The sequence below is a fragment of the Pseudoalteromonas tetraodonis genome, assembly GCF_002310835.1.
Classification (GTDB): Bacteria; Pseudomonadota; Gammaproteobacteria; order Enterobacterales; family Alteromonadaceae; genus Pseudoalteromonas; species Pseudoalteromonas tetraodonis.
The window spans coordinates 2,100,071-2,330,756 of record NZ_CP011041.1; the positions used below are offsets into that span (position 1 = coordinate 2,100,071).

The 230,686-nt window shown below is 40.3% G+C and carries 202 protein-coding genes, 44 tRNA genes, 1 other RNA gene and 2 pseudogenes (2 of these 249 cut by a window edge); 136 read left to right on the top strand and 113 right to left on the bottom strand.

Features of this window, described 5'->3' with window-relative positions; translation table 11 throughout:
* A protein-coding gene (locus tag PTET_RS09635; RefSeq protein ID WP_013465258.1) for an MlaC/ttg2D family ABC transporter substrate-binding protein crosses the window boundary here: on the bottom strand, positions 1-469 show its 5' portion. The gene continues 125 nt to the left of window position 1, outside the view; only the first 469 of its 594 coding nucleotides appear in the window; it begins with the start codon at positions 467-469; its stop codon lies off the left edge, out of view.
* Between the two features lie 246 nt (positions 470-715).
* Between PTET_RS09635 and PTET_RS09640 the strand changes: the two genes are divergently transcribed.
* Together PTET_RS09640 and PTET_RS09645 are read left to right on the top strand one after the other, a co-directional pair.
* Positions 716-1,252: an acyloxyacyl hydrolase gene (locus PTET_RS09640; RefSeq protein WP_036954276.1), complete on the top strand. Its 537-nt coding sequence runs from the start codon at positions 716-718 to the stop codon at positions 1,250-1,252.
* 85 nt (positions 1,253-1,337) lie between these two features.
* Positions 1,338-1,487: a DUF2897 family protein gene (locus PTET_RS09645; RefSeq protein ID WP_076916055.1), complete on the top strand. Its 150-nt coding sequence runs from the start codon at positions 1,338-1,340 to the stop codon at positions 1,485-1,487.
* A gap of 34 nt (positions 1,488-1,521) precedes the next feature.
* Here PTET_RS09645 and PTET_RS09650 read toward each other — a convergent pair whose 3' ends face one another.
* Positions 1,522-2,910, bottom strand: coding sequence for a YjiH family protein (locus tag PTET_RS09650; protein ID WP_024601116.1), 1,389 nt, complete (start codon positions 2,908-2,910; stop codon positions 1,522-1,524).
* Positions 2,911-2,975: 65 nt separating this feature from the next.
* Positions 2,976-4,034, bottom strand: coding sequence for an outer membrane protein assembly factor BamC (gene bamC / locus PTET_RS09655; RefSeq protein WP_033104412.1), 1,059 nt, complete (start codon positions 4,032-4,034; stop codon positions 2,976-2,978).
* A gap of 355 nt (positions 4,035-4,389) precedes the next feature.
* Here bamC and PTET_RS09665 point away from each other — a divergent pair, with 355 nt between their 5' ends.
* The 3 genes from PTET_RS09665 to PTET_RS09675 all read left to right on the top strand — a co-directional run bounded on the left by PTET_RS09665 (position 4,390) and on the right by PTET_RS09675 (position 6,034).
* Positions 4,390-4,923 carry a glycine cleavage system protein R gene (locus tag PTET_RS09665; RefSeq protein WP_013465263.1) on the top strand — a complete coding sequence of 178 codons (534 nt, stop codon included), beginning with the start codon at positions 4,390-4,392 and terminating at the stop codon, positions 4,921-4,923.
* A gap of 10 nt (positions 4,924-4,933) precedes the next feature.
* The gene (gene bcp, locus PTET_RS09670; RefSeq protein WP_024601114.1) at positions 4,934-5,413 is read left to right on the top strand and encodes a thioredoxin-dependent thiol peroxidase; all 480 of its coding nucleotides are present in this window, start codon (positions 4,934-4,936) and stop codon (positions 5,411-5,413) included.
* A gap of 174 nt (positions 5,414-5,587) precedes the next feature.
* Complete coding sequence (locus PTET_RS09675; protein ID WP_024601113.1) at positions 5,588-6,034, top strand: hypothetical protein; 447 nt, start codon at positions 5,588-5,590, stop codon at positions 6,032-6,034.
* Between the two features lie 133 nt (positions 6,035-6,167).
* On the opposite strand, the gene PTET_RS09680 is transcribed toward PTET_RS09675, so the two are convergent.
* Entirely contained in the window at positions 6,168-7,646 is a 1,479-nt protein-coding gene (locus tag PTET_RS09680) for a substrate-binding periplasmic protein (protein WP_096038558.1), read from the bottom strand.
* Between the two features lie 43 nt (positions 7,647-7,689).
* On the opposite strand from PTET_RS09680, the gene PTET_RS09685 reads away from it, so the two are divergent.
* From PTET_RS09685 to PTET_RS09700, 4 genes are all read left to right on the top strand, one after another.
* Positions 7,690-8,307, top strand: a complete 618-nt coding sequence (locus PTET_RS09685; protein ID WP_096038559.1) for a translocation/assembly module TamB domain-containing protein — start codon at positions 7,690-7,692, stop codon at positions 8,305-8,307.
* A 168-nt stretch (positions 8,308-8,475) separates the two neighbouring features.
* Complete coding sequence (locus tag PTET_RS09690) at positions 8,476-8,940, top strand: hypothetical protein (protein WP_096038560.1); 465 nt, start codon at positions 8,476-8,478, stop codon at positions 8,938-8,940.
* A gap of 116 nt (positions 8,941-9,056) precedes the next feature.
* Positions 9,057-9,359, top strand: a complete 303-nt coding sequence (locus PTET_RS09695) for a hypothetical protein (protein WP_096038561.1) — start codon at positions 9,057-9,059, stop codon at positions 9,357-9,359.
* Positions 9,360-9,374: 15 nt separating this feature from the next.
* Positions 9,375-9,647 carry a hypothetical protein gene (locus PTET_RS09700; RefSeq protein ID WP_096038562.1) on the top strand — a complete coding sequence of 91 codons (273 nt, stop codon included), beginning with the start codon at positions 9,375-9,377 and terminating at the stop codon, positions 9,645-9,647.
* Positions 9,648-9,754: 107 nt separating this feature from the next.
* Here the strand turns inward: PTET_RS09700 and queE are convergent, their stop codons facing one another.
* A complete protein-coding gene (queE, locus tag PTET_RS09705) occupies positions 9,755-10,420 on the bottom strand; it encodes a 7-carboxy-7-deazaguanine synthase QueE (RefSeq protein WP_033104418.1) in 666 nt (221 codons plus the stop codon).
* Positions 10,421-10,564: 144 nt separating this feature from the next.
* On the opposite strand from queE, the gene queC reads away from it, so the two are divergent.
* Entirely contained in the window at positions 10,565-11,221 is a 657-nt protein-coding gene (gene queC, locus PTET_RS09710; protein ID WP_013465272.1) for a 7-cyano-7-deazaguanine synthase QueC, read from the top strand.
* A gap of 60 nt (positions 11,222-11,281) precedes the next feature.
* Here the strand turns inward: queC and PTET_RS09715 are convergent, their stop codons facing one another.
* Positions 11,282-11,731, bottom strand: a complete 450-nt coding sequence (locus PTET_RS09715; RefSeq protein WP_028835017.1) for a methyltransferase family protein — start codon at positions 11,729-11,731, stop codon at positions 11,282-11,284.
* A gap of 165 nt (positions 11,732-11,896) precedes the next feature.
* On the opposite strand from PTET_RS09715, the gene PTET_RS09720 reads away from it, so the two are divergent.
* Positions 11,897-12,139: a hypothetical protein gene (locus PTET_RS09720; protein ID WP_013465274.1), complete on the top strand. Its 243-nt coding sequence runs from the start codon at positions 11,897-11,899 to the stop codon at positions 12,137-12,139.
* An 11-nt stretch (positions 12,140-12,150) separates the two neighbouring features.
* On the opposite strand, the gene PTET_RS09725 is transcribed toward PTET_RS09720, so the two are convergent.
* From PTET_RS09725 to PTET_RS09745, 5 genes are all read right to left on the bottom strand, one after another.
* Positions 12,151-13,164, bottom strand: a complete 1,014-nt coding sequence (locus PTET_RS09725; protein ID WP_096038563.1) for a hypothetical protein — start codon at positions 13,162-13,164, stop codon at positions 12,151-12,153.
* Positions 13,165-13,258: 94 nt separating this feature from the next.
* Positions 13,259-13,924 carry a tRNA (adenine(22)-N(1))-methyltransferase TrmK gene (locus PTET_RS09730; RefSeq protein ID WP_036954099.1) on the bottom strand — a complete coding sequence of 222 codons (666 nt, stop codon included), beginning with the start codon at positions 13,922-13,924 and terminating at the stop codon, positions 13,259-13,261.
* A gap of 8 nt (positions 13,925-13,932) precedes the next feature.
* On the bottom strand, positions 13,933-14,862 hold the full coding sequence (locus PTET_RS09735) for a class I SAM-dependent methyltransferase (protein WP_013465277.1): 930 nt from the start codon (positions 14,860-14,862) through the stop codon (positions 13,933-13,935).
* Positions 14,863-16,857 (bottom strand): excinuclease ABC subunit UvrB, encoded by a 1,995-nt coding sequence (gene uvrB, locus PTET_RS09740; RefSeq protein WP_013465278.1) that lies wholly within the window; start codon positions 16,855-16,857, stop codon positions 14,863-14,865. It lies immediately after the preceding gene.
* Positions 16,854-18,233 (bottom strand): MATE family efflux transporter, encoded by a 1,380-nt coding sequence (locus tag PTET_RS09745; RefSeq protein WP_096038564.1) that lies wholly within the window; start codon positions 18,231-18,233, stop codon positions 16,854-16,856. The genes uvrB and PTET_RS09745 overlap by 4 nt, the downstream gene beginning before the upstream one ends.
* Before the next feature lie 1,038 nt (positions 18,234-19,271).
* Between PTET_RS09745 and PTET_RS09755 the strand changes: the two genes are divergently transcribed.
* The 16 genes and pseudogenes from PTET_RS09755 to PTET_RS09830 form a co-directional block, all read left to right on the top strand.
* A tRNA-Asn gene (locus tag PTET_RS09755) sits at positions 19,272-19,348 on the top strand.
* Between the two features lie 21 nt (positions 19,349-19,369).
* Positions 19,370-19,446 (top strand) — tRNA-Asn (locus PTET_RS09760).
* A gap of 21 nt (positions 19,447-19,467) precedes the next feature.
* Positions 19,468-19,544, top strand: a tRNA-Asn gene (locus PTET_RS09765).
* A gap of 21 nt (positions 19,545-19,565) precedes the next feature.
* Positions 19,566-19,642: transfer RNA gene (locus PTET_RS09770), tRNA-Asn, on the top strand.
* A gap of 23 nt (positions 19,643-19,665) precedes the next feature.
* A tRNA-Asn gene (locus tag PTET_RS09775) sits at positions 19,666-19,742 on the top strand.
* A 173-nt stretch (positions 19,743-19,915) separates the two neighbouring features.
* Positions 19,916-21,859 carry a bifunctional diguanylate cyclase/phosphodiesterase gene (locus PTET_RS09780; protein ID WP_013465281.1) on the top strand — a complete coding sequence of 648 codons (1,944 nt, stop codon included), beginning with the start codon at positions 19,916-19,918 and terminating at the stop codon, positions 21,857-21,859.
* Between the two features lie 244 nt (positions 21,860-22,103).
* Positions 22,104-22,685 (top strand): electron transport complex subunit RsxA, encoded by a 582-nt coding sequence (gene rsxA, locus PTET_RS09785; protein ID WP_008115244.1) that lies wholly within the window; start codon positions 22,104-22,106, stop codon positions 22,683-22,685.
* Position 22,686: 1 nt separating this feature from the next.
* Positions 22,687-23,241, top strand: coding sequence for an electron transport complex subunit RsxB (rsxB, locus tag PTET_RS09790; protein WP_096038565.1), 555 nt, complete (start codon positions 22,687-22,689; stop codon positions 23,239-23,241).
* 8 nt (positions 23,242-23,249) lie between these two features.
* The gene (rsxC, locus tag PTET_RS09795) at positions 23,250-25,640 is read left to right on the top strand and encodes an electron transport complex subunit RsxC (RefSeq protein ID WP_096038566.1); all 2,391 of its coding nucleotides are present in this window, start codon (positions 23,250-23,252) and stop codon (positions 25,638-25,640) included.
* Positions 25,637-26,695 carry an electron transport complex subunit RsxD gene (rsxD, locus tag PTET_RS09800; protein ID WP_096038567.1) on the top strand — a complete coding sequence of 353 codons (1,059 nt, stop codon included), beginning with the start codon at positions 25,637-25,639 and terminating at the stop codon, positions 26,693-26,695. The genes rsxC and rsxD overlap by 4 nt, the downstream gene beginning before the upstream one ends.
* Positions 26,692-27,330 (top strand): electron transport complex subunit RsxG, encoded by a 639-nt coding sequence (rsxG, locus tag PTET_RS09805; RefSeq protein WP_013465285.1) that lies wholly within the window; start codon positions 26,692-26,694, stop codon positions 27,328-27,330. Before rsxD ends, rsxG begins: the two co-directional genes overlap by 4 nt.
* The gene (locus tag PTET_RS09810) at positions 27,327-28,025 is read left to right on the top strand and encodes an electron transport complex subunit E (protein ID WP_028835009.1); all 699 of its coding nucleotides are present in this window, start codon (positions 27,327-27,329) and stop codon (positions 28,023-28,025) included. The genes rsxG and PTET_RS09810 overlap by 4 nt, the downstream gene beginning before the upstream one ends.
* 45 nt (positions 28,026-28,070) lie before the next feature.
* Positions 28,071-28,703: an endonuclease III gene (gene nth / locus PTET_RS09815; protein ID WP_096038568.1), complete on the top strand. Its 633-nt coding sequence runs from the start codon at positions 28,071-28,073 to the stop codon at positions 28,701-28,703.
* A gap of 236 nt (positions 28,704-28,939) precedes the next feature.
* On the top strand, positions 28,940-29,647 hold the full coding sequence (locus PTET_RS09820; RefSeq protein WP_016900424.1) for a helix-turn-helix domain-containing protein: 708 nt from the start codon (positions 28,940-28,942) through the stop codon (positions 29,645-29,647).
* 134 nt (positions 29,648-29,781) lie between these two features.
* The gene (locus PTET_RS09825; RefSeq protein WP_096038569.1) at positions 29,782-30,651 is read left to right on the top strand and encodes a DMT family transporter; all 870 of its coding nucleotides are present in this window, start codon (positions 29,782-29,784) and stop codon (positions 30,649-30,651) included.
* Positions 30,652-30,774: 123 nt separating this feature from the next.
* Positions 30,775-31,023 (top strand): annotated as a pseudogene (locus PTET_RS09830) (endonuclease III); the annotation flags it as partial.
* Between the two features lie 204 nt (positions 31,024-31,227).
* On the opposite strand, the gene PTET_RS09835 reads toward PTET_RS09830, so the two are convergent.
* A complete protein-coding gene (locus tag PTET_RS09835) occupies positions 31,228-31,782 on the bottom strand; it encodes a TetR/AcrR family transcriptional regulator (protein ID WP_028834979.1) in 555 nt (184 codons plus the stop codon).
* Positions 31,783-31,871: 89 nt separating this feature from the next.
* On the opposite strand from PTET_RS09835, the gene PTET_RS09840 reads away from it, so the two are divergent.
* The 5 genes and pseudogenes from PTET_RS09840 (at position 31,872) to gloA (ending at position 37,020) form a co-directional block, all read left to right on the top strand.
* On the top strand, positions 31,872-32,945 hold the full coding sequence (locus PTET_RS09840; RefSeq protein WP_013465292.1) for a DUF418 domain-containing protein: 1,074 nt from the start codon (positions 31,872-31,874) through the stop codon (positions 32,943-32,945).
* A gap of 161 nt (positions 32,946-33,106) precedes the next feature.
* Positions 33,107-33,190: pseudogene (locus PTET_RS19210) on the top strand (endonuclease III); the annotation flags it as partial.
* A gap of 312 nt (positions 33,191-33,502) precedes the next feature.
* Positions 33,503-35,413 carry an aminotransferase class V-fold PLP-dependent enzyme gene (locus PTET_RS09845; protein WP_013465293.1) on the top strand — a complete coding sequence of 637 codons (1,911 nt, stop codon included), beginning with the start codon at positions 33,503-33,505 and terminating at the stop codon, positions 35,411-35,413.
* Positions 35,414-35,532: 119 nt separating this feature from the next.
* The gene (locus PTET_RS09850; RefSeq protein ID WP_096038570.1) at positions 35,533-36,564 is read left to right on the top strand and encodes a serine hydrolase domain-containing protein; all 1,032 of its coding nucleotides are present in this window, start codon (positions 35,533-35,535) and stop codon (positions 36,562-36,564) included.
* Positions 36,565-36,618: 54 nt separating this feature from the next.
* Complete coding sequence (gene gloA, locus PTET_RS09855) at positions 36,619-37,020, top strand: lactoylglutathione lyase (RefSeq protein ID WP_024602990.1); 402 nt, start codon at positions 36,619-36,621, stop codon at positions 37,018-37,020.
* A gap of 90 nt (positions 37,021-37,110) precedes the next feature.
* On the opposite strand, the gene PTET_RS09860 is transcribed toward gloA, so the two are convergent.
* The 10 genes from PTET_RS09860 to PTET_RS09905 all read right to left on the bottom strand — a co-directional run bounded on the left by PTET_RS09860 (position 37,111) and on the right by PTET_RS09905 (position 39,201).
* On the bottom strand, positions 37,111-37,377 hold the full coding sequence (locus PTET_RS09860) for a DksA/TraR family C4-type zinc finger protein (protein ID WP_024602991.1): 267 nt from the start codon (positions 37,375-37,377) through the stop codon (positions 37,111-37,113).
* 316 nt (positions 37,378-37,693) lie between these two features.
* A tRNA-Glu gene (locus tag PTET_RS09865) sits at positions 37,694-37,769 on the bottom strand.
* A gap of 93 nt (positions 37,770-37,862) precedes the next feature.
* Positions 37,863-37,938 (bottom strand) — tRNA-Glu (locus PTET_RS09870).
* Between the two features lie 93 nt (positions 37,939-38,031).
* A tRNA-Glu gene (locus tag PTET_RS09875) sits at positions 38,032-38,107 on the bottom strand.
* A gap of 93 nt (positions 38,108-38,200) precedes the next feature.
* A tRNA-Glu gene (locus PTET_RS09880) sits at positions 38,201-38,276 on the bottom strand.
* A 93-nt stretch (positions 38,277-38,369) separates the two neighbouring features.
* Positions 38,370-38,445: transfer RNA gene (locus PTET_RS09885), tRNA-Glu, on the bottom strand.
* Positions 38,446-38,625: 180 nt separating this feature from the next.
* Positions 38,626-38,701 (bottom strand) — tRNA-Glu (locus PTET_RS09890).
* Positions 38,702-38,794: 93 nt separating this feature from the next.
* Positions 38,795-38,870: transfer RNA gene (locus PTET_RS09895), tRNA-Glu, on the bottom strand.
* A 143-nt stretch (positions 38,871-39,013) separates the two neighbouring features.
* A tRNA-Glu gene (locus PTET_RS09900) sits at positions 39,014-39,089 on the bottom strand.
* Positions 39,090-39,125: 36 nt separating this feature from the next.
* A tRNA-Ala gene (locus tag PTET_RS09905) sits at positions 39,126-39,201 on the bottom strand.
* Between the two features lie 663 nt (positions 39,202-39,864).
* On the opposite strand from PTET_RS09905, the gene PTET_RS09910 reads away from it, so the two are divergent.
* The 21 genes from PTET_RS09910 (at position 39,865) to PTET_RS10005 (ending at position 45,169) form a co-directional block, all read left to right on the top strand.
* Positions 39,865-39,940: transfer RNA gene (locus tag PTET_RS09910), tRNA-Val, on the top strand.
* 148 nt (positions 39,941-40,088) lie between these two features.
* Positions 40,089-40,164: transfer RNA gene (locus PTET_RS09915), tRNA-Val, on the top strand.
* Positions 40,165-40,334: 170 nt separating this feature from the next.
* Positions 40,335-40,410 (top strand) — tRNA-Val (locus PTET_RS09920).
* A gap of 395 nt (positions 40,411-40,805) precedes the next feature.
* Positions 40,806-40,881: transfer RNA gene (locus tag PTET_RS09925), tRNA-Val, on the top strand.
* Between the two features lie 299 nt (positions 40,882-41,180).
* Positions 41,181-41,256, top strand: a tRNA-Val gene (locus tag PTET_RS09940).
* 49 nt (positions 41,257-41,305) lie between these two features.
* Positions 41,306-41,381 (top strand) — tRNA-Val (locus PTET_RS18960).
* A gap of 49 nt (positions 41,382-41,430) precedes the next feature.
* Positions 41,431-41,506 (top strand) — tRNA-Val (locus PTET_RS09945).
* 49 nt (positions 41,507-41,555) lie between these two features.
* Positions 41,556-41,631, top strand: a tRNA-Val gene (locus PTET_RS18965).
* A 49-nt stretch (positions 41,632-41,680) separates the two neighbouring features.
* Positions 41,681-41,756 (top strand) — tRNA-Val (locus PTET_RS09950).
* Between the two features lie 49 nt (positions 41,757-41,805).
* A tRNA-Val gene (locus PTET_RS18970) sits at positions 41,806-41,881 on the top strand.
* Positions 41,882-41,930: 49 nt separating this feature from the next.
* A tRNA-Val gene (locus PTET_RS09955) sits at positions 41,931-42,006 on the top strand.
* A gap of 49 nt (positions 42,007-42,055) precedes the next feature.
* Positions 42,056-42,131, top strand: a tRNA-Val gene (locus PTET_RS09960).
* 49 nt (positions 42,132-42,180) lie between these two features.
* Positions 42,181-42,256, top strand: a tRNA-Val gene (locus tag PTET_RS18975).
* 49 nt (positions 42,257-42,305) lie between these two features.
* A tRNA-Val gene (locus PTET_RS09965) sits at positions 42,306-42,381 on the top strand.
* Positions 42,382-42,430: 49 nt separating this feature from the next.
* Positions 42,431-42,506 (top strand) — tRNA-Val (locus PTET_RS09970).
* A gap of 49 nt (positions 42,507-42,555) precedes the next feature.
* Positions 42,556-42,631: transfer RNA gene (locus PTET_RS09975), tRNA-Val, on the top strand.
* Between the two features lie 49 nt (positions 42,632-42,680).
* Positions 42,681-42,756 (top strand) — tRNA-Val (locus PTET_RS09980).
* A 49-nt stretch (positions 42,757-42,805) separates the two neighbouring features.
* Positions 42,806-42,881, top strand: a tRNA-Val gene (locus PTET_RS09985).
* Between the two features lie 49 nt (positions 42,882-42,930).
* Positions 42,931-43,006 (top strand) — tRNA-Val (locus PTET_RS09990).
* A gap of 50 nt (positions 43,007-43,056) precedes the next feature.
* A tRNA-Val gene (locus PTET_RS09995) sits at positions 43,057-43,132 on the top strand.
* A 405-nt stretch (positions 43,133-43,537) separates the two neighbouring features.
* Positions 43,538-45,169, top strand: a complete 1,632-nt coding sequence (locus PTET_RS10005; protein WP_036954016.1) for a response regulator — start codon at positions 43,538-43,540, stop codon at positions 45,167-45,169.
* Positions 45,170-45,526: 357 nt separating this feature from the next.
* On the opposite strand, the gene msrB is transcribed toward PTET_RS10005, so the two are convergent.
* The 8 genes from msrB to PTET_RS10050 all read right to left on the bottom strand — a co-directional run bounded on the left by msrB (position 45,527) and on the right by PTET_RS10050 (position 54,466).
* Positions 45,527-45,967, bottom strand: a complete 441-nt coding sequence (msrB, locus tag PTET_RS10015; protein ID WP_033103821.1) for a peptide-methionine (R)-S-oxide reductase MsrB — start codon at positions 45,965-45,967, stop codon at positions 45,527-45,529.
* Between the two features lie 95 nt (positions 45,968-46,062).
* On the bottom strand, positions 46,063-46,503 hold the full coding sequence (locus PTET_RS10020) for a hypothetical protein (protein ID WP_096038571.1): 441 nt from the start codon (positions 46,501-46,503) through the stop codon (positions 46,063-46,065).
* Positions 46,504-46,509: 6 nt separating this feature from the next.
* The gene (locus PTET_RS10025) at positions 46,510-47,010 is read right to left on the bottom strand and encodes a DUF2919 domain-containing protein (RefSeq protein ID WP_096038572.1); all 501 of its coding nucleotides are present in this window, start codon (positions 47,008-47,010) and stop codon (positions 46,510-46,512) included.
* Positions 47,007-47,351: a DUF3392 family protein gene (locus PTET_RS10030; protein ID WP_013465302.1), complete on the bottom strand. Its 345-nt coding sequence runs from the start codon at positions 47,349-47,351 to the stop codon at positions 47,007-47,009. The genes PTET_RS10025 and PTET_RS10030 overlap by 4 nt, the downstream gene beginning before the upstream one ends.
* On the bottom strand, positions 47,344-49,365 hold the full coding sequence (ligA, locus tag PTET_RS10035) for an NAD-dependent DNA ligase LigA (protein WP_096038919.1): 2,022 nt from the start codon (positions 49,363-49,365) through the stop codon (positions 47,344-47,346). Before ligA ends, PTET_RS10030 begins: the two co-directional genes overlap by 8 nt.
* 79 nt (positions 49,366-49,444) lie before the next feature.
* The gene (gene zipA / locus PTET_RS10040) at positions 49,445-50,191 is read right to left on the bottom strand and encodes a cell division protein ZipA (protein WP_090494259.1); all 747 of its coding nucleotides are present in this window, start codon (positions 50,189-50,191) and stop codon (positions 49,445-49,447) included.
* A 73-nt stretch (positions 50,192-50,264) separates the two neighbouring features.
* Positions 50,265-53,666, bottom strand: a complete 3,402-nt coding sequence (locus tag PTET_RS10045; protein ID WP_096038573.1) for a chromosome segregation SMC family protein — start codon at positions 53,664-53,666, stop codon at positions 50,265-50,267.
* Between the two features lie 68 nt (positions 53,667-53,734).
* Positions 53,735-54,466: a TrmH family RNA methyltransferase gene (locus PTET_RS10050; protein WP_096038574.1), complete on the bottom strand. Its 732-nt coding sequence runs from the start codon at positions 54,464-54,466 to the stop codon at positions 53,735-53,737.
* 172 nt (positions 54,467-54,638) lie between these two features.
* Between PTET_RS10050 and PTET_RS10055 the strand changes: the two genes are divergently transcribed.
* Genes PTET_RS10055 through PTET_RS10065 form a run of 3 tightly spaced genes read left to right on the top strand, consistent with a single transcriptional unit; the run spans position 54,639 to position 57,057 of the window.
* Positions 54,639-55,727 carry a YjgN family protein gene (locus PTET_RS10055; RefSeq protein ID WP_096038575.1) on the top strand — a complete coding sequence of 363 codons (1,089 nt, stop codon included), beginning with the start codon at positions 54,639-54,641 and terminating at the stop codon, positions 55,725-55,727.
* The gene (locus PTET_RS10060) at positions 55,727-56,767 is read left to right on the top strand and encodes a M48 family metallopeptidase (protein WP_064662927.1); all 1,041 of its coding nucleotides are present in this window, start codon (positions 55,727-55,729) and stop codon (positions 56,765-56,767) included. The genes PTET_RS10055 and PTET_RS10060 overlap by 1 nt, the downstream gene beginning before the upstream one ends.
* The gene (locus PTET_RS10065; RefSeq protein ID WP_013465309.1) at positions 56,764-57,057 is read left to right on the top strand and encodes a hypothetical protein; all 294 of its coding nucleotides are present in this window, start codon (positions 56,764-56,766) and stop codon (positions 57,055-57,057) included. Before PTET_RS10060 ends, PTET_RS10065 begins: the two co-directional genes overlap by 4 nt.
* A 63-nt stretch (positions 57,058-57,120) precedes the next feature.
* Here the strand turns inward: PTET_RS10065 and speB are convergent, their stop codons facing one another.
* The 3 genes from speB to PTET_RS10080 all read right to left on the bottom strand — a co-directional run bounded on the left by speB (position 57,121) and on the right by PTET_RS10080 (position 60,563).
* Positions 57,121-58,044 carry an agmatinase gene (speB, locus tag PTET_RS10070; RefSeq protein ID WP_013465310.1) on the bottom strand — a complete coding sequence of 308 codons (924 nt, stop codon included), beginning with the start codon at positions 58,042-58,044 and terminating at the stop codon, positions 57,121-57,123.
* A 3-nt stretch (positions 58,045-58,047) separates the two neighbouring features.
* The gene (gene speA / locus PTET_RS10075) at positions 58,048-59,961 is read right to left on the bottom strand and encodes a biosynthetic arginine decarboxylase (protein ID WP_096038576.1); all 1,914 of its coding nucleotides are present in this window, start codon (positions 59,959-59,961) and stop codon (positions 58,048-58,050) included.
* Positions 59,962-60,104: 143 nt separating this feature from the next.
* Positions 60,105-60,563 carry a GNAT family N-acetyltransferase gene (locus PTET_RS10080; protein WP_013465312.1) on the bottom strand — a complete coding sequence of 153 codons (459 nt, stop codon included), beginning with the start codon at positions 60,561-60,563 and terminating at the stop codon, positions 60,105-60,107.
* 202 nt (positions 60,564-60,765) lie between these two features.
* Here PTET_RS10080 and PTET_RS10085 point away from each other — a divergent pair, with 202 nt between their 5' ends.
* A complete protein-coding gene (locus PTET_RS10085) occupies positions 60,766-62,370 on the top strand; it encodes a methyl-accepting chemotaxis protein (RefSeq protein ID WP_033103811.1) in 1,605 nt (534 codons plus the stop codon).
* A gap of 179 nt (positions 62,371-62,549) precedes the next feature.
* Here PTET_RS10085 and PTET_RS10090 read toward each other — a convergent pair whose 3' ends face one another.
* Together PTET_RS10090 and PTET_RS10095 are read right to left on the bottom strand one after the other, a co-directional pair.
* Positions 62,550-64,109, bottom strand: a complete 1,560-nt coding sequence (locus PTET_RS10090) for a BCCT family transporter (protein WP_058154938.1) — start codon at positions 64,107-64,109, stop codon at positions 62,550-62,552.
* Positions 64,110-64,512: 403 nt separating this feature from the next.
* Positions 64,513-66,759: a putative bifunctional diguanylate cyclase/phosphodiesterase gene (locus tag PTET_RS10095; RefSeq protein ID WP_096038577.1), complete on the bottom strand. Its 2,247-nt coding sequence runs from the start codon at positions 66,757-66,759 to the stop codon at positions 64,513-64,515.
* Between the two features lie 323 nt (positions 66,760-67,082).
* Between PTET_RS10095 and cysZ the strand changes: the two genes are divergently transcribed.
* On the top strand, positions 67,083-67,793 hold the full coding sequence (cysZ, locus tag PTET_RS10100; protein WP_407681290.1) for a sulfate transporter CysZ: 711 nt from the start codon (positions 67,083-67,085) through the stop codon (positions 67,791-67,793).
* 46 nt (positions 67,794-67,839) lie between these two features.
* Here cysZ and rlmM read toward each other — a convergent pair whose 3' ends face one another.
* The 12 genes from rlmM to hemA all read right to left on the bottom strand — a co-directional run bounded on the left by rlmM (position 67,840) and on the right by hemA (position 79,267).
* Positions 67,840-68,925, bottom strand: a complete 1,086-nt coding sequence (rlmM, locus tag PTET_RS10105; protein ID WP_028834960.1) for a 23S rRNA (cytidine(2498)-2'-O)-methyltransferase RlmM — start codon at positions 68,923-68,925, stop codon at positions 67,840-67,842.
* Positions 68,926-68,942: 17 nt separating this feature from the next.
* The gene (locus tag PTET_RS10110) at positions 68,943-69,311 is read right to left on the bottom strand and encodes a DUF423 domain-containing protein (RefSeq protein ID WP_167378570.1); all 369 of its coding nucleotides are present in this window, start codon (positions 69,309-69,311) and stop codon (positions 68,943-68,945) included.
* Positions 69,304-69,960 carry an alpha/beta family hydrolase gene (locus PTET_RS10115; RefSeq protein WP_013465320.1) on the bottom strand — a complete coding sequence of 219 codons (657 nt, stop codon included), beginning with the start codon at positions 69,958-69,960 and terminating at the stop codon, positions 69,304-69,306. The genes PTET_RS10110 and PTET_RS10115 overlap by 8 nt, the downstream gene beginning before the upstream one ends.
* Positions 69,960-70,856, bottom strand: a complete 897-nt coding sequence (locus PTET_RS10120) for a transcriptional regulator GcvA (RefSeq protein ID WP_013465321.1) — start codon at positions 70,854-70,856, stop codon at positions 69,960-69,962. Before PTET_RS10120 ends, PTET_RS10115 begins: the two co-directional genes overlap by 1 nt.
* Before the next feature lie 119 nt (positions 70,857-70,975).
* Entirely contained in the window at positions 70,976-71,830 is an 855-nt protein-coding gene (gene kdsA, locus PTET_RS19105; protein WP_013465322.1) for a 3-deoxy-8-phosphooctulonate synthase, read from the bottom strand.
* A gap of 9 nt (positions 71,831-71,839) precedes the next feature.
* Positions 71,840-73,093: a DUF819 family protein gene (locus tag PTET_RS19110; RefSeq protein ID WP_013465323.1), complete on the bottom strand. Its 1,254-nt coding sequence runs from the start codon at positions 73,091-73,093 to the stop codon at positions 71,840-71,842.
* Positions 73,094-73,114: 21 nt separating this feature from the next.
* Entirely contained in the window at positions 73,115-73,942 is an 828-nt protein-coding gene (locus PTET_RS10130) for a tetratricopeptide repeat protein (RefSeq protein WP_013465324.1), read from the bottom strand.
* Between the two features lie 131 nt (positions 73,943-74,073).
* Positions 74,074-74,448 carry a SirB2 family protein gene (locus PTET_RS10135; protein ID WP_013465325.1) on the bottom strand — a complete coding sequence of 125 codons (375 nt, stop codon included), beginning with the start codon at positions 74,446-74,448 and terminating at the stop codon, positions 74,074-74,076.
* A gap of 18 nt (positions 74,449-74,466) precedes the next feature.
* The gene (locus PTET_RS10140) at positions 74,467-76,020 is read right to left on the bottom strand and encodes a DUF3369 domain-containing protein (RefSeq protein ID WP_013465326.1); all 1,554 of its coding nucleotides are present in this window, start codon (positions 76,018-76,020) and stop codon (positions 74,467-74,469) included.
* A gap of 55 nt (positions 76,021-76,075) precedes the next feature.
* On the bottom strand, positions 76,076-76,915 hold the full coding sequence (gene prmC / locus PTET_RS10145) for a peptide chain release factor N(5)-glutamine methyltransferase (RefSeq protein WP_013465327.1): 840 nt from the start codon (positions 76,913-76,915) through the stop codon (positions 76,076-76,078).
* A gap of 2 nt (positions 76,916-76,917) precedes the next feature.
* Entirely contained in the window at positions 76,918-78,003 is a 1,086-nt protein-coding gene (gene prfA / locus PTET_RS10150) for a peptide chain release factor 1 (RefSeq protein WP_008115176.1), read from the bottom strand.
* A 7-nt stretch (positions 78,004-78,010) separates the two neighbouring features.
* Complete coding sequence (hemA, locus tag PTET_RS10155) at positions 78,011-79,267, bottom strand: glutamyl-tRNA reductase (RefSeq protein WP_024602657.1); 1,257 nt, start codon at positions 79,265-79,267, stop codon at positions 78,011-78,013.
* An 83-nt stretch (positions 79,268-79,350) separates the two neighbouring features.
* Here hemA and lolB point away from each other — a divergent pair, with 83 nt between their 5' ends.
* From lolB to PTET_RS10235, 16 genes are all read left to right on the top strand, one after another.
* Positions 79,351-79,938, top strand: coding sequence for a lipoprotein insertase outer membrane protein LolB (gene lolB / locus PTET_RS10160; protein WP_013465329.1), 588 nt, complete (start codon positions 79,351-79,353; stop codon positions 79,936-79,938).
* A gap of 2 nt (positions 79,939-79,940) precedes the next feature.
* Positions 79,941-80,798: a 4-(cytidine 5'-diphospho)-2-C-methyl-D-erythritol kinase gene (gene ispE / locus PTET_RS10165; protein ID WP_013465330.1), complete on the top strand. Its 858-nt coding sequence runs from the start codon at positions 79,941-79,943 to the stop codon at positions 80,796-80,798.
* An 86-nt stretch (positions 80,799-80,884) separates the two neighbouring features.
* On the top strand, positions 80,885-81,832 hold the full coding sequence (locus tag PTET_RS10170) for a ribose-phosphate pyrophosphokinase (RefSeq protein ID WP_008115168.1): 948 nt from the start codon (positions 80,885-80,887) through the stop codon (positions 81,830-81,832).
* Positions 81,833-81,981: 149 nt separating this feature from the next.
* Positions 81,982-82,596 carry a 50S ribosomal protein L25/general stress protein Ctc gene (locus PTET_RS10175; RefSeq protein ID WP_013465331.1) on the top strand — a complete coding sequence of 205 codons (615 nt, stop codon included), beginning with the start codon at positions 81,982-81,984 and terminating at the stop codon, positions 82,594-82,596.
* 18 nt (positions 82,597-82,614) lie between these two features.
* Positions 82,615-83,199, top strand: a complete 585-nt coding sequence (pth, locus tag PTET_RS10180) for an aminoacyl-tRNA hydrolase (RefSeq protein ID WP_008467968.1) — start codon at positions 82,615-82,617, stop codon at positions 83,197-83,199.
* Between the two features lie 53 nt (positions 83,200-83,252).
* On the top strand, positions 83,253-84,344 hold the full coding sequence (ychF, locus tag PTET_RS10185; RefSeq protein ID WP_008467970.1) for a redox-regulated ATPase YchF: 1,092 nt from the start codon (positions 83,253-83,255) through the stop codon (positions 84,342-84,344).
* Between the two features lie 322 nt (positions 84,345-84,666).
* Positions 84,667-84,743, top strand: a tRNA-Met gene (locus tag PTET_RS10190).
* A 65-nt stretch (positions 84,744-84,808) separates the two neighbouring features.
* A tRNA-Leu gene (locus PTET_RS10195) sits at positions 84,809-84,893 on the top strand.
* Between the two features lie 38 nt (positions 84,894-84,931).
* Positions 84,932-85,006, top strand: a tRNA-Gln gene (locus PTET_RS10200).
* A gap of 5 nt (positions 85,007-85,011) precedes the next feature.
* A tRNA-Met gene (locus PTET_RS10205) sits at positions 85,012-85,088 on the top strand.
* Positions 85,089-85,183: 95 nt separating this feature from the next.
* Positions 85,184-85,268, top strand: a tRNA-Leu gene (locus PTET_RS10210).
* A 41-nt stretch (positions 85,269-85,309) separates the two neighbouring features.
* Positions 85,310-85,384, top strand: a tRNA-Gln gene (locus PTET_RS10215).
* Between the two features lie 66 nt (positions 85,385-85,450).
* A tRNA-Leu gene (locus tag PTET_RS10220) sits at positions 85,451-85,535 on the top strand.
* A 40-nt stretch (positions 85,536-85,575) separates the two neighbouring features.
* A tRNA-Gln gene (locus PTET_RS10225) sits at positions 85,576-85,650 on the top strand.
* A 38-nt stretch (positions 85,651-85,688) separates the two neighbouring features.
* Positions 85,689-85,773, top strand: a tRNA-Leu gene (locus PTET_RS10230).
* A 39-nt stretch (positions 85,774-85,812) separates the two neighbouring features.
* Positions 85,813-85,887 (top strand) — tRNA-Gln (locus tag PTET_RS10235).
* Between the two features lie 124 nt (positions 85,888-86,011).
* Here the strand turns inward: PTET_RS10235 and PTET_RS10240 are convergent.
* The gene (locus PTET_RS10240; RefSeq protein WP_036953941.1) at positions 86,012-87,193 is read right to left on the bottom strand and encodes an FAD-dependent monooxygenase; all 1,182 of its coding nucleotides are present in this window, start codon (positions 87,191-87,193) and stop codon (positions 86,012-86,014) included.
* 256 nt (positions 87,194-87,449) lie between these two features.
* On the opposite strand from PTET_RS10240, the gene miaB reads away from it, so the two are divergent.
* The 5 genes from miaB to lnt are packed head-to-tail and all read left to right on the top strand — an operon-like array spanning position 87,450 to position 92,909.
* On the top strand, positions 87,450-88,895 hold the full coding sequence (miaB, locus tag PTET_RS10245; RefSeq protein ID WP_096038579.1) for a tRNA (N6-isopentenyl adenosine(37)-C2)-methylthiotransferase MiaB: 1,446 nt from the start codon (positions 87,450-87,452) through the stop codon (positions 88,893-88,895).
* Positions 88,896-88,949: 54 nt separating this feature from the next.
* Positions 88,950-90,008, top strand: coding sequence for a PhoH family protein (locus PTET_RS10250; RefSeq protein ID WP_096038580.1), 1,059 nt, complete (start codon positions 88,950-88,952; stop codon positions 90,006-90,008).
* Between the two features lie 4 nt (positions 90,009-90,012).
* On the top strand, positions 90,013-90,471 hold the full coding sequence (gene ybeY / locus PTET_RS10255) for an rRNA maturation RNase YbeY (RefSeq protein WP_008115159.1): 459 nt from the start codon (positions 90,013-90,015) through the stop codon (positions 90,469-90,471).
* Positions 90,472-90,493: 22 nt separating this feature from the next.
* Positions 90,494-91,378 carry a CNNM family magnesium/cobalt transport protein CorC gene (gene corC / locus PTET_RS10260; protein ID WP_013465334.1) on the top strand — a complete coding sequence of 295 codons (885 nt, stop codon included), beginning with the start codon at positions 90,494-90,496 and terminating at the stop codon, positions 91,376-91,378.
* Positions 91,359-92,909 carry an apolipoprotein N-acyltransferase gene (gene lnt / locus PTET_RS10265; RefSeq protein WP_174818643.1) on the top strand — a complete coding sequence of 517 codons (1,551 nt, stop codon included), beginning with the start codon at positions 91,359-91,361 and terminating at the stop codon, positions 92,907-92,909. Before corC ends, lnt begins: the two co-directional genes overlap by 20 nt.
* Before the next feature lie 67 nt (positions 92,910-92,976).
* Here lnt and PTET_RS10270 read toward each other — a convergent pair whose 3' ends face one another.
* Genes PTET_RS10270 through PTET_RS10280 form a run of 3 tightly spaced genes read right to left on the bottom strand, consistent with a single transcriptional unit; the run spans position 92,977 to position 95,408 of the window.
* Positions 92,977-93,468, bottom strand: a complete 492-nt coding sequence (locus tag PTET_RS10270) for a hypothetical protein (protein ID WP_096038582.1) — start codon at positions 93,466-93,468, stop codon at positions 92,977-92,979.
* 52 nt (positions 93,469-93,520) lie between these two features.
* Positions 93,521-94,372: an alpha/beta hydrolase gene (locus PTET_RS10275; protein WP_096038583.1), complete on the bottom strand. Its 852-nt coding sequence runs from the start codon at positions 94,370-94,372 to the stop codon at positions 93,521-93,523.
* A 25-nt stretch (positions 94,373-94,397) separates the two neighbouring features.
* On the bottom strand, positions 94,398-95,408 hold the full coding sequence (locus PTET_RS10280; protein ID WP_024601597.1) for an RDD family protein: 1,011 nt from the start codon (positions 95,406-95,408) through the stop codon (positions 94,398-94,400).
* Positions 95,409-95,594: 186 nt separating this feature from the next.
* Between PTET_RS10280 and PTET_RS10285 the strand changes: the two genes are divergently transcribed.
* Positions 95,595-96,119, top strand: coding sequence for a CIA30 family protein (locus PTET_RS10285; RefSeq protein ID WP_036953930.1), 525 nt, complete (start codon positions 95,595-95,597; stop codon positions 96,117-96,119).
* A 56-nt stretch (positions 96,120-96,175) separates the two neighbouring features.
* Here the strand turns inward: PTET_RS10285 and PTET_RS10290 are convergent, their stop codons facing one another.
* From PTET_RS10290 to PTET_RS10305, 4 genes are all read right to left on the bottom strand, one after another.
* Positions 96,176-96,688: a hypothetical protein gene (locus PTET_RS10290; protein ID WP_096038584.1), complete on the bottom strand. Its 513-nt coding sequence runs from the start codon at positions 96,686-96,688 to the stop codon at positions 96,176-96,178.
* 140 nt (positions 96,689-96,828) lie between these two features.
* A complete protein-coding gene (locus PTET_RS10295) occupies positions 96,829-97,305 on the bottom strand; it encodes an FKBP-type peptidyl-prolyl cis-trans isomerase (RefSeq protein WP_096038585.1) in 477 nt (158 codons plus the stop codon).
* Positions 97,302-99,728 (bottom strand): Lon protease family protein, encoded by a 2,427-nt coding sequence (locus PTET_RS10300; RefSeq protein ID WP_008467997.1) that lies wholly within the window; start codon positions 99,726-99,728, stop codon positions 97,302-97,304. The genes PTET_RS10295 and PTET_RS10300 overlap by 4 nt, the downstream gene beginning before the upstream one ends.
* A 79-nt stretch (positions 99,729-99,807) precedes the next feature.
* Entirely contained in the window at positions 99,808-100,266 is a 459-nt protein-coding gene (locus tag PTET_RS10305) for a zinc ribbon-containing protein (RefSeq protein ID WP_090494284.1), read from the bottom strand.
* 574 nt (positions 100,267-100,840) lie between these two features.
* On the opposite strand from PTET_RS10305, the gene leuS reads away from it, so the two are divergent.
* The 14 genes from leuS to PTET_RS10375 all read left to right on the top strand — a co-directional run bounded on the left by leuS (position 100,841) and on the right by PTET_RS10375 (position 113,960).
* Positions 100,841-103,429 (top strand): leucine--tRNA ligase, encoded by a 2,589-nt coding sequence (leuS, locus tag PTET_RS10310; RefSeq protein WP_096038586.1) that lies wholly within the window; start codon positions 100,841-100,843, stop codon positions 103,427-103,429.
* Position 103,430: 1 nt separating this feature from the next.
* Positions 103,431-103,922, top strand: coding sequence for an LPS-assembly lipoprotein LptE (locus PTET_RS10315; protein WP_096038587.1), 492 nt, complete (start codon positions 103,431-103,433; stop codon positions 103,920-103,922).
* Complete coding sequence (holA, locus tag PTET_RS10320) at positions 103,922-104,962, top strand: DNA polymerase III subunit delta (RefSeq protein WP_028834087.1); 1,041 nt, start codon at positions 103,922-103,924, stop codon at positions 104,960-104,962. The genes PTET_RS10315 and holA overlap by 1 nt, the downstream gene beginning before the upstream one ends.
* A gap of 10 nt (positions 104,963-104,972) precedes the next feature.
* Positions 104,973-105,602 carry a nicotinate-nucleotide adenylyltransferase gene (gene nadD / locus PTET_RS10325; protein ID WP_013465347.1) on the top strand — a complete coding sequence of 210 codons (630 nt, stop codon included), beginning with the start codon at positions 104,973-104,975 and terminating at the stop codon, positions 105,600-105,602.
* Between the two features lie 62 nt (positions 105,603-105,664).
* The gene (gene rsfS / locus PTET_RS10330) at positions 105,665-105,982 is read left to right on the top strand and encodes a ribosome silencing factor (protein WP_013465348.1); all 318 of its coding nucleotides are present in this window, start codon (positions 105,665-105,667) and stop codon (positions 105,980-105,982) included.
* Positions 105,983-106,019: 37 nt separating this feature from the next.
* Positions 106,020-106,490, top strand: coding sequence for a 23S rRNA (pseudouridine(1915)-N(3))-methyltransferase RlmH (gene rlmH, locus PTET_RS10335; RefSeq protein ID WP_002958522.1), 471 nt, complete (start codon positions 106,020-106,022; stop codon positions 106,488-106,490).
* 9 nt (positions 106,491-106,499) lie between these two features.
* Positions 106,500-108,380 carry a penicillin-binding protein 2 gene (gene mrdA / locus PTET_RS10340; protein WP_028834085.1) on the top strand — a complete coding sequence of 627 codons (1,881 nt, stop codon included), beginning with the start codon at positions 106,500-106,502 and terminating at the stop codon, positions 108,378-108,380.
* Positions 108,377-109,483 (top strand): rod shape-determining protein RodA, encoded by a 1,107-nt coding sequence (rodA, locus tag PTET_RS10345; RefSeq protein ID WP_013465351.1) that lies wholly within the window; start codon positions 108,377-108,379, stop codon positions 109,481-109,483. Before mrdA ends, rodA begins: the two co-directional genes overlap by 4 nt.
* Positions 109,483-110,244: a septal ring lytic transglycosylase RlpA family protein gene (locus PTET_RS10350; protein WP_028834084.1), complete on the top strand. Its 762-nt coding sequence runs from the start codon at positions 109,483-109,485 to the stop codon at positions 110,242-110,244. The genes rodA and PTET_RS10350 overlap by 1 nt, the downstream gene beginning before the upstream one ends.
* A 53-nt stretch (positions 110,245-110,297) precedes the next feature.
* The gene (locus tag PTET_RS10355) at positions 110,298-111,458 is read left to right on the top strand and encodes a serine hydrolase (protein WP_024601588.1); all 1,161 of its coding nucleotides are present in this window, start codon (positions 110,298-110,300) and stop codon (positions 111,456-111,458) included.
* A 210-nt stretch (positions 111,459-111,668) separates the two neighbouring features.
* Positions 111,669-111,947, top strand: a complete 279-nt coding sequence (ybeD, locus tag PTET_RS10360) for a DUF493 family protein YbeD (protein WP_016898950.1) — start codon at positions 111,669-111,671, stop codon at positions 111,945-111,947.
* A gap of 19 nt (positions 111,948-111,966) precedes the next feature.
* Positions 111,967-112,620: a lipoyl(octanoyl) transferase LipB gene (gene lipB / locus PTET_RS10365; protein WP_013465356.1), complete on the top strand. Its 654-nt coding sequence runs from the start codon at positions 111,967-111,969 to the stop codon at positions 112,618-112,620.
* Positions 112,617-113,582, top strand: a complete 966-nt coding sequence (gene lipA / locus PTET_RS10370) for a lipoyl synthase (protein ID WP_013465357.1) — start codon at positions 112,617-112,619, stop codon at positions 113,580-113,582. The genes lipB and lipA overlap by 4 nt, the downstream gene beginning before the upstream one ends.
* A 138-nt stretch (positions 113,583-113,720) precedes the next feature.
* On the top strand, positions 113,721-113,960 hold the full coding sequence (locus PTET_RS10375) for an RNA recognition motif domain-containing protein (RefSeq protein ID WP_008109433.1): 240 nt from the start codon (positions 113,721-113,723) through the stop codon (positions 113,958-113,960).
* A 105-nt stretch (positions 113,961-114,065) separates the two neighbouring features.
* Here PTET_RS10375 and PTET_RS10380 read toward each other — a convergent pair whose 3' ends face one another.
* The 5 genes from PTET_RS10380 to PTET_RS10400 form a co-directional block, all read right to left on the bottom strand.
* Positions 114,066-115,139 (bottom strand): phosphotransferase enzyme family protein, encoded by a 1,074-nt coding sequence (locus PTET_RS10380; RefSeq protein WP_096038588.1) that lies wholly within the window; start codon positions 115,137-115,139, stop codon positions 114,066-114,068.
* A 209-nt stretch (positions 115,140-115,348) separates the two neighbouring features.
* Positions 115,349-116,224, bottom strand: a complete 876-nt coding sequence (locus PTET_RS10385; protein ID WP_096038589.1) for a glycosyltransferase family protein — start codon at positions 116,222-116,224, stop codon at positions 115,349-115,351.
* Between the two features lie 15 nt (positions 116,225-116,239).
* Positions 116,240-116,689: a flavodoxin gene (locus PTET_RS10390; RefSeq protein ID WP_096038590.1), complete on the bottom strand. Its 450-nt coding sequence runs from the start codon at positions 116,687-116,689 to the stop codon at positions 116,240-116,242.
* Entirely contained in the window at positions 116,690-117,454 is a 765-nt protein-coding gene (truC, locus tag PTET_RS10395; RefSeq protein WP_013465362.1) for a tRNA pseudouridine(65) synthase TruC, read from the bottom strand.
* Complete coding sequence (locus PTET_RS10400) at positions 117,447-117,767, bottom strand: YqcC family protein (RefSeq protein WP_013465363.1); 321 nt, start codon at positions 117,765-117,767, stop codon at positions 117,447-117,449. Before PTET_RS10400 ends, truC begins: the two co-directional genes overlap by 8 nt.
* 103 nt (positions 117,768-117,870) lie before the next feature.
* Here PTET_RS10400 and PTET_RS10405 point away from each other — a divergent pair, with 103 nt between their 5' ends.
* Both PTET_RS10405 and PTET_RS10410 read left to right on the top strand, forming a co-directional pair.
* Positions 117,871-118,899, top strand: coding sequence for a DUF3549 family protein (locus PTET_RS10405; protein ID WP_090494296.1), 1,029 nt, complete (start codon positions 117,871-117,873; stop codon positions 118,897-118,899).
* A complete protein-coding gene (locus tag PTET_RS10410) occupies positions 118,900-119,199 on the top strand; it encodes a DUF3301 domain-containing protein (RefSeq protein WP_013465365.1) in 300 nt (99 codons plus the stop codon).
* Between the two features lie 645 nt (positions 119,200-119,844).
* On the opposite strand, the gene PTET_RS10415 is transcribed toward PTET_RS10410, so the two are convergent.
* The 7 genes from PTET_RS10415 to PTET_RS10445 all read right to left on the bottom strand — a co-directional run bounded on the left by PTET_RS10415 (position 119,845) and on the right by PTET_RS10445 (position 130,503).
* Entirely contained in the window at positions 119,845-120,468 is a 624-nt protein-coding gene (locus PTET_RS10415; protein ID WP_096038591.1) for a DUF6988 family protein, read from the bottom strand.
* Between the two features lie 53 nt (positions 120,469-120,521).
* Entirely contained in the window at positions 120,522-121,382 is an 861-nt protein-coding gene (locus PTET_RS10420) for an HNH endonuclease family protein (RefSeq protein WP_096038592.1), read from the bottom strand.
* Entirely contained in the window at positions 121,372-123,561 is a 2,190-nt protein-coding gene (locus tag PTET_RS10425) for an AAA family ATPase (RefSeq protein WP_096038593.1), read from the bottom strand. The genes PTET_RS10420 and PTET_RS10425 overlap by 11 nt, the downstream gene beginning before the upstream one ends.
* Positions 123,562-123,595: 34 nt before the next feature.
* Positions 123,596-125,080, bottom strand: coding sequence for a type I restriction-modification system subunit M (locus PTET_RS10430; RefSeq protein ID WP_096038594.1), 1,485 nt, complete (start codon positions 125,078-125,080; stop codon positions 123,596-123,598).
* Positions 125,081-125,156: 76 nt separating this feature from the next.
* Positions 125,157-126,707 (bottom strand): restriction endonuclease subunit S, encoded by a 1,551-nt coding sequence (locus PTET_RS10435; RefSeq protein WP_096038595.1) that lies wholly within the window; start codon positions 126,705-126,707, stop codon positions 125,157-125,159.
* Entirely contained in the window at positions 126,707-129,547 is a 2,841-nt protein-coding gene (locus PTET_RS10440; protein ID WP_244186358.1) for a type I restriction endonuclease subunit R, read from the bottom strand. Before PTET_RS10440 ends, PTET_RS10435 begins: the two co-directional genes overlap by 1 nt.
* An 11-nt stretch (positions 129,548-129,558) precedes the next feature.
* Entirely contained in the window at positions 129,559-130,503 is a 945-nt protein-coding gene (locus tag PTET_RS10445; protein ID WP_096038596.1) for a DUF5655 domain-containing protein, read from the bottom strand.
* A 248-nt stretch (positions 130,504-130,751) separates the two neighbouring features.
* Between PTET_RS10445 and PTET_RS10450 the strand changes: the two genes are divergently transcribed.
* The 3 genes from PTET_RS10450 (at position 130,752) to PTET_RS10460 (ending at position 132,703) form a co-directional block, all read left to right on the top strand.
* Entirely contained in the window at positions 130,752-130,907 is a 156-nt protein-coding gene (locus PTET_RS10450) for a hypothetical protein (RefSeq protein ID WP_077066488.1), read from the top strand.
* Positions 130,908-130,959: 52 nt separating this feature from the next.
* A complete protein-coding gene (locus PTET_RS10455) occupies positions 130,960-132,306 on the top strand; it encodes a hypothetical protein (RefSeq protein ID WP_096038597.1) in 1,347 nt (448 codons plus the stop codon).
* A gap of 145 nt (positions 132,307-132,451) precedes the next feature.
* The gene (locus tag PTET_RS10460) at positions 132,452-132,703 is read left to right on the top strand and encodes a hypothetical protein (RefSeq protein ID WP_048690588.1); all 252 of its coding nucleotides are present in this window, start codon (positions 132,452-132,454) and stop codon (positions 132,701-132,703) included.
* A 38-nt stretch (positions 132,704-132,741) separates the two neighbouring features.
* On the opposite strand, the gene PTET_RS10465 is transcribed toward PTET_RS10460, so the two are convergent.
* Entirely contained in the window at positions 132,742-133,278 is a 537-nt protein-coding gene (locus tag PTET_RS10465; RefSeq protein WP_096038598.1) for a hypothetical protein, read from the bottom strand.
* 436 nt (positions 133,279-133,714) lie between these two features.
* Here PTET_RS10465 and PTET_RS10470 point away from each other — a divergent pair, with 436 nt between their 5' ends.
* Genes PTET_RS10470 through PTET_RS10485 form a run of 4 tightly spaced genes read left to right on the top strand, consistent with a single transcriptional unit; the run spans position 133,715 to position 138,182 of the window.
* Entirely contained in the window at positions 133,715-134,314 is a 600-nt protein-coding gene (locus PTET_RS10470; RefSeq protein ID WP_096038599.1) for a hypothetical protein, read from the top strand.
* On the top strand, positions 134,314-136,314 hold the full coding sequence (locus PTET_RS10475) for a DDE-type integrase/transposase/recombinase (RefSeq protein WP_096038600.1): 2,001 nt from the start codon (positions 134,314-134,316) through the stop codon (positions 136,312-136,314). Before PTET_RS10470 ends, PTET_RS10475 begins: the two co-directional genes overlap by 1 nt.
* Before the next feature lie 3 nt (positions 136,315-136,317).
* Positions 136,318-137,196 (top strand): ATP-binding protein, encoded by an 879-nt coding sequence (locus PTET_RS10480; protein ID WP_096038601.1) that lies wholly within the window; start codon positions 136,318-136,320, stop codon positions 137,194-137,196.
* Complete coding sequence (locus tag PTET_RS10485) at positions 137,196-138,182, top strand: TniQ family protein (protein ID WP_096038602.1); 987 nt, start codon at positions 137,196-137,198, stop codon at positions 138,180-138,182. The genes PTET_RS10480 and PTET_RS10485 overlap by 1 nt, the downstream gene beginning before the upstream one ends.
* A gap of 687 nt (positions 138,183-138,869) precedes the next feature.
* Here PTET_RS10485 and PTET_RS10490 read toward each other — a convergent pair.
* Positions 138,870-139,526 carry a GNAT family N-acetyltransferase gene (locus PTET_RS10490; RefSeq protein WP_028834078.1) on the bottom strand — a complete coding sequence of 219 codons (657 nt, stop codon included), beginning with the start codon at positions 139,524-139,526 and terminating at the stop codon, positions 138,870-138,872.
* A gap of 295 nt (positions 139,527-139,821) precedes the next feature.
* Here PTET_RS10490 and PTET_RS10495 point away from each other — a divergent pair, with 295 nt between their 5' ends.
* The 3 genes from PTET_RS10495 to PTET_RS10505 all read left to right on the top strand — a co-directional run bounded on the left by PTET_RS10495 (position 139,822) and on the right by PTET_RS10505 (position 141,209).
* A complete protein-coding gene (locus tag PTET_RS10495) occupies positions 139,822-140,058 on the top strand; it encodes a DUF2789 domain-containing protein (RefSeq protein ID WP_013465367.1) in 237 nt (78 codons plus the stop codon).
* A 97-nt stretch (positions 140,059-140,155) separates the two neighbouring features.
* The gene (locus PTET_RS10500) at positions 140,156-140,422 is read left to right on the top strand and encodes a hypothetical protein (RefSeq protein WP_024601586.1); all 267 of its coding nucleotides are present in this window, start codon (positions 140,156-140,158) and stop codon (positions 140,420-140,422) included.
* A 13-nt stretch (positions 140,423-140,435) separates the two neighbouring features.
* On the top strand, positions 140,436-141,209 hold the full coding sequence (locus PTET_RS10505) for a Zn-ribbon-containing protein (RefSeq protein WP_024601585.1): 774 nt from the start codon (positions 140,436-140,438) through the stop codon (positions 141,207-141,209).
* A gap of 56 nt (positions 141,210-141,265) precedes the next feature.
* Here PTET_RS10505 and syd read toward each other — a convergent pair whose 3' ends face one another.
* Positions 141,266-141,805 (bottom strand): SecY-interacting protein, encoded by a 540-nt coding sequence (gene syd, locus PTET_RS10510; RefSeq protein WP_036953897.1) that lies wholly within the window; start codon positions 141,803-141,805, stop codon positions 141,266-141,268.
* 59 nt (positions 141,806-141,864) lie between these two features.
* On the opposite strand from syd, the gene queF reads away from it, so the two are divergent.
* On the top strand, positions 141,865-142,710 hold the full coding sequence (queF, locus tag PTET_RS10515; RefSeq protein ID WP_028834075.1) for an NADPH-dependent 7-cyano-7-deazaguanine reductase QueF: 846 nt from the start codon (positions 141,865-141,867) through the stop codon (positions 142,708-142,710).
* 43 nt (positions 142,711-142,753) lie between these two features.
* Here the strand turns inward: queF and PTET_RS10520 are convergent, their stop codons facing one another.
* From PTET_RS10520 to PTET_RS10530, 3 genes are all read right to left on the bottom strand, one after another.
* Positions 142,754-143,638, bottom strand: coding sequence for a peptidylprolyl isomerase (locus PTET_RS10520; protein WP_096038603.1), 885 nt, complete (start codon positions 143,636-143,638; stop codon positions 142,754-142,756).
* Positions 143,639-143,928: 290 nt separating this feature from the next.
* The gene (gene tamB, locus PTET_RS10525) at positions 143,929-147,615 is read right to left on the bottom strand and encodes an autotransporter assembly complex protein TamB (RefSeq protein ID WP_096038604.1); all 3,687 of its coding nucleotides are present in this window, start codon (positions 147,613-147,615) and stop codon (positions 143,929-143,931) included.
* On the bottom strand, positions 147,615-149,342 hold the full coding sequence (locus PTET_RS10530; RefSeq protein ID WP_096038605.1) for an autotransporter assembly complex protein TamA: 1,728 nt from the start codon (positions 149,340-149,342) through the stop codon (positions 147,615-147,617). The genes tamB and PTET_RS10530 overlap by 1 nt, the downstream gene beginning before the upstream one ends.
* Before the next feature lie 192 nt (positions 149,343-149,534).
* Between PTET_RS10530 and PTET_RS10535 the strand changes: the two genes are divergently transcribed.
* A complete protein-coding gene (locus PTET_RS10535; protein WP_008109396.1) occupies positions 149,535-149,867 on the top strand; it encodes a ribonuclease E inhibitor RraB in 333 nt (110 codons plus the stop codon).
* Between the two features lie 36 nt (positions 149,868-149,903).
* Here PTET_RS10535 and PTET_RS10540 read toward each other — a convergent pair whose 3' ends face one another.
* The 3 genes from PTET_RS10540 to PTET_RS10550 all read right to left on the bottom strand — a co-directional run bounded on the left by PTET_RS10540 (position 149,904) and on the right by PTET_RS10550 (position 157,561).
* Positions 149,904-151,655 carry a DEAD/DEAH box helicase gene (locus PTET_RS10540; RefSeq protein ID WP_096038606.1) on the bottom strand — a complete coding sequence of 584 codons (1,752 nt, stop codon included), beginning with the start codon at positions 151,653-151,655 and terminating at the stop codon, positions 149,904-149,906.
* Between the two features lie 252 nt (positions 151,656-151,907).
* Positions 151,908-154,799: a TonB-dependent receptor domain-containing protein gene (locus tag PTET_RS10545; RefSeq protein ID WP_058154990.1), complete on the bottom strand. Its 2,892-nt coding sequence runs from the start codon at positions 154,797-154,799 to the stop codon at positions 151,908-151,910.
* Positions 154,800-155,215: 416 nt separating this feature from the next.
* Positions 155,216-157,561, bottom strand: coding sequence for a DNA polymerase II (locus PTET_RS10550; RefSeq protein ID WP_096038922.1), 2,346 nt, complete (start codon positions 157,559-157,561; stop codon positions 155,216-155,218).
* A 60-nt stretch (positions 157,562-157,621) separates the two neighbouring features.
* On the opposite strand from PTET_RS10550, the gene dinG reads away from it, so the two are divergent.
* From dinG to PTET_RS10580, 6 genes are read left to right on the top strand one after another with little or no spacing between them, the layout of a single operon-like run.
* Positions 157,622-159,697: an ATP-dependent DNA helicase DinG gene (gene dinG, locus PTET_RS10555; protein WP_028834065.1), complete on the top strand. Its 2,076-nt coding sequence runs from the start codon at positions 157,622-157,624 to the stop codon at positions 159,695-159,697.
* Positions 159,697-160,473, top strand: coding sequence for a TSUP family transporter (locus PTET_RS10560; protein WP_016898974.1), 777 nt, complete (start codon positions 159,697-159,699; stop codon positions 160,471-160,473). The genes dinG and PTET_RS10560 overlap by 1 nt, the downstream gene beginning before the upstream one ends.
* Before the next feature lies 1 nt (position 160,474).
* Positions 160,475-161,083, top strand: a complete 609-nt coding sequence (locus PTET_RS10565; RefSeq protein ID WP_096038607.1) for a primosomal replication protein — start codon at positions 160,475-160,477, stop codon at positions 161,081-161,083.
* On the top strand, positions 161,083-161,970 hold the full coding sequence (locus PTET_RS10570) for a histone deacetylase family protein (RefSeq protein WP_096038608.1): 888 nt from the start codon (positions 161,083-161,085) through the stop codon (positions 161,968-161,970). The genes PTET_RS10565 and PTET_RS10570 overlap by 1 nt, the downstream gene beginning before the upstream one ends.
* A 50-nt stretch (positions 161,971-162,020) precedes the next feature.
* Positions 162,021-162,293, top strand: a complete 273-nt coding sequence (locus tag PTET_RS10575; RefSeq protein ID WP_024601574.1) for a late competence development ComFB family protein — start codon at positions 162,021-162,023, stop codon at positions 162,291-162,293.
* Complete coding sequence (locus PTET_RS10580) at positions 162,286-162,438, top strand: YbaM family protein (RefSeq protein WP_081762898.1); 153 nt, start codon at positions 162,286-162,288, stop codon at positions 162,436-162,438. The genes PTET_RS10575 and PTET_RS10580 overlap by 8 nt, the downstream gene beginning before the upstream one ends.
* A 2-nt stretch (positions 162,439-162,440) precedes the next feature.
* Here PTET_RS10580 and PTET_RS10585 read toward each other — a convergent pair whose 3' ends face one another.
* Both PTET_RS10585 and PTET_RS10590 read right to left on the bottom strand, forming a co-directional pair.
* Positions 162,441-162,968 carry an SEL1-like repeat protein gene (locus PTET_RS10585; RefSeq protein WP_096038609.1) on the bottom strand — a complete coding sequence of 176 codons (528 nt, stop codon included), beginning with the start codon at positions 162,966-162,968 and terminating at the stop codon, positions 162,441-162,443.
* A gap of 240 nt (positions 162,969-163,208) precedes the next feature.
* Entirely contained in the window at positions 163,209-165,365 is a 2,157-nt protein-coding gene (locus PTET_RS10590; protein WP_096038610.1) for an exonuclease domain-containing protein, read from the bottom strand.
* Between the two features lie 486 nt (positions 165,366-165,851).
* On the opposite strand from PTET_RS10590, the gene PTET_RS10595 reads away from it, so the two are divergent.
* The 4 genes from PTET_RS10595 to PTET_RS10610 all read left to right on the top strand — a co-directional run bounded on the left by PTET_RS10595 (position 165,852) and on the right by PTET_RS10610 (position 169,559).
* Positions 165,852-167,276 (top strand): sugar porter family MFS transporter, encoded by a 1,425-nt coding sequence (locus tag PTET_RS10595; protein WP_096038611.1) that lies wholly within the window; start codon positions 165,852-165,854, stop codon positions 167,274-167,276.
* A gap of 201 nt (positions 167,277-167,477) precedes the next feature.
* On the top strand, positions 167,478-168,737 hold the full coding sequence (locus PTET_RS10600) for an OmpP1/FadL family transporter (RefSeq protein WP_096038612.1): 1,260 nt from the start codon (positions 167,478-167,480) through the stop codon (positions 168,735-168,737).
* A 3-nt stretch (positions 168,738-168,740) separates the two neighbouring features.
* Positions 168,741-169,154: a YeeE/YedE family protein gene (locus PTET_RS10605; RefSeq protein ID WP_076922230.1), complete on the top strand. Its 414-nt coding sequence runs from the start codon at positions 168,741-168,743 to the stop codon at positions 169,152-169,154.
* A 3-nt stretch (positions 169,155-169,157) separates the two neighbouring features.
* Complete coding sequence (locus tag PTET_RS10610; protein ID WP_076922229.1) at positions 169,158-169,559, top strand: DUF6691 family protein; 402 nt, start codon at positions 169,158-169,160, stop codon at positions 169,557-169,559.
* A gap of 74 nt (positions 169,560-169,633) precedes the next feature.
* Here PTET_RS10610 and PTET_RS10615 read toward each other — a convergent pair whose 3' ends face one another.
* The 3 genes from PTET_RS10615 to PTET_RS10625 form a co-directional block, all read right to left on the bottom strand.
* Entirely contained in the window at positions 169,634-172,390 is a 2,757-nt protein-coding gene (locus PTET_RS10615; RefSeq protein ID WP_096038613.1) for a hybrid sensor histidine kinase/response regulator, read from the bottom strand.
* A gap of 202 nt (positions 172,391-172,592) precedes the next feature.
* Positions 172,593-172,689: signal recognition particle sRNA small type (gene ffs / locus PTET_RS10620), an RNA gene on the bottom strand.
* A 139-nt stretch (positions 172,690-172,828) separates the two neighbouring features.
* Positions 172,829-173,707, bottom strand: coding sequence for a DUF3014 domain-containing protein (locus PTET_RS10625; RefSeq protein WP_016899296.1), 879 nt, complete (start codon positions 173,705-173,707; stop codon positions 172,829-172,831).
* 346 nt (positions 173,708-174,053) lie between these two features.
* On the opposite strand from PTET_RS10625, the gene PTET_RS10630 reads away from it, so the two are divergent.
* Complete coding sequence (locus PTET_RS10630) at positions 174,054-175,199, top strand: patatin-like phospholipase family protein (protein ID WP_016899295.1); 1,146 nt, start codon at positions 174,054-174,056, stop codon at positions 175,197-175,199.
* Positions 175,200-175,217: 18 nt separating this feature from the next.
* Here the strand turns inward: PTET_RS10630 and PTET_RS10635 are convergent, their stop codons facing one another.
* The gene (locus PTET_RS10635) at positions 175,218-177,191 is read right to left on the bottom strand and encodes a monovalent cation:proton antiporter-2 (CPA2) family protein (RefSeq protein ID WP_096038614.1); all 1,974 of its coding nucleotides are present in this window, start codon (positions 177,189-177,191) and stop codon (positions 175,218-175,220) included.
* 127 nt (positions 177,192-177,318) lie between these two features.
* Here PTET_RS10635 and PTET_RS10640 point away from each other — a divergent pair, with 127 nt between their 5' ends.
* Entirely contained in the window at positions 177,319-178,215 is an 897-nt protein-coding gene (locus PTET_RS10640) for a GGDEF domain-containing protein (RefSeq protein WP_024601811.1), read from the top strand.
* A gap of 55 nt (positions 178,216-178,270) precedes the next feature.
* On the opposite strand, the gene PTET_RS10645 is transcribed toward PTET_RS10640, so the two are convergent.
* The 6 genes from PTET_RS10645 to lpxB all read right to left on the bottom strand — a co-directional run bounded on the left by PTET_RS10645 (position 178,271) and on the right by lpxB (position 186,245).
* Positions 178,271-178,612 (bottom strand): hypothetical protein, encoded by a 342-nt coding sequence (locus PTET_RS10645; protein ID WP_008467489.1) that lies wholly within the window; start codon positions 178,610-178,612, stop codon positions 178,271-178,273.
* Entirely contained in the window at positions 178,609-179,919 is a 1,311-nt protein-coding gene (gene tilS / locus PTET_RS10650) for a tRNA lysidine(34) synthetase TilS (RefSeq protein WP_096038615.1), read from the bottom strand. Before tilS ends, PTET_RS10645 begins: the two co-directional genes overlap by 4 nt.
* 112 nt (positions 179,920-180,031) lie before the next feature.
* Positions 180,032-180,988, bottom strand: a complete 957-nt coding sequence (accA, locus tag PTET_RS10655; protein WP_008467493.1) for an acetyl-CoA carboxylase carboxyl transferase subunit alpha — start codon at positions 180,986-180,988, stop codon at positions 180,032-180,034.
* Positions 180,989-181,004: 16 nt separating this feature from the next.
* Complete coding sequence (gene dnaE / locus PTET_RS10660) at positions 181,005-184,496, bottom strand: DNA polymerase III subunit alpha (RefSeq protein WP_096038616.1); 3,492 nt, start codon at positions 184,494-184,496, stop codon at positions 181,005-181,007.
* 2 nt (positions 184,497-184,498) lie between these two features.
* Complete coding sequence (gene rnhB / locus PTET_RS10665; protein ID WP_096038617.1) at positions 184,499-185,098, bottom strand: ribonuclease HII; 600 nt, start codon at positions 185,096-185,098, stop codon at positions 184,499-184,501.
* On the bottom strand, positions 185,088-186,245 hold the full coding sequence (lpxB, locus tag PTET_RS10670; protein WP_096038618.1) for a lipid-A-disaccharide synthase: 1,158 nt from the start codon (positions 186,243-186,245) through the stop codon (positions 185,088-185,090). The genes rnhB and lpxB overlap by 11 nt, the downstream gene beginning before the upstream one ends.
* 292 nt (positions 186,246-186,537) lie before the next feature.
* On the opposite strand from lpxB, the gene PTET_RS10675 reads away from it, so the two are divergent.
* The 5 genes from PTET_RS10675 to cydC are packed head-to-tail and all read left to right on the top strand — an operon-like array spanning position 186,538 to position 192,928.
* Positions 186,538-188,121 (top strand): cytochrome ubiquinol oxidase subunit I, encoded by a 1,584-nt coding sequence (locus PTET_RS10675; protein WP_013465416.1) that lies wholly within the window; start codon positions 186,538-186,540, stop codon positions 188,119-188,121.
* Complete coding sequence (gene cydB / locus PTET_RS10680) at positions 188,118-189,257, top strand: cytochrome d ubiquinol oxidase subunit II (RefSeq protein ID WP_096038619.1); 1,140 nt, start codon at positions 188,118-188,120, stop codon at positions 189,255-189,257. The genes PTET_RS10675 and cydB overlap by 4 nt, the downstream gene beginning before the upstream one ends.
* Positions 189,258-189,269: 12 nt before the next feature.
* The gene (gene cydX, locus PTET_RS10685; protein WP_013465418.1) at positions 189,270-189,434 is read left to right on the top strand and encodes a cytochrome bd-I oxidase subunit CydX; all 165 of its coding nucleotides are present in this window, start codon (positions 189,270-189,272) and stop codon (positions 189,432-189,434) included.
* The gene (gene cydD / locus PTET_RS10690; RefSeq protein WP_058155029.1) at positions 189,424-191,199 is read left to right on the top strand and encodes a thiol reductant ABC exporter subunit CydD; all 1,776 of its coding nucleotides are present in this window, start codon (positions 189,424-189,426) and stop codon (positions 191,197-191,199) included. The genes cydX and cydD overlap by 11 nt, the downstream gene beginning before the upstream one ends.
* Positions 191,192-192,928, top strand: a complete 1,737-nt coding sequence (gene cydC / locus PTET_RS10695) for a thiol reductant ABC exporter subunit CydC (protein ID WP_096038620.1) — start codon at positions 191,192-191,194, stop codon at positions 192,926-192,928. The genes cydD and cydC overlap by 8 nt, the downstream gene beginning before the upstream one ends.
* Here the strand turns inward: cydC and PTET_RS10700 are convergent.
* The 14 genes from PTET_RS10700 to rpsB form a co-directional block, all read right to left on the bottom strand.
* Positions 192,925-193,332, bottom strand: coding sequence for a septal ring lytic transglycosylase RlpA family protein (locus tag PTET_RS10700; protein ID WP_013465421.1), 408 nt, complete (start codon positions 193,330-193,332; stop codon positions 192,925-192,927). The genes cydC and PTET_RS10700 overlap by 4 nt on opposite strands.
* A gap of 178 nt (positions 193,333-193,510) precedes the next feature.
* Positions 193,511-194,281, bottom strand: coding sequence for an acyl-ACP--UDP-N-acetylglucosamine O-acyltransferase (gene lpxA / locus PTET_RS10705; protein WP_013465422.1), 771 nt, complete (start codon positions 194,279-194,281; stop codon positions 193,511-193,513).
* 2 nt (positions 194,282-194,283) lie between these two features.
* Complete coding sequence (fabZ, locus tag PTET_RS10710; RefSeq protein WP_008110974.1) at positions 194,284-194,736, bottom strand: 3-hydroxyacyl-ACP dehydratase FabZ; 453 nt, start codon at positions 194,734-194,736, stop codon at positions 194,284-194,286.
* Between the two features lie 27 nt (positions 194,737-194,763).
* A complete protein-coding gene (gene lpxD, locus PTET_RS10715; protein WP_013465423.1) occupies positions 194,764-195,786 on the bottom strand; it encodes a UDP-3-O-(3-hydroxymyristoyl)glucosamine N-acyltransferase in 1,023 nt (340 codons plus the stop codon).
* 7 nt (positions 195,787-195,793) lie between these two features.
* Positions 195,794-196,312, bottom strand: coding sequence for an OmpH family outer membrane protein (locus tag PTET_RS10720; protein WP_008467513.1), 519 nt, complete (start codon positions 196,310-196,312; stop codon positions 195,794-195,796).
* Between the two features lie 11 nt (positions 196,313-196,323).
* Positions 196,324-198,795: an outer membrane protein assembly factor BamA gene (bamA, locus tag PTET_RS10725; RefSeq protein ID WP_058155514.1), complete on the bottom strand. Its 2,472-nt coding sequence runs from the start codon at positions 198,793-198,795 to the stop codon at positions 196,324-196,326.
* 106 nt (positions 198,796-198,901) lie between these two features.
* On the bottom strand, positions 198,902-200,254 hold the full coding sequence (gene rseP / locus PTET_RS10730) for a sigma E protease regulator RseP (protein WP_096038621.1): 1,353 nt from the start codon (positions 200,252-200,254) through the stop codon (positions 198,902-198,904).
* Position 200,255: 1 nt separating this feature from the next.
* On the bottom strand, positions 200,256-201,458 hold the full coding sequence (gene ispC / locus PTET_RS10735; protein WP_096038622.1) for a 1-deoxy-D-xylulose-5-phosphate reductoisomerase: 1,203 nt from the start codon (positions 201,456-201,458) through the stop codon (positions 200,256-200,258).
* Positions 201,455-202,321, bottom strand: a complete 867-nt coding sequence (locus tag PTET_RS10740) for a phosphatidate cytidylyltransferase (protein ID WP_096038623.1) — start codon at positions 202,319-202,321, stop codon at positions 201,455-201,457. The genes ispC and PTET_RS10740 overlap by 4 nt, the downstream gene beginning before the upstream one ends.
* A gap of 21 nt (positions 202,322-202,342) precedes the next feature.
* The gene (locus PTET_RS10745) at positions 202,343-203,122 is read right to left on the bottom strand and encodes an isoprenyl transferase (protein WP_008110986.1); all 780 of its coding nucleotides are present in this window, start codon (positions 203,120-203,122) and stop codon (positions 202,343-202,345) included.
* A 256-nt stretch (positions 203,123-203,378) separates the two neighbouring features.
* Positions 203,379-203,900 carry a ribosome recycling factor gene (frr, locus tag PTET_RS10750; protein WP_013465428.1) on the bottom strand — a complete coding sequence of 174 codons (522 nt, stop codon included), beginning with the start codon at positions 203,898-203,900 and terminating at the stop codon, positions 203,379-203,381.
* Positions 203,901-203,950: 50 nt separating this feature from the next.
* Positions 203,951-204,700, bottom strand: a complete 750-nt coding sequence (pyrH, locus tag PTET_RS10755; protein WP_016899281.1) for a UMP kinase — start codon at positions 204,698-204,700, stop codon at positions 203,951-203,953.
* A 158-nt stretch (positions 204,701-204,858) separates the two neighbouring features.
* Positions 204,859-205,710, bottom strand: a complete 852-nt coding sequence (gene tsf, locus PTET_RS10760) for a translation elongation factor Ts (protein WP_013465429.1) — start codon at positions 205,708-205,710, stop codon at positions 204,859-204,861.
* 104 nt (positions 205,711-205,814) lie between these two features.
* Positions 205,815-206,543 carry a 30S ribosomal protein S2 gene (rpsB, locus tag PTET_RS10765; RefSeq protein WP_013465430.1) on the bottom strand — a complete coding sequence of 243 codons (729 nt, stop codon included), beginning with the start codon at positions 206,541-206,543 and terminating at the stop codon, positions 205,815-205,817.
* 272 nt (positions 206,544-206,815) lie between these two features.
* On the opposite strand from rpsB, the gene map reads away from it, so the two are divergent.
* The 5 genes from map (at position 206,816) to PTET_RS10790 (ending at position 214,738) form a co-directional block, all read left to right on the top strand.
* Positions 206,816-207,601: a type I methionyl aminopeptidase gene (map, locus tag PTET_RS10770; RefSeq protein ID WP_008467527.1), complete on the top strand. Its 786-nt coding sequence runs from the start codon at positions 206,816-206,818 to the stop codon at positions 207,599-207,601.
* 167 nt (positions 207,602-207,768) lie between these two features.
* The gene (gene glnD, locus PTET_RS10775) at positions 207,769-210,387 is read left to right on the top strand and encodes a [protein-PII] uridylyltransferase (protein WP_016899280.1); all 2,619 of its coding nucleotides are present in this window, start codon (positions 207,769-207,771) and stop codon (positions 210,385-210,387) included.
* 9 nt (positions 210,388-210,396) lie between these two features.
* Positions 210,397-211,224, top strand: a complete 828-nt coding sequence (gene dapD, locus PTET_RS10780; RefSeq protein WP_013465432.1) for a 2,3,4,5-tetrahydropyridine-2,6-dicarboxylate N-succinyltransferase — start codon at positions 210,397-210,399, stop codon at positions 211,222-211,224.
* A gap of 236 nt (positions 211,225-211,460) precedes the next feature.
* Positions 211,461-212,477, top strand: a complete 1,017-nt coding sequence (locus PTET_RS10785; RefSeq protein ID WP_058155040.1) for a tetratricopeptide repeat protein — start codon at positions 211,461-211,463, stop codon at positions 212,475-212,477.
* A gap of 230 nt (positions 212,478-212,707) precedes the next feature.
* On the top strand, positions 212,708-214,738 hold the full coding sequence (locus PTET_RS10790; protein WP_096038624.1) for a BCCT family transporter: 2,031 nt from the start codon (positions 212,708-212,710) through the stop codon (positions 214,736-214,738).
* A gap of 82 nt (positions 214,739-214,820) precedes the next feature.
* Here PTET_RS10790 and PTET_RS10795 read toward each other — a convergent pair whose 3' ends face one another.
* From PTET_RS10795 to pspA, 8 genes are all read right to left on the bottom strand, one after another.
* Positions 214,821-215,165 carry a 4a-hydroxytetrahydrobiopterin dehydratase gene (locus tag PTET_RS10795; protein WP_013465435.1) on the bottom strand — a complete coding sequence of 115 codons (345 nt, stop codon included), beginning with the start codon at positions 215,163-215,165 and terminating at the stop codon, positions 214,821-214,823.
* A gap of 38 nt (positions 215,166-215,203) precedes the next feature.
* On the bottom strand, positions 215,204-216,001 hold the full coding sequence (gene phhA, locus PTET_RS10800; RefSeq protein WP_013465436.1) for a phenylalanine 4-monooxygenase: 798 nt from the start codon (positions 215,999-216,001) through the stop codon (positions 215,204-215,206).
* Between the two features lie 238 nt (positions 216,002-216,239).
* On the bottom strand, positions 216,240-217,421 hold the full coding sequence (megL, locus tag PTET_RS10805) for a methionine gamma-lyase (protein WP_024601802.1): 1,182 nt from the start codon (positions 217,419-217,421) through the stop codon (positions 216,240-216,242).
* Positions 217,422-217,556: 135 nt separating this feature from the next.
* The gene (locus PTET_RS10810) at positions 217,557-218,585 is read right to left on the bottom strand and encodes a TIGR01620 family protein (protein WP_024601801.1); all 1,029 of its coding nucleotides are present in this window, start codon (positions 218,583-218,585) and stop codon (positions 217,557-217,559) included.
* Positions 218,582-220,000, bottom strand: coding sequence for a YcjX family GTP-binding protein (locus PTET_RS10815; protein WP_024601800.1), 1,419 nt, complete (start codon positions 219,998-220,000; stop codon positions 218,582-218,584). The genes PTET_RS10810 and PTET_RS10815 overlap by 4 nt, the downstream gene beginning before the upstream one ends.
* A 63-nt stretch (positions 220,001-220,063) precedes the next feature.
* Positions 220,064-220,462, bottom strand: a complete 399-nt coding sequence (gene pspC / locus PTET_RS10820) for an envelope stress response membrane protein PspC (protein ID WP_013465440.1) — start codon at positions 220,460-220,462, stop codon at positions 220,064-220,066.
* A complete protein-coding gene (gene pspB / locus PTET_RS10825) occupies positions 220,459-220,692 on the bottom strand; it encodes an envelope stress response membrane protein PspB (RefSeq protein ID WP_008111014.1) in 234 nt (77 codons plus the stop codon). The genes pspC and pspB overlap by 4 nt, the downstream gene beginning before the upstream one ends.
* Before the next feature lie 66 nt (positions 220,693-220,758).
* Positions 220,759-221,418: a phage shock protein PspA gene (pspA, locus tag PTET_RS10830; RefSeq protein ID WP_016899278.1), complete on the bottom strand. Its 660-nt coding sequence runs from the start codon at positions 221,416-221,418 to the stop codon at positions 220,759-220,761.
* A 186-nt stretch (positions 221,419-221,604) separates the two neighbouring features.
* Here pspA and pspF point away from each other — a divergent pair, with 186 nt between their 5' ends.
* The 6 genes from pspF to PTET_RS10860 are packed head-to-tail and all read left to right on the top strand — an operon-like array spanning position 221,605 to position 227,956.
* On the top strand, positions 221,605-222,666 hold the full coding sequence (pspF, locus tag PTET_RS10835) for a phage shock protein operon transcriptional activator (protein ID WP_033104002.1): 1,062 nt from the start codon (positions 221,605-221,607) through the stop codon (positions 222,664-222,666).
* Between the two features lie 14 nt (positions 222,667-222,680).
* Positions 222,681-224,288 carry an ABC transporter substrate-binding protein gene (locus PTET_RS10840; RefSeq protein ID WP_013465443.1) on the top strand — a complete coding sequence of 536 codons (1,608 nt, stop codon included), beginning with the start codon at positions 222,681-222,683 and terminating at the stop codon, positions 224,286-224,288.
* Complete coding sequence (locus PTET_RS10845; RefSeq protein WP_008111022.1) at positions 224,288-225,322, top strand: ABC transporter permease subunit; 1,035 nt, start codon at positions 224,288-224,290, stop codon at positions 225,320-225,322. The genes PTET_RS10840 and PTET_RS10845 overlap by 1 nt, the downstream gene beginning before the upstream one ends.
* Positions 225,309-226,202: an ABC transporter permease subunit gene (locus PTET_RS10850; protein ID WP_013465445.1), complete on the top strand. Its 894-nt coding sequence runs from the start codon at positions 225,309-225,311 to the stop codon at positions 226,200-226,202. Before PTET_RS10845 ends, PTET_RS10850 begins: the two co-directional genes overlap by 14 nt.
* Positions 226,203-227,195, top strand: coding sequence for a peptide ABC transporter ATP-binding protein (locus tag PTET_RS10855; RefSeq protein ID WP_008111028.1), 993 nt, complete (start codon positions 226,203-226,205; stop codon positions 227,193-227,195). It begins immediately after the preceding gene.
* Positions 227,195-227,956: an ATP-binding cassette domain-containing protein gene (locus tag PTET_RS10860; protein WP_013465446.1), complete on the top strand. Its 762-nt coding sequence runs from the start codon at positions 227,195-227,197 to the stop codon at positions 227,954-227,956. The genes PTET_RS10855 and PTET_RS10860 overlap by 1 nt, the downstream gene beginning before the upstream one ends.
* 51 nt (positions 227,957-228,007) lie before the next feature.
* Here PTET_RS10860 and ppiD read toward each other — a convergent pair whose 3' ends face one another.
* The 3 genes from ppiD to lon form a co-directional block, all read right to left on the bottom strand.
* Entirely contained in the window at positions 228,008-229,909 is a 1,902-nt protein-coding gene (gene ppiD / locus PTET_RS10865; protein ID WP_016899276.1) for a peptidylprolyl isomerase, read from the bottom strand.
* 174 nt (positions 229,910-230,083) lie between these two features.
* Entirely contained in the window at positions 230,084-230,440 is a 357-nt protein-coding gene (locus PTET_RS10870; RefSeq protein ID WP_255314649.1) for an HU family DNA-binding protein, read from the bottom strand.
* 126 nt (positions 230,441-230,566) lie between these two features.
* Positions 230,567-230,686, bottom strand: partial view of an endopeptidase La gene (gene lon / locus PTET_RS10875; protein WP_013465448.1) — the final stretch only. Its footprint extends 2,241 nt past the window's final position; only the last 120 of its 2,361 coding nucleotides appear in the window; its start codon lies beyond the right edge, outside the window; its stop codon occupies positions 230,567-230,569.

Here is a 230,686-nt window from a genome sequence, read left to right on the forward strand (position 1 = left end):
GATTGTTATTACCTAAACGCAATTTAAAGTGCAAATCAATGGTTGGCTTATTCGGTTCAATAATTTGCGTTTTAACCGTAGCAAATTTAGAGTCGCTTGCAGCAGCGTCTTGCTCAAATATTACATCCTGCCCTGTGTACTTCATAAGCGCACCGGCATAAGTCCCTGTTAAGTAATGCTCTACAGCATTAATAAACGCAACACCTTGGTCGCGGTTAATACCTTTAATATGCTTACCTAATAATTTAAAAGACACAAACTTAACATCAATATGTGGCATTAAACGCTGCTGAACAATTAACGACATGGCTTCTTTGCTGGCATCGCCTTTGGCATTTACCTGTCCAATATCGTTAAATAATGATTCTGCTACAGTTTGCAATAACTGCTTAGGTGATGGCTGCGTTTGTGCATACAAAGCGCTACTGAAAAAAACAGCAATAACCACTAAAAGCTTTATAAGTTTCATAAAAAATGCATAGTTTAAATAATTAATTTAAGCGTAATTTACGCAAATAACAGGCAATAAAAAAGGCATAAATAAGCAACTTATTAATGCCTAATTGGCACCAATTGAATTAATTAAATAAATTCAATTGGTTAAATAAATCAGTTAACAAGCCATATACAAGCGGCTTTTTGTCCTCATTGAAAACACCAATTCACCGCCCTTATTATCCCTTTACTATTTTGACTTAAACCCTAGTTGGCAGTTATGAAAACCTCATACAACAGACTTTTAGTTCTTGTTTTTACCCTGTTTATATTGGCTACCAAAGCCGCTTATGCATCCTCTAACCATGGTTATGCCGTCGATCTTTTAAAAGGAGAAGGCAATGTAACAGGGGCAAAGCTTGCGTATCAATATCACCCTCAAGGAATGCAAAACTTTGTTGGCGATGCTCGTTTTTATTTAGAAAGCAGCGTTAACGTGTGGCAATACCGCCATGATCAACAATCACAATCCAACGTAGTCTTGGCTGTGTCACCGGTGGTGCAATTTCCAGCATTTAGTGTATACAACACCCCCTTTTATGTAGAGGCTGGCATTGGTTTTTCATTACTTGATGAGCGCTATTTTGCTGGTAAAAACCTAAGTACTCACTATCAGTTTGAAGATAGGATAGGCCTAGTGGCAGATTTTGGTGAAACTAATGTAGCGCTGCGAATTATTCACTATTCAAACGCCGGGTTTAAAGCGCCAAACCCAGGCATTAACTTTTTAACGTTATCGGTGGCACAACGGTTTTAATTGCTTATTTACAGCCCTAGAGAGGATTGCAGCTTTTATTTAAAGTGGTCATAATTATCGCTTAATAAAAAATAAGAGCATCGCAATGCAAATTTGGCAAATCGTACTCGTTATCGTGATTGTACTGGCTATTGTTATCGGCAATTTAGTACTGCTGCGTTTAAGTGCAAAAAGCGAGTTTAAACCCTCAGCACCACGCTCATCTGCGCAAAGCAAAGAAACAAAAAAGCCCTGAATAGTCAGGGCTTTTTTTCGTTTAAATGATTGTTCTAGCCAACTAACCAGTGTGCCATTAAGGCAATAACTGGCAAGGTTACTAAAGTTCTGAGAATAAAAATAACAAATAACTCAAAAATATTAACCGGTATTTTACTACCTAATAAAAGTGCGCCCACTTCAGACATATAAATAAGTTGCGTTACACTCATTGCCGCAATAATAAAACGTGTTACATCGCTTTCAATTGAGCCTGCGGCTAAAATAGACGGAATAAACATATCTGCAAATCCCACCATAATCGTTTGCGCCGCCATTTCGGCTTCAGGTATTTGTAGTAATTCTAAAAATGGAATAAACGGCATACCTAAATATTGAAATATTGGCGTGTACTCAGCAATAATTAAAGCAAATGTACCCACAGCCATTACCACAGGTAATACTGCAAACACCATATCAAATGCGTTGTGTAAGCCCTCTTCAATTGTGCCTTTTAAGCCTGGTGCTTTTTCTGCTTTAGTTAATGCAACATCAAGTGAATGCTTAAATAATGTTTTGCCTTCAGGAACCAATTCAGCGTTTCCATCGGGCTCTTCACCATCAATAAGCACGTCCTTTTTAAAACGCAGTGGCGGTAAACGCGGAACAATTATCGCAGCCACTACACCCGCTAAACACACGGTTAGGTAAAAAGGTGCAAATAAATATTCAAGCTTTACTTGGCCAATAACAACCAAACAAAAGGTAATTGATACAGCAGAGAAAGTGGTACCAATAATCGCAGCTTCACGTTGAGTGTAGTATTTATCTTCATACTGGCGTGCAGTCATCAAAATACCGACACTGCCATCACCTAACCACGAAGCAACACAGTTAACTGCACTGCGCCCCGGCACCCCAAACAATGGACGCATTACTTTAGTAAGTAAGGTACCCACCAGCTCAAGTAAACCAAAATTAAGTAATAACGGCAGTAACAAGCCCGCTAAAATAAACACCGAAAACAACACCGGTAGTAAATCTTTTAATACTAATAAACCGGTATTTTCTGAGGTAATAGCATGCGGCCCAACTTGAAAATAAGTTAAAAGCACAAACGCCATACCAAATAACCGTGTTACTAACCAAATCCAACTCACATTAAACAAATGATTTAATAAGCGAAATTTGGTTAAGCTTTTCGGTTTAAACACACTAAATATCAACGACATAACGCCAGTAATACAAATAATTGTCGCTATTAGCCCTAGTGCTATTTCACTAAATAAGGCTTGAATTGCTTTTGCCATTACCGCAATAGGGATCGTCATTATTTCGCCAGACGGTACTGGCGTCATGAACAAAAAAACACCGATTAAAGAAGGAATTAAAAAAACCAACCATACTTTCAAATCATAACTTTTTTGGACTGGTGCTGGGCGTGATGAATCTAACTGAGACATATTTTCAACCTGTAAAAACCACAAAAAGAGCTAAGTGCTCTTTTTGTGGGAAGTATTTATATTTATTAAATTTTAATACCGCGCTTGATTAACGCCGCTTCTAATGCTTGTTGTAACCCATTCATTGTACCTGGTTCAAGCGTTTCGCCTTTGTCATCCATCCACGTTAGACTGGTGCCACCTTGTTTGGTTTTGCTAACCAAAATTTGGTATTGACCTTCATCAATTGGAAGCTCTGTTGGTTCATCGCCCCAAATTGAATCCCACACACTGCTTTCTACTTTCGCATAATCTGCTGTAATTAAACCTGTCTCTTGGTTTACTTCAACAATTGTGAACGACAAACGCTCTAAAAATCCAGAAAAGCGATCGAATACGGTGTCATACGTTTGCTCAGTAACAAGTGCGGCATTGCCTTTGTTATCAAACCCGAGTTCTAACGAGATGATCCCTTGACGCTTACGCATATCAACTTCAAGCTGACGGTAGCGGTAATCAAACTCGCTCACTACTTGGTTAAGCGCACGCACTTCAAGCTGTTGTTTTAATAAATCAGTTAGCGGCTTATCACCTTTAAAATCAATAAGCTCAGCGGTTAAAGACGCTGTGCGTTGGTGTTCTTTTTCTTCAATGGTAAATTTAAAACGCTCTAAATCAACGCTTTCATCATTGCCCCATAACCAGCTTTCTTCAGGCTTTACAATAGCGTACCAATCGGTTACGAGTGTTCCTTGCGTTTTATCTTGCTGTGTTGCGTTAATGTTATTATCAGCAAGCACCGCTTGAATCGAATCCCAAATAAACACATCTAAATCTTCAATGCCGTCATTTTTATCAAAATAAATACGCGCTTGTTTATCTGCTTCCTCAACCCAACTGCCTTTAGCAATGGTTAAAACTTGCGCCGGCGGACGATAGTTTGTTGCCTCCGGATTATTATCATATTGACCCACATCCATTTTATAAACAGGATCTTGAGCGGGTTGAGATAACGATGCAGGCGCTTTAACCGGCTCATGGGCGCGGTAATTACGCTCATTATGAGCATCACTTGTAAATACACTACACCCTGACAAACTTACCAATACACTTACTGCTAGTGCTTTTGGGATCCAATACTGCACAGATAATTCTCCTTAGCATACCCTTAATTGTTTTAACAAATATATGAGTGGGTAATGCCGATTTGGTTCAGTGTAAAATCAATATTAACTTTACATTTATAATTTGCTTGCCTAACTGCATTCAGCCTATGAGATAACAAACGGACTAGGCTACAAATAGACACATTTTTGCTATGGTACTTTCACAAGCTTGTAAAAACAAGAAACACTGCACTATTAACCGCCTAAAATTAACCGCTGCTATAGTTTAACGCGGGTTTTGTGTTAAACTTTGCCGCCGTGCAACGCTACGTGTTTATTTTTTTGTTGCCAAGTCGGTTGTTTTCATCCAAGTAACTTAGGTACTTTAAAACCCATGACTGCATTTTCAAATCATCAAATTGTTTTAACCGCAATTGGCGAGGATAGATCGGGCATCGTCAGTGAACTTACGCAACTCGTAAGCGATTGCCACTGTAATATTATAGATAGCCGTATTGCAATTTTAGGCAACGAATTCACCTTTATTATGCTACTTAGCGGTGATATGTCAGCCATTAGCCGCATAGAGCATACATTACCGACCAAAGGCATGGAGCTTGGCCTGCTCACTATGATGAAGCGTACTTCAAGCCATAATCAAAGCGAGTTTTGTGCAGGCTATACCTTAGAATATACCGGCATAGACACCCCTGGCACATTAAGTAAAGTAACGCGTTTTTTTGCAGATAATAATATTAATATTTGCTCATTAAAGTCAGACACCTACGAAGAAGAAACTGAGCTAAAAATGCGTTGTGAACTTGAATTTAATATTCCCGTTGACGTTGATATTGACCAATTTAAAATTAGTTTTGAAAACCTTTCGCACGTTTTAAACGTAGATTACATCTTTCGACGTATTCGCTAAGGAGTTTAGCATGAACAAAATTACCCCATTACAAAGTGGCGACACAGCACCGGCTTTTAGCTTACAAAACCAAAATGATGAAACCGTCGTGCTCAGCGAGTTATTAAAAGAAAAACAAGTACTGGTGTACTTTTACCCTAAGGCGTCAACGCCTGGCTGTACCGTACAAGCCGAAAACCTGCGTGACCAACAAGCCGAGCTTGCTAAATTTAACACCCATGTTGTTGGCATAAGCCCAGATCCGATTAAGCGTCTTAAAAACTTTGAAACAAAAAAAGAGCTTAACTTTGACCTACTCTCAGATGAAGATCATGCCATTGCTGAGGCATTTGGGGTGTGGGGCTATAAAAAGTTTATGGGCAAAGAGTACGACGGTATCCACCGCCTCACTTTCTTAGTAGGCCAAGACGGTAAAATTAAACACTTGTTTGATAAATTCAAAACCAAAGATCACCACCAAGTGGTATTAGATTATTTAGCAGCTGAATAAAGGCTAAAGGCTAAAGGCTAAAGGCTAAAGGCTAAAGGCTAAAGGCTAAAGGCTAAACAAGATAAAATAAAAGCGTTGCTCAATGGCAACGCTTTTTTGTATTTATCGCTTTAGTACTTTAGCATTCCTGCCGATAGTTAAATTAGTAACAAATAACATTATGGATAATAAACCGTGATACAGCTAAATAAACACTCAGCCTTTGACGTTAAAATTACAGCCGAAAAAACAAATATTACACAACAAACAAAAGACACAACAAAAAATCAGGACAACACTGATTATCAATTATCAGACAAAGAACGCAATAAACTCTCAGGAAAAGAGGCTGAGCAAAACGCTGAAAAAACAGCAAATTCAGAAATGCCTGAATATATCGCAAAAATGATAGAGCAACTTAAAGAGCTTAAACAGCAGCTTGAACAACAAAAAGAGCTACTCTCTCAATTAAAAACTCAATCCGATCCGGAAGACGAGGTCATACAAGCACAAATTGAAGCACAGGCAAATATTGTTTCATCAACACAATCTCAAGTAGTCGCGCTGGTACAAATGATTAGCCAAGCCATGAAAGACGCCGGTATTACTGACGCAGGTGCACTTGTTAGTGCCATTGTTTGAATTTTCAGAGCCAAGTATTCAGCGTTATACAAATCTACCTTACAAAGGCGGCTTTATTTTTATCATCGGCTTATTATTTCAATGATAAATATGCCTACCCTAGCGGTTAAAAAACCACGTTGTGCTTGCGTTCTCACTCTTCATCTAACAGTGCTTGCTGATAAATTTTATTAAACTGTTCAGCAGGTAAGTCAGCCGCAAAGTGGTATATAAGCGCTTTATATTCATCGCTTTGAATTAATTTTGAGAGTGTATTATTAAAGTTCTGCATAAATTTTATATTTTCTTCACTGCGCTCACACATTAAATGCCCAACAGTAAACGATGTTTTTAATTTCAAATCAAAGGAGTGAATATCAGCATCTGTTATATCGTGCCAATACGTGGCTACATCACTGGGGTATTCAATAGACGCATCAAACTCTTGCAACTTCGCTAATTGTTGTAATCTAGAGAATATATTAGTGGGAGCTGGTTTTATTTTAGTTTTATCTACCTCTTCAAGTAGAGACATAATGTCTTCGGAGAATATTCTGAATTTTGATAACCCCAACCTTAATCCACTTTGTGACACCAACTCGTCTAAATTTTTTATATGTTTAAATTGAGCCAAGTTATTTGGAGAATAAAGTCGCGGTGCGAGATACAAAGAAAACGGCTTTGATATTAAATAGCGGCTTGCTCGTTCTGGCGTGTTAATTTTATTGGCGAAACAATGACTAATGCCAAATTGCACCTCAACATTGGTATCTGGCGCTTTTACAAACTCAATTCTGTAATCTCGCATTTCAGCCAAAATTAACTTATAAAGCTGCGCGTCGAGTGATTTTCCTTCGGTAACTGAGTTCAGTCGTAGCAAAGACTCATCGTTACTACTTAATACGATTTTTGTTTTATTTGCGTCAAACTCTGCAAAACGCGTATTTTCATAATCTAATTTATATAATGCCTGCAACCGTCCCGATGATTTTAATTTTGGCATTGTTTGGTCAAATTTTCTCGCCAAGGCTTTCCCTTTTTCATTATTCGAAAAGGCTAAATAAATAGGCCTTGCTGGCACAACCTCTACATAATTAAGCTTTGATTTGTACTCTTTGGGAATGTTGTAGTCAAAATCAACGAAAGCATCTATGCGTTTATTGAGTAGCAGTGCCACTGCGTTTTCAATAGTAGAAGCCGGGTAATAATCGTGTGGGTATTCAATAAACTTATCGAAATTGTAGCCATCGAGCCAGCTTAATACTTTGTTGTTTAAATCAGACAGTTTATTAAACTTATGAGCAGAATCTACAAAATACGCATTAATTGGGTAATCGTAGTCTAAATACCAATTAGGATAATAAGCTAAAGGAATATCCTCTTTAGCAACACCAACAACAATATCATATTGTTTTTGTTCAAATAAATTGGTAATTCGTTTGTAAGTACTAAAATCAAACTCGAGCTGTTCATCCGCATAAACTTCTTTTAATAATTCAATATAAACGCCTGTTTCATCCGGATTAGTGTAATCAACCCAGTGAGTCACGCCCACTTTTACACTAGCAAAAGCCGAGTTTATAAAAACATAAGAAAAAACAAACAACAGTAGTAGGTATTTAGCCAAGCGCATTCTCCCAATCACTTAGTTTAATATAAGCACCACCTAATACACTTTGCAAACTTGGGTTTTAGTTTGGTACTTTAAAAAGGTTCAAGGTTCAAGGTTCAAGGTTCAAGGTTCAAGGTTCAAGGTTCAAGGTTCAAGGTTCAAGGTTCAAGGTTCAAGGTTCAAGGTTCAAGGTTCAAGGTTCAAGGTTCAAGGTTCAAGGTTCAAGGTTCAAGGTTCAAGGTTCAAGGTTCAAGGTTCAAGGTTCAAGGTTCAAGGTTCAAGGTTCAAGGTTCAAGGTTCAAGGTTCAAGGTTCAAGGTTCAAGGTTCAAGGTTCAAGGTTCAAGGTTCAAGGTTCAAGGTTCAAGGTTCAAGGTTCAAGGTTCAAGGTTCAAGGTTCAAGGTTCAAGGTTCAAGGTTCAAGGTTCAAGGTTCAAGGTTCAAGGTTCAAGGTTCAAGGTTCAAGGTTCAAGGTTCAAGGTTCAAGGTTCAAGGTTCAAGGTTCAAGGTTCAAGGTTCAAGGTTCAAGGTTCAAGGTTCAAGGTTCAAGGTTCAAGGTTCAAGGTTCAAGGTTCAAGGTTCAAGGTTCAAGGTTCAAGGTTCAAGGTTCAAGGTTCAAGGTTCAAGGTTCAAGGTTCAAGGTTCAAGGTTCAACAAAATAAAAACAAAAGCGCTGCTCAATAACAACGCTTTTAAATATTAGCTTTTCTTAAAAATCATAGAAAAGTTAGTGATAGTAATATCTTAGGTAATTTGTTAAAACTTTACAGAAGAAAAGTGAGCGTGGTATGGATATAAACCTGCACGACTCGCGCACTATAAGATTATTAAATCGCTCAATAAGGACAAGTATTGAATAAAGAAGAGTACAAGGAAAGTGGGATCTTATATGCGGTGTTTACTACCGTTTTATTATATTTCTTTTTTAAGATTACTTTAATTTTCTCTATGGGGTTAGATTGGAGCTCAATTTGTCTAAGCTTCCTTTGGGATAATATTGATACTGCAATTACACCTTTTACGGCATTTTTAATAGTGGCAGTTTTAAGCTGTGTCTGGTTTTTTTATTGCGCCATAAAGTACAAACGAAAAGTTGGCAAATCAGCATATTTCCTATTGGCTGTTGGAGCGGTGTTTTATTACTTTTGGTTCAAAGGCTTTTACGGTTTTTGGCAGCTAATGAGCTACGAGAAAAAAGAAATTACTTTACAAGAGTTTTATGAAAAAACGGGTGGTACAGAAAGGTTGAAATTTTTGTTTGGTAATAAACTTAACGAAAATGTATTGTGCAAATCGCAATTGAACAAAAAAAATTAGAAGTGGGATAAAAACAGATTATTTTGTTCGTTCCCAACAAGTTATTGCCAACTATTTTCTGCCGTTTATTTACGGCGTTAACATGTTATACACTTTTCAAAAAATGGAGTTTGAAAATGAGAAAAGAGTTCGAATTCACGGTCAAGGGTCATAAAATTAAAATTGTTAACTCATGGTTTGGTGGTGCAAAACTATATGTTGATGGCGATTTTCGTGATCAAGATTCTACTTTTATTGTTAATGGCAAAACAGCACTTCTTTCAGCTAAACTTGCTGATCTTGGTATTTTAGAGATTTTCCCCATATCTGCTTTAATATCTGTAGAAATGGATGCATTTTTAATTACGGACGATGAAAGGTTGCAAGTATACAGCTCACATAAGCGTTTAACCTTAACACAGCAGCGATTAGCAAAATAAACACATAGGTAAAATATGAAACTATTAATGGCCCCTTTATTACTCATTATTGCTGGATGCAGTAGTGTTGCGCAAAAAGATGAAAAATATTCGCCGTGCTCTGAGGCATGGTTTAACTATGTTGAGCAGCAAATTAATACCGGTGACGGTTATGGACATGGGCCAGACATTGGCTCTTTAGAATGGCGCTCTGTGATCATGTTTAAACTCGGTATTAGAGATAAGCCAAATGTACCAGAATTAAATACACAGCTGTGGTGTCAGTTTATTGATGAAAATTATATTTAAAGCCAGCTTAACTTTATGAGTTGAAATTTGTTTAGTTCGGTTGGGTTTATAACCCAACCTTGTATCTACGTAATATAACTTAACGCAGAGCAGCTTACAGCTGCCCTTTAACTAATCCCCAAATACTTATGAACTTGAATTGATAAGCGCCAGTTTTTGACGATACAAGTATCAATGGCTAATTTAGTGGCTGAGGTTTTTTGGCTGATTGGCTGCAAATATACCAGTTTTGGGTTTACGCCGGTGGCGGTAAATAGCTCTTCCAGTTCTTCTACGTGTTTTTGCATAGCAACCGGGTGTTTAATTTCATCGGCGCGTTGCATAGCACTGCTCAATACTTTGTAACCACCGCGCATATTAATTTTTGGCGATACCGTGACCCACGTTTGTGCAGGGGCGAGTATTTCGAAGGTGCCACTGGTTTCTATTTGTGTGCTAAAGCCATGATCATGCAGTAAATTACATACTGGGTTCAAATCATACATGCAAGGTTCGCCACCGGTTATAACAACATGCTTGGCGGTATAGCCACGGGATTTAAATAACTCCAGTACTTGCGAGGCACTGGCCTCAGCCCAATGATCTGAGTCGGCTTTTTTTTCTACCGTGTCATCAAGTGATACTTTATATACGTTATCAACATCCCAAGTTTGCTTTGTGTCGCACCATGAACATCCCACAGGGCAACCTTGCAGGCGTAAAAAAATAGACGGCGTACCAGTAAAACTCGCTTCACCTTGAATGGTTTCAAACACTTCATTAATTTTGTACAAAAGAAATCTCACTTACAACCTGACGGAAAATTGTTACTATTAGAAATCACAAAGCACGGTGCAAAAATTGTCATTTATGCCTTGGCCGTGTAGTATATCGCGCCCTGATATAAACCTCTATCAAAACTAAAGAGCAAACCACGTATGACGCAAAAAGTAGTTGTTATTTATTCCGGCGGTATGGACTCATTTACTGTATTAAATAAAGCCCTGCAGCAAGGCCATGATGTTTATGCCCTCTCGTTTGATTATGGTCAGCGTCATGTTAAAGAACTTAAAGTCGCCGCCAGCGTATGTGAAAAGCTAAATGTACCGCACAAAATTGTTGATATATCGGCAATTAATCAGCTTATTGGTGGTTCGTCGTTAACGGACGATATTGATGTGCCAGAAGGCCATTACGAAGAAGAAAGCATGAAAAGCACCATTGTGCCTAATCGCAACATGATTTTACTTTCTTTAGCGGTAGGTTATGCGGTGTCGCTTAAAGCAAGCAAAGTATATTACGGTGCGCATTCGGGCGATCATGCTATTTACCCAGATTGCCGCCCTGAGTTTGTTAAAAAGATGGATGATGTGTGTCGTATTGCTAATTACGATGCGGTAGAAATTTTTAGCCCGTATTTAAATAATACTAAAATCGATATTTTAACCGATGGTATTAAAATGGGATTAGACTACAGCCAAACATGGACCTGTTATAACGGTCGTGATAAGGCCTGTGGCAAATGTGGCGCTTGCCAAGAACGTTTAGAAGCCTTTGAGCTGAACAACGTAACCGACCCGCTTGAATACGAGTAAAGTTTAAAATAAGCACACTATAAGGCTACCAAGGGTAGCCTTTTTTAGTATGAAAAAACATTAAAGCCAGCGTTTTACCCGCGATTTGTAATCCTCAAATTGCTCACCAAATAACTGATGTAACGCCCGCTCTTCGGGAATGATTTGAAACAGCGTTAAATAACCAACGTAGCCCACAATACCTAAAAAAGCCCAAATAGAGCTTAGCCACACGCCCCACCCCGCCAGTATAAAAGCAAAGCCTAAATACATAGGGTTACGTGAGAGTTTATATACCCCTGAGGTAACTAAGCTTGTTGCTTGCTCAGGTTTATTTGGTAGTACCGTGGTTTTGGCTAAACGAAAACTGACGACCCCAGCAATACAAAAGAAACAACCTATGCCGACTAATCCTAATGCTAGGTAAGTTATGAAGGCGGTAAAGTCTATTACTGTGTAATGCGCAATCAGTGCCATAACAGCAGCGAAAAATACCACAACGACAACCGGTGGAATTTTATTATTTAACATACCTATTCCTTGTATCGATTAAAAAAACTACATGGTTACTATATGGTGGCGGCACAAATAATAACAATGACTTTATAAATACAAATAAAGTTACAATTTATTGCCTTTATCGGCGCTTAATTATGGTTATAATTTAAACTTAAAATAAAATTAAAGGAAGTAATTATGTCTGGCACAACAATGATAGTTCTCATTGTACTTATTTCTGTAGGTTCGGGGGTTATTTACGATATGTATAAAAAGCACCTTGAATTTAAACATAAAGTTCAAGACAACAATCAAGATGCTCATAAGCAACTAGCAGAAGTAACCGCGCAAGTGACTGAACTCAAACAGCGAGTACAAACACTTGAAGCCATTGTTACCGACTCAAGCTATAGCGTAAAACAAGAAATAAACAAACTATAGCCGTCCCTTAGTTATAAATAATTAGGGTATAAATGTGCATTTTCTGGCTGCTCTATACCATGGGCAGCTAAAAACCCGCCAATGGCTTGTCCACACCCTTGGGGTGCCCTGCCGCTGTCTATTTCAAAGTTTAACTGATTCGCCTCTTGCTTACCCATAGAACATAAACTAACTGAACTGGGTGAACGCATGGCAATGCTTAGCTCCCCTACCTGCTCTGCGTGTACATCTTTACTAAAGCGCGCAAAGCCTCGGTATTTAAAATGCTCACTCACATACTCGTTACTTACAGCAACCAGTGCGGCAATAAAGCTATGTAAAAAGCTGTTGGTTGTTGCATCAGGTGCTAAAAATGACAAGGTTTTATTATTAAATTCGCTTAGCTGACAACTATCGCAATGAAGTTTAACCGTATACACCTGCTCGCCGGTGATTATGGCTTGGCAGTTAATTAGCGCAATTTTATTATCCGCAAACACCAGGCGCTCTATCAGGTCGTTCAATGAAATATTTTTAAACGATGTGCTTTTAACAAGCTCAGGGTTTTGCGCCATAACAGGTAAATCATGATGATTATTAAACGGCGTGCTGGTTGCGCCTTGATGCTGCAGCTGAAAAAGCTCTCTTACTTCATGCTCGCGTGCCACTTTCAATGCTAAAAATGCTGTTTGAATAAGCTCTGAGGTTGGCAAATTTTGCTCTACTGGCCAGCGACGACCAAACAGTAACTTTTTTGCTTTGTTCTCAGCACGGTAATTATCTGGACTAAGTACCGCCACTTGCAGATAAATATCACTGTTTTTTTCTGCAGCTAACACACTAAAGTGGGTAGAAAAACTAATGTCGTTAAGCACTTCATTAACGCTGGCTAGCGTATGTTTGTAACGTAAAAAATGCTGGGGAACAATCCAGTTATTATTGGCCAGTTGTACTAACGGCGCATACGAAATCGGTTGCTCGTAACTGTGTTGCCACTTTTGCCCATCGCCTAATAATGGCTCAATTTTTATATTTTTATCTGACATATATAAACCAAATAAATCCGCCTGATGGCAAGATATTAACTATGAAGCACTTTACGTAGTTAATCACAAAAACCGATCACACTGACAGGAGTATTTAGCATTCAAATACTCGTTGATACTCTGTTATAACTTTTTGATAGTAAAGTCTATCTTTATTGAGCATTCGAGTATAATGGTTAAGCAATTGCTGCTGATATTGATGATGTTGTGGATTGTGTTTATCCCACATTTGAGCACCGGTTTGAGTGAGTGTTTGGCTGGCATTTACACTAACGTGTAATACTTCGTAAAAACGTTTGTTTTCAACAATAATTTGCTCGTTTTCGAGCTTTAAATTACAGGCTTTTAAACCTTCGCGCACTTTGTAAAGATGCTGAATGGGGCAAATAATAAAACTGAGTTGGTGCAAGCTTTGCGGGTTGTTGGCAATAATTTGTTCAATAAGCTTTAAACATAAATCGCCCCCCACACCAGCAATAACCACCACTTGCTTTGCAGCTGTTGGCAATTTAATTTGCGCAACATCTTCGCAGCGCACTTGCCATGAAGGTAAAGATTTACCTTGCTCAAATTGTTGCAGCGACTGTTCGAGCGCTTCCATTAATGTTGGAATAATATCCACAAAATTTATATGTTTTGCTATACCGCGCTCAAGTAACGCCATCCCTAAAAAGCCATGATCGCAGCAACAATCCCAAACAATATCGTAAGGCTCTGTAATTAATGAATTGATGGCGTTTAAACGTTTACTCAGTTTCATTTAACTCACTATGTTTTTGTTTTGTACACCAATGCTTTTAAGCTTTTATCGCTATCAATTTCAATAAAGCGATCAGTCGGTTCTAGGCGTTTAACAAACTCAATAGCACCTTGAGTATGTTCTTGAATAAGTGCTTTAAAGTCGTTTTCTGAAAGCTCTGGGCTATTAGCGCATAACAACAGCTGTGTAGTATCGTTTAAAAGCTCAGGAAGTCTGCGCAGCACTTTTTGGTAGTCTTTTGTTAATATAAAACTGCCTTTTTGAAAGCTGGGTGGATCAACAATAATTAAATCAAACGGTGCGGCTTTTTTTAGCTTACCAAACGACTTTAAAATATCATGCGGTAAAAAACTGACGCCCCTATCAACATTGTTTAATTGATGGTTTTGCTTACCGACTTTTAACACGCCTTTGCTCATATCCATGTTCATCACATGATCGGCACCGCCGTGCATAGCCGCTACCGAAAAACCACAAGTATAAGAAAACAGGTTAAGTACTTTGGCGTGTTTACTATTTTGCATGACAAACTCACGGCCTTTTCGCATATCTGGAAAAATACCGGTGTTTTGCTTACTCATTAAATCAACCAAAAAACGCACACCATTTTCGGCTACGCTATGGCGCGCGGGCAATTGCCCGTGAACAAGGGTGTTATGGCTTTGTAGCCCCGCTCGCTGCTGATACACCAATGCAGTAATTAGCTCTGGATGATGTTGTTGTGCCCACTGCCATAATGTATCGGTGAGCGTAGTGAGTGTTACCTCATCAATTTCACTGTATGACACCAAAAACAAACTCGGTGGATAAAAGTCTAAGTTAATATGGCTTAGCGCTTCTACGCTGTGGCCGCGACCATGAAATACGCGGCATAATTCGTTATCTGCAAAAGGCGTGTCTGCTAATGCATTAATAAGAGGAGTAAAATCGATTGTCATTTAATTAATCAACTGTTGTTGTAGTTCATGTATTTCATCGCGTACAGAGGCGGCTTTTTCAAATTCTAAATCACTGGCGTAGGCATGCATTTTGGTTTCAAGCTGCTTAATTTGCGTGGCAATTTCTTTCGCACTAAGAATTTTTTTAGACTCTTTACGAATAAGCTGTAAGTTATCTTGTGGTGAAGCATCTTCACCTACATCCATTACATCGAGTATCTTTTTGATCAGTGCTTTAGGCTCAATACCGTGCTTAACATTATAAGCATGCTGTATATCGCGGCGTCGCTGGGTTTCATCAATGGCTTTGGCCATCGACTTAGTGATTCTATCACCGTATAAAATAGCACGACCATCAAGGTGGCGCGCAGCACGGCCTATGGTTTGAATAAGCGAGCGAGCTGAGCGTAAAAAGCCTTCTTTATCGGCATCTAAAATAGCTACTAATGCCACTTCTGGCATATCTAAACCTTCACGTAGTAAGTTAATGCCTACTAACACATCAAACACACCGGCACGTAAATCACGAATAATTTCGACCCGCTCTACGGTGTCTATGTCAGAGTGTAAATAGCGTACTTTTACATTATGTTCGCTTAAATAATCAGTTAAATCCTCAGCCATGCGTTTGGTCAGTGTTGTTACTAACACGCGCTCGCCTTTTTCAACACTTTTATAAATTTCTGAGAGTAAGTCATCAACCTGATCGCCAACCGGGCGCACTTCTATTAATGGGTCAAGTAAGCCGGTTGGACGAATAACTTGTTCAGCAACCTCGCCATTGCTGCGCTCTAATTCAAAATCACCCGGTGTGGCCGACACATAAATAGTTTGCGGTGCAATGGCTTCAAATTCTTCAAAACGCAGTGGACGGTTATCCATGGCCGAGGGCATTCTAAAACCGTATTCAACGAGGTTTTCTTTACGACTTCTATCGCCTTTATACATAGCGCCAATTTGCGAGACAGTTACGTGCGATTCATCAATAATCATTAATGCATCGTCGGGTAAATAATCGAGTAATGTTGGCGGTGGATCACCAGGTGTACGCCCCGATAAGTAACGACTGTAGTTTTCAATGCCTGAGCAATAACCAAGCTCGGTCATCATTTCTATGTCGTATTGGGTACGCTGCGCAATACGTTGCTCTTCAACTAATTTATTAGCGCTGAGTAATTGTGCCCTGCGCTCTTTAAGCTCAACTTTTATTTTTTCGATGGCTTCGAGTATTTTTTCTCGTGGCGTTACATAGTGAGTTTTAGGGTAAATAGTTGCACGCACTATATGTTTTTCAACAGCACCAGTGAGGGGGTCAAAAATACTTAGGCGTTCAACTTCATCATCAAACATTTCTACACGTACTGCATAGGTATCTGATTCAGCGGGAAATATATCCACCACTTCGCCGCGAACACGATATGTACCACGACTAAAATCAATATCGTTACGGGTGTATTGCAGCTCTGCAAGGCGGCGCAGCATATCGCGCTGGTCGACTTTTTCGCCCACTTTTAAAAGCAGCATCATTTTCATGTATGAATCAGGATCGCCCAGACCATAAATCGCCGATACCGACGCAACGATTATGGTATCGCGACGCTCTAACAGCGCTTTAGTGGCGCTGAGCCGCATTTGCTCAATGTGTTCATTGATGGATGCATCTTTTTCAATAAAGGTGTCGCTGGCTACCACGTAGGCTTCTGGTTGGTAGTAATCGTAGTAAGATACAAAGTACTCAACTGCATTATGCGGGAAAAATTCTTTCATCTCGCCGTATAATTGCGCCGCTAAGGTTTTATTGTGCGCCATAATAATAGTGGGGCGATTTAAATCACTAATGATGTTAGCCATCGTGAAGGTTTTTCCCGTCCCTGTTGCGCCCAATAAGGTTTGATGAGCAAGCCCTGCTTCTAAACCTTCGCACAACTGAGCGATAGCGGTAGGCTGATCCCCAGCGGGTTTAAATTTTGATTCTAACTGAAAATGATCGCTCAATGACTACACTCCTGTAATGCTTGACTGCTTAACGCTTCAATTTCTTTCATAAACCACTTATAGGCTACAAGGGCTGTGAATAAATTACCAATGGCCGCGCCAATAAACAAGCCGATTAAACCTGCCAGTTCATTCCCGATATACGCAAAGGGAACATAAAAAATAAATAACCGAATTACGCTCAAAACTAAGGCGTTCATGGGTTTGTGTAAAGCGTTAAACGAGGAGTTGGATAAAATGATCACTCCTTGCAAGCCATAACTTAATGGGATGGTATAAATAAACAGTTTTATGACATCAACAACGGCTTGCTCCTTACCAAATATTTCACTGATGACGCCTGAGAACATAATTAATAAAATATAAATAACAAACTGCCATAACATCACAAATTTTAAGGTTCCTAGGTAGGCATCCTTTACGCGAAAAAAATGACTGGCTCCAAAGTTTTGACTAATAAAAGGTGGCAAAGTCATCGATAATGCTAATACCACCAAACTCGCTATTGATTCTATTCGACTCCCTACTCCAAAAGCAGCCACAGCCTCTGGACCATGATGTGCAACCAATGCTGTCATTACTGCCATAGCAACCGGTGTTAGCATGTTAGCACCTGCTGCGGGTAAGCCTATTTTTAATATTTTACGAATAGCTCCAATAACCGTTTGCGACCCTGCTTTTAAACTCAATAAGCGCTTTTTAGCAATTAATAAGTATAAAATAATTGCCACAGCAACTGCCCATGCTATAACACTGGCGATGGCGGCTCCTTTAATGCCAAACGCAGGAATGGGGCCAAAACCAAAAATAAGTACAGGATCGAGTACCGCATTGATAAGCCCCGCTCCACCCATAATAATACTCGGTGTTTTAGTATCGCCACTGGCACGCAGTACAGAATTACCAATCATCGGGGTAATTAAAAATACACTGCCTAAAAACCAAATACTGATATATTCATGAATGAGCGGTAATACTTGCTCCCCAGCTCCGAGTAAAGTAAAAATAGGATCAATTAATAAATAGCCACACGCAGATAAAACCAACACTAATACCACCGCAATCAACAACGATATACTGGCATCAAAACGCGCTTCTTCAATATTGTTACTGCCTAATGCTTTTGCTATTACCGCTGAGGTACCTATGCCTAAACCAATCGCTAAACTAATAACGGTAAAAGTGACGGGAAATGTAAAGCTCACTGCAGCAAGCGGCTCAGTACCCAATAAGCTAATGAAAAAAGTATCAACTATGTTGAACATCATTAGGGTGATCATCCCAAAGATCATCGGAATGGTCATTTTCTTTAATGTAGGCAAGATTGGGGCGGTGAGTAAATCAGGGCGAGTATGTGATTGAGAATGTGCGCGCATAAAATAAATAAGCCTCTTTTACTGAACGGCATATTTTAAAGCATCCGAGCTGTTCAAGCCATGCTTTATTAAATCTAAACAATTAATTAAACGTTTAATCTACAAACTGTTATTTTTATGCCTTTGTAAACAAATTTTGCGCTAACACACTAAAAACCAAATAAAATACATTTATGTAACTTTTGCAACATTTATTTTTTAGGTTTTGTTGATTTATCACACAGTCAGAGACTGTGTTTTATCGTCACGAAAAATTTTATTTATCGATTAAGTGAGTAACTTAGCTGAATCGTAAGCTATTGTTTTTAAATGTATAAAAAAAAAGCTTTTAAATACTTGAAATCGTTGTAGCGCCCTACAATGCTGGGGGTGCTGATGTTCTTAAAGTTTCATAAACAGAGTTATCCACAGAAACCGTGGATAACTCAATCAACCCCACGTTTATAAAGGGCTACAACCGAGTGCTAAATTGTCTGATCATTTGGTTTTTTCCGTTACCAATATGCAAACAGCATTGTATGCCCCTGTTATGTGTATGAAGGTGATTTTTTCTTAGACTAATATCAGTGAGTAACACACTCAAACAGGTAGCTAACTCATTGATTGTTTTATTTTTGTACAAAGCATTGCTGCTGCAGTCAAAATTTATATTATGTTTTAGCGCTATTTTAGTTTACGTAACTAATACGCATTTAGTTCAACCGTTTTAACGTACCAAAAATAAAAAGGAGCCATTTATTTTAAATAAGTTAATTATCGCTTTATAAAAATACAGGAAATAGAACGCGTTTTTGCTATTAAAAGCCGTTTTCTTAAATTTTACTCATCACTTTATTAGCTCAAATTACAAACTTCATGCAAATATTACCCTGTTTTTATAAAACAATATCACTGCGCTTTACTTAAATAGTGTTACAAAACGCGCAGATTGCACATAAAAACAACGAATAGACCTCTTTTTTGAATTTATGATCTTTTATATGTTGACACTTTGCTATGCGGTCATTAATATTTCGCCCCGTTGAAAGGCAAGACGCTTCCCCCTTAGCTCAGTTGGTTAGAGCGACGGACTGTTAATCCGCAGGTCCCCCGTTCGAGTCGGGGAGGGGGAGCCAAGTTTTTCAGCCATAAACGATTCCCCCTTAGCTCAGTTGGTTAGAGCGACGGACTGTTAATCCGCAGGTCCCCCGTTCGAGTCGGGGAGGGGGAGCCAAGTTTTTCAGCCATAAACGATTCCCCCTTAGCTCAGTTGGTTAGAGCGACGGACTGTTAATCCGCAGGTCCCCCGTTCGAGTCGGGGAGGGGGAGCCAAGTTTATGTTTATGATGTAGTTCCCCCTTAGCTCAGTTGGTTAGAGCGACGGACTGTTAATCCGCAGGTCCCCCGTTCGAGTCGGGGAGGGGGAGCCAAATCATGAAAAGTATATTTTAGTTCCCCCTTAGCTCAGTTGGTTAGAGCGACGGACTGTTAATCCGCAGGTCCCCCGTTCGAGTCGGGGAGGGGGAGCCAATTTACTACAATCACATAGACATACCCTCCAATTTGCTCTACCATTCTTCTTTTAAAATAAAAACTTTTTTGCTTAAAAAACTAACCATTTGATAACTATTGATATCGAGCTATAATTAGTTTAATAATCATGAGGTTGTGTCCTCCCCCATTTGACATAAAAAGATTAAATAATGGCAGCTTTCAAAAAACTTATTCTTATACAACTGTTAGCTTGGCTGGTACTTGTGTCCGCTGGTAGTTATTTTATTAGCCAAAATTTTGATAATGCCATCGGCAACGCTCAAAAAAATGCACAAGCGACCGTTGAGCAATACATTAAAAATCTCTCTGCGACAGATATATCAGCAGAAAATCTTAAAAACACGCTTGCAACTAGTGAAACCTTTTCAAATTTTGTTTTACGTGACTATCAAGGCGTTGAAGTATTTTCGGTTAACAATGCAGTGCAATTACCTTTTATTGCTGAGCTTATTCAATCTAGTAGCAACTCAGTACGTCCTCAGTACGCCACAAATAATAACGCCGATATAAAAATTGAATTTAAATTAAACATTACTCACTTGGGTGAGCAGTTTCAAACCGCGTTTTTTGTTATTTTAATTGTTAGCACCCTACTCGCCCTAATACCTATTATATTGATGAAAACTATTGTTAAGCACATTAACGACAATATATGTACGGACGTTGCTGATGTTATTGATGTATATATCAATCAAAACCAACTAGGTGATGATTTTGCAACTAAAATTGATTCACCTGAGTTAGCTAAGTTGGGGAAAAGTTTAATTCCTAGCTTTAATCGTTTATCGCACTTTTTAAAAAGCAAAAACGACAATATAAAAAATGCAGCCCACGATATTAAACGTGAAGCCTACAAAGACGGCGTTACTGAATTAGGTAATCGCAATATGTTTGTTGATTACTACGAAAAAAATATAGAAAACACCGAAATAAGTACATTTGGCTCTTTAGCACTTGTCCGCTGTAGTGAGTTACAGTCAATTAATCAAAGTCGAGGCTATCAAAAAGGTGATGAGTACATTAAGTCGGTTGCAGATATCATAGTAAATATCAGTGGTACCTATTCCGGCAGTCAAGTTTTTAGAGTAAACAGCTCTGACTTTATAATTATATTGCCGAATACCCCGTTAAAAGAAGCTGAAAAATTTGGTGAAAACTTACAATCTCGCTTTACTCAATATATGCAAAACCAAGAGCTTAGCTCGGTTGCAAACACAGGTATTGTGGGGTACGAAAAAGCCAAACCTTTAGGTGAGTTGCTCTCTATCGTTGATAACGCAATGAGTATGGCGCAATCTAAGCAAGCTAATGCGTGGCATGTGCAGCGCGATACTGATCTTGTTAATAATGTGAGCGCAGGGTTTGGTAACCAAAACTGGCGTAAAGTGATTAACGAAGTGATCGAGTCTAAAAGTGTCCATTTAGTGATCCAAAATATTATGCCATTAGGTAAAAGCATTAAAGCCTATGCTGAAATTCAAGCCCGCTTCAAAACAGAAGAAAATCAAGCTTTGCCTACCGCTTCATTTTTAGCAATGGCTGAAAAGCTCGATATGGCAATAGAAATTGATAAGTTAATTATAGAATCGTCATTAGAAAGAATAAAATCGAGTAATTTATCTGAAAAATACTTTGGCTTAAATATTACCCCTTCAAGTGCGCACAGTGACCAATTTATGATTTGGTTAGAGCGTCGTTTGCTTAAAGATACCCATATTGCTTCTAAGTTAATTTTTGAGGTGAGTGAATTTGGTCTGCAACAAAACATTAAAGCAAGCAAACGTTTTATTGATATGGTGCATCGCGTTGGAGCCAGAATTACTGTTGAACGCTTTGGTGTAGGACTCACATCATTTAAGTTTTTCAGAGATTTAAAACCAGACTTTATTAAAATGGATGCAAGTTATACCCGAGGCTTAGAGGATGATAAAAATAATCAGTATTTTATGCGTTTAATGGTCGACCTTGCACACCGAATTGGCGTCAGTGTTTTTGCTGAGGGCGTTGAAAGCCAAGAAGAAAAACACATTGTAGAAACGTTATGCCTAGATGGTGTTCAAGGTTACTACATTGAAAAGCCCAAAGACATCTAACGCCTCTACTCCAATTAACGTAAAAAAGAGCATGTATGCTCTTTTTTACGTTTTAAAGTGTGCTTTTATGAATTTTCAGCCGTTAAAATGCTGACAGTTTTTTAATTGCAAAGTCCCTTGATTTTAACCCTTTACAATTAGCCCATTATTTAACGTTGTTTATTTAACTGATAATCACTCAACGTGTTGTTAATCACAGTAGAAAAAAGGATAATACACGGGATTTTATTAGCGTGAGGCACACATGACAGAATACGTCTTGTTATTAATTGGAACAGTGTTAGTCAACAACTTTGTATTAGTACAATTTTTAGGCCTTTGCCCGTTTATGGGCGTGTCGGGGAAACTTGATACAGCCATAGGTATGTCTTTGGCAACCACCTTTGTGCTAACGCTTGCCTCTGTGACAAGCTATTTAGTAAATGAGTATATTTTATTACCATTGGATATTACCTATCTGAAAACAATGAGCTTTATTTTAGTAATAGCTGTTGTTGTACAATTTACTGAAATGGTTGTCAGAAAAACCAGTCCAACGCTTTACCGGTTACTGGGAATATTTTTACCTTTAATAACCACCAACTGTGCGGTACTTGGTGTTGCTTTATTAAATATCAAAGAAGATCACACGTTTTTACAATCGGCCGTTTATGGCTTTGGTGCTGCGGTGGGTTTTTCATTAGTATTGGTTTTATTTGCTGCATTGCGCGAACGTTTAGCCGCAGCAGACGTACCAACCCCATTTAAAGGTGCCTCAATCGCAATGATAACGGCAGGTTTAATGTCAATGGCCTTCATGGGTTTTACTGGATTAGTGAAGTTTTAATATGACCTTGTTGTACGCTTTAATAGCGCTGGGTTTGCTGGCGTTAATTTTCGGATTAATTTTAGGGTTTGCAGCAGTACGCTTTCGAGTAGAAGGTAATCCTGTTGTAGAACAAATCGACACCATTTTACCGCAAACACAATGCGGCCAATGTGGTTACCCTGGCTGTCGTCCTTATGCAGAAGCCATTGCCAATGGCGATGAAATAAATAAATGCCCTCCAGGTGGTGAAGCGACCGTTAAAAAGCTAGCTGATTTAATGGGGGTTGAGGCTAACCCCCTCGCTGGCGGCGAACAAGCAGATCCGGTTAAAACAGTGGCGTATATCCGCGAAGATGAATGTATTGGCTGTACTAAATGTATTCAAGCCTGCCCTGTTGATGCGATTGTGGGTGCAACACGTCAAATGCATACCGTTCTAATTGACGAATGCACTGGCTGCGATTTGTGCGTTGAACCTTGTCCGGTCGATTGTATTGACATGCTACCTGTTGCACCAACAAAACAAACCTGGAAATGGCAATTAGACGCTATTCCTGTTACCCAAATAGATTAGAGGTTTGAGTGGAAAAGTTACTTGAACAAATAAAAAAAGGCACCGTTTGGGCATTTCCTGGCGGCGTACATCCTCCTCAGCAGAAATCATTATCTAATAGTGCGCCTATAGCCAGACTCCCTTTGCCTGAAAAACTTGTTCTGCCTTTAAAGCAGCACATTGGCGCTAGTGGTAAATTAATAGTTGAAAAAAACCAGCACGTCTTAAAAGGCCAAGCGTTAACAAAGCCATCAGCTAATTGGTCGGTGCCAATACATGCACCGACTTCCGGCACTATTATTGATATTACGCCTATGCCGTCGGCGCACCCTTCGGCATTACCTGAATTAAGCATTATTATTGAGCCCGATGGCAACGATACCTGGTGTGAATTATCGCCTTTAGCAAACCCAGCCACTGCATCACACGATGAACTGGTTGATGTTATTCATAATGCGGGTATTTCTGGTATGGGCGGCGCAGGCTTCCCAACCTATGTAAAAGCTGATATTAAACAACCTATTGAATTTTTGATTGTTAATGCGGTTGAGTGTGAACCTTACATCACGGCTGACGATACCTTAATGCGTGAGCACGCCGCTGAAATAGTCAAAGGTATTGAGCTAATGCAGCAGTTACTTAATCCGACGCTGTGTATTATTGGTATTGAAGACAATAAGCCCGAGGCTATCACAGCCATGACAGAAGCGGCGAATCATAACGAGCATATCTTAATACAAACCGTGCCTACTGTTTACCCTTCTGGCGGTGAAAAACAGCTAATAAAACTGCTCACTAACCGTGAAGTACCAAACGGCGGTATCCCAGCTGATATCGGCATTTTAGTACATAACACCGGCACTTTATTTGCGATACAGCAAGCTGTATACGAAGGTAAACCGTTAATTGAACGTGTCGTTACCGTTACCGGCAATACTATACATAATCCTGGCAATGTATGGGCGTTATTAGGTACTGAAATTAAGCACTTACTTGATTGCCAAGGTTTTTCACCGGTGCCACAACAACGCGTGGTCATGGGCGGCCCTATGATGGGCTTTACCTTACCCACAGTTCGTATTGGCGTTGTTAAAACAACAAACTGCATACTTGCCCCAGATCATAAGGAATTAGCAGAGCCTGGCCCAGAAAAAGCCTGTATTCGCTGCAGTGCCTGTGCCGATGCCTGCCCTGCCTCGTTATTGCCACAACAATTACAATGGTTTGCTAAATCAAAAGAATACGACAAACTCCAAGAGCATAACTTATTTGACTGTATTGAATGTGGTGCCTGTGCCTATGTATGCCCTAGTGAAATACCACTTGTTCAGTATTATCGCGTTGCAAAAGTTGAAATTAAAGAGCAAATTGCCGAGAAGATAAAATCAGATCGCGCTAAAGAGCGCTTTGATGCACGTAAAGCGCGTTTAGAGCAAGAACAAGCTGAGCGAAAAAATCGCCATAAACGTAAACCTGCCCCTAAATCGACCGAAGAGCAGCAAAAAGTAGCCGATGCCCTTGCCCGCGTTAAAGATAAAACTAGCGATGGTGACAATAAATCAGCTGTAGCAGCGGCAATTGCGCGCGCTAAAGCGAAAAAGCAAGGTGGCGAACTCGAGCCAGATAACAGTGAAGTTGCAAAAGAGCGCGCAGCACGTAAAGAACAAGCTCGCCTTTACAAAGAGCAAAAGGCACAAAATAATGGTGATGACGAGCCTGTAGATGATAAAAAATCAGCCGTTGCTGCCGCTATTGCCCGTGCTAAAGCCAAAAAAGCAGCACAAGCCAATGAACAAGCGCAAAGTGATGACACAGAAAGTGAATCGCCAGTCGCTGCCGATGATAAAAAAGCCGCGGTAGCTGCTGCTATCGCCCGTGCAAAAGCTAAAAAGGCAGCACAAGCAAATGAGCAGACAGCAACTGATGACACTGCAAGTGAATCTCCAGTTGCTGCAGATGATAAAAAAGCTGCCGTCGCTGCCGCTATTGCCCGTGCTAAAGCCAAAAAAGCAGCACAAGCAAATGAGCAAGCAGTAAGTGATGACGCAGTAAGTGAATCACCTGTCGCTGCCGATGATAAAAAAGCTGCCGTCGCTGCCGCCATTGCCCGTGCTAAAGCCAAAAAAGCAGCACAAGCTGCTGAGCAAACACAAAGCGATGACGCAATAAGTGAATCACCTGTCGCCGCCGATGATAAAAAAGCCGCCGTGGCTGCCGCTATTGCCCGTGCTAAAGCCAAAAAAGCAGCACAGGCTGATGAATTAGCAAAACAAAGTGAAAACACTGAGCCACAAAGCAACGATGAATCTTCAGAAGGCTCACAGCAAACAGCTCAAGAAAAAAAGAAAGCCGCCGTAGCCGCCGCTATTGCTCGCGCTAAAGCTAAAAAGCAACAAAAAGAAGGAAATGATCAGTCATGAAACTAACCATGGCCAGTTCACCCCACAATCATAGTCACAAATCTGTGACACGTTTAATGTTAACTGTGATTGCGGCCTGTATTCCTGGTGTTATTGCACAAGTTGTATTTTTTGGTACCGGTGTACTTATCCAATTATTATTAGCGTTAGTGTGTGTAAGCGCATTTGAAGCAGCCATTATGCTAATGCGTAAGCGCCCTATCTGGCCTTCATTAAGCGATGGCAGCGCATGGCTAACCGGCGTGCTATTAGCGATTAGTGTTCCGCCTTTAGCGCCGTGGTGGGTTATTGTTATAGGATGTTTGTTTGCCATTGTTATTGTTAAGCAACTTTATGGTGGTTTAGGCTTTAATTTATTTAACCCTGCAATGGCAGCTTATGTACTTTTATTAGTGTCGTTCCCTGTGCAAATGACGGCCTGGTTACCCGTTACAGAGTTACTCAATACGGGCATTACTTTTAGCCAGCAACTTAGTCTAATATTTAGCGACTTTACAACTCTTGGATATAGCTTAGATCAGCTCAGAGTGGGTATTGATGGCAGCACAATGGCCACCCCTCTTGATACCTTAAAAACAGATATTGCTCATAGTCTTACCGTCACTGAAAGTATGCAAAAACCGGTATTTAATGAATGGGTAGGCCTAGGTTGGGGTTGGGTTAATTTAGCCTTTTTACTTGGTGGCCTTTATTTATTAAAAACGAAAGTGATTAACTGGCATATACCAGTGAGTTTTATTGCCAGTTTAAGCCTATGCGCTGCAATTGGTTATATTGCCTCGCCAGGCACTGAGCCGGGTCTGGTATTTCACTTATTTAGTGGTGCGACTATGCTGGGAGCCTTTTTTATCGCCACCGATCCTGTATCAGCTACGACCACTAATCGAGGCCGCCTTATTTATGGTGCCGCGATTGGTTTAATTGTGTATTTAATTCGTACATTTGGTGGCTTTCCGGATGCCGTTGCATTTGCCGTATTACTGATCAATATTGCAGTTCCGCTTATTGATTACTACACACAACCAAGAACCTATGGCCATGGAGCAGTAAAATGATTATTTCTTCAATGGTAAAAAATGGCGCAATATTATGCGGCTTCGCACTCCTTACAACAGGGTTAGTGGCCACCATAAACTCGTTAACGGCCGATAAGATTGCAGAGCAAGAGCAACTGCAATTAACTAATCAGTTACAAGAAGTATTACCGCACAGCAAGTACACTAATGAACTTTCTCAAGATTGTGTGATTATATCAGACCCTTTACTTGGGCCATACGACAACCAAGTAATTTACCGTGCACGTAAAGATGACGAGCCCGTTGCATTAGTCATTCGTCATGTCACTCCTAGCGGCTACAGTGGCGATATAAACTTGCTTAGCGCGGTATATCGCGATGGCAGCGTTGCTGGTGTAAGGGTTACTAAGCATGAAGAAACCCCTGGTTTGGGCGATAAAGTCGAAATTAAAAAGTCAGACTGGATCACCTCATTTAATTCAAAAACAGTACAAAGCGAAAGTGACGCGCGTTGGGCCGTTAAAAAAGATGGCGGTCAGTTTGATCAATTTACTGGCGCAACCATTACGCCTCGCGCCGTTGTTGGCTCAGTTAAAAATGCGGTAGTGTATGCACAAAATAACTTTGATGATCTTTTTGCAGCAGCGAATGCTTGCCCTGAGGTAACACCATGAGTGAATTAAAAACCCTTTACAAAGAAGGCTTATGGGGAAATAACCCCGCCTTAGTACAGTTATTAGGTTTATGTCCTTTACTTGCTGTTACCTCCACGATTACTAATGCGCTAGGTTTAGGCTTAGCAACCTTGTTAGTTTTAGTGGGCTCTAATATTACCGTATCATTTGTGCGCAATTGGGTGCCTAAAGATATCAGAATACCGGTTTTTGTAATGATCATTGCCGGTTTTGTGACGATTGTGCAGCTGTTAATGAACGCCTACACTTTTGGCCTTTATCAATCTTTAGGGATTTTCATTCCGTTGATTGTGACTAACTGCGCCATTATTGGTCGTGCTGAAGCATTTGCCTCTAAAAATCCAGTGCATTTATCTGCCTTTGATGGCTTGATGATGGGCTTAGGCTTTATGCTGGTACTAGTTGTACTTGGCGCTATGCGAGAGCTGATTGGCCAAGGCACCTTATTCGATGGCGCCGATTTATTACTCGGTCCTTGGGCTTCAGCTTTACGCATCGAAGTATTTAGCTTTGATAGCCAGTTTTTACTGGCCATTTTACCACCAGGCGCATTCTTAGGGCTTGGGCTGCTGATCGCCGCTAAAAACGTCATTGATGCACAAATAAAATCAAAACAAGTAACGCCGCCAGAAGCTGAAAAAGGCCCACGTGCACGTGTTACTAGCTTAACTTAAGGGGAAAACGCATTAACTGAATAAAGCTAATGCGTTTTAAGTTACATGAATAAAGAAAAACGTCACCAAATACTCACGCGCTTACGCGACGACAACCCACATCCTGAAACGGAGCTTGAATACTCAAGCCCGTTTGAGTTACTAGTTGCCGTTACGCTCTCTGCACAAGCCACCGATGTTGGGGTAAATAAAGCCACCCGAAAACTCTTTCCAGTGGCAAACACACCGCAAGCTATTTTAGATATTGGCCACGACACACTGCGTGATTATATAAAAACCATCGGGTTGTTTAATTCCAAAGCTGCGAACGTATACAAAATGTGCCAAATATTGGTAGATCAGCATAACGGTGAAGTGCCAGAGAATCGTGAAGCCCTAGAAGCCCTTCCTGGCGTTGGCCGTAAAACTGCTAACGTAGTATTAAATACAGCCTTCGGCTGGCCGACAATTGCAGTTGATACGCATATTTTCCGTGTATCAAACCGTACTAAACTTGCTATGGGTAAAGACGTGGTTGCGGTTGAGCAAAAGCTCGAAAAGGTGATCCCTAAAGAATTTAAAGTCGATGTACACCACTGGCTGATACTGCATGGTCGTTATGTTTGTACAGCCCGCAAACCAAAATGCGGCAGTTGTATAATTGAAGATTTGTGTGAGTTTAAAGATAAGACTGAGTAATGTTTAGACTGCTTTGATACGATAACGGACATTAGCATCAATAGTTTTCAGAGATATTTTTAGTATCCATTAAACGTAGAGCTATCATCATCTTGACAGTCAACTAAGCCGCCACATTGATCATATAAACTTTAATTAAAAACACCAGTAGAAACTAAGACTTCACTTTAGAATTCATTACTCTAAGATATATAACCCTAATCATAATGAAATAAGGCAATACGTTTTCTATTATTATGAAAAATCTATTATCCATCCGCTCCTATAGCACAAAGCCAGTTCGTCACTCACATCAATTTAATCAGTTGGTTCTACCTTTACGTGGTGTCATAAATATATGTGTTGGTGATTTCAATGGAAAAGTTGCACCAAGTGAATGTGTTGTAGTTAAAGCCAACGAAGAGCACCTGTTCACTGCAAACACTGAAGCTAGGTTTGTAGTCGTAGATATGAAAAATCTTCCGCTAAATATTTCATCTTCACAATGTATTGTTTTTGCAATTAACTCATCTCTTAGAAGTTACTTAACTTTTATCGAAAACCAACTAGAAAACAAAGTTAATGCTCAATTAGAACAGGCGATGTTCGAAATGTTCAGCTTACTGCTGGCAGAGCAAACTTTATTACCAAAGGTAGATAGTCGCATTGGTACAGCAATATCCTTCATAGAGCAAAATATTGCAGAGCAGCTTCAAATTAAATGTTTAGCTGAATCTGCTTTCCTGAGTGAAACACAGTTTAAGAAACTATTTAAAATACAAACAGGTATGACCGTGATGAAGTACGTAACAAAACTTCGAATGGAAAAAGCCCAAGCATTACTTACGCATACAGATTATCCGTTACCAATTATTGGTGAAAAAGTAGGTTATAAAGAACCCTCAGCCTTTAGCCGAAAGTTTTCACAATACTTTGGTCTATCACCAACTAAATTCAAAAAGTAAACTTAGTCGGAATTGTTAACTATTGCGTCTTAATTGTTAAAAACACCCTACATAATTAGCATACTATTTCTATATTGAAGTTATTATAAATAAGTCTCATTGTGGAAAATCATCACGGAAGTTTTAAAGGTGTAATGGCGATTATTGTTGCTAGTTTCTTGTGGGGGACAACTGGTACTGCTGCAAGCTACTCCCCAGATGTAAGCTCTTTGGCTATTGGTGCATTCTCTATGGGGATAGGAGGAGTGTTACTTGTAATCACAGCTCGAAAAAAGCTACTTATAGATTATAAGCTGATGCTCGAACAGCCTAAAATATTTCTCTTAGGTGTCGCTTCTGTCGCTATTTACCCATTAGCATTCTATACCTCAATGCGCTTATCAGGTGTTGCCATTGGTACTGTAGTATCTATAGCCACTGCACCTTTTTTTGCTGGAATCCTTGAACGTCTTATTAGCAAAAAGGACATTTCATTGCAATGGATGTTGAGCTTTGTCATTGGTGCTATAGGTATTGCTCTGTTAACTTTAGGTAAAGACCAGAGTAATAATAATGCTTACAGTATCAATCAACAGGGTTTGGGGATTATTTTAGGTTGTATTGCTGGTTTAACTTATGCAGGTTATTCATGGGCGGCAAGGTGTTTAATTGAAAGTGGCGTTCACTCAACATCGTCCATGTCTGGGCTATTCGGTTGTGCTGCACTATTGTTACTTCCTTCATTATGGTTTACGGGTGATAACTTATTTTCAAGTTCATCTAATGCTTTCGTATCTTTATATATGGCAATAATTCCAATGTTTTTAGGATATTTATTATTTGGTTTTGGCTTGAATTATATAGATGCAAGTAAAGCGACATTAATCACCTTAATTGAACCATTAGTTGCAACTGTTTTAGCTATAGTCATTATTGGGGAAAAATTTAAAGTAATAGGTTGGGCAGGCGTAGCTTTAGTATCACTATGCCTATTGATGCAAACAATCAAACCTCAAAAAAACTAAGGTTAGCCGTCAAAACAATGTAGATATATAGCCCTAAATATGCTCCTGAATTTGCTAAGGCTTAATGTCAGCATATGGCTAAAAGCAGTCCATAGGTTTTCCTTTTGCTATCTACCTTAATTATCTTTTGGCTGGCCGACTATCGCGGTAGACACGCATATTTTTCGTGTATCTAACCGTACCAAGCTTGCCATGGGTAAAGACGTGGTAGCGGTTGAGCAAAAGCTCGAAAAAGTGATCCCCAAAGAATTTAAAGTAGACGTGCACCACTGGCTCATTTTACATGGACGTTATACCTGTGTGGCGCGAAAGCCAAAGTGTGGCAGCTGTATTATTGAAGATTTATGTGAGTTTAAAGATAAGACTGAATAGCTCCCACCTGTTAAGATACGAAAGCGTACCTTAGCTTTGGCTTACCCAGTGTCATGTTGCGACATCGCTGGCTTAAGTTGTGTCGATTTCCACCCAAAAAAGAACAGATAGGTAGCAAACTGATCTTTTAAATAAATTAACCACAAGATGTGCTTAGTAACTGTCTTCAGTAAATTAATGTTACATCTATATTCTTGCAGGGGGTTATGAAGCAACCCCACTCTTGAACGATAAAAAAGCTAAATGTGCTGCCTTACCTGAACTGTAATTATCTAGATGACTCATCTTGTAACCTGCGTACAATAAACCTTCAAAAAAATAAAAACCCCAATCAACACAGAAGTGCTTACTTAATAACCCCTCATCTTTCGCAAGTTTTATCAATTCTCGTATCTCGTTATCTTGCTGTTGTATACGAACTTGAAGCTTTTCACTTTTCTGAAACATCTTCTCGAATTTTTGCAAAAAAGCGAATTCCTCGTATAACGGCAAAGTATTTTCGAATACAAGCCTAATAGCATCCAATGAGTCTTTAGCTTTATTTTCAACGGACATATTTACTTCATCAAAGCGGTCTAAACAATATAACGCAATCTCTTCTTGAAGCGCTTCCTTATGCTTAAATTGGCGGTACACCGTTGCTCTACCAACTTCAGCCCTTTTAGCCACGTCAACTAGCGTTGAGTCCTCGTTTTGAATAAACAGTTTTAACCCCGATTGAATAATTTTTTTTCTCGAATTATTTGTTCTTGCATCCATTTTATGAGACAGTCTTGTATCATCTATTAAGTTCCATTATGATACAGCAATGTCTCAAAAGTTAAAAATGAATTCTGTGGAGCAAGAGAGTGAATAGACTAATCGGTATTGACTTTGCAAGAGCGTTAGCGCTCTTTGGTATGGTTATTGTCAACTTTAAGTTAGCCATGAACGCCGATATTGGCACACCACAATTAATAGAGTTTGCGGCTCTATTCGAAGGTCGGGCTTCGGCTTTGTTTGTTATATTAGCGGGTATAGGTATTGCGTTTTTAACTAAAAAATGTGTTACCAGTGAATCACTTGAACACATCAAGCAAGTAAGAACCTCTTTGATAAAAAGGTCTGTTTTACTACTTTTGATTGGCTTGGCTTTTACACCTATTTGGGAAGCCGACATCTTGAAATTCTATGCATTCTATTTTTTGATAGCTGCATTATTATTTACTCTTAGCAGCAAGAAACTGCTCAGTGCATCTATCGGTTTTGTTTTTGCATTTCCATTAATGTGGCTATTCTTTGATTACGAAAAAGGATGGGATTGGCTTGAGCTTAGTTATTCTGGTTTTTGGACAAATGAAGGAGTGATTAGACACCTTTTCTTTAATGGTTATCACCCAGTTTTACCATGGTGTGGTTTCTTGTTATTTGGCATATGGTTGGGTAAACAAGATTTATCCAATGCTAATGTAAGGAAGTCTTTGTTTACATGGTCTTTAAGTATTTTACTTATTGTAGAAGCAAGCTTCTATATGCTGAGAATGTGGGCAGGAGATGACCCGTCTATTGGCATGTCAAAAGATGAAATTGAGTTTTTGTTAACCACGTCAATAATACCGCCGTTGCCACAATATATGTTTTCAGCTGCAAGCTCTGCCGTTCTTGTTTTGCTGGTTTCTCTAAAACTAGCAAGTGTATTTCCTACCAACCGGTTAATTGAGTGGCTAAGCAAAACTGGGCAGTTAACGTTAACTCTGTATGTAGCACATGTCATTATTGGCATGGGAATTCTTGAGGCAACTGGCTTACTCGTTAATCAAACCATAGACTTGTCAATATTTTCCGCATTGGTCTTTTGCATAATTAGCATAATTTTCAGTGTGTTTTGGCTCAAGTATTTTAAACACGGGCCTTTAGAATGGATTTTTAAAAAATGCACTTAGTAGGCCAAAACATTGTTCTAAAAAACTAAAACTATTGAGACTATTAGCCGTTTAATTAGGGTAAATAATGCTATGTCGATAGTAACAGTCAGGAAGTTAATAAAAGCATCCTATAGGTATTACCTTTTGCATCTACTTTTATTATCTTTCGGCTGGCCGACTCAAACCTTGATAAGTTTGCTATGGGTAAGAACGTTGTTGAAGTAGAAAAGAAGCTCGAAAAAGTAGTGCCTAAAGAGTTTAAAGATAAAGCAGAATAGATCCGTAAATAAAAAACGTTCATTTAGCACGATTGTTAATACTAAACCTCAATTATCAGGCTTATAAGAATAAGCTCAATGATTAATTCGTATTCCAGTGTTACTTTTTTGTTTATTCAAAGTAGGTGTCTAACTTTGGCACCTTTCATTTTTCATACCTTGTAAATCAATTCAAATAAAATCTGTTTATTCGTGATTTGCCGTAATTATTGGAACATTTTCAAAGTATTAATTTCACAAGCGTCAATCCTTTAGTTATGCTGTTGAGCATTATGAAATTTTATTACGAGAATTCCTATGCTACCAATACTTCGTATCTTGTTAATTGAGCAAGATCCAGTCACCTTACAAGAGCTTTCAACGAATCTGTCGAAGACCATTGTCAATTTTGAGCGAGATGATATTCATATCGATATTATTGAGCGTCTTGAGCTAAAACAAGCGTTGGACATTGTAGAGGAAGATGGTGATATTCAGGCTGTAGTGCTTAGCTGGGATTTGCAAAATAAGGTTGGCGAACGCACTTATAGTCGCTTTATCGAGCAGTTAAAAGGGATCCGCCTTGAGCTGCCTGTTTATGTTATTGGCGATGATACGAAGGGGCTAGAAATCGTTAATGAGTCGGAGGAGATTGAGTCTTTCTTTTTTAAAGATGAGGTAATTTCTGATCCTGAAGCAATTTTAGGCTATATGATCAACGATTTCGATGACCGCTCAGAGACCCCATTTTGGACTGCGTACCGCCGCTATGTTGGCGAAGCAAACGATTCTTGGCATACACCAGGTCACAGTGGCGGCTCGAGCTTTAGAAATTCTCCTTATATTAAAGATTTTTATCAGTTTTATGGTCGTAATGTGTTTGTGGGCGATCTGTCGGTTTCTGTTGATTCGTTAGGATCATTATCAGATAGCACTAATACCATTGGCCGTGCGCAAGAGTCAGCAGCGGCGACGTTTGAAGTCAAGCATACCTATTTCGTTACCAATGGGTCGTCTACCTCAAATAAAATCATCTTGCAGACATTGCTGCGTAAGGGCGATAAAGTGATCATCGACCGCAATTGTCATAAATCTGTGCACTATGGCATTTTGCAATCAGCGAGTTTACCTGTTTATTTGTCGAGTATTTTAAATCCTAAATATGGCATTTTTGCGCCGCCGTCGTTGGCCGATATAAAACAAGCGATAGAACAAAATACCGATGCAAAATTACTGGTTCTTACCGGTTGTACTTACGATGGCCTACTGAGCGATCTGAAACAGGTGGTCGATTTTGCCCATCAACATGGTATTAAAGTATTTATTGACGAGGCATGGTTTGCTTACTCGCTGTTTCATCCAAGCCTACGATACTATTCCGCCATTCATGCTGGCGCTGACTACGTCACTCATTCGGCGCATAAAGTGGTATCGGCGTTTTCTCAAGCATCTTATATTCATGTTAACGACCCTGATTTCGATGCTGATTTCTTTCGTGAGATTTACAGTATTTACGCCAGTACATCGCCAAAATATCAGCTTATCGCGTCGCTTGATGTGTGCCAAAAGCAATTAGAGATGGAAGGCTATAAGTTACTCAATGCTTTGTTGAACCATGTGGAAGAATTTAAACAACAGATGGCTTCACTCAAACAAATTAAAGTACTAGGTAAGCAAGACTTTATGGAAATATTTCCGCACTTCAGTGGTGATAACATGGGTCACGATCCGCTAAAAATTCTCATCGACATAAGCGAATTACCTTATTCGTTAAAGGATATTCATAAATACCTGCTGGATGAAATTGGCCTAGAAATAGAAAAATACACCCACAGTACCATTTTGGTATTACTCACCCTTGGTGGCACGCGCTCAAAAATAATTCGTCTTTACAATGCGCTCAAAAAACTCGACAGCGGTAAAGTCAAGTTGTCAAAGTCGACGCGACGATCTCGCTTGCCTGAGAATCTACCAGCCATAGACCTTGCGTGTATTCCAAGTGATGCTTTTTATGGCGAGCGCGAATCTGTGCCTATCGGTAAAAGTAACAACCGTATTTGTGCCGGTTTAGTTACCCCCTATCCGCCAGGTATTCCGCTTTTGGTGCCTGGCCAGCATATTACTGAGGAACATATAGAGTACCTTAAAGAGCTAGCAGGACAAGGTTTGACGATTCAAGGGAGTTTTGATGGTGAAATCTATGTTCTTAAGGGCAAAGTTAATAAGTAAAGATATACTTTAATACAGTCGAACTCCTCATAACTAAACAGCAATATCACATGATATTGCTGTTTAGTAGAGTAAAAAGCTGATCCTCACACTCCAAAAATAAATGAAGCCAGAATGCAATGATACAATTGAAGAACAAAAAAGCGCTTACACTTCTGCGGATTGCAGCTCTCATTGTTACTCTTACTAGCATATACATTTTTGCCCCTTGGCAGTTTGCTTTATATTACTTTCACCCACTGCCCGCTAATGTTCAAGCACAAACACAAGAGGCTATTGAACAAGGAGTCGATGGCATTATTGTGTATATTCATAAACAAGGACTGCAACCTGAATATTTTACAAATGGTTGGCATAATAGAGAGCACAAAATACCCGCTTACCCTAGTGCACTTTTTAAAATTGGCAGCATTCGAAAGTTATATGATGCAGCAGCTTTAACTAAACTTTCAGCCGCTGGACGTATTGATGTAGATAAAACACTGGCTGATTATCTTCCATCGTTAATTGGACGCATTGAAAACGCAGATAAAATAACACTACGAATGATGGTAAAACACAAAAGTGGCATACCCAATTACACAGACACTGATAATTTCGATTGGTCAATCACCTACCCTGACCCACTTGCATTAGTACTCGATAAACCCGCTGATTTTAGCCCTGATGCTGACTATGGCTATTCTAATACCAATTATTTGTTGCTGCGAAAAATTATGTCTAACGTGCTGGGTTATGATCATAACCAATATATTAAAGATGAAATTTTAACGCCTCTGGGCCTAACGCATACGTTTTCATCTGTACATGAAATCAATTTAGTAGATTTGATGAGTGGTTACTACGTAGGTTATGAGAATGATTTTAAAGCACTCGATCAAGGCTATGTGGCAACCGCACAAGATGTAGGCGACTTTATTTTTGCTTTAAACAAAGGCACTTTTTTCGACGAACAAGAGCAAGCTTTGTATGCATCACTTTATAAGTATGAACACACAGGTTGGGTATTAGGGTATTCAAGCATTGCTCGTTATTATAAAGATATCGATACAGTCGTTGTGCAGTTTATAAATACTAATGGCGATGATACTGTGATGCTCACAGAAATAATTTATAATCGGATTATTGATATTTTAACTGCGCAGCAATAGTATTTAAAACTAGCTGCGTTATAAAAATTTATATGAATTTTAAAGAGGATTTAAATGCGTTTACTACACACCATGTTACGGGTTGCAGATCTAGATAAATCAATTGCGTTTTATACTCAAGTACTTGGTATGAAAGAGTTACGCCGTGCTGATAACGAAGAGTACCGCTATACCCTCGCCTTTGTAGGCTACGGTGATGAAACTGACACAACAGTGCTTGAACTGACCTATAACTGGGATACCGACAGCTATGATTTAGGCAATGCCTATGGTCATATCGCGATTGAGTTTGATGATATCTATAAAGCCTGTGCTGATATCAAGGCCGCTGGCGGTAACGTAAGCCGTGAACCAGGTCCAGTAAAGGGTGGCACAACAGAAATAGCGTTTGTAAAAGATCCAGATGGCTACTCAATTGAACTTATTCAGAAAAAAGAAAATATGAATAAATTTTAGTAAATATATTTAATAGGTTTACTAAGCGGCTTTTTAATTATTTAAGCTTAACTCTGATACAATTTTAAAAAAGGTGCTATATGCACCTTTTTATCGTAATTGACTATCTTTACTGCCACGCCGATTAAGCCCTTTAGAAAGTGCGCCTTTACCTTCTAGTTCAACTTGGCAGCTTACACAATACTTAACACCTGGTAACGCAAGTCTTCGTGCCTGTGGTATTGGTTCATCACATTCTTCACATAGCTCGGCACTGGCTCCAGAAACTAAGTTACTTCTAGCATATTGCACAGCATCATTAACGCTGGCGTCGATTTGATCTTGAATTGCACCATCGCGTGCCCATCCACTTGCCATATAACCTCCTATTTATTTGGACGTTTATATGTAACCTAACATAGGTGAAGTTTATTTAAGCTGAATATAAGAAAGGGAAAGATGCTAATAAAATTTAGGAGTTATTATATAAAATATTTAATTTTGAGATTTTAACTTCACTGAATAATTCTGAGGTAATAATAGAAATGCAGATAAATTGATTTTAGATATTTTTAGTAAAAGCTGTCTTACTAATAAATAGTAGGTGGCGTATCAAGAGATTTTCACTCTTTTTAAAGTTGCGGATAGAGAGTGCGCTGTCACACTGCTGTATATATTACTTAAAGTAAGTAAGTGGCGTCCCCAAGGGGATTCGAACCCCTGTTACCGCCGTGAAAGGGCGGTGTCCTAGGCCTCTAGACGATGGGGACACAGAATATGTGTCACTAGGACAACTGAATGGTTTGACTCGTTTCAGGCGAGCTGCTCAATAACACTGCACTTCCCTATTTAAAATAGGTAAGTGGCGTCCCCAAGGGGATTCGAACCCCTGTTACCGCCGTGAAAGGGCGGTGTCCTAGGCCTCTAGACGATGGGGACACAGAATATGTGTCACTAGGACAACTGAATGGTTTGACTCGTTTCAGGCGAGCTGCTCAATAACACTGCACTTCCCTATTTAAAATAGGTAAGTGGCGTCCCCAAGGGGATTCGAACCCCTGTTACCGCCGTGAAAGGGCGGTGTCCTAGGCCTCTAGACGATGGGGACACAGAATATGTGTCACTAGGACAACTGAATGGTTTGACTCGTTTCAGGCGAGCTGCTCAATAACACTTCACTTCCCTATTTAAAACAAGTAAGTGGCGTCCCCAAGGGGATTCGAACCCCTGTTACCGCCGTGAAAGGGCGGTGTCCTAGGCCTCTAGACGATGGGGACACAGAATATGTGTCACTAGGACAACTGAATGGTTTGACTCGTTTCAGGCGAGCTGCTCAATAACACTGCACTTCCCTATTTAAAATAGGTAAGTGGCGTCCCCAAGGGGATTCGAACCCCTGTTACCGCCGTGAAAGGGCGGTGTCCTAGGCCTCTAGACGATGGGGACGCAGAAATTGATTTGCAAATCACTGATTTGCTATTTCTGCGTAAGATGAGCCGAGCCTGCGAGGCGAATGGCATTATCTTCTCAGAAACATTTTCTGTGTCACTAGGACAACTGAATGGTTTGACTCGTTTCAGGCGAGCTGCTCAATAACACTGCACTTCCCTATTTAAAATAGGTAAGTGGCGTCCCCAAGGGGATTCGAACCCCTGTTACCGCCGTGAAAGGGCGGTGTCCTAGGCCTCTAGACGATGGGGACACAGAATATGTGTCACTAGGACAACTGAATGGTTCGACTCGTTTCAGGCGAGCTGCTTAATAACACTGCACTTCCCTATTTAAAATAGGTAAGTGGCGTCCCCAAGGGGATTCGAACCCCTGTTACCGCCGTGAAAGGGCGGTGTCCTAGGCCTCTAGACGATGGGGACACAGAATATGTGTCACTAGGACAATCGATTAGTTTTACTCACATCCTGAGCTTTAAGGTAATGGCGTATAGTACAAATAAAGACTCGAGCTTTATGTGTTACGCTATTTTCTCGGTAAAACCGCCTTTAACTAAAAAGTTAAGTGGCGTCCCCAAGGGGATTCGAACCCCTGTTACCGCCGTGAAAGGGCGGTGTCCTAGGCCTCTAGACGATGGGGACACAGAAAACTGTTACCCTAGGACAAACACTAAAAATTGGTGGAGCTATGCGGGATCGAACCGCAGACCTCTTCGCTGCCAGCGAAGCGCTCTCCCAGCTGAGCTATAGCCCCAACTTATTCAATACGCTCGGTGATAATCACGTCGTGTATCGCTTAGTGCGGGGCGCATTCTATGCACCCCCCAAAATAAAGTCAACAGTTTTTTATGCGACATTATTTAAATGGTTTAAATTTCAACAAACTGGCTATCATACGTGCTAAAAAACAGATTTTCATACTAATTTAGATGTCATGTTGCGCTTTACGTTGTTGTACTCGCCACATGTATACGACTAAGTACCCTATTCAACCGATAATATGAGTTTGAATATGATTTAAAGGGTATACATTTATATGCAAATTAGCTTGGTGCTGTTTTACTACTAAAAAAGCGCTGTTCATTCGCATGTTAAACTTTAAGTAACTTTTTATTATCCGCTAATTTGTATCACGCAATACAATTATTGAAAGTTAGCCTTTTATTACATAAATATTTTATTGTTTATCCGACCACTAATGACATCTATTTAGTCTACGCCGCCGACTTTAAATAAACATTAAGCTTAACAATTGTTCGTTTAATATTAGTTTGTTGATAAAGTGAACACCGTTCGCACTGTATTGTTTATAAAAGCTTCACTCAGCACATTTTTATCATTCAAGTGTTGACACATTTGCAACTCTATCTATAATAGCGCCCCACAACAACGCAGCAATGTGGTGTTGTTTAGATGCGGGTGATTAGCTCAGTTGGGAGAGCATCGCCCTTACAAGGCGAGGGTCACTGGTTCAAGTCCAGTATCACCCACCACATTTTAATGTGTCGTATCTAAGATTCTATATGGGCGTTAGCTCAGTTAGAAAAAAGAGAGCTCACCGTTATTTACAAGTAACGGCAAGGTTCACTGGTTAAAGTCCAGTACTACTAAAATTTAATAGTAGCGTTTGAATTTATATGTGGGTGATTAGCTCAGTTGGGAGAGCATCGCCCTTACAAGGCGAGGGTCACTGGTTCAAGTCCAGTATCACCCACCACATATAAAACCTATTGTTATATTAATAGTGATATGTATTAAAATTGTAATATGGGTCGTTAGCTCAGTTACAAGAAATGAGAGCATCACCGCTATTTACAAGTAACGGCGAAGTTCACTGGTTAAAGTCCAGTACTATTTATTTTAATAGTAGCGTTTTAATTTATATGTGGGTGATTAGCTCAGTTGGGAGAGCATCGCCCTTACAAGGCGAGGGTCACTGGTTCAAGTCCAGTATCACCCACCACATATAAAATCTATTATTATGTTAATAGTGATTTGTATTAAAATTGTAATATGGGTCGTTAGCTCAGTTACAAGAAATGAGAGCATCACCGCTATTTACAAGTAACGGCGAAGTTCACTGGTTAAAGTCCAGTACTATTTATTTTAATAGTAGCGTTTTAATTTATATGTGGGTGATTAGCTCAGTTGGGAGAGCATCGCCCTTACAAGGCGAGGGTCACTGGTTCAAGTCCAGTACGACCCACCATTCTTTGAATGGTGCATATTACAAGATATCTAAATGGGTGATTAGCTCAGTTAGATAAAGAGAGCATCACCGCTATTTACAAGTAACGGCGAGGTTCACTGGTTGAAGTCCAGTACTATTTTTATAATAGTTTGTTTTGATTTATATGTGGGTGATTAGCTCAGTTGGGAGAGCATCGCCCTTACAAGGCGAGGGTCACTGGTTCAAGTCCAGTATCACCCACCACATATAAAACCTATTATTATGTTAATAGTCATGTGTAAATTTGTAATATGGGTCGTTAGCTCAGTTGGGAGAGCATCGCCCTTACAAGGCGAGGGTCACTGGTTCAAGTCCAGTATCACCCACCACATATAAAACCTATTATTATGTTAATAGTCATGTGTAAATTTGTAATATGGGTCGTTAGCTCAGTTGGGAGAGCATCGCCCTTACAAGGCGAGGGTCACTGGTTCAAGTCCAGTATCACCCACCACATATAAAACCTATTATTATGTTAATAGTCATGTGTAAATTTGTAATATGGGTCGTTAGCTCAGTTGGGAGAGCATCGCCCTTACAAGGCGAGGGTCACTGGTTCAAGTCCAGTATCACCCACCACATATAAAACCTATTATTATGTTAATAGTCATGTGTAAATTTGTAATATGGGTCGTTAGCTCAGTTGGGAGAGCATCGCCCTTACAAGGCGAGGGTCACTGGTTCAAGTCCAGTATCACCCACCACATATAAAACCTATTATTATGTTAATAGTCATGTGTAAATTTGTAATATGGGTCGTTAGCTCAGTTGGGAGAGCATCGCCCTTACAAGGCGAGGGTCACTGGTTCAAGTCCAGTATCACCCACCACATATAAAACCTATTATTATGTTAATAGTCATGTGTAAATTTGTAATATGGGTCGTTAGCTCAGTTGGGAGAGCATCGCCCTTACAAGGCGAGGGTCACTGGTTCAAGTCCAGTATCACCCACCACATATAAAACCTATTATTATGTTAATAGTCATGTGTAAATTTGTAATATGGGTCGTTAGCTCAGTTGGGAGAGCATCGCCCTTACAAGGCGAGGGTCACTGGTTCAAGTCCAGTATCACCCACCACATATAAAACCTATTATTATGTTAATAGTCATGTGTAAATTTGTAATATGGGTCGTTAGCTCAGTTGGGAGAGCATCGCCCTTACAAGGCGAGGGTCACTGGTTCAAGTCCAGTATCACCCACCACATATAAAACCTATTATTATGTTAATAGTCATGTGTAAATTTGTAATATGGGTCGTTAGCTCAGTTGGGAGAGCATCGCCCTTACAAGGCGAGGGTCACTGGTTCAAGTCCAGTATCACCCACCACATATAAAACCTATTATTATGTTAATAGTCATGTGTAAATTTGTAATATGGGTCGTTAGCTCAGTTGGGAGAGCATCGCCCTTACAAGGCGAGGGTCACTGGTTCAAGTCCAGTATCACCCACCACATATAAAACCTATTATTATGTTAATAGTCATGTGTAAATTTGTAATATGGGTCGTTAGCTCAGTTGGGAGAGCATCGCCCTTACAAGGCGAGGGTCACTGGTTCAAGTCCAGTATCACCCACCACATATAAAACCTATTATTATGTTAATAGTCATGTGTAAATTTGTAATATGGGTCGTTAGCTCAGTTGGGAGAGCATCGCCCTTACAAGGCGAGGGTCACTGGTTCAAGTCCAGTATCACCCACCACATATAAAACCTATTATTATGTTAATAGTCATGTGTAAATTTGTAATATGGGTCGTTAGCTCAGTTGGGAGAGCATCGCCCTTACAAGGCGAGGGTCACTGGTTCAAGTCCAGTATCACCCACCACATATAAAACCTATTATTATGTTAATAGTCATGTGTAAATTTGTAATATGGGTCGTTAGCTCAGTTGGGAGAGCATCGCCCTTACAAGGCGAGGGTCACTGGTTCAAGTCCAGTATCACCCACCACATATAAAACCTATTATTATGTTAATAGTCATGTGTAAATTTGTAATATGGGTCGTTAGCTCAGTTGGGAGAGCATCGCCCTTACAAGGCGAGGGTCACTGGTTCAAGTCCAGTATCACCCACCACATATAAAACCTATTATTATGTTAATAGTCATGTGTAAATTTGTAATATGGGTCGTTAGCTCAGTTGGGAGAGCATCGCCCTTACAAGGCGAGGGTCACTGGTTCAAGTCCAGTATCACCCACCACATATAAAACCTATTATTATGTTAATAGTCATGTGTAAATTTGTAATATGGGTCGTTAGCTCAGTTGGGAGAGCATCGCCCTTACAAGGCGAGGGTCACTGGTTCAAGTCCAGTATCACCCACCACATATAAAACCTATTATTATGCTAATAGTCATGTTTTAAAGTTGTAATATGGGTCGTTAGCTCAGTTGGGAGAGCATCGCCCTTACAAGGCGAGGGTCACTGGTTCAAGTCCAGTACGACCCACCATTCTTTGAATGGTGCATATTACAAAAATCTAAATCCTCCAGTATCACCTTCCATTTTAATATTCATTATCCTCCACTCCTTTAGTTCACGTTCAGTATTAATTGCCATTTAGAAATTCGTTATCAAGCAATTCTTCGGTTTCAAAAGATCAGTATTACCAATCACATGCTAAAAACCTATCTTCCGAGTTTTATTATCTCCAAAATCATTTTGTTTAAACTTACTTTATTACGCGTGCTATCCATTTACTTTAAATGGGTTTTTAGCTCTTTTAAGATAAAAATATAAACCTTTAGAATTAATTTGCTTAATAAGCTCTCATCTTCGAAGCGAATCTTTAAATTACCTTGTAAGCGTCTAAACTGTTGATTATAGTCTGTGTTAAATTCAATTACGCTTAAGCCAATGTCTAAAAATATTTTTAATGAAGCAAAAATACTGATTGTAGAGGAGCAGCCACTTGCTCAAAGCTACATGAAACAGTCGCTCGAAAAAATTGGCTTTGGACATATGCGTTTTGCAGATCATGCTCTAGCGGCAAAAGAACAATGCTTACATGAAGAATTTGACTTGGTAATTTGCTCTTTTAATCTAAGCAAACGCCAAGATGGCTACCAGCTTTATGAAGAATTACGCGCTAAAGCATTAATAAAACACTCTACTGGGTTTATTTTTACATCTGCGGAAACTAGCGGAGAGTTAGTTCACAGTGTGTTAGAACTTCAACCCGATGACTTTTTAGTAAAACCTTTCTCTGTACAAGAGCTAAGAGTGCGCATAGAGCGTATTCTCAAACGCAAAAGCGACTTAAAAGCTATATACACTTTAATTGATGATGATAACCAGTCTAAAGCATTAAAACAAATTAATGCTCAGCTTGATAAAAGTAATAAATACAGCCCTATTCTGCTTAGATTAAAAGGTAATATTTTACTGGCGCTAAAACAAAACCAAGAAGCGAAAGACTTTTTTAAATCAGTTTTGAATATTCAAAAGTTTGCATGGGCAAAAGTAGGATTGGTAGAAGCCTTAATTGCTAACAATGAGCATATTTTGGCTCAACGCATGCTTAAAACAATGCTTGAACGTAATGAAACTCGACTAGTTGCATTAGACTTATTAGGGCGTTTAGAAATAAAATTAAACCAGTTTGAGTTAGCTCAAGAGTTTTTAAGTCAAGCAGCCCATATTGCCCCGCGTAATATAGACCGTCAAAAGTCACTGAACAGCGTATCGCTCATTAATAGAGATTATGAAACCAGCTACTTAACTCAAAAGGATATTGCCACTTTTGCTAAGTACTCTATGCATGATAGCCCAGACATTTATTTAAATGCCGCTCGTGCTGGGATTGATTTTGCACTAACCACAGATCAAACTGACCAAATAAACAGAATTTCCCGTCAAACAAATAAATATATTAATGAGCTAAAAACACAATTCCCAACCAGTAATGCACAAACTCAAATCGATGTGCTCAATGCGCGCCTTTATTATTTAAAAGATGAACATAAAAAAGCGAAACAGTTGATTGAACAACTTGATGACAGCGATACTCAAATACGTTCAGTCGATGGTGCCCTAGATAAAGCAAAAGCATTACATGAATTAGGTTTTCATCAGAAGGCGCAAGCGCTATTTAGCCAAATTATTGATCATTGCGAACGCCACCCAAGTAGGAGCGACGCGACGTACTTGCGTTATATACAGCAACAGCAAAGTGAAAGACGTGATATTAAAATGGGGCCGAAGGAACTTAACAATCATGCAGTTAAACAGTTTGAGCGTGGCCAGTTAAATGTTGCTTTAGAGGCATTCAGCCAAGCCTTTAGGGTCATGCCACACAACCCAAGTATCGCACTTAACTTATTACAGTGTTTAGTGGATAAATCAAAAAAACAGGGGGGCTCTTTCAATAGTCTATTGGCTCAAAAGTGCTTTAAACTATTAAAAAAATCACCCTTAGCAGAAGAGCAATCAGAGCGGTTCGATAAACTACTTCAGATTGCTAAAGAAATGAAACTAGAGATTAGCTAGGGCCTGTTGACATTTGCGGATTAAAATTTGTTCAAGCAAGGGACGATTTAATCGCGGCGTGAGGTTTGTAACCTAGTGGGCTCGATAACTGCTCCTGTGTTATTCTACTGGCTTACATCCATGTAAGAATAAGTAAAAGCCGAGCAAAGCTTCCGCGTCCTGCTCACGCCCCTTACCTACATCCATGTAGGCAACAAAGAGTTAATCGTCCCTTGGCAGAACCCTTTGGGCAGCGCCTGTTTGGAATTGATGCTCCGTTATCGCCCATTTATGGGGAATAACCACACCACATAGGCTCTGCCTTGCCTAAATACCAAACAGACTGCTGCAAATTTAACCTTGAAAGGCCAACAGGCCCTAGAGCTTTTTCATTGCCAGTGCGTTTACACAGTAGCGCAAGCCGGAAGGAAGTGGGCCATCAGGGAAAATATGCCCTAAGTGCGCATCACACACATTACAAACAACTTCAACTCGCTCCATGCCATGGCTGTTATCCATTACATACCCTATCGCATCAACCGTTGCAGGTTGTGTAAATGAAGGCCATCCTGTGCCACTATCAAACTTTTCATCCGCATCAAACAGTAGGTTGTCACAACACACACACACGTACTTTCCCGGTTCTAATAGTGTGCAACTAGTTGAACTATTTGGGCGCTCTGTGCCTTTTTTACGGGTCACGTAATATTGCTCTTCGTTTAACAGTTCACGCCATTGCTGATCTGTTTTAACTACTTTTTGAACCGGAGTCGGATTGCCATGGTTGGCAAAATTAACAATATCATTCCATTTCAACATAACAACCTCATTGCGTTATTAATTTGCTTCATACTAAGCCACAATCATGGGCTGACAGCCTATCATTACGTCTGTGGCTAATACCACGATCAACGCTATTTAAACACTATACGGTGCTTCTCTGTTGCTGTAAGTATACGGCTTATATAAGCGTGTAATTGAGCTTGACTACCAGGAATACTCACGCTTAATTGCCTGTCATTATTACTATGCACTATTAGCTCATCGTCTTTTATCTCTATTGACTCAATATTGCTGATGACTAACCAATGCGGGCCATTCTTTTTATCAAACAACCCGGTTAAACTAAAAACAAACAAATGCTGCGCATCACGCTGAATAAAGTTACGCAGCGGGTTACGCATTTTAAATAACGGCGTTAACCGGTAACAGCACGAACAAAATACCACTATCCACAATAGCAATATCCCTTTAAACCAAATATGTTCGCCTAATGATAAAAAATAGCCAACGCAGATAAGAATCAGCCCTATAAAGGCCACTACTTGCGCTATTTTTTTATTAATAGTGTGCATAATCTCTTACTTTTTATCGGTTGCTTTTTCTGTCGGCTCGGGCCAATCACTAAAAAAAACACTTAAATAACGACTTTTTGCCAAATACCACAATACCCACAATACAATCACCATTTGTATGGCTAAAAACAGTGAAAAGCGATAATGGCTATGTGCCGCCTGGATACTTAACCACGACAAGTCTATTAGCGCGCAAGTAATAAGTGGCCAACGCATGTATCGCCAAACACGCGCTAACCGTTTCGTAGCTTGATGCGAGTCTCTGGGTCTGCGTAAACAAAACAAAATAGTGGGTACAATTGCCACAGCACCAATCGCTATGGCAATAAAAAAATCATTTTTTGATTTAAAAAACAATGACATTAGATCAAGTTCAGGACGACGGCTCAGCGCGGCAATCACCCAAATAAAATAGGCCCGCAGTAACACTAAAATACTCAAATGAAACGCTATTGGCGTACGATAGCTGCCATATTTATCCCAGTATTCAGGTCCATAACGGCTCACAACTGGTTTTTCCTATCGGCAATAGTGCCCAAAATAAAAAATGCAGCTAATAATGTGAGCCCCAACCACTTAGTACCAAAAAACAGTAAGGCTTTAGTTAGCAGTGGGCTTAACCACACCACTAATAAACCAAACCCAAACGCGGTGATCAACACAAAACATGCCACCCTTATAATAAAGTGACGCCTAGCTACCACGCCTTTGGTGAGCTTTAAAATGTCATCCGCATAAAGCGACACTAAGCACACCATCAAAAGCAATGATAAATGCGGTAAATAGCCTTGTAGCCACTGGCCTAGGTCAATTAACAAGGTATTAAGTATATTTGTAAAACTAGCCATTATGAGTCTCTAACAAAGTAATTAAATCATCCTCTGTCAGTATTTCTATACCGAATTCTTGCGCTTTAGTTAGTTTAGAGCCGGCTTTTTCGCCCGCCACTAGCGCATCCGTTTTGGCTGAAACACTGCCAGATACCTTGGCACCTAATTGTTGTAGGCGCGCTTTCGCATCATTGCGATTAAGCGTATTAAGCGTCCCAGTTAGCACATAAGTTAAACCCGCTAGCGGTTGTTCTTGCTCTGATGGCGCTGTTAACTGTGGCCAGTTAATGCCTTGGGCTATTAATTCGTTCACCACGGTTAAATTATGCTCTTCAGTAAAAAAGCCACGCACGTGCTTTGCCACTATTTCACCTACATCGCTTACTTCAATCAGCTGTTCAATGCTGGCATCGATTACGTTTTCAAGCGTTAAAAAATGATTAGCTAAGTTTTGCGCGGTTGCCTCACCGACTTCACGAATACCCAGTGAATATAAAAACTTTGCTAAGGTAGTCGTTTTTGCATCATCAAGCGCGGCAACTAAATTTTTAGCTGATTTAGGCCCCATTCGTTCAAGTGATTCAAAATGTCCCTGCTTTAAAGTAAATAAATCAGCCGGGGTTTTGATCAGCTCTCGGTCAACTAATTGATCAACAATTTTGTCGCCCAAGCCGTCAATATCTAATGCCTTACGCGATGCAAAATGCTTAATCGCTTGTTTACGCTGTGCTTGGCATACTAAGCCACCGGTACAACGTGCAACGGCTTCACCTTCAACCCGTTCAATATGCGAGTCACAAATTGGGCACATAGTTGGAAAGACAATCTCTTTTGCATCGCTTGGGCGTTGCTCAAGTACCACTTGAGTAATTTGCGGGATAACATCCCCTGCGCGGCGAATAATCACAGTATCGCCCACTTTAACGCCTAAACGAGCTATTTCGTCGGCATTATGCAGCGTTGCATTTGATACCGTAACACCCCCAACAAATACCGGCTCTAGTCGTGCTACGGGAGTAATTGCCCCTGTGCGCCCTACTTGAAATTCAACATCTAATAATTGCGTTATTTCTTCTTGCGCCGGAAATTTATAAGCGATTGCCCACCGCGGTGCGCGAGCTACAAAGCCTAAGCGCTCTTGTAAGGCTTTTTTATTTACCTTTATTACCACGCCATCTATTTCATATTTTAGCTCGCTACGACGCGTTAAAATGTCATTGTAATAGGCAAGCGCAGCCTTTGGGCCCTCAACTAATTTGGTTTCTGGACACAGCGGTAATCCCCAATCGGTAAGCTTAGCAAGTTGCTGGTAGTGATCTTCAGGTAAGGTGCCATCGGCAACTAATCCGGTGCTGTAGGCATAAAACATCAATGGCCGTTTTGCGGTAATTTTTGAGTCGAGCTGGCGTAAACTTCCTGCCGCCGCATTACGTGGATTAACAAAGATTTTATCGCCACGTTTTTCTGCCTCTGCATTTAATTTTTCAAAGCCCGCGCTATCCATAAATACCTCACCGCGCACTTCAAGCTCACGAGGGTAATCATCACCGCGCAATTTTAATGGCACATTGCGGATTGTTTTTACATTTTGAGTAATATTTTCGCCAGTAAAACCATCGCCACGGGTCGCCGCTTGAACCAGTACTCCATCGCGATAAATAATCGAAACCGCTAAACCATCCAGTTTAGGCTCACAGCAAAATGCAAGCTCTTCAGTGCTCATTAAGCGCTCTTTAATACGACGATTAAAACCGCTAAATTCATCCTCACCAAAGGCGTTATCAAGCGATAACATAGGCACTTGGTGCGCTACTTGCTCAAACTTGGCAAGCGCCGCTCCTCCAACTTTTTGAGTGGGTGAATCGGCTGTTAAAAACTCAGGGTGCTGGGTTTCTAATTCACTTAGTGTCCGTAACAAGCGGTCATATTCGGCATCAGGTATGCTGGGTGTATCAAGCACATAATAACTATAATTGTGTTGCTCAAGCGTGGTACGAAGATGATTAATTTGCTCACTAATGCTGCTTGTCATGTAGACCTCAAAAAACATAAAAAAAGCCACTTTGACGAGTGAACGCCCAGTGGCTTACAAAATTTAACTTATGCGTATGTTACGCAGAAAATACGCGAACCTGTTCAACATATTGACGAATACGCTCTACCGTCATTACATTTCGCTCTGCATCTAAAATATCGGCACCAAATTCATCCGCTATTTTTTTAGCGGCGCTGTGCAGCATGTTAAACGCGGCTAAACCGTCGCCATCGCATGGCAGAGTCATAAATAAGCTCACCCCAGCGGTGCTAAATTGTTCCATATTATCAATATCGAACGTGCCTGGGTTATACATATTCACCAACCTAAATAACACCGGCCCTTGGCCTGCTGGGTCTAGGTGGCGATTAAAAAAGCCTTCTTCTGAATATTTAAAACCTAGCATGTTAACAGCAGGCAGTAATTTACTGCCTTGCATAGTGAGCCCTTCTGGCATTTGAATATGCACAATGACAAAGTCTGCAACGTCTTTAGGGGCATCTTGTTGTGTGTCTGCGGCCTCTTCTGTTACCACTTCAAGGTCATCCTCGATAGGTGTATTTACTGGGCTTTCGTCTATCTGTGGTTCATCAGCGCTGAAGTTTAACTCACTCATTTGTGGCTCTTCTCGTTGCGCTAACGTTGGCTCTTGTGGCTCAGTATGTACAGATGAAGGCTGCTGTTCTTGAACAGGCTCGACTCGCTCATTTGCAGGGAGTTCAGCATTCTCTTTTTTTCTTACTGACCACAAACCGTGTATTAATAAGCCACCAATGACAAATACACTGATCACAATTAAAACCCATCTTAATTCTTCGGCCATCCCCTCACCTTTTATTATTAATATGCCTAACAGCCATCATTTTACCTAAAATAACCAGCAAATGACTATAAAATTATGCATGTGCAAGTTGCACCGCTTGTTCAATATCCACAGCAACCATGCGCGACACGCCGGGCTCTGCCATGGTTACACCCGTTAATCTACCCGCCATTTCCATTGCAATTTTATTATGACTAATATAAATAAACTGCACAGATTGTGACATTTCTTCAACCAAACGGCAAAAACGAACCACATTGGCATCATCTAATGGAGCATCTACCTCGTCCAGCATACAGAATGGAGCTGGATTGAGCCTGAATATAGAAAACACCAATGATAATGCGCTCAGCGCTTTTTCTCCACCACTTAACAAATGAATTGTCGAATTTTTTTTACCTGGTGGCCTTGCCATTATACTAACACCACTTTCGAGTAAATCGTCACTGGTTAATTCTAAGTAAGCACTGCCGCCGCCAAACACTTTGGGGAAAAGCTGGCCAAAATCGTGATTTACCTGATCAAACGTAGACTTAAAGCGCGTTTTTGTTTCACGATCTATTTTATGAATAGCGCCTTCTAAAGCTGTTAATGCTTGGGTTAAATCGTCCAGCTGATTATTTAAATAATCACTTCTTTGCTTCGCTTGTTCAAACTCATCAATAGCTGCAAGGTTAACGGCTCCTAATTGCTCTAGCTGATTACTTACTCCAGCAAGTTGATTTTGCGCCGCATTTAATGACAACTCTGCAGGAAGCTCTGCTAATACCTGTTTTAAATTTTGATTAAGCTCACTAAGTGGCTCTAGTACCGCTTGCGCTTTTATTAGTAAGCTTTGCTCTTCAATACTCAGCTTTTGATGCTGATCTTGCAATGCCACCAGCTCAGCTTGTGACGTTTTTAAACTCGCTTGTTTGTTTTGTAATTCTTGTTTTGCTTGAGCTAACTGCTGCTGAATATCCACAAGGGTTTGTTCGCCTTGTTGGTGCTGTACTAATAATTGCTCAATACTTAGTGCAAGCTCTTGCTCAGGAATAAGTAACGCTTCAATCTGCTCTATTATCTCTTGCGCATCCTCTTCGGCACTAGTAAACGCCTGTACAGCATGACTCAGTTTTGTTTGACTGAGCTGCCATTCACTTCGTGCTTTTTGCTCATTAAGGTTTGCCTGATGCGCTAGTGTTTTATATTGTTCAGCATTATTCAAAGCTTGTTTGTAACGCTCATCACTATTTATTTGTGTGCTATCGGCTTGGCTAAGCTCTTTAGCTAAGGCCTGTAACTGCTGTGCAAGCTGTTCATTTTTATCGAGCTCTTCGCTCAATAATTCGCTTAACTGCTGTTGTTGCTCTAGCAGAGGCAGACGCTGTTGTTGTAATTTTGTTAGCTGCTGCAGATGCTGATCAGCTTGCGCTTTAAGCATATCGCCACGCGTTGTTGCTACAGCAAGTTGTTGTGCTAACTGGTGAATAGTGTCTTTGCGCTCATTTTGCTGAACAGTTAACAATGCAGCCTGCGTTTTATGTTCTTCAAGTGTGGAGTGTGCGTTCGTCAATGCCTGTTGTTGTTGCTCAAGTAAGGTTTCTTGCTGCTTGAGTTTTTTGTGCATTAATAATAAGGAATTTTCTGCATTTTTATCGCCACTTACATGCCAGTTTCGACCATGTAATGCCCCTTGCTTATCTATAACCGCAATATAACTATTGTCGTTAAGTGCGCTTATATCGCCGGCTTCATCATAAGCAATATGATTTAATAACTCAGGATACACGCCTGAGGTAATAAACGCGGCAATACTGTGCTTAGCTGCAGACTGCGATGCAATTTCCCACGTGCTATTTTCTGCTTTACCTTGTGATATATGAATATGCTCAAGTGATGACAGCGCCTGCTCGACTAAAAACTCATATCCCGACTGAACAGTTAACTGCTTAAATAAGGTTAAACTTTCATCGCTGCTTTTTTCAAGCCCAAGAGTAGTTTGTAGCCCCGCTATACCGGCTTTTAATTCATTTACTTGCTGAGATAAATGCTGCCAATCTTGCTGTGCATCATCTAGCTGTTGCTGCTGAGCAGTTTGCGCAGTTTGGCCTTTACTGTGAGCCGTTTGCGCTTTCGCTAGCTGCTCAGTCAGGACTTGTCTGTGCTGTTGTTGCTGAGTTAATTGCTGCTCTATCTCACTGCGTTTTAACTCATCTATTTGCTCATCAAGCTGCGTTAGTTGTTGCTTAACATAACTGATTTTCTGTTCTGTATGTTTTACTGCGTTGGTATGCGCTAACTGCTGATTATGCAATTGTTGATAATCTTCTGTTAGTGATTGCCAGTGTGATGTGTCGGCATTTTTAATCTCCAGCAGCCGATTAACCTCATCGGTAAGCTCTATAACTTGCTCGCTACACATTAAGTGATGCTCAATAGCCTGTTGCAAGCTGTCGTCTAACTCTTGGCAGAGACTTTGTTGCTGTGTTTTGACTTCTTCACTTTGATTTTTTTGCTGCTCTAACTTGGCTAAGTTTTGTTTCAGTGACAGCGTTTGTTGTTTAATGCTAATTTGCTGCTGTTCACTGCGAGTCAATTCTGTATGTGTATGGTGCTGCTGTTGCTGTGCATCATTAAGTTTATCTTGCTGAACTTGTACTTGAGCTTCAAGGCTTGCCAGAACATCATCATGGCCTGAATGCGCCGTTTTAAAAAAGCTGATTTGTTCATCCAGCTTTTTTATTTGCGCACTTTTATCAACTTGTTGCTGATGCAACTTTTGCCATTTTAATACCGCTATTTGCCCCTTTAAGGTGCGCTCTTGAGTTTTAAATTCGCGGTATTTTTTAGCCTCAACCGATTGTACTGCAAGTTTATCAAGCTGGTTTTGTAACTCTTGGCGAACATCGAGGAGTCGCTCTAGGTTTTCTCGGGTGCTTTTTATGCGTGTTTGTGTTTCACGGCGGCGCTCTTTGTATTTAGAGACCCCAGCGGCTTCTTCTAAGAAAACACGTAGCTCTTGCGGTTTGCTCTCAATTAAACGTGAGATCATCCCTTGTTCAATAATAGCGTAGCTTCGCGGCCCAAGCCCCGTGCCTAAAAATATATCAGTAATGTCACGTTTGCGGCATTTGCTTCCATTTAAAAAGTACAGCGATTGGCCATCGCGAGTTACCAAACGCTTAATCGCCACTTGGTTACGATCAGCAAAGATATTGGGTAATTTACCTTGGGTATTATCAAATATGAGTTCAACAGAAGCTTGTGAGATGGGCTTGCGGTTAGTGGAGCCATTAAAAATAACATCTGTCATGGCATCGCCACGTAAATTTTTAGCTGAGCTTTCACCAAGCACCCATCGCACCGCATCAATCACGTTCGATTTGCCACAGCCGTTAGGGCCGACAACACACGTCATTTGATCCGGAAATGGAATTTTAGTGGGCTCTACAAAGGATTTAAAGCCCGCTAATTTTATAGTGCTTAAGCGCATCTGTTTGTTTTACCAATTTTTATTATTTTTGTTAGTTGTTACAATTTAACCTATTTTTAGGCAAAAGGTTAAGCTTGGCGTTTAAAGTTATCTAAAATAATGCCCGTTGCCATTGCCACGTTAAGCGATTCAGCACCACCAAAGGCAGGGATGGTAATTTTATTTGTCACCAGCGCTGCGCACTGCTGACGTATACCATGTGACTCGCTGCCCATTAATAACACCCCTTTCCCAGTAAACTGGCAATGATGGACATTCTCGCCCTCTAAAAATGCACCATAAATAGGCACATCCAAAGATGTTAAATAGCCAGGTAAATCAACTTGGCTTACCGATACACGAACAAATGACCCCATAGTGGCGCTAATTGTTTTTGGGTTATACGGATCGGCACTGTCAGTGCTAGCAACAATGTGTTTTATACCGTACCAATCAGCCACGCGAATGATGGTACCTAAATTACCCGGATCAGACACTCCATCTAAGGCCAATATTAAGCTGCTTTCATCGGGTAATGTGGTACTTGGCATATCAACAATGGCAATCGCCGCATTATTAGTGACTAAAGTACTTACCTTTGTTAACTGTTCTTCATCAGCAACAATAAAATGCGTTTGAGGGTATGCGCTTTGGTTATTATCAATAAAGTTTTGCGTTGCAAACACATCGGTTACTTTTAATGGGCTATTTAATAACTCCAGTACATTTTTTTCGCCTTGTACAAGGTATTGATTAAGTTGCTTGCGGTACTTCTTTTGGCCAAGCTGGCGAATTAGTTTAAGTTGGTTTTTTGAAATCATGTCAGCCCCGTTAAATTATCTGCACAGTATACCAGAGGTGACTTAAAGTGCAGCCCCATAAACAGTAAAAGCAATAAAATTAGCCTACTTACAATAAGCTAGCTAATTATAAAGATTGTTTTTATTCTCTAAAAAGGGTAAATTTACAAAAAATTACAAGGACTTTTTTTAAATGGAATCAATACACCCAACTTCATCTGAGTCAAATCAAACACCCCCTGCTATTTTTAGCGGTAAAGTACAATTTAGCGGCAAAAGCGGCGAATTTTTTGGCATATGGAGTGTCAATATACTGCTAAGTATTATTACTTTAGGAATTTACTCTGCATGGGCAAAAGTACGCACCTACCGTTATTTTTACGGTCATACGCGTATCGACGGCCATAGCTTTGACTATCTAGCGACCCCGATACAAATTTTAAAAGGGCGCATTTTAGCGGTCATCGCATTTTTAATTTACACCTTACTTAGCAGCCTCGCACCGGCGATAGGCCTTTTATTTGCTATTGGCTTTTTATTTTTATTGCCGTGGATCATCAACCAAGGTCTGCGTTTTAATATGCGTATGACTCGCCATCGTAATGTGCGCTTTGCCTTTTCAGGTAATTACGGCGATGCATTTATTAACTTTGTTTTATTGCCTATTGCAAGTGTATTCACATTACACCTATTGCTGCCGTATGTATTAAAGCGAATTGATCAATATATGCATGAAAACATCAGCTATGGAAATAAACCACTTACAGTAAATCTTCAGGGCGAACGCTATTATATCGCAGCACTTATTACCCTAGGAGTTGCAATAGGTGGCTTAGTTATTTTTGGCTTCTTTGCTGGTGCAAGTGCCTTAACTATCGATAACTTAAACACACAAAACTTTAGCCTTTCGACAATTGTAGTGCCGCTATTAATTGCTGTGTTGTATGTTGCGTTTTTAACACTGGTAGGCGCTGTTTATCATTCGCTTATTCGAAATCATATTTTTAATAACAGTGAATTTTCAGAAGTCGCTACCTTTGATTCGAACTTAAAAGCCATTGACTATGCCATCTTACTATTTACCAATGTATTGGCAATTATGTTTACCTTAGGACTTGCCTACCCTTGGGCTAAAATACGCAGAGCAAAGCTGTTAGCATCGGTTACTGAAGTCACTATTTATAGCGGTGCGCTTTCGTTGATTGATGTTGCACAAAATGAGCAGTCATCATTTGCTGAAGAAGCTGCTAATGTGTTTGATATTGATATTTCACTCACCTAATGAGTAATTATCCTATTTTTGGCTGTTATTATTACCCTAATAGCAGCCAATATATTAAAAGCTACGCACACCTTTCCCATGAGCAAATAACGCTTGTTGACTCTGAGAATACGACGTTACTTTCATCAACTTTAGACGATTGCCAACTTGATAGTCCGTTACCGGGCATGGCATCAGAGTTAAATTTTGCTGATGGTGGGCGATTTGTTCCTCAAGATGTAGAATTTAGATGGCCATTCGCGCTTAAAAAGCATGGACTAAGTGAACGCTTAGAAAAAAATAAGATTCTTATTGTTGCATCCGTGCTGCTAATTCCCCTATTGCTTTGGTTAATTTTATACCGCTTAATACCATCAGTAGCCGTATATAGCGTTAACTTAGCACCTGCCTCGACAATTGAAACGATGGGAGAGCAAACGCTCAGTGTGATAGAAAAAGTCGCATTAGAACCTTCTCAACTTTCTACTAATAAGCAATCAGAAATACAGCAACAATGGCGTTTAATGCTTAACTCACTCAATTTAGACAGTGCAAAATTTAGACTCTCTTTTTATCAGTCAGATTATTTTTCAGCTAATGCGTTTGCTCTTCCTAATGGGCGGGTTGTTGTGACTGACGAACTTGTTGAGCTATTAAAGAATGAACCTGATGCCCTGCGTGCTATTTTACTTCATGAAATTGGTCATGTTCAGCACCATCACAGCATTCGCCTTGCAGCACAAGCTGCAGCGAGCACCGTTGTATTTGCAGTTATTTTTGGTGATTTAGAAGGGATATTAGAGGTCGTGCTTGGCTCTGGTTCATCTTTTTTACAGCAAGCGTTTTCACGAGATATGGAACAAGAGGCCGATGAATATGCTATTAAAAATCTTTTAAAATTAGGATATTCTAACCACGACTTTGCTGATGCAATTGAAGCACTGGAAAATAATTTAAAAGCACAAGAGGCGACCCTTGATGATACTTGGTTAAAGTATTTATCAACGCACCCAAGCTCTCAAGAGCGAATAGAATATGCGAGGCAATATAAACCACTATGACCCCTGAACTGAATTTATTGTTATTAGTCATCATTATGATAACGCTTGGCTACGGGTTTATTTATCCGCGCTTTGCAGGCAGCAGCTTTAAAAAGGTATCGGTACAAGATTTATTTGCAACAGGCATTACGCTATTAATTGCATCTCGCCTTTATTACAACTCGGGCGTGCAATTTAGCTGGTTACTATTTGAAGTTAATTGGTTTTGGTTTACTTTTTTAACTTACGTAATAATCGAAATTCCGGTGTTTTTTATTTATGCTAAAAAGCACAACATGCAGTTTTCATAGTACTCTTATTTTTATACAAAAAAAGCGCCAAATTGGCGCTTTTTTGAGCTGCATTAAAACGCACTAATATTTATGCTTAAGTGCCCACAAATGCAATAATTCACTGGCAATCGTTGCTGCGGCAATGGCGGTGAGCTCACTTTGGTCATAAGAAGGCGATACTTCAACTACATCCATACCCACCATATTAATGCCTTTGAGTGCACGTAAAATTTTCAGCACTTTATCAGAAGTTAAACCACCACATACTGGTGTACCTGTACCTGGCGCAAAGGCAGGGTCTAAACAATCTATATCAAAGGTTAAGTAAACCGGTAAATCGCCCACTCGCTCAATAATCTGCGCTGCAATATCATTCGCATGAAGATCATTGGCTTGCATGGCATCAATCACTGCAAACTCATGCTTGCTTTGATCAAAGTCGGTACGAATGCCGAGCTGAATACTGTGATTAACATCAATCAACCCTTCCATTGGCGCATGATAAAACATAGTACCGTGATCAAAACGCGATCCATTGCTATAGGTATCGGTGTGCGCATCGAAATGCACTAACGCCATTTTGCCATGAATTTTTGCATGTGCGCGCAATAGCGGTAACGTTACGAAATGATCGCCACCTAAGCCTAATAATGTTTTACCTTGGCGAAGTATTTGCTCTGCCGCCATTTCTAGCTGGGCAGTAAAATACTCAGGATCGCCTACCGGATAGGTAAAATCGCCAGCATCCGCTACTTTTAGCCGTTCAAACAAAGGAAACGTCCACGGATATTTAGTATCTTCCCATGCTAAATGCACCGACGCTCTGCGAATTGCATCTGGCCCCAAGCGGGCACCAGGGCGCCCAGAGGTGGCTAAATCAAACGGTAAACCTAGTACTACTACATCGGCGTCTATGGCGTTAATATTTTGTACCATAGGACGACGTAAAAACGTCATCCCATTTGAGTATAATGAGTGGTCAACATGACCAAACAAGCTAGACATTGCTTATAACTCTTCTAAATAAGTGTAGCCGTCAAGGCCGCTTTGCAATTCGTCGAGGACGCTTTGCTGTTCATCTACTGCAATTTTTGCGCTGACTAACTGCGCATAAGACTGCTGAAAACCTTCAACATCTAAATGTACATAACGCATCATGTCAGCAACAGTATCACCGAGGTTAATTTCTGTAATGCTGGCAACACCTTGCTCATCCATATTGACAATAGCACTGTGCGTATCACCAAATAAGTTATGCATATCGCCTAGAATCTCTTGATAGGCACCCACCAAGAAAAATCCCATTAAATACGGTTTATCGGCTGAGTATTCAGGTACTGGTAACGTACTTTCAATACCTTGGCCATCTACATAATGCTCTAAAGCGCCATCTGAGTCACAAGTAATATCCAATAACACCGCGCGCTTTTGCGGTGCTTGCGTTAAACCACTTAATGGCAATACTGGAAACACTTGATCAATTCCCCACGCGTCTGGCAATGACTGGAACAATGAGAAATTTACAAAAAACTTGTCCGCTAAACGCGCATTTAGGTCATCTATAATCGGTCGATGAAAACGGTTTTTGTTATCCATTAATTTATTGAGTTCATAACAAACGCGTAAGTTTATTTGCTCTGCCCATGCACGCTGGGTTAAATCTAATAATCCCATCGCAAACTGACTATGCGCTTCGGCTAAATCACCTTGACTATCGTGAAAAATTTCAATTAATGCACGGTCATCTATAAGCACATGTAATTGTTGCCATGACGTCCACATGTTTTTAAGTAGCTGCGGCGCTTCATCTGCTGGTGCTTCTATTTCTTCTGGTGTATACGTTTCGGTGCCAATTACATTGGAAATAAGCACTGCATGATGCGCCGTTAATGCTCTTCCCGACTCTGAAATAATGGTAGGGAAAGGCTGCTCATACTGCTTACAAATATCACCGATGGTGTACACAATATTATTTGCGTATTCAGCTAAACTGTAATTCATTGAGTTGTGTGATTGACTGCGCGTGCCGTCGTAATCAACTGCTAAACCGCCGCCTACATCAAGGCACTCTATGTGCGCACCCAACTTACGTAATTCACAATAAAAACGCGCAGCCTCGCTTACACCTAAGCGCACATCACGAATGTTGGCCATTTGCGAACCCAAGTGAAAATGCACCAGTTGGACTAAATCTAGCTGATCTGTTTCTTTTAAACGGTTTACTACATACAGCACTTGAGAAGCAGATAAACCAAACTTAGATTTTTCTCCGCCACTTGCTTGCCACTTACCTTTGCCTTGCGATGCTAAACGCACACGAATACCAATGCGTGGTTTTACATTTAATTCTTTAGCTTGGCTAAGTACCATATCCAGCTCAGACAGTTTCTCAAGTACGATATACACTTTATGGCCCAGCTTTTCGCCAATCAACGCTAAACGCACATATTCTTTATCTTTGTAGCCATTACACACAATCACCGCACTGGTTTTTTCAGCCAGCGCTAATACGGTTAATAACTCTGGCTTGCTGCCTGCTTCTAAACCAAGCTGTTTTTTTTCTACTTGTGCTTGGCTGGCAACAATTTCTTCAACTACTTCTCGTTGTTGGTTAACTTTAATTGGGTAAACTAATAAATAATCTTTTGGATAACCATAACTTTCTATAGCAGTATTAAATGCACCACATAAGCTATGCACGCGATGGTGTAAAATTTGTGGAAAGCGAACTAACGCAGGCAAACTTAAGCCTTTTTCTTCAAGTTGCTTAGCAATGTCTGTTAATGCAATGGTTTGCTGTGGGGCATCAGCCTTAGGCGCAACATACACATCACCTTGATCATTAATACCAAAAAAACCTTGGCTCCAATGACGAACGTTGTAGCTCGTACGAGCTTGTTCAAGTGATGTTGTCTCTTTCATTTATCTTTCTCTTTTATTTATGAATGCCAAACCGGCTAGTTGCGCGCATTAAAAGAAAAATAGCGATTCATGTCCAACAAGTATTTCTACTCGTAACGAGTGAGGATTAAAATTGATAAAGAAAAACAGTAAATAGCGTATTATTAGCTGAGCGCAAGCTCCATAAATAGGCTGTTCGGGTTTTCTGTGTATTCACCAAAAGGGGCACATTGTACAAACCCTAAATTCTCGTAAAGATGGATTGATTGTCTTTGCTTTGGCCCTGTTTCTAGCTTTATGATTGGGATTTCTTCTTCGCCAGCATGGTGTAATAATATTTGCATAATACGGCGCGATAAGCCTTTTCCGCGATAACTAGGTTTGACATATAAACGGCGTATCTCACCATAGGGCTGGGTATCAAACTGCATAACAATCGCCCCGCAAGCAATAATCCCCTCTTCATTTTTCAAGCCTATTGCATAGACATTGGGTTGGCCCAATTGACTAACAGACAATGACTGTGCTGTCGCTACTGGATATAAAGAATTAATAAGTCTGTCGATATCAGAAAAAACATTAATCACATCGGGATCATCAGGGGTTAAATCTATTAACTGCATAGGTTATCTCTAATTTATTTTCTTATTTGTTAGCAAACTATAACGCATTGTAACAAATGAACAATAACTATGTTTTATGTCATTACTTTTAAAAAATACCGACACAAAATTATTATTGCAAAATAAAAAACAATAGTTTGACCTAGATGTACTATGACGGGCGTATAATGCAATCAATTAGAGTGTAAATTAGGAATAAATAATGTGGTTTAGCCCAAAAAAAAGAAAACAGGCGTTTGCAAAACAGCTAGTTAGTACACACGAAGCAGCTGCGATTATCGTTAACAACGACAACACTGTTATTGCAGTGAATGACGAGTTTACATCGCTAAGTAAGACACTTAACCAAACTAATGACACTAATACATTAACTTATTTAAATAAACGTTATAATCCAACAAGCAAAACCATTGCTTGTGGAAATAACTTGTTTTTAACCCAACACATTAGCCCGCTTACATTAAAAGAGCTTGATACATGCTCGCTCCATGTATTTAAGCCTGAGCCGATAAGAGTGTTAGATGAGCAAGCTTGGCAAACACTTCTGAGTTTAGGTGAAGATATCTATGCAGTCTTCGATGATAACTCAAAGCTTGTTGCGAATAATTTAGATACGTCGAACAGTGCCGACGCTGCACTACTGCCCAAAGAAAACACTAAATTGCTAAACGTTTTACAAGATGCTTTAAATAGCGAACACGGTTCACTGTGTTTATCTGTAAAAGACAATATTTATTATAATGTTGCCCACACTACTTTTAACTTCAATAATACCTTGTTGTCTGCATTTGTATTATCAAAACAATCACAAGTTGAAGACTATAAGCAATTTGAACTGTTATCTAAAGTGGTCAGCAATACCAGTACTAGTGTACTTATTACCAATAAAGATGGCTTAGTAGAATATGTTAACCCTGGCTTTGAAGTACTTTCAGGTTATACACTTGCAGAAGTAAAAGGCAAAAAACCAGGCAATTTCTTGCAGGGAGAACAAACAGACAAAGAAACCGTTAAGCGGATTTCAAAAAACCTTAAAAACAAACAACCATTTTATGAAGAAATACTAAATTTTGATAAAAATGGTGTGCCATATTGGATTGTTCTGTCGGTAAACCCAACATTTGATGATAATGGCCAGCACACAGGGTTTGTGGGCGTCAGTTCAGATATTCGCGAAATTAAACGCCAAGTACTTGAACAAATAAACCAAAAAGATGCAATAAGTAGCCACTCGGCTGTGATTGAGTTTAATGAAGATGGCCAGTTCCTATCTGCCAATGAGTATACCAAAAAGCAATTAAACATATCTGAGGGCTCAAACATAGCGAGTGTGTTTGGTAATTTAAGGGATCATTTAGACGCTTCACGTATTCAAATACTCAACCAAGGCAAGCCGACTGAAGTAATGATGTCATTGACGCATCAAAATGAAGACGTAACGCTAGATTGCATTATTTCTTCTATTACCGATTTAAACGGTAAGGTTTCTAAATACGTTGTATTTGGTAGTAATGTCTCTTCTAGAAACAAATTGGTTACTGGAACGCATCAATCAATGTCAACCGTATTAGGGAAAATTCAAACTACGGTCACCACCATCAATGCCGTGGCAGATCAAACTAATTTACTTGCTCTTAATGCGGCCATTGAAGCTGCGAGAGCTGGTGAAGCTGGACGAGGTTTTGCCGTGGTTGCTGACGAAGTACGTAACCTTGCCAAAACATCAAACGAAGCAGCGGCACAAATTGGACTTTTAATAAATGAAACTCAAACGCACGTTGACGAGCTTGCTTCATTTTTAAAATAATTAAATAGTTTGAAAAAACTTAACAAACTTGCTCAATCAACAAATTAAACTGTTTGTTAGTGAATTATTTTAATCCGGTAGAGTCTGTGTGGCCTGAAGAAATGTGGCTGTTTTTTGTTAAAATTTAAGCGATGTATAAAATAGAAAAAGGCGCTAACGAGCGCCTTTTTTATGTGCTATTAGAGCCCTTGCTCATCTGCCATTTTTTTAACTATTTGTGGTGCTGTCCACAGTGACGGTAGTAACACAAAGGAAACTGGCACCGCGGTCACCACAATAAAGGACTGTAGCGCTGAAATTCCGCCCTCGCCAATTGAGATGAGTAATGCAGCCATTACCCCCATCATAACTCCCCAAAACACACGAATTGATGTTTGCGGATGATCGGTACCGGTCATCACCATAGATACCGAGTACGTCATTGAGTCACCGGTTGTTGCCACAAAAATAGTGGTCAGCACTAAAAATAATACCGACACAACAAACCCCATGGGTAACTGCTCAGTAATGGCTAACAATGCCGCTGGTAAATTAAGCCCTGCGAAAGGTTCTGATATAACACCTGGATTATTTAACTCAAAAAATATGCCTGAGCCACCCACAATGGTAAACCAAAAGCAGGTGATCACTGGCGCAACCACAGAGATGAGTAAAATCATTTCACGGATAGTTCGGCCACGCGATATACGCGCAACAAACATCGCCATTAAAGGGCCATAACCTAAAAACCAGCCCCAAAAGAATACGGTCCACCAGTCTAACCATGGTTTATCGGCACGAAACGTAGCCATAGGAATAAAGTTATCTAAGTACAAGCCAAACGATTGGATGTAGCTATCAATAATAAACGCAGTGGGCCCCATCAGTAATATAAACAACATCAGCACTACAGCCAAAACAACATTAAAACGACTTAACAGCTGAATACCTTTAGTAACGCCACTTACCGCTGAAAGTGTGTAAATGCCAATTAAACTAAATAAAATAACTACTTGTGTGGTGTAGGTGTCAGGAATACCAAACAATTTATCTAGGCCAAAACTCACCTGTAAGCCTAAAAAACCAATTGGACCTACAGTGCCAGCAACCACAGCGAGTACACAACATGCATCAACAATTGTACCAAGCGCCCCTTTCATAACACGATCGCCAAATACGGGATAAAGCAAAGTACGAGGTTTAAGCGGTAAGCCTTTTTCGTAATGAAGATGCATATAAACAATGCCCGTTAAGCTGCCTAATATAGCCCAGGCTAAAAATCCCCAGTGCATAAAGCTTTGTGCAAGTGCGTTATAAGCGGCATCGTTAGTGCCTGTTTCACCACCAAATAGCGGTGGCGGAGAAATAAAATGTGCCATTGGCTCTGCTGCGGCCCAAAATACGCCGCCACCAGCAAGCAAAGTACACATAATAATACTTATCCACTTAAAGGTAGAAATTTCAGGGGTTTTTAAGCCACCCAGTACCACTGAGCCAGTGCGGCCGATAGCTAAGAAAATGCCAATCACAAAGGTTAATAAAAGTAGGACTTGCCAAAAGGCGCCAAATATTTTGGTTGAGAAGGCAAAGGCCGTATTTATCCAATCAGACATCAGTTTAATGTCGTAAAGGGCCAGCGCGGCAAATAAAACTAATATACCGCCACTGATTAAAAATACGGGTATATCAACCCCATCAAGAAACTTAACTCGGGAAGAATGTGTTTCACCCGACTTTAAAGTTGCTTTAGTGGTATTCATTTATCGCTCCTAATGGTTCTTTAAAGTTACCGACATAGCGACACACCATGACATCACACTAAACCCTAGTTTCAACAAACGACAAAGCAACTCAAAAGCGAGTTTTAAGTACTTGTCATGTTCACGTTTAGGTAATGTCACAACAAGTAGACTTATTGCCAATTCCTGACTAGTTTAACGCGTTAAAAACGCTAAACCAATGCCTCAGGAATGATTTGTGTAGTAGTTACACAATAATAAAAGATAAATTACATCACGGTATCAAACAAACAAAAAATATACATTTTTGCTTTAGCAAAAGCGCGGTACGTTATTAAACGTTGCTGCGCAGTGGGTACGCAAACAACGCGGCTTATCGATTAGGGCAACTAAACCTGTCGCTCTGTTAGTGATAAATACAGGGTTATTGATGCTGTTTATGCCATGTTAAATAGTTGCTGTACGTTAATGGTTTTGCAAATAAATAACCCTGCACAGCATTCACGCCCATCGACTTTAATATTGTTAGTTGCTCAGCACTTTCGACCCCTTCGGCCACAATGTTAATATTTAAGCTATGACCTAAGCCAATAATAGATTGCACAATACTTTGACCCGATGCGCTATTGAGCACTTTATCAATAAAGCTTTTATCAATTTTTAACTCATCAATAGGAAAAACGCTTAAATGTTTTAAACACGAGTAGCCCGTACCAAAGTCATCAATTGAAAACACAAATCCCTGCGATTTTAATTCTTCCATTTGCTTTACGGTCCCCATCAAGTCACCCGCCAACATTGATTCAGTGATCTCTAATTTAATTCGAGTTGGCGAGACGTCAAACGCTTCAATTGCTTTAAATAGCTCACCTTTTAAAGTGGAAGAATTAAACTGACATTGGCTAATGTTAATTGATACGCTAAAGCTGTCATCGAGTAAGTTATTATCTCGAAGTGTTTCAAGTAAAATACAAATATCTCTTAATACAATATTTTGTAACTTTTGAATTAAGCCAAATTGCTCGGCAATTGGAATAAATGCATTAGGGGGGATAAGTCCTTTGGTTGGATGATTCCATCTTATTAATGCCTCAGCACCCACAAGGGTTCCATCAATTGCTAATTGTGGCTGAAAATAAGCACAAAACTCATCGCACGCGATAGCCCTGACAATGTCAGTTTCAAGCTCAGTTTGATTTTCCAGTAAGGTTTGCAGTGCGGGGTCGTAAAAGCTACTACTATTACCGCCTTTCATTTTAGAGCGATACATAGCGGTATCTGCAAATTTTAAAATATTAGCGGTTATGGCATTGCTCGTGTTAATCAAACAAATACCAATACTACAACTGACCTGAAACGCTAAATCGCCCACTTCAAATTTTTCATAAAAGACACTTTGTACTTTTTTAGCAATCAACTCAGATTCACTATTAGCTTGCATGTGGCTATCACCGACATGCTCGATAAGAATAATAAATTCATCACCACCGACTCGTGCGAGGGTATCTGCCGGGTTCAAAATAGCTGTTAATCGCTGTGATAACTCAACCAGTATTTCATCGCCTGCATTATGACCTAGTGAGTCATTTATGCGTTTAAAATTATCTAAATCTAAAAATAAGAGTGCGCCAGAATGATCAGACTGCTTAATTCGCTCCACATACATACTGAGCCTATCATTGAGCATTCTGCGATTAGGAAGGTTAGTGAGCGGATCGAAAAATGCTAACCGTTGTACTTCTTCTTCGGCAGCTTTGCGATTAGAGATATCTCTGGCCATCCACACCACATGTCTCAGTGACGGGTTATTAGGCTGGTAACTTTCAAGGGGAGCTGTTCGCCCTTCAAATGTAAGCTGCTTACCTTTTATATTGAGCTGATATTCAAACACTTGAACTTCATTAGTTTGCAACGTTTTGTCAATCACCGCCAGAATAGGATTTGCATCTTCAGGAGGCATAATATCTCTGACATTTTGATTAATAACGTGCTCTTGGCTTAAATATAAACTTTCATTAGCTGTGCCGTAAACATTGGTATACTCCCCCTCTTCACTCAAAATGAGGGTTAGATCAGGAAGCACTTTTGTAAAGGCTTTAAACTTTTCATTACTTTGCTGTAATTCAAAAAGCAACGCGTTTAATCTTAGTGACTCGGTGTGCTTTTCAAGAGCAATACTGGTGAAATCAACAAAAAAATCTATTAATTCTAAATCTTGTGGTGTCGGTGACTTTGCGCTGTCATGATAAATTGCAAAAGTGCCTAATATGTCTGATTTTGTTGAAATAATGGGGGTAGACCAACATGACCTTAAACCATAACTTAACGCCAATACTCTATAATCATCCCATAATGGCGATGTTGAAATATCTGCGGCTATAATGCGTTTTTTTTCATAGGCTGCAGTACCGCATGAACCGACAGTTGGCCCTATTTTCACACCATTAATTGCTTGGCAGTAACCCTGTGCAATATTAGGTGCCGCGCTATGAAATAGCTGCTCTCCTTTGAGCGTTAATATAGAGCACTTTGCAGAGGAGTCTTCAATAAGCTCCTCAATAGATAAACAAATATTTTCCAGTACCTCATCAAGTGGCGCACCGAGTGCTATTTTCGATAATATACTTTGTTGCTGAGAAAGCAGCTTTCTGACTCTCATTATTTCAATCAAATTATATTCCTCAACAATCACTAACGCTAAATGCGTCGCTCTATTTTAGGGCCTGTTTATAATAATTTATTATAGTCTTTTGACTATACATAATATTGAAATCAGCATCTATGCTATTTTCGTCTATTTCACGAGCGTTTGTCATTCAATACAAGGTGGCGATTTGAAATGTACTTATCAACAAATCATTTATTTACATACCATCTGTAAATACCCTTTATTAAATACTTTGTTACTTAAAAGTACTGTTTAAAATCATCAAGCTATTTATAATAGCTAAAACATAAATAATTGATGAGGTTAGTGTGCAAATAACACAAGGTATGGAATATTTTTTTTCAGGGTTTAAGTTAATTAGTCAAAAAGGGCTAAAACGCTTTGTACTTATACCCCTACTTATTAATATTTTATTATTTGGTAGCTCCTTATTCTTTTTATTTGGCTGGCTTAGTGATGGCTTTAATGCCGTAAACGCCATGCTCCCAGAATGGCTAAGTTGGCTCGAATGGTTAATGTGGCCAATTGCTGTGCTGGTGGTGCTGTTTAGTTACAGTATGTTATTTACCGTTATTACTAACTTTATCGCCGCACCTTTCAATGGCTTACTAAGTGAAAAGGTAGAGCTTTACTTAACTGGTCAAAAAATTAACGACGACGGATTAGCTGATTTAGTTAAAGATGTTCCGCGAATGCTGGGCCGGGAATGGACTAAGCTTTGCTACTACCTCCCACGCGCTATCGGCTTTTTTATTTTATTGTGGGTACTACCTGTAATAGGCCAAGTGCTATGGGTGCTTTTTACCTGCTGGATGTATGCGGTGCAATATAAAGATTATGCTTTTGATAATCACAAAATTAGCTTTACACAAATGAAAAATGACTTAAAAAGCAAACAAGGGTTATCTTATGGGTTTGGCTTTGCCGTGATGCTGCTAACCGCTATCCCATTTGTAAATTTAATTGTTATGCCTGTGGCGGTATGTGGTGCCACACGATTATGGGTTGAAAATTACCGACCACAATACTGTAGTTAAAATAAAAAATGGGCCACTTGGCCCATTTTTTATACTCGCTAATAGATTAACTATATAAGCTCTGTGGCACTTTAGTGACATTTAAGTGCACCGTTATTTCTTCACGATCATGGTATAAATGCTTAGCTTGAAGTTCATAGCTTATGCCGTACTTGGCCATTTCTTCTCTGATCATTTTTAAACATTCATACACACTATCAAAGCGTTTTTTCATCGGTAATTTCAGATTAAAAATAAGCTCTTTTGCATAAGCATTTACTGCCCAGTCAATCATCAAGTTAGTCACTTTAGTCGGCTTTTCTACCATATCGCAAACCAACCAAGTGATGTTTCTTTTTTCTGGACGGTATTTAAAACCATCTTCTCTAAAATGCTTTACCTGACCCGTTTCCATTAAACTTTCGTTCATTGGGCCGTTATCTATCGCGCTAACAAACATACCACGGCGAACTAACTGATAAGTCCAGCCACCTGGGCATGCACCTAAATCAACGCTGCGCATCCCAGCTTGTACGCGTGACTCACGCTGTTGCTCAGGAATAAACACATTAAACGCTTCATCTAACTTAAGCGTTGAACGACTTGGGCCATCGCTTGGCATACGTAAACGTAAGATCCCCATAAAAAAGGGAGAGTTGTTATAACTATATGAGTAACCCACATACGCAGTATTATTAGCTAAAAACAGCACATGCATTACTGGGCGATTTGCTTTTGGCTCACGCAATACAGTGTTTTGTTTCTCGAGGGCTTTTTTAAGCGGGGTCGATATTTTTTTACAAAAAGTCAGTAACTCTTTGCCCTCGTTGGTATCGGGTGTTTCGACACGAAGCTCAGAACACAAAGTAAAATCTTTTGCGGCATCTACAATAGCGCCTACTCTATCTTCTACGGGCATATTTTCAATTAGGTTACCGGCAAACCATTGGCGTGCAAACACCATATTTTTAAAATCAACTTTTTTGATTATTTCGTCGCTGTGCTGCGCTTCAAAACATTCATAAATAACATAACCGGTATTTGGTTTTGCTTTTACATACCCAGCAAATCCTTGTTCGGCAGCGTGAAACGTTATTTCAGCAGCGGCATCGTTTTCAAAACCACTACGACAGTAAATCACAACACTAGACATATTAACCCTTAAACTCTTTAAAACTTAAATCGTGCAACTTGCACTAAAATAACTATCCAACCAATAATAAAGCACAGCCCACCCAAGGGGGTAATTGGGCCCAGCCACTTCAACCCTGTTAAGGCCAATAAGTATAAGCTGCCACTAAATAACAATGTACCGGCAATAAAAAAACCACCCGCCATGCTGAGGTGCATACCCCACTTAATTAAAATAGCCACTGCAATTAACGCCAGCCCATGTACCATTTGATACTCAGCGGCGGTTTTAAAAATATCAATGGAGTACTCTGATAAACGACTTTTCAGACCATGAGCAGCAAATGCGCCCAGTATCACTGAAAGCATGCAAAAAAAGCTGCCTGCTAATAAAAATAGTTTAATCATGTTTATCCTCTTTTAAATTTTCAAGCGTATTCTTTATAAAGCTTGCTGCCTGTATTGCCGCAGCATTCAGGTTTTGTTGCTCAGTCACGCCACTTTTTTTACGCGGTTTTAGTGAGTGGTCACCATCCGTTAACCATACATACTTTGGCTGCTTTGGCATGGCCATTGTGGCAAGCTCTTCGCGGGTGCCAAAGGTATCCCTTTCCCCCTGTAATACTAAAAAAGGACACGGTATGTCTGCAAAATGATCTGTACGCAGTTTTTCTGGCTTGCCCGGAGGATGAAACGGATAACCAAACGCAAGCACACCTAAAACAGGATGAGAGGTCGAACAGGCAAGCATCGATGCCATGCGCCCGCCCATTGATTTACCCCCTATAAATAGCGGTAAATTTGCATCAGCTTGAGTCACTATATGTTCAAAATAAGTAAGTAGTTTAGGCGCTCGCTCTGGTGGGCGACGTTTGTTAGTTTGTTTAGCAATTTGCATATATTCAAAATCAAACAAGCCAACGTCAATACCGTACTCACTGAGTTGTTTAGCCATGATTTGCATAAACTCAGAATCACTGCCAGCCCCTGCGCCATGAGCAAATATAAACTGTGCGATTGCCGGTTGCTGACTACTTCTAACCCATTCGATGCTCATTAATATTCTTGCTCCTGCTCAACTAAACTTAACATCCAGTCTTTAAACGATACAATTTTGCCTAACTCATTTTGTGACTCACGGATCACTAAGTAATAGGCATTTTTACTCTCTAAACTGTGATTGAACGGGATCACTAAACGTCCTGCATCAATATCTGGTTTTGCTAGTACGCTGTTACCAATTGCAACACCTTGGCCATGTACCGCAGCTTGTAACACCATAGAAGAATGACTAAATATAGGTCCTTGGTTAACTTGTACATTACGTACGCCGGCGGTTTTCATCCAGGTTTTCCAGTTTTTACGGGTGGTGTCATGTAGCAAGGTATGGTTTGCTAAATCACTGGGTTGGTTAAGCGCTCTGGGGCCATTTAACAGTAACGGGCTACATAACGGCACTAAATACTCAGTGTGCAGTTTATAGGCTTGCACCCCACTCCAATGACCGCGACCATAATAAATTGAGATATCAACATCGTCTGTTAACGAGTTTTCATCCTGATCTTGGGCTTTAATTCGCACATCAATTTCTGGGTGTAATTCGTTAAATAAGCTCAATCGAGGAATGAGCCATTGAATCGCAAAACTGGGGGTTAAACTTACGGTTAACGAGCCTTTGGCACCACGGGCTAGTAGCTTTTCAGTTGCATCTATTAGCTGAGTAAAAATCTCTTTAATATCTAAAAAGTAACCTTGGCCTTCTTCGGTTAATAATAACGAGCGATTTTTACGTAAAAACAGCTTTAAGCCTAAATGCTCTTCAAGCGTTTTTATTTGATGACTCACCGCAGCTTGCGTGACATACAACTCTTCTGCGGCTTTAGTAAAGCTTAAATGACGTGCTGCAGCTTCAAAAGCTTTCAGCGCGTTTAATGGAGGAACTCGTCTTGACATGGCAACCAAGCTTAGAATTAGTTTTTCTTATGCGGTGAATTATATACCTATGCTAGGAAAGAGTATATTCAAGCCATAAAAAAAGCGACCTAAGTCGCTTTTTAAAGTGCTAATCAACTTTATAAATCGCTAGCACTGGTATCAAGAGGGGCAAAGCTCTTGATTAAATCATCCACCGCTTTCATTTGCGATAAGTACCCTTCTAACTTGCTCAATGCTAATGCACAGGGGCCATCACATTTTGCTTCATTTGGATTGGGGTGCGCTTCAATAAATAAGCCTGCAATACCCAATGCCATACCGCTACGGGCAAGTTCAGCAGCTTGAGCACGACGACCATCGGCTGAGTCAGCTCGACCGCCAGGACGCTGCAGCGCATGAGTTGCATCAAATATAACGGGAGCCATGGTTTTCATATCATCCATACCTAGCATATCAACCACTAGGTTGTTATAGCCAAAGCTTGAACCACGTTCACATAAGGCCACATTATTATTTCCGGCTTCATTAAATTTAGTAATGATATGACGCATTTCATGCGGAGCTAAAAACTGTGGCTTTTTCACATTAATAATCGCGCCTGTTTTAGCCATTGCAACCACCAAGTCTGTTTGACGAGCCAAAAACGCCGGTAGCTGAATAACATCAACAACCTCTGCAACCGGTGCTGCTTGATGAGGTTCATGCACATCGGTGATAAGCGGAATATTAAAGGTATTTTTAATCTCTTCAAATATCTTTAAGCCTTCTTCCATGCCTGGACCGCGGTAAGAATTAATTGAGGATCGATTGGCTTTATCAAATGACGCCTTAAATACATAAGGAATATTTAATTTAGTGGTCACTTCAACATAATGCTCGGCAATACGCATCGCTAAGTCGCGTGATTCAAGCACATTCATGCCACCAAATAAAACAAAAGGTTTATTATTTGCCAGTTCTATTTCATTGATATTAATAACTTGGTTGTTCATTTTAATTCCTTATGGTGCAACTGCTTGCATCATTAATCCACAAATATACGCCATATATGTACCTACACCATAGCCAAGTACAGCTAATAATACGCCGACCGGTGCCAGTGACGGATGAAATGCAGCGGCCACAACAGGGGCAGACGCTGCGCCACCTACATTGGCCTGTGAGCCAACAGCCATATAAAATAACGGCGCTTTAATTAATTTAGCCACAATGAGCATTAAGCTTGCGTGAGTTAACATCCAAATTGCACCAATAACAAAATACATCGGTGAATCAAAAATCGCCATTACATTCATATGCAGGCCAATCGATGCCACTAAAATATACAAAAAGGCTGACGCCACTTTCGATGAACCAAACGCCTCAATATGGCGTACTTTGGTAAACGATAAGCAAATACCTATCGTCGTTGATATAACAATAAGCCAAAAGAACTTACTGTTTAAACTGTATTCTTTTGCCCACGCATAATTATTGGCAAAGAAGGGCCCTAAAATATCTGCACAAAAGTGCGCTAAACCGGTAATACCAAAGGCAATAGCAATAATCATCATGTAATCATTTAGCGTTGGCATACGCGCATGCTCTGCATGGTATTTTTCAACACGTTGCTTTAAGTCTTCAATCGCGGTGGTATCTGCACCGGCTTTAGCGTCAATCGCTTTATGATTAGCTGCCATTAATAATAATACTGCCATCCATAAATTAGCCACTATCACATCCACGGTGACCATGGCTGAGAAAATATCGCCACCCACTTCAAACATTTCTTTCATAGATGCTTGGTTTGCACCGCCACCAATCCAGCTACCTGCAATGGTTGTCATACCACGCCAAACAGCGTCAGGGCCATGTCCCCCTACCGCTTCTGGATAAACAGCACTCATTATTAAAATAGCTAATGGGCCACCAATCACAATACCTACGGTGCCGGTTAAAAACATAATTAATGCTTTAGGACCTAAATTAATAATCGCTTTTAAATCAATACTGATGGTAAGCAAAATTAAACACGCTGGCAGTAAATATCGCGAAGCGACGTAATACACGTTAGATTGAGAACCATCAACAATACCAAAGGTATTTAACAATGACGGCAAAAAATAACACAGCAATAATGCCGGTACATATTTATAAAATGCCACAAGACCTGGGCGTTGACTATTTGAGGTTTTGAAAATAAACCCTAAAATAATCGCCAATAAACCAAGTACAACGGCATCATTGGTAATTAATGCAGTTTGGGGATCAGCCATAACATTTCCTATTTTTTATTCTTAGTGGTGAGTTTTATGATTGTCTTCAAGTTCTTCAATTTGATGTAGAATGATTTCAATAGCAGGATCATCAGGACATTCATCAACAAAAAACTGTAAATCATCTCGTGCCATTTTAGGGCATCCAAGCTGATTTAGTAAATAACCTCTGTCGCGTCGCTCATAGGGATCATCACCTAACATTTCCATTAATAAATCGACGCAAGTTAATGCATGACCAAATTTATTTTCACTAATGAAAGACCATTTTTGCTGCGCTAAAAATAATTTATACACTTCGTCTTCAAAAATAAGCTCTAAAGGCTCTTGTTCTTGAGGATTTTCTTCATCAATATTTTCAGGAATGATGTACCAACTTTGTTGGCCACTGCTAGGGTCGACAAGATAACCCTCTTCATCACTCATTGCGACGTGAATGCCCACTTCGCCTTGAGTTATGCTTACACTGGCATCGAGTTTAGCATGCTGTAAAAAGTGGCATAACAAAATAGCTAAGGTTGTCGGTGTGCCACTGCGCATAGACAAGGTGTAGCTGATGCTATTTAACTTATACTCAGGAACTTTCAAGCTTGATGCACTAAATAGCCACTCACTATAAAAGCTATCAAGTAGTTTATCTAGGCGATCGTGTTCGTCCGGCATCTGCTGACAAATAGACTCTATTTGCTGCTCAAACGCAGTAAGTATTTCAAGACTTGGTGTTAAGTCTATTTGAGGATCCCATTTAGCTTCCGCTTTGATACAACGATATATAGCCGGCGGCAAAAAATCATCGTAAGCATCTTCTATATAAGATTCATCGTGTTCATCAAACCCGAGGGTGGTCATTCATACTACAACATTCTAGAAAACGAAGAAGTAGTTTACCTAATTTTAAAGCTAGATACCAATAATCAGAAATGAATTGAAGAGGTAAGCTTTACACCTTTGGTGTGCAAAGCTTAAATAGGCATTGTTAATTATAACAACAGCGGGGCTTTAGCTGTTGCTAAGTAACCAATAGCTAAAATAACAGCGGTGTTAAGTACTAAAAATACGATTTTTGGAACGGTTGTCGTTTGTTTAGCGCTAATAATACCCACAACAATATAAACGATAACTAGAATAATTTTTTCTAATAACCAAAGCTGCTCTAATGGGTTTATTTTAGCCATTGCCATTAAACCGATGGCTGAGACAATCAATAAAGTGTCTATACTGTGGCTACCAATAAAAACCAATTTATTTTTGGCAAGGCTGCCACTGCCCATACGAGAAAAAGAACGTACGTAAAATAAAATAATACTCACTAGCGCAATGGCCATGTGTGAGTGTTTTAATGCTAAATAATCCATATGTATTGTTACTTCTGTTTAGTTATGTGTTTTGTCAGGAAAGCGTAAAAGTACCGCTTCGAGGTCTTCAAGTTTATCATTAAATACATCAACAAGTTTAGGGTCAAAATGCGTTCCTTTATTTGCGTTTATCTCCGCAACCGCTTCTTCAAGTGTCCACGCACCTTTATAACAACGTTTATGGCGCAGTGCATCATACACGTCAGCCAATGCCACTATTCTGGCAAAAATATCAATACGCTCCCCCTTTAATCCACTAGGGTAACCAGATCCATCCCACTTTTCGTGGTGCTGCTGTGCGATTAATGCCCCTGCGCTGACTATTTTACGCGGTGAATCTTTCAAAATAGCATAGCCTTTTCCAGCATGAGTTTTCATAACTTCCCACTCTTCGCTATTTAACTTGCCAGGCTTATTTAAAATTGCATCCGGAATACCTATTTTACCCACATCATGTAAAGGCGATGCAAAGCGAATTAAATTCGCTTGCTCTTCAGATAACCCGTAGGCTAATGCTAATTCATAACAAATATAAGCAACCCGTTTTACATGATTACCCGTTTCGCACGAGCGCTGTTCAACGGCTTCACTTAAACGATAAACAAGCTCTTGTTGTGTGGCTTCAACTTCAGTGTGTAACTGCACATTTTCAAATGCCAACTGCACATTTTGAGAAAAGATTTCAATTAGGTTTCGTTGTGTATCCGTCAACTTTGACGGCACACCTGATACAAACAACATTGAATTATGGTTAAATTTACTGCTGCAATAAGCAAACAAGTAATCATCTCTGTACACAATTGCTTTGTTAGCAAGGGCCTCTTGGCACGCTAACAGTTGGTCTTCTGCTAGTACGGTTTCTAGCTCTTCTCCCTCGCGCTTAGCAAAATCGCCGGTACCAGAGCAAACAATCAGTTTTTTATTCATCTCCTCTGACGGATTTTGTGCAACTAAGGTGGTGGCATACATGGCTTCATCAGCAACGTTTAGTAAAGAAGTAAGCTGCTGCATCACGCCTTCAATAAAGTTATCCATTGAATGGGTTGCAAAAATATTGCGCGAAGCGGTGATTATTTTTTCTAGCCCTTCACGCGATTGCTCAATCGAAATAATATCGCGATAAGAGCGAAGACTTGCCATCATAACGGTAAATAATTTTTGTGCGGTGAGTTCAGTTTTAGATTTATAGTCATTAATATCGTAATTTACGATTACTTGGCGCTCGGGTGCTTGGCCTGGCTGCCCGGTTCGTAGAATAATGCGAATATAATTATTTTTAACGGTATCACGAATGTATTTTGCTACTTGCAAACCCGCATCGTCTGTTTCCATAACAACATCGAGCAGGATGATGGCCGCATCAGGATGATCATCAATCAACTTTTTCGCTTCTGCGCCGGAATAAGCACTAATAAACTCCAAGCGTCTATCTTGAAACTTAAAATCACTCAACGCTAAACGCGTAACAGCATGAACCTCGGGTTCATCATCAACAATTAGAACTTTCCATGTTCCTTGCTCTTCACTTACTACTTCAGGTGGTTGTTCATTTGAAAATAAAAAATCTTCCATCACAAAGAGTTCCTTAAAACATATGCAAACAAACAACGGGGCTATTTTTAATAAGTTAAGGCCATTGTCCGAAAGTTACGCGGTCATTATTACCAAGATCTTTCACTGTGCTTACATTTATAAACGCCATTTGGTTGAATATATGGCGAACAGCTGCACTTTGCTCAAATCCGTGTTCAATTAAAAGATAGCCATTAGAATGTAAATAGTCACGTGATTGTGTAATTATTTGTTTAATATCAGCTAATCCAGCATCATCTGCAACCAATGCAGACAAAGGCTCAAAGCGCACATCACCTTGGTGCAAGTGTTTATCGTTATATTCTATATAGGGAGGGTTGGTTACAATTAGATCAAATTTTTTATTATTTAACGCGCTAAACCAATTGCTTTGTTCAACACACACATTATTTATCGCTAATCGTTTTTGATTACGTTTGGCCAGTGCCACCGCATCATCAATACGATCAACGGCAATAATATCCCATGTAGGCATTTCACTACCAAGCGCAAGTGCAATTGCTCCAGTGCCTGTGCCCAAATCGAGCACTTTGGCGTCATTTGGTACATTACATGAAAGCGCAAGCTCGACTAAGGTTTCTGTATCAGGGCGAGGAATGAGTGTTGTTGGATTTACTTCAAGCTGTAAACTCCAAAACTCACGATACCCTGTAATGTGCGAAACAGGCTCGCCGTTTAAACGACGCTCACATGCACGCTCAAACGCTTGTGATTGCTCATCCGTTAATTGTTTTTCTGGCCAAGTAAATAAATAACTACGTGGCTTTTGTAAAATATTAAGCAGTAGTACTTGAGCATCTAACTTTGCGCTATCACTACTTGATGCTAATAAATTAGCACCGGTAGTAATAGCGTTTTCAACAGTGAGGTTCACGATTAATCGTCGCCCATCGCTGCTAATAAGTCGGCCTGATGCTCTTGCATTAGCGGCTCAACCACAGCGCCTAAATCACCAGCTACCACTTCGTTTAAACGATAAAGCGTTAAGTTAATACGGTGATCGGTAATACGTCCCTGCGGATAGTTGTATGTGCGAATACGCTCAGAACGATCGCCACTGCCCACTAAATTACGACGTTCAGACGCCTCAGCAGCATGACGTTTTTCATCTTCAGCCTGTTGCAAACGCGCTGCCAATACCGACATCGCTTTTGCACGGTTTTTATGTTGAGAACGCTCATCTTGACACTCAACCACAACACCGGTTGGTAAATGAGTAATACGAATGGCAGAGTCGGTTTTATTAACGTGCTGTCCACCCGCGCCCGATGCTCTAAAGGTATCAACTTTAATATCGGCGGTATTAATTTCTATGGCTTCGGCTTCTGGCACTTCAGCCATGACAGCAACAGTACAGGCTGAGGTATGTACACGCCCTTGTGACTCAGTTTCTGGGACGCGCTGTACACGGTGCACGCCTGATTCAAATTTTAATTGCCCATACACACCTTCACCGCTGATGTTAGCAATTACTTCTTTGTAGCCGCCATGTTCACCTTCGTTGGTCGTCACAACTTCTACTTTCCATTTTTTTGTTTCTGCGTAGCGGCTGTACATTCTAAACAAGTCGCCAGCAAAAATAGCGGCCTCGTCGCCCCCTGTTCCGGCGCGAACTTCTAAAAACACGTTGTTATTGTCTTTCGGATCTTTAGGCAACATAAGCACTTGAATGTCGTCTTCTAAAGTCGAAATTTGTGCTTTTGCTTCTTTATATTCTTCTTGTGCCATTTCGCGCATTTCAGGATCTGAATCTTTTAGCATTTCTTCAGCGCTACTCAAGTCTTCTTGTGCTTGCTGGTATGCTAAAAACGTTTTCACCACTTCTTCAAGCTCAGAGTATTCTTTTGAAAGAGTACGAAAGCGGTTTTGATCACTAATGACCGATGGGTCACTTAGTAGCGCTTGAACTTCTTCATAGCGCTCAACTAAGGTTTCTAATTTACGATAAACGGACTCTTTCATTTAACTGTTATTCCTGATCTATACCTAACATTTTTTTCAATTGGTTTAACTGAGCCACTTCACCTTTTTTCGCTGCATCTTGGATGGCACGGGTAGGCGCGTGCATTAAGCGATTGGTTAATTTATTGGCCAGCTCTAAAATTACTTTTTCTGCGTCTTTACCTGTATTTAGCTGACTAAGCGCCCTATCTACAAGTTCTGCTTTTGTTGTTTGTACATCATTACGGTAGTGGCGAATTAAATCCACTGAATCAAGCGAGCGCAACCACATAAAAAACTCTTTGGTGCGCTCACTAATAATAATTTGTGCTTGCTCTGCCGCTTGCTCACGAGCAGCCATGTTTTCACTAACAATGGCTTGTAAGTCATCGACCGAGTACAAGTAGGCGTCGTCGAGTTCACCGACTTGGCTTTCAATATCGCGTGGTACAGCTATATCAATAAACAGCATCGGCTTATAGCGGCGTTGTTTCAGTGCTTGCTCAACTACACCTTTACCAATAATAGGTAAAGTGCTGGCGGTGGAGCTAATCACAATATCAGCTTGATGCAAACGTTCAGGCAATTGTGCCAACGCAATAACATCGGCTGATACTTCATCGGCTAAACTGCGCGCTCTTTCTATTGTTCTGTTGGCAACTGTAATTTTTTGCGGCTCATTTTGGTATAAATGTTTTGCTACCAGCTCTATGGTTTCACCGGCACCAATGAGTAACACCTTGGTTTTATCCAGCTTTCCATAAATATGCTTTGCTAAATTAACTGCCGCAAAGGCGACAGATACTGCACTGGCACCAATGTTGGTTTCGGTACGGACTTCTTTTGCCACCGAAAACGTTTTTTGAAACAAACGGTCAAACGTAACGCCCACCGCATCATGGGTTTTGGCACTATTATAGGCTTGTTTTATTTGCCCTAAAATTTGTGGTTCGCCTAACACCAGCGAGTCAAGCCCACAGGCTACACGCATCAAATGATTTATTGCAGCGCTGTCTTCATGACAGTAGATATTTTTACTCAGTTCATGTTCATCTAAACCATGGAAACTGGCCAACCATTGCAACAATGTTTGGGAATTTTGCTGTGCAAGGCTACAATACACCTCAGTGCGATTACAGGTAGAGACAATAACCGCTTCATTAAAGTCGGCATGGCCACTTAATTGTTGTAGCGCCTCTGAAATTTGCTCAGGCGAAAAGGCCACTTTTTCTCGTAATTCTACGGATGCGGTTTTGTGATTAATACCAAGTGCTATTATGGTCATATCTGCCAAATATTGCTGAGCCCTACTACATAGGCGGCAATTTTATCAAAAATCTCAGGAATATGGAAAGTAAGGAACAACATTTGACTCGACAATATTTGATTTTAACACTGCTATTTGTATTTTTAACCGGCTGCGTGAGTAAAAACAATTACAAAACAGAGCTTTACGAAGACTGGAAGTTACGCCTTGGCGAGCAAAAAACTTGGCAAGTAGACGGTAAACTTGCGTTTATTAGCCCAGATGAGCGCCAATCTGCCAACTTAAATTGGCAACAAACACAAAATAGTAATCATTTAGTGTTAACCACGTTTATTGGCACACGGATTTTATCGCTTAAACAAACCGCAGTCGGCGCCGAATTAATCTTTGATAACCAACCGTATTTTGATAGTAACGCCAGTGCACTTTTACAACGTTTAACAGGGTTTACTTTACCGGTTAATAACGCAGGCCCATGGTTAAAAGCTACCATTGACGATCACACCCTAGAAATTGATCAGTTAGGGCGTGCTAAAAGCGTGTTATGGTTTGATGATAATGGCAAAAAGTGGCAAATAAGTTACACAAGTTACGTCCAAAAATACGGTTTTTGGTTACCGAATGCTTTAACCTTAACCCATGAAAAGATTAAAATTAAAATCAAACTCTATGACTGGCAGTTTAACTAACTATGTATACTCACTCTGAATTTTCGCTGATTGCCCCAGCCAAGCTTAATTTATTTTTACACATTAATGGCCGCCGTGATGATGGCTACCATGAATTAGAAACTTTATTTACGTTTTTAAATTATGGTGACGAGCTCCATTTTAAACTAAGCACGGATACTCTTATAAGTATTAGCGGCGACACCAATGGCATTGCGCTAACCGACAATTTGATTTACAAAGCGGCGTTATTATTACAAACCCACTGTAAAGTGGATATGGGTGCAAAAATAAATTTAACTAAACGCTTACCCATGGGGGGAGGTGTTGGAGGCGGTTCATCCGATGCTGCATCAACGCTTTTAGCTCTTAATACGCTTTGGAATACAGCCCTATCTTTAGATGAACTGGCTGATTTAGGCCTGAAACTCGGTGCTGATGTGCCTGTGTTCATTAAAGGTAAAAGTGCCATAGCACATGGCATTGGCGAGCAATTAGAGTACCTAGAACTGCCGCCGAAGTGGTATTGTGTTGTCTTCCCAAATCAACATGTCAGCACAGCACAAATATTTACTCACCCAGATTTAAAACGTGATACACCAAAACTTTCTGGCGACTGGCAACAGCAAATTTTAACCAACGATTGTGAGCCTTTAGTGAAAAAGCTGTGCCCCGAGGTTGAAAAAACCCTGCAGTGGTTGCTAAAATACGCCCCATCAAAGATGACCGGAACAGGTTCATGTTGTTTTGTTGAATTTGCTAGCCAAGTTCAAGCACAAGATGTACTTGCTAACCTCCCCCATACTTGGCAGGGTTTTATCGCATCCAGCGTTAGTACCTCTCCTGCTCATACGGAGTTAGCCGCCATCATTGATAAATGAAGTAACGTACAAGTAATCATAAGTTAACCTACTTTGTTCACTCAATGTAAGTTAGTCCAAAAATTCAGTGCCTGAGGAACCCTACCGTGCCTGACATGAAGCTCTTCGCTGGTAACGCAACACCTGACCTAGCTCAAAAAGTTGCAAAACGTTTATATATTGAATTAGGCGATGCTGTTGTTGGCCGTTTTAGTGACGGTGAGATCAGTGTTCAAATTAATGAAAATGTTCGTGGCTCGGATGTTTTTATCTTGCAATCAACCTGTGCCCCTACTAACGATAACCTGATGGAACTTATCGTAATGGTTGATGCGTTACGCCGTGCATCTGCCGGTCGTATCACTGCTGTTATCCCTTATTTTGGTTATGCTCGTCAAGATCGTCGCGTACGTTCTGCCCGTGTACCAATTACAGCTAAAGTGGTTGCGGATTTCTTATCAAGTGTAGGTGTTGACCGCGTTCTTACGGTTGATTTACACGCTGAGCAAATCCAAGGCTTCTTTGATGTACCAGTGGATAACGTATTTGGTAGCCCTGTACTATTAGAAGATATGAAAAACCGCGACTTTGATGACGTGGTTGTTGTATCACCTGATATTGGTGGCGTGGTGCGTGCCCGTGCAATTGCAAAACTATTAAACGATACCGACTTAGCAATTATCGATAAACGTCGCCCTCAAGCTAACGTTTCTCAAGTAATGCACATTATTGGTGACGTTGAAGGCCGCGATTGTATTATTGTTGATGACATGATTGATACCGGTGGTACATTGTGTAAAGCAGCTGAAGCCCTTAAAGAGCATGGTGCTAAACGTGTATTTGCTTACGCTACTCACCCTATTCTTTCTGGTACAGCTGCAGAAAACTTACGTAACTCTGTGATTGACGAAGTGATTGTAACTGACTCAATTCCACTGTCTGACGAACTAAAAGCGCTTGATATTGTTAAAGTATTAACGCTTGCAGATATGTTAGCAGAGACTATTCGTCGCATTAGCAACGAAGAATCTATCTCGGCAATGTTTGAACACTAAAGTTAAACATTAATGAGTATAAAAGCGCCTTTTGGCGCTTTTTTTGTAAGCGATGTTTATTTTATAAACCCGCAGTGGTATGATAGCGCGCCTTTTGGCTAGGGACCTTGGTCGCAAAGGCCCTAACACTTTTAATTATTGGAGACATCATGTCTAACACAACTTATACTTATGACGCTGAACTTCGCGTAGAAACTGGTACTGGTGCGAGCCGCCGCCTACGTCGCGAAGACAAAGTGCCGGCAATCCTTTATGGAGCTGATAAAGAAGCGGTATCGCTTACTTTTGCTCATAAAGATATGATCAAAGCACAAGAAGACGAAGGCTTTTACACTCACATCCTTACATTAAATGTAGGTGGCGAGAAAGTTGAAGCAATCTTAAAAGATATCCAACGTCACCCTTTCAAGCCTAAGCTTACTCACCTTGATTTCCAACGTGTAGACGCAACTCATAAACTAGTAACTAAGGTTCCTTTACACTTCATCGGTGAAGAGAAAGTAACTAAGTTAGGTGCAACTGTTGTTCACCAGTTAACTGAAGTTGAGATTTCTTGTCTTCCTAAGTCACTTCCAGAATTCATCGAAGTAGACGTATCTGATCTTGTTGCTGGTGATTCAATCCACCTTACAGATCTTGCGTTCCCTAAAGGTGTTCAATCTGTTGAGCTTGGTAAAGGCGAAGGCCACGATCAGTCTATCGTTACTATCAAAGCTAACAAAGCAGCTCCAACTGAAGACGACGCTTCAGACGCTGCAGAATAATATTTAAGGTCTCGCACCTTGAATTCTATTCAAATGCTTGTGGGCCTGGCTAATCCAGGCCCCGAATACGCAAATACACGCCACAACGCAGGTGCTTGGTTCATTCAAGAACTCGCTGCACGCTACAACTGCACGCTAAAACACGACCCTAAATATCACGGCCTTACTGGCAAAGTGATTATTCAAGGCAAAGAATTCAAATTACTGATCCCCACCACTTACATGAACTTAAGTGGCAAAGCGGTGAGTAGTTTAGCCAATTTTTTTAAAATCCCCGTGGAAGACATACTTGTTGCCCATGATGAATTGGATTTAGACCCGGGCGTTGCTAAATTAAAAAAAGGCGGGGGACATGGCGGTCATAATGGCTTAAAAGACATTATTGCAAAAATGGCAAATCAAAAAGACTTTATGCGCTTACGCATAGGTGTAGGTCATCCAGGACATCGCGAAATGGTCACCGGTTGGGTGCTTGGTAAAGCAGCCAAGGACGATCAAGAAAAAATGGATGCCGCAGTTGATGAAGCAGTTCGTTGTATGGAAATACTTGCTAAAGACGGTGTGTTAAAAGCACAAAACAGACTACATTCGTTTAAACCCTAATTTTTGGGTATACGGTCGCACGTATTAAACGAATCTAAACAAGGTATCTTACTATGGGTTTTAAATGTGGCATCGTTGGCTTGCCTAATGTTGGTAAATCAACACTTTTCAATGCATTGACTAAAGCGGGTATTGAAGCCGCTAACTTTCCTTTTTGTACCATTGAACCTAATACAGGTGTGGTACCGGTGCCAGATCCTCGCCTAGACGAACTTGCTAAAATTGTTAACCCACAACGTATTCTTACAACCAGTATGGAATTTGTGGATATTGCAGGTTTAGTTAAAGGTGCATCGAAAGGTGAAGGCCTAGGCAATCAGTTTTTAGCAAATATCCGTGAAACAGATGCGATTGGCCATGTAGTTCGTTGTTTTGAAGATGAAAACGTTATTCACGTAGCGGGTACTATCGACCCTGCTGACGATATTGACGTGATCAACACCGAGCTAGTTCTTGCTGATATGGACAGTGCTGATAAAGCAATGTTCCGTAATGCAAAAAAAGCAAAAGGTGGCGATAAAGACGCTAAAGAGCAAAATGCGGTACTTGAAAAAGTAAAAGTGCATCTTGATGAAGGCTTAACTTTACGTTCTTTAGCGCTAACAAAAGAAGAAAAAGCAGCCATTGCACCTATTAACTTCTTAACTATTAAGCCAACTATGTATATTGCTAACGTGGCTGAAGACGGATTTGAAAATAACCCATTGCTAGATCGTGTCCGTGAAATAGCGGCTGCTGAAGATGCGGTTGTTGTGCCTGTGTGTGCAGCTATCGAATCTGAGCTATCTGAGCTTGACGAAGAAGACAAATTAGAGTTTATGGCTGACCTTGGTCTTGAAGAGCCAGGACTTAACCTTGTTATTCGTGGTGGCTATGAGCTACTACATTTGCAAACTTACTTTACTGCGGGTGTAAAAGAAGTACGTGCATGGACTATCCCAGTGGGTGCAACAGCGCCACAAGCAGCGGGTAAAATTCATACCGACTTTGAACGTGGCTTTATCCGCGCACAAACAATTGCTTTTGATGACTTTATTGCATTTAAAGGTGAAAGCGGTGCAAAAGAAGCAGGTAAAATGCGCCAAGAAGGGAAAGAGTACATTGTTAAAGATGGCGATGTAATGAACTTCTTGTTCAACGTATAATTAAACATTGCACCACGTTAAGTGGCTCATTGTTTTTTAAAGGCTCGTTTTTACGAGCCTTTTTATTTTTCAGCCGAATAAAAGTAATAATTAGTCTACCCTTACTATAGGCTTAGAATTCTAAGGCAAAGCCAAAATTACAATACAAAGCCCACAAAGAGTGTTAAAAAAGCAACGTTTTAATTAAAAAGTAGCCGGTTAGCCTATTTTTCCTGCAAACAAACCAACTTAAGTGTTTTTTTGCAAAAAAGGTGTTGACGAATTTGGGGCATATCAGCATAATACGCCCCGCACTCAGCGATGAAGTGCTAACAAAAAAGATGGCTAAGTAGCTCAGCTGGTTAGAGCACATCACTCATAATGATGGGGTCACAGGTTCAAATCCCGTCTTAGCCACCATTTATTTTTTTGTTGCTCAATGAAGAGTTTAAAATAACTACCTAGTGTTTAATTACACAAAGTATGCGGGAGTGGCGGAATTGGTAGACGCGCTGGATTTAGGTTCCAGTATCTTAGGATGTGAGAGTTCAAGTCTCTCCTTCCGCACCATATTCTTGATAAGAATTAAAACTATCAATTGTTATTGTTGGGATATCGCCAAGCGGTAAGGCACCAGGTTTTGATCCTGGCATTCCCAGGTTCAAATCCTGGTATCCCAGCCAACAATGGCTAAGTAGCTCAGCTGGTTAGAGCACATCACTCATAATGATGGGGTCACAGGTTCAAATCCCGTCTTAGCCACCATTTCTTTTTTAGAAGTGGCTCTGCAAGAGTTAAATTGCAACTCAATGAAGAGTTTAAAATAACTACCATTTCTTTGATTAATTCAAAGTGATAATGCGGGAGTGGCGGAATTGGTAGACGCGCTGGATTTAGGTTCCAGTATCTTAGGATGTGAGAGTTCAAGTCTCTCCTTCCGCACCATATTCTTTGATAAGAATTAAAATTATCAGCAATTTCTTAGTTGGGATATCGCCAAGCGGTAAGGCACCAGGTTTTGATCCTGGCATTCCCAGGTTCAAATCCTGGTATCCCAGCCAACTTCTTCTACCAAAGAATGTTGAATTAAGAAATACTCTGTTAGGAGTATAAACATAAATTTGTATGCGGGAGTGGCGGAATTGGTAGACGCGCTGGATTTAGGTTCCAGTATCTTAGGATGTGAGAGTTCAAGTCTCTCCTTCCGCACCACATTCTTGATAAGAATTAAAATTATCAGCAATTTCTTAGTTGGGATATCGCCAAGCGGTAAGGCACCAGGTTTTGATCCTGGCATTCCCAGGTTCAAATCCTGGTATCCCAGCCAACTTCTTCTACCAAAGAATGTGTATAAGAATAAGAACTGCGGGAGTGGCGGAATTGGTAGACGCGCTGGATTTAGGTTCCAGTATCTTAGGATGTGAGAGTTCAAGTCTCTCCTTCCGCACCATGTTCTTAATTAGAACTAAAACTCATCCAAATTTAGAGTTGGGATATCGCCAAGCGGTAAGGCACCAGGTTTTGATCCTGGCATTCCCAGGTTCAAATCCTGGTATCCCAGCCAATTTGCACACATCTTTGATTGCCCCCCACACTAACTTCAAAATCACTAATATTTTTACTTTTATAATCCAATACCACATTTTTTCAGATATAAAAAAAGACCCAAATTTGAGCCTTTTCGTCAACTAACTAAGCTCACCACTTATTGCGTATTTTAATACCCAGTTTTTTACCGGCCCTGTATTATTAGCTAACTTTAAAAATGTGCTGCGCGCCCATTTTAATGGGGCTATTTGGTTTGAGAAACCAAAGTAGCAAGCATCCATCATACTCATCATTAATAAATTAGCGTTACGACGACTACGTTCGTACTCTTTAAGCATTAGCGGGCAACCTACATCATCAGCTGTACGCAACACTTCAGCTAAGGCAGCCACATCTTGAAAGCCTAAATTAACGCCCTGTCCTGCCAGAGGATTAATGGTGTGCGCCGCATCACCCACTAAAACGAGTCGCCCTTGTGAATAATTATTAGCATGCTGCCTTGCTAGAGGAAATATAGCATGGCTTTGTACTTCAAAATCACCAGCGAGCTTGGGAAACTTTTCAATAATATGAGCTTTTAATGCGCTAGGTTGTAGGGCTTTAAATGCTTTGAGGGTATTTGCATCGTCATACCAAATTAAATTTGCATAAGGTGCTTGCATAGGTAAAAACGCAACAGGCCCTGTAGGTGTAAACTGCTGCCATGTTTTAACTTGTTGTGGTGCATCGAGCTTTATTAGCACGCCCATACAATGCTGCTGATATTGCCACCCAGTTATACCAATATTGGCTTTGCTACGTAATTGTGATTGCCCACCATCGGCTGCAATGACTAAATCAGCAGTATAGCTTTGTTCGTTATAGTGCAAGGTAATGCTATCAGGGTTTTGCTCTATTGCAGTTAAAGCCGATGAAGGATTAATCATTTCAATATTATGCTGCTCAAATTGCTGCCATAAGCTTGCTTGAATTAACTTATTCTCGATTAAATGACCTAAATGCGTGGTATTGATGGCATGGCAATCAAACAATAAATGATCGTTACCACGCTCAAAAGCTTCTAATTGCTCATAGGGAGCGAGTCTATTTTCGCGCAGCAATGGCATAGCACCAAGCTGATCAAGCAGTTTTTCCGAAAAGCGGTTAATAGCTGATACACGTATATCAACTGCATCACTACTAAGCACTAGTGATGCATCTATTGGGTGTTTTTCAATAACACGTACGGCTTTACCTTGTTGCGCTAATTTAATAGCCATAGCGGCACCAACCATGCCGCCGCCTACTACAATTACATTATTTTTAGCCATGTTTTTCATCATTTTACTTCTGACTTAACTCTACTTTGATTGTATCGTAATTAGTTTGCTCTGTGTGAGCGCTTCGCTTAATTCTCTTATTAAACCCATACTATATTGATTTCAGATCACAAACATGAAATCTATACTTGGTTTTGAGCGTGTATCCAGCTAAAATACGCGTCCTTTAAGTCGAGCAAAATTTAATAATTGCGCCACTTATACCTGTTTCTAGCACATGTTTGTGCCACTATCGAATTGAACACGAGGCTATATTTCAATGAGCAAAAAGCTGCATATTAAAACCTGGGGTTGTCAGATGAACGAATACGACTCTCAGAAAATGGCTGATCTTCTAGATGCGACCAACGGCTATCAGCTAACTGAAGAAGCTGCTGATGCTGATGTTATATTACTTAACACCTGTTCAATTCGTGAAAAAGCGCAAGAAAAAGTATTCCACCAATTAGGTCGTTGGAAGTTATTAAAAGATGACAAACCAGACCTAATTATTGGTGTTGGCGGCTGTGTAGCATCGCAAGAAGGCGATTCAATTCGTCAACGCGCGCCGTTTGTCGATGTTATTTTTGGCCCACAAACATTGCACCGTTTACCTGAAATGATCAAACAAGTGCAAGGTAACAAAGGGTCATCAGTGGTTGATATTTCATTCCCAGAGATTGAAAAATTTGACCGTCTTCCTGAGCCAAAAGCAGAAGGTCCTTCTGCGTTTGTATCAATTATGGAAGGGTGTTCTAAATACTGTACTTTTTGTGTTGTACCTTACACGCGTGGTGAAGAAGTAAGTCGCCCTGTTGATGACGTGTTATTAGAGGTTGCACAGTTAGCCGAGCAAGGCGTACGTGAAGTTAACTTACTAGGTCAAAACGTAAATGCGTACCGTGGTGATACACACGATGGTGAAATTTGCTATTTCTCAGACCTTATCCGTTTAGTAGCCGCAATTGACGGGATTGACCGTATTCGTTACACCACTTCACACCCCGTTGAGTTTACGCCTGACATAATTGATGCGTATGCCGATGTGCCTGAGCTGGTTGATCACTTACACCTTCCAGTACAAAGTGGCTCAGATCGTGTTTTAAACTTAATGAAACGCGGCCATACTGCACTTGAGTACAAATCAACTATTCGTAAGCTACGTAAAATTCGCCCTAACTTAAGTATGTCGTCAGATTTCATCATAGGTTTCCCAGGTGAAAGCAAGGCCGATTTTGAAGCGACCATGAACCTTATCAACGATATTGGTTTTGATATGAGCTTTAGCTTTATTTACAGTGCACGCCCAGGTACGCCAGCGGCCGATTTGCCAGATGACGTAACCGAGCAAGAGAAAAAAGAGCGCCTGTACTTATTACAAAACCGTATTACACAAATGGCACAGCAAATTAGCCGCCAAATGTTTGATACCGAACAACGTATTTTAGTTGAAGGTCCTTCTAAGAAGAACCCAATGGAATTACGTGGCCGAACTGAAAACAACCGTGTAGTTAACTTTGTTGCCCCACACACAGTGATCGGTCAGTTTGTCGATGTACGTATTACCGAGGCACTACCAAACTCTTTACGTGGCGATTTAATTCGTACAGAATCAGAAATGAACTTACGCCGCGAAATTGCCCCTTCTGCTATTTTAACCAAAGCAGCGAGTGAGCAGAAAACCGAGACAGCTAACGAAATTGGCGTTGCTACTTTCGTACCTTAGTTGCAAAAATTCATTGCGCCCGTTAACGCTGGCGCACTGTAATAGGAAGTAATTTTGAGTAATCAGTTAAAAACATTAGAGATTTATTTAGAACCTGCCGACAACAAACGCCTTTCTTCATTATGTGGCCCGTTTGACGAAAACATCAAACAAATTGAACGCCGTCTAGGTGTTGAAATTACTCATCGTGATAACTTTTTTAAAGTAACCGGTAAACTACACAGTAGCGCCGGCGCGGTAGAGATCTTAAAAAACCTTTATATTGATACTCAGCCTGTACGTGGGGAAATTGGCGAAATTGAGCCTGACAATGTCCATTTAGCCATCACTGAGTCTAAAGCGCTTGAGCAAGATACCTCAAGTAGCGCCTACGGCAAAGAAATGATGATTAAAACCCGTCGTGGCGTTATTAAACCGCGTAACGATAACCAAGGCTTGTATGTTGCTAATATTTTGCACCACGACATTACCTTTGGTATTGGCCCTGCGGGTACAGGTAAAACCTATCTTGCCGTTGCGGCGGCAGTTGATGCACTAGAGCGCCAAGAAATACGTCGTATATTGCTCACTCGCCCTGCGGTTGAAGCGGGTGAAAAACTTGGCTTTTTACCCGGTGATTTAAGCCAAAAAATAGACCCTTACTTACGCCCACTTTACGATGCCTTATTTGAAATGCTTGGCTTTGAGCGTGTTGAAAAGCTGATTGAAAAAAATATCATCGAAATTGCTCCACTGGCTTATATGCGCGGACGCACACTTAATGATGCGTTTATTATTTTAGATGAAAGTCAAAATACCACTACAGAGCAAATGAAAATGTTCTTAACCCGTATTGGCTTTAATTCTAAAGCGGTGATCACCGGCGACATAACCCAAGTTGATTTACCTCGTGGCGCGCGCTCTGGTCTTCGTCATGCTATTGAAGTGTTAGATGGCGTTGATGAAATTAGCTTTAACTTTTTCAAATCGCATGATGTAGTACGCCACCCTGTGGTAGCGCGTATTGTTGAAGCCTATGAGCGCAACGACGAACGTGAGCGCCTTAAGCGATTAGAAAAACAACAAGCCAAAGAAGCGCTTGCCGCTCATGAGCAACCTGCGACTAAAGAGTAATACCGTGAAAACAGAACTTGATTTACAAATAGCGTGTGAGTTTGACAACTTACCCAGCCTTGAGCAGTTTGCAATGTGGGCCGATAAAGTACTTAGCCAATACCGCGATGAGTCTGAGCTGACCATTGTCATTAGCGATGAAGCACAGTCGCAACAGCTCAATAATGACTACCGTGGTAAAAATAAGCCTACCAACGTATTATCGTTTGAATTTGAAGCGCCACCGGGTATTGATATCCCACTTGTGGGTGACTTAATTATTTGTCCAGCCATCGTTTTGGCTGAGGCGCAAGAGCAAGAAAAGTCATTTCATGACCACTTTGCCCATATGGTTATTCATGGATGCTTGCATTTACTTGGATTTGACCATATAAAGAGTGAAGATGCGTTAGAGATGGAAAGTATAGAAAAGCAATTACTTGCTGAACTAAACATAGCAGACCCATACCGGGACGATATTTAAATAAACGGAGCAATTAGACGTAATGAGCGACGATAACTCGCAATCTAGCCAGGGTTCTTCTGGCAGGACTTGGCTGGGCCGTATAACCCACATGTTGCAAGGGGAACCCCAGAATAGAGAAGAGCTGGTTGAGGTGATTGCCGATGCCCAAGAGCGGGATGTAATCGATCCTGAAACCAAAGAAATGATTGAAGGTGTGCTTGGTGTGTCTGAGCTTAAAGTGCGAGATATTATGATACCGCGCTCACAAATGGTCACTTTGGAAATTGATAGCCCGCTTGAAGAGCATATACCTATGATGGTTGACTCTACCCACTCTCGTTTTCCGGTTGTGTGTGAAGATAAAGACCATGTAGAAGGGATTTTACTCGCAAAAGACTTATTACCTCTCATTTTAAACAAAGATGAGCATTTACCATCGCTACGTGACTATTTACGTCCAGCTATGGTGGTGCCTGAAAGTAAACGGGTTGATACCCTGCTTAACGAATTTCGTCAGCAACGCTACCATATGGCGATTGTGATTGATGAATACGGCGGCGTATCTGGTTTGGTCACCATTGAAGATATTCTTGAGATCATTGTTGGCGAAATCGAAGATGAGCACGATGAAGAAGAAGAACAACAAGATATTCGTCAACTAGCTAAACATGTTTACGTTGTGCAAGCACTAACCCCTGTAGATGACTTTAACGAGCATTTTAAATCAGGCTATAGTTCGCAAGACGCCGATACTATTGGTGGTACCGTATTACATGCCTTTGGCCATATGCCGAGTCGTGGCGAAACCATTGATATAGACGGATTTCAGTTTAAAGTAACTAATTCTGATAACCGTCGTATATTACAACTGCAAGTCACCATTCCTAAGGCTGATGATAACGACAGTGAAGAAACTGCTAACTAGCCTCACCCTACTAGCAAAAGATAAAAAAGCATGGCTCGCACTGGTTGCGGGCCTTGTTTTGACTTTTAGCTACGCGCCTTTTGGTATTTGGCCAATTGTATTTTTTAGCTTGGCCGCATTATTTTATTGTATCCCTGCAAACCTCACCGGAAAAAACCACGCTAAAACGGCGGCTAAATATGGCTTTATATTTGGTCTGGGCTGGTTTGGTGCAGGCATTAGCTGGGTGCATGTATCTATTGCCACCTTTGGTGGTATGCCACTTATCGCTTCCATTTCGTTAATGGTATTGCTGTGCAGCTACCTTGCATTATTTCCTGCGTTGGCACTATGGGCAACCACTCGTTTTTCAAACGGCTCTATAAATTTTGCAGCGCTACTACTACCTTGTTTTGCGATTAGTGAGTATTTGCGAGCCAACCTATTAACCGGTTTTCCTTGGTTAAGCTTTGGCTATACACAAACCGACAGTCCACTTAATGCCCTTGCTCCTTTTATTGGTGAATTTGGACTCACGCTATTATGTATTGCCATTGGTTTTGCATTGTACTGCTTAACCCAAAAACAATATAAAGTGCCTGCTATTACCGCTGCTGTGGTTGTTTTAGCTTTCGTAGGTGCACATTTTACAAAGGCACCCCATTACTCCAATAAAGACCTTTCTGTGCTGCTTGTACAAGGTAATATAAAACAACACTTGCGCTTTGACCCCAGTGAGTTTTGGACCACCATGAGTAAGTATCAGGATATGACGCGCCGTCACTGGGATGCTGATTTAATTGTGTGGCCTGAAGCCGCAGTCCCTGAAATAGAAGCCCTCGCTGATTCATATTTAGCAGGCTTAGACAGTGCCGCCTCATTTAATAAAACCGCGCTAGTAACGGGTATTGTCGATTACCAACGCGATACAAGAACCATTTTTAATACACTTATTGTGGTCGGTAACAAAGAGCAAAATGATGAACACGGCCACTATCGTTACTTAGATAGTAACCGCTATCAAAAGCATCAGTTATTGCCTATTGGAGAATTTGTTCCTTTTGAAGACATACTCCGCCCCATAGCGCCGTTATTTGATTTGCCTATGTCGTCGTTCTCTCGCGGTGATAGAGTGCAAAATAACTTACGCGCGAATGGCTTTAATCTACTGCCCGCTATTTGCTATGAAATAGTCTTTGCCGATTTAGTGCGGGGTAACTACAAAAGCGACTCTGATTTACTATTTACCGTAAGCAACGATGCCTGGTTTGGTGATTCAATCGGCCCCCACCAGCATATGCAAATTGCCCGCATGCGCGCCCTTGAACTACAGCGCCCATTGGTACGTGTTACCAACAACGGCATAAGCGGTGCATATGACCCCATAAGCCAAACACGCCAAACTATGCCACAGTTTGAAGCTACTACTCTCAAAGCCAATATAAAGCTCATACAAGGGGATAGCGTGTATAGCCAATACGGCAATATGGTTGTGTGGGGAGTAATGGTGTTGTTGGGTATGATTGGATTTGGGGTTAGGTTTAGCAAGTGAATGGAGTTGATAGCTGTCGGTTGTCAGCTATCAGTATATAAATACAACCCCAATAATTTAGTAAGATTTAAACATCAGGGTAATTTTTTATCCATTGATCAGTACACCCTCTTTCAAGATAAATTGAGATTGTTTTCTTTAAAAGACGACTTGTCATGTCCATTAATGCAGTTGTTCCCCCAGTAATTGCATTTTTCTCATAAATATAGCGACTTTCAATAAAGGTATGTCGATATCTTTCAATCAGTATCAATGAAAGGTCGCTTGAAAATTTATGCTTAATTGAAGTTGGTAACGCATTAAATAGATACACCAAATCATGTGCATTTTCTTTTTTATTAAGAACCTTAGCGTTAAATTGATATTTTTCGTTTATTAATCCATCACTGCTTACTACTTTGCAGTTAAAGCTTTTAAGTAATATCTCCAAAGCTAATGCTGCATTAGCTATCGAAATACTAATTGAATGACTCCACATAAGCTCTGATGCCTTCAAATATAGATATGATGTTTCAATCATATGAGGAGCTAAAACCCAATCATAGCTGTCATCGTTCATAGCCTTTCCTTAAAAATAATCTAAATATTTTTATTCTTATAAAACTAGGTTTCTAGTTACTTAATAATTCTTTAATCCCATAATACCAACTAAGTGCGGCGACTGTGCCATGGGTTTCATCTTCAAAATAACGTTGATTTATAACTAAATTATCGCTCGGGTGCGCTTTTAACTTTTTAGCAAACGCTAAACCCCATTGGTAATTTGTTTTACCAATTTCGCCAAACGCTTCGACATTATTTGCAAAGGTAAAATACACATTGCCGTTAAGCTGCTTATTTATAAATTGGTTATCATTAAAATAACGATTGAGGTAGTTATTATCCCACAGATAGGTTGCATCAATAATTAAGTAATCTGTAAATAGCGCATGGTTGGTAAGCAATACATAGCTGGCAAATAAGCCACCGAAAGACTCGCCAATTAATACGCGTTTAGTTGATGTCCGGTAATTTTTATTAATGAGTGGAATAAGTTCTTTTTCAAAAAAGGCGCTGTAGTTTAAGGCGTTGCCGATATTTTCAAATCTTTCTAGGAGTTTACCGTTAAATGTCCGATCAACATTGGTTGGGGTAAAGTCACGCTCTCTTATCGCATTTTTACTATTAGGAATGGCTACTATAATTGCTTGCTGTATTTGCTGCTCTAGCCGGTCCGTACTAAGTGTCTCTACTAGCCCAGCTACGGCTTTTAGATGTGTTTGGTCACCATCGAGCAAGTAAATAACTGGATATACTTTATTAGGGTTTTCATTATAGCTTGGCGGTAAATAAACGCTAAAGCTGCGTTGCTCACCTAAAATAACAGACGTAAGCTGATGCGTTTTTGCGAACACAATATTTTCTGACGCATACGAAACCGTAATAAAATACAGATCAATAAATACAATTAATAAAGCTTTCATAACCATCCTTGTAATAAGAGCAAAGTTAACTTTTAACAGTCTCTTCTACCGTTTGCACATTTACAACTTGGTTAATACTCCCTTTAATAACCACCGTGGCTGATATTTTATCTTGAATAGCTTGTCTGTTTGGGTCCCAGTACACTTGTAAAAAGCCTAACAAGCCGGTGGCAAAACCTGCGCCGTAACCACCGTAGCGGCCAAAACAATCAAGTAAACCCAGCGGTTCACCACTTAATGCAACCACTCGGGTGTTACAGAGCTTTTTACCAGGGGTTTGACCGCGCCATAATAAAGAAAACAGTGTGAAGTACACAGTCGCCCAGCCAAAACCCAAACCTAAATCTTGAATAATACCTTTACCCCACTGCAAAATACTGTGCGTGGTTGTTTGTGCGGGCTTATCTTCTATTAACTGCGCAAGCTTTAATTCATTATTTTCACCAAACACTAATAATTGTAAAAATGCTTTTGCAAGTTGTGGGTTTTGTAAGTCGTCCATTTCGGCTAATTTGGGTACTTGCCCTATCAAATTATCAAGCGCATTTTGTTGGCAAAGTTGCTCACAGCTTTCGTCGGCTGTTTGCACTAAGTAGGCATTTACCTGCTTTTTTTCTGTGGAGGTAAGCTGAATGTCATCCTGTATTTTTAAGCCTTTAACAGTTAAGCCTTGAACAGGGTCATCGCCTTCTAAGTAATCTATGCCAATTGAAAGCACAGCAAGAGCGCTTACAAATAAAATACTTGCTGCTACTATTTTTAATATTCTTCGCCACACACTCGACATTTTAGGAAGGTATTGCTGCGCCGTTCCTTTGTAAAAAGCCATCGCAGCAACGAATGCAATAATAGTTGCACTGAGCTTTGCAGCTATGAATATTAATGCAACATCAATAATCATAGCTAATGCGCGCCGAGTCGGCGAAGCCAAAGGCAAGCCAAGTAAAGCATTATCAACCTCAAAGGCATATGGCGTGATCACTTCTCGAGTTTCGGCTTTAGATAACGCTAATTGTTCTAATTCTTGTGCTTTCATTATTATACTTGTTATTAAAATAGGTAACGCGATTAAATTACGCGCTTTTTAATTTTTGCTCAAGCGAATAAAATGGATAACGAGAGTTCACATTGAAAATAGCCGCTAGTAATAGATTAATTCTTAAAAGAGTGAACAATTAATCTATCGTATCGTATTAAATATAAAAGCTACGAGGAAGAGCTTATGACAACCAAACAACTCTCATCACTTTTCGTTTTTCACTTACTGTTTGCCACAACCGAGGCAAACGCCAATGCTCGCTGGTATGTAGTGAATGATTCGGTGATGGGTGGCATTTCTAATAGTCAGGTTTTGTATGAAAACGACAATTTAGTGTTTACAGGCAATGTATCGCTTGCAAACAATGGCGGGTTTGCTTCTATTCGAACGCTATTGGATGTACAAAGCCAAGACATCACTAAAATTATGCTACGTGTTAAGGGCGATGGTCAAACCTATCAATTACGTTTAAGAACCAATGAGTACATGGATGGTGCGGCTTATACCCGCTCGTTTAGTACCACAAAGAGCGAGTGGCTTAATATTGAGTTTTTACCTGAGGATTTTCAGCTTACTTATCGCGGCCGCTTACTTGAACAACAACCTACAATTAACTTTAAAGATGTAAGGCAGCTTGGGTTTATGATTGCAGGTAAACAGGCGGGAGAATTTAGGCTTGAGGTTGAAAAAATTGAGTTTAAAAACTAACTTTTCTGCGTACATTACAAGGTTAAATAACCTGAACTAATACAGTTAGACTTTGGTTAAATAGTAAAGTCGTCGCCTCGCCTTTTCATTTCGTTGATTACTAGCTCAATAATTTGTTGTTTTATTGCTGCCTGCTGTGACTTTACCTCACTAAGTTGCAGCTCCAATCTATTTATCTCTTCTTGTTGTTGCTCGGTTTTATACTTTTTAGCTCCCATATGCTCAGCATCCATAGTTAAGCGACTATCGTCTTCAGCTGGCCCATATTGGCTATTATCTATGGTTAAACTGCGTTGTACCGTACTCTGCTTAAGCTTATTTACTTGTTCTTGCAATGCAACCACTTGCTGGGTGAAATATTTATATGCCTTTTCTAAATTTTGATATTGCTCAGCAAATGTTGAGTTATCTTCGCTGTATTTTTGAACCTTAGCATCTAAAAACTCTGATAAAACATAGTCAGGCTCTTCCTCTGATTTATCATTAATGCGTTGCTGCTCTGATTCTATTAAAGGCTGATTGTTATAATTAGATGCTTGATATTGAATTGAGGCGGTTGAAATCTTCATTATTTTATCCCTAAAATAAATTTGTCACTATTTTAGGTATCGACTGATATTTTAAATTCTTGAGTAGGATTGACTGATAAGAGCAAATAAAAAAGCCCTACTTGATTAAAGCAGGGCTTAAAGTATTTTTTACCTTAAAATTACGACTCTATAGCCAGTAATTCCACCTCAAAAATAAGCAATGACGCAGGAGGTATACTCCCTACCCGCTTTTCACCATAGGCAAGCTGGTGCGGTATATAAAACTGAAATTTATCGCCCGGGCTCATCAGTTGCAGACCCTCAGTCCAGCCTTTTATAACTTGGTGCAAGCCAAAGCTAATCGGAGTTTTACGCTCCACTGAGCTGTCAAATACAGTGCCGTCGATTAAAGTGCCGTGATAATGCACTTTCACCATACTCGTTGGGCTAGGTGTATTTTCGCTCTGTCCTTTATGGATTATTTTATATTGCAAGCCAGACGCAGTTTCTTGAACGCCTTCTACCTTTGCATTAGCAATTAAGTAATCACTTTCAATTTGCGCGTTAGCGATTGCTTGCTGCTTGGCTTTTTTACTGTTTTTAAAAATCAAAACGCAAAAAATAGCGATAACAATCAGTAAAATAATATTGATCATAACTCCCCTTTTTCATCTTCTGAGTCGTCTTTGTCGTCGCTGTTATCGCCATTAACAATATCAGCAATGTCTTTTAATCGCGCTAATGCGATGCCATTCACTGAATCTTCTGGGTACTGCTCATCAATCATGTCACCCGCGTCAATGTCCATTAGTAAGTTTAGCGCTTGGTCAACTGTTTCAACGGCGAAAATATTAAATTTACCCAGTTCAACCGCATTCAGTATTTCATCATCAAGTACTAAGTTAACTTGGTTTGATTTTGGAATAATAACGCCTTGCTCGCCCGTTAAGCCACGCATTTTACATAGCTTAAAGAAGCCTTCTATTTTTTCATTTACGCCACCGATTGCCTGCACATCACCATGCTGATTAATAGAACCGGTTAGTGCAATAGATTGGCTTATTGGTAAACTGGTGATCGCCGAAATTAGCGCACAAAGTTCAGCAAGAGAGGCGCTATCACCATCTATATAGCCATAGCTTTGTTCAATGGCGATATTCGCACTGAGTGTTAAGCTAAAGTGCTGCGCGTATTTGTTACCTAAATAACCAGTAAGCAACATTACCCCTTTTGAGTGAATTGCCTTACCCAGCTCTGCTTCGCGTTCCACATCAATAACGCCATCGGCGCCCGCATAAACGGTAGCGGTAATACGTGCAGGTGTACCAAACGAAGTATCACCAATGTGCAGAACTGTTAAACCATTTACTTTACCTACGGCTTGCCCGTCGGTTGCAATTAAGGTATGCCCTTCTTTTATATCGCTGAGCATATTTTCACTAATTTGCCCCGTACGGTATTGTTTGCCTTCAATCGCTTCGTCAATATGGCGAGCATCAATCACCGTCAGCTTATCTTGCTTAGCGTAAAAACTGGCCTCAGCCACAAGCTCTAGTACATCAGCAAAACGGGCTGAGAGTTTATTATGGTGCTCAGCTTGGCGATAACTAAACTTAAGCAATCGCACCATTGCTGATTCGTTTAACGTGCACTTTAATGTTTGCTCGCAGTAATCGCTTACTTTAGTAATAAACTGATACTGCAGCTTATCGCTGCTTGGTAAGTAATAATCAAAATCGGCAAGTACTCTAAATAACTCGGCAAATTCTTCGTCGTATTCACCGATGGTGTAATAGAGTTCACGTGAGCCGAGTAAAATAATTTTCACATCAAGCGGTATTAACTGCGGGCGAAGCGTAAAGCTACTGCCAACTACACTGTCTTGATAAGGTAAGTCATTTTTTATTTGATGCGTTTTTAGCGACAGCTTTAGCCCATCCCACACTTGGGGTTGAGCCATTACTTTTTCAGCATCCATAATTAAATAGCCGCCATTCGCGCGGTGCAATGCACCTGGTTGAATTGATCGATAGCTGGTAATTAACGACCCTTGCGATGTGGCATATTCAATTTTGCCAAAAATATTACCAAAAGTGGGGTTCGGCTCGTAAACAACCGGTGCCGCATCGCCTTCTTTATATTCGACCAAAATATTAGGCGCAAAAAAGTCGGTAAGCATGCCTTTACGATCAAAGTCTTCTTTGTTTTCTTCGCTTTCACCTTCATCATCAAGCCATTCAAGGACGGCATCAATAATTTCTACACGTATATCTTTTAAATAACGCAGTACACCAATATGGCTGGCATATTTATGTTCTAAATCTTTTAATAACGGTTTAGTGGCTTGCTCAGCAGTAGACTTTTTAAGGTTGCGGAGCTTTTCTTTCGACTCGCGTTTCCAGCGCGGTAACTCAATAAGCGCCTCAATGAGGGCATCTTCTAATTTTTCTATACGCTCAAAAAACATCTCGCGTAAGTCATCTTCAAGATCAGAAAACTCATTATCGGTAAGTTGTTTACCATCAATCAGCGGTGCAAAGCCGACCACGCCTTTTTCTTCAATTAGTGCCACACTTTGTTCAAGTGCTGCTATTTCTACTGCGGTAATTGCGCCGTCGTAAGCATCGTTAAATTCACGATCTATCGATTTTTTCTTGCGCTGATAGGCTGGGTTATCAAATGCAGCAGGAAAAGTGTCGAGCACTTCATCAATAAATGAGTCAATATCATCGGCTAATTGTTTGCTTTGCCCTGCATGCATAAATAACGCAATAGGCTCACGGTGATCATCGTAGTTATTAACATATAACCATTCATGCGGTGTTGTGCGCTCTTTAGCGTGTTGTTTTAATTTGTCTTTTACTAGAGTAAAACGCCCGTGTGCCGCCTCTCCCATTACATAAACATTATAACCGGGTAGGTCCATTCCTAAAGAAAAGTCCAATGCACTTTGCGCACGTTGTTGGCCTATAAAGGTAAGTTGCTCAGGGTATGGATTACTCATGCAAGTGTTTACATGGCTCGATGAAATACTCGGTGCAAGATTTGATACGGGTAGTGGCAGCAATTTTTTCGTCATTCTAACTTCTTTTTTTACCAGCATATTCGCTAGATTTTGGACGTATTGAGTGGCTATATAAGCCACTCAATATTCATATTTAAGGTTGTAAAGCCTGGCGGCTAAAATAGATGCTATCACACTGTGTACACGGAATAATTTGCGTTGCATGATAAACATCGTAACTATGGTTGCAATTCTTACATACTAATGTGCCCATGGCTATCCATTCACCTGCGTGATAAACACCATTATGCTTAAAATCTTCACTTAATGACTGCCATTCAAGCTGTGTTTTGTCTTCAATATGAGAAAGCTCAAACCACAATGACTCTTTAAGCTCCTGCCATGCAAGCGAATTATAGTAGTTGTTATTTTCTTGTAGATGAGAAATGTCACGCATTAGGTAATTTCGATAAAGATAATATTTTTCTTCACCTAAATCTTTAAGTGCCTGCTCGGATTCAATAAATCGCTTTACTGCTGCTTTAACTTCATGCTCTTTTACATCTTTTAACCAATCGGTTAAATCGCTTAGCCATGCTCTGTAATCTGCCATTTTTTACTCCTTCAAAATTGTGAGGGGACTGATATTTATACGGCGCTATTAGCTGTTGATAAAAACAACACCATACAGGCTTTGTTTAGGGTCTGTTGACCTTTTAAGGTTAAATTTGCAGCAGTCTGTTTGGTATTTAGGCAAGGCAGAGCCTATGTGGTGTGGTTATTCCCCATAAATAGGCGATAACGCAGCATCAATGCCAAACAGGCGCTGCCCGAAGGGTTCTGCCTAGGGGTGATTTACTCTTTGTTGCTCGGTTTTTACTTAGCCCACTAGGTTACAAACCTCGCGTCGCGATTAAATCGCCCCTAGTTTGAACAAATTGTAATCCACAAAGATCAACAGACCCTAGCTTAAACCTCAAATACTTGCGTGTAAACTCAACTAAAAAGATTAACAAACGCTAAGTTAAAACTGACTCCTAACATAGATAAGTATAGGTTAACCTGCACTGAAAACTAATTTAGCGGCAAATTTGTAAAAAGCGCCGCTTTGGCGCTGTGAATAACGCTTTATTTGGGGTATCCTATCGACAATTTTTTATTAGTATGCAAGAAGTTTGGAAACGTAAATGCAAGAGCAATATAACCCACAAGACATAGAGTCAAAAGTCCAACGCTACTGGGAAGAAAACCAAGTATTTAAAGTCACAGAAGACGAGAGCAAAGAAAAGTACTACTGCCTCTCAATGTTTCCTTACCCAAGTGGTCGACTGCATATGGGTCATGTGCGTAACTACACCATTGGTGACGTGGTTTCTCGCTTTCAGCGCTTGCAAGGCAAAAACGTAATGCAACCTATGGGTTGGGATGCGTTTGGTTTACCTGCAGAAAACGCGGCTATTAAAAATAAAACAGCCCCTGCAAAGTGGACTTACGAAAATATTGATTACATGCGTAACCAGCTTAAGCAATTAGGGTTTGGCTACGACTGGGATCGCGAAATTGCGACATGCCACCCAGAATATTATAAATGGGAACAATGGTTCTTCACTAAGCTTTACGAAAAAGGCCTAGTGTACAAAAAAATGTCAACGGTTAACTGGGATCCTGTGGATCAAACAGTATTAGCTAACGAACAAGTAATTGATGGTCGTGGTTGGCGTTCAGGTGCGGTAGTAGAACAAAAAGAAATTCCACAGTGGTTTATAAAAATTACCGACTATGCTCAAGAGCTATTAGACGACTTAGACAAACTAGAAGATTGGCCTGAGCAAGTTAAAACTATGCAGCGCAACTGGATTGGTCGCTCTGAAGGGTTAGATATCGAGTTTACGCGTACCGACAATAACGAAAAATTTAGTGTATACACCACTCGTCCAGATACGTTTATGGGCGTGACATACCTAGCCGTTGCCGGTGGCCACCCAATCGCGCAAGAAGCAGCTAAAAACAACGACGCGATCGCGATGTTTGTTGAAGAGTGTAAAAACACTAAAGTTGCCGAAGCGGATATGGCAACCATGGAGAAAAAAGGCATTGCAACAGGCTTTTACGCCACGCATCCATTAACGGGCGAGCAAGTGCCTATTTGGGTTGCAAACTTTGTATTGATGCATTACGGCTCAGGTGCGGTAATGGCAGTACCTGCGCACGACCAACGTGACTTTGAATTTGCAACAGCTTACGGCCTAGATATTAAACAAGTTATTGCGCCAGTTGAAGGCTCTGAGCTTGAAGTAAACCTAGCACAAGAAGCATTCACCGAAAAAGGGGAATTAGTAAACTCAGGTGAATTTGATGGCCTTGATTTTGAAAACGCCTTTAACGCTGTTGCCGACAAACTAGAAGCATTAGGTGTAGGTGAGCGTAAAGTAAACTTCCGTCTTCGCGATTGGGGTGTTAGCCGTCAGCGTTATTGGGGTTCGCCAATTCCAATGCTGAGTGATGAAAACGGCAACGAACTTGCTGCCACTGAAGATATGCTACCGGTGCGTTTACCAGAAGATGTGGTAATGAATGGTGTTACCTCACCAATTAAAGCCGATCCAGAATGGGCTAAAGCGACTGTAAACGGTGTACCTGCCACTCATGAAACTGATACTTTTGATACCTTTATGGAGTCATCATGGTATTACGCTCGCTACTGTAGCCCGCGCCATGACGAGGGTATGTTAGACCCAGCAGCCGCTAACTACTGGTTACCAGTAAACCAATACATTGGTGGTATTGAGCACGCAATTTTACATTTATTATACTCGCGCTTTTTCCATAAATTATTACGTGACTTTGGTTTAGTAAATTCAGATGAGCCGTTTGACCGCTTACTTTGTCAGGGTATGGTACTTGCCGAAACGTTTTATCGTAAAGATGAAAAAGGCGGCGATGTATGGATTTCGCCAAGTGATGTAAATACCGAAACCGACGATAAAGGCCGTGTAACCAAGGCATGGCACAAAGAAGATGGTGAACCTGTATTCTCATCTGGCATGAGTAAAATGTCTAAGTCTAAAAACAACGGTATAGACCCACAAGAAGTAATTGCCCAATATGGTGCAGATACCGTGCGTTTATTCATGATGTTTACTGCACCACCGGAGCAAACACTTGAATGGTCAGACTCAGGGGTTGAAGGCGCACACCGCTTCTTAAAGCGTGTATGGAAATACGCGGTAGATGTTAAAACGGTTGGCTTCCAAGCACTTGATAAATCGTCGCTTACTAACCCACAAAAAGTACTTCGCCGTGAGCTACATAAAGCCATTGCAAAAGTGAGCGATGATGTTGAACGTCGTCAAACATTCAACACTGCGATTGCCGCAATCATGGAGCTGTCTAATAAGTTATTAAAAGCGCCATTAAACGACACTCAAGATGTTGCCATTGCTAACGAGGCATTAGAAGCATTACTTATTATGCTAGCACCAATAACACCGCATTTATCGCATCAGTTATGGCAAGAGCTAGGTAAAGAAGGTGATATTTTAGATGCAACATGGCCAAAAGTTGACGAATCTGCCCTAGTTGAAGATGAAAAACTAATCATCATACAAGTAAACGGTAAATTACGTGCAAAACTAACGGTTGCAGCTGATGCAACGCAAGAGCAAGTAGAAGCACTCGCGTTTGCAGAATCTAACGTCACTAAATTTACTGATGGTGCAACAATCCGCAAGGTAATTTATGTACCAGGTAAATTGCTTAACGTGGTAGCTAACTAATATGGCTACTTTAAATGCCATTAAAAACGGACTAGCCTTAGTGCTAGTCTGTTTTTTGTTATCGAGCTGTGGCTTTCATCTTAAAAAAGCATCAAGCCTACCCGATGATTTAAAACAGCTAACGCTTGTGGGGGATGATCAAAAATCTGCTTTATTTAGCTATTTGCAAAGCGAACTGGCTATGAGCGATGTCACTTTAGTGCCTGCAAGTAAACAATCAGCGCAGCTTTATTTATTTAAAGAACAACTAGAGCGTCAAACCTTATCGTTGTTCCAAAACGGACAAGTAGCTGAGTACGAACTGGCATACAGCGTAAGTTATGTAGTAAAACGCCCGAAACAAAAAGCCATCGAAAAACGCTTTGAGTTATACCGTAACTACCAAGACGATCCAGATAACGCACTAGCAAAAGCAAAAGAGCTTGAGCTGCTAATTAGCGAAATTCGCCAACAAGCGAGTCGTCGTATTGTTAGAGAGTTGTCACAACTATAATGCGTTGTTATGCAAATCAGCTACCGAGTGAATTAAAAAAAGGCTTAAAACCTTTTTATTTGGTTTTTGGCGAAGAGCCTTTTCAAGAAGCGCAATGTGTACAGCTCATTCGCGACACGGCAAAGGCACAAGGATTTGATGAAGTAATTAAATTCACTTTAGCTCAGGGCTTTGATTGGCAAGAAATAATCGCGCAATACCAAAGTATGTCGTTGTTTAGCGCGCGCACTATTATTGAGCTTGATTTAAACCAGCAAAAACCGGGGACACCCGGCGCAAACACCTTTAAAAAAATAGTAGAGCTTGAAAACCCTGATACGATCTTAATCGTAAAAGGCGCTAAGGCCAGTCAAGATGTTCAGCGCGGCGCGTGGTTTAAAGCACTTGATAAGCATGGGTTATTTGTCCCCTGCTACCCACTTAGCGGAAATCACTTAAAGCGTTGGCTTGATGAGCAGTGCCAACGCTTGTCACTAAATATTCAAAACGAGGCCAAACTCAGTTTAATTAATGCCACTGAAGGCAACTTACTTGCATGTTACCAAGAGCTTGAAAAACTAGCATTAATACACGGTGACGCTCTGATCACGCAACAGCTGGTGATGCAAGGACTACTAAACCAAGCTAAGTTTGATATTTTTGATTTAAGTGATGCGCTTTTAAACGGCCACACCGCTCAGGCTATAAAAGTACTTAACAAACTTGCCAGTGATAACACTGAGGTTGTGAGTATCTTATGGGCCATCAATAAAGACCTTAATACATTATTGAGTGTGCAGCAGGGATTATTGCAAGGTGAGTCATTAGCAACCTTATTTAAACAAAAAGCGATTTGGAAAAATCAACAAGCGCCAGTACAAACAGCCATTAACAGGCTAAACATTCATACCCTAGAGAATATTAGCAGTGAACTGGCATTGTTTGATGCAAGTTACAAGCAAGGCGCATTGATTGCCCCTTACCAAGCATTGGCGCATATTTGCATTAAGTTCTGCCAACCGCTCGATATTCCACTTCCCTGCCATAGTAACCGTCAGTAAAGGGAAATACATGATTGCAATTTTTGGTGGTACTTTTGATCCCGTTCATTTGGGACACCTTAATATGGCGCAGCAATGCGTTGCGACCTTTAAATTACACTCACTCTATTTTATGCCCTGTGCAATACCCGCACACAAAGCGGCACCGGGGATCAGCACCGAGCATCGTATAGCAATGCTTAAAGCCGCAATTACACCTTATGCGCCGTTCAAACTTGATTTACGAGAACTGCAACGCAGCGGCCCGTCGTATTCTTTATTAAGTTTGCAAGAGCTAAGAGCAGAAAACCCCGATACCCCTATTTTATTTTTAATTGGCATGGACTCATTCAACAATTTCGATAAATGGTATCAATGGCAAACAATAACTCGCCTTTGTCATCTGGTGGTGTATCAACGCCCTGGCCAAATTTGTGATACACAGGGTGAACTTAAATGCTATCAACATAACGCTGTTACCACTGATATTGCCTTGCTGCAAAAAACAAATGCCGGACACCTTTACTTTTTAGAGGGGGAACAGCTGGATGCCGCATCCAGCGAGATCCGTCAAGCCCTTAAAAAAAGTACTAAAAAGAGTGAACTATTACCCGACGCCGTGAGTCACTATATTAAGCAGCACCAGCTTTATCAAGAGTGATTGGTATAAACCCCTCAGCGTGTTAAAATAACCGCTATTAAATTTTAAATTGAGACAAAACCTTGGATTCGAAACAACTACTCGCTTTTGCACTAGACAAAATTGACGATATGAAAGCACGTGATGTGATTCAACTTGACGTAACTGGCAGCTCAGACGTAACCGATTACATGATTGTATGTTCAGGCACATCAAGACGTCATGTATTGTCAATTGCTGATAACTTAGCAAAAGAAGCTCGCCACGCTGGTGAAGAGCCATTAGGGTATGAAGGCCAAAGCGATGGTGAATGGGCACTCGTTGATTTAGGTGATGTGATTGTTCACGTTATGCAAGATCAAGCACGTAGCTATTACGATCTAGAAAAGCTTTGGGGCTAATTGCTCCCTATTTTAGACAACGCTTGGAAGTAACGTCGTGAAAATACAAATGATTGCTGTTGGTACAAAAATGCCAGCATGGGTAGAGACAGGTTTTGCAGAGTATCAACGCCGCTTTCCCAAAGATATGGCATTGGAACTCATTGAGATCCCTGCTGGTAAACGCGGAAAAAATGCCGATATAAAGCGTATTTTGCACATTGAAGGTGAAAAAACCTTAGCCGCCATACCTAAAGGCAATCGTATTGTCACACTAGAAGTAACCGGTAAAGCACTGGATACTCATCAACTAGCGAAAAACATGGAAAAGTGGCAACTAGATGGTCGCGATGTCAGTTTATTAATTGGCGGACCTGAAGGCTTAGCCCCAGAGTGTATTGCTGCCTCTGAGCAAAAATGGTCGTTATCAAATTTAACGCTCCCACACCCTTTAGTACGCATTATTGTTGCTGAAAGCCTCTACAGAGGCTGGAGCTTAAATAACAACCATCCTTATCATCGCGAGTAGTTTCTTGCCATGCTAAAACGAAGACCCACCATTCGCGACCACTCAGCAGAAGCTAATTTATTTGCTCGGCGTGCATTCGTGGGTTTTATTTTTATATTAGTCCTTGTAGCAATATTGCTGTCTAACTTGTATAAAATCCAGGTTGATGATCATCAAGATTATCAAACTCGTTCTAATGATAACCGTATAAAAGTTATACCTATAGCCCCCAATCGCGGTTTAATTTACGACCGCAATGGTGTTTTACTAGCCGAAAATAAGCCCGTTTATAACCTTGAGGTGATCCCCGAAGAAGTTGATGATTTAACCGCCTCTTTGAAGTCTATCAGCAAAATCATTGAAATAACCGAGCAGCAACAAGCTGATTTTCTTGATGATATAAAACATACTCGACGTTTTAAAAGTCAAGTCCTCAAAGCCCGTTTAAATGAAAACGAAGTAGCGATGTTTTCAGTAAACCAACATAAGTTCCCAGGCTTTAGTATTGAGGCACGCCTAGCGAGATATTACCCCTTTGGCGATACTTTAACCCATGCATTAGGCTATGTCGCAAAGCTCAATAGAAAAGAATTAAACAAGCTTGAACAACAAGATGAAGCCACAAACTACCGAGCCACGCATGATATTGGTAAACTGGGTATCGAAAAATACTACGAGCCGTTATTACATGGCCAAGTTGGCTCACAACGAGTTGAAGTTAATAACCGCGGCCGAATTATCCGCACTTTAAGTATGGATCCACCGCAAGCGGGTGACGACTTAGTACTTACTCTCGACATTGGTTTACAACAAATAGCCCAACATGCACTTAAAGATATGCGCGGCGCTATTGTGGTAATGGATGCAAAAGATGGCGGCGTTTTAGCGCTGTATTCAAACCCAAGTTATGATCCCAATTTATTTGTGCACGGTATTAGCAGTAAAGACTACAAAGCCTTACTCAACCCTGATCGTCCACTGATCAATCGCACGACTCAAGGTCGCTACGCACCAGCATCGACTGTTAAACCACACATGGCTATTTTGGCATTAGAAGAAAATATAGTGCAAGAAACCACCAGTATGTGGGATCCGGGCTTTTTTCAAATTCCCAACGTAGAGCATAGATGGCGTGATTGGCGACGTTGGGGCCATGGCCATGTGGATGTTTATAAAGCAATAGAAGAGTCATGCGATACCTACTTTTATGACGCAGCCTATCGAATGGGGATCACAAAAATAAGTAACTTTATGGCTCGCTTTGGCTTTGGTGAATTATCCGGTATTGATATTCATGAAGAAACAACCGCTATTTTACCCTCAAAAGAGTGGAAAGAAGCCCGTTTTAAAGAGTCTTGGTGGCCTGGAGATACTATTTCTGTAGGAATTGGCCAAGGTTATTGGACTGCCACCCCCATTCAAATAGCGAATGCCACTAATATTTTAGTTAACAGAGGGATAAATCACCCTCCTCATTTAGTGCAAGTTGCTAAAAAAGAAGATCAAATTACTCAGCTCAATAATGAAGAAAAACCGCCGGTTGTACTCAATAACGAAGATAACTGGCGCATCGCGATTGATGCCATGCATAACACCGTTAAAAAAACTACCGGAACTGCCCATCGTGCATTTAAAGGGGCTACTTATGACCCTGCAGGTAAAACCGGTACTGCCCAAGTGGTGAGTATTGCTCAGGGCGAGCGTTACGACGCCGATGCACTCAAAGAGCGCCAACGCGACAACGCCATTTATATAGGTTTTGCACCGTTTAATAACCCACAAATTGTTGTCTCTATTGTGGTAGAAAATACCGGTGGGGGAAGCTCAGTAGGTGCGCCCATTGCGCGCCAATTAATGGATTACTATTTTGCAGCTAACCCAATCCAATCTTCAGGGGACAAAGCACCATGACAGCTTTACATGATAAGCGCTCTATTTGGCTGCGACTGCATATTGATTTGCCACTTTTTATTGCGTTATTGTTGATGATGGCCGGTAGTATCACTATTGTATACAGCGCCTCAGGGCAAGACTCTGCCATGATGGTTCGCCATATTACGCGAATGGCTGGCGCCATTATAGGTATGTTTGTACTTGCTCAAATTCCACCAGCGACTTTAAAACGTTTAGTTATTCCCATGTATTGCCTAGGATTACTCATGCTGGTTGGGGTACTGCTATTTGGTGTAAGTTCTAAGGGAGCTCAACGCTGGTTAGATTTAGGCATTACTCGCTTTCAACCCTCAGAGCTAATGAAACTAGCGGTTCCGATGATGGTTGCTTGGTATATTGGCCGCCACCATTTGCCGCCGCGTCCGTTACATTTAGTCATTGGCTTTGCCATTGTTATGCTGCCTACCCTACTAATTAAAGAACAACCTGATTTGGGCACCTCAATTTTGATTGCCAGTTCCGGTGTATTTGTATTGTTTTTATCAGGCTTGAGCTGGCGTTTAATCGGCTTTTTAAGCTCGGTTGTTGCTTTGGCAGCATGGCCATTTTGGCACTACGGTATGCACGATTATCAAAAGCAAAGGGTACTGACCTTTTTAGACCCTGAGAGCGATCCGCTGGGTTCTGGCTATCATATTATTCAATCAAAAATTGCCATTGGTTCAGGCGGTATCGAAGGTAAAGGCTGGCTGCAAGGCACGCAATCGCAACTAGAATTTTTACCTGAGCGACATACTGACTTTATTTTTTCAGTACTGAGTGAAGAGTTTGGCTTATTTGGTGTGTGTGTTTTACTTAGTTTATATTTATTTATTATTGGCCGTGGGCTTTATATTGCGGTTAACGCACAAGATGCGTTTGGTAAACTATTAGCCGGCTCACTCACACTTACATTTTTTGTTTATATTTTTGTAAATATTGGCATGGTATCGGGTTTGCTGCCTGTTGTAGGTGTACCGTTACCATTAATTAGTTATGGCGGTACCTCAATGGTGACCCTGATGGCTGCATTTGGCATTATTATGTCGATTGCCACAGATAAAAGGATGCTCTTAAAATAATGCGCCTTTACAAACAACTTATAATTATTATTCTCGTTAGCCTCTTTTTAAGTGCATGCAGCAGTTCAAATAGTCGTTACAGCATGCGCCATGATGCGGCGCCGCTTCGTGCACCGACCGAATTAGAAATGCAAGATGCCATTGTTACTCAAGTTATTAAAAGTGCGAGTACTACGCGCCCCTACGAAGTGCTTGGCAAACGTTATACCCCGATGCTCGATGAAACCGGCTATTCAGAAACGGGCATTGCTTCGTGGTATGGCCGTAAATTTCATGGGTATCACACCTCTAATGGCGAAATTTACGACATGTTCGCGATGACCGCAGCCCATAAAACGTTGCCTTTACCTAGTTTTGTGCGGGTAACAAATACGGCTAATGGCAAATCAATTATTGTTCGTGTTAATGACCGTGGCCCCTTTCATGATAATAGAATTATTGACCTTTCTTATGCCGCTGCATACAAACTTGGATACCATAAGTATGGTACAGCAGAGGTTAAGCTAGAAGCCATTACTCTAGCCGATACCCATGCACGAAAAACCTACGTTCAAGTTGCCGCGGGCAGTACCTTAGCCAACATAGAAGCGTTAGCAAGTACACTGCGAGAACAGTATAAGTTACCGACAAATATCGTTGAAAAAGACGCTATTTATAGATTGCACTTAGGGCCAATAAAAGATGCCCAACATGCGCAACAAGTACTAGAAACATTAAAACAAAATCAATTTCAAAACGCGTTCTTGCTTTACACTCAGTAAGCCCTTTAGAATGGGAATACGCATATTTTTAACTTTAACCATTAATGAGTATGATGAAATCTATTAAACATAAAATTCTTACTGGTGTTTGCGGCTTAGTCTGTTCTGCCGCCGTATTTTCAGCCACCGCCCAAATTATTCCAGCGCCTCCTCAAGTTAATGCAAAAGGTTACTTTTTGGTGGACTTCACCACAGGTAAAGTCATTGCACAAGGCGAGGCTGATACCAAACTCGCACCGGCCAGCTTAACTAAAATGATGACCAGTTATGTAATTGGTACCGAAATTAATGCTGGTAATATTGCGCCTACCGATATGGTTACTGTTAGTGAAAAAGCGTGGGCAAAAAACTTCCCTGAATCATCAAAAATGTTTATTGAAGTCGGTAAACAAGTTAGTGTCGATGATCTTAACCATGGCATTATTATTCAATCAGGAAATGATGCATGTGTTGCTATGGCAGAGCATATTGCTGGTAGCGAAAGCGCGTTTGCAGATTTAATGAATGCTCACGCCGAAAAAATAGGCATGACTAATACGCATTTTGTTAATAGCCATGGCCTTGATACTGATGCGCATTATACAACGCCACGCGACATGGCAACATTAGGGGCTGCACTTATCAGAGATGTGCCTGATGAATACGCTCTATATAAACAAAAGTCTTTTACCTTCAATGGCATAAAGCAATATAACCGCAACTCTTTGTTGTGGGATGAAAGCCTAGATGTAGATGGTATTAAAACGGGTCACACGTCTGAGGCGGGTTACAGCTTAGTCACCTCTGCAACAAAAAACGACATGCGTTTAATTGCCGTTGTAATGGGCACCTCAAGTGAGCGCGCGCGTAAAGTAGAAAGTAAAAAACTACTAAACTATGGTTTTCGCTTTTTTGAAACAATTACCCCGTATAAAGCCGGCGACAGCTTTGCTGAGCAACGTGTTTGGATGGGCAATAAAGAGAATGTTTCTTTAGGAATTTTAGAAGATACACCTATTACTATTCCTCGTGGTCAGCATAAAAACCTTAAAGCAAACTTTGAGCTAGACGATACCCTTGAGGCACCTTTAGCTAAAGGCACAAAAGTAGGTACTTTATTTTTACAGCTTGAAGGCGAAGATATTGCACAATATCCGCTAGTTACACTTGAAGAAATACAAGAAGGTAGCTTCTTTAGTAAAATATATGACTACTTACGCTTACAGATTATGTAATTGCGAGTAAAGTAATATGAACGCCTCCACTGTGAGGCGTTTTTTTTTGCTTGAAAAGTGCTAGAATGCGCCCCATATATACCAATCGTATTGAATGACTATCATTGGCTTGGGTCAACAATAGCATCATTTCAAGATTGCCATTAGCCTGTCAGTTTTAAGCTTCGCGTTTTAGCAAAGCCAACACTTTTTGTTTGAGGAGTTCCCGTCGTGGTTGAACCTGTTAAAGACACTAAATTTGATGAGTACTTAGAGTACCCTTGCCCATTTACATTTAAAATTATGGGTCTAGCTAATGTAAACTTAACTGATCAAATTTTAGCTAAATTACAACCTATTGCTCCAGGTGATTATGCGCCAAAAGTAAAACCAAGCAGTAAAGGTAATTACGAGTCTGTAACGCTAGTAGCTACTGTAACAAGCGGCAAACACATTGAAGAAATTTACAACGTGATCAGCAACATCGATGACGTACGCCATATGCTTTAATCCATAGTTGAGATTTGTTGTGAGCGAAAACACCCTAATCGTACGCCAACTGGGTCGTCAGCGTTACATGCCGATTTGGCAAAAAATGCAAGAGTTTACCGACACCCGTGATGAAAATACCCCAGATGAAATTTGGCTGGTAGAGCACGAAAGTGTATTTACCCAAGGCCAAGCCGGTAAAGATGAGCACTTGCTCGCCCCAGGTGACATTGAAGTGATTAAAGTGGATCGTGGCGGACAAGTAACTTACCACGGCCCAGGTCAGCAAATGATGTATGTATTATTTAACTTACGTCGTTTAAAGATTGGCGTACGAGAGCTAGTAACATGGCTTGAGGAATGTATTATTGAATCCCTTGCTGAGTACGGTATTGATGCATACGCAAAAGCCGATGCACCCGGTGTTTACGTGAACGACAGCAAAATTGCCTCTTTAGGCCTAAGAGTTCGTCGTGGCTGCTCATTTCATGGTTTAGCATTAAATGTTAACATGGACCTAAGTCCATTTTTACGCATTAACCCTTGTGGTTATGCGGGCATGAATATGGTGCAAACTAAAGAATTAAATGGCCCTCAAAACCTTGAAGCTGCAGGTCAAGGGCTGGTAAAACACATGATCAAAAAGCTTAATGCAACACAGGTTAAGCATACTGAAGGGTTTGAAAACGAATGAATAAACCAGTCAAAATGGAACCAGGTGTAAAACTACGCGACGCAGAAAAAATGGCGTTGATCCCCGTTAAAGTTTTACCAACAGAAAAAACCGAAATGCTCCGTAAGCCAGAGTGGCTTAAAATCCGCTTACCCAAGTCAACCGAGCGGATTGACGGCATAAAACAAGCAATGCGTAAGCATGGCCTTCACTCTGTATGTGAAGAAGCCTCGTGCCCCAACTTATCAGAATGTTTTAACCACGGTACGGCGACCTTTATGATTTTAGGGGCTATTTGTACACGTCGTTGCCCATTTTGTGATGTAGCACATGGCCGTCCATTAAAGCCCGATGCAGCAGAGCCTGAAAAGCTTGCACTGACCATTAAAGACATGAAGCTAAGCTACGTAGTGATCACTTCGGTAGACCGTGATGATTTACGTGACGGTGGCGCTCAGCACTTTGCCGATTGTATCCGTGAAATTCGCAAGCACAATCCAGAAATCACCATTGAGATATTAGTCCCTGATTTTCGTGGTCGTATGGACAGAGCGTTGGAAATATTAATTGAAACGCCGCCAGATGTATTTAACCACAACCTAGAAACAGCACCACGTTTGTACAAATTGGCGCGTCCAGGTGCTGATTACAAGTGGTCACTTGAATTATTACGTCGCTTTAAAGAAGCACACCCTGAGGTTAAAACTAAATCGGGGTTAATGGTTGGTTTAGGTGAAGAAATTAGCGAAATTGAAGAAGTACTGCGTGATTTACGTGAGCACAACGTTGATATGCTAACCGTAGGCCAATACCTACAACCCTCTAAGCATCACTTACCAGTAAAACGCTACGTGCCGCCTGCTGAGTTTGATGCACTAAAAGAGTATGCTGATGAAATTGGCTTTACACACGCGGCTTCTGGCCCGTTTGTACGCTCAAGCTATCACGCAGATCAACAAGCAGCGGGTAAAGAAGTAAAATAAGCCTGCTGATTAACAAAAAGCTGCCAACGAGCAGCTTTTTTTGTTTATGGGTGTTATTTTCAGCAAATGTAAAATAAAGTTAGGCTAAAGCGGGGTTACTTGAGATAATTACCGCTGATACCCTTAATTAGGTTCATTATGAAACTATTAGTTCGCAACTTATCTCGTGCTACCACTGAGCATGAGCTTCGTACTTTATTTACAGCGCACGGTAAAGTGACCACCTGTAACTTAGTACTCGATAAAGAAACTGGCCAATCAAAAGGTTTTGCTTTTGTAGAAATGCCAAACGACATTGAAGTTAAAGGCGCTATTAAAGCCCTTAATCAAACAACCGTTGATAAAAGCAAAATCCGCGTAAAACTAGCCGATGCTTAATAACGATTGAGGGGTTGGAAGTTTATACGTATTTTCAGCGTTTAACCTCGCTTTATATTGCTCAAAGCTTAGCTTTAACACTTTGAGCAATATAACCAATTGGGCTTATATCTGAGTTAACATCGCCTTTAATACCTGCTGCTTACTTACTATATCCCTGTACAACGCAAATTGATTTTTTGCGCGATCTAAATTGTGTCTCTCATATTTAACACTAAAGTAATTATCGCCGTCTATATAGTCGGTTAAAAAGCGTAAGCCAATCATAAAAGGCATTACTTTAGCACCTAACCAAAAGCTTTGTTTTTCTGCGGCCGTTAATACTGACTTTAATGGTTCAACGTAACCTTTAACAATTGCTGCAAAAATGTCTTCACGAACACCTACTTTTTCAAGCGCTGTTGAATCTTCTTGCTCTGCAGAGCAGAATGTTCTGACCATATCGCCAAAGTCATTAAGCCAATAACCTGGCATACAGGTGTCTAAATCAATCACCGCTTTTGCATCATTTGAATCTGAACAAAATAGCATGTTGTTTATTTTAGTATCGTTATGACACACGCGAATAGGGACTTTTCCAGCTAATGCATTGAGCTCATCAATGAGTGAGAACTGCGACAAGCAAAAATCAACCTCCTCCTGACAATGAGCTACACGTTTATGAGGATCGGCGTTAATAACTTGCTTAAAAACCTCTGCACGCATGGCTAAATTATGAAAGTTAGGGATAACTGCATGTAATTTGTTAGCGTCAAAATCCTCTAATGCTGCAGCAAATTGGCCAAATGCATTAGCCGCGGTTTGCGCTTGGCTAACAGTATTAACCACATCTTCGCTGTAACTGCCACCAATAAACTCAAGGGCTCGCCAAGTATCGTTATTATTATTTACTAAATAGTCATGCTGAGTTGTTGCTACATGCCGCACAATTGCTAAGTTGAACTCACCTACTTGCTGCTTTTTGCTTAAGTGTCGTTCTATTAATCTTGCATTATCAACAAGTAACTGTGGTTTTGGGAATACCACCGTATTGAGCTTCTGTACAACCAATGACCGCTTAGGTGTGCTCAATAACATGGTAGTATTGATATGCCCACTACCAATGGGTTTTATACTCGCATGCTTATCGTCAAGGCCAAAACTCTCAGATAAGTAAACTTCTATAGGAATTGAATTCATTTTCTACTTCACTCTTTTCGCCCAAGGCGACAATAATTTATATCAATTGCATTAAATTAGTGAACGATTACAGCGACAAGGAAATAACGCGATAACAAGGCGAAAATTATGATACATAGTTGTTCTATATAAATAATTTTTAACGCAGGTAGCGGGTTATTTAATACGCTAGATTGATCATGTTTTTAATAAAATTGGTATTAACACCTTTACGCTTGACGTAATGCGCACAAAGTAGCCGCAATGCTTGTCAGTTCTGATTTATAGGTAACCCCAAACCAAGGCTCTTTTGCAGTGTATACAAATACAGGCTGTGCTTTTACATTAATCGCTTGCTGGATTTGATCAGGTAAGTAATATTCTTGCTGAGTATTAACGTTATATTGCTGTAAAAACGTCTCAAAACCTTGTTGCAAATAATCAAAAAAGCACGGCGTGACCCCCCAAAAACTCATAGATCCTAGCGCATCTTGGCTAATTTTTATACGCAAGCCCTGCGGATTATTTCCAACAATATGTGCAGACTCTTTTTGAATATTTAAATATTCCGTCACTGCAACAAGCCTTCCATCAGCAATACTACATACTCCGCGATTAACCCCACCGTGCTCAGAGAGGGTATTGATAATCGGGTACCCCACCATTGCCCATTCGGGGCTATTTTTAAAATGCTCACTAAGCAATAAAAATGAAGACGCACCATAATAGTCATCTGCGGTAATAACAATTGCAGGGTTGTTAATATATGCTTTGGCACACAGTAACGCATGCCCTGTGCCCCATGGTTTTATACGTTGCTGTGATAGTGCTTTGTATGCATCAGGAACAAGCGCGTTATGTTGCTCTACTAATACCACGTCAAGGGCTTTAGGTAAGCGAGGTAAAATAGTGTGTTCTATCTCACTGCGAACGGCTTGATTGATGATCAGTACAACCTGTGTCACACCGGCGCGATACGCATCAGTAATGCTTAACTCCATAATCGTGCAATTTAGCCCAGGGATTGCTGCTATTTGTTTATTGCCACCAAAGCGACTACCTAAGCCACCCGCAAGCACAACCAAACTCAGTTTATGTTTTTTCATTTAGAGTCTGCGCATTTATGAGGGTAATTTACCAAGCCAAGCTTGCAACCAAGGCTCAGTTACCGGCCATGGCTCAAAGTCTTCACAGGCATCAATTTCTAGTCGGTTACCAACAGGTTTAGCTTGTAAATCACGTAGTAGCTCATCAAAGTTGCGCCCTGCCCCACAAAACGTATCACCGTAACTTCTATCACCCATGGCAACAATACCAAAAGGCTTGTCTGTTAGCATTGGAAAAGTACTATTTAATTGATGATAAAGATCCGCTAAATTATCAGGAATATCGCCTTGCCCAGTGGTCGAGGTAACAATTAAAATATGCGAAGCATTTTTTATATCATCTAAAGTAGGCTGCTCGAAGACACTAACCTGATGACCAGCTTGCTCTAGCGTGTCGCTAACTTGCTCACTTAATCGCTCTGCACCGCCATACACGCTGCCAACAAAAATACTAATATGTGCCATTTAATAATCCTCTTCTTGTTCTGGCCACCCCAGCTGTTTGCAAATGTTTAACATTGCATCACCCAGCGGCGCTTTAATTGTTATGGGTTCATTATTATAAGGGTGCACAAAGCTAAGCTCTGATGCAAACAACATTAGACGGCGAAGCGAAAAATGCTCCCTAAAAAACTGATTATGCTGGTTATCGCCATGATTTACATCACCAATAATAGGTAAAGACAAGTGCTTTAAATGCCGGCGTATTTGATGTTTGCGACCCGTTTTAGGAAAACACTCTACCAAAGAATAACGAACCGTTGGGTATTTTCCTATTGGGATAGGCAGCGCAGCTTGATGCAAACAATTAAATTGTGTTTGTGCTTCTTGCGCGGCTTTGTCTTGATCAGCAAACTTATCGGCTATTTTGTCGAGCTCTTCTTTTAACGGTTTATCTAAAAAAACAGATTCAGGCGCAAACCCGCGTACCAACGCTAAATAACGTTTTGTTATTGTGCCCTCAATAAATAATTGATTCATATCACGCGCCGCCTCTGAGCTTAATGCAAACAGTAATACACCCGAAGTAGGCCTATCAAGACGGTGAACAGGAAACACATGTTGCCCTATTTGATCGCGCAGCATTTGCATTGCAAATTGAGTTTCATGTTTATCTAAAAATGAGCGATGAACAAGTAGCCCAGAGGGTTTATCTATTGCTACATAATTTTCATCTTGATAAAGAATCGACAGTTCGCCGTATTCAATAGGCTCTGGGCGCTCACTCATTAGGCTCTCCTAAATATGAATCTAATTGGGTCAGTAAAGCGATAATGTCTTCGCTGCCTGATTTATCAGTGAGTGTCATTTGCGCCATCGGGGCGACTGCAAAATTGCGCGGTAACGGCTGCTTGTTGTCAATTAGCCGCTGTAACTTTTCAATAAATACAAACTGCAACCATTGTTCAAATGCCAGTGTATCGTGACAAAACGGTACGCTAGAATCTAATAAATCGGGATTCAGTGGCTCAACCTGCCACAGTTGATGCTTTTTAAGTAGCGCCGCTAATTGCTGTAAATATATGTGGGTTTGCTGGTACATAATCACCCTTTGGTCTGTGTATTATGCAATTATACCCTGTTCCCACAACAGTCGCTATGGCGTATAATTAAGGTAATTTTGTAGTAAAAACAGTTGGAAATCCATGAGTGAACATATAGCTACGTTAGGCCAGCTTTTAGATGGTGCAGGCACTCAATGGCGTGCTTTTGATATTGGCAGGCACATTACCAAGCTTGATAAACAACAATTTTTAGCCGTTGAACAAGCGCAAATTCCTTACCCTTACCCATTAGCAGGTCATGCATGGTTAGCGATTCAGTTTTGGGATAGCAAAGCCAGTAAAGAACCCTATGTGTGGTTCTTAAAATTCCCACTTGATGAGCAAAGTAAGTTAGTAAGCGCGAGCCGTGATCACTTTGCTGATATGGTTATTCAGGCACTAGGAACAGAAATTACCGGCGAGCAAGCCGATGGCACACTCGATAACAACCCTTATGTATTTACTCCGAACGCGAATAAATTAGCGGCGTTCAATGCACAAGTTAAAGTGTTGCTAAAGCAACCAGCGTCTCAATACTACGAGCACGCCCAACTCTACTTTAGTGGCCAAATTGGCTTTGATAATTGGCAAAATGTCGCGTTACAAGGCATTGCCGATTTTGCTTATCGTCTTCATAGTGCTGATAACTTAAAGCACTTACAAGCAGCGTGGCCTAAATTACCAGTTGAAGTATTACAGCCATTAAGTGCAATGCTTGAACACATCGAAATACCGCCCTCGTTAAGTGAGTTATTGTTAAGTTATGGGCAAACCGCCCTTAGTAATAATGATGTTGTTGCGGCCTCTGCCGCGCTGCGTGCAATATCATCAGGGCAAGCAGCAGGGCTTAGCGCACAACTTGTTGACTGCGCGCTTAACTCACCTTTAGGGCAAGATTCTGATATTTTGTTGACCATTGCTGGTCGCTGCTTCAAACAGTTAGAACAGCCACAGCGTTTACATGTGTTTATGGATAACTGTGCGCATCATGAGAAAATAGCTGAATTATTTCCTAGCGTTTTTGCAGATTTAGTTGCAATTGAGACTATTCGCCCTCACTTATTAGCTTTATTACGTGAAGAAAACAGAAGCGAGACATTAGCTCGCGCAATTGGAAGGTTATTCTCTTAAATGGCTAGTTTATGGACGTTCATACTTATTGGTGCTGTAATTTATTTTTTTTGGCTAAATCGTAAAATAGCCGAAGCAGCGAACGTTCATGCCAAACGCCAAAGCGAGCAATTGCAAGTGCAACTTATGAGTGTAGCTTGCAACAAGCGTCGATTTGGCATTTTAAAAAGTGGTAAACCGGGCATGAAAAGCGAATTTATTTTTGAGTTTTCAAGTGACGGTGAAAACGCCTACCAAGGGGTATTAATCATGGAAGATGAAAAACTAAAAAGTGTGGTTGTGCCACCACATAGAATATAATTTCTTAGCACAAAAAACTAAGGCGTAACCTCAGTTACGCCCCAATTGCAAACATCCTGTAAGGTATCCTTTACCTATTCCCTGTTTATCATCCTCTGAACGAGCAAACTACCGTGTTTACTCTCTATTGCATCCTGCAATATCCACTTGCCGCCTTGGCTATCCTGCGTAAACTAACGCTCCTGCAATTTCCTATCGCATCATCCTTGGTGTCCTTTAAATAGCTCCCAGCTATTTTAGTACTCCGTGTACTTCCTGTTTCATCCCTGCATCCGTGTTAACTTGTCCTTTGTGCTTCCTGCTAGTAACTACTTAGTTGCCTGATTCCTTATCCGTGGCAGTAGCTCAATCATTGGGCTATGTCGTCTTGACAAAATAAAGTTTAAAGCAAACGGCTTCGTATGATAGTGAGGAAAACAAAAAAAATTACGGTCATAAAATTGAAAAATAAAAATAACTATAAATAACAATAGCTTGATGTTTTTAAGAAGATAAAATACGGAGTTAAACTGACAAGGCGCACGTTAATGTAAGATATATCTCACGTAAGTGCGCCCTATTTGGAACATAGGCTTACATAATCACTGGTATCTGTCATTCGAAGTGAGATTCTCAGTCACTTGATAATTAGACTCTATATAGCACTTATTTAAAATTTAGCTTTGGTAGGATATTTCGGTATGTATCTCGAATACGGGTAATATCATTTAAAACATGCATGTTACCCGTCATTGTTGCCAAATGGACAGCTGATAACATTACTAATCCATTTGAATTAACTAGTATTTGTTCCAACAACTGTAACGGGTATCCTTCACCGTGTCGTTTCATCGCATGAATTCCACCGTGTACGTAAGAGCTTGAAGCTTTCCAAGTAACATCTCTAAACTCAGTTAGCATTCGAGTAGCTTCAGCTGGTGCTTTGCCATCAATCTGCTTAATCATTTCGCAATGCGAAGGTAGGCCATTATCAGCATTAGCCGTATTTATAGATAAGTCTTGCATGATCCGATCAACTTTTTTCTCAGAAGCTCCCCAGAGTAGCCATACAGATCTTGTTAAAGCATCAAATTGAAGCCTTAACAGCGATATTGCTGAAGTGCAGTTACCAATCTCCATTAAGTTTTGTAGAGAGTGAGCATGTTCAATTGCAATATCACACATTACCCAACTGCCTAAACATCGTTTACTACTCTTATTCGGGCCAAGAGAAATAATCATGTTTAATTCATTGAGTAATAAGTTCGAACGTTCTAGAAGTGACTCCATTCATTTATCCCGCCTTAAGGCTACTCTATATTGCTCTATTGATTGGTAACTGTTTAAACCCCTCTCATCTGAGAGGTATGTAGCCACAGTTTAAACATCTCTTTGCAAGCTACAGAGTAAGGTTGAGAATCATCAAGGTAATCTTCTTTAATAATTAATAACTCTTCCTCGATTTCATTGGTAAAGTCTATTCCCTCTTCTTCCTGTCGTTTAAAATATCTTTCTATTCGAAAAAAACAGCGTTGTAGCCCTTTGTAAGTTTTCGCTCTACTTTCGACTAATTCCGGTCTATTTAATCCAAAATATTTGATAGAAGCTTTAGCTTTTAGCCGACTAACGCCGGATTGATTCACAGGCTTTGCGATGGGACGCTCACACACTGGATAAAATGTTAGGTAGTCTGAAGGATTCTCTTCACACGGATTAATAAGTAGCGGGATTTCATTTACTTCACTACCCTGAACTCTTAGCGTGTTTGATGTGGGATATATAGGAAAGTGGTCAGATTTACCTAGATTGATTTGATTATTACGTATTAAGTGACCCCTCTTACGGTTACAATCTATACAAGACGGTAATAAGTTGCTCCAGTCGGCAGCTAACCACCAGTACCCAGGACTAATCGTTCCTTGTTCTCCTTCTTTTTGAATTCTGGCTTTAGGTCTGAAGTGCTCAATGTCAGTAGGATGTACATCAAGATAATAACTTTCACAGTAAGCACATTTTTTTTTGAATAAACTATGCAATGCTCTGCTGATGTCAGCATTCTTATATACTTTAAAGCTGTATGCCTTCTCACCTGGAACATAGTTGTTATAGAATGCTGTTGCTTTTTGTAGCTCTTCACTTGCTGCTGAGTTTTGGCCGTCACAAGAGCCTGGAACAGCAATTGAGGTACGGTCTCTATATATCATCAATCATCCCAAGACTTTTAGCTTTTTCAAATAAAGTTTCAATTGACTCTTTTGACCACTCCGAGTAATAAAGATCCTTCCTGTGCTCTGCTATTTCTAGATCTATCAGGCGCGTCAACATCCGTTCTCGCTTTGTTAAACCAGTATTGCTTTTCAACTCCAGTTCTTTGGGGGGGCTGATGTTCTCAATTATTTCTATTGAATTAGAATCACTAGATTCACTAGCAACTCTTTCAAGCTCTTTGTAATAGTCTTGAAGGATATCCTCTGTTTCGATGTCCTGAGTTGTTTGCAGCCCAAACATGTCAGATGTGAGTAACTGATCGACAGAAGCACCTTTTAATGAAGGATAATCTGTTATTGCAACCAGCTCATCATCTTCATCGTGCTTTAGTATCAATAATTCACCTTCATTTAAGCCTCTCAAAATTAAGGGATCATGAGTTGAAACATAAAAATGAACTAGAGGAAACGCATCTCTAAAAGCTTGCAGTATCTTAAGCCTCCAAGAGGGATGTAAATGAGCATCAAGTTCATCGATTAAAACATATGCTTGAGTAGACTCTAGCGAACTTACTCCTTGGTCAACAGAAAGTAAGACATCCAATATATCGCAAACTATAGTAACAACTGTTTTATAACCAGCACTTAGAACGTCGAAATTTATGTACTCAAATTCATTATTATTAGTCAGTCTTTTGATTAGTAACTTTTGTTTTTGGTTAATTTCGAACTTGACACCCTCTGATCCCAATATTGATTCTAAGATATCAGCTATCGCTAATAAACTGTTGCGATTCTTATGCCTTTTTAAAATGCCTTGAATCCCATTCAGTCTAGCTGTTTCATTGAACAATGATTGAATTCGAAAGCCCATTGCATTACTGAGATTATCTTTCAATTGAGATTTGGCTGCTAACCTATACGAACCGTAACTTAGCACGCAAGGTGAAAAATCAGTTTCACCAAATATAGTAACTCTTTGGTTTTGATTATTTTCACTTCTCGTAATTAATAGCTCATTTGTTAATTCGTTATTGCTAAATGATACTTTAATCCGAGCTTCTTTATAATTTCGATGAATTATATCTTTTGCATTGAGTCCAAGACGACTTTTAGCTTTCACACCTAAATTGTTTAACCGTTCAGCACCTAGTAAAGCTAATGTAATCGCCTGTAGAATAGTTGTTTTTCCTAATCCGTTAGTGCCTAAAAAAGAATAACAAGCCCCTTTACCCTCCAACATACGAACATCAGTACGAAAGTTCTTTATTCCTTTAAAACCTTTAATTTCAATACTCGAAATTGAGTGAAACTGATTGATTGGTATGTAATCAAAGTAGACTGAATTAAAAGCCTGTAACTCAGCTAAACTTTTTGAGGTCCGTTTAATAACGGATGCAGGTACAACTTGAAGCTTAAGAAAAAATTTAATGCTATCACGCAGTTCATTGTTCTGTGTTGTCATAGCAAATTTAGCTAACAAACCACTGAATTCGCCTTTTGCTGAAACTAAATCCTCGATTCTACTTTTAATTTCAGCTTTGGCTCTTGGATCATTTTGATCAACGTACAAATCTGCATAATTGAATAATTCAGTAATCTTACTCAATCTTCTCTCTACTAAATTGAGACGGTTAAGCTTCAAAACTTTAATTGTTTCCTGACCAATTCTTGTGATTCCTTCGAGCAAACCTCTGTCATTAAGCTCAATGTGCTGAGATGGATCAAAATAACAAGGATCTATCAAATCTGCTTTTTCTATTTCCCTTAGTTGCTTCAGAGGCATCATAATCTGACCAGGATTAGCTACAGAGAAGTTATTTCCTTTATATTTTGAGCACTCAATACAAGATAGGTAAAGGTTCTCCCAATCTAGTGTAAGCCAAGCATAATAAGCATTATCTACTTGCCCATTCTTCCTTCGAGCGCCACCTATTGGACGGAAATGTTCAACTACAGATATGCTTTCTTCTACTATCGTTTCACAAAATGCACATTTATGTTCAAATTCGTTGAACAGGTCATATTTTATCTCTTTTAAAACCCATCCTTTATATTTTGGAGGGCGAACATATTGCTCCTTTGAAAAATATTCTTTTAGTTCTTCGAGGTACTTTTCTTTCTCTAAATTTAATTGGCTATGATTAAAATAATCAGTCCTTTGAACATATCTCATTAATACACCCTAAATATCAAACAGAGCTTCTCTGCTATGCATTCAACGACACTAATACTTGGCGAAAGCTGTCTAAGCCAGCTTCCATGTTTTCAATTATCTCTCCTGCTAATACTTCCGGGTCAGGCAGGTTTTCTAAGTCGGTTAGCGATTTATCTTTTAGCCAGAAAATATCTAAGCTAGTTTTATCACGCGCTAAAATTTCTTCGTGAGTGTATTTGCGCCAACGGCCTTCAGGGTTTGTTTCTTCGTTCCATGTTTCTGTTCGGTCATGTCTGTTCTCAGGGTTATAACAATCAACAAACTCTTGAAGGTCAGCCATTGTCATTGGCTTTTTCTTCAGCGTGTGATGAACATTGGTGCGATAATCGAAGAACCAGATGTCTTTTGTCCATGCGTCTTTTTGTGCAGGCTTGTTGTCGAAGAATAAAACGTTCGCCTTTACGCCATTTGCGTAGAAGATACCTGTTGGTAGACGTAATATAGTATGAAGCTCAGTGCTCTCCATCAATCTTTTACGGACTGTTTCACCCGCTCCACCTTCAAACAAAACGTTGTCTGGTAAAACCACTGCGGCGCGACCAGTTGTGTTTAACATACTGCGAATATGCTGAACGAAGTTAACCTGTTTGTTTGAGGTAGTCGCCCAGAAGTCTTGTCGGTTGTAGGTTAAATCGTCTTTTTCTTGTTCACCTTCTTCATTGGTAAACGTCATGCTACTTTTCTTACCGAACGGAGGGTTTGCAAGAACCATGTCTACTGTGCGTGAAGGCTGAGAAATCAATGAGTCATCACCGCTAACCAAGCTTTCACCGTCAATTTCACCAATGTTATGTAAAAACATGTTCATTAAACATAGACGGCGAGTATTGGCGACAATTTCGTTGCCAAAGAAAGTTTCATTTTTAAGAAATGCTTTTTGCTGTTTATCTAATTTGTAATTATTAGGATCAGTTATGAAATCATACGCATGTAAGAAAAATCCGCCCGTACCACATGCCGGATCAGCTATAGTTTGATTTGGCGCTGGTCTCATACATAAAACTATCGTTTTGATTAGATCGCGAGGCGTAAAGTATTGGCCTGCGCCAGATTTAGTATCTTCAGCGTTTTTTTCCAACAAGCCTTCATAGATGGTGCCTTTAGTGTCAGACCCCATCATCACCCAATTAACATCATCAACCATTTCAACTAATCGCTTTAGTTTTGACGGATCTTGGATGTAGTTTTGGGCCTTTGTAAATATTTGCCCCAACATGCCAGGCTTTTTAGCAAGCTCTCTCAGTGTAGTGACATAATGCACTTCAAGATCTGAGCCTGTTTCATTTTTAAGGCTCTGCCAGTTGTACTCTTCAGGTATACCTACATCTCGGCTATAAGGTGGTTTACTATACTCATCTGCCATTTTAAGGAAGATCAAGTAAGTCAATTGAGTAAGGTAGTCACCGTAACCGACACCATCGTCACGTAAGGTGGTACAAAAACTCCAAACTTTAGATACTATGCTTTGTGTGTTCATTCTTTTTCACTTAATTATTTTTTTGGGATAGTCGTTTATCTACAAATACTGATGCTCAGCTTCAACTATCGGAATATTATATTTTTGCTTTTTTAGCCGCCGTTTTCGCTTTGCTGGCAGCTGCCTTTTCTGCTTTCTTTTTCTCAGCTAGTTCTGCTTTTTCAATCGCTATTTTCTTTAATAGCTCGCTAGCTGGATCATCATTTGGGTCTTGAGAGACTAGTTGCCCTGAGAATGCTTTCTTTAGAATTGATTGCCTTAAAATGTCAGATTTTTTCAGGTTAATTTCAATATTGGTTAGTTCGTGTTCGACGACGGTTAACTTTTGTTCGAGAATATCTGCAATTTGATTTTGCTCGTTGATACAACAAATGGGAACTGGTGTCATCCCAACATCAGTCTGGTTTATACTTGCTTGATTTACAGCATGTTTTGCATTGTCGCAAATACGGTTTTTACCTGAAAAACTGGAAAGGTAAGACGTTAAGAAACTTCCTTTTAGAAAGTCATTTAGTACCTTAAACTTCATTATGTTGCTTTCAAAAACTATTGGTTCATCAAGCTCTGGTATCTCACAACACTTACCTAAATACTCAATACTATTAACTCTATTAACTAGTATATCGTTAGGTTCAAGAACGTAGGTATTCAGCTCTTCCTTAGTAAGAGTTAGCCTTTTAAAGCCACCTTTCTTTACCAAACTTCCATCATAGAAATCATCAATTCGTACTATATAGTTACCTTGACCATAGTCACTACTTGGCTTGTAAATACCGTTTTGAGCTGAACCGTTAATCAAGTTACCTAATCTAATCCACTGCCAGCTCTCTGGTAATGTAGGAAGAGCATCGATATCTTTATCTTCAAGAGAAGGAAATATCTTATGTTTTTTGGGCTTTGTTGGTTTTTTACCCTCTTTACCTTCAGTTTCCCATTCTACAACTTCTTTTTTCCAGTCTTCAAGTTGCTGTTGGTAACGAGCTTCGCGCTCTTGTTGAATGTGCTGGAGAAGCTGTTCCGGCGATTCAAGCTTGTCAGCATTATCCTTCCGCCATTCTTCGGTTAATTTGCCTTCAAAAGCATGTTTTAACAACGCTTGGCGATAAACAGCAAGTTGGGCCTTAGCGGTTTTTAGACTTTCAATTCCTTTATCTAATTCAGAGAATAGCTCTTCTATTTTTTCAACAATACGGATTTGTTCATTTTCTGGTGGAATGCCAATAAGCTCTTTTGCAACCCACTGGTAATGTCGTGCATACCCTTTATCTTTGATTGATATCGCTAGATATTGGGTGAAATAAAATAAAAGCTTCGGTGTAATTGCTCCACTAGGCTGAAGAACTTTTACGCCATCAGCTCCGGCCACAAAGGGGTTATTGATTGATTTAACAGCCCTAGTGTGATCTCCAAAAACCAAGATAGGGAAGTTTGCATCTATGACTTTTTCTTCATCGTTACAATACCCACTACAATCTTCTTTACCTTGATCTATAACTGGATATTTCCCTGATACTTCATACTGTTTCTGATTAACTTTTTTCCCATTTGTAGAAATAGTTGTAACTATATTTGCATAGTCATCTATCTCCCAACCAACAGGTAAGTTATTTTTATTTAAGTCACTCACTAAGCTACTAACTCACTATTTAATTCATCTATAATTTTATTCATATCATCACCAAAGAGTTGATACATCTTGCCTAAACCACCTTGTGCATCAAATGGTGACATTTCCAGATCATCTAATTCAAAATGGAATGAATTAACAAAGTGTTCACGGATCATATGTAGCCACGCCATTTGTTCTTTAGTGAACTTTTGGTTGCTACCTGAGTGGTGCTTCATGATCCACGTTTGGAAATTCTTGCTGACGGTGGTATTAAAGGTCGAGAGTTTATCATCAATGCCTACTACACGGCGAATTAATGCGACTAAAGCGGTTAACTCATTAATTGGCTTATTACCCTGTTCTTTTTTATTGTCAGGGTCTTCGAGTAATTCATACGCTTGCCATACATTTAGTGGGGCTAGTTTAGGTTTATCTGATTTGAGTTTTTCGAGCACCTCTTTGACCATATCAAAGGTAATTTCACGACGACGGTGTGGCTGGTCGTAGAATATTTCCAACGCGGTAATCTCATCTTTGTTTTGCTCTAGGTATTCAACAAAATCTTTGCAGATATCAGATGCTTGTTCGGTTGTCGCTTTTTCCCAATCAGCTATTTGCACTTCATCGATGTTGTCATGATCTATCTTTTGGTCTTTATCTCGGCGTATGGTATCGATAAGCTCAATTAACTCTCCGTTAAATACATTGGCGGCTTTACTTACCATCTCAGCTTGGGCTTTGTTGCGATTATCTTCGCCTGGGTCTGTGCCTTTTGGCTGTTTTGCCAGTATTAACGCTTGCTCTTCTACTTTGTCGCCATCAATAGCCGAGAATAAATCAACTACCATTTGAGTAATTGAGACACCACCTGATACCTTTTCAATTCTCTTTTTATCGTCGGCATCTAGCTGCTTGTTCAATCGTGCTAACCTGCCAGCAAGTGAACTTACAGAGTCAGTATCACTAGCCCCCATCATGATGCCCATAGCCAAATCTTTGAGTGGTACAGATGGTTTAGTGATTAAAGGCTGACTCGCTGTTTTAAGTGATTTAGTAACACCAATTGCATCAACAATAACATAGTGCGTTTTTGCAGACTTTGCATCTGGCGTTACCTTGATTAATTCATCATGGTCAAAAGTACGTGTTCCGCGACCTTTCATTTGCTCGAAATAGTTTCGACTTTTAACATCTCTCATGAACACAAGGCACTCAAGTGGTTTTATATCTGTACCTGTTGCTATCATATCAACGGTTACTGCAATGCGAGGTTCGTATAGATTTCTGAAGCTGGAGAGTACCGATTTAGGATCTTCACCTTGCTCGATTACATTACCTTCTTTATCTGTTTTGTCTTTCTTTACACGGTAGGTGATTTTTTTACAGAAAGAGTTACCTTCGTCAAACTCTTCTCGAACCGTTTGAATAATATCGTCAGCATGGCTGTCGGTTTTTGCAAAGATTAATGTTTTTGGCACATGTTCTCTATCAGGGAAAATGACAGGTAAACTCTCTTTGAAGGTTTTGATGACTGTACGAATTTGACTAGGGTTTACGATATCTTTATCAAGCTGTTTTGCACTGTACTTTTCATCTTCATCTTGTTGCTCCCAGCGTTTTTTACGTGTCACACGTTCTCGGTGCTCAACTTGCTGCTTAGCTTGTAACGTTTCACCTTCTTTGGTAATTCTGGTTTGAATGGTAAAAACTTCATTACCTACGTTAACACCATCAGCAACAGCTTTTTCGTGGCTATAGTCACTGACAATGTTTTGCTTAAAGAAACCATAAGTGCGGTTATCGGGGGTTGCTGTTAAGCCAATCAGGAAAGCATCAAAGTAATCTAATACTTGCTGCCATAAGTTATAGATTGAGCGGTGACATTCATCGATAAAAATGAAATCAAAATGCTCTATAGGTACTTTGGGGTTGTAAACAACAGGAACTGGCTCTTTAGGCTTGGTAAGTTGTTCAGCGGGGTTTTGCTCTTCTAATGTTTCGTCTAACTCTTCATCTTTTAAAATGGAGTACATTCGCTGGATGGTACTGATACACACCTCAGCATCTTTAGGCACAAACTTTGACTTTAAGCGCTGTACGACATGCAGTTCGGTAAACTTACGGGTGTCGTCACTTGGCGTAAAGTTGAGCATTTCTTGCTCAGCTTGCTCACCCAAGTTTTTAGTATCCACTAAAAAGAGAATACGCTTACCCTTGGCATGTTTAAGAATGCGATACATGGATGTAATAGCGGTATAAGTTTTACCAGCGCCAGTTGCCATTTGGATAAGCGCTCTCGGCCTCGCTTTTTGAAGCGAGTCTTCAAGGTTTGTTATTGCTGTTTCTTGGCAATCACGCAGCCCTAAATCTTTTGCAGGTAGCTTTGCTGGATTTAACGGTGGAATATCTTGAAGACGAGCACGAAGAGAGTTTCCTTGTTCAACCCATGCTTTTAGCGTTTCAGGTCTATGAAAACTAAAAACTTCACGGGAGCGAGGCTTAGGATCTCTGCCATCTGTAAAACGTGTAATAACACCTGTACTTTCATATAAAAAAGGAAGAGGTTCACTATTGTTGACCCATTTAAGCTTTGCGTTAGCGTAGCCTTCGGTTTGGTCTTCAACGGCAGTGATTTTCTCACCTGCTTCTTCTCGTTTAGCTTCGATAACCCCAACGGCTTTTTTATCAACAAAAAGAACATAATCGGCGGGGCCTACATCTGTCTGGTATTCACGAATAGCTTGACCGATACCGTCATTCAAGTTAATTTTGGTTTTATCTTGAACAGTCCAACCTGCAAGTTTTAGCATTTCATCGATTTTATCGCGTGCTATTTGTTCTGCGTTTTGATTTACCAACTTTACTCTCCCTAGTTTTGTTCAAAGCTTAGCTTTATTAATTGCTTTGCTATATCCAGCTCTTCAATATTTCGGACGATAACCTCTAGATCACCAGTTCCCCAATGCCCTTTACCTCTAACATCACTGACGATACCATTTTTAAGCTCTACCGATTCAGGATTTAAGTTTAAATAAATTCTCAATGAAGGGTCTTGTAAAGGTGCCCATACTTGAACGCTCGCGAAATTTTTGATTTTCTTCAGTGCTGTGTAGAACTTTAGTTCCTTGCGTTGCACGTCGTCACCGAGTGATAAGCCAAATTCACAAATATGCTCATAAAGCTTTAAAAGGTCTTCACTAGCGGCAGCGATTCGATTCTGATGGTAATCCTTCCGTTCTTTTTTTGAAGTTTCTTGAACTGTCTTTTCCTGTAGTGCGGCAGCTGCGGGGTTAGAAAAGTAACGGTTAGATGAGTGGCTGTTTACCAATTCTAATAAAAACAAATCTTCTCCGAAATATTTGTATCTCATCAGCTCAATGTTTTTATCAATTTGTTTTATCGCGTGCTCATCATACTTGGTGAAGTCAGTAGCGATACAAATTAAACGTGCACCTTCCCATTCAAGATTGTCAGCAGCTTCACTGCTGAGCTTGTCCATTACGAGTAACTTAAATTCAGCCTTATGATCAATAAGCCAATCATAATAAAACAGTCCTTGATTAATTACATTTTCATTGGTGTGCCGTTTGTATTCTATGATAACTGGACAGCCATTTTCATCTACACCAAGTGAATCAATTCTGCCACCGTTTGAGGTAGTAAATTCTGAAGCAAGGAACTTTACATTCAGGAAGGTTTCCATTTGTGACTCAACGAGCTGCTGCAAGTCTTTTTCAAGCTTAGCTTGTGCTCGCACTAGCTCTAGTGCAGTTCCTTTTGCTTGGTCTAGTTTGAATAACTTTATATCGCTCATTTGCGTCCTGCATAAAAACTTCCAGAAATTAGAGTCTTAATATAAATAAAATGGATATAAAATTCACTAATAAATTACTATTCATCTGATCTTGCTATAAAAAACTGCCAAGTTTTTAACACACAGGTTAACGTGTAACCTCAATATTTAGATTTTGAAAAAATTGCGCCACTTGATTCCTGTTCCGAAACTCAGGTTTAATCGATTATTGCCTACGAAGTTGATTCACAACTAACTAGGAGAACATTATGACTTCAAAAGTAAATGCAAAGCCATCAACACCAATAACACCACAAGCGGCACAACGAATTCAAAGCGCTACAGCTAGAGCAAATGGCGGCAGTGTGCCTAAAGGCAGTTTTGCGGCACGAGCAACTAGTAGCGCCGCAAAAAATAGTAAATAATGGCGAGGGGCATTGCCCCTCTTTCAAAAGGAATTTTTTAGGGTTTAAATTAATGACGACTATCAATGAGTCTTATCCAAACATTGGGTATGTTTTAAATCGTCTGGCTGATATTGCCGACACCAAGTCATTGGCTACTAAGGGAAAGAGCCGTTTTCGCAAGGAAGAAGACTTAGCATCCAGAAAGTCTATAGATCCAACACTGATTGGAGAGTCAGTGCGACACTTATTTTATGAACCAATCTCCGAAGTCGTTACAGATAGTTTCGCACAGTTTTTCTCCGACAGTATTTGGATGGGGTTAAATAACTACGTCGAGATCATTAAGCGTGTGCCAATGGAAGGAGTAGCACAAGAAAAAGTTGCTTATATGCTAAATAAGCACCTAGTAGTTGAAACACTTGCCAGTATCATTTGGAAAGTAGGCGTTAATCAAATGCCAACCAATACAGTGCCTAGCTTTTATTGTGATAATTACCCTATCAAAGCCCTAATCGCTTTTTATGAAAGCCAACAAACACTTCCTGAAAACGATATAAAGCGATTCTTTGAAGGCACTGACAGGACAGTTCGAAAATGGCGAAGTGGTGAAGAACTTCCTAATATAGGTAACCTAACTCTGCTGGCTCAGTGGACATCGTTATCAAATTCAGATGCAATTGATGAAGATAAGGAAACCTTGTTTTTGACAAGGTTCATAGATTCATTTCATAGAAAAACACACCATCAATTTGTAAACGATTTAAAAGATGCTGTCGTTTGGCGGTTGCAGCATAATCAAGAGCCTACATTAGATTTTGGGCAAGTATTTCATCAGTTTTATATCAATGAGATAACCTCAGCGAATCTATATAAACTATCTGCTGAAGGTAATGAGCTACACAAGTTGTTAAGACGCTCTTCAACTAAACCTCTGGGCAGCCTTGTTGATTATTCAGCACGCTTAGCTTCCTTACAAAAATCTATTGAAGAGCATAACCTGAATGATGAGTTGCAATATCATCAAGACTGGCTCAAGGGACGATTACTGTTACTAAGTGGTGAAATAGAAAAAGCACTTGAACACTATGTTAGTGCTGTAGAGTCCTCACTGTATAAATCAGGTGAAAACATTCGTAATTTATTAAAAGAAGCGCTAGCCGTTGCCGCAATCCAAAGCAAGCCTCACAAACCAACCTTAAAGAAACTAAAAAGCCGAGCATTAACGTTTTGTCCCAAAATCATAGAACCTCACCTTAGAGCGTTGCCAGTAAAGATTGGCAATGAAGATATTGAAGACTGGAAATTATGGTTTGTAATGCGCTTTCCAAAATCGGGGTGGTTTGATGAAGGAAAGTCATTACTTATGCAGCGGATGGAAGAACTTGAGCTTAAGGAAATAGCAGAAAAATGTGGATGAAACGTTTTTAACTAGCGTTGCAATATGTGGTAGCAAAAACTTCGCTAAACGTCTGAGGTTGGTGAAACTAAAACCCGCAAAGAGCGATTAATTCCCCTTACAGGGTCTCTAAATATTGTTGAGGTCATCATAAAAGGAGAAGCAATTGAAAGACACTCAACAAAACCGATTTGGCGTAAGTTATGGGCTGCACGTGATCAGTCACTGGCTCACCGAGTTAGGTCGCGTATTTATCTTTGCGACAACCGCAGCAATTATACTGTCATTTGTTAATCAAGAAGGGCTATCAACCTTCCGTATAATATTGGCACTAGTATTTGGTGGCGCAATGATGTTAGTCGGCATAGCATTGGAGCATTGGCTATTTAAACAGAAGTTTGAATCGCTAAACCTATAACGTGCACATTAAAATATTAAGCACTGCCCATGCAGTGCTTATTTTTTTGATTCTTTAAACTCTTTGCGAAAAGCACCTGGCAGCATGTGCTCCTGTATCAGTATGTTTTCTCGTATAAAGCTAATTTTATCAGTTTCAGTGAGCCTAGCTTTAAAAGAATGCTCTAGTAAAAAGAGTGGCATCAGTTCATGGCGTTTAAGCTTTTTATAAGCTGCTCTTCCTACATCAACTCTTTGAATAAAGGCTTCAAGGGCGTATTCGACAATCATTTCTTTTGAAACGCGATATTGTTTGCACCACCCACCCAAGTCATCAACTAAACTCTGCGGCATTCTAATTGAGTAGGGCTGGTTCACTCCCTCTTGGTCTAAAGTTTTCTTTTTCTGCTTAAACCATGCGGCAACCATTGGTGAGTTTGGCCTTAGCTGGTAATAGTTACGTTTAAAGAAATCAAGTTCGTGTTGCACTAAAAAGCCCCCCCAATCAGCATGTTTAATACACAATATATTGGCTATTTCTGTGTATTTGTCTGAAGTTTTTCTATTTATTTTAAATTTTCTTGAAGATTCTGACATATCTATACCAGCACTTACGTCAATTGACGTAAAAAGTTGTTATAACTATTTATTTTGAAATAGTTTTCAAACAAACGTGAAAAAACGGCACTATTTCGTAAAGCGAAGTAGGTAAGCCGTAAAAAAAGCATTTAAAACGACAAAAGAGTACCATTTAAAAAATCTTTTTAAAACATAACTAATTTTTACCCCTCTTTATTATCAATTAGTTACACAAAGTTGCTGTATAAAAATAAGACTATATTCGAGTATTTACTATACAGCTTTACAAGTAGTTCATACCTTTTTTAAAGTGCTGAAAAAGAGAGAGGTTTGATGACTATTTCATCCATTTATCAACTTGATATTTATACAAGCCCAACCTTTAATTATAGCTAAGATTGATTTTTAGCCAAAAAATCTTGGGCATTTTCAACTAAATTTTTTTGAGGCGAACATGAAGGGTAAAAAAAAATTCAACAAACACCGTTCAAAACACACCATTAACTTTTACAGTGCTAAAAATGGTTGTCATATCTGGTGTGAGTCGTTTCTCGAACGCAAATACGGGATAACGCTCGAATTTGAAGAGTCTATCCATCAATATGCTTCCCAACCAGAATCATTTAGTGTGTATGGAAGACGTTATACTCCTGACTTTTTGGTGGAATATAAATCCGGCCATGCCGAATATGTAGAAATCAAACACACCCACTATATGAATGATGAATTCTTTGAGCGCCACTTCCTCAGGAAACGAGTCATTTATATGTTAACAGGGCTTGAACTGGTGCTGAGGAGTGAGCTTGATGTTGACAGCATTGAGGTAGAAAACTACGAACTACTCATGGGCTACAAGACTCTTGACGTCAATCATTTACAGCCCGTTATCTGTAACTTACCAAAAAGAACAAAACTGTCTCGACTTGAAAAGTTAGTATCTAATTTGCCTGGTGGCTCACGAGCGCACGCTTGGTCACTCGTCGCACAACAACACTTTTATTTTGACACGTCAAAGCCTTTTAACGCAGAAACAACATTGATGAGGAAGAAGTAATGTATCAGCCACCTGTGGTCGGTGACACCTTCATCGATATTGAACAGCGTAAATTTAATCTAGCATATTATGATGAGCTGCAAGCATTACTAAACCCTGACTCGATGTTAGGTTCGGAAATTGGCTTGCACTTAACTCAAGATGACTTTCGCTCGAAAATAGACAGCGGTGAATTACGACCAGCATACGCCATAACACACGAAAATAACGAGCTGACAGCATCACAAAAAAAAGAACTGAAAAAGCGAGAGCCTTACATTACCGAGTTAGCAACATTGGTGCATGATGGCTATAAACCTACAGTTGACGAGACCATCGATAAGCTCAAACAGATTGTTCATGACAAGTACCACATCGGCACCGAAAAACACGGTAATAGCACTATTGCACGTTGGTGGAAACAATATCGAGAAGCAGAATTTAATCTCAAAAAGTCAATTGCTCCGAGAAAAAGCCAACCCAAGCGAACCAATGCGGCCACGGAAAACTTCCTCAACCGATTTTTTACTGACACTTGGGTAAAAGGCAACATTGAAAACATTGCGAGAGGCTACTCAAGTTATTCTAAAGCAGTTTTAAAAGCTCAGACGCAAAATGACGCTATTGAACAGGTTAGCGAACGAACGTTTAGCAGACGCATTGAAGGACTTAATGCATTTAATATCATTTTAAACTCTGGAAACTACAGCGAAGTTAAAAAAGCACTACGTACATTATCCAAGAAAATAAAAACCACTCATGTGCTTGAGCGAGTAGAAATGGACCGGATGTCACTTAACTTGGCTCTTATTGACGAAGAAGGTAAACCAACGGGCAACGTCAGCATCTATATTGCTATTGACTGCCACTCACGCTACCCGCTGAGTGTTACATTCGAGCTGGGCACCTCTGAGGATACGGAAGGGGTTGTTCGATCATTTAAGCGTATTTTTGAGTCAACCAGTGACCAGCTAAACGCTTGTGGTATTCCTTTTAAAATTATTGTGGATAATGGCAGTGGCTATAAAGCTGAGCAGTTCAAACAAATAACCCAACGCTTAGGGTGTGAGTTAATCAAAGCTCCATCGAATGAACCTTGGCGAAAACCTTTTGTTGAGTCTTTCAACAATACGTTGCGGGAAGAATTCTTTAAAGGAGGCGAATTTAAATTACCTGATGGAACAATAACCATAGGTCTTCCAGGTTATAAAGACAAACGCACCCACAAAACAAGTAAGCCGTCGTCTGAAGAAACCATTAAAAAAGCCGCTTCCTTGCCTGTCGAGGAGTTTGCCTCGCTACTGCATGATTACCTCGTTCACTATGTAAACTCAAAGCACTCAAGCCTCAACAACAAAACACCACAACAAGTATGGAACGAGTCAATTGCTCTAAAGCCTCTCATTCCTGTCAATAAAGAACTGCTCAGTGCTGCTTGCCATTATATAGAGCACAACCCTTCATTAAGCCAGCGAGGTACAGTTCAGGTCAACAAGCAGGTTTTCGCGGATGACCGTATAAAGCAATGCTATCTAGATGCAAAAACTCTCGATAAAAACCAAGATATGACGGTTACTGTGAAATCTGACCCAGATGATGGCCGTTGGGTAACAGTCATCGCAGACTTCCCATGTTATGACCACCCTAAAGTATTCGATTTTGTAGAAAACCGAAAGCTATCTGGAAATGAATTGGAGTACCCACTGTCATTTGAAGAACTTAACACAACATCAGGGACGCCTGAACGGCGAGATATATTCAGTCGTAAAATTGCAAAGTTAGTTAAGCAAAGGACAAGATCACTTGGCAGTGGCAAGCCAGTTGCTACTGCAAAAGAAAACTTATCTAAGGGACTATCTACGGCAGAGCGCATTAAGCGAAGTAATCAGAGTTATGCATACAAACCTATCAAAAAGTCGAAGAAGTCCAAAGAGGATAATACACCCTCAGATAAAGGAAATATTAAGCGAAAAGTAAGCCCTAATCGCAACGAAGCTCAGCTTGGTTTATGGCAGGACTAGCCAATGTTTAGCCACCCAAGTCTGAGCAAGTGCCTTGAACTAATAGACCAAGTTCATCAGCAAAGTTTTGGTAAAAATTATGGATTACTTTTAACAGGTCTAAGTGGTGTTGGTAAAACGTGTTTAGCCAAGACATATCTAGCACGTTTTCCAACTTTATGTACTCCCGAAGTAACCTACTATCCGGTCATTTATGTAAAGTTAACGGAGACTAAAACAGCTACTGATTTTCTTATACAGGTCGTTAAAGCTCTCACTTCAGTCATAGGTAAAAATGCCAATAAAGCTCATATCGTTCAAGACAGGCTTGCCGTTTTACTTGCCGCGCATCGCGTACAACTGATCATTATCGATGAAGTACAGGAATGTTTGACGGATATCGACGGAATCACTAGTCAGCGAATGGCAAAGCAAATAGCAGCGCTGCTAGATAACAACCCAAAAGTTTCACTTATTTTAATGGGAACGCCAGTCGCCAGCCGATTGTTAAAGCTTAAATATGGCAAATCAACGCACAGATTAAAAGGTGAGGAGCAACTGAGCCGCCGTTTCCTATCTGAACAAAAGCTTTACATAATCCCTTCTCGCTGCGAGTGCTGGCTTTTGTGCTGTAATTACTTTGCCACCGAATTTCGATTTCCGCCATTCACTCTAGACGACAAACCTATACTTAATCGTTTGCATGTCGCAACCGACGGCAGAATTGGGCTGTTAACGAAGCTTTTTGCTATAGCTTCAACCAGTGAGCGTAAGAATCTGTTGGCTAAGCTTGAAGATGCTTACCTGTTGGGAATTAATTCATCTGCTTACAATCCTTTTGACACACTTGCCCTAACTGATAATGACATCGTTGGGATTTTAGATTCGAGGGAATTTGATTAATGTTATCGGTAATGCCTAAACGAATCGCAGATGAAAGTCTAGCAAGCTACCTATTACGCTTGAGCCTTCGAAATGGGTTCACCTCACCGCTCGAATGGCTTGATAAACCAATGTGGAGTGCGGTTACAAAAAATACAATTAGCATTAAACAACGACAGCTATTAAGTGAACTCGTACCCTGTGCTATGAGCACTAGCGACTTAAGCTTAGCACCAAAGCACTCCATACTATTTCTAGATTGTCACACTGATATGCCTCGTATTTGTCCCTATTGTGTAAAGGGCAAAGGATATCTAAAAGAAAAGTGGCGAAACATTGGTAATTTATCATGTGAGCTGCACGGTTGTGTGCTCTGCGATAGCTGTCAAGAATGTGGTGAACAACTCATTTGGTCACCTTTATTATTACAAGGTACTTGCACCAACGAGTTGTGTTTGTGCCCAATAAAAAGCTATCCGATATCTAGCCAAATAAACGAATTATTCATAGATGAAATCTGCGATTGCTTGCTAGCTAGCTTGTTTATTCAAAATCCTTACACAACTGTTTTACCCATTTACCATCATCCATCGGCATGCAACTTCAACAGCGCATTAGAGCAGGGCTTCAACTTCCTCAATGGCAAAAAAGTATATGACCAATTTATAGAACGATTAGGTGATGCAACTAGTCCTTTTTCTCAACTTCCAGAAAAATTTCAATTCTTTCCGTTAACACTACTAATACGACACCTCAATGCAGCATGGCCTATAAATAATTGCTGCGTTAGCTTTCTCCAAACACCACAAGTATCCTCCAGCTCAAATCGACATATAGAATCATTTATCGTTACTTTTGATAGTGCGATTAAACTTCTTGGCATTACAAAAAAACAGATATTTCACACTTTACCTGAACTCTCTGCTAAAAAAGTTATACCGCAAAATCAGCAAATAGATATTGCGGCAATAATTAATCGAACCACTATTTCTGTGGCCGATATGTAACTCCAAAAAGTGCCTTTTTAGAATTTCAGGTGATCATCAGCATCAATGAGAAAAGCACAATCAGACGGGTCATTTATTGGGTACCCGTAATAGTGGAAAAAAGCACTATTAGTGACAATTTCCGACACTATATTGTAAAAAAGCACTATTATGATTTCCGTGGATTGTTGAAAAGTTATTCGATCTGGACAAGGAAACTGCAATCTTCATGATACTGGTTTGATTTCTCCACATTTTTCAAGATAACAAATTGATGTGTGATTTATTTTAAATATCAGCATTTTAGGTATTTCCTTGTTAAGCCGAATGGGTTGATTAATTCAACTTGAAGGTAACCATTCTTTAGGTAGGCTGAAACCCGCCTTAGGTTCTCTATTTCTATGCACGCCCCCACCATTTTTACTCTAGCTCCAGTATAGTTTGCTCATCTAGCTCATATTTGTTACTAATACAGAGGCAATGAAGTTGAACACACAATTACGTTTGACGTTATTGTGTAGTAAACGAACCCTAACCAGTACACTGGTAGGGTTACATACAGGGACTATATTATGAGATTTTTGCAAACAATTCTTACTCGCAGCGGCAGCCAATTTTTCACTGCTCACGTGCGACTAAGTAAGCTACTAGATGCCACTGACTGAGATTCTCAATCCGAAAGTCAATTACCATCACAATTCTAAACACCTAGCCTTGTACAGATAGAGCAGTTTTAAAAAGTAATTCACCTTTAACTCGGTTAAATGTGAGCTGCTTAAAGTGCTCAAAGCCTTGTGATTTAAAAAATTGCGTATGTTCGTCACGAGTCACAAATACCGCTATACCAGAGGACTCAGGATTGTCATGTAATAAACCATCTAAGCCTTTAAGTAATTGGCGGCCAAACCCTTGACCATGAAAATGTGGGTCAACGGCGATAAACGCTAAAAAGTAGTAATTGCCTTGCGGCTTTAGTGCATCACGAATAGTTTTTTCTTTTTCAATTAATTGATTCGTTTGCAAATAACCGGCACTTAACATCAACTTTAATCGCCAATGCCAATAACGCTCTGCTTGAAGTTGGCTACTTGACTCAAATACACAAGCAACTGCTTTTAACTTATCGTTACGGTAAAGGCCAATTAAAGGCTGTTTTTCTTGCCAAAAGCTACTGAGCTCTTCGCGAATAAGCGCACGGAGTTTTTTTTCATAGTCCAGAGGGCTTTTTTCGTTATACCCTAGCAGAGTTTGTAAAATAGGGTCATTTTGGTAGGCCTGATATATAAGGCTTGCAGCGGTACTGATATCTTCTGGTGCAATATGTTGCACGCTAAACGTGTCTGTGGATTCTGCTGTGGCTGTCATTTTATTTCCTTTATTATTTTATACCCTTTGTCATTACGCCGCGTAACTTGTTTGGGATTAATTTTGAACTACAACGATGACCAAATGCTCATATAACTATATACCTAAGTGGGGCAAATAAGCGAATTTACATTTTAGTTAGTACGCTCATCCACTGCATTGAGTCAGATCATGCTTTAGCGACTTACTACTGAGTAAATAAAGCGTAAATTCAGTAAGGGTTAAACTGGCTAGATATATCATTCCCCCCTAGAGTTAATAAGTATTAAGTATTAATTCATTAAGGAGCACGATTATGGATACGACTAAGCACGACATAAATACATTGTTCGCACAATTAGGGTTACCTAATACAGAAGCAGAAATAGATGCATTTATTGCATCGCATGCCATTTCGGATACCACATTATTGCAAGATGCTCCCTTTTGGGATGAAGCCCAACAACACTTTATTGCTGAATCGCTGGCGGTTGATGGCGATTGGAGTGAGGTAATTGACGAACTCGACTCTCGCCTTCGTCAAAATAATTAAATCGCACATTTTAATGTGTCTGAGCCACTTTATTGTTACCATACCTGCTCGCAACTTCCATGTTGCGAGCTTACTTTATTAAAGAGTTATAAATCGAATGAATGCTGCTGTATTTGAAGCTATTAAAGTCCTTCTTGATGAAGGCAAAGTCCCCACTGTTGCACTAACTAAAAGCCGTTTAGTAAAACCACTTCCTATGCCGGTTATTATTGCAGCAGTGAGTCAATATAAAAATAATCCCGATTCAATTTATAATTTAATGAAAACACCCGAGCAAGCAAGTAACTCAGATCCTAAAAACACTCAGTTAGATAGAATTGAGCAAAAACTTGACCGATTACTTGCTTTGCTAGAGCAAAAATAATTTGAGACTATAAATGTTTGTTGTTGATTTAACATTTGATTGCTACCAAGACACAACCCTAGAGCAAGCCGAGCAGGCAATAAACCGCTTAGTGAATGCATTACGCTTTAATGGCCAAATCATTGGAGAGGAATTTCCAACGGTTTTAAAAGATGGCTATTTTATTACTCGTGTAATGTGCCCGACCGAAGACGCCATGCACCCACTTAATAACAGTGCGTTTGTTAAACACAGTGTTGAAAAGCTTCATGGCGCTGGTTTGCTTGCTCCCAAAGTAAAGGTCATCGGTCAAGATATTCACTCCAATGGCGCCGATGGCTGTAAAGAGCCATCAAGCTATATTTTATACACCACCTATGTGCATACATGTAGCCCACTGTATTGTGGCGATGACTTTTTACCCGTGCCGCTATTTAAGATTCCTGCGATTGCTAATGGTGACTATAAAACACTAATTAAATGGCAAGAAGATTGGCAAGCGTGCGATCAAATTCAAATTAATGGTGCAACACGCTGTGAATTTCCAGCGCTTGAAGAAATAGCCAGCACCCAAAGTGATTTATACCGCCGTGGTAAAGATATAACTAAACGGATTAGTTTTTTAACTAAAAAGCCTGTTTACTATTATTTATACCGTGTAGGGGGGGTTGATAAAGCCTCTGAACTTGAGCGTAAATGCCCGAGTTGCCATGGTGAATGGAAATTACCCGAGCCATGGTTTGGCTTGTTTGATTTTAGGTGTGAACCGTGTGGTTTAGTCTCTAATATTTCGTGGGATTTTCAATAAATCCCACGCTTAAGGTGCTATGTCTAAAAACATCACACCTTAAAACTACCTTATAATTATACTGTCAACGATGCTATAAATTCACTGAGGTTTTTGGCAAGTACATGATGTGGCTTTTTACCTACATACTCTAAGCACACCTCACCTGTTTCTACTAATACGGTAACAAGCAAATCGTCTTGGTCGGTTAACCCAATAAATACACTTGGCGCTTGTTTGAGTTTACGTTTCATTAAAACATGGCCAGTGATATTTTGTTGCAGTAGGTCAAAATCATCTTCATTCCATGCTTGTAATAATTCCACTTGATGTCCGTCAATATTGGCTACAACACTGCCAGCAAACATATGACCATAAAATTGACTCAACGCCTCTGGAAACTCAAGCTCCAATGCGTTAGCGAGATCGGTTAATGAACCTGTAGGCTCTCTAACTATCGCTTGCCATTGGATCATGCCATGTTCATCGGCGCTACCTATTTCACATGGGCTTGGCCATTGCTCATCGTGGACGATTAATGGGCGCTTTTGTGTATTAGTAATCGTTTGTTCGCTAAATTTTTCGTGAAGTTGAGCTAATTGCATTGCAACAGACATACTGTGAAACTCATTTAATTTATATATAATGCATCCATTGTAACTATTTAAGAGCAAACATGACAGATTACAGCAATTCTCCCGATCTTAAAGGCAGCGTACTTGGTCAATCTACTGAGTATGTCGATCAATACACGCCCAGCTTGCTTTTTCCTATTGCTCGCAAGCTTAATCGCGATTCATTAAGTATTGATGAAACTGCGCTGCCGTTTAAAGGCCAAGACATATGGACAGGTTACGAACTGTCTTGGTTAAATACTAAAGGTAAGCCTCAAGTTGCGGTGGCATTGTTTACTTTCGAATGTCAAAGTAGTCATATTATTGAATCAAAGTCGTTTAAGCTTTATTTAAACAGCTTTAATCAAAGCCGTTTTGGGAGTATTGAAATTGTTAAACAACATTTAATTGACGACTTATCCAATGCGGTAAACAGCCCTGTAAAGGTAACCTTATACAGCGCTGATGACTACAATTGTATTCCTTGCACACCGCTTCCAGGTGAGTGTATTGATGAGTTAGATATTGAGATAGATAACTACCATATTGATGCCCATTCACTTAAATCACAAAGCAATAAAATAGTCACCGAAACTTTGCATAGCCACTTGCTTAAGTCTAACTGTTTAATTACTTCACAACCGGATTGGGCGAGTATTATTATTCGCTATACCGGTGAGCAAGTTTGTCGTGAGTCATTATTACGCTATTTAATTTCATTTAGAACTCACAATGAGTTTCATGAGCAATGTGTGGAACGTATTTACAGCGACTTAACCACTCAACTCCATATTAAAGAACTTGAAGTATACGCTCGTTATACGCGCCGTGGTGGGCTTGATATAAACCCATATCGCTCAACACATTATAACGAAACCCCATTTTCGGTAAAAATAAACCGTCAATAAGTGTCGCGTTACCTTAACAAAAAAGGAGCCTGAGGCTCCTTTTTTAGTCATTAAGTTGCTTAGTTGGCACCGCCATGCCACACACATCAATATAATTATGGCTGTACGCAAACCATTCTTCGCTGCGGTTACCCCTAGCAATAATTAATTGTTTGAATGAATCAGAGTCTGTTTTCATTACTTTAAATTGGCTGCTATCGTCTGCTACATCCGCTAATACTTGTAGATCAGTAATGGGGTTAAACTCGGTATTCTCAGTTGGCGTTCGCACTAGCTGATGAAAATGTGCCATGCCTTTAAGCACCCGACCAAACACGGTAATATTTTTGTCTAAATAACGCGGCCCTTGACCTATGGTGACAAAAAACTCACTGCTGGCACTGTTTATATCGTTATCGCGCGCCATTGCAAATATGCCATGACAATGGACTTGCCACGTTTGTGTATGCGCTTGGTTTTGTGCAACCGCAAAGCCACCTAAAAACCCCGTTACGGGTGCATAACCATCACTGCCCATCTCGGTTATTGAAAGTGGCTCAGTGGTGGTTAAATAAAATTCCGCTGGCACCGTGTTATCTTTAGTTTTGGCTAACTTTTTACCCGTACTATCGCCACCTTGAGCTACAAACCCTTCAACAAAACGGTAAATGTGAGTACCTTGATAAAAGCCTTGTCTTGCCAGTTTTTTAATATTCGCAGTGTGTTTAGGCGCAAGTTTGGGGTTAAGCTCAATATATGCGGCGCCTGTGGGCAGGGTTAACTTTAGAATATTCTCTGATTCGACCCATCGCCATTCATCATCTTTAGCCGCCGCAATAATCTCACTGCTTGTTAGCTTTTTAGCCGATGAGGCTGGTGATTGAGTACTGTGCTGGGCACACCCACCTAACAAGGCCGACACTAAAAGGGTCACTACACACTTTTTCATACCTTTCCTTTTTATTGTTATCTATTAGGGTCTGTTGACCTTTCAAGGTTAAATTTGCAGCAGCCTGTTTGGTATTTAGGCAAGGCAGAGCCTATGTGGTGTGGTTATTCCCCATAAATAGGCGATAACGCAGCATCAATGCCAAACAGGCGCTGCCCTTCGGGTTCTGCCTAGGGGCAATTTACTCTTTGTTACTCGGTTTTTACTTAGCCCACTAGGTTACAAACCTCGCGCCGCGATTAAACCGCCCCTAGTTTGAACAAATTTTAATCCGCAAAGGTCAACAGACCCTAGTCCCAATCAAACTTATACAGTATGTCTACGTTTTGGTATAAGCCACTGGTTATTTCTATGTATAGTTTAGAGAGTAACTGGTAGCGCACAGCCACTTCACTGAGTGAGTCGAACACCCCGACACTGTACTTAACCTGTAAGCTTGGGGCTATATAACCCGATATTTCTACTTTTGTTTGTTCACCACTGCCTTTAGAGCTTAAGCTTACATCAGATAAACCAAAGGTTTCACCCACCTTAGAAACCACTCCCTCACTGCGACTCACACCTTGCGAAAGTAATAGCTGAGTTAACATAGCATCTGTAGAGCTGTCGCCCTCTCCTAATGGTTGCCCATTGAGTAAATAGGCTAAGGCTTGGGCTTGATCCATCGCAGGCTCAGAAAATACTTTTAACGTAGGTTGCTCAACACTGCCGGTTAAAGTCACCCCGGCAATCACACCATCAGCGGTATTATCTGGGTTACGAATCGCTTTAATGTTGAGATACGGTTTGTCGATTGCGCCACTAAAACCTACTTGCCCTGTTCTAATTATCAAGTCTTGCCCGAAGGCTAAATACGTCCCTTCTATTAAATTAAGCTCTCCGGTTGCAATAATTGGCGTACCTTGGCTCATTTTAAGCGCTAAATCACCAGTTACTTTAGACTTGAGTCCAAACGATTCGACTTTTACATCATTTTTTACTGTTACTTTTAAGTCTACATCATAATCAAAAGGGACTTTTTTAGCCGCTTGTGTTTTTTGATCAATAATTATTTCATCATCGCTTACTTGCACCGCGCCCTCGGGCAGCTCTTCAATTTCTATACGTCCATAAGGCACAACCACTTCACCGACAAGGTTAAGCGCGTTATCTGCTATGCCGATTTTTAGATCGGGTGATACTTTAAATATCACACCCTGCTGCGCTCTAACAAAAAACTCATTGCCAACAACTGCAACATTAACCGCGGGTTGCTCACCTTGCCAATCAACATCACCGGTAAGTTTAACTTGCCCGCCTTGAGGATCACTTAAGTTACCTTTAATCGTTGCCGTGGTTTTATTAAATAAAATATGTATATTAGAGTCTTTAAGTGCAACGGGTAATTGCTCTCCCTCTAAATTAATGTCTGCTATATTAAGCTCACCATCTAACTGAGGATCTTTGAGCGTTCCTGCTAATGTAACCTGTCCGCTGATTGCCCCTTTAAGTTGCTCAAGCGTATCTAAAAATGGCTGAATGTCTGAGAGTAAAATTTTATCTATATTAACGTTACCAGAGAGTGTTTGTGTATTTTGAATGTCGTCAATATTTATATCGGTAGCTATTTTACCTAACACACTGGATGCCAAGTTAGCTTCAATTTTACCAACCTGCGAATCTGAAAAAGCACGAATACTGAGTGTTTCTATTGGGAGTTTAAATCGATCCTCTTCTGAGGTTAGCACTGCATTTAATCCATTAGAATTTACATTGGCTCTGAGTGTTTTAAGTGCACCTGACTGCCAATTAGCAGCAAAATCACCTGTTAAGTCTCCGCGTGTGCGAATATTATCTGGTAATAAGTGCTTAAGCTCTGCAAGTGAGAGGTTAGCAAGCTTTGCATTAAACTGCCCTAGCGCTTTTGTTTGCGACAAGGTATCTATACACAACTTACTTTGAGCTGATTGCCAACAATGAGCGCTCACATCAAAATCCCCGTTTTGTGTATTCACCATAACGGATATTTTTTTAGTATTATTAAAACTCAGCTTTTTATCACTAAGGGTTATGTCACTTAGCTCACCATTCCAAATGGCATTTTTCATTTTGCCATTAAGCTCAAGTTCCACCGCGCCTTTTTCGGCATCAATCGACGCGCTAAGTTGATGATCTGTTTTATCACCACTGGCAGCTATGTTTATATTATTAATTTGCTGCCCAGCGACCAGTGCAGATGCAACATTAACACTGAGATCAGTTTGCCAATCAGCGGCCGTATCTAGTTGAGATTTTATAGCAAGTTTATTAATGTTTATCTCATTAAAAATAAAACGATCTAGTATGACGGCTAAGTTAACCGAAGGGGTTAATCTGTTGCCGCGTACTTTTAAATCCGCTTTACCGTTAGCAATAAAAGGAAGATTAGCCTGCTCATCACTATTAAGCGTGATATCACCGTCAACTTGCCATGTATCATCTACCTGCCCATTCAAAGTTAACTTGTTAGCACCACTACTTAAATAAAAACTATCGATATCCGCTTTTAATTGATTATCTAACTTAAAGTTTGCAGCAAACTCTAAGGGAACGTTGTTTAAAAAGCCAGCTAGCTTAGTATTGTTCATTTGTAGCTGCCAGGTATCGACTTGGGCGTTAAATACGCCTTTAAACGTCCCTGAAACATCACTGGTTAGGGCATCGGTTAAGTATTGCGCTTTTAAATTTGATAAAACGCCGGTAAAGTCCGCTTTAATTCCCTGTTGCCAATCAAGCTGTGCTTGAATATTCGCAGCGCTATCGTTAGTTTTTAAAGCAAGCGTTTCAAGCGTTGCCTTGGTTAGTGTGCCTTTTAGCTGAGCATTTAAATCTACACTTGGATAAGCATCTAGCTGAGTATTACCCGTTAAACTTAATTCATAGTCGTTAGCATTACCTTGGGCACTTAAATTGATGTTTTTAACCTTTAGCTCATTATTTTGTGTATTAATAAGCCATTGATTAATTTTGCCATTAACACTAAAGGGATAGTTTTTCTGTTTGAGGTTGGCTGTTGCTCTCAAATTTAAAGGAAATAATCCTGTGGTATCAAGCGCAATGTTAAGCTTGGCTAGATCACCATTTATATCAAGAGTAGCTCCGTGTTCATTCCCTTTTAAGCTAATGTTGCCGTTAATAGGCATAGCCCCTTCCAGTGTTGCATCAAGCTGAGTATTTAACTGCCACTGCTGATAACCTGCCGATAGTGACTGTACTTTAATAGTGGCATCTTCTACGCTCATTTGCAGGGCAATATCATCAATTGAATAGTGTTGCTCGCCCTGATTTATTGTCACGTTGGTGATATTGAACTGCTCAACATTGATGTTAAGTGGCGAGATAAAATAGATATTGGGTAAAGCTGGTAATTCCTTAATAGCTGTTGTTGTTTGTTGATTAGCCGCTGCTTGTTGAGCTGCGGTTTGCTCTTTTAATACCACATTAATACGAGGAATGGTTAAGCGTTTAATTGTAACATCAGACCCTTCAGCCTTTGCCGACAATTGCAGAGTGTTAAGTGTTACATTTGCACTTGAATGATTTAAAATAAATTCATCAATAGCTAGATTTTTTAATGCAATATTAAAGGGTAAGGTTATTTTTTCTACTGCTTCGGTTGGCGTATCGTCTTTATTTTCAGCGCTTTTTGGCAAGGTTAATTTAATCGACTTAGCGCTTAAATTATCAATACAAATACCATCACATTGCCACCAAAATAAATCTATCTTTAGTTGCTGTGCATTAACGCTTAAGCCATTTTGGTCAAACTGTAAGTTAAATGCGTCATTGTATAAAAATCGGCCATTTTTTATTTCAATGGTTAATCCATCAACCAATTTATTCGCTGTATAAGCAAGCAATTGATTACCAGGGGCGGTAAACAAAACGCAAAACAGTGTAACTAACAGCGTTGCTAAAACGGCGCTAATTATCGCCGTTACTTTTTTAAATACTGACATTAAATTTCAGGCCCTATGGTAATACTTAAACGGGTACTTTTACTTTCTTTTGTGAGCCCCCACGCGTGATCAACTCTTATCGGACCAACCGGTGTTAAATAACGAAAACCAAATCCTGCACCTACTTCAAATTGTTCTGAAAAATCATTGGTTGCGGTCCCCCCATCAACAAACAGCGCAGCTCGCCAATTTTTAGCAAATTGGTAGTTGTATTCAACGGTACTCGCTAATAAATATTTACCACCAATACGCTCACCCTGCTCGTTTTGCGGAGAAATCGACTGATAAGCAAAACCCCTGACACTTTGATCGCCACCGGCATAAAATCGCAAAGAAAATGGCACATTATTTATATCATTAACAATCATTGCGCCCACGTTTGCTTTTAAAAAGATCAGATGGCGGTCAAGGTAAGTACGTAACCAAGCATGCTGTAATTGAACTCTAACCAAATTGGTACTTGAGAGTAAGCTATCGAGTCCAAACTCAGCTGAAATAGACCACTGCTCCCCCCAATAAGGTGTGGTGCCACCCTTTGATTGTTTACGCGCATAACTGATCCCAGGCATTAACATTTCAGTTGTTTTTTCTTCGTCATCCCCTATGCGGTAGGTTTCTTGCTCGCGCCTTAAAAAAGCCGTTCGTACCCATTTATGCTCAGTTAACCACTGGCGCTGTAACTGACCTGTTAGTATTTCACTGTAGGTTTCATTGGTTAATTCATCTTCCAACTTATAACCGACAGAAAAGCGCCATAAATCATCGTTCGGATCATTCACCGGCACGGTGTAAGCCATGGAAATATCTTGCTGTTTTTGAGAAACATTTAAATTGCTTTCAAGATAGTGCCCGTTATCGGTGATCCATGGTTTACTCCATTTAAAACGTACTTTCGGCCCTAAATCTGTACTAAAGCCACCACCAATTTCATAACTATTTTCTGGTTTATGTAACACATCCACTTTTATAGGAACTTGCTTGTTTTTTCTCGCTGTAATATCGGCGTAAACACGCACGCTCTTAAAATAAGGGGTACTTGATAAATCAAGATTATAATCGGCAATATAGGATGCTTTGTACGACTGACCCATTTTAAATGGCGCCAAAGAGCGGATATATTTTTCGGCTGGAGTATTTCTGGCAATTAAAATATCACCAAATTGATAACGAACTCCGCTATCAATAGTAAAAGTAATGGTTGCGCTGTGTTTTTGGAGTGATACTTCAAATTTTCTAACAGGCCATTTTGCATCGAAATATCCATACTCTAGCAATACTGACTCTATTTTTTTATGCGCGCTGCTATAAACCCCATGATTTAAAATATCACCTTGTTTTAAATTAAGATTTTCAATCGTTTTTTGAACGAACGGATCCTGTTTTGCTTCACCATTAACCGTTATATTAAGTGACTCAATACGTGTGGCTGGGCCTCGCTCTATATTTACAACAAGTTCGCGCTCGTCTTTATCAAAATCAATATTTACTACTGGACTATAATAACCTAAGGCTTTGATACTGTTCTCAACTTGCGTTTTTGCATACCGACGAAGTGTACGGGTTGGTTTTTCACCAACAAGTTGTTTTAAATAAAGTGCAACGTTATTTTCTAAGTCGCCACTGATCCCTTTAATTTCATAATCTTCAATTATATTTTCAGAGGCAATAGAAGACAGGCTTACTAACAAGCAAAAAAAACAAAAAAACTTTAAAAGCTGATTGAACAAGTAAATATCCTTACTGTGGTATCCATAAAATAAACCGCTAGACAGAGATATACTACCATAGCCACAATGAGCCTAACATTAACTTAATCGCAATTAACACTCAAAGATGCAGTCAAAATTTAGTACGCGTTAACGGTTTATTTTGGTTACAATAGCTATAACGAGTACAAAATAAAATTAATGAGTTTTTTAATGCAATTCCCTGATGATGACAATGGCCAGCTACTTGCTGAAATTTCCGCCGCTGGTGTAGATTTAAGTAAAATGCAACAAATTGATTTTTACATTTTATTTGAACAACAGGTTGATGCCGAAAAATTTGCAACTGAGATTGTAAACGATGCATTAGTGCAAACTGCTGATGTTGAAAAATGCAAAGATACCGGCGTTTGGGAAGTAATTGCCCATGTACAAATGGTGCCTGAACATGCACTGTTAGGCCAAGCAGAACAATACATTGAAAGCATAGCGAACAGCTTTAATGGCTATGGTGATGGTTGGGGATTAGACGCAGAAGAGGCATAATCCCTAATTTAAATGATGAATGATATCCAGCTTAGTCTATCGACTTAGCTGGTTTGCTTTTCTGAAGCTGCCTTTATAATCAAAAAGTTTATCTGCTACTTTCCAGCCATATTTCTTACTTTTTCGCGCAATCACAAAATCCGGTGGTATTAAATCAAACTGCGCTTTTATAACTTGCTCTGCACTGGTAAATTCAATGGGGGATTGGCCCAGACTTACACGCTTACCAAACTGCTGATGAAAGTAATACCGAGCACCTTTGTTTGATAAATCAAAAATTTCATCACAACTGGCTCCGTCTTCATCAAAATAAGTAATTTTTAACAATTGCTCTTTAAGTTTTACCACACTCAAGCCGCTACAACGTAGGACTAATGCATCTTTAAGGTTTAACGCATTGCGCAGCTTATCATCTGGGTCGGCCATCACAGCATTACAATCATGGCATTTTCGAGCAGCTATATCATTTTGTGCGCCGCACTGCTCACACTCTTTAAAACGAAAGCGGTAATCGCATTGCTCGCTTAAACCGTTATCATCTTCTAGCAAACCTTTACAACGCCTGCCGAAGTGCTCGATTACTTTGCCATCAGCATCTGTTTTGCCCCAAAATATATTGGCAAAGCCACACCCAGGACACAGCACTTGCACGGGTTCATTATCGCTATCGCCTTTTTTATCTCCCACTTCTGGGTAGAATAAATCAAAGCCATTGCCCGCATAGTCAATCACTAAACAATCATCTTTACCCTCAGCCAACCTCAAGCCTCTACCGACAATTTGCTGGTATAAACTTACCGACTCTGTGGGCCGTAAAATAGCAATAAAATCAACATGGGGGGCATCAAAGCCGGTAGTAAGAACCGATATATTCACTAAATACTTTAATTTTTTAGCTTTAAATTGTTTAATTATTTTATCGCGTTCGCTATTTGGCGTATCCCCCGTGATCAGCGCACTGTGATCCTCTGGTAGATAAGTCATTATCTCTTGTGCATGCATAACCGTAGCTGCAAAAATCATCACGCCGTAACGATTTTCACTGTATTGTATAACCTGTTGTAAAATTGTTTGAGTTGCACGGGTCGATTTTTTTAACAGCGCATTCATATCCTCATTGCTATATTGCCCAAATGCATTGCTAGTTAAAGATGAAAAATCATAATGGCTAATTGCAGCATCAACCTCTTTAGGGGGCGTTAAATAGTTATGCTTGATCATATAGCGCAAAGGTAATTCAAAAATACAGTGTTTGAATGGACTCTCTTTATTGCCTCTTACAAACCCATGGTAATGATGCTGATAAATCCAGCCTAACCCAAGGCGGTAAGGCGTTGCTGTTAAGCCTAATACTTTTAATTCAGGGTTGTGAAATTTAAGTGCATTAATAACCTTACCGTATTGGCTTTTCTTTTCGCCATTTACTCTGTGACACTCATCAATAATAAGTAGTGAGTAGTGCTCATTAAGTTTGTCTAAATTACGTGATAACGACTGCACACTCGCAAAAGTGACCTGATGGGTTAACGACTTCTCTTTTAATCCTGCGGAAAATATACTCGCCTCAAGACCAAAGCTTTTATACTTTTGAGCATTTTGCTCAACTAATTCTTTTACGTGCGCCAACACCAATATTTTTTGTTTAGCAATACGCGCAAGCTCAGCTATCACTAAACTTTTACCCGCACCTGTAGGCAGCACAATGACAGCAGGATCATTGGTTTTTCTAAAGTGTAAAACGGTGCGTTCAACCGCCTCTTGCTGATAGGGTCTAAGGGTGTAGGTCATCAAAGGTAAGAATTCTTAATCTAATTAATGGTTATGTTTTAGGAAGACAGCTTTATTTCACATTTGTTTAAATAATTTATATTCATAAACTAATATTCAAACTGTTTATAAATTTAGAGAACTATATTATGTATAAATATAAAAAAATACCCTTAATCAAAATGATTAAGGGTATTTAATTACATACTTAACTTATCTGCAATTCTAAGAAACTCTATTAGTATAAAAATATTATATTAATAGGTAATAGCTTTAAAATTTGTAAGTAGCTTGTAGGTAGGCAAATCGACCAATATTATCGTAAATCGCTGAGCCTGCACCTGTGCCAGTCGTACTTCCTGGTAAGCCACGATTGAATAAGTTATCAACACCTAACTTAAAGCCAACACCACTGTCAAAGTTATAAGCGACTGAAGCATCAGTTATAAAATATGAACCGTAACGCATTTCATTTGACGGGTTAGGGTTTGCTTCTATTTGTGTAGGATTGTATAACTCAACACCGTTAATAAAGCGTGTGCTAAAATCTACAACCAGGTTTTCATAAGTATAATCAACAGAAATACTACCCTGCCATGTTTCATTACCTAATACACCTTCATAGTCTGTGTAATTTTCAGGCTCAGCTGAGAAAGGATAATCCTTTGCTTCAATCAAATAAGTACCAATAAAGCTAGTACCAAAACTACCACCTAGAGCATCAAAATCATAACCCACCTCAAAATCTACACCAGAATTAAGACTGCGTGCGATATTAAGTGCAAAACCTTTTAATAAGGTAATTTCACTTGTATTTGGATCACGAGTTATAAGACCACAGAATTGATTGTCAATACCAGTTGGTGAATCTACACAACGGTCTATGATAGTTTGAAACCCAATACCACTAATTGTGTCATCAATATCAATTTCCCAGTAATCGGCTGTTACACTAAAGCCTTCTAACCATTCTGGCTGGTAAACAATACCTGCCGTAATTGATCTAGATTCTTCTGGCTGTAGGTCTGGATTACCACCAACTAAAGTCTCAAGCGTTGCGCTATCATAACTTGAGTCAAAATCAGCAGGTACACCAAGCGCTGCACAGTTAGCTGCACGAATAGCTCGGCCTGCATCACTCAACTGATCAAGCTCAGATACTTTACATTTATCATCTACATTGGCAAATGACTGACTTTGTCCAGAAAAGAGTTCATCAATGTTTGGCGCACGCATCGCTTCAGATACTGTAAAACGAGCACGTAATTCAGGCGTAATAGTCCAATCTAAGCCTAATTTCCAGCTTGTAGCATCACCTATAGTTGAATAATCAGCATAACGTACAGCTGTGTCAAACACTAAAGTATCGATTAAGAATACATCTTCAATTAATGGTACTGATAGTTCAAAAAACGCTTCTGTTACATCATAACCACCATCCGTTTCACCAAGTGCATTAAAGAATGTAGCCCCTGTTTTAGCAAAAGCATCTTCAATCGTCACACTTGTTTCATCACGGTACTCAACACCACCAGCAAAACCAACCATACCCGCTGGTAGTTCATAAATTGCCGAATTACTAAATGTTGCATTGAATACAGTTTGCTTGATTTCTGATGTACCAATTGATGTTGTTGTCACATAGTCAATTGCTTCTTGGCTAATTGCGCCGTCACCCATAATATTTGCTGCAACACAACCATCTGCACGAGCAGTTTCACTACGACAAACGATATTGCCACTGTCATCAAACACAGCATCAATAGCGTTAGCATAATTAGCCAAAATAACATTTGCGCCATTAATACGTTCTATCTCTGACTTACCATGAACTAAAGAGATATCCATAGACCAATCATCAGTAATATAGCCTTGGATACCTGCTACAAACCGAGTTGTTTCACGAGTATTTTCTTCTAAACGGCGACCAACATCGTTGTACATTTTGTTTACACCGATCATTGATAGCCCTTCTTCATCCATCAATGCTGCAGTGTCAGCTGATAAAAATGCATTATCTCGCTGTATCATATTTGCGCCACTAAAGAAGCGGAAGAAAGGTTGGCCTATATTTTCACCTTCTGTTTTAGAATATTTAGCTTGAAAATATGCGTTTAATTCATCTGTTACGTCATAATTCGTTTTAAAGTTAAAATTAACGCGATCAAACTTAGGTTGTATTTCTGAATATTGGCGTAAGTTAATGAAATCACAACCAGCGCTTCCACAGAATTGGCCATCATCAATAGCACCTGTATAAACATCGTTTAATGAGCTATCACCATTAAATTTACCTAAAATACCACCTGTATTTGGATTCCAAACAGTTCCTTGATTTGAAATTAAATAATAACCAGCATTAGGGACTACTATTCTATCCGGATAAGCTTCGCTATCAATTTGACCTTCTGGGCGAGATTGACCTGTCACAACATCATATGGCATGGATGCATACGATGTTGCAGTCCAAGGGTTGTCTAAAGCATTCAATGAGTTTTGTGTATTATATTCTACAGAGAATGCAGCATTACCACGCCCTTCAGCAAAATCTTTACCGTAAGAAAAAGTATATTTTTCATTTTGATAAGAACTATTATCTGCAAAACCTTTCGTTGCAGATACATTAAAACCAGTAATATCTTTCTTTAATATGAAGTTAACTACACCCGTTACCGCATCGGCACCATATACCGCAGACGCACCACCAGTAATAATCTCAACTTTTTCAATCCAAGAGCTTGGAATGGTATTCGTATCAACAGAAGATGTTCCTGGGGCACTAGAAACATGACGTTTACCGTCAACTAGTACTAATGTACGTTCACTGCCCATACCACGTAAATCTAATAAACTGATACCAGCAGTACCGATAAAACGGCCTGAGTTTGCAAGTGAATAGGTAGTTGCTAAGGCTGGTAGTTTGTTTAGTACTTCACCGATATTCAAAGCACCAGTGCTAACTAAGTCTTCGCCCGTAATTACGGTTACCGGCGATGGTGAAATAGCGCCTTCACGTAATATACGTGAACCTGTTACTTCAATGCGTTCTACTTTTTCTGCATTTTCTTCTTCTGCAGCAAATGAACTTGCTGAGAAAGCAGCTGTAGAAGCTGCACCAAAAGCTATCGCTAAACGAACAGCTTTTGAAACTTTGTTATTTAACATTTGATTCTCCCTAGAATACTATTTGTTTTTGTATTTTTTTGATCACACCTTGTTAATTAATTTGTGATCACGCTTCAGATGATAATACTTCAAACACAAGGCGGTCAACATTAAATTAACTTTAAAAGCACTTTGCATGACTTTTCATTATCATTTTTGGCGGTATTTTATTAGTTTTTTAAATTAATTTATGGATACGATTTAGAAACAAACTTGATAATTAGAAACAACATCATGGTAAACAATTGATTTTTATGAGTTTTAATAAATGATTTTTTAAATTACGCTTTGTATTCTTTTTAGATAAAATTGTAACCAAGGCCACAATTGTTAATTTACCTTTAAATTTTTTATTCACCTTTGAAGTTTATAGGCGAATAATTAACTATAAAAGACTTTTTAAGCTCATAGTTAAGCTAAAACAACGAGGCTTGTGTAGATTCAGATGCTGTGTTTAATGCGCTTAATATCATTTGCGCAACAGGGTCGAGCTGTCTTTGAATGTACAGTGGGTAGTTCAGAGTGTTTTTACCGCTATAAAGCTCAGCGCCGGTTACTGCGTAAACATATTCAATCACTTGCCCGCGTTTTATTTCAAACTCAGGATGATTCGCTTTGTATTTTTTAACAGCTTGAACATGAGGAGGAATATTTTTGATGTAATCGTTAAGGTGCTGCCCTAACCGCTTTCTATATACTAATTTACGGTCGAACTCACCATTATAAAGTTTTTGAGTGTAGCTATTTATAATATCGTGCAGTTGCTGTATTTCGAAGTTGTCAGTAAATAACGTCTCAAATAATTGTGTTTGAAACTCTTGTGCAAACTCAGTCCAGTCACTACGTACCGTTTCCATACCTTTAAATACCAGTTTTTTTTCATTATTTTTGGTTACTAGCCCTACATATCGCTTTTTAGAGCCTGTTTTTTTACCTCGTATAGTTGGCATAAAAAACGGACTGTAATGAGTTTCAAATTCAATTTCTAAATAACTATGTAAATCATAGCGTTGTTTTAAATCAGCTTGCCACATGGTATTAATATGATGAACAAGTTGGCAGCCAATTTCGTTGCATTGCTCAGGGCTTTTATCTTCACAAAGTTTTACAAACGTAGAGTCGGTATCACCATATATCACCTCAAAGCCTTGCGCTTCTATCCATTTACGGGTTGTTTGCATTATCTCATGGCCACGTAACGTGATAGAACTCGATAAGCGCGGGTCGTAAAACCGACAACCCTTAGAGCCGAGTACGCCATATAAACTATTCATAATAATTTTAATCGCTTGTGAGAGCATAGGTTGATTAGTGTCTTTTGCCTCTTGGCGAGTTTGTGTCAGGTGTGCAATTAATTTGGGTAGATGGTGCTGCGTTCTTGAGAATAACGCCTGATTAAACCCTTCAACCGCTTGCTCTGGTGCATTTAACCCTGCGATTAAACCTAGTGGGTCAATACAAAACGTACGCATAATTGAAGGGTATAAGCTTTTAAAATCCAATACCAAAACGTTTTTATACAGCCCTGGAGTCGACTCCATCACATAGCCACCTGGGCTCTCAAATGAGAGCCCATGATCGCCTAAATTGGGGGCAACATAACCACTGCGGTGTAATAACGGTAAGTATAAGTTTGTAAATGCGGCAACCGAGCCACCCATGCGTTCCAGTTCGAGCCCTGTTATTTGGGTTCTGACAATGGCAAATTCAAATAGCTTTAATTTTTCGAAAATTTGATTAACCAAAATACAATCTTGACGATTATAAGCCGCTAGAGAAAGCTTATCTTCGTTAAATTGACGAACAATTTCAGTTAGTCGGTTGTCGGTTTTTATTAATTTAGATTCGTTAAGCACACGCTCTGCAACATTGGCTAATGAAAAGCTGTCAAATCGGTAAGTGGCATTTTTTAATGTATCAATGCCATCAATGACGCACCGCCCAGGAAGCGTTAATCGGGTGTAATGACCCTTATTAATATATAAAGGTTGATTATCTCGGCCAAAGTTTAGAGTAAGTCCTAACGCCTCTGCGCGTTCTTGCAATAAACTAAAGTCAAAATCAATAACATTCCAACCAATAATAACATCAGGATCGTTATTTATAATGTACTGCTGCAACTTGGTAAGCAGGTTAATTTCGTCATAGCACCAGTCTATTTCAAATGTCGAATCACTTTGCTGCGGCTCCCCTATCATCAATACACAATCTAAGCCATTTCCCACAAGTGCTACACTAAATAACACCCCATCGCCATTACATTCTATATCCAAAGAAATAGATGTAAGCGTTGGCGTGTAATCTTTGTTTGCTTTTAACTTTGCGTCACTAATTTCAATAAAGCCATTTTTAGTTGTGGCGTTACCCGTTACCCACACACCTCCTTTAATAAAGCGCTCCATTAAAAAGCGGTCACTGTGGCGTACATCGGCTTCGTAAATAGGCATTGCTTGCTCTAAAAGAGCGCGTGCAGTATATAAACTTTTTATATCGTTAAAGTAACAGGCAACACATTCGTTGCCACTAAAATGACACAACTCAACCTTATTAAACTGCGCTTTTATATTTGCCTGTGCGAGTAAAGTATTTGCAGTATGTTGCGCTGACAATGGGATGAAAAACACTGCCTGCTGGTTTTCAATAATAACTTTAAGTGGGCCATGATCAGAGCTTAGCCAATAACACAAAGTAATACCTTGCGTATTTTTAGCGCTGTATTGTTGCCTTGATAAAATAAAGCCCTGATAGATTGCTTGTGTCAATGTTCGATCCCACTTAATATATACACTGTAATTATATACATATTTTAGGTTAATCATCACATGCTATCGAGCTCACTTAAAAAAACAATTAGACAAGTACACCAGCATGTTGCAAATAACCTAACCGATTACCGCCCTCGCAGTAGTCAAAACTATTTAGTTGCTGAAATAGCAAAAACATTAGCCGGTGAATACCATAAAAAACAACGTATTTGTGTTATTGAAGCAGGCACAGGCACCGGAAAGTCATTAGCTTACTGCCTAGGCGCTCTGCCTCTGGCATTAGCACAAAAAAAGAAACTGGTTATTTCTACGGCTACTGTGGCTTTGCAAGAGCAGTTAATCGCTAAAGAACTGCCGTTTTTTAAAAAGCACTCAGGACTCGATTTTAAATTTGATTTAGTCAAAGGTCGCCAACGTTATATTTGTGCACACAAACTTCATAATGCACTAAACAGCGATAGCCAAACTCAAATGGAGTTTATGCCTACCCTTACATCGCCATTAAGCGATATGGAAACTAAGTGCTTAAAGCAACTTTACGATGCCTATATCAATAAAAAATGGCAAGGTGATAGAGACAGCTGGGCCGATACCATTCCTGATAGAGTATGGGGGCTCATTGCTTGCGATAAGCATGCTTGCCAACGCCAGATGAAAGCACACCAAACATGTCCTTTTCAACTCGCCCGCCAGCAGTTAATGCAAATGGATGTATTGGTTATAAACCATTCGTTACTGTTAGCCGATTTAGACTTAGGGGGCGGAAAAATTTTACCCGAACCCGACAACACCATTTATGTAATCGATGAAGCGCACCACCTTGCACATATTACCCGCGACTTTTCATCTGCTGCAGCTACGATAAAAGGCACGATAGATTGGCTCGACAAACTTACTAAATTCAGTGGCAAAATGGCCAAAGTGTTAGTGGGTCAAAAAGGCATTGGGCAAAACTTTAAGTTATGCGATAGCGTTAACGATGCCAACAAAGATTTAAAAGTGGTGCGCGATATACTCGACAACGCCGATTTTGAATATTCAAAAGACGATACCTATCGCTTTGAACATGGTGAAATTCCTAAATCGTTACACGCAAAAGCAAAAGACATTAGCGAAGCCACGCTTGATGCATTACGGTGTTTAAATAAGATGCACGATACCCTCACACAAGATGTAAGCGACGGTGATATTAAACCTTATGTTGCCGACCCCATTCTGGCTGAAAGTGGGCAATACATAAACCGGTTAGAACAACTTAATAAATTATGGTTTAGTTACGCTACTAAAGGCGAAGGCACACCGCATGCGCGATGGATAAAACGACTTGAATATAAAAGCCATCATGATCACCTGCTTAGCGACTGCCCTATTGAAGTCGGTTACTATTTAAAAGATAAGCTATGGAACGAATGTGCTGGAGCCGTGTTATGTTCAGCTACCTTGAGCGCACTCGGTTCATTTGATCATTTTGCCTATGAAAGCGGCCTTGCCAAAGAGGAAGGGGTGAAATTTATTAAAGTCCCCTCTCCGTTTGACTACCCAAAACAAGCCACTTTACGCATTCCGGCCTCAAGTATAGAGCCAACAGATAAAGAGTTTAGCGATCATATTGCTAAAACATTACCCGAGTATCTAAACACTAAAAAAGCCAACTTAGTGTTATTTGCCTCTTACTGGCAAATGGACCATGTAAGTAAGTTTCTTAGAACAAAAGGATTTAACTTATTAGTACAAGGTGAAATGTCGCGAGAAGCTTTACTCAAATTACATACTAAAAATATTGATGAAGGCAAAGGCAGTATTTTATTTGGTACCCAAAGTCTTTCTGAAGGGCTTGATTTACCTGGAAAATATTTAGAAAACCTGATTATTACCAAAATTCCGTTTGCGGTGCCCACCTCGCCAATAGAAGAAGCACAAGCGGAGTTTGTGCAAAGTAAAGGGGGGAATCCGTTTTTATCGATAACCGTCCCAGACGCAGCAAAGAAATTGGTACAAAGCTGTGGTAGACTGCTGCGCAAAGAAAGTGATGCAGGCACAATAACTATTTTAGATAGACGCCTAGTCACCAAACGATATGGCAAAGCCATGCTTGACACCTTACCACCTTTTAAAAGACAAATAGATTACTGATGTTTGAACTTGCACTCGACCCAACAACTTGGGCTATTTTATGTGGCGTTGCACTTTTAGCTGGCTTTATTGATGCTATTGCTGGCGGCGGTGGATTACTCACTGTACCAGCACTGTTAACGGCAGGATTACCTCCTCATTTAACGCTTGGCACTAATAAATTGGCCGCCAGTTTTGGCTCGTTAACGGCCAGTATCACCTATTATAAAAAACAACTATTTAACCCACGATTTTGGTTTGCTTCTATTATGGCTACCGCCATAGGTGCTTTGTTAGGCACACTTATTGTTGATCATTTAAGTATCGAGTTTTTAAATAAGCTCTTACCCATTATTATTATTTTAGTGGCTTGCTACAGCTTGTTTGGTAATTTAAGTACCACACAAAGTGATGATCTGCCTAAATTAACCCGCACAATAAAAGTAAAACAGTGGCTACAAGGATTAAGCCTAGGTTTTTTTGATGGTTTAGCTGGGCCTGGAACGGGAACTTTTTGGACTGCCTCAAACGGTATGCTTTATAAAATGAGTTTGCTACTCAATTGTGGTTTGGCGCGTTCAATGAATTTTGTTTCTAACTTCATCTCTCTGATCACCTTTGTTGCACTTGGCCATGTTAACTTTTTACTGGGAATTACAATGGGCTTCTTTATCATGCTTGGTGCATGGTTTGGCGCACATTCAGCTATTCGTTTTGGCAGTAAATTTATTCGCCCAGTATTTAATACTATGGTTATACTTTTAGCGTTAAAACTAATTTACGAGGCATACTTTTAAGATGCAATCTGCTGCTTTAGACAAACTACGCCAACAAGTTGCTACGCTTAAGCAACAAGCTGAGCAATTTGATAAAGCAAAATTATTTGCTAAAAATCGTTATATGCAGGCACAGCCAAGCTTATTTGACAGAGCCGTATTTAGCACCAAAAGCATGAACTTGGTTGATTACGTAGTAGAAATAGAAGATGAAATAGCCAGCCTACCACCGAGCGATCACCGCCATGCCTACACTTACGCACTTGAGCGCATTGCTAGTCAGGTACAAGCGGTCTTTAATGTAATTAAATCGACCCCTATTTGGGTGAAAGAAAACAAAAGTCATTATAAGCCTCGTGCCAAACAGCCTATTTACAAACAAGCAGTGCAAAAAATCATGCAATCATCCCATGAGTTATATGATGAGCTTAAACAAAACCATGAGTTTGAACGCCGCCTAGTACTGATGATTGAAGAGCGTAAGTTACAAATGGAAAAAGCATCACCTGCGCAAACACAAAAACTTAATCAAGAAATTTTAACCACTCATGCACGACTCGGGCGTTGTAGAAAAGCAATTTCTGCCACCGAAGACAAAATTCAACAAGTAGAAAAACAACAGTTACGCTAATGCAGCTTTATTATCACCATCTGTACTCGCAATTAGAGTTACCTGAACGCCATCGCTTTCCAATTAAAAAGTATCAGCAGCTCAAGCATGAAGTTGAATTTTTAGGCTACACCCAGTTTATATCGCCTTCGCCAGCAACAACAGCGCAATTGAAATTGTGTCATAGCTCAGAGTACATCGCTGATTTTTTAAATGGCTCGTTAACTGACCAAGCAGTTAAAAAAATGGGATTTCCGCACTCACCTGAACTTGTTGAGCGAACCCTTTACTCTGTTGGTGCTAGCATTCAAGCCGCTGAAAGTGCAATTAAAAGTGGTTTAGCGGCTAATTTAAGTGGCGGTTATCATCATGCTTACAGCAATTACGGCAGTGGCTTTTGTATTTTTAATGATTTAGCCATTGCTGCAGCCCACCTTATTGCAACGGAGCAAGCCGACACCGTATTAATATTTGATTGTGACGTGCATCAAGGTGACGGCACAGCACAAATAACCCAACAGCACGAGCAGATAATTAGTTGTTCAATTCACTGTGAACAAAACTTTCCTCGGCAAAAACAGCACTCAAACTACGACTTTGGCTTACCTGCAAACATCACAGATGCAGAGTATTTAACAACACTAGAGCAAGCTCTTGAGTTATGTGTTCGCCTCCACCAGCCCGATATTATTTTATATAATGCGGGCGCCGATATTTATACCAAAGACGAACTTGGCTTATTTGATGTTTCTTTGGCTGGCGTATACGCGCGTGACTTTGCCGTTCTTAACTTTTGTAAGCAGCGAAACATCCCGCTTATGTGCGCTTTAGGTGGTGGTTATCAGCGTAACATCAATGATTTAGTCAGTGTCCATAAACAACTATTTAAAGCGGCTCTCGATTTATAACAATCCTTGGTATAGACTCATTAAAGACAATAACAAAGAGTGACTGGAATATGCGATTAGATGACGACATACATAATTTTTACGAAAAACTCGTTTTAGAAGAAATAGAAAAACGTAAACTTAATGAACGTTACAACGACGATGTAATGGCTGACTTTTGCTGTACCGTGCTCAATCAGTTACCACCTCGCTATATTCGATACGATGTAGACATGGCGTTTTATCTAACCCAAACAGATCGTATGGATATGGAACAACGCGTTGAACTTGCCATTAACTTTGCGATTGATCAGATTGCTAAAAAGAAAGATATTAATGAGTAACCCGCTAGAAGACGCCCCTACACACATAAAACTGGCTGTTGATTTAATTATGATATTAGAGCAACACGACGTAGAGCCCGAAGAAGTATTAAAAGCGCTCGATATCGTAAAAAGTGACTTTGAGAAAAAGCTAGTTAGTAACTAGCTTTATTCTATTGTTTGTATTTCATGAACGGTGACAACACCATCGTGTTTATTACAATCAATTTTAATTTCGCCGAATGTGCGCCTAGGTGATGTTGACCTACGGCAGGTCATGTTTTGAGCTTTAACACCAAACTGCTCAATATAAACGGCAACAATTGCATCTATTTCTTGCTTCTCGTGTGTTGTCGCAGCAGTATAAAAAGTATCATATTGTTGTGACCAATTTTCAACGCCTGCTTCTGCAGCAACACCCAACCACCCCATACCAAGCTTAGTTGATTGCTCTAAATATTGCCCTTTTAAAAACATAAACGCTAGGGTGTATTGTGCACTTTTATAGCCCAATGCAGCGGGCTCTTCTAAATAGTTAAAAGCCTCTTCAAACTCCCCTTTTCTGTATGCCTTAACACCATTATATTCTTTTTTCTTCATGGTATTATCGCTGTAAAGACTTATTGGTGACGAATTACAGCCAGTTATTAAAGCCATCAATACCAGCAAAGTGGCACTCAATTGTCGATGATTCATTATTATCCTTAATTTATTATTGTTTTTGCCCAGAAACATACACCACTTTTAAAGCATCTGCCCTAAAACCTGTTAACATAAATTTAATATTATCATGGGATTGCAAAGCTTACAGCGATTATTTTTATAAGCGCAGTTTTAATCGCCCATTAAAAATAGATAAACCTATTTTTTAATACCCTGTATTTATACATAAGGTACTTTACTTTACGCACAATGCATTTAACTGACGTAAATCTATCACTGACTGTCCGTTTGCTGAACCAGTAATAATAACTGCGCGGCCGCTTTGGCATCGTCTAATGCACGGTGATGATTGGTTAAGTCTAAATTAAAGTGTGCCGATAAATTACCGAGTGAGTATGACTTTAATCCCTTAAATGCTTTGCGTGATTCAACGACTGTACACAGTTTCGGCATTTTAAAATTAATCCCTATCCTCTCAAGCTCTTTTTTAATAAATCCATAATCAAAATTAACATTATGCGCCACAAAAATACTGCCTGATAATTGATTCAGTAACGGCGCTGCAATCTCGCTAAATATGGGCGCATTGCTTACCATGGCATCGTTAATGCCTGTAAGCGAGGTAATAAAACGCGGGATGGGACGCTCTGGGTTTATCAATGTGGTCCATGTATCAACTATTTCGCCCTGCTTTATTTTAACAATACCAATTTCGGTAATGCGGTTACCGCCTTTGAGGCCTCCTGTAGTTTCAATATCAACTACACTATAAATACGGTTAGGGTCTACATACCACTTCACCGCTGCAATATTGACTTTAAAACCACTGTTTTTTAAATTATCGATGCTCACTAGCTGGTTTCTTTTAAGCTTGTCTCCGGGCGCTTTTACCTCTTCAAAATGAACTGCGCTGTTATCAACAATCATTAAATCGGGGTAACCATCTTTTAATTGTCGATAGTTTTTTGCCATGTTTTTTAAATGGCTTAATAGCGCATTTATCGGGCTGTTTAAAATAAGCATCTCTAATGGCTTTAATACATCTTTGTGCCATCTAAATAAGCCATTTGGTTGCTCATAATACTTCGCTGCATGGTGACACACTAAACGCAGCAATTTGGAGGTACTATTACACGCAGCCAGCCGCGCTTCTATTTGTGAGGATTGATTTAAGTAAAAGGAGTCTGTTTTTAACGCTTGCGGGAAAATATCAAATTCATTGCAGGGGGGGGTTGGGGTTTCAATAAAAAGTTCCTGCCAAAAAACCAGCGCAAATAAGCTTTGCCACAAGGTATTCTCAGTATAAAAAACCTGCTTGCCTTGACGAGTGTAGTGATCACTTACACCTAACTCAACATCGCCACGGTAAAGTTCATCAACTTCTATAATACAGCGTGTACTGGCTAACATTTCACTAAGCCGTGAGCGTGTTTGCTTGTTAAATTTGCGCATTAAAAAGTCATCCGCAAAGTACAGTAACTCATCGGTGAGCGGATTTTCTATAATTTTCTCAAGTTGCGCCTTTACCCATTCTTTATTACCTAAACGGTATTGCTCTCTTATTTGAATTTCTAGTGCGTGCGTATCGTCTTCGCAGGCATTAAGTACATCAAACGCTAATACAGGGTTAGTTGTTTTTAGTTGCTTATAAAGTATGACCAATAACTTATTCTTTAGCTCTCGAGCTATAACCCCTACTGCTAATTCATTAATTAATTGTTTTGCTAGCATCTCATTTTCATTGTCATCTTTCGCGTTTTTAACAGCTAACCGAAAACGGTTTAACACATAGTTAGATTGCGCTTCCTCAATTGAGTCAAAGCGAGACAAACTTTCATTATGCCCTTGCCTAACAGGAGTTACCCCTAAATCTCTTAGTACAAACCGGTTTTGATGATTAACATCACCGGCACTGAGCCTGCCAATATACAAAAATTCAAAATACTCGTAATACTCTTCTCTATTATTGATCACGTACTGATTATACAAATGCGAAAGACGCTCTGGCTTAGATTCAAAAAATGAAATAGCGACTTCAACTAAACAACTTTTAGCAGCACTTTTTTTAAATAATGGTGGCTGCTCTTGTTGAGCTAACAACTCAATTAAGGCCGGCTTTGTTAGATGACTAAGCAGTTGCTTAGCGTCTGTTTGTGAGGGTTCATATACTAATCCGGCTGTTTTTAAATTAAAAAGTGACTGATAAGGCGAAATAATCTCTTCATAATTTAATGACTGAGTTTGCACTAAATAAGGCTTACGAGAATAAATTCGTGCTAGCATGCATTGGCTTTGCTCGTCGAGCGTGTTTATTTTATTAATAAATGTAATGTGCTTTTGCTCAAGTAAATGCATACATTTATCGCTCACAAAGCCTATTAGCTCTTTAAAATGTGCCAAATAATATTTTGCTGGTAACTCTTTTCTCATAAAAACCGCCAATGCTGTATATAAAAACAGTATAATTATTTGAGCGCTTTTAGCAACCCAATTAGGAGTTAATAGCCTTTTAGAATTTAAATTGATTCAATCTCGGGCGCTTTAATTTCAGCGAGGTTTGTTACCTAATAAACTAAGTTAAAACCGAGCACCCTTTTTATACCCTGCACCTTATCTTCACCTGTGTAGATAGCAGAACCCTTCAAGCAGTGCGTGTTTAACATTAACGAAGCGTTAGTACCTATTTACGGGCATTCACATGGCAAAAGATCTATTTTGCTTAAAAACCAAACACACTGCTGAAACTTCAATCTCAAAAGATAAACAGACCCTCGCACAACTCAATTAATTTATTTATGCATACGTATTACTATTGAAATATCTTTTTTAGCGTGATTACTCTGTGCTAAGGTTGCCCGCAAATTATTAGTGGTACTTTAACTTCATTACACATAATAAAAATTAGGATTGAACAACATGACAACACAGCATGCAACTAAAGGTGAGCAAAGCGCAGCGGCAAAGTGCTCACTTTTATACGTTATTTTTATATCGGCTGTTGCCGCCATTGGTGGCTTTTTATTTGGTTTTGATTCAGGCGTTATAAACGGCACTGTATCGGCATTAGGTAATACATTTAACTCAAGCAGTGTAGCAACAGGGTTTAATGTTGCCTCTGTTTTACTTGGTTGTGCGCTGGGTGCTTTAGCTGCTGGCCCATTAGCTGACAAATTTGGCCGTCGCGCTATTATGATTGTCACTGCACTTATATTTGCTATCAGTGCATTTGGCTCTGGTATTGCTGATAGCTCAGCTGAGTTTATTTTTTACCGCTTATTTGGTGGATTAGGTATAGGTGCGGCATCTGTTTTAGCGCCGGCTTATATTGCAGAAGTAGCACCTGCCAGCTTACGCGGCCGTTTAGCAACACTGCAGCAGCTTGCTATTGTGCTGGGTCTGTTTGCTGCCTTTTTAAGTAACTACCTAATTGCTAATGCCGCAGGCGGTGCCGAGGGTATTTTACTGTTAGACTTAGCTGCATGGCGCTGGATGTTTTGGGCTGAACTGGTTCCTGCAGGCTTATTTTTGATTGGCGTACTTTTTATTCCTGAGTCACCGCGTTACTTAGTCGCACAAGGCAAGCTTAAACACGCTAAAACTGTATTTAATAAAATCTCAAATGACGATGCTGATACACAAATCAGTGACGTAAAGCAGTCTCTGAAAAGTGATAAAAAACCAAGTATTCGCGACTTATATATTGATGGCAGTAAAAAAGTACACCCTATTGTTTGGGTGGGTGTGGCCTTGTCAGTGTTTCAACAATTTGTTGGTATTAACGTGGTATTTTATTACGGTTCAGAACTTTGGCAAGCCGCTGGTTTTGATGAATCACAATCACTGTTTATAAACGTGCTTGCGGGTACCACTAATATTTTGTCTACTTTTATTGCCATTGCTTTAGTTGATAAAGTGGGACGTAAGCCATTGTTACTGGTAGGTAGTATAGGTATGTTTATTAGTTTAAGTGCACTTACCTACACCTTTGGCAGTGCAGGCCTTGATGAAGCGGGCAAGTTAGCACTTAGTGAAAATATGGGTACCTTTGCTTTAATAATGGCTAACCTGTTTGTGGTATTTTTTGGTTTAAGCTGGGGCCCAATTGTGTGGGTACTGCTTGGCGAAATGTTTAATAACCGCATCCGTGGTGCAGCGCTTGCAGTTGCTGCTAGTGCGCAGTGGATAGCTAACTTTGCTATTACTATGACCTTCCCTATCATGCTAGGTAGTATTGGTTTAGCAGGCGCCTATGGTTTTTACACTCTCTCAGCGTTTATTAGTGTGTTCTTTGTGGTCAAATACATTAAAGAAACACGCGGCATGAAATTAGAGTCAATGTAATTACTTGGCTGGAGTAAAATAGCGCTTAATAATGCTGTTTTACTCCAGCGTATTTAACCCTCCTTTGTAAGCACTTTCATTACCTGTTCCTCATCCACAAACAATATGCTTTTTTAGTATATATAATCTTTTAAAGTTCTTTTTTGGAATATAAAAAGTTAGCTATTGTTCACCAACTTTTTCTACTTAATCTCAATTTAAATGAAAAAACAGTTACTCTCAGGCCTTGTTTTCACCTCTGCGTTAAGCACATTTAATGTATTTGCAACGAATGGCTATTTTACCCATGGCTACGGTATGACTCACAAAGGCATGGCAGGTGCTGGTGTAGCGTTATCAGAAGAATTAATGTCGGGTGCAAATAACCCGGCTACTTTTTCAGCTAATGGCACGCAAATGTCGGTAGGTATAGAATTATTTGCTCCTGAGCGTAACTACACCGCTGCAAAGGTCGATGAATACTTTCCCAATGCACTGTATTTGGACGCAACCACCAAAAAAAGTGATAACAGCTTATTTGCAATTCCCGAATTTGCTATTGGCCATCAACTAAATGAGCGCATTAATATTGGCCTATTAGTTTACGGTAACGGCGGAATGAACACAGAATATGTGGCTGATTCTGCCCCTCAAGGCACATTTTATGGCGGCACCACTGGTGTTGACTTAAAACAGTTATTTGTCAGCCCAACCATGAGCTATCAATTAAATGAACAAATACGCCTAGGTGTATCTGCTATTTATGTAGTGCAACAATTTGAAGCACAAGGTTTGGCAAATTTTGCCGCCTTTTCGCAAAAGCCAGAGGCGCTGTCTAATAATGGCGTTGATACCAGCACAGGCATTGGAATGCAACTTGGGATCAGCCACATTATTAACTCGTCATTTAGCTGGGGCGCCAGTTACCGTTCATCAGTGTCTATGGATGAATTTGACCGTTACAGCGGCCTGTTTGCAGAGCAAGGCGGGTTTGATTTACCAAGCTCTATTCAGCTCGGTACCGCTTGGCAGTTTTTACCATCGCACCAAGTGGTGTTTGATTGGCAAAAAATAAATTACAGTGAAGTAAAAAGTATCGCCAACCCTATTACTAATTTAATGTCAGCGCCACTAGGGGCTGAAGCCGGAGCAGGCTTTCGTTGGCACGATATGAGTATTTATAAACTGGGTTATCAATGGCAACGCACTGAGCAACAAAAAATTAGGTTTGGTGCTTCTTATACCGAGCAACCCATTCCATCATCTGACATTTTATTTAATATTTTAGCGCCCGGTGTACAAGAATGGCATTTTACAGCAGGCATTAGTCATGCACTTAGTGACGCGGTGCAATTTAACGCAATGGCTTTTTATTCACCTTCTAAAAATGTAGCAGGTGCAAACTATTTAGCGCCTAATCAACAACTATCAATTTCAATGGAACAATCAGGATTGGGTGTATCCCTTGCTTGGAGGATTTAAACGATGACAACCGAATTCACACCACTATCTGGGGCTATTGGCGGTGGTTTAATTGGTCTAGCCTGCGCGTTATTACTGGTTTTATTTGGTAAAGTGGCGGGAATTTCAGGGCTTATAAAATCAATTTTTAATCCACTGGCAGCAGCTTCTCGTTGGAAACTTTGTTTTATGATGGGGTTATTACTAGCAGGTGTATTTATTCAATTATTTGCCCCTGAGCTGTTAGTAGGTGAATTAAGCTTATCCCCTTGGATGATTATTATTGCAGGGCTTTTGGTCGGTGCGGGAACCACGTTAGCGAATGGCTGCACCAGTGGTCACGGCGTGTGTGGTATGTCGCGCTTTTCGGCTCGTTCATGGGTATCAACCTGTACGTTTATGGCAATCGCCATTATCACCGCTAATTTAGTAGGGTAAATCATGCACGCAATTATTACGCTTATTTTAGGGTTTGTATTTGGTTTGGGACTAATTATTAGTGGCATGACCAACCCAGATAAAGTGCTTAACTTTCTCACTTTTAATCAGCAATGGGACGGTAGCTTAATTATTGTTATGGCTGTTGCAATGACCATTATGATGGGCGCATGGTTTTGGCTCACTAAAAAAGGCACGCCGGTGTTTACCGACAAACTAAGCCTTAGCGATTTAAAAAAGGTCGATACGCGGTTAATTACTGGCTCTATTTTATTTGGTTTAGGTTGGGGCTTAAGCGGCGTGTGCCCGGGCCCCGGGCTTGTACAACTGGTATCACTTAAAACAGAGTTTTGGTTATTTTTTGCTTCCGTACTTGGCGGTATGTGGCTGACCAAAAAAGTATAATATGAATTGCCGAGCACGCCTCGGCCACTTAGCATGCTAACCGTGATCTATGCTGTGTGCTCTTCAGCTGCTGCTCAACTGAGTATATTACCAATCACTGTATATAAATCATCGCTATTAAAGGGTTTGGCTATAAAGTCATCCATACCAACAATTAAACAGCGCTGCTTATCTTCTTCATAAGCATTTGCAGTGATCGCCACTATAGGTACTCGTAAGCCGGTTTTAATTTCAGTGGTTCTAATCGCGCGAGTGCATTCATAGCCATCTATGTTCGGCATTTGGCAATCCATTAAAATCAAATCAAACGACTGACTCTTCAATACTTCAAGCGCCTTTAAGCCATCTTCAGCCATTGTTAAACTCACTTTAGTAGGCTCAAGCATTTTTGCAATCACCTGTCGGTTAATCGCATTATCCTCTACCAACAGTATGCGTTTATCCAAAAGATTTGGCTGCGAAGCTGTTTTTTTAGGTAACTTTGAAGGAACGTCTGCTGATTCTGGCGCACTAATACTAAAGGTGAACGTACTACCTTTACCCTCTTCACTGTGTAAATGAATTTCACCGTCCATCATTCTTATTAGCTTTTGAGAAATAGCCAGCCCCAGCCCTGTTCCGCCATACTTACGTGCAACGCCCACATCAGCTTGAGTAAACTCACTAAATAATAATGATTGCTGTGTCTTTGCAATACCAATACCGCTATCTTCAACGCTAACCTGAAGTTTATTATCGCTATAATCGAACGATAACCGCACAAAGCCTTGCTCTGTAAATTTATACGCATTAGAGAGTAAATTAATAATCACCTGATTTAAGCGTAATTCATCAACACTAATGTACAGTGGTAAATTTGTGGTTTGAATTATGCTAAATTCTACTTCTTTAGTACTAACAATCGGCGTAAATAAAGAGCGTATATTTTCGATAAATGGAGCTAGCTGCGTGGGTCTACTATTTAGCTCCATGGCATTTGCTTCAATTTTAGAAAAATCTAAAATATCGTTAAGAATATTAAGCAAATTTTTTGCGCTTTTTTGCTGCGTGAGCAACAACTCTTTTTGTTCATTACTTAAAGACTGATCTCGAAGCAAAACCTCTCCCATACCTAATATTCCATTCATAGGTGTGCGAAGTTCGTGACTCATATTAGCTAAAAATTGTGACTTAGCGATATTTGCTTCATTAGCGAGTTTAACGGCTTGTGTTAGCTCAGTTGTTTGTTCTGCTACTTTATCTGCTAGTTGCTGATTAAATTGACTAAGTTGTTTATTAAGGTCTTCATTTTTTACATTAGAGGCTTGCAAACTTTTGATTGAATGCTGAAGTGCATTGCCCAGCATTTCAAATTGTTGCTGTAATTGCAGTACTTCATACCAACTAGAATCGGTATTAAATACGTGTTTTTTAGTTTTACTAAAGCTGTTGATTAAATTAGTTAACTCTATGATGGGTTTAACCAGCAAATGGGTGAATTTATAAATAAATAATACCACCAGTGCAATGGAAAATAGCCCCAGCAACATAGTGGGCAACCAAGCAGCCACTACCACCAAGCTTAAATATTTACGATTGTAAAGCGATATAACCTGCCAACCTGTGGTGTCGTCAACATACTGATTTGTATGATACACCTCGTTATCATTAGAACGAAAAAGCTGATTACCACTTAAACGTTGGATACTAAGATCCTGCTGTTTAAAATCAGTCAGCACCGTAAACTGACTTAACGAGCTAAATACCACTTTTTTATCGGCATCAAGAATAAGTAAATCCCCTTTATACTCAAATAAATTGGGAATAAACCGCTCTAACTGATCTAGCTTGAGCGACCCCTCAACTACACCATAAAACTCATCATTTTTATAAATGGGAGCCGAAAGCGCAACAATAGGTTGATCGCCTAATCCTCTGCCTTGAAAAACGCCACTGCTGTAGCCTAAGGGGAACTGCTGAGCCTCAGCGAAATAGGGACGATCATTAACATAACGCTGACTCTGACTTAAACCACTGAGCAATTCACTGGGTATACTTTTCTCAACATAACCTTCGGAGCTCGCATACAGACTAGTTGCAAAACCAGGGTATAAAGCCATTAGCCGCTCAAGCTGCTGCTGTATTGGTACTCCGGCACTCATTGCATCACTGGTTATTACCATTGCATTTTTATGAAACAACAAATAGTCACTAAGCTGGGCACTGATCGAGCGTGATTTTTCTTTAAGTTGCGTATTTACTTCGTATTCTAAGCGCGAGTAATGCTGATTAACCAAAAAGACACTGGTGATCAAAACCACCAAAACAATAATGATACTGACAACATAACTTAATATACGGGCCAGAGGCTGCCCTTGATAAGCCCGGCTTGCGTGGGGAACAAACACACTCACTAAGTCGACCAAAGCTAACGCTATCATGGCATTGATAAAGTATTTTGAGGCAGCCACAACAAGCGTGAGCCAAGGCAGGCCTATAACAAAGTGACCCAAAGCCCACACCAGTGGTAAGCCGACTAAAAACCAAAACACTGCGCCTAAAGGAAGTATTGGCTTAGAACGCTTTAAGCAAAAGGTATAAAGCCAAAACAGCTCAAGCACATAAACAATACTGGTCCAGCTATGCCCCCAGCGATAAAATAAAAAACCAGTGACAATAGTTAAACTAAGGAGGGAATAACGAAGCCCAGCAAACACTAAACTGAGTATTACAAACGTCTGACCAAATAAAAATTCAGAGCTATCAAAAAAATACAGAGGTAAAAGGTTAGCGCATCCCCCCAAAAGCCCTAATAATATAGCAAGCGCCCACTTATTCCTCTGAGACGTCATATTGACCCTTAATAGCTTATTAAACACCTGCGGCGTAAAGTATAATCATGAGTTTTAATTATTGCTCACTCATTAGCTATTGTCTATAAAGGTAAAAATTTAGCTAAGTGGGTATGATCTAGAATTAGTGTACGAATAATATAAATAAGAAATATTGAAAAATGGAATTTTAATACACCCAAATGAGGAATTTGGGTGGCAGTCTTACCAGCCACATCTCGGCACACACGTCACAAACTGTGGCTGCTCCCTTCCGGGCCTGACCAGGTTCGCCTGCTAGTGTTGCGAGAGGACCAATAAGACTACCATTGAGGGCCTTGGTTGGCGCAATTGAGATTATCTCTACTTTTACTCTGTTATTCAAGGGATAATCAAAAAAGAAAGTGCGATTGCACACTTCATATACAATCGCAGGGTATTTAGTTATTAAAGCGGTTATTAATTACTCTCTAACTGCGCTTTTATATTACGTAGCGCTGCTTTTACCTTTTTCATGTTCTCTGGGCCCATGCGTAAAAGTTGTTTTTGTGCAGCGGGTAATTGCTCCCACTCAGAAAACGCATACTGATAAGTAACCGAGTCACGCAATAAAGGTAAGCTGCCTTTTGGCTCTGGAGTATCAAGTAGCAAGTCAATGGCATCTTCAAGTGTTTGTGTAAACTCATCATCGCCATAGCCAATTTCAGTGTATGCACTGTTGATTAGCGGTTTATATTCTTCATATAAACGAACAGCTTGTGCGGCACTCATACTTGTTAGTACTTTTACATATGGGGTGTAGCGTTCATAGCTATTAGGATCAATGGTTAAAATATCGCCTTCGTTTACGCTAAAACCTTCTTCTAACTTTACAACTGGGGTATGTTTCTTAGCTACCTTACCTTTTGCTAAGTTATCGATAAACACCACACCACGACGAATAACATCATCGTTTAACACTAGGCTCATTGCCGCATCGCCTAAGTATTCATCTAATTTTGCAACCACGACAGGATCACTGTCATTTAATGTTGGTAAAGGCACAACCTCAGACTCTGGCTCAACGTCTGGGCGCTGTGTTGGCACTGCTAACTCTTCAGGTTTTTCTGGCTTAACCGATGGTGCACCGACCACTGGGTCGTTTTCAGGTTTTAGCTCCATAACGGGTTGCTCTTTTATGGGTTCTTCAACCTGCATAACTGTTTCTGGGGCTTCGCTTGGTTTTAATAATACAAACGCGGCGGCAATAATAATGATTAATAAAATAACCCCTGCGAAGATAAGGTTGTTATTCGGTGGACGTTTTTGAACATCTGATTCTGATGGTTTATCTGACATACGAACTCCATAAATATAAAAATGCGATACCGTTTAGAGTACTCTAAACAGATTTAATTCCTAACTTACACTAATATTCATTAATAAGTAGGGTCTGTTGACCTTTCCGGATTAAAATTTGTTCAGCCCCCTTGGGTAGAGGATGTTTAATTTTTAAGCTACGTTATCACCTATTTTTGGGAAGTAACCACAATACATAGGCTCAGCCTTGCCTAAAAAACAAACACACTACTAAAAATTCAACCTCGAAAGATAAATAGACTCTAACATATCCTTTGATTCTTCTAGCTTAAAGACTTACAGTAAATAAATAAAGTAAAGACAGCGAACAGTTTAAATACCTAACATGAAAATTAAGCAAGTCGATCCTAGTAAACCTAAAATTGCCTTATTACTAACAGGTGGTGGTGCCCGAGCGGCTTATCAAGTGGGTGTTTTGAAAGCGTTGGCGCAAAGTATGCCCAGAACCGCCCCGCTCCCCTTTAGAGTGATAAATGGCACCTCTGCCGGTGCAATTAATTCTGCGGCCTTAGCATGTTACGCCTCATGTATGCATTTAGCGGTAAGAAAACTAGAAACAGTTTGGAAAAACTTTTCAACTTCGATGGTATATAAAAGCGACTTTTTAAGTGTGTTTGGTCATATTACCCGTAATATTTTAACCAGTTTCCAGTCAGAGCATATAAACCATCCACCAGCAAGCTTGTTAAATAACCGACCACTTAGAAAACTGTTAAACGATATACTGGATTTACATCGTATTGAGCGTAATTTACACCGTGACTATTTAGAGGCGCTGTCTATCACTGCATCCAGTTATACTACTGGCGATTCTGTTGCTTTTTTTCAGTCAAATACGCAGCATTCTTGGCAACGAGCCAAGCGCGAAGGACGCGCTACTCGTATCAATGTTGAACACCTAATGGCCTCAAGTGCCATTCCTATGGTGTTTCCAAGTGTGAATATTTATAACCATTACTTTGGCGATGGCTCAATACATCAGCTTTCACCTTTAAGCCCCTCTATTCACTTAGGGGCAAATAAAATATTTATTATTGGGGTTGATCAACCCAAAGAGCCACATCCTCCAGGGTACTCTGCACATTTCCCAGGGCTTTCGGCCGTGGCAGGGCATTTACTCGACAGTGTATTTACCGACACTATGCAATCTGATTTAGAGCGCTTGGACAGAATAAACCGCACACTCGGTTTACTGCCCAATAAGCATAAGCATCAAGAATTGAAACAAATAGATAGCTTTATTATTAATCCATCGCAAAACTTCAATGCCATTGCCGCGCAGTATTACGATGATATGCCTTGGGCGATAAAAGTTTTATTACGTATGATCGGGGTAAAAAAGCGCTCTCAGTCGAGTTTGACCAGCTATTTGTTATTTGAAAAACGCTACACCCAGCATTTAATTCAAATCGGATACGACGATGGTATGAAACAACTCCCTGAAATCAGAAAGTTCTTAGAGCTAGAGTAAGTTTTTTTGCTTGATGGGCTACTCTATACCATCAAGTAAATAATGCTCAACACGTTCTACACGCCGTGGTTTACCTTGCAGCACTAGAATATCATTAGCATACAATATTGTGTGTTCTTGTGGTGTGTCTATTTCTTCGCCCTCGCGGCGAAGCGCCTTAATTAGCACTTTTCTTTTTGCTAAATTGAGTTCGCTAATTGCTTTATTAACCGCAAATGCTTTATCTGGTAAGGCTATTACATGTAAATACTCTAAACGCTCTGGCAAGTTGGTATCGCTGTCAATATTTTCGCCGGCAAAAAAGCTTTGCAATAATTTATAACGGTTTCGTCGCTCACTACTAACACGGCGAATAATACGGCTCATTGGCACACCAGACATTGACAAAGCATGCGACACCAACATTAAGCTTGCTTCAAGCGCCTCAGGCACAACCTCAGTAACCCCTAGCGCTTTTAAGCGCTCTAACTGACTATCATCACGGGTTCTTATGAGTATTTTAACCTTAGGTGCAACCTGTTTAATGGCATTAATGACTATTTGAGTTTGTTGAAATTCGGTAAAAGTAATAATGACTAGTCGCGCTCGCTCTACCCCCGCACACTTTAAAATATCTTTTTGCTCAACATGACCAAATATTAAAGGCTCGCCCGCCGCTTTTCCTTCTTGTACTAAAATGGGGTCGCTCTCTATTGCCACATAATCAATTGCCTCTGGGGATAAAAAGCGGGCAATAGTTTGTCCTACTCGAGAAAAACCGCATATCACCACATGGTTATGATAAAGAGTGCTACTTTGAAGCTCGTCTTCAAAGGCAAACTTTGCGCGCTCTAACATGCCTAGTCGTTTCAAAATAAAAGGGGTTTTATCAATTAAATAGGGCGTAAGCGCCATAGAAATTACGCCCATGGCAATTAAAAATGATACTTGCTCAACGCTCAGCAAGTTATGCTGTGCAGCGAGTGCAATTAACACAAAGCCAAACTCACCCATTTGCCACAACATTATAGCGCACGCTAACGCATCTTGTTTTCGCTCTCCCATAAATAAAGAAGATAACATCACTACGGCAATTTTTAAGATTAAGATGCCCATCAAGGCAACAATAATAATACCCGCATGATCAACAACAAAACCAATGTCTAACTGCATCCCCACGGTTACAAAAAATAACCCCATGAGAATATCGCGAAACGGGCGAATATCGGCCTCTAATTGATGACGATAGTGGCTCTCCCCTAGCATCATGCCTGCTAAAAAAGCCCCTAATGCCATCGATAAACCAAAAGAGTATGTGAGTAACCCTGCAAACAAAGACACCAATAACGTGGTTAATACAAACAGCTCATCGCTTCGTGCTAGTGCCACTTCTTTAAACACCTTGGGCAAAACCCACTTGCCAATAGCCCATAGCAATACACACACAAACGCGCCTTTAGTCAGCGCAAACAGTAATGCCCAACCAATACTATTGGGATCACTGCTGGCAAATAATGGCAAAATAATGAGTAACGGCACAACCGCAATGTCTTGAAATAGTAAAACACCGATTGCCAATTGCCCTCGGCGTTTATTTAAATCACCACTCTCTTTTAATAATTTAGCAACCACCGCCGTAGAGGAGAGCATAATAATAATGCCGATGGTAAAACTAGTTAATAAACTAAAATTTAATAAATAAAGGATTAAAATAAGCAAGATACTGCTGACTATGACTTGCAATGAGCCTAAGCCAAATACGATATTTCGCATTGCCATTAAGCGCGATACAGAAAACTCCAGCCCTAAACTAAATAACAAAAACACAATACCCAGCTCAGCAATAAAGTCCATTTCATGGCTTTGTGCCATCCAACCAACGCCATGGCCACCAGCTAGTAAACCTACCGCTAAATAAGCTAATACAGGGGGAAGCCCTATTCGCTTAAATAGCCATACAAATAGAACCGCAGCAACTAAAAGTCCAAAAACCTGAGCATTAATATTTTGCAATGCAATCCTTATAAGCAATCAATGGAATGTAACTTAACTATAGCAACCGTATAAGTTTCAGCCAGAATGTAAATATGGCATATAACCTGCTTAGTTATAAAAAGTAATACTATAGGGGGAAGAAATAGTGGAAAACGTTCATATTTTGACACAACGTATCTCTGGTCGCGGCGAATTTTTGCCGTTCTCAGCAGAGCAATATAATAGCAATACACCGACAGCACTGCATGAGCTAGCAGCTAAACTGCAAACGAGCTTAGTTTTAGAAGATATTTTAGGAACGTTTGCAAATTTTGCAAGACAACTGCTTAATTTTTCTGGTGTGCATTTTAAAGCAACAAGTATTGATGTAAAAACACCCAATAGTGATGTTGAAAATCCAGCGTACTCGTTTGATTTAAAAGTTGAAAATGAGTACTTAGGCACATTAACTTATTATACAAAGTATCCGCTTAGTGCGGCTATTGAGAAAAAGCTACAACACTTTCATAGTGTACTAATTTATCCATTGCGTAATGCGCTTATGTATAACCGTGTATTAAGGTTAGCCACAAAAGATTCATTAACCGGATTAAACAACCGTAGTCAATTTAATGACATGTTGCTACAAAAGCTTGAAAATCATCGACGTAACGGTCATTCGTTTAGTTTAATGCTGCTTGATTTAGATAATTTTAAGCAAGTAAATGACAACTATGGTCACAAAATTGGCGATGACGTTTTAATCGAGTTTGCTGCGGTTTTATCTAGTAGTATTAGGGGGACTGATTCGGTATTTCGCTTTGGTGGCGATGAGTTTTCAATATTAATCGAAGACCCGGCTTTTACCACCAATAAAGTGGTGGCTGAACGTATTATGCGTTTAGTCAGAAACTCACCGATTATGTCTAAATACAACGTCACAGCCAGTATTGGTTTTACGCTGACTAATAGCGACGATTGCCAGAACGAGATATTTTCTCGCGCAGATAAAGGCTTATATAAAGCAAAAGCATCTGGGCGAAACTGCGCAAAAGCCTATTAAGTAATAAAAACATTATTTTTAAAAAGCCTAGCCTCCCCCGCTGGGCTTTTTTACGCTACTTTTTTAATATCACGTGCTTATAAATGAGCAACATGGCGCAAAAGCCAAAAAAGAAGCCACTGAGTAAATTAAGCAATGCGGCAATTGTCGCAAGCGGTGTAAAAAGCACTAACAGTAAGGGCATACTCACCCCTAAAATGAAAAATACGCCCCCTTTACCTAACCAATAGGCAAGTAAAATGGCGGCACATACCATACCGCCCAACACAGCGTAGCCTAATGTAATTATATTAAGGGTTAAAAATACATTCGCTAAAACCGCAATCAATAGCGTAATTAATATGCCAGTAGGTGCCTTATTTATAAGCGACAGCCCAACATGAGGTTGTTGACTCATGATTTATACTCCCAAATAACTCCATTCTCATCTTTATGGTTATCACTAACAAAATAACCAACCACTTGAACTAGCTCATCATTGTAAAAAATTAATGGAATATGAGCACGCAGCCAAGGGGCTACTTTTGCATCTTTAAACCAATGTTTAAGACTATTACTGCCTGGTTTTTTGAGTGGTTTAATACGCGCACTATTACAGTTAAAACGAACACTGACTTGTTCATCAAGTTTAGGGGCGCGTATACCCACTCCCTGCAGGCATTGTAGTATTTGTCCGTCATTCAGCACTAATTCGTGATTTGTTACGCGTTCAATATTAACGGCTAAAGGCGTCGGTTGCACAAAATACAGATAACCTTGATGACGGCGTATTTGTCCATCGCTTAGCTCAATAACCATTTGCGCATCAGCTTTGGCATGAATAGCCTGACTCATTATTTGCATTAACTGTTTTTGCGAAGGCATGGTATGAGTAAATAAAGCCAGCCATGCGCGCAGAAGATTCGCAATGCGAATAGCGCTGTAATGAGCCATATTTTGTATATTAAGCGCCTGATGTTGGTTAATACACTGTGCGAGATCTTGCTGGGTATATTCATCAAGCAGTGCTTGTTGCTGTTGTAATAATTCTATACTACGGGCTGTACACTGCTCAAACCCAGTAAAACGCTCAGCCAACTTAGGCACGATTTGTTGACGCAAAAAATTACGATCAAAGCGTTCATTGGAGTTTGACTCATCAGTAATATGGCTAATATTAAATTGCTGAGCAAACGCTTCTATGTCGCTGCGTTTTACCCCAAGTAATGGCCTGTAGCACTCACGGCCACTTTCAAGCACGCGAGTTTGCTGCATAGCGCCGAGCCCTTTTAAGCCTGAGCCGCGCTTTAAACGAAGTAGAAATGTCTCTACTTGGTCGTTTAAATGCTGGCCTAACAAAATGACACTATCACTTGGGCTGTGTTCATCAAGCGCTTGATAACGCGCTTCGCGAGCCTGCGCTTCAATACTGGTGCGCGATTTCGGCTCAATAATGACGTTTGCCGCCTTAAAATCAATTGAAAGCTGCTCACAGCGTGCATGGCAAAATTGCCGCCAGTGATGGGCGTTATCACTTAAGCCATGATTGACATAAATTGCACTTAAATCTAATTGCGGGCACTGCTGTTTTAACGCATGCATTACCTGCAACAGCACCACCGAGTCTACCCCACCAGATAAGGCTACTGTAAATGTGAATTGCCCATTTTCTAAGTAGTGATTAAGGGATTTTTTTACCTGCAGATAAATAGGTGTTTTGTGCATTAATATACCCAATGAGTAAATTGCTAATAACCCGAACAATAAAGGCTCTACGTTACGGTATTTTAAAACAAAAAAAGCCGCATAGGCGGCTTTTTTCTATATTTAGCTATTTTTAACAATAACCAAACGACATTAAACGCTTGTAACGTTGGTCAAGCATCTCTTCAAGCGATAACGCTTGTAGGTCTGCTAAATCTCGCTTAAGGCGTACTTTTAAGTTACGTGCCATCGCATCATAATTACGGTGCGCGCCGCCTAGAGGCTCTTCAACTAAATTATTAATTAAATCTAGCTCTTTAACACGCTCTGCTGTTACACCCATTGCCTCTGCAGCCAATGGTGCTTTGTCAGCACTTTTCCATAAAATAGAGGCACAACCCTCTGGTGAAATAACCGAGTAAGTGCTGTATTGCAACATGTTTACTCTGTCGCCCACACCAATGGCTAATGCACCACCTGAACCACCTTCACCAATAACAGTACAAATTGTTGGTACTTTAAGTGCGGCCATTACTTTTAGGTTACGTGCAATTGCTTCAGACTGACCACGCTCTTCAGCGCCAACACCAGGGTATGCACCTGGGGTGTCGATAAAGGTCATGATTGGCATTTTAAAACGCTCTGCCATTTCCATTAAGCGCAATGCTTTACGGTAACCTTCAGGTTTTGGCATGCCAAAATTACGTTTGATTTTTTCAGCAGTACCACGGCCTTTTTGCTGACCGATCACCATTACTGGCTCACCATCTAAACGGGCTACGCCGCCTAAAATGGCAGGGTCGTTAGCAAACGTGCGATCACCCGCAAATTCGTCAAATTCCGTAAAAATACGCTCGATATAATCTCGAGTATAAGGACGCAACGGATGACGTGCTAACTGTGATACTTGCCAAGCGCCTAGTTCAGAGAAAATTTTCTCCTTCATTTGTGCGCTCTTTTCTTTAAGTTTACTGACTTCCTCTTCTAATCCAAGGTCTAATTCGCCAGCGCGGCTTACATTTTGTAATTCTTCAATTTTTGCTTCTAATTCTGCAATTGGAAGCTCAAAATCAAGATAATTGAGGCTCATGCTCTAAACTACCTAATTAGTTAAATTCTAGTTCTACATTTTGCGCTGCCATCAGCGATAACTTATGAATTAAGTCGTCACTTGGCGTAACACACCATTCGATCCCTAGGGTTAATTGCACCAACGCATCGGGGCGTTGATAATATACCTTGATCGGACACGTTCCCATTTTGTATGGTTCGAGTACTTTTTGTAATTTATCGAAGAAACCAGCCTCGATCTGCACCATATTCAGCGTCATCTTAATCGCTTTTATACGCTTTTCACGCGCCTGAGCAATGGTGTTTATTTCTCTGGCGGTCATTGTAATACCACCAGAGAAGTTATCAAAGCTGACCTGTCCGGATATCACCAAAATATTGTTGATTTGCAACATATCTTGGTACATTTCAAACTGTTCTGGAAACAAGCGTACATCAATTCGGGCGCTTTTGTCATCTAAAGTTATCAGCCCCCAACGATTTCCTTTTTTATTAATTAAGGTTCTCGCTGCAATCACTAAACCTGCTCCGGTTGAGACTACATCACGATTAGTTGGTTGTAAGTCGATGAGTCGCCCACTGGTATAATGCCCAAGCTCTCGTCGATACTGGTTTATAGGATGTCCGGTTAAATAAAGGCCTAGGGTGTCTTTTTCGCCATCAAGCCACTGATTATCCGTAAGCGGTGTTGCTTTTATAAACGCTTGCTCTACTTCATCAGGCTCTGTAGCCAATAAACCAAATAAATCACTTTGCCCTAATAATTCAGCTTTGTTGTGCTGATCGGCTGCGCGCATCGCATCTTTTAAGCTGGCTAATAGTGTTGCTCGCCCTGGCTGAGTTTTTTCAGGCCCTAGTTGGTCTAATGCGCCTGCATAAATTAATTTCTCGGTAACGCGTTTATTTAAGCGTTTTAAATCAACACGCGCACAAAAATCAAATAGGTCTTTAAATGAGCCGCCTTTTGCTCGCGCCTCTAATATGGCATCAACCGGCGCTTCACCTACGCCTTTAATTGCCCCTATGCCGTAAACAATTTCACCTTGAAGGTTAACAGTAAACTTGTATTCACCCGCGTTTACATCGGGCGGTAACAAAGTGAGTTTCATGTTTTCACACTCATCCACCAGCGTTACTATTTTGTCGGTGTTATCCATATCAGCCGACATTACCGCCGCCATAAACTCGGCCGGATAATGCGTTTTCATCCACAGCGTTTGATACGATACTAATGCATAAGCTGCTGAGTGAGATTTGTTAAAACCGTAACCCGCAAACTTTTCAACCAAGTCAAATATTTTTATTGCCAGTTCGCCGTCAATACCGTTGTTACGTGCGCCTTCTTCAAAGGTTGAGCGCTGTTTTGCCATTTCTTCAGGCTTTTTCTTACCCATAGCACGACGTAACATATCAGCGCCACCCAGTGTATAACCGGCCAGCACCTGCGCTATTTGCATAACTTGTTCTTGATACAAAATAATGCCGTATGTCGGCTCAAGAATCGGCTTTAAACTTTCGTGTTGGTATTGCGCATCGGGGTATGAGATTTCTTCTCTGCCGAGCTTTCGGTCGATGAAGTTATCTACCATGCCTGATTGCAGTGGACCTGGGCGGAACAAGGCCACTAGGGCTATCATATCTTCAAAGCAATCGGGCTTTAATCGGCGGACTAGGTCTTTCATGCCGCGTGATTCTAGCTGGAATACCGCGGTGGTTTCAGCGCGCAGCAGTAACTCTATACTTTTTTTATCATCCAATGGAATGGTGTTGATATCGACCGGCTGTTTGCCTTCACGCTTTAAGCGCTCATTGGTCATATCCAGCGCCCACTGTAATATGGTGAGCGTACGTAAGCCTAAAAAGTCAAACTTAACTAAACCGGCGGTTTCTACATCGTTTTTATCAAACTGGGTAACAGGAAACTTGCCTTCGTCATCGCAATAGAGCGCCGCAAAATCGGTAATGGTGGTCGGCGATATTACAACCCCCCCGGCATGTTTACCGGCATTACGCGTACAGCCCTCAAGAATACGACACATGTCGATTAAGTCTTTAACTTCTTCATCGCCGTCGTAGGCTTCTTGCAAACGGGGTTCTACGTCAAATGCTTTAGCCAGTGTCATCCCAGGGTCGCCCGGAATAAGCTTAGAAATACGATCGACAAACCCATACGGATGACCAAGTACCCGGCCTACATCGCGTATTACCGCTTTTGCTGCCATAGTACCAAAGGTAATAATTTGCGATACCGCGTCACGGCCATACAAGGCCGATACATGATCAATTACTTCATCACGCCTATCCATGCAAAAGTCGACGTCAAAGTCGGGCATAGAAACACGTTCAGGGTTTAAGAATCGCTCGAAGAGTAGGTCAAATTCGAGCGGATCAAGGTCGGTAATTTTGAGGGCATAAGCCACTAATGAACCCGCACCTGAACCACGCCCTGGGCCTACTGGAATATTGTTATCTTTACTCCACTGAATAAACTCCATTACGATCAAGAAGTAACCAGGGAATCCCATTTGGTTAATTACATCAAGTTCTATTTTTAAACGTTCATCGTATTCGCCACGTTTTTCTTGACGTTCTTGCTCGTCAGGAAATAAAAACTGTAATCGTTCTTCAAGGCCGTCTTGTGACACTTTAACCAAAAACTCATCAATTTTTAGTGAGCCCGTCGGGTAATCTGGTAGGAAATACTCACCTAATTGCACGGTTACATTACAGCGCTTTGCAATTTCTACGGTATTTTGTAGCGCTTCTGGAATATCACTAAATAGCTCTGCCATTTGTTCTGGCGTTTTTAGGTATTGCTCTTGTGAAAAACGCTTTGGTCGGCGTTTATCATCTAGAGTGTAACCATCAAAAATAGCCACACGAATTTCATGGGCTTCAAAGTTTTCAGGTTTTAAAAATACCACTTCATTGGTGGCCACTACTGGCAATTGCTCATTTGTTGCAAGCTCCACCGCCATGTGCAAATAATTTTCTTCTTGAGCACGGTTGGTACGAATAAGCTCTATATAATAATGATCGCTAAAATGCTGTTTATAAAAACTGACCACCGACTCAACAATAGCGGGGTTACCTTTTATTAAGGCTTTTCCTAAATCGCCATCTTTGGCGCCCGAGAGTATGATAAGCCCCTCTTTTAAATCAACTAACCACTCACGGTCAATGACAGGGCGATGAAAAACATGGCCACGTTGATAGGCTTTAGAGATCAATAAAGTAATATTTTTATAGCCAATGTTATCTTTGGCTAATAATGTTAATCGGCTTGGTTCGTCGGGGAATTCTGGGCTACGTACCCAAAAATCCGCACCAACAATCGGCTTAATACCCGCATTATGCGCTGCGCCATAAAAACGCACCAGACCACAAAAGTTCATTTGATCGGTAATTGCCAACGCTGGCATTTCAAGCTCTTGTGCTTTAGCGACGATTGGTTTGGTTTTTGCCAAACCATCAACCATTGAAAAGTCTGAGTGAACTCTTAGATGAACAAATTCAGGAGCCGCCATAATTACTCCTTACCCGAAAGCGCAAGCACACGCTGCACAGGTTTAAAGCTCTTGCGATGCTCATCTATCGCACCGTATTGTTCAAGCGCTGCAAAATGTGCCTTAGTTGGATACCCCTTATGCCCTGCAAACCCATATTGTGGGTAGCGTGCATCAAGTTCAATCATTTCATCATCCCGGGCAACTTTTGCTAAAATAGACGCGGCTGATATTTCAGCAACTAGGCTATCGCCTTTTACCACCGCTTGTGCGGGCATGGCTAATTTAGGAAGGCGGTTTCCATCTACAAACACAAATTCAGGCACTGTGTTAAGTGCTTCCACCGCGCGGCTCATAGCAAGCATAGTGGCTTGTAATATATTTAACTCATCTATTTCACTGGGGCTACAACGGCCAATGGCGTAACACAGTGCTTTTTCTTTTATTTCGATGGCTAATAATTGGCGCTTTTTATCGGTTAATTTTTTAGAGTCGGCAAGGCCAGCAATCGGTTTAGCGGGATTTAAAATAACAGCGGCTGTAACCACATCACCCACCAGCGGTCCACGACCAACTTCATCCACACCGGCTATTAAGGTTACATTGGGTCGTTCAATTTGCATCTATTAACTCCGCCACTGCATTTGCAGCTTGTTTACTTGCATCTAATCTAATTTTTTCATGTATGGCTAAAAAGCGTGCTTTTAATTCTTTATTATCGCTATTGAGTATAGGGGTAAGTGCTGCTGTTAAGTTAGCGACATTACACTCACTTTGTAAAAACTCTGGTACTAACTCTTCATCTGCCAATAAATTGGGTAGCGAAAAATATTTAATATTAAAGGTAAATAAGGTTTTAAAAATCCAGTAACTCATGGGTTTAATTTTATAACCAACCACCATTGGCTTTTTATATAACATGCCCTCAAGCGTTGCTGTACCTGATGCAAGCAATATAGCATCGGCGGCTTGCATGGCTAAATTTGATTGCCCATCCAGTAAGTTAACATTAAGTGAGGGCGCTGTGGCATTTAAAATAGCAATAAACTGCGCTTTGCGCTTTTCGTTCACCAGTGGCACCACGACTTTTAATGCAGGGTTCTGCGCTTGTAACTGCGTCGCTGTTTTTATGTAAGTTTCGCTTAACAAGCCCACTTCTGAGCCCCGGCTCCCGGGCAATAACGCTAACACCTTATCATCAGCACTTAAGCCTAGTTGGCTGCGGGCTTGGCTATCGTCGTGCTTAAGTGCAATGTCGTCAGCTAATGTATGGCCTACAAAAGTACACGGTACTTGGTGTTTGTCGTAAAATTCTTTTTCAAAAGGCAATAAAGCCAATACTAAGTTAGTTGCTGCACTTATAGTGTGAATACGTTTTTCACGCCACGCCCACACTGAAGGGCTTACGTATTGCACGGTTTTGATGCCTGCATCTTTTAACGGTTTTTCTACACGTAAATTAAAGTCCGGCGCATCAATACCAATAAATACATCAGGAGGGTTATTAACAAAGTGCTGCACGAGTTGTTTGCGGATTTTTAGCAAGCGCGGTAAACGGCCTAGGACTTCAACCAAGCCCATAACCGACAACTCATCCATATCAAACAGCGTTTTGCAGCCTTGAGCTTGCATTTTAGGGCCTGCAATACCTTCAAAAGTGGCATCAGGAAAGTGTATTTTAAGCGCTTTTATGAGCCCTTCACCTAAAATATCGCCCGACAGTTCACCTGCCACAATACCAATTCGTAGTTGTTTTTTATCTTTTTTCATTTGCTATTTTTTCACAAGTAAACCCGGCGTTCATACCGATTAGTTTACCGTGTTTTAAGGCTAGGTTAAACGCTTAAAACACACCACTTTTTTCTAACTTACTCTTAATTGATGATTGCGTATTTTATAGACTGATGTAATGTCATAGTATATTAAAGTTTTCTAATATACATATTGACAAAAATTGTACAAACGCTAATAATGATGCAAACTTTCAGAAATTACTGAAAGTTTATTAAAACATTAACAATTGCTTTGTGCTGTCACTGCATCACAACCAAAGGAGCCAAAAATGATAGATGAAACCTTTGTGGATCTATCGCGATTACAGTTTGCTGTCACCGCTCTATTTCATTTTTTATTTGTGCCGTTAACAATCGGTATGACCTGGATTTTAGTTATCATGGAATCGGTTTATGTTATGACCGGTCGCGAAATTTATCGTGATATGACTAAGTTTTGGGGCAAGTTATTTGGTATTAACTTTGCTATTGGCGTGGCGACGGGCCTCACCATGGAATTTGAGTTTGGTACTAACTGGTCGTATTACTCGCACTATGTGGGTGATGTATTTGGTGCGCCACTGGCCATTGAAGGCTTAATGGCATTCTTTTTAGAATCAACCTTTGTGGGAATGTTCTTTTTAGGTTGGGATAGGCTCTCTAAACGCCAGCATTTAGGGGTCACATTTTTAATGGCGCTGGGCACAAATATGTCTGCGCTGTGGATTTTAGTCGCTAATGCGTGGATGCAAAATCCAGTAGGGGCTGAGTTTAACTATCAAACCATGCGCATGGAAATGACCAGTTTTGCAGAGCTGGTATTTAACCCTGTAGCACAAGTTAAGTTTATTCATACCGTGTCTGCAGGTTATGTGGCCGCCTCTATGTTTGTACTTGGAATTAGTAGCTGGTACATATTAAAAGGACGTGATTTGGCATTTGCTAAACGGTCGTTCTCGGTGGCATCAGGCTTTGGTTTAGCCTCTATTTTGTGTGTTATTTTACTCGGTGATGAATCTGGCTACGAAGTCGGTGAAGTACAAAAAGTAAAACTCGCGACCATAGAAGCTGAATGGCATACAGAAGAAGCTCCAGCAGCCTTTACTGCAATAGGTTTCCCTGACTCAGAAGAGCAAGTCACTCATGCTGCAGTAAAAATTCCCTACGCATTAGGGATTATTGCAACTCGCTCACTTGATGAGCAAGTGATTGGTATTTCAGATCTTGAGAAAAAACACGAAAAGCGTATTCGCAATGGCATGATTGCTTATGAATACCTAGAAAAACTTCGCGCAGGTGACGATACCCCTGCAAATATCGAAAAGTTTGATAACGTCAAAGATGATTTAGGCTATGGCTTATTACTTAAACGTTACACTCCTAATGTGGTAGATGCCAGCGAGGCACAAATACAACAAGCCGTTAAAGACTCCTTCCCTAAAGTGGGCCCTATGTTTTGGTCATTTAGGATTATGGTTGGCTGTGGCGTAATTATGCTTGGCGTGTTTATTCTCTCTTTTTATTACAACGCCCATCGTATTATTGAACAAAAACGTTGGTTGTTGTGGGCGGCGGTATTGAGCATTCCTCTGCCTTGGATTGCTATTGAATTTGGTTGGATTGTGGCTGAATATGGCCGCCAGCCATGGGCTATTTCTGAAGTATTACCGACCTTTTTAGCAACGTCATCGCTGACGGTAAATGATATTTTAATTAGCTTGACCGGTTTTATTGTTTTCTATACTGGATTGGCGATTGTTGAAGCATGGTTAATGATTAAATTTATTAAGCAAGGCCCAAGCTCCCTTCATACCGGTAAGTACCATTTTGAATTACCTGATCACAGCACGGCTGCTAAAGGAGAACTATCATGATTTTTGATTATGAAACATTAAAAATGCTCTGGTGGTTAATTATTGGTGTGCTGTTAATTGGTTTTGCCATTACCGATGGTATGGACATGGGCGTTGCTATGTTACTGCGCTTTGTGGGCAAAACAGACAGTGAACGTCGTACCGTTATTAATACCATTGGTGCCCACTGGGATGGTAACCAAGTATGGTTTATTACTGCTGGCGGTGCCTTGTTTGCAGCGTGGCCTATGGTTTATGCGGCAGCGTTTTCTGGTTTTTACTTTGCCATGATGCTGGTGTTATTTGCATTATTTTTTAGACCTCTTGGCTTTGATTATCGCTCTAAAGTTGACTCTAAACACTGGCGTAATAACTGGGACTGGGGCTTGTTTGCCGGTAGTGCCATACCTGCGCTGGTATTTGGTGTCGCGTTTGGTAACTTGTTTTTGGGTGTACCGTTTAATATCGATAATTTATTAAGAGTCAGTTACCAAGGGTCGTTTTTCGCCTTGCTTAATCCATTTGCGCTCATTGCCGGTTTAGTTAGTATTACCATGTTAATTGCACACGCGGGAATGTGGCTACAACTGCGCACTGCAGATCAGGTTGCTGAGCGCTCAGGACAATACGGTCGCTACTCATTACTTGCCTTTATAGTGTTATTTGCGGCGGCTGGTGTGTGGGTTGCCAACCTAACGGGCTATCAAATTGTTTCTATGGGTGATACTCAAGGCCATGCAGATCCACTGGCAAAAGTAGTCACAACCGCCCAAGGCGCATGGCTGAATAACTACAGCGAACGTCCATGGACAATGACCTTCCCTATTTTGGCATTTGCAATGGCACTGTGTGCACTGCTGTTTTCTAAAGTAAATAAACCCGCTTTAGGCTTACTGGCAACCAGTGTGATGTTAATTGGAGTGATTATGACCGCGGGCGTTTCGTTATTCCCATTTATCATGCCCTCAAGCAACAACCCTGATATTAGCTTAACCATTTGGGATGCGGTATCAAGCCACAGAACACTCAATGTTATGTTTATTGCTGTGGTTATATTTGTGCCACTCATTTTAGCCTACACCACGTGGTGTTATGTAAAAATGTGGCGCAGAGTGACGGTTGATGAAATTGAAAACAACCCTCACGGCAGCTATTAAGGAGACTAAATTATGTGGTATTTCGCGTGGATTTTAGGTGTATTACTTGCCTGTACATTAGGCGTAATAAATGTAATGTGGTATGAGTTTCATCAAAATAAAAACAGTATTGCTGATGATGAACAAGCCACCCATGATTTATTAAACGAGCATAATACAACTCATAATGACGACTAACCCCCGACCTAATCGCGCGCAGCAACAGTCTCTGCGCGCTTTTTTAAAGCAGCAAAGTAAGCCGGCAGCAATGTGGTTAAAGCTAAGCATTGCCCTAGGTACAGTTAATGCGATTTTAATGATTGCAGGCGCTTATTTACTTGCACAAACCATTCATGATGTGATGTTTGAAGGGCGTAATTTAGCCCAAGTAACCCACTTTTTATGGCCTTTAGCGGGTATTATTTTACTGCGCGCCATTTTTTTAGCGTTAAGTGAGCGCTTAAGCGCATTTGCAGCGCTTAAAATCAAATCGGCTATTCGCCAAACTTTACTCGATAAACTCACGCTACTTGGGCCAAGTTATATAGAGCAACACGGCCAAGGCGCTACGCTCAACACGCTGCACAATGGTGTAGAAGCACTGCATGACTACTATGCAAAGTACTTACCAGGGGTTGCCTATAGTGCGCTTATTCCTCTGGCAATATTAGTGGTTATATTTCCGACCGATTATAAAGCGGGACTGATATTTTTATTAACCGCACCACTTATTCCGTTTTTTATGATTCTAGTTGGTCATAAGGCAGAAGCGCTTAACCAAAAGCGCTGGCAACAACTGGCGGTATTAGGCAACTACTTTTTTGACCGCATACAAGGGCTTACCCAACTAAAATTGTTTAATGCTACGCGCAAAGAGCTAAAGCAAATAGCCCAAATTTCAGATGATTTTAGGCATGCAACGCTAAGCGTGTTAAAAATTGCTTTTTTATCTTCTTTTGCACTGGAGTTTTTAGCCACAATTAGTGTGGCACTGGTAGCGGTTATTATTGGTTTTAGATTATTTTTTGGCACGCTCGATTTTGCAACCGGCTTTGTAGTATTGCTGCTAGCGCCTGAATTTTACTTACCGCTTCGCCAATTAGGCAGCCATTATCATGCGCGCTTACAAGGAATTAGTGCTGCTGCAGATATGCTAATCATTTTAAATGCACCACTGCCATCAAAAAATAATAACCACACAGCTCATATAAACATGGAGGGTAACAGCACTATCAGCGTCCATGATCTCAATTTTAGTTACCCTAATAGCAATGAGGGAATTAATAATATTAATTTAACCCTGCCAAGCACAGGACTAGTAGCCATTGTGGGAGCTAGCGGCTCAGGTAAGAGCACCCTACTTGATTGCATGCTTGGTTTTCACCCAGAAGTAATACAACACATATCCATTGACCAACAACCATTGACGACAGCCGATATAAGCCAATTACAACAAAACATTGCCTGGATCCCACAAAAGCCAACCTTATTTTACGACACCATTGGCGCTAATATAAAGCTAGGTAACCCAGGCGTTTCAAATGCAGCACTTGAGCAGGCGGCGCAGCAAGCTGGTGCGCTGGAATTTATTAACGACTTACCTGATGGGTTTAACACATTAATAGGTGAACAAGGCGAAGGGCTCTCTGGAGGACAAAAGCAGCGTATTGCTTTAGCTCGTGCATTTTTAAAAAACGCCCCTATTTTAATGCTTGATGAGCCAACCGCTCATTTAGACAGTCAAACTGAACAGCTCATTCAAAACGCTATTGCTGAGTATGCAAAAGAACACTTAGTGATCACCATAGCGCACCGCTTAAATACAGTAAGAAATGCCAAACAACTTATCGTTATGGAAAACGGTGCCATCGCTCAGCAAGGCGACTTTATAACGCTCAGCCAGCAAGCTGGCGAATTTGCAAAGCTGCTGCAAACAGCGCAACATGGAGCGACTAATGACTAACTTTATTCGTTTACTTAAATTGTGCCGCCCTCATTATAAAGCGATGCTTTTAGGGACGTTTCTAGCGTCACTCACGGTGCTAGCTAATGTAGGCTTACTCGCTATTTCCGGCTGGTTTTTAGCTTCTATGGCTGCCGCAGGAATTGCGGGCGTCCATATGAACTACTTTACCCCAGCTGGCACCATTCGTTTTTTGGCGATTGTGCGCACCGCTTCACGTTACGCTGAACGCTTAGTTACTCACAACGCCACATTTTTATTGTTAAGTGAAATACGAGTAAATATGTTCGCCACACTCAGTAAACTTAATAATCTTGATTTGGCTATGAGCCGCAGTGCCGATTTAGTTAACCGCTTACAAAATGATGTAGACGCACTAGATAAATTTTATTTAAATGTGTTGCTGCCGATGTTAGTTGCTCTACTAACAGTGCCTATTATTATGCTGTTTATGTCTGCTTACAGCCCAAGTGTAGCCTTAATTTGCTTTACGGGCATCGTTGTTATTGGGGTGGTTATACCCGCTATATTGAGCAGACAATTAGATAAAAACAGCCACCAAGAAACATTACTCAGCGCCCAATTAAGAGCTGAGCTATCTGATACCTTAACGGGTCTTAGAGAACTAAATATTTATCAAGCTCGAAACCAACAACTCACTAAGTGTGATCAGTTAAGTAAGCAGTATAATCAGCAATTATTTATTCGTCATAAGGCTCTTGGCAATGCTGATGGTTTGAGCTTACTTATAGTGCAACTGGCTATGATCGCCAGCATTGTCACTATTGTGCCGCTGGTGTTTAGCGCCGAGATGGTAAATGTTGAATTGGCGATGTTGAGTTTGTTTGTACTGGCCAGTTTTGAAAGTGTATTGTTACTACCCAACGCGTTTATTGAACTACCTAATGTATTAAAAGCAGCTGAGCGACTATTTACCCTTGAAGATAAAGTACTGAAGAAAAACGAGGTACCTTCACAAGTTATTGATTCAAAAAATAAAAAATGGACACTTTCGCTAGATAAAATTAGCTACCACTATGGCCAAAAGCAGGCATTAAATAATGTGAGTTTTGAGCTACCTGCAAAGCATAAAGTGGCGATTGTTGGACGAAGCGGCAGTGGTAAAACAACCTTAGTGAATTTACTCAGCGGTTTATGGCCTCTGCAACAAGGTGCAATTAGCTTACAAAACGAAAAAGAAACAATAAACCTGCATAATTTAAATAATGAAAGCCGTGCAAAAACATTAAATATTTTAGCCCAGCAGCATCATATTTTTGATGGTACATTAAGCGATAATCTTGCCTATGCGGCACCTGATGCAACACCGCAACAAATGACAGCGGCGTTAAAACAAGCCGAGCTGGGTGACTGGTTTAGCGCGCTAAAAGAAGGCTTAAATACTCGTTTAGGCACAGGGGGACGCAGTGTCTCTCAAGGCCAGTCAAGACGCATTGCCTTGGCACAAGCGCTGCTGCAACAACCCGCCATTGTAGTGCTCGATGAACCCACTGAAGGGCTCGATAATATTTCTAAACAAGCCGTAATGAACAGTATTTTACAGCTAAAAGAGCATGCTAGTGTATTAACAATTACTCATGATCCAGCGTTGTTATCGCAAATGGATAGTGTCATCTGGTTAGACAGTGGACAAATCATCGCTCAAGGTTCACATCAACAATTGCTCAATGAACACCCTGACTATGTGGCGTTAACGACCCGCTTTTAGTCCTTAGCAGTATTACTTTTATCAATAACGGTGACCGTTACATCAATAACGCCGACTTTAGGGTCGGCTATTTTTTTAAACATCGCCTTAGATAAATCAATAATTCGACCCCGAATATAAGGCCCCCTGTCATTAATTCTGACCACTACAGACTTATTATTAGCAATATTGGTAACTTTCACTTTTGTACCAAATGGGAGTCTTAGGTGCGCAGCCGTTGCCGCCTGTTGGCTAAAACGTTCGCCATTAGCCGTGGTTCTGCCATGATATTTGTCTGCATAGAATGATGCTTTACCTCGCTCTGACATATCACTTTGTTGATTAATTATTTGCCTTGGCGCAGTACTACAAGCAGTTAACATAACCAATAGCATTGAAAGCAATACTAACTTTATCCGTTTCATTATTAATACTTTATAGGAAAATGTGTAGGGAGTGTAATAAGGTAAGCCTGAGTAGAGACTGAATTTAATAAACATAGCAACATGCACTTCATGGCTGAGTTATTAATCAAATATCAGCTAATAAAAAACCACCTTGATTACTCAAAGGTGGTTTTTTTATAAATTAAAATGCTCTTTATTAACGCACGATACCGCGCTCTGAGCTTTTAACAAAATCAATCATCAGCTGCACAGCAGGGTATTTTTCAGCGTCTTCTGAAAGCGATTCTATCGCTTCATCAACGCCTAGGCTCTTGCGATAAAACGCTTTGTACGCGCGGCGTACTGCCATTATCTCATCACTTTCAAAACCACGGCGTTTCATACCTTCGGTATTGATTGCTGCAGGGCCTGCTGGCATCCCAATGGTGGTAACAAAAGGAGGTACGTCTTTATTTACACCAGAATACATACCAACAAATGCATGAGCACCAATTTTACAAAATTGATGCACACCTGAGTTACCCGCTAAAATAACCCAATCACCAACATGAACGTGACCTGCTACACTGGCATTATTTGCAAAAATAACGTTATCGCCAATCACCGCATCGTGTGCAACATGAGTGTAAGCCATAAATAAGTTATTGCTACCTATTTTGGTAACACCTTCATCTTGGATTGTACCGCGATGAATAGTCGCACATTCACGAATAACATTATTGTCGCCAATAATTAAGCTTGTTGGTTCGTTGTTATATTTTTTGTCTTGGCAGGCTTCGCCCACAGAAGCAAACTGAAAAATATGGTTACCAGAGCCAATAGTAGCAGGCCCTTTAACAACAACGTGAGACTCAATAATACAGTCATCACCAATAACAACATCATTACCGATGTAACTGTATGGTCCAACTGACACATTGTTACCAAGTTTTGCACCCGGTTCGATTATTGCCGTAGCATGGATCACAATTAAAACTCTCTTCTAGCACACATGATTTCGGCGCTACACACTGTTTTGCCGTCAACTTTAGCTTCAGCCGCAAATTTCCATATGTTACGACGCTCTTTTAAAAACTTAACATGAAGATGCATGGTATCACCTGGCACAACCGGCTGCTTAAAACGAGCATTGTCTACGGCTGCAAATAGATAAAGTTCGTTTTCACTACGATTTTCAACCGTTTTAAACCCTAATAGGCCAGTTGCTTGTGCCATTGACTCTAATATTAGCACACCAGGAAAAATCGGCTGGTTTGGGAAATGGCCGGTGAAAATGGGTTCATTAATCGATACATTTTTAATTGCATGTAACGATTCACCAGGGGTGAAATCTATAACGCGATCAATCAGTAGCATCGGGTAACGGTGCGGTAATAAACTTAAAATTTCTTGAATATCAAGGCTATTTAATTCGTTTGCCAAAATAGCATCCTTATTAGTGTTCAACGTTCATGACTTATTCAATGCTTCAAGCGCTTTTAGACGTGACTTCATGTCTGAAAGGTTACGCAAATGAGCAATTGACTTTCGCCATTCTTTGTTAGTCGTATGAGGCATACCGGATGAGTAAATACCCGGTTCGGTGATTGATTTAGTCACCATACTCATACCAGTAATTATAACACCATCACATACAGACATGTGACCGTTAATTGCGGTCATGCCGCCAATCTGGCAATTTTTACCTATGCTGACACTGCCTGCAAGTACAGTACAACCGGCAATTGCAGTGCCTGACTGAACTTCAACGTTGTGTGCTATTTGACACTGATTATCAATAATAACGTTACTGTGAATAATAGTATCATCGAGTGCACCACGATCTATGGTGGTGCTTGCACCAATTTCGACTTTATCGCCAATGATCACTGAGCCTAGTTGTGGAATTTTAAGCCACTGACCACGTTCATTCGCATAACCAAAACCGTCGCTGCCAATAACAGTATTCGCTTGAAATAAACAGTCTGCGCCAATCTCAACATCATGATAAACGCTCACACTTGACCATAGTTTGGTGCCTGAGCCTATTTTAACACGTTCACCAATAAAACTGTTCGGACCAATTTGTACGTTATCGCCAATCACAGCGTCAGCTTCAATTACAACATTCGCGCCTATGGCTGCGCTTTTACTGACTTGCGCACTGGCATGTATAACCGCACTTGGGTGTATACCACTAATGGCACTACGTGGCGTGGTATCCATTAACTGAGCGAGTTTGGCGTAATTCACATACGGATTGGCGACGATGATTTTGTTGCCTGAAAAATAAGGCGCATCCTCAGGACTCAGTATCACAGCACTGGCTTGTGTTGTTTCAAGCTGAGAGCGATATTTCTTGTTCGCTAAAAATGCAATATGCCCAGTCTGGGCATTTGCAAGTGTTGCTATTTTTTTAATTTCTAAAGCGCCATCACCTTGTAGCTCGGCGCTTAGAAGTTCCGCAATTTGCGAAAGCGTATAATTTTGCATAGATTAATTATTTCTTACTTACAGCGTCTACAACTTTTTCAGAAAGATCAGTTACTTCTTTAGGGTTAAAGTAAATTGTTGTGTCTTTTACTTTAACTTCGTCGAAGTCGCCTTTTTTAGCAATCTCTTGGATTGTTTCAATGATTAGAGTCTGAACTTTAGCCAACTCTTGATTTTGGCGTGATTTAATTTCTTGCTCTAGAGGACGACCTTTTTCAGCAAGATTTTTTTGCATACCTTGAATTTTATCACGTAATGCGTCTTTTTGGTCTTGACTCATTGTAGTGCTTTCACGCTTAAACTTTTCAGCTTCAAAGCGAATGTCACCTTGTAACTTTTCAAGCTCTTGACGACGCTCTGCAAACTCAGTTTGCAGAGACTGTTCAATTTTAGCCATTTGTGGAAGCTGCTTGTAGATTTCTTGCATATCTACAATACCCACTTTATGAGCAAAAGCGTTAACTGATGTACCCATCATAAGTGTAGCTAAAACGGCAACTGCTGTTGATTTGAATAATTTTTTCACAATAAACTCCTTTAGAAAGTGTTACTAATATTAAAACTGATGGTCTTGGTATCGTCATCTTCTTCTTTTTGCAACGGATACGCAAAGCTGATCAGCATCGGACCCATAGGTGAGATCCACTGTAATGATAAACCGGTTGCAACCCTAAAGCGCATTGGGTCTGAGTAGTCATCTAATTTTGCACGCTCATCAATCCCTAAGTTTTGATAGCGATCAACACTGAATTCGGTATCCCATACGTTGGCAGCGTCAACAAAGAAACTCGTTCGCACTGAACTAGTATTTTCTTCATCTAAGAATGGAGTAGGTACAATAAGCTCCATACCTGCCACTGCTTTAGCATTACCACCAATACGACCTTGTGGTATTAGCACGTCAAACTCTGACGCCCCACCAATGTTGCCTGTGGTTGTGCCATCACCTGATGGCGTACCTGGTATTGATTGCGGTATACGCGAAACAGCACGCGGTAAAATGGTATTTCTATCAAAGCCACGTAATTCCATTTCAGTGATACGGAAGTATTCTTGGAACGGTAAAGTTTGATCATAGCCATTGGTAGAGCCATAACCATTACCATAACCTAATGCAGCACGCGTTGAGAAAACCCAACGATGATCGTTAGAAATCGGCCAGTAAAAACGCGAGTCATAATTTAATTTAAAGTACTGTAAATCAGAGTTTGGCGTTGTGGCTGTTAAGTTTAATGTTTGTCGTGAACCTGCCGTTGGGAATAAACCACGGTTAACTGTAACTCGTGACCAACCAACACTTAGCTCGTACTTTGTAAATTCAAAGCCCGCATCTGGATTTTCTGGATCTAAGAAGGTTTCACGTAGTACACGTGTTTGCTCATATTCAGCAATATCTGACAATTGTTCTTCTATCCAACGTGCGCCAAAATTAATACGGTTAATGGCATCAATTGGGAAACCAATGTTTGTCCCTAACCCATAACTTTTTGACTTATAGTCAATCAAGCTAAACTGACTGGCATCGTAGTTACTGTAAAAAATACTGCTGCCCTGCGATACGCCATCCGGCGTAAAGTAAGGGTCGGTATACGATACACTGACACGCTCAGAGCCGCGTGAAGTATTAATATTAAAGCCAATTTGGTTACCTGTGCCTAAAAAGTTAGACTCGGTTACACCAATATTAAACTGCAGACCTAAGTATGAGCCATAGGCAAGACCCGCATTAAAGCTGCCCGCTGATTGCTCTTTAACAGTAAAGTCAACGTCCACTTGGTCATCAACACCTGGAACTGGCACTACATTAAAATCAACGGTTTCCATATAAGGTAAACGTTGAATTTGTAGTTTAGAACGCTCTAGGTTTTGGTTAGATAACCATGCACCTTCAAGCTGTGTCATTTCACGGCGCAGTACTTCATCAGCCGTGTTTTGGTTACCACCTACAATAATTCGACGAACATACACACGCTTGCCTGGGTCAACCGACAGAGTCAATTGTACTTCTTGGTTCTCGTCATCAATTTCTGGAATCGTACGTACTTCAGCATTGGCGTAACCAAAACGCGCCAAGTAGCTTTTGATAAATTCTTCTGATGAGGTAACCACTGATCCGTTATAAAGCTCGCCTGTGCGCAGTGGAATAACACTTTTTATTAATTCTTCACGACCAAGTAAATCACCGATGAAATCAAAGCCTTTCACTTTGTATTTAACGCCTTCGGTAATATTTGCCGTTACATAAACAGACTCACGTTCAGGGCTAACTGATACTTGAGTTGAGTCAATATTAAAGCGTAAATAGCCACGGTCTAAATAAAAGCTGCGAATTTTTTCTAAATCGCCTTCAATGGTTTGTTTTTGATAGCGGTCGCTACCCATAAACTGCCACCATGGTAAGTCTTGCTGCGACTCAACTAGTTGCAATAACTCTTCGTTTGAGAAAAGCTCATTACCCACTAAGTTAATTTGACGAATGGAGGCTGCATCGCCCTCGTCAAACTCAAGTCTTAATTTAACCCGATTACGTGGTAATTTAGTGACACTGATATCCACTTTTGCATTGTATTTACCAATACTGTGAAAAAATTCAATCAGGCCTTTTTCGATATTATCGATTACCGTTTTATCAAGCGGCTCGCCTTGGCGAATATCTTGTTGATCGAGTGACTGATTTAACTGCTCATCTTTTATGTCTTTATTGCCTTCAAATTCAATAAAGCTAATGGTTGGACGCTCAGTTACTTTAAAAATAACGTTATTACCATCACGTAACGCTTTTATATTGTCAAAGTGACCAGAGCGATAAAGTGACTTAATTGTTTTTGAAATTGTATATTCATCAACATTGTCGCCCACGTTAATAGGAATATGCGTTAATGCAGCACCAAGTGCGACACGTTGCAATCCCTCAACTTTTAAATCTTCAACAATAAAGGAGTTTTGGCCTAGGGCTGCAAAGCTTGCACCCAATAAACTTGAAACTACCAAATGTTTTTTTATAGCCATTTTATTATCTTTATCCTTTACAACTGTATTACCGCTTAGCATCGAAAATTAAATATTTAAGAGCTTTACAATCGTGTTCTAATTTGTCGTTACCACGCTTACATAACTACAAGCGCGATACATCATTGAACAAAGCGAAACATGTTAGAAAAATGAGTAGCAAGGCTCCCACTTTAAAACCAAACTCTTGTGTCTTTTCAGAGACTGGCTTTTTACGAAAAAGTTCAATTATGTAATACATTAAGTGCCCACCATCAAGCACTGGCAGAGGAAGTAAATTAAATACTCCCAAGTTAACGCTTATCAAAGCTAAAAAGCTTAAAAATGTGACTAATCCATAACTAACACTGGTGCCGGCGCCTACGGCTATGCCGACGGGTCCACTTAGGTTTTTAACCGACACTTGGCCTGTTATTAAGTTACCTATCATGTCAAAACTCAGCGTAATTAAACGCCATGTTTCTTTTGTGCCCAGCACAATACTATCTAGTGGCCCATAATGTCTAGTCTCTACAAAATCATCCGGCCACTGCTCTACAACGGGAGCAACACCCAAAAAGCCTTGCTCTATGCCATTACTGACGACCCGGCTCTTTGGAGTAACTGTTATTGTTTTTATACTATCTTGTCTTTTTACACTAAATTGTAAGGATTTGTTAGCCGATTGAGTAATAAGATTAACTAATTGCTGCCAACTGCTCATTGTTTCACCATTCACAGCTAAAATAACGTCGTTAACCTGTAAATTAGCCTGTTCAGCAGCTGAGTTTTTAGTAATAGCAGCAATAACCAAGGTTGCCTGAGGACGAAACGGTACAATACCTAACGAACTGAGCGGCGGTACATCTTGTTGATCAAGCTTCCAACCATCTAGGTTAAGCGTTTGCACTGTTTGCTGATAATTTTCGTTACGTAAGGTTACGGCAACGCTTTTATCACCTAAATGAGACATCAAAGAAAAGGTCGCATCTTGCCAATTACTTATGTCGTCATCACCAATTTTAATAATTTGCTGGGTTGGCATAATACCGGCCTGTTCAGCTCGACTGCCTTCAACAACACTACCCACAACTGGTTTTATGGTTTGCACACCTACCATGTACATCACCGCTAAAGCAAAAATAGCGAACAAAAAGTTCGCCATCGGCCCTGCTGCCACAATGGCTATGCGGGCTTGAACTGATTTAGCATTAAACGATAAATGACGTTGATTGGCAGGCACTTCATCAACACGCTCGTCGAGCATTTTCACGTATCCGCCCAGCGGGATTGCCGCAATAACGTACTCAGTATTATATTTATCGTGCCATTTTAGTAAGGGTTTACCAAAACCAATTGAAAAGCGCAGTACCTTTACACCCGCTTTACGCGCAACCCAAAAATGACCATATTCATGAACGGTCACTAGAATGCCTAGTGCGAGTATAAACGAACCTAAATTCCAAAAAAAATCGAACATATCAATGCACCACTTTTGTTATAAACTGCGCAGCGCTGATGCGTGCTAAACGGTCACACTCTAAAATTTCATCGAGAGTTTTCGCATCAGTAAATTGTGCGGCGTCTAGCGTTTGCGCATTCACTTTATAAATATCCGTAAACCCAATCTGCCCCTGTAAAAACGCATTAACTGCAATCTCATTAGCCGCATTAACGGTGGTGGTGGCTCCTTGGCCTGCATCACAGGCTGCAATTGCAAGCTTTAAATTGGGGTAACGTGAGAAATCAGGTTTGGTAAACGAAAAATCACAAATATCAGAAAATTTTAACGGCTTGACACCCGCATCAATGCGCTCTGGATACGCAAGTGCATGCGCTATCGGGGTGCGCATATCAGGGTTACCCATTTGCGCTAAAATAGAGCCATCTTGGTATTGCACCATAGAATGGATAATACTTTGAGGATGAATCACCACATCAATATCGCTTGCATCACAGTTAAATAACCATTTAGCCTCAATAAACTCTAAGCCTTTGTTCATCATCGTAGCTGAGTCTACTGATATTTTTTGCCCCATAGACCAATTAGGATGAGCAACCGCTTCACTGACGCTAACGGTGTTAAGGGTATTGATATCACGATTTAAAAACGGGCCACCTGAGCCAGTTAATAAAATTTTGCTAACCCCATGTTGCCCAAGCTTTGCTTGCCCTTGGGTATTTTGTAACGCACTAGGTAAACACTGAAAAATAGCATTATGCTCGCTGTCGATGGGTAATAAAGTTGCTTGATGCTTTTTAACTTTATCAATGAATAACTGACCCGACATCACCAGTGACTCTTTGTTGGCAAGCAATACTTTTTTGCCCGCTTCAACAGCGCTCAAAGTAGGTAGTAATCCGGCTGCACCGACAATCGCTGACATAACCGTATCAACATCACCATGAGCACAGAGCTCACTCATGGCTTTCTCGCCATGCATTACTTGCGTTTTACTCTCATGCTTTAAAAGCGCAGAAAGCTGCTTAGCCGCCGATTCAGATGCCATTACAGCATAACGAGGCTGGTGAGCTATACACAGTTCAGCCATTTTTTTTGCATTTTGTCCTGCGGTCAATGCAAAAACTTTAAATTGCTGTTGGTTTCTTGCAACAACATCTAACGTGCTAAGACCTATCGACCCCGTCGCACCCAAAATAACCAGTTGTTGCACAGCACTCATAAGCGAAGCGTCCAAGCAAAGCAAATAACAAACATCGGTGCTGCCGCAGTTAAACTATCAATACGGTCTAAAATACCACCGTGTCCTGGTAAGCAACTACCGCTATCTTTAAGTCCCGCTTCGCGCTTAAACATACTCTCAAGTAAATCACCTACCGCAGAAAACAAAGCAATAAACGCTGTCATAACTGCATAAATAGGCCATACAGAGGTATCAACGTTAGTGTAATAACAAAAAGCCAGTACAAATAACACCGCAGCAACCACACCACCTGCGAGGCCTTCTATGGTTTTATTTGGACTAACTTTAGGCATTAACTTATGTTTACCAAAACTTTTACCTGTAAAGTAAGCGCCTATATCGGCACTCCATACAATACCTAATACAACTAAAATGAGCATAGAGCCATAGTGAGTAGATTCCGTATATTGCGCACTACGCAGTGTGTTAAGTGCAAGCCATAGCGGTACTAAGGTCAACAAACCAGCAATGCCGCGCATCACAAGCCCTTCGTTCCACCCTTTCGCCATAGCAGGGTAACGCCACACTAAATAACTGGCTACCAACCACCAAGAAAACGACAAGGTAAATAAGTAATTAGCATCGCCTACAAGTTGACCATCTTGCCATAGAGTCTCTATAGGCCAATGCAAATTGAGTAACCCTAGTAATACTGCCACTAATAACACAAAGGCGCCACGTTTTAGCTTATCGCATAGTCCCATAAAGGCAGACCATTCCCACGCGCCCATTAATACAATAGCACCCGCAAAATAACTAAATAACGTTAGTGGGGTGTAAAAAACCAAAGCCAGTGCTAATGGCGCTAGCACTAGTGAGGTTAAAATACGTTGTTTTAACAAAATGATGACCCTTAATCTATTTTAGGTTTGAGCGAGTAATTGTTTTATTTGTTCGCCCGTGCAACCAAAACGTCGCTCTCTGGCAACGTAACATGCAATGGCCTCTGCAAAAGCAGCTTCATTAAAATCAGGCCAAAGTGTATTTGTGAAATAAAGTTCAGCGTAGGCTGCCTGCCAAAGTAAAAAGTTACTAATTCTGACATCGCCACCGGTACGGATCAATAAATCAGGCTGAGCTTGATCTGCCATACTCATATGCTGTGCAATATGTTCTTCTGTAATATCTGCTGGGTCAATTTCTCCATTCGCTACTTGTAAAGCAACTTGCTTAGCAGCGTGAGTCATATCCCAGCGACCACCGTAATTTGCCGCAACATTTAAGTGCAGCCCGGTATTGTTCGCTGTTAGTTCTTGAGCTGTATGTACTTTAGCGCGCAAGCTTTCAGAGAATCGAGATAAATCTCCAATGATGGTTAGTTTTACATTATTTTTATGCAGCTTTTTAACTTCTTTACTCAGTACAAATAAAAAAAGCTCCATAAGTGTATTTACTTCGTCTTCAGGGCGGCGCCAGTTTTCACTACTAAAAGCAAATAAGGTTAACGATTGTATTCCTAATTTAGTACAAAACTGCACGGATTGACGAACTGCATCCACGCCTTTTTTATGCCCATATACACGAGGTCTATTTCTAGCTTGTGCCCAACGCCCGTTCCCATCCATGATGATGGCAACATGTTTAGGTAAACATTGCTGTGAAATTGTATCAGCGTCTAGAACCATAAATTTTGTGTATTCCATAAAAAAACGCCGCCTAGTATACCCCAGACGGCGTTTCAAAACTAATAATTTTAACCTGTACCCGTGATAATAAATCTACATAAAGCAAATAATTATACAGCTAACAACCTTGTATTTACTGATAATCGAGCCAATAGCAAAGAGTAAACACAATCTGTTACCCTTTAAAATCACACAATTAAAGTTAAGTGCGAAGGCATATAAACAACGACTTAGTTACTTTAGTAAAGCTGTTAATCCGAGCCTAGATTAGCAATTAGATTTCCATCAACTCAGCTTCTTTCGCTGTTAGTTGCGTATCCATTTCTTTGATAAACTTATCAGTGATTTTTTGGATAGCATCTTCAGCTTGACGCGCTTCATCTTCAGAGATGTCTTTATCTTTTAATAAGTTTTTAATATCGCCATTTGCATCACGACGAATGTTACGAATAGCAACACGACCGCCTTCTACTTCACCACGTACGATTTTAATTAAATCTTTACGACGTTCTTCAGTCAATGGAGGAAGTGGTACACGGATCACTGTGCCTGCAGACATTGGATTTAAACCAAGGTCAGATGCCATAATCGCTTTTTCAACAGCTTGCGCTAATGACTTATCAAATACACCAATAGCCAATGTACGTGAGTCTTCAATTGTTACATTTGCAACTTGGTTTAACGGTGTTGGTGCGCCGTAGTACGACACCATGATGCCGTCTAAAATTGCAGGATGAGCACGGCCAGTACGAATTTTAGATAATTGACTACCAAGTGCTGCTACACTTTTTTGCATGCGCGCTTGCGCATCTTTTTGAATATCGTTAATCACGGTTTAATCCTAATCTAGTTACTAACTTCATCTGAGGCTTGTGAAGAAATAAGGGTTCCTTCTTCTTCACCCATTATTACGCGTTTTAATGCGCCTGATTTATTCATATTAAATACGCTCAATGGCATATTATGGTCGCGAGCTAATGTAAATGCCGCTAAATCCATTACTTTTAGTTCTTTATCAATAATTTCATTGTAGCTTAAGTGACGGTAAAGTGTCGCATCTGGGTTTTTAACCGGATCATCGCTAAATACACCATCTACTTTGGTTGCTTTAATTACTGTGTCAGCTTCAATTTCAATGCCACGTAAACACGCTGCAGAGTCAGTTGTAAAGAACGGGTTACCCGTACCGGCTGCAAAAATAACAACACGACCTGTTTTTAATAAGCTAATGGCTTCTGCCCAGTTATACGCATCACATACGCCATTTAAAGGAATGGCTGACATTAAACGACAATTTACAAATGCACGGTGCAACGCATCACGCATAGCAAGACCATTCATGACGGTTGCAAGCATACCCATGTGGTCGCCAACAACGCGGTTCATACCCGCTTCGGCTAGTGAGCCTCCACGTAAAAAGTTACCGCCACCAATAACTAAACCCACTTCTACGTCGAGTTCTACGAGCTCTTTAATTTCTTGTGCCATACGATCTAAAACTTTAGGGTCGATGCCGAAGCCTTCGTCTCCCATTAAAGCTTCACCACTTAATTTGAGAAGAACACGTCTAAAAATAGGTTTGCGATTGATAGTCATAGTTTTGGGGCCAACTTTTATTGAATTATGGATAAAAAATAACCGCGCTTATGTTAAACATAAAAGCGCGGTTATTTTAAAGAATTTCTAAGCGTGACGCAAAAGCAAATAGTACTTTAATTGCATCTATTTTCCTTTGGCATCACAAATAGCTAATCTTACTTAGCTTTAGCAGCTGCAATTTGAGCAGCAACTTCAGCAGCAAAATCTTCTTCTTTCTTCTCGATACCTGCACCAACTTCCATACGTACAAAGCCAGTAACTGTTGCGTTTTTCTCTTTAAGAATTTCGCCAACAGACTTTTTAGGTTCCATGATGAAAGCTTGACCAGTAAGAGAAACCTCACCAGTGAATTTTTTCATACGACCAACAACCATCTTCTCAGCGATTTCAGCAGGCTTGCCTTCATTCATCGCGATGTCGATTTGTACTTGCTTTTCTTTTTCAACAACATCAGCAGGTACGTCATCTGGTGTTAAGTAGTCTGGGTTTGAAGCAGCAACGTGCATTGCAACGTGCTTAAGTGTTTCTTCATCAGCAACACCTGCAACAACAACACCAATACGCTCGCCGTGACGGTACTCAACTAGTTGCTCACCAGTGATGTACTGAAGACGACGTACATTGATGTTTTCACCAATTTTAGTTACTAGCTCAACACGATCTTCTTCAAACTTAGCTTGTAAGTCTTCGATAGATGAAGTGTCAGCGATAGCAGCATCTGCAACTTTATTAGCAAATGCTAAGAAGCTTGCATCTTTAGCTACGAAGTCAGTTTGACAGTTAACTTCTACAAGTACTGCAACACCCGCGTTTTGCTTGATGATGATAGTACCTTCAGCAGCGATGTTACCTGCTTTTTTAGCAGCCTTTGCAGCACCGCTCTTACGCATGTTTTCAATCGCTAACTCGATGTCACCATCAGTCTCAGTTAACGCTTTTTTACAATCCATCATGCCAGCGCCAGTACGCTCGCGTAATTCTTTAACTAGGGCAGTAGTTACAGCCATTAGTAAATCCTCAAATCTGAAATCAGGTTTAGATAAGCGGGTTACCCGCTCCACAAGAATAGCAAGTCTTCACCTTTAAAAGATGAAGACTTGATGACAGCTAATTACTCAGCTTCTACGAAGTCATCTTTTTCAGCTTGAGCAACGATGTTACTCTCACGGCCTTCAGTGATCGCAGCTGCAACAGCACTAGTGTAAAGGTTGATTGCACGGATAGCATCATCGTTACCAGGTACGATGTAATCAACACCGTCTGGGTTAGAGTTAGTATCAACGATTGCAACAACTGGGATACCTAGGTTGTTAGCTTCACGGATAGCAATGTGCTCGTGGTCAGCATCGATTACAAAGATAGCGTCTGGAAGGCCACCCATGTTTTTAATACCACCAAGGCTTTTTTCAAGCTTGTCCATTTCACGAGTAAGCATTAACGCTTCTTTCTTAGTTAACTTCTCGAAAGTACCGTCTTGGCTTTGAGCTTCAAGGTCTTTAAGACGCTTGATTGATTGACGAACTGTTTTCCAGTTAGTCAACATGCCGCCTAACCAACGGTGGTTAACGAAGAATTGATCGCTTTGTAAAGCAGCTTCTTTTACTGCTTCGCTTGCTGCGCGCTTTGTACCAACGAAAAGAACTTTACCTTTGTTTGCAGCAGCACCAGATAAAAACTTAAGTGCAGTGTTGAACATTGGTACAGTTTGCTCAAGGTTGATGATATGTACACGGTTACGTGCGCCGAAGATGAAAGGTTTCATCTTAGGGTTCCAGTAACGTGCTTGGTGACCAAAGTGAACACCAGCTTGAAGCATATCGCGCATTGAAACGTTTGCCATTTTGTAAATCCTCTAAGTTGTTTAGGGTTAGGCCTCCACATATCCCATAGCACCAACACCGCAGTTAAATGAAACTGAAATGCACCCAAGTGTATGTGACGATACGTGTGTGTGTTAAAATAAAATTGTGTTTGCCTTAAATACAAAAAATCATTTAAGAATTTATTTGTAAAAAGACGGCGCGCTTTATACCATATTAAAATTAAATACTCAACGTCTCGTGCAAAAATTGTGCGACGATAATCATCTAAAAACGCAACTTTGGAGCCTCAATGAGCGCTGTGATTAAGACCCCTGAAGAAATCGAGAAAATGCGTGTAGCCGGCCGTTTGGCTGCTGATGTGCTAGAAATGATCGAACCACATGTGGTACCAGGTATCACCACCGATGAGCTAAATACAATTTGTCATGATTATATTGTTAATGTGCAAGATGCCGTTCCTGCTCCTCTTAATTATCATGGTTTTCCAAAATCAATTTGTACCTCGGTAAATCATGTAATTTGTCACGGAATTCCGAACGACAAAGCATTAAAAGACGGTGACAGTGTCAATATTGACATTACTGTTATTAAAGATGGTTACCATGGTGATACTTCAAAAATGTTCCATGTTGGCACACCTAACATTCAAGGCAAACGCCTTGCAGAAGTGACTCAAGAAAGTCTTTACCTTGCCATTAAAATGGTAAAACCGGGTGTTCGCCTTGGTGATATTGGTGCAGCTATTCAAAAATATGCAGAGAGCTTTAATTACTCTATCGTACGTGAATACTGCGGGCACGGTATTGGCAGTGAATTTCATGAAGAACCACAGGTAATGCACTACGGAAAACCAGGTACAGGCGAAACATTAAAAGCCGGTATGTGTTTAACAATCGAGCCCATGGTCAATGCAGGCAAACGCCAATGTAAATTACTAAAAGACGACTGGACTGTGGTAACAAAAGACCGTAGTTTATCAGCTCAGTGGGAACATACCTTACTGGTAACTGAAAATGGTGTTGAAATTTTAACACTACGATCAGATGATACTATCGATAGAATCATCGAGCACTAATAGTAGTGTGTGCTTAATCATAGTAATAACAGGCTTTAGCCTGCGTACAGATTAAGTGGTTTGCTGCAAAGGGAAATAACATGATTTATTCCCTTTGCAGCAAACACAGTATAAAAATAACTTAATCCAAGACTTATAATGCAGTCCATATATAGGAGCCAGCCTAAGTGGCATTACCTAACAAAGTAAAAAAGTTGCTCAATGATGCTCAGCAACTTAGCGAATACCGCGATTGCTCCGCCTATTTTTATAAATGGTTGCATAATGAATTCTCAAAACAACCCGTTGGTAATCTAATAAACGCCCGTGCAGAATTTATAGACCGGTTACTGATTAAACTCTTTCATGTTTTCGATTTAGCCCACGAGCCAGATCTCGCTTTAATTGCTGTAGGAGGTTATGGTCGCGGTGAACTTCATCCCTACTCCGACATTGACTTTTTACTGCTTGTTACCCAGCAACCCAATGACGATATTTGCGAAAAAATTGGCCAGTTTGTCACTATGCTATGGGATCTTAATTTAGAAATAGGTCACAGTGTACGCACCATTGAACAAGCCATAGAGCAAAAACGTGAAGATGTTACCTTTGCCACCAGCCTACTAGAAAGCCGATTAATTTTCGGCAACCATATTGAATTCGAAAAGCTCAAAAGTCACCTCATCGAAAGGCCTGTATGGGGCTCTGGAGAGTTCTTTGTTGCAAAAGTACAAGAGCAAAATTTACGCCATAAAAAATGTCATGGTACGGCTTATAATCTAGAGCCTAATATAAAAGAAAATCCAGGCGGGCTGCGCGATTTACAAACCATTATTTGGGTTGCAAAAAAACACTTTAGAGCCGAAACCCTGCAAGAGCTGATAAATCACGGCTACCTAACTCACGAAGAATACCAAGAACTGTTAGAGTGCCTTGAAAATTTATGGAATATTCGCTTTGCTTTGCATTTAGCCGCGGGTCGCTCAGAAAACCGTTTATTGTTTGATCACCAGCCGCAAGCGGCTGAAATTTTGGGTTTTGGTAGTGATGGAAAAGCCTCTGTTGAGCGCATGATGAAACGCTTGTTCAGAATAATGAGCCGGGTGCGTGAACTTAATCAAATGCTACTTTCGTACTTTGAGCAAAGTATTTCGCCAGACAGCAGCCAAGCCACCGTTGAAGAGCTTGACCGCAATTTTGAACGCGTGGGCCATCAAATTCGGGTAAAAAGTCCGTCAGTATTTTTTAGGCGTGACCAACTTTTTGTATTATTTGAGCACATTGCTGATCACCCAGAAATTACCCATATATACCCAAGTACCATTCGAACTATCCGCCAAGTACGTCGTCGCTTATTAGGTGACTTACAAGATTATGCCGCGTGCCGCGAAGCTTTTTTACGCATTATAAAGCACCCTAACGGCATGGGCCGTGCGTTTACGCTGATGCATAAGCACGGCATGATTGCGGCTTACCTTCCGCAGTGGCGCAATATTTTTGGCCAAATGCAGTTTGATTTGTTTCATGCCTATACCGTAGATGAACATACCCATAAATTAATTAATAATATTTACCAATACTTCGATAAAACCAGCATTAGTGACTTTCCAATTTGCAGTGAAATAGTTACGCGCATGGATAAACCCGAATTACTGTATTTGGCTGGTATTTTTCATGATATTGCTAAGGGGCGTGGTGGCGATCACTCAGAGCTGGGCGCTGTTGATGCCATAGCGTTTTCAAAGCTGCATGGCTTTGCCTCTTCAGATGGTAAGCTCATAGCGTGGTTGGTAAGCAACCACTTACTTATGTCGGTAACTGCGCAACGTAAAGATATTAACGACCCCGATGTAATAAAAGATTTTGCATCGCGAGTAAAAACCGAACGCCAACTCGATTACCTCTATTGTTTAACCGTGGCTGATATTCGAGCCACCAATGACAACCTATGGAATGACTGGAAAAACACGCTGCTGCGCGAGCTTTATTTGCACACACAGCGCGCCTTGCGCCTCGGGCTTGAAAACCCAATGGATCAACGCGACCAAATTCGTGATAAAAAGCACCAAGCTAAGCAACGCCTGCTTAATTTGCATTATCACGAGGAGCAAATTGACTTAATTTGGAGCCGTTTTAAAGCAAATTACTTTACCGCTTTTAGTGAGCAACAAATTTCTTGGCATACTGAGCACTTACTCAAGTGCACTGATTTAAGCCAGCCCAGTGTTATCGTTTCTAATAAAGCGATGCATGGCGGTACCCAAGTGTTTGCTTATAGCCCCTATTCAGGTGCTCTCTTTGCTCGACTGGTAAGTGTTATTGGCTCTAAAAAAGCGCAAATTCAGCACGCCCAAGTACTGACCACCAAAGATGGCTACGTACTGTTCAACTTTGTTATTTTAGAAGTTAACGGCGATCCGATTGCCAGTAGCCGCGCACAATCGATTAAACGCGGATTAGAGCAAGCGCTTCATGATCCACGTAAAAAAATACGCTTTAAAAAGAGCCGATCACAGCGTTTTAAAGACTTTAATATTAAACCTAAAATTGTACTGCGCCCGCACCCTCGTAAGGATCGTAGCTTAATAGAAATTCAAGCGGTTGATATACCTGGACTATTAACTAAAATAGCCGAGGTTTTTCAAGCTTACTTACTCCACATACATGCCGCACGTATTACCACGGTAGGCGAACGTGCAGAAGATTTCTTTGTGGTATCAAATAACGAATATCAAGCGCTGACTGATGAAGAGCAAGCAAAAATTCATCAGGCATTACGTAAAAAACTCAACGCCGAAATTGAATAAGAGGACACTATGTCAGATTTAAAAACCATGATTGAAAATGCGTGGGATAACCGCGACAGCATTAGCCCTGCTACAGTATCAAGCGATGTTAAACAAGCGATTATAGATGCGCTTGAGCTATTAGATAGCGGCGCTGCTCGCGTTGCAGAGAAAATTTCAGGCGAATGGGTTGTTCACCAGTGGCTTAAAAAAGCAGTACTACTTTCATTTAGAATTCGTGAAAATCAGCCAATGAACGACGGCGTAAACCAATTTTACGATAAAGTACCGCTTAAATTTAGCGACTACACGCCGGAGCAATTTCAGCAAGGCGGCATGCGTGTCGTACCCAACGCCGTTGCTCGTAAAGGCAGCTTTGTAGGTAAAAATGTCGTATTAATGCCATCGTACGTAAACATAGGTGCATTTGTTGACGATGGCACCATGGTTGATACATGGGCGACAGTGGGCTCATGTGCTCAAATTGGCAAGAACGTACACTTATCTGGCGGCGTAGGCATAGGCGGCGTTTTAGAGCCGTTACAAGCGAATCCTACCATCATTGAAGACAACTGTTTTATTGGCGCACGTTCAGAAATTGTTGAAGGCGTAATTGTTGAAGAAGGCGCCGTTATTTCAATGGGGGTTTACATTAGCCAAAGTACCCGTATTTACGACCGTGAAACCGGTGAAATTCACTATGGCCGTGTGCCTGCCGGCGCTGTTGTGGTTCCAGGTGCACTGCCTTCAAAAGATGGCAGCCATAGCTTGTATGCGGCTATTATTGTGAAAAAAGTAGATAAACAAACTCGCGAAAAAGTGGGCATTAATGCCCTACTGCGCTCGATTGATGAGTAATACGGTGCTTGGGTTGAGTGAAACGAAACCCAACGATACTTTTAAAGTTAAGTACGTTAGCTAAACTTTAATTGAATCTTTAAAAGCCTTAAACCCTTCTGGGTTTAAGGCTTTTTTGTTTTTTAGCTATAGCAGATAGCCACATCGTTGAGTATGCTCATCGCAATTGCGTTGCTTTGTTAGATGCCTACAACTATAGTGAATTAACGCATAGTTCGATTGTCGAGGTTAAGTTGTTGCGGCTTTTTGTAATAAGTTGGTTGATATTATTATGTTCAAAACACGTCTTTGCTAATGACTTCAATACCTTTGAAAAAAAATTAGACGAAGCCGAAGATTATCTTACTGTTAATCCAGCTCAATCTATTACTATTTTAGAAAACCTCACAGGGTTACAACTCATGCCACCAGAATTATTTATCCGCTGGCACCTTATCTATGCCCGTACAGCAGTACCTACAAGTCACTATGACGAGCTTTATACATCGATTGACGCAATATTTCAGCATCATCAAACTGATTATTTCAAACAAAAACTGACCACCATTATGAGTGCCTTGGGAATATGGCTTCGCCATGCAGAATATTTAGACGATGCCCAGTACTCATTTAAATGTGCTTACAAATATGCGCAAAACGATCGTCAACGCTTAACGCTCACCAACAGTATGGCATTGGTTGCTCGCTCGCAAGATGACTTTGCAAAAGCGCGTGCCTTGTACCTTGATAGCCATAAAATCACCACACAATTACAGCTTCCCAATGTAACTGCACTGATAGAGAGTAACTTAGGTTATTTAGCCCTAGATGAGGGCAATATACCCGAAGCTGAGCGCTATTTTAGAAGTGCATTAAGTAATAACCAAAACATTGATAAACGCGCGGGGCAAATCTCAACCGGGCTTAATTTATTAATGGTTTTTTTGATTCAAGAGCAGCAAATTAATTTTGAGCGACTCTATAGCCCAACGGCCACATTAACCCATGCCTTTCCCAACGAAGCGAAACAAGCATTACTTTTTTGGCTTGAAATAGGCTACAAAAATTTGACTGGGGGTTTTATAAGCCAAAAAGACAAACAACAGTTACAAACTGCGTATGAGCAATTAGAAAGCGATAAAATGAAACAACTGGTCGCGCGCTATTTAGCCAACAAGCTAGATGTAGCTGTAACCTTACCCGCCCCTATTGTCGCTAAGGACTTTACCAGCCCTTGGTTTGAGCTGGTAAAGCAATGTGATTGGAAACGCTAAGACTCGATTTAGTCCTTAGCCTATATAAAGCTATACCCCTCTAAAATAAATACTTTAATACTCTCACATCAACTTTCTCTTACTTTCTTTTTTAAAACCAAGCTGCTGTAAATATTAACTTTAATTTAAAAAAATGACATTTTTAAGCTGCAAAATTAGCCAACCCTAGTGAATTTATAATAAGGTAGTCAGGCATACTTGAAAGTTAGCAATTAATATTAAGGATTAATATGACAAAAACTGCTTTACGCTCAACCATTTTGCTACCTGTATTTTTGCCCGCAGTATTTATTATTCTACTTTTGGTGATTGGTACAAGTAGTAACCCTGAACTCGCTGGTCAGGCATTTAGTGTTGCCCTTGCGTGGATAACAGAAACCTTTGGCTGGTTTTATATGTTGTCTGTCGCTATTTTCTTGGTATTTATTGTCTCGGTCGCGGCTTCTAGTTGGGGGAATATAAAATTAGGCCCTGATCATGCAGAGCCACAATACAGCTTTGGTGAATGGTTTGCCATGCTCTTTTCTGCCGGTTATGGCGTGGCACTGCTTTATTTTGGTGTTGCTGAACCTGTGCTGCATTACGCATCCCCGCCATCGGGGGCGGCTGAAACCGTTGATGCCGCCAAGCAGGCAATGCAAATTGCCTTTTTCCATTGGGGATTTCATATTTGGGCTATCTATGGAATTGTTGGTTTAGTGCTTGCTTATTTTGCATTTCGCCATGGCTTACCACTGTCTATTCGCTCTGCCTTGTATCCACTTATTGGCGATAAAATTTATGGCCCAATCGGCCATACTGTGGATGTATTTGCCATATTAGGTACTTTATTTGGTATTGCCACTACACTAGGGCTTTCGGTGACTCAAATAAATGCTGGCCTACATTACTTATGGCCAAACATCCCTATTAATACCACAGTGCAAATTACGGCCATTGCCGTAATTACTGCAGCAGCAACACTCTCAGTGGTGGCCGGTATGGATAAAGGGGTCAAGCGATTATCAATTGTGAATATGACCTTAGCGGTTTCACTAATGGCTTTTGTGTTTTTCATTGGCCCGACTATCCATATTTTAGAATCATTTTTACAAAATACCGGCAGCTACCTAAGCGGTATTGTTGAGCGTACTTTTAATTTACAAGCTTATAGTCGCAGTGATTGGATTGGTAACTGGACTTTATTTATATTTGGCTGGACGATTGCGTGGGCACCGTTTGTGGGTATGTTCATCGCAAAAATTAGCCGTGGTAGAACCATCCGACAATTTGTTGTTGGGGTAATGTTAGTTCCCACTATTTTTACCTTTTTATGGTTTTCAGTCTTTGGTGATACGGCACTTAACTTAATTATGAATGAGGGGTTTGATACGCTTATTGGCGATGTACAAGCAAATCATGCCGTCGCATTATTTCAATTATTTGAAGTGTTACCACTGTCATTTTTCATTTCACTGCTCACTGTCATTTTGATCATAACTTTTTTTGTTACATCATCTGATTCAGGCTCTTTAGTCATTGATTCACTCGCCTCTGGAGGAAGCATTAATACGCCGGCTTGGCAACGCGTGTTTTGGGCGGTACTTGAAGGTGCTGTGGCGGCTGTTTTATTAGTGGCAGGCGGACTAAGTGCGCTGCAAACCATGACCATAGCCAGTGCCTTACCCTTTGCTATTATTATGCTAATTGCCACGGCGGGGCTTTGGCGAGCTCTAAAAATTGAAGCCCATCGAGACACCAGCTTGCAAGCACATACACTTAATAGCCGCAACATTAACTTGTCTCACTGGAAGCGTCGTTTAGCGGCTATGGTCAATTACCCTAATAAAGAAAAAGTACATACTTTTATTGGTAGCGTGGTAGTTGAGGCAATGAAAGCCGTACAAGCAGAATTGAAATCTAGACAATGGCATGCAGTGGTAGAATTTGATACGGATTTAGGCCGCGCTCATTTAACGGTACTGCGCCATGAACATGTGGATTTTGTTTATGATATTCGCCTTACCGAGCATCCTATGCCAAGCTTTGCTTACTCAGAGCTAAAGCCTGATAACAACGATGCTGAAAAGTATTATAAGGCCGACGTGTTTTTACGTCGTGGTGGTCTGTCATACGATGTTTATGGCTACACTGAAGATGATATTGTGAAAGATATTCTCGACCAATTTGAAAACTACTTACACTTTCTAGGTAATAGCCCAGGCGAACTTCCTTGGGATATGGCCGAACATGATGACATGTTAAATACCGATAAAGCTTAACGGATACAGCCAGTATTGGTAAAAACGGTAATTAAAAATAAAAAAGGCACTGTAAAGTGCCTTTTTATTTACTCAAATATAATTACAGCGCGTTAAATACATCGTCTGTTTTAGCGGCACAAATAAAATCGTTTTTATGCAAACCTTTAATTGAATGGCTCCACCAAGTAACAGTTACTTTACCCCATTCGGTTAATAGACCAGGGTGATGGCCTTCGTCTTCAGCCATATCGCCAACTTTATTAGTAAATGCAATGGCCTGCTTAAAGTTTTTAAACTTATAAACGCGCTCTAATTGCATAATACCGTCGCGTACTTCCGGCACCCAATCAGGGATTTTTTTAATTAATTCAGCCAATTCTGCATCTGATACTTTTGGAGCATCTGCATGACAGGCTTCACATTTTTGTTCACTTAATGAAGACATTTTAAATCCTTAATTCTAGTGTTACTTTTATTAAAAAACTAACTAGCTAATTTTTCTTTTGGGGGAAATTTCGGCTCGTGTAAACCAAGCGCCTTAGCTTGCTCAACTAAAGTCATTATATCCATTTGCGATATTTCAAACAGATCATGAATCGAATTAATGGTGTAGTACAGCGGCTGCATAATATCAATACGGTATGGCGTGCGCAGCACATCTAACACATTCATTGGATTAATTTCTGGTGTATCAGAGTACACGTATTGGGTTTCTCCTGGGCTTGATAAAATACCGCCCCCGTAAATACGTAATCCTTTTTCAGTTTGCATCAAACCAAATTCGACCGTAAACCAATACATGCGCGCTAAATAAACGCGGTCTTTTTTCTCTGCCGCGTAACCTAGTTGCCCGTACTTATGCGTAAATTCAGCAAAGTCAGGATTTGTTAGCATGGCACAGTGGCCGAATATTTCATGAAAAATATCGGGCTCTTGTAAATAATCAAATTCTTCACGGCTACGAATAAACGTAGCAACAGGAAACTGCTTGTTGGCCAGTAGTCTAAAAAACTCATCAAAGTCGATAAGTGCAGGTACAGGTGCTACTTGCCAACCTGTTGTTGCCAATAACACTTCGTTTAGCTCACTTAGCTGTGGAATACGATCATGCGGTAGGTTAATTTTTTTTAACCCTTCCATGTACTCGTCACAGGCTTTGCCTTCAATGCACGCAAGTTGGCGTGCTACAAGCTCAGACCAAATTTTATTTTCTTCATCGCTCCAATGTATAACGCCATTTTCATCTGGTGTTTTAGAGGTGTAATTACTTGCTTTAGCCATAAATACCTTCTTTGGGTTTAAACCCTAAATCGGTGTCAAAATAATAGCCACATGCTCGGCTATTCGATGTAGCCATACTATGCAAAAGTGAACAAAAGTTTAATAGCTTGACTCAGATCAATACTTTCGCAGAACGCGCATATCGTAAACTTATAATTACATCAGAGCAAAGATAAAAACACACCCTATATTTAACAGCCCTTACAGATCGAAATCTCTGTAAATAATAAATTACACCTTACGATATTTTAGTAAATGCTTGGTTGAGATCGTTAATAATATCATTAACATCTTCAAGCCCAACAGATAAGCGAATTAAACCATCACTAATTCCGGCTGCTAATCTTTCTTCGGGTGTGTAAGGCGAATGGGTCATCGATGCAGGGTGTTGAATAAGTGTTTCGGCATCGCCTAAGCTAACCGCTAAAGTACATAGCTTCATGCTATCAATAAACTGCTCACCGTCGGTTAAACTCCCTTTAATTTCAAAAGCAATAACACCGCCAGCAGCTTTCATTTGCTTACCAATAAACCGATGACCTGGGTGCGACTTCAGTCCAGGATAGTACACTTTACTCACTTGAGGGTGAGCCTCTAAATATTCAGCAATCGTTTGCGCACTCTGGCAATGACGCTCTACCCGTATAGCTAATGTTTTTAAACCTCGGTTAATTAACCATGCATCGTGTGGGCTAATCGTCGCGCCTATATCTTTTAACACCGTCATTTTAATATGTGTAATGTGCTCAAGGGATCCACACACAATACCTGCGACTACATCGCCGTGACCATTTAAATACTTGGTAGCACTGTGCATAATAATATCGATGCCGTATTGTTTAGGTGACTGTAGCAGCGGCGTTAAAAAGGTATTGTCGACCACACTTATTAAATTATGCCGTTTTGCTACATCACCAATAAGTGCTAAATCAATAACGGCCATCGTTGGGTTTATCGGGGTTTCTGCAAATATCATTTTTGAGTTTGGCTTTATTGCAGCACGTAACTCATCTTCATTGGTCATATCCACAAAGGTGACTTCAATGCCCCAACGCGGCAACATATGCGCAAAAAAAGCAAAGGTGCAACCATAAAGCGCACTTGATGCAACTAAGTGATCGCCTTGTGATAAAAAGCTCAGTACTGAAGCCGATACCGCTCCCATACCTGTAGCCGTTGCCGCTGCAGCCTCACAGCCCTCTAATTGCGCCACTTTTTGTTCAAGTTCAGTGGTGGTAGGGTTACCCAAACGCGTATAAATATAACCGGGCTCATCGCCAGCAAACCGTGCAGCACCTTGGGCGGCATTTTCAAAATGAAATGTCGATGTTTGGTATAATGGCGAGGTTAATGCGCCATGGGGATCATTGGCTTTTTGTGGACCATGGATACATTGGGTGTGTGGATGATGCTTGCTCATTATGTGCTCTCGTTTTTATTATGTGTGTCAATTACATAAATAAAACGCACCGCACTTTAAATCACAAGCATGCCGGATGCTCAGATGGCTATTTGTGCAAACTTTACTCAAAAAGCTGTACACAAATATTGCCAACTATTTACTCTCGGCTCTCTTAGTGCGACTCATAATTTTACTCGCAACCCCTTGAACAGTGCCTTTTAACAAGCTGCGTTTATTTTCAAGACGCGGTAAGGGTCGGCTTAATTCCATGGCTTTATAGCCTATACGTGCTGTAAATATACCCGCACTGACGCCTTGCGCGGCTCGCCCTGAAAGTTTGCCTAATAGCTCAGCACTAAGTGCCGTGGCCGCTAAATCAGATACAAGCTCTGCACTGCCTACAAACATGACTTGTTTTAACAGCATTCGATAGAGTTTAATGCGACTGGCGTAACCAAAACCAATGCCATAAATTTTACCTATTTGTTCAATTAATTTTGTACCGCGCCATAACACCGCCATCATATCCACCAGCGCAAGAGGGCTTAATGCGACTAATAAGGCTGACTCTGTTGCAAAGCGGTTTATAAGCTTTTTAGCTTGGGTGTCTTGCGTTACCAGTAGGCTATTAGCGTAAAGTGTCATTATTTCTTTATCACTATGGTGCGTAGCAACTTGGTTTTTAAAGTTTTCAAAATTGTCTAACTGCTGGTGCTTGTTCAATTTTTCAAGCCAAGGGAGTGCACCACCCACTTGCTCACTGTTTAATAACCTATCGGCTTCATGGCGATGCAGCTGATTACGCTTTAAACTGCGCAACATCCGATACTCTCGCCATAACAATCTTGTTATTAATAACACACCGCTTACCACAGCGGTTAAATAAACACTGCCCAAAATAAGCGATTGCTGATAAGCAAGCACAATAGAAAACCCAAACTCTAGCAGTACTAAAATAATAAAGCTGAGCGCAAACAAGCCTTTGAGCGTTTGCCATTTTGACTTTTTATACACCGGCTCTAAATCAACTTCAGGCTCAAGCGCATCATCCTCAAGCTCAGAGGTGTAATCACTTTGTCCGTGTTCAATAATTTTAGCGGGTGTTAACGCAGGCTCGTTTTGCTCAATATTTTGTGCATTAATACGACGCCCTGCTTGAAACTGTTGCGTTGACTCACTCATGTTAATTTGTCTCCTAGCAGGTACTGCATCACATGATCTAATCGAATATGTTTAAGTTGTTTGTCGGGGCTTGGCATCGGCGAAAATGACAAAAATTCAAACCCTTGCGCTGGCCACTCACTTTTATTAAGCATTCGACTTGGCGGCTCTGGTGGTAAATAAGTCAGCCACTCATGCTCATTTAAAGGTTTACCGTAAACGCAATCAAGAGTTTGACCTTTATCAACCACTTGGCGAGGTTGGGTTGCGGTAATTGATGACATAGCCATAGTTTCAATTTGTACACCGTCAAACTTTAAATGATTACTTTGCTCTTTGACCAGCGAGTCTAGTAACAAGGCTAACGCTTTATGATGCTTAGCACTGATGTGATCTGACTTATTAGCAGCAAACAATATTTTATCAATATTCGGTTTGAATAAACGTTTAAAAAAGCCAGACTCCCCATAACTAAAATGTGCCAACAATTGATTAATAACACGGCTTTGCTCATGCAAAGTTTCATGGCCTTCATTTAATGCACTGAGTACATCAACCAACACAATTTGGCGGTCAAAGTGACGAAAATGCTCATTATAAAATGGCTTAACGACTTCTTTCACGTAAGCATTAAAACGTTTAATTAAATGCGCTAAATTAGAACCCGCCACCACATCGTCTTTCATCATTTCAGGGTTTATTGGAAAAAATAACAATAACGGCGCACCTTGCAAGTCGCCCGGCATTAACATTCGCCCGGGTTGTAGCATCGCAAGTTTGGTGTCTTTTTTTAGCCCTACCAGCATGCGTTGATAACGTTGTGCAATGTTAGCAAGCTCACTTTCATCCACAGGGGCATGTAAATCAAGTTGCTCTACGGCGTGTAAAAAATCGCCTGAGGTAGCGCTGCGAGGAGACTGATTTAATAATGGGTATTGCTGTTCACACCACGCAGTATAGCTTTGTTCAAGCATAGGTAAATCGAGCAGCCATTCGCCTGGATAGTCAATAATATCAAGGTATAACGTTGATTGCGGTGAAAAATGACCTCGCAGACCCGCATTACTTTGGTATTTAATCGCCAAGCGCAGAGTATTTATTCGCTCTGTAGACGCCGGCCAGGCAGGGTTACCTTCCATTGGCAGTAAGGCACTCATTGCACGGTTATAATCAAAGGTGGGCACGTTTAATGCCTCTTGCGGCACAATTTTAGTGGCAATATGACGATGCTCGCGCATCACATCAAAAAAAGGTAAGTTGTTGTCATTCGCCTGAGAGGTTAAGTGCTTAACTAACGCACTTATAAACGCGGTTTTACCACTGCCGCTCAACCCAGTTACAGCAAGCTTAACATGTTGGTCTAAACTACGGTGCAGGGCTTTTTGTGCTTTGCCTTTAAAAGTTTTAAAGGTCTTTTTTGCAAATGATTGGCTCATAAAGTGTTTTGCACCCTATCTGCCGTAATTGTTCACGTTACAAACAAGGTGCTTATCAATCCTTTAAAGTTTATTAATTTCACGACTGACTGTAAATTCGCTTGAGGTAACGTAACGTTCCATCTCTTGTAAGCGAACATCAACACGTGTTAAACGCTCTTTTAAGTCTTGTAATGCACGACGAGGTGGCTCGCCCTTTTGCCATACTTTAAACTTAACTTCTAGTGGGTCATCACTGTAAGTTGAATGCGTTTTATGTGTTGCAGCAGGTTTTTTATCTAAAATAAACCATGCTGCAATGTACGCTACCACAAATAATGGGCCACCGGTTAGTAGTACCGCACTAACAAATATAATGCGAACTAACCATAACTCCATATTAAAGTAGTCACTTAAACCGGCACATACGCCAGCTATTTTGCCGCGTTGTGGGTCTCTGAATAATTCGCGTTTAGTGTTCATACTTTTTGTCTCCACTGAGGTGACTCTTGATCAAGCAACGCTTCTAATGTTTCTACTCTATCAGCCATTTTTTCAGCTTTTTGTGCAAGCTCCAATAATTGGCGATGCTCATGCTCACTCAACCCTTGGCTTACTTGCTTTTTGCTACGGTAGTGTAAAATTAACCACAGTGGCGCAACAAAAATCATAAATAAGATAAAGGGGGCAACTAGTATCTCTGGATCAAACATAATCCTCTCCTGATAATCCGTATTCTATGTTGATGTCAGGGGCACGTGGCCCCTGATATTATCGTTTTATTTATTTGCGAGTTTCTTTTTAAGTTCAGCTAACTCGTCATCAATCTTTTCATTCTTTTGTAAGTCTGCAATTTCATCAGCTAACGTTTGTTTACCTAAATCATAAGACTCTATTTGAGATTCTAGCCCATCAATTTTGGTTTCGTAACGTTCAAAGCGATTAAGTGCATCCTCTACTTTAGAACTATCAAGCGCTTTTTTAACTTCAAGGCGCGACTCAGCCGAGCGTTGACGTAAAATAATCGCTTTTTGACGTGCCTTAGCATCTGCTAGCTTTTCTTGTAGCGTAGTTACCTCTTGTTGTAGCTTCTCAATATGAGACTCTACATGGTCAAGTTCACTTTCTACCGCAGCAACTGCGTCGGCTGATTTTTGCTTTTCAAGTAATGCTGAGCGTGCTAAATCGTCACGATCTTTGCTCAGTGCCAATTCGGCTTTATCTTGCCAATCGTTTACTTGGGCTTTTAGTGTGTCTACGCGACGTACTAATTCTTTTTTCTCAGCGAGTGTTTTTGCTGATGTAGAGCGTACCTCTACCAGTGTATCTTCCATCTCTTGGATAATAAGACGAACCATTTTTTCAGGGTCTTCTGCTTTATCTAAAATGGCATTGATATTAGAATTAACAATGTCTGCAAAACGTGAAAAAATTCCCATAACATATACCTCTATTATTTAATCTAAATGTGTCTGCTTTTATTAGTATCAATATGCTTGCCAACTTTTTTAATTTTAAAATAGCAATAAATTTCAAATAGTTAAATGTAAATTACAAATTGCTTTTGTTATCAATCATAATGAAATACACTAACTGTTAGTAAAAATGACTAAGAGTTAGGAAATATGAGTCAATATCGCCAACAGGATAATTTGCTCGGCCAATCAGACAGCTTTTTATCGGTTCTTGATCAGGTATCGCAGCTAGCAAACCTAGATAAACCCGTACTTATTATTGGTGAACGTGGTACCGGTAAAGAGCTTATTGCAGCACGTTTACACTTTTTATCCAAGCGCTGGGATCAAAGTTACGTCAAACTCAACTGTGCGGCATTAAACGAAAATCTACTCGAAAGTGAATTATTTGGCCATGAAAGTGGTGCATTTACTGGCGCAAGTAAACGCCATGAAGGCCGATTTGAGCGGGCTAATAGCGGCACCTTATTTTTAGATGAGTTGGCAAATACTTCTGCCCTAGTGCAAGAAAAGCTATTAAGGGTAATAGAGTATGGTGAGTTTGAGCGTGTTGGCGGCAAACAAACGGTTAAAGTAGATACGCGCTTAGTCTGTGCGACCAATGAAGACTTACCGCATTTAGCGCAGCAAGGTGAATTTAGAAGCGATTTACTCGATAGGCTCGCATTTGATGTGATCACTCTACCGCCACTGCGCGAACGCCAAGACGATATTATGTTACTGGCTGAGCAATTTGCAATGAATATGGCACGCGACTTAGAGTGGGAGTTATTTAGTGGCTTTACTCGCAATGCACAAGAAAGTTTACTCAGTTATGAGTGGCCGGGTAATGTGCGTGAGCTTAAAAATGTGGTGGAGCGAAGTCTGTATCGCCACGGCAATGAACACATCCCTGTGCATAAAATTATTTTAGACCCATTCGAAAGCCGCTTTAGACCTAAAGCACGTATTAAACATACACAAGCCCCTGTTGCTGTGCAAAATGAAGTTGTTAACACCCAGCCCACAGAAGCGCCTGTAACACCGAGTTTGAGTAATGCAGAACCTGAGTTTCCTTGTGACTTAAAAACACTCTCTAATGAATTTGAGATCACATTAATAAAAAAAGCATTAGAACATAGCCAATTTAATCAAAAGAAGACTGCAGAAGTACTTGGTTTAACGTATCATCAATTACGTGGTTATTTGAAAAAATACAATTTGCTGGAATAGTAGAGGTTGTGCGGGTGCATAAATTATTACTTGCTTTATTATCATTGAGTTTAGTAGGTTGCATTGATAGTAAAGAAGAAATCTTAGAAGAAAAAAACCAAGGCCTCGTTTATTGCGCTGAGGCAAATCCTGTGTCGTTCAATCCTCAAGTCACAACCACAGGATCAACCATCGATATTATTGCTAACCAGTTGTACGACCGGTTAATTAGTATTGACCCTGTGACTGCTGAATTTAAAAGCGAACTAGCCACCGACTGGAAAATTAGCAAAGACGGTAAGTCTGTCACTTTTACTCTGCGCAAAGGGGTTAAATTTCATACCACCGCGTATTTTACTCCAACACGCGAATTTAACGCTGATGATGTCATTTTCACTTTCAGTCGTTTATTTGATGTATACAACCCCTATCACTTTGTCGGTGATGCGAATTACCCCTACTTTCAAAGTGTGGGTATTGACCAACTTATTCGTAAAATTGTCAGGGTGTCTGATCACCAAGTTCGGTTTGAATTATTTAACGCAGAAAGCAGTTTTTTAGCGAATATGGCGACCGATTTCGCCGTGGTGCTCTCTAAAGAATATGCCATGGCGCTCAAAGCCAACAACCAAGAAAACCTATTTGATCAATATCCAGTTGGCACCGGTCCTTATATTTACAAAGAATACCGACGAGACCATTTAGTACGCTTTTATAAAAACGCTGACTATTGGAAACACGAGGTGGCACTTGAGCAGTTGGTGTACGACATTACCCCTAATGGCACCACGCGTATTGCTAAAATTCTTACCAAAGAGTGTGACGTAACTGCGCATCCTAGCAGTGCACAGTTAAGTATTTTAGCTCAGCGAGATGATATTAACGTTGAAAGGGAAACCAACTTAAACATAGGTTATTGGGCATTTAATACCGAACGCCCTCCGTTTGATAACTTAAAAGTACGCCAAGCCTTAGTGCATGCCATTGATATAGAAAAAATAATGCAGGCAGTTTACTACGGTAATGGACTTCGTGCGCGGTCAATACTACCACCCACGTCGTGGGCGTTTGAACCACAAAAGAACATGCCAATTTTCGACCCACAACTGGCAAAAAAACTATTAACTGAAGCGGGTTATGAAAAAGGGTTTGATATGAGCATTTGGGCTATGCCTGTCAGCCGTATTTATAACCCTAATGCACGAAAAATGGCAGAGCTGATGCAAAGCGATTTACGCAAAATTGGCGTTAACGTTAATATTGTCGAGTATGAGTGGAACACCTTTATTCAACGCATAGGCGAGCACCGTCACGACAGTGTATTATTAGGTTGGGCAGCAGATACGCCTGATCCTGATAACTTTTTTAGCCCGTTACTTAGCTGCACCGCGACCTTCAGTGGCAAAAACCCAGCGAACTGGTGTAATCCTGAATTTGATTTACTGTTAACTAAAGCTCTCGATACGACCGATTTAAATTTACGTAAACAATATTACGACGCTGCACAAAGTATGATCATCGAACAATTACCCTTATACCCAATAGCCCACGGCATGCGTTTTCAGGCAAGTAGTGCTGATGTTGAGGGGATCACACTCGGGCCATTTGGCGCTATTTCATTGGCTAACGCGAGGAAGAAGTAATGTTATTCGATTATATTTTACGCCGCCTCGGATTGTTATTTTTCATGGTGTTATTACTGAGTATTTTTACTTTTTCGCTGAGCTACTTATTCCCTGGCGATCCACTGAGTAACTTAAGTGGCATACCAGACACTAACTTTACTCAAAATGCACAGCTAGAAGAAAAGTACCTGTTTAACAGTAACTACTTTATGCAGTACATTGCCTTTGTCGGGCGAATAGTACAAGGCGATTGGGGCGTGTCGTTTGCCTCAGGAGATAGTGTTTTTGCTCACGTGGTTGATTTAATTCCAGCGACCTTAGAGCTGAGTATTTATGCGTTAGTCATCTCGGTTGTGGTAGGCGTGCCTGTCGGGATTTTAGCATCGGCTTATCATAAACAATGGCCTGATAAATTAATTAGCTCAACAGCTATGGTTGGCTATTCTATGCCTATTTTTTGGCTCGCGTTATTACTAATTATGGTTTTTTCGCTCAAACTTGGTTGGTTTCCTATGTCGGGGCGAGTGAGCTTATTGTATGAAATACCTGCCAGTACGGGGTTTATCTTACTGGATATTTTACTAGCTGATTTTCCCTACAATGGCATGGCAATGCTTGATGCACTGCATCACCTAACATTACCTACCATTGTACTGGCTATGTATCCGACCACTGTATTGGTGCGCTTTACTCGCGAGTCAATGTTAAAAGTAATGGATCAAAACTTTATCAAAACAGCTCGCGCCAAAGGCCTTAACCGTGGGCAGCTTATTATTCATCACGCCCTGAGAAATGCATTACTGCCAGTCATAAAGCAAATAGGTCTGCAATTTAGCACCTTGATCACCCTTGCTATGATCACCGAGGTTATTTTTTCATGGCCGGGGATTGGCCGTTGGTTAATAGACAGTATTTATCAACGTGACTACCCTGCCATACAAGGGGGGTTAATGGCCGTTTCTTTTTTCATTATTATTGCCACAATTATAGCTGAACTAACATACACCCTACTCGATCCTCTGTCTCGGAACCAAGCGCATGGCAAAGTTTAATTTATTTTCAGAAGATTCAAATAAATCGCCATTAGCGAGACTATGGCGAAAATTTAAAAATAACCATCCTGCATTGGTGGGCTTATGGGTGTTTATTGCCTTTAGTATATTAGCTGCAACAGCACCGTTTCTTGCGCCCTATGGAGTAAACCAACAGCACAGTAATGCACTACTGCTGCCACCGTCATGGAATGAAATGGGCGATGTGCGGTTTATTTTAGGCACCGATGACTTAGGCCGAGATGTGCTTTCACGCTTAATGAATGGCGCGACTTATACATTTGGCTTGTCGGTCGTGGCTGCACTAATTACCACCATAATTGGTGTGTTAGTCGGTACATTTGCTGGTATTAGCAAAGGCATACGCTCTAGCTTTTTGAACCATTTACTTGATGTAACCTTGTCTATCCCCTCATTATTATTGGCCATTATTATTATTGCCATACTCGGTCCTGGATTAATGAATACCGTTTGGGCAATTATTTTAGCGCTGTTACCACAGTTTATTCATTCCATTAGAAACCTAATCGTTGATGAGCTAGGTAAAGATTATGTCACAGCGTACCGGCTCGATGGGGCCTCTAAGTGGCATATTTTATCGCGCGGTATTTTTCCTAATGTGTATGAATATATTGTGGTTATTTTTACTATGGCCCTCTCTACTGCTATTTTAGATATTGCTGCGCTAGGGTTTTTAAAACTTGGCGCGCAGCCGCCCACCACTGAATGGGGTGCTATTTTGGCCGAAAACTTAGGGCTTATTTATTTAGCGCCATGGACGGTGGCTCTTCCGGGTGTACTGCTATTTTTAGCCGTTCTTTCAACAAACTTGGTGGGCGATGGACTTCGCAAAGTTTTACAAGCGCGTAAGGCCGATTAAATGCATTTACTAGATATTCGAAACTTAACCATAGAGCTGCAAACGTCTGAAACTGCTATTCGCGCTGTTGACCGGGTAAGTTTTAGTTTAAAAGAAGGTGAAGTACACGCCTTAGTGGGAGAATCCGGCTCAGGAAAAAGCTTAATTGCAAAAGCCATTGTAGGCGTACTTAACGAACGCTGGGTTATAACCGCCGATAGAATGCATTGGCGCGGTGTTGATTTAATGCGCCTCACACCAGAGCAGCGCCGTAAAACCGTCAGCCAAGACATTGCAATGATTTACCAAGATCCAAGTCGCTGCCTTGACCCTACTGCAAAAATATTTAACCAAATCGCTGAAACACTGCCTGAAGTGGCCGCCAAAGGGTTTTTCTTAAAACGCAACCGAGAGCGTAAAGATCGTGTAAAAGCACTGATACACAAAGTGGGCATTAAAAATCATGAAGCCGTGCTTGATAGCTACCCTCATGAACTCTCTGAAGGCGTTTGTCAAAAAGTCATGATAGCCATGGCCATTGCGCGTACACCTAAATTGCTCATTGCTGATGAGCCAACAACCGCACTAGAAAGTACCACTCGTGCGCAGGTATTTCGATTATTAAAAAGTTTGAATCAGCTAAAGAATATGTCTATTTTGATGATTTCCCATGAGCTAGAAGAAATAGTAAATTGGTCACATGGTATTCATGTTTTGTATTGCGGACAAATGGTTGAAGCTGGTCCAACGCACCGTATTTTTAGCCAACCGCGTCATCCATATACGCAGGCTTTATTAAAAAGCTTACCTGATTATGAGCACGGCTTAGCCCATAAAGAACCTTTTTATGCATTAAAAGGCACCATACCTACACTACAACATTTACCGATTGGTTGTCGTTTAGGACCGCGTTGCCCGCAAGCACAAAAAGAGTGTGTGGTTGCCCCTAAACTCTCTAAACACCACGGCCATAGTTACGCGTGTCACTTTCCATTGATCAAGGAAGTAAAATAATGCAACCCTTGTTAAAAGTTCAAGCCTTGTCAAAAGCCTTTAACATGCGTGCAGGTTTATTTAGCCGTAAAAAATTTGATGTACTAAAAAACATCTCATTTAGTATTGGTAAAGGTGAAACGATTGCCATTATTGGTGAAACCGGCTCAGGAAAAAGCACCCTCGCTAAATTGTTAGTTGGCGCATACAGTGCAGACAGCGGACAAATATTATTAGAAAATAACACCATTGAAAACAACGGCCAGCGCGATGCTCAGTGCCGTTACATCCGAATGATTTTTCAAGATTCGGCCACCTCATTAAACCCGGCATTAACCATTGCAGAAATGCTCGACGATTGCCTAAAATTTAATACCGATTTTGATAAAGATCAGCGCAGTGAAAAAATTGGCAGTACTTTACTTAAGGTCGGTTTGCTGGTTGATCATCAACAATACTATCCGCATATGTTTAGTATTGGGCAATTACAGCGTATAGCGCTCGCTCGCGCACTTATTTTAGATCCCAAGGTTGTTGTACTCGATGAGGCACTTTCGTCGCTTGACCCCTCTGTGAGGGCGCAAATAGTTAACTTATTACTTAAATTACAGCTCGAAACCGGTTTAACCTATATTTTGATCACCCATCACTTAAGTTTAGTGCGTCATATTAGCGACCAATTAGTCGTTCTCAATAAAGGTGAAATTGTTGAATACGGTCCCACTGAAGCTATTTTTCAAAGCCCACAGTCAAAGGTTACTCAACGCTTATTAAGCTGTTAATACAAAAACAAAAAAGGCGCCAATTGGCGCCTTTTATAGTTTAGCTATTATTTATTCCGCAGGTTGCGCTGCTTTTGGTACATTTAGTTCCGCTTGTTGCTTAAGCGACTCAATGAATACCGTATAGTTTTTCTGTGCTTGGGCCATCGTGATATTTTGCTTCATTTGTGGCTCAATGCTGTCACTCACTAGTGCATCCGTGACTGAGTTAAGCGCAACAATAGCAGCATCACCATTGTTTAAGTTAACTACATCATAAACTGCGCCATCTCGTGGGTGCGCCATTTTAAATACTTGGGTAACAATAGCAGGCGAAACAGCAAAGCTTTCACGAGTAAGTTGCGACTCTTGACGAACGCTTAGTGACTGCTCAGCAGCAACATCGTTTAAGCTCTTACCGTCTTTGATTTGTGCAAATAAGGTACGTGCTTTTTCTTTAGCAAGATCGGACGCTTTTTCGTTTACTAAGCGTGTTTTAATTTGCTCGCTTACTTCGCTCAATGCTTTAGTTGCAGCCGGTTGATGCTCGTTAACACGAACCACAATCACGTGCTCATTACCTAGTTCGATTACTTCTGAGTTTACTTTATCTTCTAGTAATTCAACTGATGATAATGCGGTTATAACCGCAGGATTATTAAGCGGCTCAGGAAGCGCACTCAGTGCTAATAGCGGTGTAGATTGTACTTCAACACCCGCCACTTCAGCAGCATCGTCTAAGCGGTCAGAAATCTCAAATGCTAACGCACCCATTTCTGTTTGCTTCTCGTAAAACGCATCCACTTTTTCAGCTTGTTCAAGTTCAGCACGTAAATCGGCTTTCACGGCATCGTAAGGTTTAACTTGCTGCGATTGAATGTCTGTAAGTTTAATGATGTGATAACCAAATTCAGAGGCTACTACATCAGAGTAATCACCTTTGTTTTGCAGTGCAAAAGCAGCATCTTCAAATGCAGGCTCCATGACATCACGTTCAATCCACTCTAAGTCACCACCCATTTCGGCGCTAACAATATCATCTGACGACGATTCAGCTAATTGTGCAAAATCAGCACCCGCATTAAGCTGTGCTAATAAAGACTCAGCTTTCGCTTTTGCCGCATCGTCATCTTCACTGTTATCAATTAAGATATGTGATACACGACGTTTTTCAGGCTCAATATATTGCGCTTTACTCTGCTCATAATATGCTTTTACGTCGTCTTCGCTTACCGATGCAACATCGATATCATCTGCATCTAACTCAATGTAATTAACTGAAATAAGCTCTGGCGATAAAAATTGCCCTGCATTTAATTCGTAATAATCAGCCACTTCTTGATCAGTAACGTCAACATTAGCCTGCATTGCTTGTTTATCAATGACTAAATAATCAATGCTGCGAGTTTGTTGTTGCAGTGCAATGGCTGATTTAAGCTCGTTTTGCAATGCAAAGTCAGTTCCTGCAACCGCTGACACTAACTGGCTACGTGTCATATCATCACGAAGGTACTCTCGAAATGAATCAGGTTGGAAGTTCATTTGACGAATCACTTGTAAGTAACGGTCGTTATTAAATTGATCGCCAATTTTAAAATAAGGAAGCTCTAAAATTGTTTGACGAATACTTTCATCACTCACACGCAGACCCAGCTCAGTCGCTAACTGGCTTTGTAATTCTTGTTGTACTAAACGGTCAATCACGCCTTGACGTATTTGAGCCATATAAGTTGGATCGGCTGCTATTTGGGTAAAATATTCACCAAATTGTTGTTCTAAGCGGCTACGTTCATTTTGCAACGCACGGCTAAATTCTGTTTGGCTAATTTTAATTCCATTTACTTCAGCAACGGGTTGTTCTGTGGTTTGACCTAAGTAACTACCGATCCCAGCTAAGGCAAAAGATAAAATCACCGCGCCTAAAATGACTTTGGCTACCGGCCCTTGCGAACCTTCTCTGATTTTCTCAAGCATTTGTTTATCTCTTTTCTGACCAAGGTCTTTTCTACCTTGTCATATGTAAAAAAAGCGTATCTTACCAGATACGCTTTTTCACTTGAAGTAACTGGCGGTGAAGTAACTTAATTCATCGATTAGAATAATTAAGCGTATTGTTCACTCGCCATAACTAATTTGTTTACACAGTGATTAGTTTACTGCGTCTTTAAGCGCTTTACCGGCTTTAAAAGCTGGGATGTTAGCTGCAGCAATTTGAATCGTTTCACCAGTTTGTGGGTTACGACCTGCACGAGCAGCACGCTCACGTACAGAGAAAGTACCAAAACCAACAAGTGCAACTGAGTCGCCATCTTTTAGCGCGCCAGATACAGATTCGATGAATGAATCTAGTGCACGACCTGCAGCCGCTTTAGAAATGTCAGCATCAGCTGCGATTTGATCGATTAATTGAGATTTATTCACAATATCATCCTCTTTCATTGTTGTTATCAAGAGCGATTGTTTTTTTAAACTAACATCACTGTTTTGAAATTTTTGAGCATTTATTTAAAGCTCATATGATTATATTTTTCTTAAGCCTAGGCCCTGCAAGGGCTAGGCTTGAAAACCAGTGCTTAACTTATCATACCGTTTAGATTTGAAAAGCCCCTAAAAGCACTTTTTTTGGCTTTTTTACTGCTTTTTCGGTGTTTCGACTGAAAAACTATCAACTGGATGCACTAAAGCAAGCTTTAATACCTCATCAATCCATGTAACTGGGTGAATATCAAGACCCGCCAATACATTGTCAGG

What these genes read in the sequence shown, in the direction of transcription:
- PTET_RS09640 (WP_036954276.1), top strand. Translation starts at nt 716, where the DNA reads ATGAAAACCTCATACAACAGACTTTTAGTTCTTGTTTTTACCCTGTTT.
- PTET_RS09645 (WP_076916055.1), top strand. Translation starts at nt 1,338, where the DNA reads ATGCAAATTTGGCAAATCGTACTCGTTATCGTGATTGTACTGGCTATT.
- PTET_RS09650 (WP_024601116.1), bottom strand. Translation starts at nt 2,910, where the DNA reads ATGTCTCAGTTAGATTCATCACGCCCAGCACCAGTCCAAAAAAGTTAT.
- PTET_RS09665 (WP_013465263.1), top strand. Translation starts at nt 4,390, where the DNA reads ATGACTGCATTTTCAAATCATCAAATTGTTTTAACCGCAATTGGCGAG.
- bcp (WP_024601114.1), top strand. Translation starts at nt 4,934, where the DNA reads ATGAACAAAATTACCCCATTACAAAGTGGCGACACAGCACCGGCTTTT.
- PTET_RS09680 (WP_096038558.1), bottom strand. Translation starts at nt 7,646, where the DNA reads ATGCGCTTGGCTAAATACCTACTACTGTTGTTTGTTTTTTCTTATGTT.
- PTET_RS09695 (WP_096038561.1), top strand. Translation starts at nt 9,057, where the DNA reads ATGAGAAAAGAGTTCGAATTCACGGTCAAGGGTCATAAAATTAAAATT.
- PTET_RS09700 (WP_096038562.1), top strand. Translation starts at nt 9,375, where the DNA reads ATGAAACTATTAATGGCCCCTTTATTACTCATTATTGCTGGATGCAGT.
- queC (WP_013465272.1), top strand. Translation starts at nt 10,565, where the DNA reads ATGACGCAAAAAGTAGTTGTTATTTATTCCGGCGGTATGGACTCATTT.
- PTET_RS09715 (WP_028835017.1), bottom strand. Translation starts at nt 11,731, where the DNA reads ATGTTAAATAATAAAATTCCACCGGTTGTCGTTGTGGTATTTTTCGCT.
- PTET_RS09720 (WP_013465274.1), top strand. Translation starts at nt 11,897, where the DNA reads ATGTCTGGCACAACAATGATAGTTCTCATTGTACTTATTTCTGTAGGT.
- PTET_RS09725 (WP_096038563.1), bottom strand. Translation starts at nt 13,164, where the DNA reads ATGTCAGATAAAAATATAAAAATTGAGCCATTATTAGGCGATGGGCAA.
- PTET_RS09730 (WP_036954099.1), bottom strand. Translation starts at nt 13,924, where the DNA reads ATGAAACTGAGTAAACGTTTAAACGCCATCAATTCATTAATTACAGAG.
- PTET_RS09735 (WP_013465277.1), bottom strand. Translation starts at nt 14,862, where the DNA reads ATGACAATCGATTTTACTCCTCTTATTAATGCATTAGCAGACACGCCT.
- PTET_RS09745 (WP_096038564.1), bottom strand. Translation starts at nt 18,233, where the DNA reads ATGCGCGCACATTCTCAATCACATACTCGCCCTGATTTACTCACCGCC.
- PTET_RS09780 (WP_013465281.1), top strand. Translation starts at nt 19,916, where the DNA reads ATGGCAGCTTTCAAAAAACTTATTCTTATACAACTGTTAGCTTGGCTG.
- rsxA (WP_008115244.1), top strand. Translation starts at nt 22,104, where the DNA reads ATGACAGAATACGTCTTGTTATTAATTGGAACAGTGTTAGTCAACAAC.
- rsxB (WP_096038565.1), top strand. Translation starts at nt 22,687, where the DNA reads ATGACCTTGTTGTACGCTTTAATAGCGCTGGGTTTGCTGGCGTTAATT.
- rsxD (WP_096038567.1), top strand. Translation starts at nt 25,637, where the DNA reads ATGAAACTAACCATGGCCAGTTCACCCCACAATCATAGTCACAAATCT.
- rsxG (WP_013465285.1), top strand. Translation starts at nt 26,692, where the DNA reads ATGATTATTTCTTCAATGGTAAAAAATGGCGCAATATTATGCGGCTTC.
- PTET_RS09810 (WP_028835009.1), top strand. Translation starts at nt 27,327, where the DNA reads ATGAGTGAATTAAAAACCCTTTACAAAGAAGGCTTATGGGGAAATAAC.
- nth (WP_096038568.1), top strand. Translation starts at nt 28,071, where the DNA reads ATGAATAAAGAAAAACGTCACCAAATACTCACGCGCTTACGCGACGAC.
- PTET_RS09820 (WP_016900424.1), top strand. Translation starts at nt 28,940, where the DNA reads ATGAAAAATCTATTATCCATCCGCTCCTATAGCACAAAGCCAGTTCGT.
- PTET_RS09825 (WP_096038569.1), top strand. Translation starts at nt 29,782, where the DNA reads ATGGCGATTATTGTTGCTAGTTTCTTGTGGGGGACAACTGGTACTGCT.
- PTET_RS09835 (WP_028834979.1), bottom strand. Translation starts at nt 31,782, where the DNA reads ATGGATGCAAGAACAAATAATTCGAGAAAAAAAATTATTCAATCGGGG.
- PTET_RS09845 (WP_013465293.1), top strand. Translation starts at nt 33,503, where the DNA reads ATGCTACCAATACTTCGTATCTTGTTAATTGAGCAAGATCCAGTCACC.
- PTET_RS09850 (WP_096038570.1), top strand. Translation starts at nt 35,533, where the DNA reads ATGATACAATTGAAGAACAAAAAAGCGCTTACACTTCTGCGGATTGCA.
- gloA (WP_024602990.1), top strand. Translation starts at nt 36,619, where the DNA reads ATGCGTTTACTACACACCATGTTACGGGTTGCAGATCTAGATAAATCA.
- PTET_RS09860 (WP_024602991.1), bottom strand. Translation starts at nt 37,377, where the DNA reads ATGGCAAGTGGATGGGCACGCGATGGTGCAATTCAAGATCAAATCGAC.
- PTET_RS10005 (WP_036954016.1), top strand. Translation starts at nt 43,538, where the DNA reads ATGTCTAAAAATATTTTTAATGAAGCAAAAATACTGATTGTAGAGGAG.
- msrB (WP_033103821.1), bottom strand. Translation starts at nt 45,967, where the DNA reads ATGTTGAAATGGAATGATATTGTTAATTTTGCCAACCATGGCAATCCG.
- PTET_RS10020 (WP_096038571.1), bottom strand. Translation starts at nt 46,503, where the DNA reads ATGCACACTATTAATAAAAAAATAGCGCAAGTAGTGGCCTTTATAGGG.
- PTET_RS10030 (WP_013465302.1), bottom strand. Translation starts at nt 47,351, where the DNA reads ATGGCTAGTTTTACAAATATACTTAATACCTTGTTAATTGACCTAGGC.
- ligA (WP_096038919.1), bottom strand. Translation starts at nt 49,365, where the DNA reads ATGACAAGCAGCATTAGTGAGCAAATTAATCATCTTCGTACCACGCTT.
- zipA (WP_090494259.1), bottom strand. Translation starts at nt 50,191, where the DNA reads ATGGCCGAAGAATTAAGATGGGTTTTAATTGTGATCAGTGTATTTGTC.
- PTET_RS10045 (WP_096038573.1), bottom strand. Translation starts at nt 53,666, where the DNA reads ATGCGCTTAAGCACTATAAAATTAGCGGGCTTTAAATCCTTTGTAGAG.
- PTET_RS10050 (WP_096038574.1), bottom strand. Translation starts at nt 54,466, where the DNA reads ATGATTTCAAAAAACCAACTTAAACTAATTCGCCAGCTTGGCCAAAAG.
- PTET_RS10055 (WP_096038575.1), top strand. Translation starts at nt 54,639, where the DNA reads ATGGAATCAATACACCCAACTTCATCTGAGTCAAATCAAACACCCCCT.
- PTET_RS10060 (WP_064662927.1), top strand. Translation starts at nt 55,727, where the DNA reads ATGAGTAATTATCCTATTTTTGGCTGTTATTATTACCCTAATAGCAGC.
- PTET_RS10065 (WP_013465309.1), top strand. Translation starts at nt 56,764, where the DNA reads ATGACCCCTGAACTGAATTTATTGTTATTAGTCATCATTATGATAACG.
- speB (WP_013465310.1), bottom strand. Translation starts at nt 58,044, where the DNA reads ATGTCTAGCTTGTTTGGTCATGTTGACCACTCATTATACTCAAATGGG.
- speA (WP_096038576.1), bottom strand. Translation starts at nt 59,961, where the DNA reads ATGAAAGAGACAACATCACTTGAACAAGCTCGTACGAGCTACAACGTT.
- PTET_RS10080 (WP_013465312.1), bottom strand. Translation starts at nt 60,563, where the DNA reads ATGCAGTTAATAGATTTAACCCCTGATGATCCCGATGTGATTAATGTT.
- PTET_RS10085 (WP_033103811.1), top strand. Translation starts at nt 60,766, where the DNA reads ATGTGGTTTAGCCCAAAAAAAAGAAAACAGGCGTTTGCAAAACAGCTA.
- PTET_RS10090 (WP_058154938.1), bottom strand. Translation starts at nt 64,109, where the DNA reads ATGAATACCACTAAAGCAACTTTAAAGTCGGGTGAAACACATTCTTCC.
- cysZ (WP_407681290.1), top strand. Translation starts at nt 67,083, where the DNA reads ATGGAATATTTTTTTTCAGGGTTTAAGTTAATTAGTCAAAAAGGGCTA.
- rlmM (WP_028834960.1), bottom strand. Translation starts at nt 68,925, where the DNA reads ATGTCTAGTGTTGTGATTTACTGTCGTAGTGGTTTTGAAAACGATGCC.
- PTET_RS10110 (WP_167378570.1), bottom strand. Translation starts at nt 69,311, where the DNA reads ATGATTAAACTATTTTTATTAGCAGGCAGCTTTTTTTGCATGCTTTCA.
- PTET_RS10115 (WP_013465320.1), bottom strand. Translation starts at nt 69,960, where the DNA reads ATGAGCATCGAATGGGTTAGAAGTAGTCAGCAACCGGCAATCGCACAG.
- PTET_RS10120 (WP_013465321.1), bottom strand. Translation starts at nt 70,856, where the DNA reads ATGTCAAGACGAGTTCCTCCATTAAACGCGCTGAAAGCTTTTGAAGCT.
- kdsA (WP_013465322.1), bottom strand. Translation starts at nt 71,830, where the DNA reads ATGAACAACCAAGTTATTAATATCAATGAAATAGAACTGGCAAATAAT.
- PTET_RS19110 (WP_013465323.1), bottom strand. Translation starts at nt 73,093, where the DNA reads ATGGCTGATCCCCAAACTGCATTAATTACCAATGATGCCGTTGTACTT.
- PTET_RS10130 (WP_013465324.1), bottom strand. Translation starts at nt 73,942, where the DNA reads ATGACCACCCTCGGGTTTGATGAACACGATGAATCTTATATAGAAGAT.
- PTET_RS10135 (WP_013465325.1), bottom strand. Translation starts at nt 74,448, where the DNA reads ATGGATTATTTAGCATTAAAACACTCACACATGGCCATTGCGCTAGTG.
- PTET_RS10140 (WP_013465326.1), bottom strand. Translation starts at nt 76,020, where the DNA reads ATGGAAGATTTTTTATTTTCAAATGAACAACCACCTGAAGTAGTAAGT.
- prfA (WP_008115176.1), bottom strand. Translation starts at nt 78,003, where the DNA reads ATGAAAGAGTCCGTTTATCGTAAATTAGAAACCTTAGTTGAGCGCTAT.
- hemA (WP_024602657.1), bottom strand. Translation starts at nt 79,267, where the DNA reads ATGACCATAATAGCACTTGGTATTAATCACAAAACCGCATCCGTAGAA.
- ispE (WP_013465330.1), top strand. Translation starts at nt 79,941, where the DNA reads ATGTATACTCACTCTGAATTTTCGCTGATTGCCCCAGCCAAGCTTAAT.
- PTET_RS10175 (WP_013465331.1), top strand. Translation starts at nt 81,982, where the DNA reads ATGTCTAACACAACTTATACTTATGACGCTGAACTTCGCGTAGAAACT.
- ychF (WP_008467970.1), top strand. Translation starts at nt 83,253, where the DNA reads ATGGGTTTTAAATGTGGCATCGTTGGCTTGCCTAATGTTGGTAAATCA.
- PTET_RS10240 (WP_036953941.1), bottom strand. Translation starts at nt 87,193, where the DNA reads ATGATGAAAAACATGGCTAAAAATAATGTAATTGTAGTAGGCGGCGGC.
- miaB (WP_096038579.1), top strand. Translation starts at nt 87,450, where the DNA reads ATGAGCAAAAAGCTGCATATTAAAACCTGGGGTTGTCAGATGAACGAA.
- corC (WP_013465334.1), top strand. Translation starts at nt 90,494, where the DNA reads ATGAGCGACGATAACTCGCAATCTAGCCAGGGTTCTTCTGGCAGGACT.
- PTET_RS10270 (WP_096038582.1), bottom strand. Translation starts at nt 93,468, where the DNA reads ATGAACGATGACAGCTATGATTGGGTTTTAGCTCCTCATATGATTGAA.
- PTET_RS10275 (WP_096038583.1), bottom strand. Translation starts at nt 94,372, where the DNA reads ATGAAAGCTTTATTAATTGTATTTATTGATCTGTATTTTATTACGGTT.
- PTET_RS10280 (WP_024601597.1), bottom strand. Translation starts at nt 95,408, where the DNA reads ATGAAAGCACAAGAATTAGAACAATTAGCGTTATCTAAAGCCGAAACT.
- PTET_RS10285 (WP_036953930.1), top strand. Translation starts at nt 95,595, where the DNA reads ATGACAACCAAACAACTCTCATCACTTTTCGTTTTTCACTTACTGTTT.
- PTET_RS10290 (WP_096038584.1), bottom strand. Translation starts at nt 96,688, where the DNA reads ATGAAGATTTCAACCGCCTCAATTCAATATCAAGCATCTAATTATAAC.
- PTET_RS10295 (WP_096038585.1), bottom strand. Translation starts at nt 97,305, where the DNA reads ATGATCAATATTATTTTACTGATTGTTATCGCTATTTTTTGCGTTTTG.
- PTET_RS10300 (WP_008467997.1), bottom strand. Translation starts at nt 99,728, where the DNA reads ATGACGAAAAAATTGCTGCCACTACCCGTATCAAATCTTGCACCGAGT.
- PTET_RS10305 (WP_090494284.1), bottom strand. Translation starts at nt 100,266, where the DNA reads ATGGCAGATTACAGAGCATGGCTAAGCGATTTAACCGATTGGTTAAAA.
- leuS (WP_096038586.1), top strand. Translation starts at nt 100,841, where the DNA reads ATGCAAGAGCAATATAACCCACAAGACATAGAGTCAAAAGTCCAACGC.
- PTET_RS10315 (WP_096038587.1), top strand. Translation starts at nt 103,431, where the DNA reads ATGGCTACTTTAAATGCCATTAAAAACGGACTAGCCTTAGTGCTAGTC.
- holA (WP_028834087.1), top strand. Translation starts at nt 103,922, where the DNA reads ATGCGTTGTTATGCAAATCAGCTACCGAGTGAATTAAAAAAAGGCTTA.
- nadD (WP_013465347.1), top strand. Translation starts at nt 104,973, where the DNA reads ATGATTGCAATTTTTGGTGGTACTTTTGATCCCGTTCATTTGGGACAC.
- mrdA (WP_028834085.1), top strand. Translation starts at nt 106,500, where the DNA reads ATGCTAAAACGAAGACCCACCATTCGCGACCACTCAGCAGAAGCTAAT.
- rodA (WP_013465351.1), top strand. Translation starts at nt 108,377, where the DNA reads ATGACAGCTTTACATGATAAGCGCTCTATTTGGCTGCGACTGCATATT.
- PTET_RS10350 (WP_028834084.1), top strand. Translation starts at nt 109,483, where the DNA reads ATGCGCCTTTACAAACAACTTATAATTATTATTCTCGTTAGCCTCTTT.
- PTET_RS10355 (WP_024601588.1), top strand. Translation starts at nt 110,298, where the DNA reads ATGAAATCTATTAAACATAAAATTCTTACTGGTGTTTGCGGCTTAGTC.
- lipA (WP_013465357.1), top strand. Translation starts at nt 112,617, where the DNA reads ATGAATAAACCAGTCAAAATGGAACCAGGTGTAAAACTACGCGACGCA.
- PTET_RS10375 (WP_008109433.1), top strand. Translation starts at nt 113,721, where the DNA reads ATGAAACTATTAGTTCGCAACTTATCTCGTGCTACCACTGAGCATGAG.
- PTET_RS10380 (WP_096038588.1), bottom strand. Translation starts at nt 115,139, where the DNA reads ATGAATTCAATTCCTATAGAAGTTTACTTATCTGAGAGTTTTGGCCTT.
- PTET_RS10385 (WP_096038589.1), bottom strand. Translation starts at nt 116,224, where the DNA reads ATGAAAAAACATAAACTGAGTTTGGTTGTGCTTGCGGGTGGCTTAGGT.
- PTET_RS10390 (WP_096038590.1), bottom strand. Translation starts at nt 116,689, where the DNA reads ATGGCACATATTAGTATTTTTGTTGGCAGCGTGTATGGCGGTGCAGAG.
- truC (WP_013465362.1), bottom strand. Translation starts at nt 117,454, where the DNA reads ATGAGTGAGCGCCCAGAGCCTATTGAATACGGCGAACTGTCGATTCTT.
- PTET_RS10400 (WP_013465363.1), bottom strand. Translation starts at nt 117,767, where the DNA reads ATGTACCAGCAAACCCACATATATTTACAGCAATTAGCGGCGCTACTT.
- PTET_RS10405 (WP_090494296.1), top strand. Translation starts at nt 117,871, where the DNA reads ATGAGTGAACATATAGCTACGTTAGGCCAGCTTTTAGATGGTGCAGGC.
- PTET_RS10410 (WP_013465365.1), top strand. Translation starts at nt 118,900, where the DNA reads ATGGCTAGTTTATGGACGTTCATACTTATTGGTGCTGTAATTTATTTT.
- PTET_RS10415 (WP_096038591.1), bottom strand. Translation starts at nt 120,468, where the DNA reads ATGGAGTCACTTCTAGAACGTTCGAACTTATTACTCAATGAATTAAAC.
- PTET_RS10420 (WP_096038592.1), bottom strand. Translation starts at nt 121,382, where the DNA reads ATGATATATAGAGACCGTACCTCAATTGCTGTTCCAGGCTCTTGTGAC.
- PTET_RS10425 (WP_096038593.1), bottom strand. Translation starts at nt 123,561, where the DNA reads ATGAGATATGTTCAAAGGACTGATTATTTTAATCATAGCCAATTAAAT.
- PTET_RS10430 (WP_096038594.1), bottom strand. Translation starts at nt 125,080, where the DNA reads ATGAACACACAAAGCATAGTATCTAAAGTTTGGAGTTTTTGTACCACC.
- PTET_RS10445 (WP_096038596.1), bottom strand. Translation starts at nt 130,503, where the DNA reads ATGAGCGATATAAAGTTATTCAAACTAGACCAAGCAAAAGGAACTGCA.
- PTET_RS10450 (WP_077066488.1), top strand. Translation starts at nt 130,752, where the DNA reads ATGACTTCAAAAGTAAATGCAAAGCCATCAACACCAATAACACCACAA.
- PTET_RS10455 (WP_096038597.1), top strand. Translation starts at nt 130,960, where the DNA reads ATGACGACTATCAATGAGTCTTATCCAAACATTGGGTATGTTTTAAAT.
- PTET_RS10465 (WP_096038598.1), bottom strand. Translation starts at nt 133,278, where the DNA reads ATGTCAGAATCTTCAAGAAAATTTAAAATAAATAGAAAAACTTCAGAC.
- PTET_RS10470 (WP_096038599.1), top strand. Translation starts at nt 133,715, where the DNA reads ATGAAGGGTAAAAAAAAATTCAACAAACACCGTTCAAAACACACCATT.
- PTET_RS10475 (WP_096038600.1), top strand. Translation starts at nt 134,314, where the DNA reads ATGTATCAGCCACCTGTGGTCGGTGACACCTTCATCGATATTGAACAG.
- PTET_RS10480 (WP_096038601.1), top strand. Translation starts at nt 136,318, where the DNA reads ATGTTTAGCCACCCAAGTCTGAGCAAGTGCCTTGAACTAATAGACCAA.
- PTET_RS10485 (WP_096038602.1), top strand. Translation starts at nt 137,196, where the DNA reads ATGTTATCGGTAATGCCTAAACGAATCGCAGATGAAAGTCTAGCAAGC.
- PTET_RS10490 (WP_028834078.1), bottom strand. Translation starts at nt 139,526, where the DNA reads ATGACAGCCACAGCAGAATCCACAGACACGTTTAGCGTGCAACATATT.
- PTET_RS10495 (WP_013465367.1), top strand. Translation starts at nt 139,822, where the DNA reads ATGGATACGACTAAGCACGACATAAATACATTGTTCGCACAATTAGGG.
- PTET_RS10500 (WP_024601586.1), top strand. Translation starts at nt 140,156, where the DNA reads ATGAATGCTGCTGTATTTGAAGCTATTAAAGTCCTTCTTGATGAAGGC.
- PTET_RS10505 (WP_024601585.1), top strand. Translation starts at nt 140,436, where the DNA reads ATGTTTGTTGTTGATTTAACATTTGATTGCTACCAAGACACAACCCTA.
- syd (WP_036953897.1), bottom strand. Translation starts at nt 141,805, where the DNA reads ATGTCTGTTGCAATGCAATTAGCTCAACTTCACGAAAAATTTAGCGAA.
- queF (WP_028834075.1), top strand. Translation starts at nt 141,865, where the DNA reads ATGACAGATTACAGCAATTCTCCCGATCTTAAAGGCAGCGTACTTGGT.
- PTET_RS10520 (WP_096038603.1), bottom strand. Translation starts at nt 143,638, where the DNA reads ATGAAAAAGTGTGTAGTGACCCTTTTAGTGTCGGCCTTGTTAGGTGGG.
- tamB (WP_096038604.1), bottom strand. Translation starts at nt 147,615, where the DNA reads ATGTCAGTATTTAAAAAAGTAACGGCGATAATTAGCGCCGTTTTAGCA.
- PTET_RS10535 (WP_008109396.1), top strand. Translation starts at nt 149,535, where the DNA reads ATGCAATTCCCTGATGATGACAATGGCCAGCTACTTGCTGAAATTTCC.
- PTET_RS10540 (WP_096038606.1), bottom strand. Translation starts at nt 151,655, where the DNA reads ATGACCTACACCCTTAGACCCTATCAGCAAGAGGCGGTTGAACGCACC.
- PTET_RS10545 (WP_058154990.1), bottom strand. Translation starts at nt 154,799, where the DNA reads ATGTTAAATAACAAAGTTTCAAAAGCTGTTCGTTTAGCGATAGCTTTT.
- dinG (WP_028834065.1), top strand. Translation starts at nt 157,622, where the DNA reads ATGCTATCGAGCTCACTTAAAAAAACAATTAGACAAGTACACCAGCAT.
- PTET_RS10560 (WP_016898974.1), top strand. Translation starts at nt 159,697, where the DNA reads ATGTTTGAACTTGCACTCGACCCAACAACTTGGGCTATTTTATGTGGC.
- PTET_RS10565 (WP_096038607.1), top strand. Translation starts at nt 160,475, where the DNA reads ATGCAATCTGCTGCTTTAGACAAACTACGCCAACAAGTTGCTACGCTT.
- PTET_RS10570 (WP_096038608.1), top strand. Translation starts at nt 161,083, where the DNA reads ATGCAGCTTTATTATCACCATCTGTACTCGCAATTAGAGTTACCTGAA.
- PTET_RS10575 (WP_024601574.1), top strand. Translation starts at nt 162,021, where the DNA reads ATGCGATTAGATGACGACATACATAATTTTTACGAAAAACTCGTTTTA.
- PTET_RS10580 (WP_081762898.1), top strand. Translation starts at nt 162,286, where the DNA reads ATGAGTAACCCGCTAGAAGACGCCCCTACACACATAAAACTGGCTGTT.
- PTET_RS10585 (WP_096038609.1), bottom strand. Translation starts at nt 162,968, where the DNA reads ATGAATCATCGACAATTGAGTGCCACTTTGCTGGTATTGATGGCTTTA.
- PTET_RS10590 (WP_096038610.1), bottom strand. Translation starts at nt 165,365, where the DNA reads ATGAGAAAAGAGTTACCAGCAAAATATTATTTGGCACATTTTAAAGAG.
- PTET_RS10595 (WP_096038611.1), top strand. Translation starts at nt 165,852, where the DNA reads ATGACAACACAGCATGCAACTAAAGGTGAGCAAAGCGCAGCGGCAAAG.
- PTET_RS10600 (WP_096038612.1), top strand. Translation starts at nt 167,478, where the DNA reads ATGAAAAAACAGTTACTCTCAGGCCTTGTTTTCACCTCTGCGTTAAGC.
- PTET_RS10605 (WP_076922230.1), top strand. Translation starts at nt 168,741, where the DNA reads ATGACAACCGAATTCACACCACTATCTGGGGCTATTGGCGGTGGTTTA.
- PTET_RS10610 (WP_076922229.1), top strand. Translation starts at nt 169,158, where the DNA reads ATGCACGCAATTATTACGCTTATTTTAGGGTTTGTATTTGGTTTGGGA.
- PTET_RS10615 (WP_096038613.1), bottom strand. Translation starts at nt 172,390, where the DNA reads ATGACGTCTCAGAGGAATAAGTGGGCGCTTGCTATATTATTAGGGCTT.
- PTET_RS10625 (WP_016899296.1), bottom strand. Translation starts at nt 173,707, where the DNA reads ATGTCAGATAAACCATCAGAATCAGATGTTCAAAAACGTCCACCGAAT.
- PTET_RS10630 (WP_016899295.1), top strand. Translation starts at nt 174,054, where the DNA reads ATGAAAATTAAGCAAGTCGATCCTAGTAAACCTAAAATTGCCTTATTA.
- PTET_RS10645 (WP_008467489.1), bottom strand. Translation starts at nt 178,612, where the DNA reads ATGAGTCAACAACCTCATGTTGGGCTGTCGCTTATAAATAAGGCACCT.
- tilS (WP_096038615.1), bottom strand. Translation starts at nt 179,919, where the DNA reads ATGCACAAAACACCTATTTATCTGCAGGTAAAAAAATCCCTTAATCAC.
- accA (WP_008467493.1), bottom strand. Translation starts at nt 180,988, where the DNA reads ATGAGCCTCAATTATCTTGATTTTGAGCTTCCAATTGCAGAATTAGAA.
- dnaE (WP_096038616.1), bottom strand. Translation starts at nt 184,496, where the DNA reads ATGGCGGCTCCTGAATTTGTTCATCTAAGAGTTCACTCAGACTTTTCA.
- rnhB (WP_096038617.1), bottom strand. Translation starts at nt 185,098, where the DNA reads ATGCAAATTGAACGACCCAATGTAACCTTAATAGCCGGTGTGGATGAA.
- lpxB (WP_096038618.1), bottom strand. Translation starts at nt 186,245, where the DNA reads ATGAAAAAAGATAAAAAACAACTACGAATTGGTATTGTGGCAGGTGAA.
- PTET_RS10675 (WP_013465416.1), top strand. Translation starts at nt 186,538, where the DNA reads ATGATAGATGAAACCTTTGTGGATCTATCGCGATTACAGTTTGCTGTC.
- cydB (WP_096038619.1), top strand. Translation starts at nt 188,118, where the DNA reads ATGATTTTTGATTATGAAACATTAAAAATGCTCTGGTGGTTAATTATT.
- cydX (WP_013465418.1), top strand. Translation starts at nt 189,270, where the DNA reads ATGTGGTATTTCGCGTGGATTTTAGGTGTATTACTTGCCTGTACATTA.
- cydD (WP_058155029.1), top strand. Translation starts at nt 189,424, where the DNA reads ATGACGACTAACCCCCGACCTAATCGCGCGCAGCAACAGTCTCTGCGC.
- cydC (WP_096038620.1), top strand. Translation starts at nt 191,192, where the DNA reads ATGACTAACTTTATTCGTTTACTTAAATTGTGCCGCCCTCATTATAAA.
- PTET_RS10700 (WP_013465421.1), bottom strand. Translation starts at nt 193,332, where the DNA reads ATGAAACGGATAAAGTTAGTATTGCTTTCAATGCTATTGGTTATGTTA.
- lpxD (WP_013465423.1), bottom strand. Translation starts at nt 195,786, where the DNA reads ATGCAAAATTATACGCTTTCGCAAATTGCGGAACTTCTAAGCGCCGAG.
- bamA (WP_058155514.1), bottom strand. Translation starts at nt 198,795, where the DNA reads ATGGCTATAAAAAAACATTTGGTAGTTTCAAGTTTATTGGGTGCAAGC.
- rseP (WP_096038621.1), bottom strand. Translation starts at nt 200,254, where the DNA reads ATGTTCGATTTTTTTTGGAATTTAGGTTCGTTTATACTCGCACTAGGC.
- ispC (WP_096038622.1), bottom strand. Translation starts at nt 201,458, where the DNA reads ATGAGTGCTGTGCAACAACTGGTTATTTTGGGTGCGACGGGGTCGATA.
- PTET_RS10745 (WP_008110986.1), bottom strand. Translation starts at nt 203,122, where the DNA reads ATGGAATACACAAAATTTATGGTTCTAGACGCTGATACAATTTCACAG.
- frr (WP_013465428.1), bottom strand. Translation starts at nt 203,900, where the DNA reads ATGCAAAAAAGTGTAGCAGCACTTGGTAGTCAATTATCTAAAATTCGT.
- pyrH (WP_016899281.1), bottom strand. Translation starts at nt 204,700, where the DNA reads ATGACTATCAATCGCAAACCTATTTTTAGACGTGTTCTTCTCAAATTA.
- tsf (WP_013465429.1), bottom strand. Translation starts at nt 205,710, where the DNA reads ATGGCTGTAACTACTGCCCTAGTTAAAGAATTACGCGAGCGTACTGGC.
- rpsB (WP_013465430.1), bottom strand. Translation starts at nt 206,543, where the DNA reads ATGGCAAACGTTTCAATGCGCGATATGCTTCAAGCTGGTGTTCACTTT.
- map (WP_008467527.1), top strand. Translation starts at nt 206,816, where the DNA reads ATGAGCGCTGTGATTAAGACCCCTGAAGAAATCGAGAAAATGCGTGTA.
- dapD (WP_013465432.1), top strand. Translation starts at nt 210,397, where the DNA reads ATGTCAGATTTAAAAACCATGATTGAAAATGCGTGGGATAACCGCGAC.
- PTET_RS10790 (WP_096038624.1), top strand. Translation starts at nt 212,708, where the DNA reads ATGACAAAAACTGCTTTACGCTCAACCATTTTGCTACCTGTATTTTTG.
- PTET_RS10795 (WP_013465435.1), bottom strand. Translation starts at nt 215,165, where the DNA reads ATGTCTTCATTAAGTGAACAAAAATGTGAAGCCTGTCATGCAGATGCT.
- phhA (WP_013465436.1), bottom strand. Translation starts at nt 216,001, where the DNA reads ATGGCTAAAGCAAGTAATTACACCTCTAAAACACCAGATGAAAATGGC.
- megL (WP_024601802.1), bottom strand. Translation starts at nt 217,421, where the DNA reads ATGAGCAAGCATCATCCACACACCCAATGTATCCATGGTCCACAAAAA.
- PTET_RS10810 (WP_024601801.1), bottom strand. Translation starts at nt 218,585, where the DNA reads ATGAGTGAGTCAACGCAACAGTTTCAAGCAGGGCGTCGTATTAATGCA.
- PTET_RS10815 (WP_024601800.1), bottom strand. Translation starts at nt 220,000, where the DNA reads ATGAGCCAATCATTTGCAAAAAAGACCTTTAAAACTTTTAAAGGCAAA.
- pspC (WP_013465440.1), bottom strand. Translation starts at nt 220,462, where the DNA reads ATGAACACTAAACGCGAATTATTCAGAGACCCACAACGCGGCAAAATA.
- pspB (WP_008111014.1), bottom strand. Translation starts at nt 220,692, where the DNA reads ATGTTTGATCCAGAGATACTAGTTGCCCCCTTTATCTTATTTATGATT.
- pspA (WP_016899278.1), bottom strand. Translation starts at nt 221,418, where the DNA reads ATGGGAATTTTTTCACGTTTTGCAGACATTGTTAATTCTAATATCAAT.
- pspF (WP_033104002.1), top strand. Translation starts at nt 221,605, where the DNA reads ATGAGTCAATATCGCCAACAGGATAATTTGCTCGGCCAATCAGACAGC.
- PTET_RS10845 (WP_008111022.1), top strand. Translation starts at nt 224,288, where the DNA reads ATGTTATTCGATTATATTTTACGCCGCCTCGGATTGTTATTTTTCATG.
- PTET_RS10850 (WP_013465445.1), top strand. Translation starts at nt 225,309, where the DNA reads ATGGCAAAGTTTAATTTATTTTCAGAAGATTCAAATAAATCGCCATTA.
- PTET_RS10855 (WP_008111028.1), top strand. Translation starts at nt 226,203, where the DNA reads ATGCATTTACTAGATATTCGAAACTTAACCATAGAGCTGCAAACGTCT.
- PTET_RS10860 (WP_013465446.1), top strand. Translation starts at nt 227,195, where the DNA reads ATGCAACCCTTGTTAAAAGTTCAAGCCTTGTCAAAAGCCTTTAACATG.
- ppiD (WP_016899276.1), bottom strand. Translation starts at nt 229,909, where the DNA reads ATGCTTGAGAAAATCAGAGAAGGTTCGCAAGGGCCGGTAGCCAAAGTC.